We start from the raw sequence: 227,061 nt of genomic DNA, 5'->3' as shown, positions 1-227,061 counted from the left end.
TCTGCTCGGCCCTCGCCGTGCAGCAGTTCGGCGGCTCGCTCGCGGCCCCAGGCTGGGGCGACATCGCCGACTGGTGGGATGCGACGCGCGCCTCGGGAGACACCGAGCTCACCGAGCGGTACGGCTTCCTGCAGGACGTGCTGCCGTCGGAGCGCCCAGGCGCGGTCCGCCGCGCGGAGGCCACGTTCCGCCTCGTCGACCACTTCCCCGGAGTCTGACCGGCGCGCCAGAGCCGACCCAGCCGGGCTGTCGGCACCGCATCCGCGACAATTGACCGCTGGTCCCCCATCGCACGAAACGCACCCTCAGCGAAAGAAGGAAGCCGAACATGAACGAGAAGCATCGGAGAACCGCGGCGGTCGCCGGCGGGTTGGCACTCGCGCTCACCCTCGCGGGATGCGCGCCCGGCACGGGCCAGCAGGCCGCCCCCGATGCCTCCACGGCGGAGATCAGCACCGATATCTCGCAGGTCGGCGACGTCACGCTGACCGTGTGGGACCAGGAGGTGCGCGGCGGGCAGAACGAGCAGATCGAGCAGCTGAACGCGGCGTTCGAGGAGAAGTACCCGAACGTCACGATCGAGCGGAACTCGCAGGCCTTCGACGACCTCGCGACGACGCTGCGCCTCGCCCTGACCGACGAGAACGCGCCGGACGTCGTGCAGGCCAACAACGGCCGCAACACGATGGGGGCGTTCGTCGAGGCCGGGCAGCTGCGCGCGCTCGACGACTACGCGGAGGCCTACGGCTGGTTCGACCGCTACCAGGAGTCGATCCTGCAGTACTCGACGTACAGCGAGGACGCGAAGGTCTTCGGAGACGGCAACCTCTACGGCCTGCCGCAGGTCGGCGAGGTCGTCGGCATCTTCTACTCGAAGGCGAAGCTCGCGTCGCTCGGCGTCGAGGTGCCGGGAACGTGGCCCGAGTTCGAGGCGGCGCTCGCGACGGCGAAGGCCGCAGGCGAGACGCCCATGCAGCTCGGCAACATCGAGCAGTGGCCGGCGGGCCACGTGTTCGGCCCGCTCCAGGGCGAGTACGTGGATGCGGAGACCATCACGAACCTCGGGCTCGGCAACCCCGGCGCGAGCTGGACCACTCCGGAGAACGTGGAGGCGGCGACCGCGCTCAAGGGCTGGGTCGACGACGGCTACTTCAACACGGGCGTGAACGGCACCGACTACGACGCGGCCTGGCAGGCGCTCGCCGAGGGCAACGGCGTGTTCCTCATCGGCGGCTCGTGGCTCGCGGCCGATCTCGAGGCGAGCATGGGCGACGACCTCGGCTTCTTCGTCCCGAAGACGAGCGACGGGGCGCTCGCGACGACCGGAGGCACCGGACTCCCGTTCGCGATGACCTCCGCGGCAGACAACACGGACGTCGCGGCCGCCTACATCGACTTCCTGACGAGCGACGAGGCCATGCAGATCCTGGCCGACACCGGCAACCTGCCCGTCAACAACTCGGCTGAGCTCGCGCCGGAGTCCGGCGTCTTCGCCGACATCTACGGGGCGTTCGGCGAGGTCACCGAGTCGGGCAGCGTGCTCCCCTACCTGGACTACGCGACGCCGACCTTCGGCGACACCATCGGCCAGTCCCTGCAGGGGCTCATCGACGGGCAGCTCACGCCGGAGCAGTTCACCGAGACCCTCGAGACCGACTATGCCGACTTCATCGCGGCGAATGAGTAGCCTGCGCCCGAAGGCGCCCGCGCAGCCCGAGCGACGCCCCGAATGACGAGCCCGAGCGCGACGGCGCGCGAACGCCGCCAGGCGAAGGGCGCCCGCCGCGGCACCCCCGCCTGGGTGCCGTTCGCGTACCTCGCGCCCGCGTTCCTCCTCTACGGCACGTTCTTGCTGTTCCCGCTCGGCCGGGCCGTGCAGTTCTCGTTCTTCGAGTGGGACGGGCTGGGCGCATCCACCTTCGTCGGGTTCGACAACTACGTGCAGATCGTGCAGGACGAGCGGCTGCGGGAGGCGTTCGGGCACGCGTTCGTGCTGATCTTCTTCTACTCGATCCTGCCCCTCGCGGTGGGCCTCATGCTCGCGGCGATCCTCACGCGGGCGCGGGTGCGGGGCCTCGGCTTCTTCCGCACGCTCATCTTCCTGCCGCAGGTCATCGCGATGGTCGTCGTCGCGGTCACGTGGCGGCAGATCTACGCGCCCGACGGGCCCCTCAACGGGCTGCTGCGCCTCGTCGGGCTGGAGAGCTGGACGCGGGCGTGGCTCGGCGACTACACCTTCACGCTGCCGGCCGTCGGGCTCATCGGCTCGTGGGTGTCGCTCGGCCTCGTGACCGTGCTGCTCATGGCCGGGATGAGCCGCGTGCCGAAGGAGCTCTACGAGGCGGCCAGGCTCGACGGCGCGGGCCCGGTGCGCGAGTTCTTCTCGATCACGCTGCCCTCGGTGCGGGGCGAGATCACGGTGGCGCTGACGCTCACGATCGTCGCGGCGCTCAAGACCTTCGACCTCATCTACGTCACCACGAGCGGCGGTCCTGGCACGTCCACGACGGTGCCAAGCTTCGAGGTGTACCGGCGCGCGTTCGAGCTTGGCGAGGTCGGGGCCGCGACCGCCGTCGGCGCCGTGCTCACCCTCATCGTGTTCGCCATCAACTTCGTCGTGAACCGGATCGGGGACCGCGCATGAACGTCTCCGTGTTCGAGAAGGTCGCGAACTACCTGATCCTCGGCGTCTTCGGGCTGGTCATCCTCGGCCCGATCAGCGTCATCGTCACGCTCGCGTTCGGGCCGGAGAACGCGAGCGTCGCGCAGGAAGGGCGCGTCTTCCACTGGGAGAACTTCCCCACGGCGTGGGAGGTCGCGCGGTTCGGGCAGTACATGCTGACCTCGGTCGTCGTCGCCGCCATCGTGGTCGTGGTCGCAGTGCTCGCGTCGATCCTCGCGGGCTACGCGCTCGGCACCATGAAGTTCCGCGGCGCGACGCCCATCTTCTACCTCTTCCTGCTCGGCATCATGGTGCCGACCGAGGCGTTCATCGTGCCCCTCTACTTCGACCTGCGCACCGTGGGCCTCACGAACACGGTGTGGGGCGTCGCGTTCCCGCAGATCGCCATGTCGATCGCGTTCGGCACGTTCTGGATGCGCACCTACTTCCGCTCCTCCAGCCAGGCGCTCATCGACGCGGCCAAGCTCGACGGGGCTGGCTCCATGCGCATCCTGTGGCAGGTGCTCGTCCCCATCGGCCGGCCCGCCATCCTGACGCTCGTGCTGCTGACGTTCATGTGGACCTGGAACGAGTTCCTCATCCCCCTCGTCATGTCACCGAACGGCAGCGTGCGCACCGCGCCACTGGGCCTGGCCTTCTTCCAGGGGCAGTACACGCAGGGCACCGCGCTGCTCGCGGCGGGCGCCATCATGGTCGCGCTGCCCGTCGTCGTGCTCTACATCTTCCTGCAGCGGCACTTCATCCAGGGGATGCTCGAGGGGGCGGTCAGGGAGTAGCTGGGCGGCGCGCGCCTGGCACGTCCCGACTCGGCTCGCCGGTGTAGTCGGCGAGGAGGGGCGGGGGCAGCGGCCCCTTGATGCGCTGGCCCGCCTGCTTCTCCTCCCACGCATGGGCGAGGATCCCCACGGAGCGGGAGAGCACGAACAGGCCCCTCGCGAGCTCCGGCTCGACGCCGAGTTCCGCGTAGACGATCGCGGAGATGCCGTCTATGTTCATGGGGATGCGCCGCTCCCCCCGTTCCAGGGCCCGCTCCACCGCGAGCCCGGCGGCAAGGTGCCTCCCGGAGATATCTCCCGCGGCGAGCGCGTCTTCCACGAGCGTCAGGAGCGGGTCCCGCCGCGGGTCGCGGGGGTGGAAGCGGTGCCCGAAGCCCGGCACGAACACGCCCCGGCTCTTGTGGTCGGCGATCGCCTCACGGGCGAGCTGATCCAGCGGGACGCCCTCGGTCTCGTGGCGTTCGACGAGGTCGTTCAGCAGCTGCACGCACTGCTGGCCGGCGCCACCGTGCGTGTCCCCGAGGACGTTCACGCCGTTGGCGACGGCCGAGTTGAGGCCGACGCCGCACGTGGCGGCCATGCGTGCGCTCGCGATGGAGGGCGCCTGCGGGCCGTGATCGACGCTCGCGACGAGGGTCGCCTCGAGGAGGCTCGAGACCGTCGCGCTCGGCAAGCTCCCCGTCGTGAGCAGCCAGATCGTGCTCACGAACCCGACGTTGCCGATGACCTGCTCGATCGGATACCCCCGGAGCTCGATCTCCCCCGGGGCGATCCGGGTCACGCTTGTGCTCCACCACGCCGTGGTGTCGGCGACGGTGGGCTGGTCGGCGGGACTGGCGCTGCTGGTCATACGGCTCGCTCCTCGTGGAATGCTCGGATCTGCGCGGCGTCGTAGCCGAGCTCGCCCAGGATCTCGTCGGTGTGCTGCCCGAGACCCGGAGGCGGCATGGTCGGTGCGCTCGGGCGGTCGTCGAGGCGGATGCCGTTGCCGAGCACCCGCAGCGTCTCCCCCTCTCGTCCCGGGAACGGGAGGTCGTGCACGAGCTCACGGTCGACGATCTGCGGGCTCTCGAGCATCTCGGGAACCGTGAGCACCGCCGCCGCCGGCACTCCCGCCGCCGAGAGCCGCTCCTCCCAGTAGGCCGTGTCCTCGGCGCCGAGGGCCGCTTCGATCTCGCTCGTGAGCTCGGCCCTGAAGCGCTTGCGGTCCTCCCGGTCGCTGAAGCGGGCATCCGCCGCCAGCTCCGGGCGCCCGATGACCCGCGTCAGGGCTTCGAACTGCTCCTGCTTGTTCGCGGCGATGTTGAGCGCCCCGCTTGCCGTCTGGAAGGTGCCGGACGGCGCGGCAGTGCCGTTGTCGTTGCCGAGCGCTCGGGGCACCTGGCCTGCCACGAGGTGATTGGAGACGACCCAGCCCATGGCGGTCACCGCGGTCTCCAGCATCGACACGTCGATGCTGGATCCCTCGCCCGTGCGCTCGCGCCCGTGCAGTGCCGAGGTGATGGCGAACGCGGCCGCGAGGCCGCCGAGCGTGTCGGCGATGGGGTAGCCGGCTCGGAGCGGGGAGGTCTCCGGCGTGCCGGTGACGCTCATCATGCCCGAGCCGCCCTGGATGATCTGGTCGTAGGCGGGCTTGGATCGGAGCGGCCCCGTCTGCCCGAATCCGGAGATCGCGCAGTACACGAGGCGTGGGTTGATGGCGCGCAGCTCCTCCCAGCCGAAGCCGAGACGCGCGAGCACCCCCGGTCGGAAGTTCTCGCAGAGCACGTCGGCCTCGGCGACCAGGCGGCGCATGACCTCCTTGCCCCCGTCCGACTTCAGGTCGAGGGTGATCGATCGCTTCTGGGCGTTCTGCGCCAGGAACGAGACCCCCATCAGCTCGCTGTTCAGCTCCGAGTCGGAGCCGAGGCTCCGTGCGAGGTCTCCCCCCTTCGGCACCTCGACCTTGATGACCTCGGCCCCCATGAGGGCCAGCTGGTAGCACGCGTACGGCCCGGCGAGGACGTTGGTCATGTCGAGCACGCGCACCCCCGCGAGGGGTCCCGATGTCTTGTCCGTCAAACCGTGACTTCCTTTCTGGTGGCGAGCTTCGCGCGGATGACGCGCACGATGACGAACGCCACGGTGATCGCGAGAACGGAGTAGAGGGTGATGGTGATGGGGCTGTCGATCAGCACGCTCGGGTCGCCCTCGCTGACCGCCATCGCGCGGCGGAACTCCGTCTCGGCGAGCGGCCCGAGGATGATCGCGATGAGCATCGGGGCGACCGGCAGCCCGTAGCGCCGCATCGTGAAGCCGATGAGGCCGATGACGACGACGAGCACGAGGTCGAGGATCTTGCCGCTCGTGGCGTAGACGCCGAGCATCGCGAAGAGCGTGATGCTCGCGTAGAGGTAGTGACGCGGGATCTTGAGCAGCTTCGCCCAGAGCGGAGCGAAGGGCAGGTTCAGGATGAGGAGCACGACCATGCCGATGAAGAAGCTCGCGAGGAGCGCCCAGACGAGCTCGCTCGACCGCTCGAAGAGCAGCGGCCCTGGCTGCAGGCCGTACTGCCGGAAGGCGGCGAGCAGGATCGCGGCGGTCGCCGAGGTCGGCAGTCCGAGCGCGAGCAGCGCGCCCATCGCGGTTCCGGCGGTCGCATTGCCAGCGGCCTCCGGGCCTGCGACGCCCTGGATGGCGCCGAGGCCGAACATGGGCTTCTTCCGGCGCTTGTCGAGCCTGCGCTCGGTCCCGTAGGCGAGGAACGTTGGCACCTCGGCGCCGCCGACGGGGATGATGCCGAACGGAATCCCGATCGCGGTGCCGCGAAGCCATGCGGGCATCGCCTGGCGGAGCTCGCGGAGGGACAGCCAGAGGCGCCCCTTCGACTGGATGAGCCCCGTGTCGTCGGAGTAGCCGCGTCGGCCGGCGACCGCGAAGACCTCGCCGAGGGCCAGGAGTCCGACGGTGATGACGACGATGTCGATGCCGTCGAACAGCTCCGGGATGCCGGCCGTGTAGCGCGAGGCGCCCGAGATGGAGTCGATGCCGACGACCGAGATCGCGAGGCCGAGCACGAGGGCGGCGAGGCCGCGGATGATCGACTGCGTCACGACGGCGGAGATGGCGATGAAGGCGAACACGGCGAGCGCGAGGTACTCGGCGGGGCCGAACAGGGTCGCGAGCTCGGCGAGGCGGGGCGCGAAGAAGACCACGAGGATCGACGCGAGGATGCCGCCGATGAACGCGCCGATGGCCGACGTCGCCAGCGCCTGCGCCGCGCGACCGTTCTTGGCCATGATGTGGCCCTCGATGGAGCCCGCGATGGCCGTGCTGTTGCCCGGGGTGTTCATGAGGATGCCGGCGATGGAGTCGCCGAAGAGTCCGCCGAAGAGGACACCCGCGAACATGATGAACGCGCCGATGGGGTCGAGGGAGAAGGTGACGGGGAGCAGGAGGGCGACGGCCATCGCGGACCCGAGGCCGGGGAGGACGCCGACGGCGGTGCCGAGCACGGCGCCGATGAGCACCCACAGCATGTTGATGGGGGTGAGGACCGTCAGGAACCCCTCCCCGAGATTGGCGAGCGTATCCATCAGAGGACTCCTACGAAGATGCCGGGGGGCAGGTTGAGGCCCAGCCCGATCGAGAACGCGATCTGCACGATGGAGGACATCGCGAGGGCGAGGAAGATGTCGAAGAACGGACGCCGGCTTCCGAGCGCCCGGGAGATGCCCCAGAAGAGGAAAGCTCCGGAGAGCAGCCAGCCGAGCGGGGTGAGCGCCGCGATGAACACGATGGTCGTGCCGAGGGCGCCGAGGAGCGAGCGCACGTTGGTGCGGGGGCGGATGTGCTCGGCCTGCAGCTCGCGGTCCTGGGCGACGGCGAGCTCGTCGAGGTCGTAGTCGAGATCTTCCTCGATCACTCGCCGCTCTCCGCGCAGCTCGGCCTGGTCGGGTTCGGCGACGCGCTCCGGCTCCGGGTTGCGGATCACGTCGATGGCCAGCAGCACCGCGATCACGAAGACCGCGACCGTGACGATGGCCGGGAAGACCTGCGGCCCTGGCTGCGAGACGTTGCCGGGAACGTCCATGGTGATCGTGCCGATGGTGAGGCCGATGCCGGTCAGCGTGAGGATGCCGGGCACGACGAGGCCCGTTCGGCGACGCCACCAGCCTGGCCTGGAGGTGGTGTCGTGCTGCGTCCACGCGGAGGTGGGGATGACGCCGGTCATAGTCCGAGCTCCTCGATGATCTGGTCGACTCTCGCCTGGTCTTCCTCGATGAACGCGGCGAAGTCGTCTCCCGTGAGGAGGGCCGGCTCCCAGCTGTTGCGCTCGAGGGTGTCCTGCCACTCCGGCGTCGCGGCCATCTCCTCGAAGATGGCGACGAGCTGGTCTCGTTCGGCCTCCGTGATGCCGGGAGGCGCGACGATGCCTCGCCAGTTCGGGAGGTGCACGTCCACGCCCTGGTCGATGAGCGTCGGGACGTCGATGCCGTCGATCGGCTCCTCAGCGGAGACGGCGAGGGCACGGAGGTTGCCCGCCTCGATCTGGTCGCTGAACTCGTTGTAGCCGCTGACCCCGATCGCGACGGTGTTGGAGAGCAGCGACGTGAGCACCTCTCCGCCGCCCGCGTAGGAGACGTAGTTGATGTCGCCCGGGTCGATGCCGGCTTCCTCGGCGACCAGTCCGGCGAGGAGGTGGTCGGTCCCGCCGACGCCTCCCCCGCCGATCGCGACGGAGTGCGGGTTCTGCTTCCAGTCGGCGATGAAGTCGTCGAGCGTCTCGTACGGCGAGTTCGCGGGGACGATGAAGACCTCGTAGTCCTCGGCGAGGCGCGCGATGGGGGTCGTGTCCGACAGGTCGACGGTCGAGGTGTTGACGTTGATGGCGCCCATCATGACCGTGCCGGTCATCATGAGGTTGGTCGGGTCGGCGCCGAGGCCGACGAACTGGGAGAGGCCGATCGTGCCGCCAGCTCCTGGCACGTTGACGACCTGCACGTTGTTCACGATGCCGCCGGCCCGGAGCGCCTGCTGCGATTCCCTGGCCGCGAGGTCCCAGCCGCCGCCCGGGGCGGAGGGCGACATGAAAGTCAGTTTGGTGCTGGGGTCGGTCCCCGTCGTCGACTGGCTCGCGTCGAACGCGGCCACTCCGACGAGCACCATGGTCGCGGCGATGCCCACCGCGCCCATGAGCTTCCGTTTTGCTGTCACGATCACTCCCTTGTGATTGACTGTCCACACAGCGGACATATCTGTCCACCAGATGGTACGCTAGTGTGACCGGGCAAGCAAACGATCCGAAGCCGGAGACCCCATGACAAGCGCCGAAGACGCACCAGCCCAGCGCTCAGAACCGGGCGGCATCCGCGCCGTGAGCCGAGCCCTCGATGTCCTCGACTGCTTCGAGAACGAGGGCCAGTCGCTCGCCATCGCCGACATCGTCCGCCGCTGCGAGCTCCCGCGAACGACCGTGCTGCGCCTCGTCGACACCCTGGTGGGCGAGCGGATGCTGCAGCTCCTCCCCGACGGACGCGTGAGCGTGGGCCCCCGCATGATCCGCTGGGGAGCATTCGCGAAGGCAGCCTGGTCGGCTCCGGCCCCAACACTGGAGCGCCTCCGCGAGCTCGCCGAGCAGACGGGCGAGACGGTGAGCCTCTACGTCCGCCGCGACCTCAAGCGCGTCGCCATCGCCCAGGCCCCCGGGCGACACACCATCCGCCACGTGGTCCAGGTCGGCGACGAGCTCCCGATCTGGCGCGGCGCCGCATCCACGACGCTTCTCAGCGGCGAGCGCCCGGAGATGCTCGACGCCGTGCTCGCGAAGCTCGACGCAGACCCGGCGATCGACGTCGACACCGCCGCCCTCCGACACCGGGTCGACGAGATCCGCGAGCGGGGCTGGGGGCTCAGCCACGGCGAGCGGGAGTCCGGCAACAGCGGCCTGGCGATGCTCGTCCCCGAGAATCCCGAGCGACCGCACCTGCAGCCCGTCGTCGTCGTGCTCGGTGGGCCCACCGCGAGATTCGTCGACGCACGCATCCCCGAGTTCGTCGACGCGCTGCGCGCCTGCGTGCGCGACGTGCCGCGCACCGGGCTGCCCCCGGCACTCGAGTGAAGAGGGGGGCGCGGCCGAACACGACCAGCGCCCCGAGCAGAGCAGAACCAGGACCAGGACCGAGAGCAAGAGCAGGACCTCGAGCAGGACTGTGAACCGACGAAGGAGACGGTGCGATGAGCGCAACGGTGTTCGTGACGGCCCCTCGCCTCGGCGAGTCGGGGGTGCATGCCCTCGCCGAGTCCGGCAGCAGGGTGATCTACCTTCCGGAAGGTGGCGGGCGGGCTGAGGTCGAGGAGATCCTGGCGCGCGAAGCGGTCGACGCCGTGATCTCCCGCACCGTCGAGCTGTCGGCCGAGGCGATCGAGTCGTGCCCGTCGCTTCGAGTCATCACGAAGCACGGCGTCGGCGTCGGCAACATCGACGTCGAAGCCGCGACTCGGCGCGGCATCCCGGTGCTCACCACACCGGGGGCGAACGCCCAGTCCGTCGCCGAGCTCACGATCGCGCTCATGTTCACCGCCGCCCGCAGAGTGTCCTGGATGGACGCGGAGATCCGGCAGGGCCGCTGGAGTCGAGCGCAGGATGGGCGGCAGCTGGCCGGCGCAACGCTCGGCCTCGTCGGGGCAGGACAGATCGGGCAGCGGGTCGCCCGCACCGCGGCGGCGACCGGCATGCGAGTGCTGGCCTTCGATCCCGGGCTCAGCCTCGACGCCCCCATCCCCGAGCTCACGATGGTCGGCACCCTCGAGGAACTGCTCGGCCAGGCTGACGTGCTGAGCCTCCACGTGCCACTCAACGAGCACACGCGCGGCCTCATCGGGGCCGCCCAGCTCGCCCTGCTGCCGGCAGACGCCATCGTGCTGAACACGGCCAGGGGCGAGATCGTCGACGAGCCAGCCCTCGTCGACGCGCTCCGCAGCGGACGGCTCTTCGCCGCGGGCCTCGACACCACCTGGGCTGAGCCCATCGAGCAGGACAACCCGCTGCTCGCCTGCCCGAACGTCGTCATCACGCCGCATGTCGGCGGCTCGACGCCTGCGGCACTCGAGGCGATGGCGCTGGCGGCCGCCCACAACGTGCTCGGCTACCTCGACGGCGCCATCCCGGACGCGCGCTCCTGCGCGAACCCCACCACCCTCTCGCCCGAACGGAGCACCGCATGACCCAGCAGGAACCCACCGAAGCACCCGCCTGGCCGACCGGCTACTTCATCGGCGAGCGCGCGCCAGAGCTGCCGGCTGCGCTGATCGACGCGTTCCGCGCCATCCCGGTCGCCGTCGCCGGCGACTGCCTCGGACGCTCCGTGGGAGCGCTCGGCCTCACCGCCTACCACGGCGACGCCCCCCTCTCGGGGCAGGCCGTGACCGTCAAGATCCGACCGGGCGACAACCTCATGATCCACAAGGCGATGATGGACGCCCACCCCGGCGATGTCATCGTGATCGAGGGCGGCGGCGACCTCAGCCAGGCGGTCATCGGCGGGCTCATCCGCACGTCAGCGCTCGCGAAGGGCCTCGGCGGCTTCGTCCTCGACGGAGCCCTGCGCGACGTCGCCGAGTGGCGGGAAGGCGGCATGCCCGCCTACGCACTCGGGCACACGCACCGCGGCCCCACGAAGGACGGCCCCGGCCAGATCAACGTGCCCGTCTCGATCGCGGGCCTCGTCGTGAACCCGGGCGACCTCATCCTCGGCGACCTCGACGGGGTGCTCGCCGTCCCGGCGCAGCGGGCGGAGTCGCTGCTGCACGACGCGCGTCGGCACCTGGAGCGGGAAGCCCGCATCCGCAAGCACAACGAGGACGGCACCTCCGACCCGGAGCGGTTCAACGCGCTCCTGCGCCAGAAGGGCCTCCCCGTCTGACCCGGTGCGCCCCCGACTGCCCCGCGAGGGGGCTTGTCAAGCGCCGCGGCCTCCCATGTGCGCCCGCGTACAGTGATCGGTCGGTCGCCGCGGCACCCCTGAGCCGCGGCAGAAGAGAGGCTCCCCCCGTGCGACGGTTCGACTGTGATGTGTGCGAGAACGAGGTCTTCTTCGACTCGGTGTCCTGTGAGCGATGCTCGTCCAAGCTGGGCTACGTGCTCGGCCTCGACGACGTGCTCGTCGAAGGGGGCACGGCGGCGGCGGATGCCGGACTGCGGCGCTGCAGCAACGCCGAGCTCGCCGGATGCACGTGGTTGACCGCGCAGGCCGGCGGGCTCTGCGAGAGCTGCCAGCTCACCCGCACCCGCCCCAGCGACGCCGACGCGAAGGGCCTGCGCCTCTTCCCGATCGCGGAGGAGTCGAAGCGGCACCTGGTGCGCGACCTCACCCGCCTCGGGTTCGCGACGCGCCCCAAGGAGAGCGGCGAGCCCGCCACGGTCGGCCAGACGCCCGTCTTCGACCTGCTGTCGAGCGTGTCGGAGAGCGTCACGATCGGCCACGCCAACGGCGTCATCACGATCGACCTCGCGGAGGGCGACGACAGCTACCGCGAGCAGGTCCGGCAGCGCCTCGCCGAGCCGTACCGCACCATGCTGGGGCACTTCCGCCACGAGAGCGGCCACTACTACGAGTGGCAGCTCGTCGAGCAGACCTCACGCATCGACGAGGCCAGGGAGCTGTTCGGCGACGAGCGCGCGGACTACCAGGCCGAGATCGACCGCCACTACGAGGAGGGCCCGCCGGAGAACTGGCGCAGCGACTACCTCAGCAGCTACGCGACGATGCACCCGTACGAGGACTTCGCGGAGACCTGGGCGCACTACCTGCACATCCAGGACACCCTCGAGACGGCCGTCGCGTTCGAGCTGCTGCCCGCGCCGGAGGCGGGCGCGTCCGCCCGCGACGTGGTCGTCGACAGCTGGATGCCGTTCGCGACCGCCATGAACGTCGTCAACCGCTCGCTCGGGCAGCGCGACCTCTACCCGTTCGTCCTGCCGGACAAGGTCATCGAGAAGCTCGCGTTCGTGCACTCGCTGCGCGACCCCGCGAGCACCTCGGGCTCGGCCGGCTGACGCATCCGCCCCGCAGCCGACGCCGACGCCGCCACTGCCGCCACCACCGCCGAATGGGTCACTTCCACCCCATTTCGGCGGCCGTTACGGGGTGAAAGCGACCCATTCGGCGACGATCGCGGCGTGCGTACGTGCCTTCGAAGACCCTGCCGAGCAGGTCCGTGTCCTCGCGAGCGCGACGAGCGGAGGCCCGGACGGTCTCACCCGCGCTCATCGAGGCACTTCGACGCACCTCGATGTAAGCGCCGAGTCGTGTCGGCGCAGCCACGCGGCGCTCAGCGGGTGATGGCGAGCTGGCCGATCGCGGTCACGGGGGCGACGCGGCCGTCAGACAGCTCGTACTGGCAGCCGACGATGCTCAGCGCGCCACTCGCGACGGCGTCGCTGATGACACGCGAGCTGCGCACGAGCGAGTTGATGGTCGAGTACAGGTGGCGGCGGCCGACGGCTTCCACGTCGATCTGCGCCTCGTCGACGTACGGGGTCGACTGGTCGCTCGTGAACCACTCCTCCTGCACGGAGGGCTGGATGCGCGCGAGCTCGTCCTTGATGGCGGGCGTCACGTCGCGCGGGTGCGCCGTGGTCTGGTTGATGGCGGCCTTCACCGCGCCGCAGGAGCCGTGCGCGAGCACCACGATGAGGGCCACGCCGAGCTCGGCGACGGCGAACTCCATGGTCGCGGTCGTGTTCTCGTTCGCGATCTGCCCCATGTTGCGGGCGACGAAGAGGTCACCGAGGCCGCAGTCGAAGAGGATCTCGGCGGCGACACGCGAGTCGGAGCAGCCGAGGAACGCGGCGTTCGGCGCCTGGCTGCCCGAGATCTCGGTGCGGCGCGCCGCGCTCTGCTGCGGGTGGAGGAGATCGCCCTTGATGAAGCGCTCGTTGCCCTGGACGAGGTCGTCCCACGCTTCCTGGGGAGTGACTCTTGCTGCCGTCATCGTTGCTCCTTCGTGCTGAAACCTGTGACTGCCGACGCGCATCCGGTGCCGGATGCGCGTGCCCCGTTCAAGGGCGCGGCGCCGTCCAAGCGTACTCACCCCCGAGACGTCCCTCTGCGCCGACTGGGACGCCCGGAGTCGACGCGCCACAGCGGATTCGATCGCGAACGTCCGCGGCCGGCCGGAAAATGTGAGAACGTCAGTTCCCAAGATCAGGGTTGATGGGAGGTGGCGCATGCGACGAGGACACAACCTGCTGGCCGTCGGCGACTACAACCAGGCCGTCATCCTCGACTTCATCCGCCGGGCCCCGGACGGGGTGAGCCGCGTCGAGGTCGCCCAGGCCAGCGGCCTCTCGGCCCAGACCGTGTCGAACGTCACCCGCCGCCTCATCGACGGGGGCCTCGTCCGGGAGGGCGAGCGCCTCATCACCGGGCCGGGCAAACCCCGCACCAGGCTGCGCCTCGACGCGACGAGCCGCTACGCCGTCGGCGTGCACCTCGACCCGACCGTCATCACCTACGCGGTCCTCGACCTCGCGGGTGCCGTCGTCGTCGACCACCGCACGCGCACCCCCACCGAGCCGGACCCCGGCGTCGTCATCGCCGACATGACGAGGGAGATCGCCGCGATCCTCGAGCGCGCCGGGATCCCCCGCGACCGGGTGCTCGGCGTTGGCATCGCGGCCCCCGGCCCGCTCGACTCGGCGCGCGGCGTGGTGCTCGACCCGCCCATGCTCGACGGCTGGGAGTCGGTGCCGCTGCGCGACGCCCTCAGCGAGGCCACCGGCTTCCCCGTGGTGCTCGAGAAGGACGTCACCGCTGCGGCCGTCGCCGAGCTCTGGCTCGACTCCGGCCCCCGCCGCGACAACTTCGCGTTCCTCTACTACGGCACCGGCATCGGCATCGGTCTCGTCGTCAACCACGAGGTGCTCCGCGGCGCGAGCGACAACGCCGGCGACCTCGGACACATCATGGTGCAGGCGGATGGCCCCGTCTGCTCGTGCGGTCGCCGCGGCTGCGTCGGCGAGCTCGTCGTCCCGCACCGCCTCGTGAAGCACGCCATCCGCATCGGCGCGCTCCCGGGCGAGGAGAGCGTCGACCGGTCCGACTTCGACGAGGTCGACCGGCTCTTCACGGAGTTCGCGGCGGCCGCCGTCCGCGGCCAGCCCCGCTCGATGGAGGTCATCGAGGCCGCGGCGACGCAGATCGCGCGCGCCCTCGTGAGCCTCATCAACCTGCTCGACATCGACACCGTCGTCTGCGGCGGGCCGTTCTGGCGCCGCATCGAGCCAGCGCTGCGCTCGCGCATCGAGGAGCTCGTCAACGCTGACGCGGCCCTCATCCCCCACCACCCGATCTTCGTCCCAAACTCCACGATCGGCGAGGACGTCGCCGCCGTCGGCGCCGGCTGCCTCGTGCTCGACCAGACCCTCGCGCCCCACACGTCGGCGCTCCTGATCTCGCGCTGAGCGCTGCCGGGTCGCACTCAGCTCGCACGTCCGGCTCACGCACCGGCCGCACGCCCCGAGGCCGTTCACCCGTGCCGTCGTCCGTGCCGTCAGCCTGCCGCCAGCCTGCCGTCAACCCTGCCGTGAACCCTCCCAGCCCCGGCCGCCGCATGGTGGCAAGAAGCTCTTGACATGAGTTAGTCCAATCGGTTTACTTATGGCAGGCCGAAGGCGCGACACCGATGTCGAGCCGCACGGAGAACGGTCGTGGAGCAAGGGAGCACCATGAAAAATCGCACACTCGGGGTCGTGGCACTCGCCGCCGCCTCTGTGCTCGCACTGTCCGCCTGCGCGGGCGGCGACTCGGGCGGAGGCGACTCGAACACCATCAAGGTCGCCTACCAGAAGTTCGGGCAGTTCACCCAGATGGACGACCACATGCAGAAGGTCAAGGCCGAGTACGAAGCGGCCAACGAGGGAATGACCGTCGAGCTCATCCCGATCGAGGCGCAGGAAGCCGACTACTTCGCGAAGCTCGCCCTCATGAACCGCTCCCCCGCCACCGCGCCGGACGTCATGTACGAGGACACGTTCATGGTCAAGACCGACGTCGAGGCCGGCTACCTCGCCCCGCTCGACGACTACGTCGCGAACTGGGCCGACTGGGAGCAGTTCCCCGAGAACGCCCGCCAGGCCGGACTCGGCGACGACGGCAAGGTGTACGGCATCCCGATGGGCACCGACACGCGCGCCCTCTGGTACAACCAGGACATCCTGAAGGCCGCCGGCGTGCAGGTGCCGTGGGAGCCGAAGACCTGGGACGACATCATCACGGCCGCGGAAGCCGTGAAGGCACACGACCCCAACATCCGCCCCTTCAACATCTACTCGGGCAAGGCCATGTCAGAAGGCGCCTCGATGCAGGGCTTCCAGATGCTCCTCACCGGCACGGAGGACGAGCTCTTCAACACCGACGAGCAGAAGTGGGTAACGGGCTCGCAGGGCTTCATCGACTCGCTCTCCTTCGTCGGCGACATCTACCAGGGCGGCCTCGGACCGACCCCGCAGGAGGCGCTCGACAAGAACGTCGGCACCAGCATCAACACCGAATGGATCCCGAACGGGCAGCTCGCGATGAGCCTCGACGGCTCCTGGGTGAGCGGCACCTGGCTCGACTCCGGCTCGAAGCCGTGGCCGGAATGGTCGGACGTCATGCAGGTCACGCCGATGCCGACGCAGGACGGCCAGGACCCGGGCGTCACGAGCATGTCCGGTGGATGGACCCTCGCCATGGGCGCCGGGACCAAGAACCCGGACGCGGCCTGGGACTTCATCAGCCTCGCCCTCAACCAGGAGAACGCGCTGAGCTACGACGTGGCAGCAAGCCAGGTGCCGGTGCGCACCGACGTCGCCGAAGCCCCCGAGTACACGGACGCCAACCCGACGTTCGGCTTCTTCGCGGACCTCGTGCCCGACACGAACTTCCGCCCAGCGAACTCCGACTACTCGCAGGTCTCCGCCGCGATCACGGTTGCCATGGAAGCCGTCATGACGGGTCAGCAGACACCAGAGGAAGCGGCCGCCGCCTACGACAAGGCCGTCATCGGCATCGTCGGCGAAGAGAACACGACGTCGGCGTCGAGCTGATGACCGCCACCCTCTCCCCCGTCTCGGGAGCGCCCCGCGCTCCCGAGACGGGGCGGCCCGCCCCCAAGAAGCGGAAGGCGCTGCAGCGGGTCACCCGCGGTGTGCCGCTGATCCCAGCGGTCGGACTCCTCGCCGTCTTCCTCCTCGGGCCCGTCATCTCGTCGTTCTACGGCTCGTTCACCAACTCCACGCTGAGCGGCGTCGGCGCCTCGAGCGCGGAGTTCGTCGGGTTCCAGAACTACCTCGACCTCTTCGCGAGCCCCGACTTCCCGAAGTCCGTGCTCATCACGCTCATCTTCCTCGTCGCCTCCGCGATCCTGGGGCAGAACGTGCTCGGTCTCGGCCTCGCCGTGCTCATGCAGTCGTCGAACAGGTTCGTGCGCAGCACCGTGAGCACCATCGTCGTGACCGCCTGGGTGCTGCCGGAGATCGTCGCCGCGTTCGCGGCCTACGCGTTCTTCAGCGATGCGGGCACGCTCAACACGATGCTCGCCGCGATCGGCATCACCGGCCCCAACTGGCTCTACACGCTCCCCCTGCTGAGCGTGATCCTCGCCAACACGTGGCGCGGCACCGCCTTCTCGATGCTCGTCTACCGGGCAGCCCTCAACGACGTCCCACCGGAGATCACCGAGGCGGCCGAGGTCGACGGCGCGCGAGGCTGGCAGCGCTTCACGCTCATCACGCTGCCCATGATCCGCCGCAGCATCTCGACGAACCTCATGCTCACGACCCTGCAGACGCTCTCGGTCTTCGCGCTCATCTTCGTGATGACCAACGGCGGACCGGGCACCGACAGCACGACCCTGCCGCTGCTCGCCTACCAGGAGGCGTTCCGCTTCGGCCAGCTCGGCTTCGGCACCGCCATCGCCACGATGCTGCTGCTTGTCGGCGCGCTGTTCTCGGTCGCCTACATCAGGGCGCTCAAACCGGAGGTGGACTGATCATGTCAACCAACACGTCCGTGGCCGCGGGTGACCCCGCCGTCACGACCAGGTCCATCGCGACGGGCGGCCACCACGTCGAGACGAGCATGGCGGCCCCTCGGGGGCGCGCGATGCGCTGGTTCGCGAACATCGTGCTCAGCGTCATCGGCGTCATCTTCCTGCTCCCCCTCGTCTGGCTCCTCCTGGCGTCGTTCGACTCGACCGCGTCCCTGTCGGTGAAGTGGCCGGAGGCACCGTCGCTCGACAACTTCCTCGCCGTCCTCACCCCGGAGATCTCCCTCATCCCGCTCTGGAACAGCCTCGTGCTGTCCGGCGGATGCGCGATCGTCACGGTGCTCGCAGCGATCCTCGCCGCGTATCCGCTCTCCCGCTACAAGTCGCGCATCAACAAGCCGTTCCTGTACGGGGTGCTGTTCGGGACCTGCCTGCCGATCACCGCGATGATGGTGCCCGTCTACGCCCTGTTCGTGGCGTTCAACCTCATCGACAACATGTTCGGCACCATCCTGTTCCTCGCCGCGACCTCGCTGCCCATGGCGATCTGGATGATGAAGAACTTCATGGACTCGGTGCCCGTCTCCCTCGAGGAGGCGGCCTGGACGGACGGCGCCTCGGCCATGGCGACCCTGCGGCTCATCGTCGTGCCGCTCATGCGCCCCGGCATCGCCGTCGTGTTCATCTTCGTGTTCATCCAGACGTGGGGGAACTTCTTCATCCCCTTCATCCTGCTGCTGAGCCCCGACAAGCTGCCCGCCGCGGTGAGCATCTTCTCGTTCTTCGGCCAGTACGGCGCGGTCGCCTACGGCCAGCTCGCCGCGTTCTCACTCCTCTACTCCCTGCCGGTCCTGGCCCTGTACGTGCTCGTGTCCCGCCTCGGCGGCGGCTCGTTCGCGCTCGCCGGCGCCGTCAAGGGCTGATCCACGACTTCCAACGTCTCCTTCAACGCAGAAAGGCGCTTCATGCCTGATCCCACCCAGTTCGTCGACCTCCGCATCCGCCGGTTCGTGTCCGAACGACTCACCCCAGCCATCTACCGCGAGCGCGAACAGCTCACCGTCACCTCCTGGGACGTTCCGGGCGAGCCCGTGCCGTTCGCTGAGGCGGTCACCCAGCAGTTCACGCCCTTCCGGGTCGGTGACGAGTGGAGCCGCCCGTGGGGAACCACGTGGTTCCACATCACCGGCACCGTCCCAGCCGACTGGGAGATGACGGATGCACGCGTCGAGGTGCTCGTCGACCTCGGCTTCGTGAGCGGCCACCCCGGCTTCCAGGCCGAGGGCCTCGTCTGGACCCCGGAAGGCCACATCCTGAAGGCCATCGAGCCCCGCAACACGGCGGTGCCGCTGAAGATCGGCCCAGGCGACCGCATCGACCTCTACATCGAGGCGGCGTCGAACCCGGACGTGCAGGGCGAGTCGGTCTACGCGCCCACCCCCATGGGCGACCTCGCCACCTCCGGCGACGCCCCCATCTACCGCACTCGGGTGCTCGACATCGGCCTGCGCGACGTGCCCGTGTGGGAGCTGGCGCAGGACGTGTGGACCCTCGACGGCCTGTGGCGCGAGCTCGGCGAGGAGACACCCAGGCGTGCGGAGATCCTCCGCGGGCTCGAGCGTCTCATCGACACCCTCGACCCCGACGACATCTCCAGCACGGCGAAGGCCGGCCGCGAGGTGCTCGCTCCCCTGCTCGCCTCCCCCGCCTACGCGAGCGCCCACCACGTGGTCGCCGTCGGCCACGCGCACATCGACTCGGCCTGGCTGTGGCCGGTGCGCGAGACGATCCGCAAGTGCGCGCGCACCTTCTCCAACGTGCTCTCGCTCATGGACGAGAACGACGACTTCCTGTTCGCCTGCTCGTCGGCGCAGCAGTTCGCGTGGATGAAGGAGCACTACCCGGACCTGTTCGAGCGCATCAAGGTGCGAGTCCTCGAGGGGCGCTTCGTGCCCGTCGGCGGCATGTGGGTGGAGTCGGACACGAACCTGCCGGGCGGCGAGGCCATGGCCCGCCAGTTCGTGGCGGGCAAGGGCTTCTTCATCCGCGAGTTCGGCATCGAGCCGCCCGAGGTGTGGCTGCCCGACTCCTTCGGCTACTCGGCCGCGCTCCCCCAGATCGTCAAGGCCGCCGGCTCGAAGTACTTCCTCACGCAGAAGCCGTCGTGGAACGAGACGAACGTCATGCCGCACCACACCTTCAACTGGGAGGGCATCGACGGCTCGCAGGTGTTCACGCACTTCCCGCCCGTCGCCACCTACAACTCGGTGCTCTCGCAGGAGGAGCTGCACAAGGCGCAGCGCGACTACAAGGAGAAGGGCGAAGCCAACTCCTCCCTCGTGCCGTTCGGCTACGGCAACGGCGGCGGAGGCCCGACCCGCGAGATGATCGCGGCCGCGGAGCGCACCCGCGACCTCGAAGGCTCGCCGACGGTCGAGATGACGAGCCCGCAGGCGTTCTTCGAGCAGGCCGAGGCCGAGCTCGAGCAGCCGCCCGTCTGGTCCGGCGAGATCTACCTCGAGTTCCACCGTGGCACCTACACGTCGCAGGCGCGCACGAAGCGCGGCAACCGCCGCAGCGAGCACCTGTTGCGCGAGGCGGAGCTGTGGGCGAGTGCGGCGACGATCCGCACGGGCGCCGCGTACCCGTACGCGGAGCTCGAGTCGGCCTGGCAGACGGTGCTCCTGCAGCAGTTCCACGACATCCTTCCCGGCTCCTCCATCGCCTGGGTGCACCAGGTCGCCGAGGAGCACTACGAGCGGGTCGCGGGTGAGCTCGAGACGCTCATCTCGTCGGCGCTCGGCTCGCTGACGGGCGCCGGAGAGACGGCGCTGCTCGCGAACGCCGGACCGTACGCGGTGGATGGCGTGCCCGCGCTCGGTGGTGGCGCATCCGGTGCCGCCTCGGGTGCCGCCCCGCACGGTGGCCCGGTGACGCTCACGCGCTCCGGTGACACCCTGGTGCTCGACAACTCGCTGGTGCGCGTAACGATCGACGCGGACGGTCTCGTGTCGTCGCTCTTCGACGTCGCCGCGGATCGCGAGCTGGTTCCGGCCGGCGAGCGCGCCGCCGAGCTGTGGATCTACCGCGACACCCCAGCCCAGTGGGATGCGTGGGACATCGACGTGCACTACCAGCGCCACGGCCGCCCGATCCGCTCGGTCGACTCGATCGAGGTCGTCTCGGAGGACGCGGACCGGGTCGTCGTGCGTGTGTCGCGCTCGCACGGCTCGAGCACCTTCGTGCAGGAGCTGTCGCTGGGCGCCGGGCGTCCGACGCTCGACCTGACGACGGATGTCGACTGGCAGGAGCGCCAGAAGCTCCTCAAGCTGGCGTTCCCACTGGATGTGCACGCGGAGCGGTCGTCGTCCGAGATCCAGTTCGGGCACGTCAACCGCCCCATCCACCGCAACACGTCGTGGGACGTCGCACGGTTCGAGACGAGCGCACACCGTTGGGTGCACGTCGGGGAGACCGGCTACGGGGTCGCCGTCGCGAACGACTCGACGTACGGGCACGACGTGACCCGCACGACCCGCGAATCCGGTGGCACGACCACCCTCGTGCGGGAGTCGCTGCTGCGGGCTCCCACCTTCCCGGACCCGCACGCCGACCAGGGCCGGCACGTGCTCCGCACCTCGGTGCGAGTGGGTGCGGATGTGCTGGACGCGGCCGCCGAGGGCTACCGGCTCAACGTCGCACCGCGCGCCGTGACCGGAGCCGCTGCGATCGAGCCGCTGCTGACGGTCGACGACCCGGCCGTCGTGGTTGAGGCCGTGAAGCTGGCGGAGGACCAGAGCGGCGACGTCGTCGTCCGCCTGTATGAGGCTCGCGGTGCGAAGGCTCGGGCCACGGTGACGCCCGGGTTCGCGTTCGAGTCGGTCGCTGAGACCGACCTGCTCGAACGCGACGTCGACCAGACGGCGATCGTGGATGCCGAGGGGGCCCTGGCCCTGTCGGTGCGCCCGTTCCAGCTGGTCACGCTCCGCTTCCGTGGGGTGTCGGCGCTGCGCTGACAACTGGGGAGACCGGGCGGGCAGACTGCGCTGCCTGCCCGGTCGGACGCTGTGGCGAACCGCACCCGCGGACTCCTGGGTGCCGGTTCGCCACAGCTGTGTCTGCGGGTACCTGCGTCTGCGGGCGCCTGCGTCTGCGGGCGCCTGCGTCTGCGGGCGCCTGCGTCTGCGGGCGCCTGCGTCTGCGGGCGCCTGCGCGCTCCTCGGGCTCTCTCGCGCTGTCGGCCTTCCTCTCGCTCCCTTTCGCGCTCCCCCACTGTCCCGGCGCCAAAGTTGTGGGTAAGTGCGCTCGCGAAGCACCGCAACCGCACTTGGCCACACCGCTGCCGTCAAAGGCGGCCGCTCGGACTCCCGTGCCGCTCGGGACCCTCCGCTCGGGCTCCCGGCATCTCGGGCCCCTGCCGATCGGCTCCCGGCTTCTCGCCCCTCGAGCTCTCCCGCGCAGTCTCTCTCAGCCCCTCCCCCGCAGCCTCCTTCGCGGCCCCTCGCTCTCCGTCCCGGCGCCAAAGTTGTGGGTAAGTGCGCTCGCGAAGCACCGCAACCGCACTTCGCCACACCGCTGCCGTCAAAGGCGGCCGCTCGGATTCCCGTGCCGCTCGGAGCCCGCAGCATCCCGGTTCTTCCCAGGGGGACCGGCGTTAGATGGATGGCGGAGCGCGCAGCCCCGACGCGCGCAGGAATGAGCGACGATGCCCACCTTCACGAACATCCATCACCTCGCGGTGACCGTCCGCGACCTCGAGACGAGCGTCGCCTTCTACGAGCAGGTCTTCGGTTTCGCCCCGGCGACCGAGATCGACGACGAATCGCTGCACCGCAAGCTGTTCGCACTGCCGGGCGGCACGAACCTCGGACTCACGCAGCACGACGGCGGTACTGACGGGGCGAGTGGCGGAGGGTTCTCGCCGTTCTCGCCGGGACTCGATCACATCGGGCTCACCGTCGAGAGCCGTGACGAGCTCGAGGCGTGGGCAAGCCACCTGAGCGAGCACGGTATCGAGCACAGCGGCATCGTCGAGGCGCCGTATGGCTACGCGCTGAGCTTCAAGGACCCCGACCAGATCGCGCTGGAGTTCTTCGTCTCGAAGTAGGTGCCGCGCTAGCGCCTCCGGCGACAGCTCCCCCGCAGAGAGTTGTGGCTCGGTGCACCTGCTGAGCACCGCAACCGCACCAAGCCACAACGCTGCGAGCATCCTGCACCACTGCGCGCCGGGCACCACCGCAGAGTTGTGGCAAAACGCTCCTCGCAAGCACCGCAACCGCACCAAGCCACAACCCTGCGTGCGGGGACACGCACTCGCCCGCGCAACGCGCGCCCGACCGCACACCGAGGCTGGCTCACCCCGCACCGGATACCGCGCCCGCACCGCCGCGCACCCGGCACCACCGCAGAGTTGTGGCAAAACGCTCCTTGGGAGCTCCGCAACCGCACCCAGCCACAACCCTGCACACCTCCTGCACCACTGCGCGCCGGACACCACCGCAGAGTTGTGGGCAAACGCTCCTCGCAAGCACCGCAACCGCACCAAGCCACAACCCTGCGCGCGGGGACCCGCACTCGCCCGCCCAACGCGTGCCCGCACCGCCGCGCCCCGGCGCCATCGCAGAGTTGTGGGGAAGTGCTCCTTGGGGGCTCCGCGACCGCACCAAGCCACAACCCTGTGTACGTCCCGGCACGCGCCGACCGACACGCACCGGACCAGGCATCGGACCAGGCGCCGAGGCCGGCTCACCCCGCGCAGTCGCGCACCAGACCGGACGCCACGCCCCGCTCACCCCGCTCACCCAGTAGCGCCGCAGAGTTGTGGCAAGACGCTCCTCGGGAGCTCCGCGACCGCACCAAGCCACAACCCTGCGCGCGTCCCGGCGCGTCCCCGCTTGCGCCAGCGGGCCCCAGCGGGCGCCAGCTCGCGCCAGCGGGCCCCAGCGGGCGCCAGCGCGCTCAGGAGGGCAGCAGCATCGAGAGGGTGAGGCTCCAGACGCAGATGAAGGCGAGCATCCCGAGGCTGTAGCCGATGGAGCTGCGGAGGATCTCTCCCTCGCGGCCCGAGAGACCGACTGCGCCCGCGGCGATGGCGATCGACTGCGGCGAGATGACCTTCGCCGTCGTGCCGCCTGCCGTGTTGGCGGCGACGAGCAGCGAGGGCGCGACGCCGATGCGTCCGGCCGTCGCGACCTGCAGGGGCCCGAAGAGCGTGTTGTTGTTGACGACCGATCCGGTGAGGAACACGCCGAGCCACCCGATGATGGGCGCGAGGAGCGGGAAGACGGGGCCGACGGCGGCGAGCGCGCTGCCGATGCTCGCGGAGCCGCCCGAGTAGTTCGCGATGTTCGCGAGCACGAGGATGAGCGCGATGAGCACCAGCGCCTGCCAGAGCTCGCGGAACGTGGCGGCGAGCTGCCCCCACAGGTCTGCGGCCTTGAGGCTCGGCGTCGTGAGGAACGACACGATGACGGCGAGCAGGATGGCGGTGCCGGTGGCGCTGATGGGGGCGAAGTCCCAGGTGGTCGCGACGGGGTCACCGCTCGAGAGCGCGATCTCGCCGGTCAGGCCCGGAATCGGGAACTTGATGACCGCGGCGGCGAGCGGCCCGTCGACGGCGAAGAGCTGCTTGAACGCGGGGATGCTCCACACGAGGATGAGGCCCGTGAGGATGTAGAAGGGGCTCCAGGCGACCGCGATCTCGCGCACGCTGTGACGTTCCACGGCCGGCGCCTCCCCTCCGCCTTCGCGGAAGATGCGCTTCGGCTGCCAGACGCGGCCGAACACGAAGAGCGCGAGCATCGCCGCGAGGCCCGACCCGAGGTCGGCGAGTTCCGGCCCGAGGAACCACAGCACGGACGCCTGCACGCCGCTGAAGACGACGCTCACGACGAGGGTCGCCGGCCAGGTCTCGCGGAGGCCGCGCCAGCCGTCGAGGATCATGACGAGCAGGAACGGCACGAGGAATGTGAGGGGCTGCAGGAGCAGCATCATCATGCGGGACATCTCGAGCACCTCGACGCCGGCCACCTGCGCGCCGACGATCACGGGGATGCCGATCGCGCCGTATGCTCCCGCCGCGACGTTCGCGACGAGGGACAGCATGGCGGCCTTCACCGGCTTGAAGCCGAGCTGCACGAGGAGGGCCGCGCAGATCGCGATCGGCACCCCGAAGCCCGCCGCGCCCTCGAGGAACGCGCCGAACGCGAAGCTGATGAGCAGCACCTGGATGCGCTGATCCGGCGAGATGCCCGAGATGGAGGCGCGGATCACGTCGAAGCGTCCGCTCGCGACGGCGAGGCGATACAGCCAGACGGCCATGACGATGATGTACGCGATGGGCCAGATGGCGGTGAGGACGCCGAGGAGCCCCGACCCTGCGACGGCGGTCCCCGGCATCCCGAACGCGACGAGCGCCACGAGGATCTCGGCGACGACGGCGATGCTGGCGGCGAGGATGCCCTTCATCTTGAGCGCCGTGAGGCAGATGAAGAAGATGGCGATCGGGATCACGGCGACGAGCGCCGACAGCCAGGGATTTCCGAACGGGTCGATGTCCTGCATCCACATGAGAAGCTCCGTCCATCGTGAGGTCGAGAGCGCTGGGGAGCGTGCGCTGGTCTCTGCTCGTCACAGTAGCGGGCATGGGTCTCGCGGGGCGAGCGTTTCGCCGGCGAAGTGCCGCCCGATCTGCTGCCGCCGCCTCGGCCCCGGCCTCTGCGTTCGCCGCATTCGCCGCGCCCGGCGCTGAGCTGTCACCGCATCCACTGTTTCGCTCGGCCCTGCTGCGAGAGACTGCGCTCATGACGCGAATCGTGGCAGTTCTCGGAGACATCACTGAGCAGGCCGTCGACGCGGTCGTGAACGCGGCCAACAACGGGATGCGCGGGGGCGGCGGGGTCGACGGCGCCATCCACCGTGCGGGCGGCCCCGAGGTGCTCCGTGACTGCGTAGCAAGGTTCCCCGACGGCCTTGCGACCGGGGATGCCGGATATACGACCGCCGGGGAGCTGCCAGCCCGATGGGTCATCCACACCGTCGGGCCCGACTACGGCTCGGGCCAGCGCGATCGCACGCTGCTCACCTCCTGCTACCGGCGCTCGCTCGAGGTCGCCGACGAGCTCGGCGCCACCTCGGTCGCGTTCCCTCTCGTCAGCGCCGGCATCTACGCCTGGCCGCTCGGGGACGCGATCGCCGCCGCCATCGACACCATCTCGGGCTCGGGGTCGCAGGTCGAGGAAGTGCGCATCGTCGTGCGCGACCCCGAGGTCCTCGCCCGAGTGGAGCGCGAGCTTCGCGATCGCGCCGCTGACGCCTGACGCCCTTCCTAGGCAGGCGGGTCAGAACTCGACCGTGCCCGCCATCCGCTCCCCCGCGACCTCGACCCAGTCGAGCGTCTCGTCCATGGCGCGCTGGCCGGAGCCGGCGAGCTCCGACAAGGACACGATGCTGACCCCGTCCCGCGCAAGCACCGCCCGCTCGTCGGCGCCGAGGCCCACACGGCCAGCGATCACCCCGAAGCGTGCGCCTTCCTCCTGCGCGAGCTTGCGCACGAGCGAGGGGACCTTGCCTGCCTCGGACTGGGCATCGAAGCTGCCCTCCCCGGTGATGACGAGGTCGGCCCCGCGCAGCAGCTCCCGCAGGCCGACCGCCTCGGCGACCGCCACGGCGCCCGCCGAGACCTCCGCGCCGACCGCGAGCAGGCCGAATCCCGTGCCGCCCGCCGCACCGGCACCCGGATGCGACGCGAGCGCGAGGACATCGCCGCTCGCCTCCGGCGCCCCGTCGAGCACCTGCGCGAGCCGCGTGAGCCCGGCCTCGAGCAGGGGAACATCGTCAACGGATGCGCCCTTCTGCGGCCCGAATACGGCGGCGGCCCCGAGCACCCCGAAGAGCGGGTTCACGACATCGGTCAGCGCGACAAGGCCGTCGGCGGGGAGCCGGACGAGCCCGGAGATGTCGACGCTCTCGAGCGAGTGCAGTCCGCGATTCCCGAGCGGGATGTCAGCGCCAGCGGCGTCGAGGAACCGCACGCCGAGCGCCGACAGCATCCCCGCGCCGCCGTCGGTCGACGCGCTGCTCCCCAGCCCCACGAGCACTCGCCTCGCGCCGTGCTCCGCCGCGAATCTGATCGCCTGACCGAGCCCGATGGTCGACGCTCGGGCGCACGACTCGCGGTCCACCCCGTCGAGCAGCGCGATGCCGCTCGTCTCCGCCAGCTCGACGACCCAGGTGCCGTCCGGGAGCTCCACGAGCTCAGCGTCAACGGGGGCACCGAGCGGCCCCTCGACGCGCACCGATGCCACTCGCGCGCCTGGAACCGAGCCGGCGATGGCCGCGGTCGTCCCCTCGCCGCCATCGGCCATCGGCACCTCGACGCACTCGTCCCCGGGCCTGGCGCGAAGCCAGCCCCGCCTGATCGCCGCGGCGACCTCGGCCGCCGAAGCGGTGCCCTTGAACGAATCCGGTGCGATGACGGTGCGGCGCTGCATGCCCCCAACCTACCGACCGGAACGCGCCCGAGGAAAGCGTTTCCCGCTAGGCTCCAGATATTCAGGGCGGCGCGCACCGTCGCGCGCCGGGGAGGAGACACGTGAGTCGACACGGAAACCACGTCACGCTCGGCGAGGTCGCGCAGGCGGCCGGCGTCTCGATCGCAACCGCCTCGCGCGCCATCAACGGCAGCGCTGGCAGGCGCGTGAACGAGGAGATCAAGAAGCGCGTCCAGGAGACCGCCGACCGGCTCGGCTACTCACCCAACCTGAGCGCGCAGGCCGTCGCGAGGGGCGCTTCCTCGACCATCGCCGTGGTCGTGAGCGACATCGCCGACCCGTACTTCAGTGCCATCGCGGCGGGCGTCATGCGCGGCGCCGAGGAAGCCAACCTCATCGTGACCATCGCCGCCGCCGAGCGGAGCGTCACGAACGAGCTCGAGATCGTGCGCACCCTGCGCGGGCAGCGCCCCCGCGCCATCATCCTCACCGGGTCCCGGCGCATCGACGACCCGCAGCAGGCGGCCCTCGAAGAGCAGCTGCTCGCGTACGACGCCTCCGGCGGGCGTGTCGTGCTCGTCGCCCAGGCCCCGTCCCCCTTCGACGTCGTCGAGCTCCGCAACCGCGACGGCGCGCAGGAGCTCGCGCGTCAGCTCGTGAACCAGGGCGGCCGGAGGTTCGGGATCATCACCGGGCCCCTGGAGCTGCTCACCAACCGAGACCGAGTGGATGGCTTCACCGAGGGGCTCGCGGAGTCGGACCTCGGCATCGACGACGACGCCGTCATCTCCACCTCCTTCACCCGCGACGGCGGCTACGAGGCGCTGCGCACGCTCCTCTCCCGCTTCCCGGACACCGACACCATCTTCGCGACCAGCGACCTCATGGCCACGGGCGTCCTCACCGCCCTCCGAGACCTCGGCAAGGAACCCGGCCGCGACGTGTCGGTCGCCGGCTTCGACGACATCGCGCTCGTCCGCGACGTGACCCCTCCCCTCACGACCGTCGTCGCACCCCTGAGCGACATGGGCTACCGCGCCGTGCGCCTGGCCCTCGCGGAGCGCGGCAAGGACGGCCCTGTCGTCCTGCCCGTGAACACGGCCGTCGTCATCCGCGAGAGCACTCCGCGCCGCGGCTGACCCGTTCGCCAAGGCGTCCGCGACGCCACCGGTGACACCACCCGCGAGATCTCCTGCGAAACTCCCCGCGAGACCTCCCTCGACTAGGCCAGCAGACCAGGCCCAGGCACCCCGCTTCGATCTCGCGCTTGTTTCGGTAAGCGCTTTCCAATACGCTGGTCGAAGTCTCAACGCCGAGACTCAGACGAGAGGATGGATATGACCACGGACAAGCTCGGGATCATCGTCAACGGCGCGACGGGGCGCATGGGCTACCGCCAGCACCTCGTCCGCTCACTGCTCGCCCTCCGCGACGAGGGCGGCATCCCGCTGTCGGACGGCACGCGTCGCCCGATCGAGCTCTACCTCGTCGCCCGCAACGAGGAGCGCCTTGGCGAGCTGGCCGCGAAGCACGGCATCGACAAGTACACGACCGACCTCGACGTCGCCCTCGCCGACGAGGACTTCCCCGTCTACTTCGACGCCCTCATCACGCGGCTGCGCGTCCCCGCGATCCGGAAGGCCATCGCCGCAGGCAAGGCCATCTACACCGAGAAGCCCACGGCCGAGAGCTACGCCGACGCGCTGGCCCTCGCCGAGGAGGCGGAGGCGGCCGGCGTCAAGAACGGCGTCGTCCACGACAAGCTCTACCTGCCGGGCCTCATCAAGCTGCGCCGCCTCATCGAGAGCGGCTTCTTCGGCGAGATCCTCTCGGTGCGCGGCGAGTTCGGCTACTGGGTCTTCGAAGGCGACTGGCAGCCGTCGCAGCGACCGAGCTGGAACTACCGCTCCGAGGACGGCGGCGGCATCGTCGTCGACATGTTCCCGCACTGGAACTACGTCATCGAGAACCTCTTCGGCGAGATCTCCTCCGTCTACGCCGAGACGCGCACCCACATCCCCGAGCGCGTCGACGAGGCGGGAAAGCGCTACACGGCAACCGCCGACGATGCGGCGTACGCGATCTTCGACCTCGCCGACGGACCGATCGTGCAGTTCAACTCGAGCTGGACCGTGCGCGTCAACCGCGACGAGCTCGTCGAGATCCACGTCGACGGCACGCACGGGAGCGCCGTCGTCGGCCTCTTCGGCGCCAAGGTGCAGCCCCGCAACGTCACCCCGAAGCCCACCTGGAACCCCGACCTGCGCGACGAGCACGACTACTCCGCGGACTGGATCGAGGTGCCGCAGAACGACGCCGTCGACAACGGCTTCAAGCTGCAGTGGATCGAGTTCCTCCGCTCGGTGCTCGAGGACGGCACCCACGACTACGACTTCCGCTCGGGAGCCAAGGGCATGCTGCTCGCCGAGGCCGCACTCGAGTCGAACGCGTCTGGCCGCCGCGTGTCGCTGGCAGATCAGGCGGGTGCGAAGTGACGGCGACGCAGGTGATCGACAGCACGCGGACGGCGACCGGCACTCGGCTCGCCCTGCTCTCCCCCGCTGGCGAGTCGTCGCGGGTCGAGCTGCTCGAGGCCCCCGCCTTCCAGCGCCCGACGGGCGCGCTCCGCTCCCGCGAGCTGTACGCGGCGGCGCACGTCATCCCCCGCGCGACGGCCGACAACGTGCCTGGCGCACCTGCCGACATCGACTGGGATGCGACGCTCGGCTACCGGCGGCAGCTCTGGTCGTGGGGGCTCGGCGTCGCCGATGCCATGGACACGGCGCAGCGCAACATGGGGCTCGACGCTCGTGCGACGCGCGAGCTCATCGCCCGCAGCTCCGCGGCGGCGCGCGAGGAGGGCGGCAGCATCGCCGTCGGCGTCAACACCGACTCCCGCACGGAGGAGGTGCTGACCCTCGACGAGATCGAGCACGCCTACCTCGAGCAGCTCGAGTTCGCTGAGGAGCAAGGCGCGCTGCCCGTCATCATGGCGAGCCGCCACCTGGCCCGCGCGGCGCAGTCCCCCGCCGACTACGCCCGCGTCTACACGCGCGTGCTCGGCGCCGTCTCCTCGAAGGCGGTGCTGCACTGGCTGGGCACCGCGTTCGACCCGGCTCTGCGCGGCTACTTCGGCGCCGACGCCTGGCAGCAGGCATCGGATCTGGTCATCAGCCTCATCGAGGAGCACGCCGACAAGGTCAGCGGCATCAAGATGAGCCTCCTGGATGCGGACGCCGAACGGGCCGTTCGCGCCCGCCTCCCCGAGGGTGTCACGATGTTCACGGGCGACGACTTCAACTACGTCGAGCTGATCGAAGACGACGCGGACGGCATCCACTCCGACGCCCTCCTCGGCGCGTTCAGCGTGCTCGCGCCGAGCGCATCCGCCGCCGTGCAGGCCCTCGACGCTGGCGACCCCGCTGGGTTCCGGCGCATCCTCGAGCCGACGCAGGAGCTGTCGCGGCAGGTCTTCGCCGCCCCCACCTTCTACTACAAGACGGGCGTCGCGTTCCTCAGCTGGCTGAACGGCCACCAGGATGCGTTCCAGATGGTGGGCGGGCTGCACGCGGCCCGCAGCCTCCCGCACCTCTCGCGCATCGTGGAGCTCGCGAACACGTCCGGGGCGCTCGAGCGGCCCGAGCTCGCGGCTGAACGCTGGCACGCGATGCTGCGCCTCAACGGCGTCGACGCCACCTCGGGGGTGCTCGCATGAGCGCGCACCCCCGCCTGTCGATCAACCAGGCGACGATCAAGCACGCCTCGCTCCGGCAGGCCGTCGATGCGACCGTGCGTCAGGGCGTGCAGAGCATCGGGCTGTGGCGGGAGCCGGTCGCGGATGTCGGCCTCGCGGAGGCGGCGCGCATGCTCGCCGACTCCGGGCTGCGGTTCTCCAGCCACTGCCGCGGCGGGTTCGTGACGATGCCGGAGGGCGCTGAGCGTCGGGCGGCCATCGACGACAACCGCAGGGCCATCGAGGAGGCGGCGACGCTCGCCGCGGCCGGCGCTCCCGGGTCGTCGGCGTCGCTCATCATCGTCGCGGGAGGCATGCCGGAGGGCAGCCGCGACCTCGCGGGGGCCCGCGGCCGCCTCGAGGAGGCCATCGCCGAGCTCGCGCCCGAGGCGCAGGCGGCGGGCGTCACGCTGGTGCTCGAGCCCCTGCACCCCATGTACGCGTCCGACCGGGCGGTGCTCTCGACCCTCAAGCAGGCGCTCGACCTCGCCGATCGTGTCGGGAGCCCCGCCGTCGGCGTAGTCATCGACTCGTTCCACGTCTGGTGGGATCCGGATGCCCAGGAGCAGATCGCCCGGGCCGGGAGAGACGGCCGAATCGCCTCGTACCAGGTGTGCGATTGGGCAACTCCCCTCCCCGCCGACGTGCTGCTGAGCCGCCACCTCCCGGGCGCCGGGATCATCGACTTCGCCGAGCTCACGAGCTGGGTCACCGATGCCGGCTACACGGGCGACGTCGAGGTCGAGGTCTTCAACGCCGAGCTGTGGGCGAAGGACTTCGACGAGGCGCTCGCCGACACGGTCGAGGCCTTCGGAACGCACGTCGGCACCCACCTCGCGCTGCCGGTGCGCGGCTGAGGCCAGACCCGCACGAGCGAGCAGAGCGCCTGCCCCGATCCGGGGCAGGCGCTCTGCTGTGTGCCTGCGCTGTTCTGCCGGAGCACGGGATGGGCGTACCGGCGCTGCTCCGCCGGGACCCGGGCGAGGGCGTGCGGGCGCACGGTGCCCGCGCTGCTCCGCCGGGACCCGGGCGCGGGCGTGCCGGCGCACGAAGAGGCCCGCCCACCTTGCGGTGAGCGGGCCAGGTGCTTCGAGGGTCGCGGTTCGGCGGGGCGTTCAGTCGCCGCCGAGAGGGCTGCCGAGGAGTTCGCGGATGCGCCCGGCGACCTTGTGGAAGCGCGGGTCCTCGAGCGTCGGCTCGTATTCGCGTTCGCGCGGCAGGTCGACGTCGAACTCCTGGATGATCGTGCCGGGGCGCGGCCCCATGAGCACCACCCTGCTCGCCAGGTAGACAGCCTCGGGCACGGAGTGCGTCACGAGGAGCACGGTCAGGTCGGTCTGCGCCCAGAGGCGCTGGAGCTCGACGTTGAGGTGCTCCCTCGTGAGCGCATCCAGGGCCCCGAACGGCTCGTCCATGAGGAGGACATCGGGGTCATGCAGGAGGGCCCGGCACAGCGAGACGCGCTGCTGCATGCCGCCAGACAGTTCGTGCGGGAGGGCCTTCGCGAAGTCGGTGAGGCTCGTGAGCTCGAGGAGCTCGTCGCACCGCTTCGACGCTGCCGCCTTGTCGAGGCCTCGCATCTCGGCCTGGAGCAGGATGTTGCCGCGCACGTCTCGCCACGGCAGCAGGGCCGGTCGCTGGAAGACGAACCCGACGTCCTGCCGCGGCGAGGTGACTCGGGAGCCGCGCAGCTCGATGGTTCCCTCGGTCGGCACGGTGAGGCCGGCGACCGCCCGCAGCAGGGTCGACTTCCCGCATCCCGACGGCCCCACGATGGAGACGAACTCCCCCTTGCGGACGTGCAGGTCGACGTCGCGCAGCGCCTGCACGCTGCGTCGCTTCGTCTCGAAGCGGATGCCGACGTCGTCGATGCCGAGCAGGTAGTCCTGGTGGCCGCCCGCCGAGGAGGGCGCCGTGCGCTCGTTGACCGTCATGCTCATTCTGCCGCTCCGCTCGGCTCGAAGCTCGCGTCGAAGTAGTCCTCGACGGGCTTCGCCTCCTCGATGAGCCCGGCCGTGGAGAGCACCTCGATGGTCGCCTCCCAGTCTCCGGTCGTGTTGACGCCGGGGGCGTTGCCGTCGCTCTCGGGGGATGTGAGGAGCGGGATGGTGTTGTTCCACTGCTCGATGAGCACTTCGGCCGCGGGCATCTGCGGGTCCTTGCCGTCCATGGCGGCGACGGCATCCTCAGGCGCCTCGGTGGCTGCCGCGTACGCCTCGGAGGTCGCGGCGACCATGTTCTCGACGAGGTCCGGGTTGCTCTCGATGAGGTCGGTGTTGGCGATGAGGCCATTGCTGAAGAAGTTCAGTCCGACATCGGAGTACTTCAGGTAGGTGACGTCCTTGCCGCTCTGCGCGGCGATCGTCGGGCCCTGGTCGTGGGCGAAGCCGATGAGCCCGTCGACCTGCTCGTTGATCATCGCGGCCATCTTGCCGGCGGCGTCGAGGTTCTGCTGCGTGACATCCCCCTCTTCCAGGCCGGCGGCTTCCAGGTAGAGCGGGAACGTCGTCGTCGGCGCGTCTCCCGCGGAGGTCGCGATGGTCTTGCCCTTGAGGTCGGCGGGCGTCGAGATGCCGGAGTCGGTGAAGACCTGCACGGCGGACGGCGTGGTCTGCAGGAAGACCCCGACGCTGCGGATGCTCACGCCCTTGTCGATGTTGGCGAGCACGGCCGGGGTGTCTGCCCAGCCGAAGTCCACCTGCCCTTGGCCGACGGCCTGGGCGGTCTTCGTCGACCCCTGGCCCGCCTGGATCGTGAGGTTGATGCCGTGCTCTTCGAAGATGCCCTGTTCGACCCCGTAGTAGAAGGGGGCGTGCTCGCCGTACGGGTACCAGTTGAGCATGAGCGTCACGTCGGTGAGGCCGGCTTCGCCGTCGGCTCCGGCGGCTCCCGGTTCGGGGGATGCGTTGCCGGAGCACGCGGTGAGGAGGAGCGCGCTGGCGGCGACGGCGGTGACGAGCCCGTTGCGGATTGTCTTCTTTGACATGAGGGGCCTTTCCAGTTGTGGGTCGAGGCGGTGAGGGTCGAGGTGGTGGGAGATGGCTGCTGTCAGCTCTCGAGGTTGCGACGCGACGCGTGCCAGGGCACGAGGAAGCGCTCGGCGACGAGGATGACGGCGAAGAGGAGGATGCCGAGGAGGGACATGATGATGAGGGCGGCGAACAGCATGGCGGTGTCGACGTTGCCGTTGGCCTGCAGGATGACGTAGCCGAGGCCAGCGTTGGCGCCGACGAACTCGCCGACGACGGCTCCCGTGACGGCGAGCGTCGCGGCGACCTTCATGCCGGAGAGCAGCTCCGGCAGCGCGGCGGGGAAGCGCACCTTCACGAACGTCTTCCATCGTGAGGCGCCCATGGTGCTCGTGAGCTCCAGGATCTCGGGGTCGATCGTGCGGAGACCGCTGATGCCGGCGATGACGATGGGGAAGAAGGCCATGAGCACGGCGACGAGGATCTTCGGTTCGGGACCGAACCCCATCCACACGATGAAGAGCGGCGCGATGGCGATCTTCGGGATGACCTGCGCGAACAGGATCAGCGGGTAGAAGGTGCGCTCGAGGGTGCGGGAGTAGACCATGATCACGGCGACCGCGACGCCGAGGACCACGGAGAGGGCGAAGCCGATGACGGTCTCGACGGTGGTCACCCACGTGTTGTCCCACAGGTACTGCGGGTTGTCGGTGAACGCCGCGAGGGTGTCGGCGGGCGAGGGCAGGATGTAGGAGGCGACGGTTCCGGTCTCCGTCACCGCCCACCAGGCCGCGAACGCGACGATGAGGAAGATGGCCGGGTAGGTGTAGCCGGAGAGTCCCTTGGCGATGGAGCGTCGCTTCACGGGTGGGGGCGTTGCGTCAGTCGGCGAGCCGATGACTGGGGTGTTGGTGGTTGCGCTCGTCATGCGGAGCTCCTTACAGCGTTGTAAGAGGGGACTCGGTCGAACGCGGCACCCGGTTGAGCTCTCACGGTGGGTAACCGCTTTCCCGATTGCTCCAACATAACGTGGAATGATCCGCGAGACAACCGTCAGTGATCCAGGGAGCGCTTTCCGATTCGCCGCACGCGCGAGCCCGAGCAGCGGGCAACTCCCCGCCCCCGCTCCCAGGCGCCACCCGAGCTCGGTTCGTAGCCTCGAGCACATGAGCGCTTACGACTACTTGATCATCGGCGGAGGAATGGTCGCGGATGCGGCCGCCCGCGGCATCCGCGAACGAGACGACACGGGCACCATCGGCATCCTGAGCGCCGACGTCGACGAACCCTACGCGCGGCCCGCGCTCTCGAAGAAGCTCTGGGTCGACCCCGACTTCACGTGGGAGCAGACGCCGCTCGGCACGAGCGACGCGACGGGCGCCGAGATCACGCTCGGCACGCTCGTGACGGGCATCGACCGCGAGGCGAAGACCGTCACGACCGACACCGGCGAGACCGTCAGCTACGGCAAGCTGCTGCTCGCGACGGGGTCGAAGCCCGTCGAGATCGACGTGCCCGAGAGCACGCGCATCCTCTTCTTCCGCTCGGCGAGCGACTACCGACGCCTGCGCGAGCTCAGCGAGGGCAACGCCCACGCGGTCGTCGTCGGCGGCGGATACATCGGCACGGAGATCGCGGCGGCCCTCGCGCAGAATCACGTGGAGGTCGACCTGGTCTTCCCCGACGAGGTGCTCGGCGCATCCACGTTCCCGCCGTCGCTCGCCGAACGATTCCAGGAGCTGTTCGTGGAGCACGGCGTTGGGCTCGTGCCCGGGCGCCGCGTCGAGCGCGTGCGCGCCGAGGTGCGGGCACCCTACGACGAGGCGACCGCGGAGGCAGCCGAGGCAGCCGAGACCGCCGAGACCGCGGAGACCGCGACTGGCGCCCCCTCCCCCGCGACCACCCCGGATGGTGTGACCGTCGTGTTCGACAACGGAGCGGAGACGGAGGCCGACTTCGTCGTGTTCGGCCTCGGAGCGAAGCCCGTCGTCGACCTGGCGGAGGACTCCGGCCTCGTGGTCGACGACGGAGGCGTGGTCGTCGACGAGCAGCTCCGCACCATCGACCCGGCCATCTGGGCGGCCGGCGACATCGCCGTCTACCCGGACCCGGTGCTCGGCCAGACGCGCGTCGAGCACGTCGACAACGCCACCGAGATGGGGGCGGCCGCGGGCCGTTCGATGGCGGGCGCCGCCGAGCCGTACTCGCACACCCCGTACTTCTACTCGATGGTGTTCGGCATACGGTGGGAAGCGGTCGGCACCCTCGACCCCGAGCTCGACGTGCTGGACGCGCCGCTCCCCGAGTCCGGCGAGTCCGACCAGAGCCGCGTCAGCTACTTCCGCGACGAGTCGGGGGCACCCGTCGGCGTGCTGCTCTGGGACGTCGGCGAGAGCGAAGCGCTCCGCGACGCGGCCCGAGCCGTGATCGACGACGGCGTGACGTCGACCGAGGAGCTGCGCACCCGCATCCGCTGACACCGTCCGATCAGCGTCAGCACCAGCGCCAGCGATTGCCCGCCAGCAGACGACGAAGGCCCGCCATCTGGGCGGGCCTTCGTGGTCTGCGGCAGCGCCGCGACGGCGGTGCTACTCGGTGCCGACTGCCGCGTCGGCGCCGTCGCGCATCTTCTGGATGTGCTCGTCGTGCTGGTTGCCGATCGCGGTGTCCGCGTGATCTCCGGCCGCGTCGAACGCGTGGTCGGTGAACTGCTCACCCTGCTCGCTGTTCGCCGCCTGCGCCGCCTTGTCGCCGATGTTCTCGAATACCATTCGGTCTCCTTCACTTCGTCGGTTCGGCGCGATTGCGCCATGCGACGAGTCCAGCATCCGCACGTGGATGCGCGGTGTGCGGCAGCTTGGCGCGACTCAGGATCGCGGTTGCCCGGCTGGTACCGTGCCCATCCGTTCCTCGCGGAGGGCCTCGAGTTCGAGGCCCCGCTCGGTGCTCGGGAAGCGCGCGGCGGTCGAGCGCACCTCCGCTGCGGCGAAGTTCGCGCCGAAGAGCTCGCTGCCCGGCTGCAGGGAGAAGCTGTCGTGCAGGGTGCCGACGAGCACGGGGTCGAAGCCGGCGGCATCCACGAGCAGCGAGGCACCGGTGATGTCCGCGGGGTCGTCGCCCGCGATGCCGATCCCTCGCCTGCCGACAGCACCTGCGGGCTTCGGCCCCTCGTCGAGGTCGTGGTACCCCATGTGGTTGAAGGCCTTGACGACTCGCGACTCGGAGAGCAGATCCTGGACGAGCTCGCTTGTTGCCGTGAACGGGTCGTTGAGGTCGTCGCGCACGCCGTCGATCTCCCACCAGTAGTTCATGGCGTCGATGACGAGCTTCCCGCGCAGCTCGTCGCGGGGAATCGCCTCGTGCCCATCGAGCGGCAGGGCCTTCCCGAGCGGCAGCGCGAGGATGACGACGTCGGCCTGCCGGACCACCTCGGCGCTGGTGCCCGTGGTCGCGCCGGGCACGAGCACATCGATGATGAGCTCGATCTTGCTCGGGGAGCCGGAACCCGCGATGAGCACCCGGTAGCCGCTCGCGATGAGGAGGCGAGCGAGGACCGTGCCGACCTTGCCGGCCCCCAGGATGCCGATCGTGGGCAGGCTCGCTGCCGATCGACCCGGGGTGAGCTCAGCGTCAGACATTGATGGACTCCTTCGCGAGCAGGGCGCGCACGCGGGGTGCGACCTCGGTGCCGAGCAGGGTGATGGTCTGCGAGCGTGCATCGACCGGCAGGCCGATGACGTCGTATTTGAGGTCGAAGCGGCTGATGCGCAGCGCGTCGACCATGCGCACGATCTTCTTCGCGACCGTGTCCGGGGAGCCGACGAAGAGGGCGCCCGTCTCGAGCTCCTGGAGGTAGCGGTCCTTCGTGGGCGGGGAGAAGCCGCGCTCCCTGCCCATCATCTCGACCATGGGCTTCCACGACTCCCACCAGGTCTCGGCCGCTTCCTCGTCGGTCTCGGCGACGAGGCCGAGCGCGTGCTGGCCGACGCGATTCGCAGGCATCCCGAACTTCTCGAGCGCGCGATGGTAGAGGTCGACGTGGCCGGCGAATCGCTCGGGCTGGCCGCCGATGATAGCGAGCATGAGCGGCAGACCGTAGCGCGCCGCCCGCACGACCGAGTCGGGGCTGCCGCCGACGCCGACCCACGTGGGGATGCCGCCCGGGCGCATCGTCGGGTGCAGAATCTGGTCGACGAGCGGCGCGCGGACCGTACCAGACCAGGTCACCGAGGAGTTGCGCTGCAGCTGCATGAAGAGGTCGAGCTTCTCCTCGAAGAGCTGCTCGTAGTCGGCGATGTCGTAGCCGAAGAGCGGGAACGACTGGGTCTGGGATGCGCGCCCCACGACCATCTGCGCGCGCCCGTTCGAGAGCGCGTCGAGGGTCGAGAACTCGGTGTAGAGGCGCACGGGGTCGTTCGTGCTGAGGACGGTGACGGCGGAGCCGAGCCCGATGCGCTCCGTCGCCGTGGCGATGCCAGCGAGGATGACGGGGGTCGCGGAGTCGACGAAGCCCTCCCGGTAGTGCTCGCCGATGCTGAAGACGTCGAGGCCGACTCGCTCGGCGAGGCGCGCCTCGTCGACGAGCAGGCGCACCGTCTCGGCGTCGGACATCGGACGGCCGTCGACGTTCGGCACGTCGCCGAACGAGTTGAGGCCGATCTCGAATCCGAACTGGGCTGCATCCACTGCGCTCATCTGCGTGCCCTTCTGCGTGCTCATGGGTCCTCCAGGTAGTTGACGCGTCAATCATGCATCCGAGTAGTTGATATGTCAACTACGTGGCATGATGGGGGCGACACGAGCGACGGAGGACCCATGGGCACGCAGAAGCGAACGCAGATCAGCGCCGAGGAGCTGCGGGTCTGGCGCGGGTTCATCGAGACCACGAGCGTGCTGAACTCGCGCCTCGCGAGCCGCATGCAGAGCGAGTCAGCGCTCTCGACGGGCGACTACAGCGTCCTGCTCGCATTGCGCGAGGCGCCCAGCCGCTCCCTGCGCTCGTCGGAGCTCGCGGCGACGATCGGCTGGGAGCGCAGTCGCCTCTCGCATCAGCTCGGCCGCATGGAGAAGCGCGGCCTCCTGCGCCGCGACCCCTGCGCCGACGACACTCGGGGTTCGGTGGTGAGCCTCACCGAGGAGGGCGCCGCCGCGTTCCGGCGCGGCTCGGTGCCCCACCTCAAGGCCATCCAGGAACTCTTCCTCGACGCCCTGTCGCCCGAGCAGCTGACCCAGGTGGCGTCGATCACGGAGGCCCTGCGCGAGCGCCTGGGGCTCGACGAGGCGGAGGGCGGCGCCGACCGTGTCTGAGGCACCACGCTCCGCGACGGTCGTCGTCATCGGCGCCGGCCAGGCGGGCCTCTCGGCCGGCTTCCACCTGTCGCGGCGCGGCTTCGCGAGCGCCCTCAACGAGCCGGACGCCGAGCGCACCTTCGTGCTGCTGGATGCGAACCCCAAGCCGGGCGGCGCGTGGCAGCACCGCTGGGAGTCCCTGACGATGGCGACCGTGAACGGCATCTTCGACCTGCCCACGTTCGCGCGCACCCCTGGCAGCGAGGACGAGCCGAGTCGCGACGCGGTGCCCCGGTACTTCGCCGAGTTCGAGCGCGCGAAGCCCCTGCCCATCCTGCGCCCCGTTCGGGTGCTCGAGGTGTCGCGCATCGATGACGACCCGCAGGGAGCGCTCCTCGTCGCGACCGACGGCGCCGGAGGGTGGCGCGCCGACGCGATCATCAACGCGACCGGAACGTGGAACAACCCGCTGCTGCCGAGCATCCCTGGCCAGGATTCGTTCCGCGGCACGCAGCTGCACACGCGCGACTACGTGTCGGCGTCGGCCTTCGAAGGCCAGCGGGTCGCGGTCGTCGGCGGCGGCATCTCGGCGGTGCAGCAGCTCGAGGAGATCTCGCGCGGCGCGCAGACGTTCTGGTACACGCGACGCGAGCCGGTCTTCCTCGAGAACGGCTTCAACCCGGAGGTGGAGGGGCGCAGCACCATCGCGAAGGTGACGGCCGACGTCGAGGCGGGCGAGCCGTCGAGCAGCGTCGTCTCGTACACGGGCCTCGGCTGGTCGCCCTACGCGGTAGCGGCCCGGGATCGGGGCGCGCTCGAGCGGCGGCCCATGTTCACCGCCATCGAGCCGGACGGCGTGCGCGAGGCCGACGGGTCCTTCACGCCGGTCGACGCGATCCTGTGGGCCACGGGGTTCCGCGCCGACCTCGCGCACCTCGACGGGCTCGGGCTGCGCAACGCCCGAGGCGGCATCACGATGCGCGGCACGCAGGTCGCCGACGAGCCGCGCATCCACCTCATCGGCTTCGGCCCGTCACAGTCGACGGTCGGCGCGAATCGGGCGGGACGCGACGCGGTGCGGACGATCGAGAAGCTGGGGCTGCAGCGGAGCGAGCGCCCCGCGGACCCACGGGAGCCCGGAGTCCGGCGGTGATGTGCGGCCGCCCAGCCTCGGTGCGTACGGTCGCGGCATGACCACCCCACAGAACGTGTCCCCCGCATCCGACGACTCGACCGGCGGCGAGAGCCTGCGCGACATCATCGAAGAGGTCGAGAGCGAGCACGGACGCGAGGGTGCAGCCGCGATGGCCGACAAGCTGCGCGACCGCACCGAGGAGACGAAGCAGGAAGACGAGGACCCGGCAGAGGAGCAGAACTAGGCGCACGCGTGGCACGCACCGCAGCCGCTAGCGTCGTGACATGACCCGCCCCAGCGCCACCCCAACCATCCAGGTCGACGACGATCGCTTCCGCGTGACCGAGTGGCGGTTCGCGCCCGGAGCGGAGACCGGCTGGCACACCCACGAGCTGCCCTACGTGGTGGTGCCGCAGACCACCGGCAGCCTGACGGTCGAGACGACGTCGGCGAACCCGTTCGCCATGGAGTGCACGGCGGGTGTCAGCTACAGCCGAGAGCCCGGAGCCCACCACAACCTCGTCAACGACCGCGACGAACCGTTCACGTTCGTGGAAATCGAAGCAAAAGCCGGGCCATCCGCCTGAGTCGCGGTGCTAGGTTGCGGGCATGGCTCCCCGCTTCCTGACACCATCTGTCGTCGCGTGTGCGGCGTTGACGCTGGTCGCGCTGACCGGATGCTCGCCGTCGGCGGCCCCCGAATCCGCCGCCCCGACCGTCACGGTCACGCAGACCGTTCCGGCGTCGGCACCGCCGGCCAGTCCGGCGGAGACGGCAACCGCCACGCCGGAGGTGCCGGCGTGCTCCGGACTCACGCAAGAGGAAGCCGTCTCGGCGTCGATCGGCTCCATCGCCCCGTTTCCGGGCCTCGAGTCGAACGAGTGGGTCGCCGCCACGCCAGACGCGGCAACGTACGACGAGTGCGCGGAACTCTCCTACGTCGTGGTGACGCTGTCTGGCGGCACCGTCTCCACGCCGTGCCACATCATGCTCTTCAACCAGGGCCGCTACCTGGGCACCGCAACCGCGGACGCGTACGGCTTCCTGCCCAGCGTCGCCCGCCTGGACGACGCGAGCATCGAGGTGACCTACACGTACACGCTGCCCGGTGAGGCGAACGCCGAATCGAGCGGGCGGGTCCAGGCGACCTTCACGTGGGATGAGGACACGCAGTCTGTGGTCATGGACGGCGACGTGCCACCCACGGACTAGGCGTCAGGCTCGTCTGCAGGCTTGGCGCCGGGAGCTTTCAGCACGGCTTTCGCAGCCTGGACGCCCACGCGAGCCCCGTAGAGCACGAATCCGAGCAGCGCCCCGCATCCGCCGAGCACAACCACCGCGATCCCCCACTCCGGCATCGGGATGAGGACAACAAGGCCGGTCGCCAGCGCGAGGTATCCGGCGATCATCGTTGGGCGCTTCGCCCGCACGTGCGCCGCGACCCACGCCACATCGCTCGACATCGTGCTCGGCGTGCGGATGCCCGCGAGCGAGTTCCGCTGCAGCTGACCGGAGGCTGCCGCGCTCGCCATCCAGACCACGAGGAGTCCGGATCCGATCATCACGAGCGAAAGTACGCTTCTGAGCACCAGGGAGTCGTCCATCCGCCCCAGCCTAGCCGGACCGGTCCGCTCGCCCCGCGGCTCGCTCCACCGCCGCCGCCGCTCGCCCCACCGCCGCCGCCTCCGCCGCCGCCTCCGCCAATGGGGCACTTTCACCCCACCCGAGCGCTCCACACGGGGCGAAAGCGACCCATACGCGAGGCTGTGGGATATGCCCGCCCACGATGGGCCACTTCCACCCCACCCGAGCGCTGCACACGGTGCGAAAGCGACCCATACGCGAGGCTGTGGGATATGCCCGCCCACGATGGGGCACTTTCACCCCACCTGCGCGCTCCACACGGTGCGAAAGTGACCTACACGCGAGGCTGTGGGATATGCCCACCGACGATGGGGCACTTTCACCCCACCCGAGCGCTGCACACGGTGCCAAAGTGACCTACACGCGAGGCTGTGGGGTATGCCCGCCCACAATGGGGCACTTTCACCCCACCTGCGCGCTCCACACGGGGCAAAAGTGACCTATCGGCGACGGTTGCCGACGCCCGCTGACGCCTGCCGACGCGAGCGGCCGCCAGTCAGACGAGCTCGGGTCGGCGGATGCACGAGGCGCGGGATCGGCGAGATCGGGCCGCCCGGTGCCCTAACGTGGTCGATGTTCCCTGATCGGCGAGTTCTCCTGGAGGCCACCTTCGATGCCTGAGCAGCTGCCCCCGTGCCCGGAATGCGCGAGCGACCTCGCCTACGAGATGGGTGCGCTGCTGGTCTGCCCGATGTGCGGGCACGAGTGGGCGCCGGGCGACGCCGACGCTGGCAGCGACCGCGACAGCGACAGCGACGCGGCACCGGCGATCAAGGATGCGGTCGGGAACGTGCTCGCCGACGGCGACTCCGTCACGATCGCGAAAGACCTGAAGGTCAAGGGCGCGGGCGGCGGAACCGTGAAGGTCGGCACGAAGGTCAACGGCATCCGCCTCATCTCCGACGGAGTCGGCGACCACGACATCGACGCGAAGGTGCCCGGCTTCGGGCAGATGCAGCTGAAATCGAGCGTCGTCAAGAAGGTCGTCTGACCGGCCGCAGCCAGGGTCAGTCGACCCAGGTGCCCGTGTCGAGGAAGCGGTGCATCCGCTCGAGGTGCGGCTCGAGGTCCCACCCCTGGGCCGCAACCCAGGCGTCGTCGTAGTAGGTGTTCGCGTAGCGCGCTCCCCCGTCGCAGATGAGCGTCACGACGCTGCCCTGCTGCCCCGCGGCGAGCATGCGGGCGATGATCTGGAACGCGCCGACGAGGTTCGTCCCCGTCGATCCGCCCGCCCAGTGCTGCGTCTTCTCGCGGAGTACGCGGATCGCCGCGACCGAGGCCGCATCCGGCACCTGGATCATGTCGTCGATGACCGTCTCGATGAACGACGGCTCCACGCGCGGGCGCCCGATGCCCTCGATCTTGGACCCCCGGCCGGTCGCGTGGGTGCGGTCGCCCGTCTTCCAGGCCTCGTAGAACGCCGACCCCTCCGGGTCGACGACCGCGAGGCGGGTATCGTGCCCGCAGTACCTGGCGTAGCGACCGAAGGTGGCGGAGGTACCGCCGGTTCCGGCGCTGACGACGATCCAGCTCGGGATGGGGAAGCGCTCGAGCGACATCTGGGAGTAGACGCTCTCCGCGATGTTGTTGTTCCCTCGCCAGTCGGTGGCGCGCTCGGCGTTCGTGAACTGGTCGAGGTAGTGCCCGTCGACGTCGGCGGCGAGGCGCTCCGCCTCCGAGTAGACCTGCAGCGGCTCGTCGACCAGGTGGCAGCGGCCGCCGTAGAACTCGATGAGCTCGATCTTCTCCGGACTCGTGGTTCGCGGCACGACGGTCACGAACGGCAGGCCGAGCATCCGGGCGAAGTACGACTCCGATACGGCCGTGGAGCCGCTCGACGCCTCGACGAGTGTCGTGCGCGGCCCCACCTGCCCGTTCACGATGGCGTACAGGATGAGGGAGCGGGCGAGGCGGTGCTTGAGCGAGCCCGTCGGGTGCACCGACTCGTCCTTCAGATACAGGTCGATGCCCCACTCGCGCGGCAGCGGGAAGACGTGCAGGTGCGTGTCAGCGCTGCGGTTGGCGTCGGCTTCGAGCATCCGGATCGCGTTCTGCATCCATCGGCGGTCGGCTTCAGCTTCGTGTGACATCTCTTCAGTATGCCGGGCCGCGGCACCGTCATCAGCCGCGGTGGATGAGGTCGAGGATCTCCGTGTAGTAGCCGTGGAACTCGGGGCTGCCGAGCACGTCGACCTCGCGGGGGCGAGGGAGGTCGATCGCGTACTCGGCCGCGACCTTGCCGGGGCGCGGGGTCATCGCGATGACGCGGTCGGAGAGGAAGACGGCCTCCTCGATGTCGTGGGTGATGAGCATGACCGTCATGCGGTGGCGCTCCCAGACCTCGGTGAGCAGCTCCTGCATGGTGCGTCGGGTGAGCGCGTCGAGGGCGCCGAACGGCTCGTCCATGAGGAGCACGTCCGGGCCATAGGCGAGCGAGCGGGCGAGGGCGACGCGCTGCTGCATGCCGCCGGAGAGCTGCGCCGGGTACTTCGATTCGAAGCCCGTCAGGCCGACCTGGTCGAGCACGTCCCGAGCCCGGTCGATGCGCTGCTTCTTCGTCAGGCCCGGCTCGCCGTCGAGGGCGAAGACGACGTTGTCGATGGCACTGAGCCACGGCAGGAGCGTCGCCTGCTGGAACACGACGCCGCGGTCGCGGCCCGGCCCGAGGATCTCGTGGCCGCTGAGCGACGCCGTGCCGGAGGTGGGCGCCTCGAGGCCCGCGATGACGGAGAGCAGGGTGCTCTTGCCGCATCCGGATGCGCCGACGACGGAGACGAACTCGCGGTCGCCGAGCACGAGGTCGACGTCGGCGAGCGCGGTCACCTCGCCGAAGCGCTTCGTGACGTCGGAGACGACGACCTTGGGGTCACGGAGGGCGGTTTCGACGGTCATCAGACACGTCCCTTCAGGTAGCGGAAGAAGCGCCGACCGAGCCCGCGCATGACCTGGTCGAAGAGGAGGCCGAGGAGCCCGAGGACGATCACGTAGCCGATGATGAGGTCGGTCTCGAGGAAGCGCTGCGCCTGCGTGATGCGGTAGCCCATGCCCTCGGTCGCGGCGACGAGCTCGGCGACCACGAGCCAGGTCCAGGCCCAGCCGAGGCTGATGCGGAGCGCATCCCAGATGCGCGGGAGCGCGGAGGGAAAGACGATGCGGATGAGGATCTTGGTGCGGCTGAGGCCGAGCGTCGCGCCGAGGTTCTGGTACGACATGGGCACGCGCCGCACGGCGTCGGCGACCATGAGCACCTGCTGGAAGAAGGTGCCGAGGAAGATGATGAGCACCTTCTGCGAGTCGTCGGTGCCGACCCAGAGGATGGTCAGCGGAACGAACGCGACGACCGGCATGTAGCGAATGAAGTCCATGATCGGCTCGATCGCGGCCTCGACCCGCGGGATGGAGCCGCAGAGCACGCCGATCGGCACGGCGATGACGCTGGCCAGGAGGTAGCCGACCATGACGCGGTAGGTGCTGACGGCGATGTCCGACCAGAGCTGGCCGTTGACGCCCTGGTCGATGAGCTTCTCGGTGACCGCGATCGGCGACGGCAGGAAGAGGGGGCGGACGAGGCCGCTGGTCGAGATCGCCGTCCATGCCGCGAGCAGCAGGATGAAGGTGATGACGGACGTGATGAGGTACTGGCGCCTGGTGAGCGGTGCTCTGACCGGCTTCCGGCGCGCCCCGGTCGCGGGCTGCGTGCTCGCGACCGGGGCCGTGCTCTGAACTGCCATGGGGCTCTGGTCTCCTGTGGTTGCTGTGCGCCGGTGGCTACTGGTGCCGGGGGTGCCGGGGTGCTGGGTGCCTGTGCTGCCGCGGTGCCGGTGTCTACTCGGCGCCGCCGACGAAGGTGAGGTCGACGACGGAGGGGAGGTCGGTGCCGCCCGTGAGGATGCCGATGTCGGTGGCGACGCTGTCGACGCTGGGGAGGACGGTCTCGAGGTAGTGGCCGCCGAGCTCGGTGGCGTTCTCCTCGAGGGTGAAGAACTGCACGCCGTCGAACGCGCTGTCGAGCGACTCGACGTCGCTGCCGATGTTCTCGGCGATGATCGCGCGCGCCGCGTCGGTGTCCGACTCGTAGAAGTCGATGGATGGGCCCCACGCGTCGACGATGCCCTGCACGGTCTCACCGTTCTCGGCCAGGTAGGTGTTGTCGACGACGAGGACGTCGCTGATGAGGCCGGCGTTCTCGGCCGCCGTGTAGATCTCGGTGATGTCAGGGCTGGAGGACCGGGCCTCGGAGATGTAGGGCTCGTAGGTGACGGCGACGGGGACGCTGCCGCCGATGAGCGCGGTTGCCGCTTCGGAGGGGTCCATGGGGACGGGCTCGATGTCGTCGAGCGAGAGGCCGTTCTCCTGCAGCGCGTAGCCGAGGAGGAGGTTGCTGACGGAGCCTTCCTCGAAGGCGACCTGCTGGCCGGCCAGGTCGGCGACGTCGGTGACGCTGCCGTCGGAGAGGATGGCGTCGGCCGTGAGGGACGCGTCGAGCAGCAGCACGATGCTGACGTCGAGGCCCTGCTCGATGAACTGGAGCGCGCTGTGGCTTGCGACGTTCGCGACCTGGATGCGGTCGGCGGCGAACGCCGCGGTCATGTCGGCGTCGTTCATAAAGTTCGTGATCTCGACCTCGACGCCGGCGTCGGTGAAGTAGCCGTTCTCCTGCGCGATGTACCAGGGGCCGTAGCCGAGCCAGGGCTGGATGCCCATCCCGACGGCTTCCGCGTCGCCTTCGCTCGAGGCTGCCGAGTCCGCCGTGCAGGCGGTGGTGGCGAGCAGCGCGGCGCTCAACGCGAGGGCGCCCACGGTGCGGACTGCGTTCTTGGTGGTGGTCATGAGGGTCCTTCCGGGACGGATTCGCTGGGAGCGACTTGGGTCAAGAATCGGCAGGTCCTTGGCGACAAGCAAATAGCGAGACTCGAAGCTCGAGATCCAAAAGAGAGATGCAATTGACCAGCAATATCGGCGAAATGCATACGAAACATGGGGTGCTCAGTGTGGCGAGGAGCGTCGGTCACCGCGGCCGCGCGAGACGGGAGCCCCATGGACGCCACTCTCTTCACGAACGGCACGCTGTACCTCGGCGCGGGCGCCTTCGAGCGGGCGTCGCTGCTGGTCGTCGACGACCGGATCGCCGACGTGATCCCAGACGGCGGCGAGCTCCCCACGGCGGCACAGCGGGTGGACCTGGCGGGCGGGACGCTGCTCCCGGGGCTCCAGGACGCGCACGTGCATCCGCTGCTCGCGGGGCTGCAATCGCTCGGCATCGACCTCAAGCCCGTGCACGACCGCGGCGAGTACCTGCGGCTCATCGCCGACTATGCGGCCGCGAACCCGACGGCGCCGGTGCTGACGGGCGGCGGCTGGTTCGGCGACGTCTTCGAGGGCGGGTTCCCGACGGCGTCCGAGCTGGAGGGCGTCGACGAGCGACCCATCATGCTGCACAGCCACGACGCGCACGGCATGTGGGTGAACACGGCGGCATTGCGGGCCGCCGGGATCGACAGGGCGACTCCGGATCCGGAGGGCGGCCGCCTCATCCGCGACGAACTGGGCCAGCCGACGGGCATGCTGCTGGAGTCGGCGGTCGCGCTGGTCGAGCACCTCATGCCGGGACCCGACGAGGCGCTTGTCGAGGCGGCCCTTGTGGCGGCGCAGCGCGAGCTCCACTCGGTGGGAGTCACGGCGTGGCAGGACGCGGCCGTCGGCGACAGCGACCTCGGCCCGAACCCGCTCCCCGCGTACCTGCGCCTCGCAGCCGACGGCCGCCTGACCGCGCGGGTCGTGCTCGCGCAGTGGTGGGACCGGGCGCGTGGCGTGGAGCAGATCGCCGACTTCGAGCGCGTCCAGGCGGAGGCCGCGGAGGTGGGGGTGGATGCGGGCACCGTGAAGGTCATGATCGACGGCATGGTGGAGAACCACACGGCGTCGATGCTCGAACCGTTCGAAGGGCACCCGGGAGACGTGGGCATCGCCTTCCTCTCCCCCGAGGCGCTTGTCGAGCTGACGACGGCGCTCGACGCGGCCGACTTCCAGGTGCACTTCCACGCCGTCGGCGACGCGGCGACCCGACACGCGCTCGACGCAGTGGAGGCGGCGATCCGCCGCAATGGTCGCCGCGGGAATCGGCACCACTTGGCGCACCTCGACCTGATCGACCCGTCCGACATCGCGCGGTTCGCGGAGCTCGACGTGGCGGCGAACATCACGGCGGTGTGGGCGCGGCGGGATGAGGAGATCGTGCACCGCAAGCTGCCGCTCCTCGGCGCCGAGCGAGAGCTGACGCATTTCCCGTTCGGCGACCTGCATCGTGCGGGGGCGCGCATCGTGGGCGGCAGCGACTGGCCGGTGACCACGCCGAATCCGCTCTGGTCGATTCGCACGGCCGTGACGCGCACTGGGCTGGTCGAGGATCCGCACGCGATCGGCGACGGCGTGCTCACGCATCCGCTGCTCGGCGAGCAGGCTCTGCCGCTCGGGGTCGCGCTGGACGCGTACCTCGCGGAGGCGGCCTGGGTGAACCGGCTCGAGGGTGAGACGGGGCGGCTCGAGGCCGGCCGCCTCGCCGATCTGGTGTGGGTGGACGCCGACCTCAGCGACCTCGACGCCTACGGTTCGGCGAGCGTGCGCCGCACGTACCTCGGCGGGGTGGTCGTCTACCAGGCGCCGTGAGGCGCCGTCGCATCCTGCTCGGCAACTGACTTCCTGCACTGGGCGGCGAAGAGCTCGGCCTTCTTGGTGAGCTGCCTCGAGCCTCCGGAGCGGGCGAGCACGAGCTCGAGGGGCGGCAGGTCGTCGGTGATGTGCAGGTGCCGCAGTTCGCCGCCGGAGTAGGTGGAGGCGACGCGCGGCTGCTGGTTGAGGAGCGTGAATCCGTGCCCGCTCCCGACCATGGCGCGCACGGCCTCGAAGCTCGCGAAGCGGTAGCGCACGTGAGGGCGGAGGCCGGCGCGCGTGAACCACTGGAGGAAGTAGTCGCGGCTGACGGGCATGTCGAGCAGCACCATGGGCAGCTCGGCGAGTTCGGCGAGGCTCACGCTGTCGCGGTCGGCGAGTGGATGGTGCACGCTGACGGCCGCGTAGAGGGGAACTTCGGCGAGCACTTCGCGCTCGACGGCGGCGTCCAAGCCCAGGTCGTAGGTGAGGGCGATCTCGATGGCCTGGCTGGCGAGCGCATCCGGGACCTGCTCGGCGGTCATCTCGGTGACGTCGACGAGGAGTTCGGGATGCTCGTCGGCGAGTCCGCTGATGACGGATGGCAGGTAGAAGGGTGCGAGGGTGCGGAAGCAGCCGACGGTGAGGCGGCCGGCCGTGTTCTCGGGGCGGAGGGCGCCGAGGGCGTCGTCGACGGAGGCGAGGATGCCGCGCGCGCGGACGAGGAAGTCGGCGCCGGTCGCGGTGAGCTGCAGCCCCTTGGCGCGGCGGCGGATGAGGAGTTGCGCACCGACGGCCGTCTCGAGGTTGGCGATGGCCGTGGAGACGGCGGACTGGGCGACGAACAGCTCGTCGGCCGCCCAGGTCATGCTGCCGTGCTCGGCAGCCGCGACGAAGTAGCGGAGCTGCGTGAGCGAGACGTCGCTGCGGCCTGGTGAGCGCATGGCCCCTCGTTTCGAATATGTTACGGAGATATTGCCAACAGTTTTACATCTCTATTTTAGATGACAACGGCGGCGTCGACGAGCGCTTCGAGGTCGCCGCTGCGGAGGCCGGGCCAGCCGTGCACCGTCTCGACGAGTGCTGCGGGGAGCGCCCGCGAGCCGTGGACCGCGCCGGCGAGAGAACCGGCGATGGCGGCGACGGTGTCGGTGTCGCCTCCTCCCCGAACTGCCCGTTCGAGTGCGTCCGTGAGGGAGCTTGCGCCGGCGATGGCCGCGAGGGCGCCCTGGTAGGCGCGGACGACCCAGCCGTTCTGCTGCGAGAAGTCGCGTGGATGCGCACCGGGTGCGAGGGCTTCCTCTGTGAAGGCGCGCCAGCGGTCTCGACGCTCGGCGGGGATCGCGTCGAGCTGGCCGAGGAGATCGAGTTCGCCGGTGAGGATGGCGTGGCGGATGCCGAGGCACCAGAGCACGCAGGCGTCGGCGTTGTCGCTCTCCCAGTGGGTGAGCTCGGCGATGCGGGTTGCGGCTTCGACAAGGGCGCGTTCCTGCCCGTCGGCGAGGTAGCCGAGGGCGACGGGGCCGGTGCGCATGAGGGCGCCGTTGCCGCCGCTGCGGCCGGCTCGCGTGTGCACGTCGTGGGCGGCGGCGCGAGCCCGGTCTTCCGTGACGTCTCCTTCGAGGGCGGAGAGCACGGTCCGGGTCTGGGCGCCGACGTCTTTCGCGTCGCGGGCCCACTCGCGCCAGGCCACGACGACGCTGGCGAGGGTTGCCGGGTCGTTCAGGGATGCCCCGCCCGAGAGCGCCTGGAGGATCGGCATGGCCATGGAGGTGTCGTCGGTCCACTCCCCCGCGCCGTGCCCGAAGACGCCGACCCCGTAGACGACGGGTGTGTCGTCCGAGAGCGGCGGCCCGAACTCGTACTGGGAGCCGAGGGCGTCGCCGACGGCGGAGGCGAGCACGGCGCCGTGGGCACGGTCGAGTTGGGCTGGCGTGAGTGTCATGACTCCAGTGTCCAACGAACCGCCGACACAGCGGTGGCCAGCATCGACTGGCCACCGCTGTCGGGAGGGGTCGGGGACGCTAGTAGCCGGCAGGCGCCGAGGACTCGGCGTCGTCGTTCAGCAGCGCTCGGCTGCCCGAGACGCCGAGACGGGTCGCTCCCGCCGCGATGAAGGCATCCGCTTCAGCCCGCGTCCTGACACCCCCGGAGGCCTTGACCTCGAGCCGATCGCCGACCGTGCTCTTCATGAGCTCGACCGCGTGCACGCTGGCGCCACCGGCGGGGTGGAACCCGGTGGAGGTCTTCACGAAGTCGGCACCGGCGCGCTCGGCCGCGCGGCAGACGGCGACGATGGCATCGTCCGAGAGCGCCGCCGATTCGATGATCACCTTGAGCACGATCGGAGTCGGTGCTGCGCCACGAACCGCGCGGATGTCCTCCTCGACGGAGTCGTAGTCGCCGTCGATCGCCGCCCCGATGTCGATCACCATGTCGATCTCGTCGGCTCCCTGCTCGACGGCGGTCTTCGCCTCGAGTGCCTTGACGTTGCTCTGGTGGCGACCGCTCGGGAACCCGCAGACGACCGTGAGCTTGAGGTCGGAGCCGTTCGGGAGGGTGACGGGCAGCACGGAGGGCGAGAGGCAGACGCTGTAGGCGCCGAGCTCCGCTGCCTCGGCGATGGTGGCCTCGACGTCGGCGCGGGTGGCCTCGGGCTTGAGGAGCGTGTGGTCGAGGTACGTGGCGAGGGGGCGTGCACTGGTCATGGGTTCTGCTGTCCTTTGCTGGTTGGTGGTCGTCACGCCGCGGAGGCCTGCGCGCGGCTGTCGAGGAACTTGTTGAGGATGAGGGCGAGCACGAGGATGATGCCGGTCGCGATCATCTGCACGAAGGACCCGATTCCCATGAGGTTGAAGAGGTTCTTCAGGACGGAGAGGAGCAGGACGGCGATGAACGTGCCGCCCACGCCGCCGCGACCGCCGAAGAGGCTCGTGCCGCCGAGGACGACGGCCGCGATCGCATCCAGCTCGGCTCCCTGGAAGGCCGTGGGCTGGCCGATCGTGAGGCGGCTCGTGAGGAGCACCCCGGCGAGCGCTGCCGTGAACCCGGAGAAGCCGAAGACCGCGGCCTTGACCCAGTTGACCGGGATGCCGGAGAGGCGTGCCGCCTCTTCGTTGCTCCCGACGGCGTAGATGTACTCGCCGAAGGTCGTGTAGCGGAGGATGACGGCGGTGAGGAGGGTGACGCCGATGAAGATGAGGCCGGTGAGCGGGAGCAGCCCGAGGTAGCCGCCGCCGATGATCGTGAACTCGGCCGGCAGGTTGGTGCCAGCCGGGCGCCCGTCGGTGAGCGTGTAGGCCCAGCCCCGCACGGCGGTAAGTCCGGCGAGCGTCACGATGAAGGCGGGGAGTCGCACCCAGGACGACACCGCACCCATGAGGAGCCCGATGCCGATGCCGGCGGCCAGGGAGATGAGGATCGCGAGCACCACGGGCATGCGCCCGTCGAGCAGGATCGCCACGGTCATGCCGCTGAAGGCGGCGATCGAGCCGACGGCGAGGTCGATGCCGCTCGTGAGGATCACGAGGGTCATGCCGATGGCGATGATGCCCGTGAGGCTCGACTGCTGCAGCAGGTTGGAGACGTTCCGGACGGTGAGGAACTCCGGGCTGAGGATGGCCGCCAGCGCGCAGATGATGACGAACACGATGAGCAGGTTGCCCTTGATGAGCCAGCTCGAGCTGCGCTGCTTCCAGGTCTTCGCGCTCGCGCGCTCCTCGGTTGGAGCCGGCGTTGTGGTGGTCGCGTTCATGATGCCTTCCCGCTGATGATTGCGTGACTGATGCGTGCTTCGCTCGAGATGAGCGGGTCGAAGTCCGCGACGTTGCGTCCCTCGTGCATGACGACGATGCGGTCGGCATTCGCCATGAGTTCGCCGAGCTCGCTTGATGCGACAAGCACGGCGGCGCCCTGGTCCGCGAGGATGCGGACCTGGCGGTAGAGGTCGGCCTTGGCGCCAATGTCCAGGCCTCGAGTGGGCTCGTCCAGCAGCAGCACTCTCGTGTCGCGAGCGAGCCACTTGGCGAGGACGACCTTCTGCTGGTTGCCGCCCGAGAGCAGACGGATCTCCTGGCCGGGCTTGCCGAACTTGACGGAGAGGCGTTCCAGGATTGGGGCAGACGTCGCCCAGGACCGTTCGCGCGGCAGCACCTGGGAGGAGCCGCGGAGCGAGGCGATGCCGGCGTTTCGGGCCACGGAGAGCCCGAGGAACAGCCCCTCCGTCTTTCGGCTCTCGGGAACGAGCCCGAAGTGGTGGTTGACCGCGGCTCGCACGGAGGTGAGGGTCGCCTGCTTGCCGAAGACCTGGACGTCGCGCTTGGCCTTGCGTGCTCCGAAGAGCGCGGAGAGGAGCGTGGTGCGCCCGGCCCCGCCGAGGCCGGCGAGCCCGACGATCTCGCCCTTGCGCACGACGATGTCCCGCACGTCGATGAGGCCGTCGATCGACACGCTCTTGATGTTGAGGGCCTCGACGTCGCTGAATTCCCGTGCATCCCGGTGCTCGGTCAGCTCCGCCTTCTTGTCGCCGATCATGTCGCCGATCCAGCGATCCGCGTCGGTGTCCGCGACGGCGTACTTGGCGGCGTTGTACCCGTCACGGAGCACGGTGATGCGCGTTCCGATGTCCCTGATCTCGTCCATCCGGTGCGAGATGTAGATGACGGCGCGGCCCTCGTCGGTGAGGCGACGGATGACGTTGAAGACGTTCTCGACGTCGGCCTCGCCGAGCGTTGCGGTCGGCTCGTCCATGACGATGATGCGGGCATCCGTCGTGAGGGCGCGCGCGATGGCGGTGAGCTGCTGGTCGGCGAGCGGCAGGGTGCCGACGACGGCGTCCGGCGAGAACTTCGCTCCGACGCGCTTGAGGTAGTCGGCGGCGAGGCGTCGCCTCGTCGAGCGCTTGACGAGGCCGCCGACGCTCGGCGTGTGGCCGAGGAAGAGGTTCTGCGCCACGGTGAGGTCGGCGAAGAGATCGAGCTCCTGGTAGATGACGCTGATGCCGGCGCGGATGCCGTCGAGCGGACCGGAGAACTTCACCTCCGCACCGCCGATGGAGATCACTCCGGCGTCCGGCGTGTAGGAACCGGCGAGGATCTTCATGAGCGTCGACTTGCCTGCCCCGTTCTCGCCGAGGAGGCAGTGCACCTCGCCCGGGTAGACGTCGAGGTCGACCGACTTGAGGGCGAGCGTGCCCGGGAAGCCCTTGCGGATGCCGCGCATCGTGAGGACCGGAGGCGTTGCTTCTTCAATGACAGCAGTCATCGTTTCCTCGCTTCTCTGAGGTAGTTGGCGCACTCGTCGTCCGTGACGAGCACTGAGCAGAATTTGTTGTCGACGACCGCGTGGCAGACGGGCCACTTCTCGCGGCCCGAGATGACCGCGACGGCTGTGCGGGCGCTGCTGAGGGTCTCGAGTTCGAGGCCGAGCGTTCGGGCGTCGAGGCCCGGGTCGACGATGTGTCCGTCGGCGTCGATGTACCGGCCGAGGACGTCGCCGACGGCGCCCTTGCGTTCGAGCGTTCGCACGTCGTCCGCAGTCAGGTAGCCGCTCGAGACGAGCACCGACTTCGTGTCGACTGGGCCCGCGCTGAAGACGACCGTCGACGCCTCTCGCGCCTTGTCGAGGATCGTCGACACGAACCGGTCGTTCTCGATCGCCTCGCGGGTGGCCGCCTGCTCGAGGATCGCGGGGCTCGGGAGGAGCGTCACGGTCCCCCTGCCCTTCGACGCGATCGTGGTGGCTGTCATCGATGCCATGCCCACGCGGCGGTTGACGGTGACGCCCCCGTTGACCTGGACGACGTCGACCCCGTCTGCCCAACCGTCTGGCAGGGCGTCGGCGACCTGCTGGAGGGTGCGCCCCCAGGAGACGCCGAGCGTTCGCACGCGGGGTCGAAGCGTGGCGAGGTAGTCGGCTGCCGCTTCGGCGACTCGGATGCGCGTCTCGGCGTCGTTGTTCGAGCTCGGGACGACGATCGCGTCGGCGAGCCCGTAGAGCTCCTGCAGCTCGCGCTCGAGTGGAAGCCGCCTGGCCTTGGGGTGCACGATCTCGATGCGCACGAAGCCGCGTTCCTTCGCCTGCGCGAGGAGGCGACCGACCTTCCACCGCGTCACGCCGAGGCGGGCGGCGATCTCCGACTGGTTCTTGTCGTCTTGGAAGTACAGCTCAGCGGCGCGGATCGCGAGCAGCTCGTCCTCGCCGTTCATGCTGCGCCGACTCTCGCGGTCGTCTGCGTCGATCTCACGAGCTCGTGGCTCATGCCGGTGAGCAGCTGCGTCGACCGCTCGTACCGCTCGTAGGCGTCCGCGAGCGGCTGGGTCGCGGCGGAGTTCGGTTCCACGATGACGTGGTCCGGGGCGAAGCGTCTGGCGACCTCGGCGCGGTCCTCGCCGGTGTCTGCGGCGACCCCCAGGATTCCGAGCGCGAGGGTCGTGAGGTTCTCGCCCGAGACGAGGTTGACGGGGCGGCCGAGTGCATCCGCTGTCGTCTGCAGCCAGAGCGGGTTGTGCCTAATGCCGCCGGTCAGGAAGACGTCGTCGGAGTCGACCCCGACGGCCTCGAAGGATTCGAGCACCTGTCGGGTGCCGAAGGAGACGGCTTCGACCGTGGCCCGGTAGAGCTGAGCCGGGGTCGCGCCGAGCGAGAGGCCGAGCACCGCGCCGCGGAGGCTCGGGTCACGGTGGGGTGTGCGGTTGCCCATGAAGTGGTCGAGCACAAGGATGCCGTGCTCGGCCGCCGGCACCTCGCTCGCGCCGGCGACGAGCTGACCGAGCCTGTCGCGGGGCACCCCGAGGATGCGCTCCGAGAGCCACGAGAGCGCGGAGCCGGCTGACACCTGGCCGCCCTCGATGAGCCAGCGGTCGTGCGTGAGCGCGCCGGGGTACGGCCCCCAGATGGTGGGCGAGAAGACGGGCTCGTCGAGTTCCGCGATGAAGGCGTTCGACGTTCCGGCGACGATCGCGACCGGGTTCCTGCTGACGCCGCTGAGGGCGACGAGCGCAAGGTGGGCGTCGATGCCGCCGGCGAAGACGATGGCGCCCGGCTCCACTCCCAGCTCGGCGGCGGCCGCACGGCTGAGCTCGCCGACGATGTCACCGACCGCGGCGATGTCGTGCGGCAGCTTCTCCGCGAGGTCCGGGATCCCGAGCTGCGCGTAGAGGTCGGACGGGAGCGCATCCTCTCGGTGGTCGTAGTTCCACTTGCAGGTCGCGTTGAGCCGCGAGCCCACCCAGCGTCCCGTGAGCCGGAGGGTCATGTAGTCGACGGATTCGCCGATGTGCGTCGCTGCCGCGTAGTTCTCCGGCTCGTTGCGGGCGAGCCACATGGCCTTGGGGACCAGCCATTCGGAGCTGTCGGAGCCGCCCGCGAACCGCAGCGACGGGTGGTCGATCTCGGCGGTGCGCTCGGACTCCGCGCCCGCTCTGCTGTCCATCCACAGCAGGGCGGGGCGGATGGGGGCACCGGTGTCGTCGAGGACCACGACGGAGGAGGAGGTCGTGGCGACGCCCACTGCGCGGACGGACCGCACCGAGGCCGCCTCCAGGGCTTCCCTGGAGGCGCGCACGGTGGCACTCCACCAATCGCGTGGGTTCTGCTCGGCCCAGCCCGGGTGCGGGTACGCGGTCTGGTAGGGGGCCGACGCGGTGGAGACTCGTGTCCCCGCCTCGTCGAACACTCCGGCGCGCGCGCCTTCCGTACCGATGTCGATTGCCAAGTAGAACGCCACTGTTCTGTCCTTCGTGTTGTGTTGGGGTGCGCGGGCGGGGATCAGTCTCGGTTGGGGAGGAAGAGCACCTTCGAGCTGAAGATGGAGCGCTCACCGAGCTGCTTCATGGTGAGGGGAAGCTCGTCGAGGCTGAGCTCGTGGGTGATCATGAACTCCCACTTGAGGCTGCCGTCCGCGAAGGCTCGCGCCGACTCGACCCATTCTCGGCCCGGGAAGGGCGCCGAGAAGGAGTTCCAGCTGCCGTGGAGCGACACTTCCTTGCGGAGGAAGTGGCTGAAGACCGCCTTCTCGAGCTCCACCGTCTTGTGGGGGATGCCGATGAAGGCGGCCTCCCCGTGGCGTGCCGTGAGCTTCGTCGCGAGGGCGATCGTCGCTGGCACACCGGCGGACTCGATGATGACGTCGAAGCCCTTGCCCGCGTGGGCGATGGCTTCCTCGTCGTTGACGGCCGTGAGCGTGGCCCCGGCTTCGAGCGCCATGTCGGCCTTCTGCTGGTTCACATCGACCGCGAGCACTTCGCTCGCCCCCATGAGCTTCGCCCACTGGATGGCGAACAGCCCGATGGGGCCGGCCCCGATGACGGCGACTCGGGAGCCCTCGCCGAGCTTCGTCTTGTAGATGGCGTGGAGCGCGATGGCGGACGGATCCATCATGGCCGCCGCCCGCGGGTCGACGCCCTCCGGCATGAGGAAGATGTTGCCCGCGTTGACGACCACGTACTGTGCGTAGGCCCCGTCCTGGCGGCTGCCGAAGTAGCCGTAGTTCTCGCAGAGGCTGAAGTGTCCGTCGAGGCAGCTCTCGCATTCGCTGCACGGGATGAGCGGTGGCACGGTGGCGAGCTGGCCGATCTCGAGGCCTTCGACGTCAGCGCCGATCTCGACGATGTGGCCTGAGAACTCGTGCCCGCAGATGATGGGCAGCAGGTAGGCGCCGGCGAAGTTCATCCGCGGGATGTCGGAGCCGCACACGCCGCACGCGGCGACCTTGAGCAGCACGTCGCCGGTGCCCGGCTTTGGCACGTCCACGCTTTCCACGCGGATGTCGCCCGGCGCGTGCATCACTGCCGCGGTCATCGTCTCGGTCATTGTCGCTTCCTCCAGGAATCGATGGTGGTTGGTGGTGTCGCTCGGGGCGAGAGGATTACTTGCCGCCCTGCGCGAAGAGGGTGTCTCCGACCAGGTCGCCCGCGTTGTCCTTGGTCACGAGTTCGGTGCCCGCGTCGATCTCCGCTTCCACGTCCTCGCCGGCCGCGGCGCTGAGTGCGGTCTCGGCCGCGACGGTGCCGAGGGCGATCGGGTCGTTGAGCGAGGTCGCGACGTACTGGTCGCCTTCGGCGATCGCGTCGACGGCTTCCATGAGTCCGTCGACTCCGGCGACGAGGACGTCGGTGCGTCCGTTCTCCTGGAGCACCTGGAGGGCGCCGAGGGCCATGTCGTCGTTGTGGGCGTACACGACCTTCACGTCGGAGTTCGACTGGAGGAGGTCCTGCATGGCGGTGACGGCGTTCGAGCGGATGTACTCCGCGTACGGGCCAGCGACGATGTTCACCGACGAGTCGCCCTCGAAGACGCTGTGGAAGCCTTCCGAACGGTCCATGGCGACGGTTCCGCCGGCGTCGCCCTGGATCTCGATGATCTTGCCGCCTTCGGCGCCGAGCGCTTCCTTGACCTGCTCGCCGACGAGCTTGCCCATCTCGACGTTGTCGCGACCCACGTGGGCGATGGCGCCTTCCGCGGAGCGGTCGACGGTGACGACGGGGATGCCCGCGGCCTCGGCGGAGGCGATGCTCTGCGCGATGCCCTGCGGGTCGACCGGGTTGATGAGGAGGACGTCCACACCCTTGGTGATGAGGTCTTCGATGTCGTTGTTCTGCTTGGTGACGTCGCCGTTGGCGTCGACGTACTCGAGTTCAGCGCCTGCCGCGTCTGCGGCTTCCTGCACGCCGACGCCGAGCTCGACGTAGAACGGCGACTGCTGCGTGGCCTGGCTGAAGCCGATGGAGATGGTGCCGTCGTCGGCTCCGCCTGCGCTGGCACCTTCCCCTCCTGGGGTGGTGGTGACAGAGCAGCCGGTCAGCAGCAACGATGCTGCGGCGACGGTGGTGAGAAACAAGCCCGATTTCTTCATTGAAATGACCTCCTTGGTCCGGATGACTGAGGACAAGGTAGGTCGGCTGCGAAGGCCGCGGCAACAGCTGAGCAGTGCTTTGCTCATGTGAGCACTGACACTCGCGAAACGTGCTCACATGCGCGCTCAGAAGAGCACTTCGGGGGGCGAGCGGAGGCTGTGCGGAGGCGACCGTGCCGAAGCGCGTGGAGTGCCTGCGTCTCTGAGGACGGGTGGAGGAGCACTGACACCGCCTGTGACCGGTCGGGGTAGTTGGGAGGGAGCCGCCTGGGCCAGGATGAGCACATGAGGTCGACAAGAACAGCCCTGACGGCAGTCCTGCTCGCGTCAGCTGCTTTCTCGCTTGCCGCCTGTCAGCAGATGTCGGCGCCGGCGAGCAACGGTGAACCAGCGACGTGGCATTTGGCGGACCCGACCGCGGTGACTGCTGACAGCGAGCAGATCGATATCGAGGTGACTCGCCTCGGCTGCGCGAGCGGCACCACCGGGGAGGTCCTCGAACCCCAGGTCACCTACGAGGCGGAACAGATCCTGATTCGCGTGGACGTCGCCCCGGTCGGTGGGGGTCCGCAGAGTTGTCCGGGCAATGACGCCGTCCGCATCTCCGTCGCCCTGACCGAGCCCCTCGGTTCGCGTGCGCTTGTCGACGGTGGATGCGCGCTCGAGGGAGTCGGCACGACCGCGGAATGCGCTGAGACGGCGATCAGGTTCGACGGTGTGTAGTCGTGGCGGCTCGGACGCAGATGCTCAGCGCCCGTTCGGAAGCAACATCCCGATCACAGAGAGTCCGGCGAGCACGGCACCGCGGGAGCGGTCGAGCTGAGCCGGGGTGAGCGTCGTGCGGTGAGTTCCCCCTGAACCTCCGACGAGCTCACTCAGACCAGCTGAACGACGATGTCCTGTCCGTTGAAGTAGTTGGTCTGCAGGTGCACGGTTTCGAGCTGCGCGCCGACGGGGATGTCGATGACGGTGACGCCGCTGACAGTTAGACCCGGGTTCACGGTGCTGAACCAGGAGTCCTCACCGACCGTGCTGAGCGATGACTCTGCCTCGTAGTACGCGTCCCCGATGGTGCCGGAGACGCTGTCGGAGTAGAAATCGAACGGCGACGTGCTGCCGTTGAACGTGGTGAATCGAATCTCGCAGAACTGACCGAGCGCGGTCTCCTCCAGGTATCCGCTGGCATACGAGTACGACGTCATGCCGCACGTCACAGCGTCAACGGTGAACGTGACGCCGTAATGGCCGGTGACGGTCTGTCCGATCCCGACCGGAGCCAACACCTCAGGCTGCGCCTCTGGAGTAGTTTCCGGTTCTTCGACCGATGCGGCGGGGGCTGCGGATTCTGCGACTATTTCCGGCTCTGCGACGATCTCAGCTCCCTCGGTGCCTGCGCTCCCCAGAGTCGCCATGGAGACGATGACGGCGGTCACGAAGGCGACGGTCGAGAGCCCCAGCGAAACACCGGCGACTGCCTTCGCGCGGTGCTTTTGGGCGAGCCCGACGATCGCGAGAACGAGCGCAACCAGGGTGAAGATCCAGGCGAAGAAGGACACCCCGGGAATGATCGCTGCCAGCATCCCCGTGATGCCGAATCCAAGCGCCGTCCAGGAGATCGCGCTCGTGGTTCGCGGCTGAACAACCGGCGCCGGCTCGAAGTACTGCTGCTGCGGCTGGTTCGGGTGGCCGTAGTGAGGGGCCGGTGGCTGCATCGACATCGGAGGCTCGCGTTCTCTCGCTGGGAATTTCCTGAATGATAGGCCAGCTCGACCCCTGCAGGACTCCCCGGGGAATCGCAGCGGGTTACTCAGCGTTCACGCGTTCACCTCGATCCGTTCCTTCGCCGCGACTCGAGCCGGCAGCAGCATCCCGAGAGCGAAGAACCCGGCGAGCACGGCGCCCCAGATGATCGCGGCGACGATGCCGCCGACGAGGAACGGGAAGTTCCAGATGGCGATGATCAGCACGAGGACGAGCCCGATGCCACCGGCCAGGGACGCGACGGTGACCCACGACGAGGCTGTTCCCTCGGCGGCATCCCGCTTCAGGCGCGCGCGGAAGGCGACGACGGCGAAGCTCGCGAGGGTCATCATGACGATGACGCCCACCGCGCCTGCGCCGGAGTACCAGGTGTAGATCTGCAGCACGGGGTCGAGCTGCGCGAGCGCGGAGACGACGACCACGAGGGTGGTGATGATCGTCACCCACAGGGATGCACGCGACGGGGCCGAGTGCTTCGGGTGCACGGCGGCGAGGGTGCGCGGCAGCACGTCGCGCTCCCCCAGCGTGAACAGGTAGCGGGTGACGATGTTGTGGAACGCGAGCATGCACGCGAACATGCTCGTCACGACGAGGACCTGCACGACGTCGGCCATGATCGGCGCGACCACCTCGCCCGCGAGGCCGACGACGACGCCGGCCGGGTCCTCGTTCGAGAGGGCGACCGCGTTGTCGGCGCCGAGGCCCGCGATGACGAGCCAGGACGAGACGAAGTAGAGCGCGCCGACGGCGATGACGGCGATGTAGGTGGCGCGGGGAACGGTGCGCTCAGGATCGCGGGCTTCGTTGCGGAAGACGGCCGTCGCCTCGAACCCGAAGAAGCCGAGGAACGCGAACAGCAGGCCGAGGCCCGGGGTGCCGGAGACGGCTTCGCTGATGCTGAACGGCAGCGTCGTGAGCTCCCGCCCGGATGCGAGCACGCCCACGTCGATGACGACGACGGCGACGACCTCGAGCACGAGGACGACGCCGAGCACCTTCGCGGAGAGGTCGATGTTGCGGTAGCCGAGGAACCCGACGATCGCGATCATGAGGCCCGAGATGAGCCACCAGGGCACCTGCATCCCGGTCCACAGCTCGAAGAGGTTGCCTGCTTGCACGCCGAGGTAGCAGGTCATCGAGACGGTGAGCAGCACGTACGAGAGGAGGGCGATGGATGCGGTGCCAAGCCCCAGACGTCGCCCGAGTCCGCGGTCGACGTACGAGTAGAAGGCGCCAGCGTCGGGCACGTGCGGGGTCATCCACGCGTAGCCGACGGAGAAGAGCAGCAGGATCGCGGTCGCGACGAGCACCATGAGCGGCGCGCCGACGGAGCCGGAGACGCCGAAGATGATCGGGAAGTTCGCGGCGACCACGGTGATGGGCGCGGCGGCCGCGATCACCATGAACACGATTCCGGGCACGCCGAGCTTGCGGGTGAGCGTTTGCGTCAAGGGAGTAGTCCTCTTCTCGGGCGAGCCGGAGAAGGGGGTGGGGCTCGCGCGGGTACCTGAGAACTGTAGTGGGGATGGGCGCACGCGGATGCGCGGAGCCGAGCAATGCGCGCTTGGGTTCGGGCTCTTTCGGCAGCGTGACCGATGGCTGCTGCTCAGAAGAAGGCGTCAGTCGCCCCGGAGGTTCCCGACGACACTGCGATCGGGGGCGTCTGGCCCGCGTGGTGGCGTACGGCCTGCGGTGTCGGCGCCGCCGACTCTATTGCTGCGTTCGGTGAGTGCGACGAGCGCCAGGTGTCGGTCGGCGCTCCAGCAGACGATCCGCCCCTTGTGGTCCGTGTTGCGGGAGAGCACCCCGGCCTCGCAGAGCTGCGTCAGAGCTTTGTGGGCGGCAACGTTGGACACGCCGTGGGCGGCAGCAACAGAGTCGGTGGTGACAACTGGCTCGGTTGCCAGCCGGCCGAGGATGCGCAGCGAGACCGCGTCGCGCCTGGGGCGTGCGGGCGACAGCTGCTGCTCGGTGCGCCATTCGATGAGCTGTTCGAGGGTCTCTCCGTCGAGTCGTTGCACGTCGTCCGCGAGACGAACCGCATTGGCGGCCGCCAGCTCCGCGGCCTCAGAGAACGCGATGACCCATTCGTCGACGCGTCCCGATCGGTACTGGGTGAGACCATCGATGTACGCGTTCTTGGCGCCCGCGAAGACCGTGCTGATGGGGATGAGGATGTTGCGAAGGGCATCCGCGCGCTTGAGGACGGTGTGGATGAGGGCACGGCCTGTGCGCCCGTTGCCATCGACGAAGGGGTGGATCGTCTCGAACTGCGCGTGCGCGATGGCGGCGCGCACGACGGGGTTCCCGTCGGTGGCGGTCACGAATTCGGACAGGTTGCCGATGAGGCGACGAACTTCCGTTTCGGGCGGCGGGATGAAGTCTGCGCGGAGGGGTGAGTACCCCGGGCCGCCGACCCAGTTCTGCTCGGTGCGGATGCCGAGCGTGAGGCTGGGTTCGATGGTGTGCTGGAGCGCCTCGATGTCGGCGACTTGGATGGGTCGCGTGTGATCGGCGAGGGCGGCGATCGCGTCTTCCGTGGCGCGTACGTTCGCGACCACGTCGAGCGCGACGGGCTTGCCTTGGCGCAAGAGCTCGGCGATTGCCAGGCGCTTTGGCGTGACGCGGTTCCCTTCGATCCAGGATGAGGAGATGCTCTCGGATCGAATGAGCAGGTGGTTGAGGAACCGGCCACTTGTTCCTGCGCGCTCGTCTACGCGAGTGAGTGCCTGGAGCGCGTCTTGCGCTGCGCGGTCGGCTGCTGCGGAGAGGGGTGCAAGGTCGGGGTCGAGTTCGTCGGGGACGAATGCGCGGTACTTGCCGCCCGCACGGTCCTTCCGGCTCACGCCGAAGGTGTCCTGCGGTTCCCAGATGCGATCGACGTAGACCATGAGCTTTCCTCTCCATAATTTGACGCGCGGGCGCCTGCTTAATTTTAGTGCGTTTAAAGTTAAAACTCACGGCGCCGTGTCCAAGGTTATGTTTGGGAAGGCCCTGGCCGCCGAAGGTCGATCGTCGACAGAACACCCGCGTCCGCCGCGCGCTTCGCGAGCAACAGCATCGCGGTCGCAGTCGCGACGAGGATCATGAGCGGTGCGCCGACGGAGCCGAAGACACCCAACCAAGCGTTCCGCAGTTGGGAGCGGCAAAAGTGCCTCTCTCGAGTAGCTCGGCGTTGACGTCCACACCCCATCGCGTAGGCTCTTCAACGAAGATCCCGGAACGATCCCTTGCGCGAGCCATATCGCCGGGGTTTCGTCTTGCCCGTCCGCCAGTAGGGTTACGACCCTATGGGCGCTGTGCGTGACGGAGGCATCGAAACCCTACTGGCGGACGTGCTCACCTCACACTGGAGCCCGTTTCTCCGCGATCCAATGACCCGCGCAGAAGACCGGTGGTCTGTGCGCCACTGTGGGTGACTGTAAAAGAACTCGGGTAACCCGCGCACGGGGCACCTTTAGTGCATTTCTCGCGCCTAAAGATTTGCCCCTTTAGGCAGCGCTACGGCAGTCACCGCCGGTCTCCGACGTCGGCCTCCACCCGTAAGATGATGAGGACGTGACCCCTCTAGCGCAAAGGGAAGAGCGCGCCAAGACCTGCTGGCCCCGACGCAGCATGCGTGAAAGTTGGACATCCATATGGCGAAACTCAGTCTCAAGGCCGTCGAGGAGCGTGTTGCACCTCTGGCTGGGCGAGAGAACTACGACCGTGAGTTCATCTTCGATCTATTGCTCGCCTACGGTAAGCCTCAAGGGAACGTCACCCGGCTCCGCAACGGCTCGCTGAACGTCGCCCTCGACCAGGCCACCGAGGTCGCGCAGAAGAACGTCGTCTACTTCAAGGACACCACTGACGACGCACTAGCGGTCATCGAAGACCTCAAGACGGCGCCGGCCGTGGTCCGCTTCAGTACTCGCTTCGTCATCGTGACGGACTACGTCGATCTCATCGCGCATGACACGAAGACGAACGAGACAATCGGCTTCCCGATCCGAGAAATCGACGAGCACTTCACGTTCTTCCTGCCCTGGGCGGGGATGGAGAAGGCGCAGTACGCCGCCGAGTCCCATGCAGACGTCAAGGCGGCCGAGCGCATGGGCAAGCTTTTCGACGAGCTCCTCCAGGCGAACCCCGGGATCTTCGACGATGAGCGGGGCCGCCACTCCCTCAACATCTTCTTCACACGCCTCCTGTTCTGCTTCTTCGCCGAGGACACCGGCATCTTCACCGACAACCAGTTCACGAACGCGATCGGATCTCAGACACATGCCGATGGCTCTGACTTGGCAGAGTTCCTCACGGACCTCTTCGAAGCGCTCGACACGGCCAACCCGGTCGACAAGCCGAAGCACCTCGCTGAGTTCCCATACGTCAACGGTCGGCTCTTTACCGTCAACGCAGACCAGCTCGTACCTCGCTTCACGAAGCAGGCACGTGAAGAGCTCATCGCTGCAGGCAGACTCATCTGGCGAGACATAAACCCCGACATTTTCGGCTCGATGTTCCAAGCGATCGTCACCCCGGGCAAGCGCAGCGACCTGGGTCAGCACTACACCTCAGTGCCGAACATCCTGAAGACGATCGAGCCCCTGTTCCTCGACGATCTGAAGGCCGAGATCAACGCGGCGCAGGACAGCGAGCGCCGCCTCGTGCGCTTACTAGACCGCATCGCGGCCATCAAGGTGTTCGACCCGGCCTGTGGATCGGGCAACTTCCTGGTGATCGGGTACAAGGAGCTCCGCAAGCTCGAGCACGCGATCCTCGAGCGGCTCGCCGAGCTGAGTCCTTCACACCAGGTGCTGTGGGCGGACTCGAAGATCAGCATCGAGAACTTCTACGGCATCGAGATCGACGACTTCGCTGTCGAAGTTGCGATCCTCTCGCTCTGGATCGTGAAGCATCAGATGAACAGGGAGTTCCGAGAGAAATTCCGCGTCGAGATCCCCCTGATCCCTCTAAAGGAAACGGGGCAGATCAGGCCCGGCAACGCGACGCGGATGGACTGGAACACGGTCTGCGCGAACGACGGCAGCTCTGAGATCTACCTGATCGGTAACCCGCCCTACGTCGGCGCGAAGGTGCAGACGAAAAAACAAAAAGCTGATTTCGATCACGTGTTTGAACACCGGATCTACTCGAAGAATCTCGACTACATAGCGCTCTGGTTCGTGAAGGGGGCCGACTACATCGAGGGCACCCGCGCCGAACTCGCGTTCGTCACGACGAACTCTGTGGCGCAGGGGGAGCATGTCGGGCTGATGTTCCCGATGATCTTCGAAAAGGGCGTCGAGATCGGGTTCGCGTACACGTCATTCAAGTGGGAAAACAACGCGAAACGCAACGCGGGTGTGACCGTCGCTGTAATCGGCTTGCGGCGAGCTTCGTCGAAGCCGAAGTACATCTATACCGATGACTTGCAGATCTCAGCGGAGAATATAAACGGTTACCTTGCAGACGGTGCGATGGTCTCAATTGAACGCCGTAGGACTCCGCTTGGCACGCGCCCCGAGATGGTGTTCGGATCGATGCCTCGCGATGGTGGGGGACTCATTCTGTCGCCACTTGAGCGAGCAGAGCTGCTAGCAGTTGCTCCTGAAGCAGAGTCGTTCGTCAAGCGATACGTTGGCTCGTCTGAAGTCATTAATGACGGCGAACGCTACTGCTTGTGGATTACAGATGATGAGGCCGCAATCGCACGTGAGATTCCTCCCGTGGCCGGACGGCTCCGACTTGTGGCTGAGGAGAGGTCCGACAGCAAAGCTGCTAGCACCGCGGCGTTCGCAGTCCAGCCGCATCGGTTCGTGCAGATCAGTTACAAACCGACTAACTCGATCATTGTTCCTAGAGTTTCTTCGGAACGACGCGAGTACATGCCGATGGGTTATCTCGGAGCCGATACGGTCATCTCGGACGCGGCATTCGCCGTCTACGACGCCGAGCCCTGGCTCTTCGCGATCCTGACGTCACGCCTGCACATGGTATGGACTCGCGCGGTAGGTGGAAAGTTGAAAACTGATTTCCGGTACTCAAGCACCATCGTATACAACAATTTCCCGGTCCCGCCGCTGTCGGAAACGGTGAAAGAGAAGCTGGCGCTGTCCGCGCTGCGGGTGCTCGATGTGCGCGAGTACCACTGCGAGCAGACATTGGCCGAGCTATACGCCCCGGACAAGATGCCGCAGGACCTGCGCGACGCGCACGCCAAGATCGATGCCCTCGTCGACTCGATTTACTCGAAGAAGCCGTACGAGACCGATGAACAGCGCCTGTCGGACCTGTTCGCGCTGCACGAGCGTATGACTGCCGAGGAGGCCGTCAAGGCGCCGGCAAACAAGCCTCGAAGGACTGTGAAGTGACTGCGATTAACAAGCCCTTGAACATCGTCGACGTCACGTACGCGCAAACAAGAGCCTCGGTCAACACTGACGCCCTTGGCATGCGTGAGATGCAGCAGCGCGTCTTCGCGCAGCGCGACGCACAACACCTGCTGGTCAAGGCGCCGCCGGCGTCGGGTAAGTCGCGCGCGCTCATGTTTGTGGCGCTGGACAAGCTCTATAACCAAGGCCGCAAGAAGGTCATCGTCGCTGTTCCGGAGAAGTCGATCGGAGCCTCCTTCGCGTCGACCGCCCTCAGCAGGCACGGTTTCTGGGCGGACTGGGAGATCAAGGACGAGCACAATCTCTGCCTGCCGGGCTCGGACGCCGGCAAGGTCGGTGCGTTCATCAAGTTCCTCGAGGGCCCCGATGCGGTGCTCGTCTGCACCCACGCGACACTCCGGTTCGCGTTCGAGAAGCTGGCCTCGGAGGCGTTCAACGGGACAGTGTTGGCGATCGATGAGTTCCACCATGTATCAGCCGATACCGAGACCTCGCGCTTGGGTGCACTGCTGCGCGACGTGATGAACGGCTCGGACGTGCACATCGTCGCCATGACCGGCTCGTACTTCCGCGGTGACTCGGTGCCGGTGTTGTCGCCCGATGATGAGGCGAAGTTCACGCCGGTCACGTTCAACTACTACGACCAGCTCAACGGCTACGAGCACTTGAAGTCGCTGGGTATCGGTCACCACTTCTACCAGGGGCGGTACACCGACGCGATCCACGAGGTGCTTGATCTCGACAAGAAGACCATCGTGCATATTCCAAGCGTCAACTCGAGCGAGTCCACGAAGGACAAAATCGAAGAGGTCGGCCGCATCATCGACGCGATCGGCCACGTGGAGTCGACGGACCCTGACACGGGCATCATCAGCGTGCGTCGCGTAGGCACCGACGAGATCGTGCGTGTTGCTGATCTGGTTGACGACACCGATCAGGTGAAGCGCGGCGACACGCTGCACTACCTGTCTCACAGGGCGTCGAAGGAGCGCGACGCGGTCGACATCATCATCGCGCTCGGCATGGCGAAGGAAGGCTTCGACTGGCCCTTTGCCGAGCACGCCCTCACGGTCGGCTACCGGGCATCGCTCACCGAGGTGATCCAGATCATCGGGCGCGTGACTCGTGACAGCCCTGGCAAGCCGCACGCGCAGTTCACGAACCTCGTTGCTGAGCCAGATGCTTCGCAGGGCGAGGTCAAGGTGTCCGTGAACAACATGCTGAAGGCGATCACCGCCTCGCTGCTCATGGAGCAGGTGCTCGCGCCGAACTTCACGTTCAAGACGAAGAAGTTCGATGACGACGAGCCTGTGAAGAAGGGTGAGCTCAAGATCAAGGGATTCAAAGAACCCTCAAGCGACCGCGTGAAGCAGATCGTCGCGACCGACTTGAACGATCTGAAGGCGACGATCCTGCAGGACGACACCTTCGCCCGCGCAGCCGCCGGATCGGTCGACGCGGAGACGACCAACAAGGTGCTGATTCCGAGGATTATTCGCGAAAAGTACCCGGAGCTCTCAGTTGAGCAGGTGGAGGAAGTGCGGCAGCAGGTGGTTGTGGACTCCGTCATCAAGAGCGGCGAAGTACGCGAGGTCGGCGACAAGCGCTTCATCAAGATGGCCGAGAAATTCGTGAACATCGACGAGCTGAACATCAACCTCATCGACTCGATCAACCCATTCCAGCGGGCGTTCGAGGTGCTGTCGAAGTCGGTCACCCCCTCGGTGCTGCGCCTCATCCAGGACACGATCACTTCGACGAGGATCGAGTTCTCCGAGGAAGAGGCACTGGCGCTGTTCCCGAAGATCAAGACCTGGAAGCAAGTCCACGGCAAGAATCCAGACATCCGGTCCGAGGACGCGGCAGAGAAGCGGCTCGCCGCGGCGCTGCTCTTCCTACAGAAGCTAGCAGCGCAGCGCAAGGCAGAGAAGGCTGTCACGGATACGGTGATCGAGTGATGGAACACGACAGAACTGAGCCGGCGGTGCCGCTGAGCCTCGATGACATCCTCGACGACGAGCTGCTGATCGCGCCTGAGAAGCCGAAGAAGCTCACCTCGTCGGACCGGCTCGAGCGGGCCTTTCTCGAGATCGTCGAGTTCCGGCGCGCTGAGGGGCGTCTGCCGAGTTCGCAGACTCGGGAGATCGCCGAACGTAAGCTCGGTGCCCGTCTGGACGGCTTCCTCGCCAACGATGCGAAGGCGCAGGCGGTGCAACACCTGGACGAGTTCGGCCTGCTGGAGGCTCCGCAAGCGCCGGCGTCGCTTGACGAGTTGATCGAGAGCGAGGACCTCGACGAGCTGCTGGGTGACGAAGCGGGGATCCTCGACGTCTCAGACCTGCCCGTGATCAAGCGCCCTGAGTCGGCTGAGTCGATCGCACAACGGGTCAGGGCGAAGGAGTTCGATGTATTCGAACCGCTTTTCAAGGCCAAGCACGCTGAGCTGGCCGATGGAACGTTCACGATGCGGGCGTTCACGGGCATGGATCTGATTCGCGAGGGTACGTTCTTCGTGCTCAACGGCGTCATGTGCTTCGTGGCGGAGATCGGTGAAGAAGTGGACCTCGTCATTGGCGGCAAGCCGAAGCGCAAGCAACGACTACGTCTGGTGTTCGAGAATGGCACCGAGTCAGCGATGTATAACAAGAGCCTTCAGACCCGCATGTACGAGTCCCAGGGGCAGGTGCTCGCGCGCGCCGGGTACGACGTCGACGACATCCTCGACATGGACATCGATAGCGGCCACATCTACGTACTGCAGTCGCTCAGCACAGACCCCGTCATCGCCAACCTTGACAACCTGCACAAGATCGGCTTCTCCACCACGAGCGTCGAGCGGCGGCTGCAGGGCGCGTCATTGTCGCCGACCTACCTGATGGCCCCCGTCAAGATCGTCGCTGACTACCGGGTCTACAACGTCAAGGCATCGGCTTTGGAGAACTTACTACACCGCGTGTTCGCGGAGGTTCGTCTCGATCTGACTCAGGTCGACCGCAAAGGTCGCGACTACGACCCGTCGGAGTGGTTCGTCGTGCCTCGAGACGTTATCAATCGGGCGGTTGCGATGATCATGTCGGGGGAGATAGCTGACTATGTCTACGATCCCGCGACTCGAGGCTTCGTCCGTCGTGGGTGAGATCCATCGCCGCTGAGCCCAAAATAGCTTGTCGAGAAAGGTGCAACTCCTATGGCATACCCAACACTTGCGCTTCACCTTTTGATCTCTGCGCCGGGCGATGTGCCGGTTGAGGACATGGCGGTTGTTCGCAAGACGATCAGCCAGTGGAACCTGACGTTCGGACGAACGGTGGGGCTGACAGTCCTCCCCATCTCTTGGACCGAACATGCGGTTGCCGAGTTCGGCGAGCGTCCGCAAGCCATCCTCAACGATCAGATAGTCGATGAAGCGGACATGGCGATCGCGTTGTTCCAAGATCGCTTGGGTACACCAACTGGCGACGCAGAGTCGGGTACAGCCGAGGAGATCAAGATCCTCGTAGAGGCAGGTAAATCAGTCGGGGTGCTGGTCAGCGCGGCTCCGCGCGCACCACTCCGTGGGCCAGCTCTGGCAGAACGTCTGCGTCTCAGTGAGTATCTGGATTCGATCAGGAAGAAGGCACTCGTTGTCGAGCACGCCGACAGGGCCGATCTCGTAGGGCACCTCAACAACTATCTAAGTCGGGCGACAGCACAGTTTCAACAGGCCGTCGAACAGTCGAAAGGCCGAGATCAGACTGAAGCTGCCCACGATCCCGCCGAGGGAGTCTGGCCGCGTGCCGAGGTTCGGGAGAGCGTAAAGACCGACTCCAAAGGACGCGTTCGAACACAACGCAACTGGTCACTCGTGCTACAGAACACCTCGAACGGGCCAGCCTCAAACGTGGACTTCAGCTTTGACGATCTTCCCGAGGACGCTTTCTTTCGAGTGATTCGCGAGGACGGCCAGCTCGGTACGATCCCGCCAGCCCAGGAGGCGCGGTTCCCGTTGCTCCTTGCGATGGGATCGCCTGACGCCGTTGAATGCACTGTCACCTGGACGGATGCCAGGGGTGAACAACGGGAGACGCGCGCCACGGTCCGCACTTGAGAAATGGCGCGGTCGAGAACAGCGACCTGGATCAGCTAACCGTTCCTTTCTGAGCTGACGTGACGGTAAACCCAGCTCAGGTCAGACACCGCGGCATTGCGGCGGCGATTCAGCAGGCTAAGCCGACGCTGCAGGCGACGCCCGTCACGAGCTAAGCCTGGTCGGAATCGCTTTGGTCGAGCGCCGCCTTGCCACCTGCTACGGCGACCACGACGGCAACAGCAACAGCGGCCGTTCCCGCCACGACTTTTCCGAACATAGCGACCTTGGCGTTCCTGTCCTCGTTGTGCATACGCTTCTGCTCCGCGACTACTTCAGCGATCTTGTTGAGGATCCAACGCTCGTCCTCGAGAGTGAGATTCTCCTTGTCGAGGCGCTTGATCAGGACACCGATCAGCGCCGCGTAGCCGTTGTGAACAGCGCGGGCGCTCTCATCGTTCGACTCCAGAGTCGCCTGATACGACCTTTCGATCGAGGTGACGGCATCTGTGGCCAGCTTGCGAAACTCCGGGAGCTGTTGGATCAGCTTGATCTGAGCCTCTGCCGACATGTGCTGCGCCGCGATAGCAAAGCGACTGAAGTTCTTCGTTGCGAGCTTCGTCAGGGACTCGATCTTGCGTTCTGAGGGGTTCTGATTCTGGGCGTCCTTGGGCATCAATACTCCAGGTCTCGGTGTTTCAGCATCAGACGGGTTTGCCCGCTGACGGGTGTTTCGGTGGTGAGGTCTCGGTATGTCGAGCGCGTCCGGGAGCCGGCAGCCAGGTCTGCTCGCGTCGGAAAGCAGTGGAGCTGTGATCAAGCGATTGATGACGCGAGTTCGCTAAGGGGCTGAAGCGCGCCGTCTCGCTCGAGGGCCCAGAACTGTGACCCACTGATGTTGGTCACATCCAGCGATCGTGTTGCTTCATCGAGGTCGTCGAACTCGTGAATGCCATCGATCATCACGGTGCCATCTTCTGTGACGACCGCGTCAACGTCTGTCTCCAACTCGAGTGGCGCAAGCTGATCGCCTGGCAACAAGAGTCCCTGCTCAAGCAATACCGCGAGCGACAACGTGGGAATTCCCACCTCCTGCGGTAGCGGCAGAGATGCGTCAGGGGCCGTGCTTCCTAGGTCTGGCCCCAAGCGAGCGAAGCCATCTCGGATGACTTGTGCGATGAGCGTGCGTCGCTGCTCAAGGAACTCGTCGTAGGGCAGCAAATGCCAGTCTCTGGGGAGGGCGTGCCAGTAATGCTGCTTGGCCACCCAGTCGGCGTTGCCACCGCGTTCGGCCAGCAGTTCTGGCCAGTACACGGCCGGTGCACGGTTCGAGATGCGCTGGTTGGTGTCCCAGTCAGTGGGAGCGAAGTTGGCGGCTTGGTTGATGCGCTTGTTGTCGATGGTGCCCAGGACCTTCTCCTGGTAGTCCCGGGGCACGAGGTGGTGTCCTTCCATTCCCTTGACCGTGGGTGTGGACGGATCCATCCACTCGCGCACCTTCATAGGGATCATGAACATGTCCGCGTCGAGTGTGTTCAGGGCAGCGAGGTAGCACTGGTAGACCGGCGACAGCTTGTGACTTGAGGACACCAGGAGCTGGGGTGCGTTGAACTCCCAGAAGTCGTTTGTGACGCTCACGCTGATGGTCGCGTCCACGAGCCGCAGGAACCCTTCGGCGTCGCGGTCCGCCAGGTCGGCGAACATATCGAGGTCTTTTTGAATCTGAGACTCGCTCGAGCCCGTGTACCGGCCTGTCAGCTGAGACATGAAGAACCATCGCGCAACCAGTGCACGCAGCTTTCGTAGCTCCACTCCGTACCGTGTGCGGCCGAGCAAGAAGATGATGTAACTGGCAACGATGTTCATGTTTGAGGTGATGCCCGCGTGGGACCTGAAACCGGCCAACTGGATGGAACGTATGAACTCGGTCCAGTGAAGGCTGTTGGTGACGACCGGCAGCGCGTCTCGTAATTTTGCGAGCTCTCGCTCCTGTTTGTCGCCGTCGACTCGCCCAGTCTGCCGGTCCTTGGCCTGCAGGTTCGCGTAGGCGTCGATGAGCTTGGCGCGATTCTGCCCGATGGCCACCATGACGCGAGTTACATGGCCAGTCTCGACGGCCAGGTATGCGTTCTTCGGTGTCCATGAGATCTTGGAGCCCGCCAGCTCGCTGGCACGCTCCGGCGTCATCCGTGAGTGTCGCGCAAATTCGTCAATCTGCTCCCGGCCCTCCGGCCAAAAGACGCTCAACCAGGTCAGGATGTAGTCGTAGGCCTTAAGGTTGACGCCCTCCGAGTTGATGCGAACGAACACGTCCGCGACAAGCTTTTTGTCGACGCCTTTCTCGATGTGCACCACGTCAAATTGATACTTTTGCAGGTCGCCGAGCTTGCTGAAGACCCGCCGTATTTCGCGCGTCTGTTCGCGGCTGAGCTCTCGCCCGGCGGCTTCCAAACCTTCGATGTAGTCGTCGGTCGCGTCAATCGGGGCGTCGAACACCGTCGCGATGTTCTCGATCCACTCAGAAGACCTGGCGGTGGCGGCCGTGGCCACCTCGAATCTCTCCGTGAATGGGTGGAATGAGATCCGGATGGACTTGCGCTCGTAGTTGTCGTTCTGGACAGCGAGGCCCTTCATGGCCGCGTAGAGGCTCGTCAGCCGCTGCTGTCCATCAACAATCTGGTGTGCGGCCGAAATGCGGGCTTCGCCCGCTATCGCTCGCGTCGAGTCTTCCGCCGCGACATCCCAAAACATGAGGGCGCCGACGGGATATCCGCGGTACATCGAGTCGAAGAGATCTCTGACCTTCGTAGCAGGCCAGACGAACGGGCGCTGCAAGTCCGGAAGACTGATGCTCCCCTGATGTACGCCCGCAACCAGCTGGCTAACCTGCCAGGAAACGGTTTTGAAGATCGCAGACATGTGTCTCCCATACGTGGACGAGCCGATTCGAACGCCGAGGTCACCCACGAGCTCTGTGCACAGCGATGTGACGCCGCACGACTCCCATCAGTATCGTCGCAAGAATTGGGCTGCAACACTTCTCCGGGTAAAACTGCTCATGGTTCCCCTCGGAAGGCCACGGTCTCCACGTCATGGACGGACGGGCGAGACAGCAGACAACGGATCACGGCAGGAACTTGCGCCCCGATCGCTCCAGTGGCTCCCGACTAAGCGACGACACCGCGCAGTTCGGTCACCCGGGCCGGAAGAGCTCCACCTACCTCACACCCGCCCCGCCCCAACTGTTCACCTGCGCGCCAATTTCCAGTCCACCGGTCTCGTAATTGCCGGTCACCTTCGCGAGTTTGCATACCGGTGTTCTCGAAATCCCGGGAGCATCCCTCGGAAGGACCCCGAACATGCGCCGTTCACCGCTCCTCGCCTTCGGCATCATGGGCGTCAGCGCCCTCGCCCTCACCGGCTGCCAGACGGCCGAAGCCACCGCAGACGACACGACGATCACCATCGCCACCATCCCCCTCGGCGAAGACCCCACGCAGGCGAACCCCATCGACGCCCTCGTCGAGCTCCTCGAAGCCGAGACGGGCTACACGGTCGAAGTCACCGACGTACCCGATTACCTCAGCGTCGTCGAAGCCATCCGCGCTGACCACGTCGACATGGGCATCATGAGCGGCTTCCCCTCCGCGCTCGCCGTGAACACCGGCGAAGTGGATGCGCTGCTCGCCTGGGAGGGCAGCGAAGACCCCGTCTCCACCTGCGTCGTGTTGAACGACTCCCCCGTGCAGGAGCTCACCGACCTGGAGGGCAAGACCGTCGCCTTCGCCGACCAGGCATCCAGCTCCGGCTACTTCATGCCCGTCCACATGCTCCACGAGGCCGGCCTCGAGCAGGGCACCGACTACGAGGCGATCTTCGCGGGCGGCCACGAGGGCTCCTTCGCGGCCCTCGAACAGGGCCAGGTCGACGCCGCCTGCACCTCCATCATGCTCACCGAGCTCGGCGAACCCATGTTCCCCTTCGCCGACGGCGAGTGGCGCGGCGTCGGCGAGAGCGCACCCATGCCCGTCATGGGCAGCGTCCTCGGCAGCCCAGAACTCAGCGACGAGAAGCGCACCGTCATCAAGGACGCCATCCAGGCCGTCTTCGTCGAGGAGAACGCCGAAGCCCTCGGCGCCCTCGGCTCCGGCTTCATCGGACTCCCCGTCTCCGTCGACCCCGAGCCCTCCGTCTTCGATGGCTTCGTGGAGATCGCCGGCGTCGCTGGCGTGAAGCTCGAGGACCTCGAATGACGAACCTCGCCCCGGCTCCCAGCGCCAACACTGCGCCCGCAGCAGCAGCAAGCACCAGCGACATGGATGCACTCACCCGCCTCCCCCTCGTCACCGTGCGCGGCCTCCGGGTCGCCTACGACGAGACGACCGTGCTCGACGGCGTCGACCTCGACCTGCACCCCGGCGAGATGGTCGCCCTCCTCGGCGCGTCCGGCTCCGGCAAGTCGACGCTCATGCGCAGCCTCACCGGCTTCGCCCCCATCACGAGCGGCACGGCCCGCGTCGCCGGGCACGACGTCACGAACCTCCGCCGGGGCGAGCTGCGGCAGTTGCGCGCAGGTGTCGGGCAGGTGTTCCAGCAGTTCAACCTCATCCCCCGCCTCAGCGTGCTCACGAACGTGCTCACCGGCACCCTCTACAGCGCGGGCCCGATCAACCTCGTCGGTGGCTTCAGCAGCGAGCACCGCAGACGCGCGATGGAACTCCTCGACCGCGTCGGCATCGCCCACAAGGCGAAAGCCCCCGCCCGTTCGCTGAGTGGCGGCCAGCAGCAGCGCGTCGCCATAGCCCGCGCCCTCATGCAGCAGCCGCGCGTGATCCTCGCCGACGAACCCGTCGCATCCCTCGACCCGAAGCTCGCCGACTCCGTGCTCGAACTGCTGCGCGACATCGCCACCCGCGACGGCATCCCTGTACTCGTCAGCCTCCACGTGCTGCCCCTCGCACTCCGCCACACCGACCGCATCATCGGCCTCCGCCACGGCGAGATGCTCGTCTCAGCCCCCACCGGCGCGCTCGATGCCGAGAAGCTCTCCGTGCTCTACGACGCCGAGGAGGCCCACGATGACAACCACCGCGCCTAAGCCGCCCCGCGCATCCACGGCCCCCTCGCTCACGACCGCCGAACGCGACCGCCTCGAACGGGCCTTCTCGATCCCGCGAGCGCGCTTTCTGCTCGGCATCCCCGTCGCCATCATCGTGCTGCTCTGGTCGTTCGCGGGCGCAGAGTTCAACTTCTCGAAGCTCGGCGACGGCGCCATCAACATGGGCGAGTTCCTCTCGCGCCTGTTCCCGCCCGACTTCTCGAAGTTCGGCACGATCTTCTCGCTCCTCATCGAGACCCTGCAGATGGCCATCGTCGGCACCGTCCTCGGGGCCGTGCTGTCGCTGTTCATGGCGTTCGCCGCATCGTCGAACATCGCCCCGAAGTGGGTGTACTACCCGGCCCGCTGGGTCATGAACATCATCCGCTCGGTGCCCGACCTCGTGTTCGCGCTCATGTTCGTCTCCGCGGTCGGGCTCGGCCCGTTCGCCGGCATCCTCGCGATGACGCTCGGCTCGATCGGCTCCATCGGCAAGGTCTACGCCGAGGCCATGGAATCCGTCGACCGCGGGCCCATGTCCGCCATGCAGGCGGTGGGCGCATCCCGGCGCCAGCTCATCCAGTACGGGGTGCTCCCGCAGGCAGCGCCGCTCCTCGTCTCCTACACGCTGCTGCTCTTCGAGGGCAACGTGCGCGGCGCCACCATCCTCGGCCTCGTCGGGGCAGGCGGCATCGGCCTCGAACTCACCACGGCGATGAAGATGTACGACTACGGACACCTCAGCGCCATCATCATCTGCATCATCGTGCTCGTCACGCTGATCGACCAGGGCAGCGCCCTCATCCGAAAGCGACTCACATGACCACCACGCTCGACATCACCCTCTCCGCACCCGTCAACCTGCGCGACCTCGGCGGCACCCCCATCGCCGGCGGCCCCCTCCGCGAGGGGCTCGCGATCCGCGCCGACGACCTGTCCGTCATCACCGAAGCGGATGCGCGCGAGCTGACCGCGGGCGGGCTCGCCTCGGTCATCGACCTCCGCACCGCCGACGAGGTCGCCCTCACGGGTCGGGGCCCCCTCTCGGCGCACCCCGTCGCCTACCACCACCTGCCCCTCATGGGCAGCGTTGGCGGCGGGCTGCCGACCGCCGACGAGCACGGGAGCGCGCACGCCGGCATGGGCGAGATGTACGCGCTCATGGTCGAGTCGGCCGCGCCGCAGCTCGCCGCGGCGCTCGGCATCATCGCCGTCTCCCCCGGCGCCACGGCCTTCCACTGCGCGGCCGGCCGCGACCGCACGGGCGTGCTAGCCGCCATGCTGCTCCTCGCGCTCGGCGCAGCAGACGACGACATCGTGCGCGACTACGCGAAGACCGACGCCAACATGGGCGCGATTCTGGCCCGCATCGGGCCCACCATGAGCGTGCTGCTCGCGAAGTTCGGCATGGACCTCGAGGAGGTGTCGAAGCTCAACGGCTCCCTCACGGGCGACGCCGAACCCATGGACGTGTCGATGCGCATCCTCCTCGCCCGCCTCCGCGAGCGCCACGGCGACCCGCTCGCGCCGCTGCGAGCGGCGGGGCTCACCGACGCGACGATCGCGCAGCTCCGCGAGCGGGCCGCCGCGTGACGACCACCGCACCCGCTTCGGCGCCCGCATCCATCGAAACGGATGTGGGCACCTCGGCGCGCTCAGCGGGGTCGGCAGCGTCGGCAGCGTCGGCAGCGTCGGCAGCATCGGCAGCATCGGCAGCTCTCGACACACGCCGGGGCCCTGGGCGGCCTCGCACGGAGGAGCTCGATGGCCAGATTCTCGCCGCCACGCTCGCCATCATCGACGCAGACGAGGCCGTCACCGTGTCGAGGGTCGTCGAGCGGAGCGGCGTGAGCCGGGCCGCCCTCTACCGACGGTGGCCGTCGATGACGCTCCTGATCGCGGCTGCGCTCGACGTCGGGCGCACGATCCCCCCGACGCTGGGCAAGCCCGGCGACCTGCGTGCCGGCATCGTCGACTTCCTCATGGGCGCATCCGCCGACCTCGACGAGACCAGCTACCCAGACCAGCGGTTCCGGCAGCGCATCCGGCTCGTGATGAGCGACCGGGAGCTGCAGCAGGCGTACTGGGAGTCGCACGTCTCCGTGCGCCGCCGACCCATCGAAGACGCCCTCCGCGCCGGAATCGCCGAGGGGTCGCTGCGCGCAGACCTCGACGTCGAGGCGTGCTTCGACCTCATCGCCGGCATCTTCTACTATCAGCTCGTCGTCCGCGGCTGCCGCTTCGACGACCCCGCCGCGCGAGCGCGCTGCCGGGCCGGCCTCGAGGTGGCGTGGCGCGGGATGGAGGCGTAGAGCGCTGACCTGCGCTACTGGCGGCTCATCTCCACGGTCATCGTCACGCCCATGGCCGTGAGCTCGTAGGTCAGCACGTCGCCTTCGAACGTGAACACCTTTGTCGCATCGCCTGACGCCATGAGCGCCGATTCTGTCTGGGTGGTGTCGTTCGCGGAATCCCAGGTGTAGCTCTCGACGTCCTCGGTGGGAGCAACATAGGTGCCGGCCCAGTACAGCGCACTCGTCGATTCGGCATCGTTGACCCAGTTGATGACGATCTCCCCGTCGCTGATGGTGGCCGCCTGATAGCTCGACTCGGAGTTCGAGTTGGTCTGCACCCAGTCACCGGTGAGATCCAGCGGCACCGCCGGTGGCGCCTGCGTCTCCACAGCAACCGGAGCAGCGTTCGATCCCGCGGGCGGAGCGCTAGCAGGTTCGCTGTCGCCAATCGAGCATGATGCAAGGAACAAGAGCGGGATGAGGGCGACTGGGGCAAGGAGACGGCGCATAGCCGAAGAATAGAAGGTGGAGCGATCGACCGCTCACCTGGGGATTTGCGAAGATGTTCCCGAGCGGATTGATTGAGTTGACGGCATCGAGGTGTTGTTTTCGACCGCGACCCGGATCCATCTCTTGTCAGCGGTGAAGAACCCGCCAACGCGGTCTAACAGCAGTAGGCACTCATCGGTTCCGCAGATGCTCAGCGAAAAGTCCTGCCAGCCGCGCCCCTAACGAGACTTGTTCAATCACCCGGGGCTCCCCCGTCGTGGTTGTGTCGCGTATAACTTTAGGCGTCACGCGCACGCGATTACCAGCCGCTTTCACGCTGCCATTCCCAGCGTTGAACCGGACCCGGTGCAGACCTGCAGCTTCTCTTCGAATCCGTCGTGCTGCCGCCCTCGTCCGGATTCCTTCCACGCCCGCCCGCTAACGAATCTGGATTAGTCATGACCTGGCACCCCACTGATCAATTGCCACAGAACGGCCGTCCGGCCAGCTCTGCGAGAGCGTCCCATGCCACAGGAAGCGAATCGGTCTCGCCTGGCCCAGGTCGGAACAAGTCCAAGAATCGCGCATCATCACTCTGGTTAGTAGCCGCGGCCGCGGCTGGATTTGCAGTCGGCGGATTGGTCGTCGGCGCGAGTCTTGCCGTCGCACCCGAACTTCTCGCAGCTCCCGAACCCACCCCGACTGCGACTCGTACACCGCTCGAATCGGCTGCTACCGGTTGTGGCGGCCGCCTCGCGGCGGAGGACGATGGTTCAAGCCTGACGTTTACCGCTCGCGGTAGCGGAAGCGCAACTGGCACCGTTCCGATGAGCACGCTGTCGTGCGTGCTGAGCAGCCTGGATGTACCTGCCAGCACTGTCTCGAAAATCGAGCAAACTCGCGCTTTGGACGGCCGTCAGGACGACTCATGGGATGACCTCGAGGCGTCGTGGACCTACCATCCGGATGACGGCCTGAACATCGTTTTCGAGTACGAAGACGCGGACGAGAGTAGCTGAGATCCCCGCCGGACTCTTTGAACAAAACGTATCCTCCGACAGCGGTCGCTGGATCCTCGAAAGCGCATCCAACCCACTTGACCCCGCCCCAACGTCATAGTTTCTGCTTGACCGCATGAACTTTCTGCCGGTCACGTACCTCGCGGCGCATGTCCTCTCCCTGCTCGGCAACTCGATCGCCGGTATAGCCCTCCCGCTCATCGTGCTCTCGACGACGGGCAGCGCCCTCGGGGCCGGCACGGTCGCGGCGGCCACCGCCATCCCGGCGGTGCTCGCGGGCCTCTTCATGGGCGTCGTCATCGACCGCATCAACCGGCGCACCTCATCCGTCGTCACCGACCTCATCTCGGCCGCCTCGATCGCCGCGCTCCCGATCATCGACCTCGTCGCGGGGCTCAACCTCGGCTGGTTCGTGCTCTTCGGCATCGTCGGATCCCTCGGCGACGTGCCGGGCATGACCGCCCGCGAAGCGCTCCTCCCCGCCATCGTCCGCCACGGCGGCATCAGCGCCGAACGCCTCATGGGCGTGCGCGAGAGCCTCAGCGCCGTCGCCATCTTCGTCGGCCCCGCTGCGGCCGGCACCCTCATGGTGCTGTTCGACGGCTCCACCGTGCTGTGGATCACCGCCGCCACCTCCCTCCTCGCCGCCCTCATCACCCTGCTCATCCCGCGGGCGGTCGGCGTGATCGTCGCCGACGACGGATCGCGCGCATCCACCCCGACGGGCACCGGATGGGCGCAGCTGCGCGACGGCTGGCGGGCCCTGTTCCGCAGCCCGTTCCTCGTCGCCACCACGGCGCTCAGCCTCGTGTCGGTGTTCGTGCTCGCCGGACTGCAGGGACTCGTGCTGCCCGTCTACTTCACGCTGGTCGAGCAGCCGGGACTGCTCGGGTTCGTGCTCAGCGCGCTCGCCCTCGGCATGCTCGTCGGCGGCGGCACGTACGCGGTAGCCGGCACGCGCGGCCCCCGCCGCGCCTGGTTCGTGGTCGGCATGATCGGCACCACCATAGGCATCGGCCTCATCAGCCTCCTCACCTCGGTCTGGGTCGTATTCGCGGGCGCCTTCGTCATGGGTGCCGCGAGCGGCCTCTTCGGCAGCCTCATGGGCGTGCTCATGATCGAGCGCATCCCCGAGCAGGTGCGCGGCCGCATCATGGGCACCCAGAACGCCCTCACCACGGCGGCCCCATCGCTCGGCATCATGCTCGCGGCCGTGCTCACCGAGTACTTCAACGTCAACGTCGCCGCACTGGCGCTGCTCGGGGCATGGGGATGCGCGTTCCTCTACGGCATCGTCGCCCGCCCGCTTCGTACACTGGAACCCCAGGCAACGAGCGCGAACGCGGGTGGTGTGCGGTGAACAGCAGCGAGCTCGCCCGTCGCGCCGGCGTCACGGTGCGCGCCCTGCGGCACTACCACCAGGTCGGGGTCCTGGATGAGCCGCCTCGCTCCTCCAACGGGTACCGGCAGTACGGGGTGCATCATCTGATCAGGGTGCTGCGCATCCGCCGCCTCTCCGCGCTCGGGATCGCGCTCGAGGATATGCCGCGTCTCCTCGACGAGCACGGTGCCGAGGCGCCAGCGGTGCTCGACCGTCTCGACGCCGAGCTCGCGGCCCAGATCGACCGCCTCACCGCGCAGCGCGCGCTCATCGCGCAGCTGCGACACCTTCCGACCACACCGGACCTGCCGCCGGAGCTCGCCGCGTACATGGGCACGCTCGCAGGCCACCTCTCCCCCGAGCTCGAGCAGATGGACCGCGACCAGACGGTGCTGCTCGCCCACCTCGTCGGCGAGGAGGGCATGCCGCACCTGGTCGGGTACTACGAGCAGCTCAGCGACCCCGCGCTGGTGCCGCAGATCGTGGCCATCACGGCTGACTTCCACGGGCTCGGTGAAGAGACGAGCGAGGCGGCATTCGACGACTTCGTCGAGCGATTCGTGGCGACCTTCGCGCAGGTCGTCGACTCGCTACGGACGGATGCGCCAGACCTCGACCTGTCGGACGGGGCCGGCCTCTTCGACGAGTACTCCGAGTCGGTGCTCAACGCGACGCAGCAGCGCGCGCTCGCGCTCGTCGGGGAGCGGCTGGACGGGTCAGCTGCCGATGCCGAAGCCCGGGACCCCGCTTAGAACGCCTCACAGCTTCCCGTACGCCTCCATCGCGTCGGTCAGACCCCGCGCGAGGATGTCCTTGCCGAAGGCGTCGGAGTTCTCGTCGAACTCGCCCTCCAGTTCGAGGTCGGCGTTGAGCGTCAGCGTGAGGTCGTCGAACCTGGCGACGTAGCGACCCGAGGCGCCGGCCTGGAAGAACACCTCGACCTCGACGCCGCTCACCTCGATGAGTTCCGAGAGCTCGTCGGCCTCGGTCGGCCCATCCACCCACAGCAGCAGCGTCGGCGCCGACTTCATGCCGTCGCGCCACTCGCAGTCAGGGTCGGGCGAGAGCGTCTGCCCTGACGACGGCGACACGAACCCCGCCGCCTCCAACGTCTCGTCGGAAATCGCCGCGCACGGGTCGATGTCCGCGTAGCCCGACTCGACGAGCGCCTCATCCGGCGTCACCTCGACGCCGTTGCGCGTGTAAGTCACGTCGCTCACGCACCCCACGAACCCGCCGAGCGACACGGCGGATGCACTCAGCACGGCCAGCAGACGCGTCGCTCTCATGAACCCGAGCCTAGAGAACAGCCCCGCGGGCCACAATCATTCGATGCGCCCTGCAAGCAGCGTCACCCAGGTGCGCAGGCAAGGATGCGCCGGCAGCCGTCACGACCGGATGCGCCCAGAACGCGAGTCAGCGCCAGTCGGCCATGGCGATCGCGAGGGCCTTGCGGGCCCGGGCGATCGAACCGCGGACGGTGCTCACGGGCAGCTCGAGATCGTCGCCGATGTCCTGGTAGCTCATCGACTCCAGCTCGCGCATCACCCAGCAGCGCCGCTGCTGCTCGGGAAGCCGCGACAGTGCGATGTGCAGGGCGGCGGAGAGCAGGGCGAGCTGCGCGTTGGTCGTCGGCGACTGCGTGTCGGACGCGGCATAGTCGCCGTCCTCGACGCTGTCGTGCTCGCGTCGGCGCCTGAGCACGTCGACGCTCCTGGATGCGACGATGCGCAGCATCCAGGACCGCACGGCGGCCAGATCCTTGAGCGTCGAGATCTTGGTCCACGCGTGAGCGAGCGACTCCTGCACCACGTCGTCGGCCTCTGCGTCGGAGCCGAGGCGACGCCGCGCGCAGACGTACATGAGGGTCCGGTACCGCTGCACGAGCAGGTCGAAGGCGCGCGCGTCGCCGAGCGAGGCGAGGCCAGCGAGGAACTCATCGCTGTCGTCGGCGTCCGCCACACTCCGGAACTGCGCGAGGGCCTGCGAGCGACCGCGGGTCTTCGGTCGGGATGCGGCGGATGTCTGCCGTGGAGCGTCAAGGGCAAGCATGGACACGGACCTCACCTCCGGCTGCCCGACGTGAGGCCAGACGCGCCACTCTTGGAGGGCTCCCCACTCCTTCGAGTGGCCCGCGGAACCCGGGCGCATCGCCGCGCCTGCCATCCATTCGGAGCGAATGAGAGATGGGATTGCGAGCCTTCGAGTGCTGATGCGTGACCGTGACCTCCGGTTGCGCTGGCCCAACTCAGATCGTCGTTTGGCTTGCTCCTCGGGATTAGTTAGTTAGACTAGCTATATGTCCGATACAAGCGTCGACCACGAAGTCGAGAACCGACAGGCAACCCCCGCCGACGGCTTCTGGGACGCCTACCAGCGCAGCACGATGCCCCGAGAGGCCATCGCCATCTGCGGCGTGGTGGTCATCATCAGCACCGGAATCGCCACGGCGATCTCCACCTTCTTCTAGGCGCGACGGGAATCGCCGCAGCGACTGGCCACAGGCAGGACCTGGGCAACCGGCCGCCCCTCAGCGATGAGCCACAGACCGATCTTGAGCAACCGGCCGAGCGGCGAGAGCCGAACCCCGAGCCGAGCGCTAGACCGCCGTCGCGAACACGACGACGTTCTTGTCGTAGTGCCCCACGTCGCGATCGAAGTAGCCGCCGCACGTGATGAGCCGCAGCTCGTCGCCAGGCACCGCGCCGAAGACGCGCGCCGTCGGAAACTCGGCCTTCTCCACCGTGACGACCTCGGTGACCTGATAGCTGGTGACGCCACCTTCGACGTCGCTCACGTCCACCACGTCGCCAGCGGCGAGCTCGTCGAGCCGGAAGAACGCGGCGGGGCCGGCGAGACCGTCGACGTGGGCCGCGATGACCGTCGGCCCCCGACCGCCAGGCTTGCCGCCACCCGTGAACCAGCCGATCTCGTCGAAGTCCACGGGCACCTCCATCTTGCCGTCGGCGGCGATGCCGAGGTCGATGAGCGTGTCCTCGACGCCGATCGCCGGAATCGACACCGCCGTAGGGGCGACGCCTTCCTGGAGCACTTCGACACCACCCGCCGGGGGTGCCGCCGGGGACTCGACCTGCGCCGGCGGGGTCGCCTCCGGAGCGGATTCGGGAGCGGACTCCGGAGCGGACTCGACCGCAGTCGTCGAAGGCTGGACGCCCTCGGGAGGCGAGGCGTCCCCGCTCGGGGCGGCCGCGCATCCGCTCACGAGGAGCGCGGCCGCAACGACGAGCACCGGGACGCGCAACGCGCGCCCCGGCGCCCGAGAAGAGTTCCTGGTCACTGACCCGCTGCGCGAGCCTTGCGCGCAACCGCGAGCCCGGCGACGCCGGCAACGGCGAGGCCACCGAGACCGAGGAAGCTGAGCGTCATCGCGTCGAGGCCACCAGCGGCTGCGGCTCCGCCGGCACCCGTGTCGACGCCGCCGACCGGAACCTGCACGAGCTGGCCGCGGACGACGCCGGCCTTGAAGTCAGCCGTGTGCGAGTCGCCCGTGAAGCCGGCCGGGTTCGCCTCGATCTGCTTGAGTGTGAAGCCCTCACCCGTGTCCGTGCCGGCGTCCGAGTTGAGGCCTGTCGTGAACGGACCCTCGAGGCATCCGCTGCTCGTGCGCGTGCCGTCACCGTTGTCGGTGGGGTTCGGGAAGGCGATGCGCGGCGGGCCTGCCTGGCCCTCGGCGGCCTCGTGGATGTGCGTGGCGGTCTTTGCGGGGCTCTCGTACTCGCCCGTCACTCCCGTGAGGGTGATGTCGTAGCAGATGATGTTCAGGTCCGAGTTGATGCGGAAGTCGAACTGCCCCATCGCCCCCGGCTCACCCGGCGTCACGACGCCGTCGTTGTTGATGACCGCATCCGGAGTCGCCATGACCGTGTAGGCACTCGTGAACGAGTCCGGCTCGGCGACCTCCGTCTCAGCGGTGGCGGGAGCGGCGGCGACAAGGGCGATGGCGGCGGCAGCTGTGGCGCCGAGGGCGAGCGACTTCGCGAACGTGTGCTTGGGCATGAGGGGTGCCTTCCTGCTTCGCAGCTCCCCGATGGAGCCGTCGTACAGGGGCATACGGCGGCGACCCGTCCCGCGTTCATCGGACTTCGAACTTTTTTCTGACGAAGATTTCGGGAAGCCCCTGAACGCTGGACCCGATCCGGCGGTACTCCCCTATACCAACCCGAGTTGGGGTATACCAACCCGAGTTGAGTCACCGGAGGGAGCAGCCGTGAGCACTGCCGTTATCGTTGACCGCGCACGGTGGTCGACGACGAGAGGACACGCCCGTATGGCGGATGCGCCCCACTCGTTCGACCTGCACTCGGCGTTCCGCGACCACGGCAGCGTGCTCCTCGGCTTCACCGTCAACGCCCTCCGCGACCGGCCGCTCGCCGAGGACTGCGTGCAGGAGACCTTCCTCCGAGCCTGGCGCGCCCGAGACAGCTTCGACCCCACCAAGGGCGGCGAGCGGACCTGGCTCTTCGCGATCGCCCGCAACGTCATCTCCGACGCGCTGCGAGCCCGCGACCGGCTCCCCCGCATCGCAGCCCCCGACGCATCCACCGCCCCCGCGGACCTCCCCGCCGAGATCCCGGACCCACTGACCGGGCTCGGCCTCACGGAAGCGCTCGCCCGCCTGCCGGACGAGCAGCGGGAAGCGATCGTCGCCATCCACCTGACCGGGTACAGCTACGCTGAGTTCTCCGCCCGCTGCGGGGTGCCCGTCGCCACTCTCCGCACCCGCGTCTTCTACGGCCTCCGCGCCGTCCGCGGCCACCTCGACGAACCTGGAGGAGCTCGTGACTGACCACAACGCAGACCGCCGCGGCGAGCTCATCGCCGCCGCCCTCGTCGGCGAACTCAGCGCAGTCGAAGCCGCCGAGTTCGAGCGGATGCGCGCTTCCGACCCCACCATCGACGCCGAGCTGGCCGAGCTGCGCGCCCTGACGGGGCAGCTCACCGACCATCCCGAGTGGCTGGATGCGACGCCCAGCGATGAGCTTCGTGACGCCGTGCTGGCATTCGGGGCCGTCGATGGCGGTGCCGATGGTCCTCAATCGGGTGACCGTGACCGTGACAGTGGCAGTGGCAGTGGCAGTGGCAGTGGCAGTGGCAGTGACCGTGACCGTGACGCAGAAGCGCAGGCCGCGCCGGTCACGCCACTGGGTCGCCGGCGCTTCGGCGGCGCCCTGCTCGCCGGAGTCGCCGCCGTCGGCCTCCTGGTCGGCGTCGTCGGCGGCTTCTTCCTCCCCCGCCCCGAGACGCCACCGCCCGTCGGCGACCCAGGAACGCTCGGCGCCGTCGAACCCGTCGACTTCCAAGGCGAACCCGCCGGCGTCGAGATCGACGGCAGCGTCGTCGCGCACACCTGGGGCACCGAGACCCTCCTCACCGTCACCGGCCTGCCGAGCGGCGAGTTCTACTCGGTGGTCGTCGTGGATGCGACCGGAGACGACGTCGGATCAGGGACCTTCCTCGGCTCCGAGGTCGAGATCAACTGCGCCGTCAACGCTGCAGCGCTGCGCGAAGAGGTCACGAGCGTCGAGATTCGCGGGGAAAGCGGCGACGTCGTCGCCGCTGCCGCGCTCCCGCGAGTCGAGGGGTAGCTTCCGGGGCAGGCGCTCACGGGGGCGGGCACTGCCGCAGGCACCTTCGGAGCTGGCACTTTCGGGGGTGGGCGCTGCCGGGGCAGGCACCTCGGGGCTGGCATTTTCGGGGGCGAGCACTGCCGGAGCAGGCACCTTCGGGGGCGGACACTGCCAGGGCAGGCACCTTCGGGGGCGAGCACTGCCGGAGCAGGCGCCTTCGGGGGCGAGCACTGCCGGGGCAGGCACCTTCGGGGCAGGCACGTTCGGGGGCGGTCGCTGCCAGGGCAGGCACCTTCGAAGGCGAGCACTGTCAGGGCGGGCATGTCCGGGACCGGAGGGGCCCGGCGTGAGTCGGGACGAGTCCGGGCCGGCCGTCTTTCGCCAGACGCGCCTGGGATGAAGCTCGGGTCCACTGTCGGTAGCACGTGGTCTGCTGAGCCGAGACGCGGGCGTGCCTGGCAGCCCGCGCGATCCCTCCAGCGACGTGAGATGGAGCGCATGCCAGTCAAACCGGGGCGTACCTGTTGAGAACCTGCACCTGCACCTGCGCATTCGAAACTAAAAACTAATTGATAGGGAAAAGTCCTGTTCAACTGTTGATTGAACCGGGCCAACTTGGTACACTCGAATCAATCGAGGGGGAGGTTGTCGTGGCATCGCAGGCGGAGCAAGAATCGGGTCGACAGTCGTCGGCGCAGCCAGGACAGTCATCGGCGCGGTCGTCAGTGGAGACGGCTGTCGTGGACGCGCTCCTCGAGGCGCGGTGCCAGATGGCAAGCCTTCCGGACGCGGAGATCGTCGTTGTGCTCCGCGAGCTCGCGGCTCGGCGACGAGTGCTGGATGCTGCTCTGGTGGAGGTCACGGGCGAGCTGCTGCGGCGTGAAGACGAGTCTCCGAGAGCGGAGACGGTCGCTCGGAAGTCCGGTTTCCGGAACCTCCCGGCGATGGTCGAGCAGGTGCTCGCGGTGAAGCCTTTCGAGGCGAAGACCTTGCTGCACGTCGCGGCGGCGACGAGGGAGCGGATGAGCATCACGGGTGAGTCGATCCCGCCGAAGTACACGGAAGTAGCGCGAGCGGTGGGCTCGGCCGTCATGTCGGTCGCGCAGGCAGCCGCGATCACGAAGGGCCTTGACCGCACCGGCAATCGCGTGGACGTCGACGAGCTCGCGCGTGCCGAGATCGAGCTCGTGGCGTCCGCGTGCGGCCTGAATCCGGAAGATGAACAGCCCGCGGTGCCGAAGGTCCTCGAGGTGCAGGCCGCGACCTGGGTTTCCTACCTCGACCCCGACGGCGACGAGCCGCGGGCCGACAAGATCGCCGAGCAGCGCGGCCTCTGGTTTACGCGTCGCGCCGACGGTGCGGTGTCAGGGAAGTTCGTCGCGACGCCCGCGCAAGGCGAGCAGCTGATCTCAGTCTTCGACGCCCTGCTCTCTCCGCGCCGTGCCGTGGAGTTCCCGGCCGCGTCCGAGTGCGGGGAACCGACCGCCCCAGCGCTCGGACCCGACGAGCTCCCGTTGCCCGACGAACGTGGTGAGAGTCGCGACAGTGGTGACGTCGAGGTTCCGTTGATGGATCAGCGGTCGATCGAGCAGCAGCGCATCGACGCGCTCACGATGATCGTCCGCGCCTACGCCGAATCACCCGACGCGCCCCGCACCGGAGGCGAGGCACCAACGGTCATCATCGTCACCACCACCGCCGGACAAGACGGCACCGCCACCCGACCCGAAGACCTGCCCCACCTCGAGCGCACCGGAGAGCCAGTCCCACCGTCAGTCGCAGCCCAGATCATCTGCGACGGGCTCATCCGCATCGCGAGTACCGACACCAACGGCGAGATCCTCGACCTCGGCCGCAAACAACGCCTCTTCACCACCGCCCAACGCCGGGCGATCGCAACCCGCGACCGCCAATGCCGAGCGCCCGGATGCAGCGCACCAGTGCGCTGGTGCGAAGTGCACCACGCCCTGCCCTGGAGCGAAGGCGGACCAACCGACGCGAAAGACGGCATCCTGCTGTGCTCCTTCCACCACCACGAAGTCCACCGCGAAAGACTCACCCTCACTCGCAGCAGCAACGGACGCTGGCACGTCGTACCCACCATCGGACACCACGTGCCACGCAGAGCCAGCCGCCGCCGCGGATACGCACCCAGCGACACCCAGGACACCCGCCCACAGTTCAACCGCAGAGCTTGAGGTCCTTCAACCTTGTATTCCTGCGACCCTGCAACCCTGCAACCCTGCAAACACGCAAACACGCAACCCCACGGTGCCGCAGACCGCGGCCCAACGGGTCAACGGGTCAACGGGTCAACGGGTCAACGCACTAGCGGATCAACGGCCCCACGAACCCACGAGCCAGAGTCCGAGTCCAGATTCCTGCGGACCCACAAACCCGAGACCTCACGCGCTCACGCGCTCACGCGCTCACGAGTCCGAGACCTTACGCACTCCCGGCTCGCGGACTCTCACTGGCCCACAGACTCACGACTCACGACTCACGACTCACGACTCACGACTCACGACTCTATGGCCGACCTTCCTCCGCGCCCCTGGCCGCGGCAAGCACGACCTTGATCGTGGCCGCGTCATCGGGAACCGTCGGGTCAAGACCTGCCACCGAGGCGAACTTCGCCAGCCGGTTCATGATCGTATTCCGGTGGCAGAACAGCACACCCGCGGCCTTCGACGCCGAACCGGAGGCCATGTACACCTCGACGGCTTCCACCAGAAGGTCCCGTTCCGATGAAGGCAGGAGCGCGAAATCACGGAGCGCATCCGCAGCCAGGCTCGACGCCACCGGTCCAAGCCTCCGCACGACAAGACTCGGCCAGTGCTGCGCGAGCACGGCAGCCCGCCCCGGAACAGCGAACTCAGCCAGCTCGGACGCCAGCTGCCACATCTCGCTCAGCGACGACAGCGTCGCCGCCGACTGGGAAACACCCACCTGCAGATCCGCGAGCGCCAGCTGCACCGACACACCCGACGAACCTGACCGACCCGACGAAGACGAAGACGAAGAACCCGACGGACCGGACGAACCGACCACACCAGACACACCCGACGTACCGGCGATCACCGCGAACTCGACACCATCCAGGCGCAGGCACACCGCCGCAGGGAAGACGTCCTGCACATCCGCGGCGAACGCGGCCGCCGCATCCTGATGCGCGACGGCGACCCAGTACGGTCCAGTGAGCGGAATCTCGAGCGCCTCCGCCGCCTGCACGTGCAGCTGCGAGTCATCGACCCCACCCCGCAGCAGACGACGCAGCAGGAACGCCTGCTCCTGCTCGAGCTCCGCCTTCACCTGCCCAAGCTCGAGCATGTACCCCGACTGCACGCTCGTCGTGTGCGCCTCCACAACCTCCCAGATCGCGACCACGTCGTCGGACAGGCGGTCCGCCTCCCCAGGCAGACGGTCGTTGAGCGCCTGCCAGATGAACCGGAAATCCATGCGCACCGCCCGCAGCAACGACTCGAGCGGCACCCCCTGCCGGACCCGCTTCCGGCCGATGGCCCGCGAGTGCGCGCGCAGCTCATCCTCGAGCCGCTCCCCGCCCAGCTGGCGGAACATGAGGCCCAGCGTCGTGAATGCCGTGCTGTGCACGTCGCGCTCCGCGATGACCGACTCCACGTATCCGGTCAGCGTGCGCACCTGGCTCACGTAGAGCGTCGTGATCTCATCGAGGTCGGCGAGGCACGACCGGATACCGCGCCGCAACGCGGGCGAAACAGTCACGTCATCCATTCGCCAAAACTCCGCTCAGATTGTGCATTTGCCCATCCTAGTCGCGCAATCGAGTGGGCCTGGCGATTGCCCAACCCCGCCGATCCGGGGTTGCATAGGAACACCGACGTCACCGCAGACGTGCACGTTCACATGCAGGCCTTTCCCCAACATCGGAGCCACCATGTCCCACAACACCCAGACCCCCGCCTCGGGCGCAGCCTCGGGCCCACCCTCGGGCGCACCCGCCAGCGCGCCGAAGGTCAGCCTCAAAGACGCGCGGCGCATCGCCTTCGCCGCCTTCGTCGGCACCGCACTCGAGTGGTACGACTACTTCCTCTTCGGCACCGCCGCGGCCCTCGTCTTCAACCGCCTCTTCTTCACCGACCTCGACCCGGCCGGCGCCACCCTCGCCGCCTTCGCGACCTTCGGCGTCGGCTTCGCGGCCCGCCCGATCGGCGCCGTCGTCTTCGGCTGGATCGGCGACCGCTACGGCCGCCGCCCCGCCCTCCTCACCACCATCGTCATGATCGGATGCGCGACAGGACTCATCGGCGTCCTCCCCGACTACCTGGCAGTCGGCATCGCAGCCCCCATCATGCTCGCCGTCCTCCGCCTCGTGCAGGGCTTCGCCGTCGGCGGCGAATGGGGCGGCGCGACCACCATCGCCATCGAGCACTCCCCCGAGAAGATGCGCGGACGCTTCGCCGCCCTCGTGCAGATCGGCTCCCCCGTCGGCACCCTCGTCTCCTCCGGCGCCTTCGCCCTCGTGCTCATGATGCCGCCCGAGACCTTCGACGCGTGGGGTTGGCGCCTCCCCTTCCTCCTCGCGTTCCCGCTCCTCGGCATCGCCCTCTACATCCGCCTGAAGGTGGAGGAGTCCCCCGTCTTCAAGGAGCTCGCCGCGGCCGGCGAACAGGTCAAGGTCCCCGTCCTCGAACTCTTCCGCAAGTCCGGGCTGCGCCTCCTCGTCGCCGTCGCAGCAGCCATGCTCGGCGTCGGAGGGTTCTACATGATGACCACCTTCGTCGTCTCCTACGGCACAAACGTGCTCGAAGTCGACCGGCAGGTGATGGTCAACGCGACCCTCATCGCCGCCGTCCTCCAGATCGGCGTCACCATCTTCGCCGGCCGCCTCGCCGAACGCTTCGGCCCAGGCCGCATGACCGTCGTCGGCGGGCTCACCACCGGCATCGCCGCCTTCCCGCTCTTCTGGCTCATCGACACCGAGAGCCCCATCGCCATCACGGCAGCCGTGAGCATCGGCATCGCCCTCATCACCCTGTCGTACGCCGTCACCGGGGCCCTCCTCGCGGAGCTCTTCCCGCCCCGACTCCGCTACAGCGGCGTCTCCCTCGGCTACAACCTCGCCGGCGCCATCAGTGGATTCCTGCCCCTCATCGCGACCGCGCTCATCACCGTCGGCGACGGCTCATCCTGGCCCGCCGTGCTCGTCCTCATCGGCATCTGCCTCGTCACCGTCATCGGCGGCGCCTTCGGCGAGCGGATGCGCCTCCGCGACGACATCGTCGAGATCGACCACAACGCGTAACCGACACCGCCAGCTCACGGACCGCGTGCGCCCCACCGCGAGCGCCCCACACAACGACGAGCGCCCCGCCCGACCGCGAGCGCCCCCAAACGAAAGCAGGACCAGAGCATGACCACACCGACCAGCAGCGACATCGACTCCAGCACCACCCCCACCACGACCACGACCCACGCCACCGCGACGGCCAGCCCCCTCAGCGACGAGCAGCGCCAGCGCATCCTCGACGCCGTCGACGCCGCCTTCGACCAGCAGGTCGCCTTCACGCAGGAGCTCGTCCGGCACCCGTCGCTTCGAGCCAACGAGTCGTCGGCGCAGGACCTCCTCTACGGCGCCATGGCCGGCCGCGGCCTCACCATGGACCGCTGGGAGCTCGACCCCGTCGAGCTCGCCGCCCACCCGGGAGCCGGAGCAGTCGAGATCTCCTACGAAGGCCTCGAGAACGTCGTCGGCACCTTCACCCCACCCCAGGAACGCGGAAGCTCGCTCATCCTGAACGGACACATCGACGTCGTCCCTGAAGGCCCCGAGAGCCAGTGGGCGCGGTCCCCATGGGACGCGACCGTGCGAGACGGCTGGCTGTACGGCCGCGGCAGCGGCGACATGAAGGCAGGCCTCGTCGCCAACCTGTACGCCTTCGACGCCGTCCGGGCGGCGGGCCTCGCGCCGACGGGTCGCATCCACTTCGAGTCCGTCGTCGAGGAGGAATGCACCGGCAACGGCTCCCTCTCCGCGCACCTGCGCGGCTACACGGCCGACGCCGTCCTCATCCCAGAGCCCGAGGAGGACATGCTCGTGCGCGCCAACACGGGCGTCATCTGGCTGCGCCTCCGCGTCGACGGCAAGCCCACCCACCCCCGTGAGATGCAGACCGGTTTCAATGCCATCGACGCCGCCTACTCCGTCATCGGCGAGCTCCGGAAGCTCGAGGCAGACTGGAACACCAAGCAAGGCGAGCACCGCTACTTCGAGGACCTCGACCACCCCATCAACTTCAACGTCGGCAAGATCCAGGGCGGCGACTGGGGCTCCAGCGTGCCGGCCTGGTGCGAGGTCGACGTGCGCGTCGCCCTCTACCCCGGCATCACCGCAGACGCGGCCTGGGCCGAGATCACCGACGCGCTCGACGGCGTCACCGCAGACGGCAACGGCAACCCCATCGTCACGACCGCGACGAAGACCGGCTTCTACGCCGAGGGGTACGTCCTCGAGGAGGGCGGCGCCGCAGAGCGAGCGCTCGAACGCAGCCACAGCGCAGCGTTCGGGGGTGCCGAGCTCGAATCGTTTGTCACCCCCGGCTACCTCGACGGGCGAGTCTTCGTGCAGTACGCCGACACCCCCGCGCTCGTCTACGGCCCCATCTCCGAAGCCATCCACGGCTACGACGAGCGGGTGAACCTCGAATCGGTGCGCCGCATCACGAAGTCGATCGCGCTCTTCATCGCCGAATGGTGCGGGGTGGAGTAGCCAGCAGCAAGCACGCGCCGCGCGCGACCTCGACCTCGGCACCCGCCGAGCAGTCGAGGCCGCGCGCGGTTCGTCACACCCCGAGGCGACGCGTCAGCTGAGTCTCGGCCCCTCGGCGATCGCGAACCCACCCTCGCCGTCCGACTCGACGTAGAGCAGCTCGTGAGAGGCGACGTGCCCCGCGAGCATCGGAACACCAGTCGCCGCGCACTCCTCGAGCAGAGCGCGCCTCGTGGACTCCGCGACCTCCCTCATGGAGCAGAAGCTCGACGACAGACCGGGCTCGGCAACCTGCAGCACGTGGTGCAGCGCATCCCCCGAGATGATGGCGACCGTCGAACCCGACGCCGGCTCGAGCACCCGAACCACCATGTGCCCCGGAGTATCGCCGGGCGCGTGCTCCAGCACGACGGACGGCGACGCCCGATGCGGAAGCTCGACCACGTCCGCTTGCCCCGCCAGGAAGACCGGCTCGATCGAGTCGGCCCAGAAGTCGCCGTTGCGCTCGAACATGCCCCTGGCGCTCGGCCCCGTGATGAAGGCGCGATCGAGCTCGTTGAACAGGTAGCGCGCGTTGGGGAACGTCGGCGACCACCCGCCCGCCGCATCCGCCGCCGTGTTCCATCCGACGTGGTCGCAATGCAGGTGCGTGTTGACGACGACGTCGACCTCGGCAGGGTCGACGATCGTGGCGAGCTCCTCGAGCCACGTCGTGGCGAGCCCGTTCCACATGTCCCGGATGCGCGGCTTGCCGTTCCCGACCCCCGTGTCGACCACCGCGACGAAGCCGCGTGAGCGCACGACGTAGCTGCTCGACGCCATCACGAGGCGGTCGGTGCTCGCTTCGTAGTCGTCCGGCCCGAGGGCGGCGATCTGCGGACGGAGCGGGTCGGTATCGACGAACATCTCCTCGACGGGGAGCATCGCCGAACGCGACTCCTCGATGCGGTAGATCTGCGTGTCGCCTCTGGTCAGCAGCGGTCGCATGGTGCCCTCCTCGACGTGTTCGAGTCCCCGGGCGCCACTTCTGGCGCACGTGAGACCCCGGGCCAGATGGCCTGCATCCACCCTGAGTGCACCATGTTGCCTGGAGGTTTCATTGCATGCAATGAGTGTTACCAGCGCGTAAAAAGCCGCCTATCTGGTCAAGATTGCATGCAGTTTGCGGCTAGCGTCCATCTCACCGGCTCAGAACATAGCCGAACCACCACCGCTTCACCGCCTCACCGCACCCTGCTTCTCACCGCACCCCAGCTCCTCCTCCCAGCTCCGCTCACCTCGTCGCTCCCGGAAAGGACGCGCATGCGTTCCCACAGACTTCGCGTCGGCACCGCCGTCGCCATGCTCGGCATCACCACCCTCGCCGTCACCGCCTGCTCCACCGGATCATCCTCGGCCTCCGAAGACGCCACCTTCGCGGTCAACATCGCCGCGCTCGAGGGCGCCCCCACCTTCGACCCCGCCGCCAACATGCGCGGCTCCGCCTTCAACTACGCGGCAGCCGCCTACGAGAGCCTCGTCACGAGCGACGCCGAAGGCGCCCTCCAGCCGGGCGTCGCCACGGCCTGGGAGTACACGAGCCCCACCGAGCTCACCATGGACTTCCGCCTCGACAGCGTCTTCGAAGACGGCTCCCCGATGACCGTCGAGCTCATCAAGGCCAACCTCGAGCGCTACCAGGAGACTCCGGGCACCTACCAGGCGCGCCTCAACTCGATCGACGCGATCGAGGTCGTCGACGAGGACACCCTGAAGTTCAGCCTCAACACCCCGGACCAGTCGCTGCCGGAGGCCTTCTCCCTCACCGTCGGCATGATGGTCAGCCAGGCCGCCCTCGACGACCCGACGCTGCTGCTCACCGACACCTACGGCTCCGGGCCGTGGATCCTCGACTCCTACACGGAGGACAGCGAGTACAGCTACATCCGCAACCCCGAGTACGCGGGCCCCATGGACGTGCAGGTCGACGAGCTCAACATGTTCGTCATCACCGACCTGACCGCCCAGCTCAATGCGCTCCTCGCCGGCGACGTCGATATCATCTCCGCCCAGTGGAGCCAACGCGACCAGGCGGAATCCCAGGGCTTCGCAGCCGCCTCCAACGAGTCCAACGTCGGCGGCCTCATGCTCTTCGACCGCGGCGGCGACGTCATCCCCGAGCTCGGCGACGTGCGCGTCCGACAGGCCATCAACTACGCCCTCGACCGCGACGCCATCGGCACCGCCCTCTGGAGCGACTACCAGCGAGGCACCTCCTCCGTCTTCGGCAAGTTCACCTCCGCCTACGACGAGTCGCTCGACGACTACTACGAGTACAACCCGGAGAAGGCGAAGCAGCTCCTCGCCGAGGCCGGCTACGCCGACGGGTGCGAGCTCCCCATCCTCAGCCGCACCATGTTCGGCGAGAACAAGCGCCTCGAGGCGACCATCCCCTACCTCGAAGCCGTCGGCATCACCGCCACCCTCTCCGACCGCACGAACGACTACTTCGACGCCATCACCAACAAGGAGTTCGGCGCTTCCCAGGGACAGCAGAACGGCGGCATCGACTCCTACGTCAACAGCATGAACATGCTCGCCCCCAACGCGCAGCTCAACCCGTTCGGCACCGACGACCCCGAGCTGACGGCCCTCATCGCCGACGCCTCCAGCGAGCTCGACGCCGACGCGGCAGCCACGAAGTGGCAGGCGGTCAACAAGTGGGTCGTCGAGAACGCCTGGTTCGCACCGGTCGCCTTCTACCACACGCACACGGTGTGGGATGCGGAGAAGCTCGGCGGCGTCGAGCTCGCCGCCGGCCAGGTCTTCCCGCTCCCCTTCAGCTGGACCCCCGCCGAATAGGCACCCGGGCTCCCGCAGCAGCCGCAGCAGCCGCAGCAGCCGCAGCACCGCGATACCCAGCACGCATCACGCATCACCGGATGCGCGGGGAGGCGCCCCTCCCCGCGCATCCGCCCAGCACCATCACCAACCTGAAAGGAGCACACGTGGCCCTCTACATCCTCCGGCGAGTCGGCATCACCGTGCTCATGGTCTTCCTCGTCGTCTCGGCCGCCTTCTTCCTCGTGGCCCTCATGCCGAACGACGTGACCCAGACCATCCTGGGCCCCGACGCCACCCCGGAGGCCCGCGCCCAGCTGCGTGACGAGATGGGCTTCAACGACCCGATCCTCGTGCGCTACCTCGCCTTCCTCGGTGGCCTCCTGACCGGCGACCTCGGCGTCTCCTACCTCAGCCAGCAGTCGGTGACGATGCAGGTGCTCGAGCGGCTCCCCGTCACCCTCACCCTCTCGATGGGCGGCATCCTCCTCACGACCGTGCTCGGCATCGTGCTCGGCATCCTCGCCGCGAGCCGCGGCGGCTGGCTCGACACCATCATCCGCGGAGCCGCCGGCGTCATGCAGGCCATCCCGAGCTTCTGGCTCGCCGTGCTGCTGGTGCTCGTGTTCGCCGTGAACCTCAAGATGTTCCCCGCGTCCGGCTGGGAGCCCTTCACGGAGGACCCCGCCGAGTTCCTCCGCCGCATCACGCTGCCCCTCATCTCCATCGGCATCGCGGGCACCGCGGCGGTCGCCCGCCAGGCGAGGGTCGCGATGCTCGACGTGCAGGGCCGAGACTTCATGCAGACCCTGCGAGCGACGGGGCTCCCCGAGTGGCGCATCGTCTGGCTGCACGGGCTCCGCAACGCCGCCATCCCCGTCCTCACCGTCATCGGCCTCCAGTTCGTGGCCCTCTTCGGCAGCGCCGTGCTCATCGAGCAGGTCTTCGCGCTCCCCGGCGTCGGCAAGCTCGTCGTCGACTCCGTCAACCTGGGCGACATGCCCATCGTGCTCGGTGTCGTCGTCGCCCTCAGCGTCGTGATCCTCGTCATGAACCTCGTCATCGACATCCTCTACGGCATCATCAACCCGAAGGCGAGGCTCGCATGACCCGCGTCCGACGCACCGACACCGCCCTCTCCAGACTGCTCAGCAAGCCGGGAGCCGTCGTCGCCCTCGCCTTCCTCGTCCTCCTCGGCTTGTCGGTGATCTTCGCCGACCTCGTCGCCCCGCTCGACCCGCTCGCCCAGGACCTCGCTCTCGCGCGTCAGCTGCCGAGCGCCGAGCACCTCCTCGGCACCGACGACCTCGGGCGCGACGTCTTCTCCCGCCTCATCCACGGCGGCGCAGCGACCCTCGGCGGAGCCGTCCTCGCGGCGGTCGTCGCGATGAGCATCGGCATCCCGCTCGGCATGATCGGCGGCTACTTCCGCGGCTTCACCGACACCCTCGTCTCCCGCTTCGCGGACTTCTTCCAGGCCCTGCCCACGATCGTCATCCTCATGGCCGTGATCGGCGCCTTCGGCAACAACACGACCGTCGCGATGGTGACCCTCGGCATCGCGATGAGCGACGGCTTCGTCCGCCTCGCCAGGGCCACGACGCTGCAGGTGCGGCGAGAGCTGTACGTGGATGCCGCGAACGTCGCCGGCATCGCACCCGGCCTCATCCTGTTCCGCCACGTGCTCCCCAACATCCGCGGACCGCTGCTCGTGCAGCTCTCCATCACGATGGGCGCCGCCCTCCTCATCCAGGCTGGCCTCGGCTTCCTCGGCCTCGGCACCCCGCCCCCGGCGCCCAGCTGGGGCGGCATGATCAGCGAGGCCAGCGAGCTCATCTACCTGCACCCGTGGCTGCTCGTGCCGAGCGGTGTCATCATGATCCTCTCCATCCTCTCCTTCAACGTCGTCGGCGATGCGCTCGCCGGCAACCGCCCCGGGACGACCCTCGTCCGCTCCTTCTTCCGGAAGAAGCCGGCCGCCCAGGTCGCCACCAAGCCCGTTGCCGTCGACGACCCGCAGCCGGACGTGGACGACGCCATCGTCTCCGTGCGCGACCTCAGCGTCTCGTTCACCGACAGCACCGGCGAGTTCGCGGTCGTGCAGGGCGTCTCCTTCGACGTGCGCCGCGGCGAGGCCCTCGGCATGGTCGGCGAATCGGGATGCGGCAAGTCGGTGACCGCGAAGAGCCTGCTCGGCCTCGTCGCCCCAGGCGGCCGCGTCTCGAAGGGCGAGATCGTCATCGACGGCACCAACATCGTCGGGCAGAGCAACAAGCAGCTGCGCGCCGTGCGCGGCTCGAAGATCGCCCTCGTCTCGCAGGAGCCCATGACGGCCCTCGACCCGACGTTCACGATCGGAGCCCAGCTGCGCGAGGCCATCGCCCACCACACGGGCCGCAAGGCAGGCGAAGTGCAGGAGCGGGCGCTCGAGCTGCTCCGTCTCGTCGGCATGCCCGACCCGCAGCAGGCCGCCGCCAGCTACACGTTCCAGGTCTCCGGCGGCATGGCGCAGCGCGCCGCCATCGCCATGGCGCTGACGGGCGAACCCGAGGTGCTCGTCGCCGACGAGCCCACGACCGCCCTCGATGTGACCGTGCAGGCCGAGATCCTCGACCTGCTGCGGCGCCTCCGCGAAGAGCTCGGCCTCGCGGTCATCATCGTCACGCACGACCTCGGAGTCGTCGCGGACACATGCGACCGCGCCGTCGTCATGTACGCCGGCCAGGTCATCGAGGAGGCCGACGTCGACACGCTCCTCACGGCCCCATCGCATCCCTACACCAGGGCCCTGCTCGCGGCGATGCCCGCCAACGCCGTCGCCGGAGTGCCAATGGATGCCATCAGCGGCGCCGTGCCAGCACCTCGCGACTGGCCGACCGGGTGCCGCTTCGCCGAGCGCTGCACCTTCGCGACCGAGCGCTGCCGCACCTCCCCCGTCGCCCTCACCCTGCAGCGCCGCGGAAACGCAAACGCAAACGCAAGCGGAAGCGCAGATCAGCGCCCAGCCGTCGGCCAGCAGCGCTCCGGCATGGCCCGCTGCGTGCGGGTCGAGGAGGTCGCGAAGGCAGCCCGCACCGGCTCGGCCACCCAGAACTCCAGCGTGAAAGAGAGGAGCATCGCATGAGCGAAGAGCTGCTGAGCGTCGACCACCTCCAGATGCGGTTCAAGAACCCCCACAACCGCGCGCAGACCGTGCACGCCGTCGACGACGTGAGCTTCGCCGTCGCCCCCGGCGAGATCCTCGGCGTCGTCGGGGAGTCCGGCTCGGGCAAGTCGACCATCGGGCGCTGCATCCTGGGCCTCGAGAAGCCGAGCGACGGCAGCATCCGCTTCGGCGGTCGCGACCTCACGAAGCACTCGCTGCTCCGCAACCGTCGCGACATCGCCAAGCAGCTGCAGGTCGTCTTCCAGGACCCGTACAGCTCGCTCAACCCCTTCCGCACGATCGGACAGACCCTCGCGGAGCCGCTCCAGGCGGCCCTTCGCCTCTCCGACAAGCAGGCGGATGCGCGGGCCCGCGACATGCTCGAGACGGTCGGCCTCCCCCGAGCCGCAGCAGACCGCTTCCCCGGCCAGTTCTCCGGCGGGCAGCGGCAGCGCATCGGCATCGCGAGGGCCCTCATCATGCAGCCGCAGCTCGTCGTGCTCGACGAGGCGGTGAGCGCCCTCGACCTGTCGACGCAGGCGCAGATCCTCAACCTCCTCGCGCAGCTCGCGAAGGAACGCGGCCTCGCCTACATCTTCATCGCCCACGACCTCGACGTCGTCCGCTACATCTCGCACCGCACGCTTGTGCTCTACCGCGGACGCATCATGGAGCAGGGCCCGGCCGGTGACGTCCACAGCGCGCCCCTGCACCCGTACACGGCGGCGCTCAACGCGGCAGCCCCCGTGACCGACCCGGTCGAGCAGCGCAGGCGGCGCACGGCGAGAGCGGCGGCGGCAACTGCGGCAACTGCGGCTGCAGCCGCGTCAGCCACCCCGCCCTCCCCTGCTTCCCCAGCAACCCCAGCCACCCCAGCCACCGGGCAGCTCGGCTGCCCGTTCGCGGCCCGCTGCGCCTTCGCGCAGGAGGTGTGCCTCACGAAGCGACCGGCCGACACCCCCGTCGGCCAGCGAACCGTGGCATGCCACATGTACGACGCGACGAGCGGCCACACGCGCCTCGGCTCCGGCATGCCAGCGGCCGAGCTCATCGCGAGCTGAGCGCCCCACCCCACCAGCTTCCACAATCCAGCCGCGGTGCCCCCGCACCGCGGCCACCCGAACACGAAGGAGCACGTCAATGCCAGACGTCACCGGATACCGCGCGAAGATCGGCGTCATCGTCCCATCGACCAACACGGTCGTCGAGCACGATGTCAACAGGCTCGCGCCCCACGGCATCACGTTCCACTGCGGTCGCATGTACGTCGAGCAGCAGGCCATGGGCGACCACACGAGCTTCATGGAGCTGCAGACGCAGATCCGAGGCTCCATGTCGGTGGCGCTGCGCGACGTCATGACGGCCCAGCCCGACCTCATGATGATGGGGATGTCGGCGCCCACCTTCAGCGGCGGCGTCGCCGGCAACGAGGCCTTCCAGACCGAGGTGAGCGAGCAGATCGGCGGCATGCCCGTCACCACCGGCGCATCCGCCTGCCGTGCCGCCCTCGAGACCCTCGGCGTGACGAAGATCTCCGTCTTCTCCCCATACCAGCCGGTCGCCGACAAGTGGGTCGACCAGTACTTCACCGAGGCCGGCTTCGACGTCGTCAAGGTCACCGGCCTCCGCTGCCCCACCGCGACGTCGATCGCGAGCGTCACACCACGCGACCTCGTCACGGTGCTCGAGGAGATCGACACCCCCGAGACCGAGGCGATCGTGCAGGTCGGCACGAACCTGTCGTTCATCCGCATGGCCGACGAAGCCGAGACCTGGCTCGGGAAGCCCGTCGTCGCCATCAACACCGCCACCGTCTGGCACACCCTCAGGCAGGCCGGCTTCACCGACACCGTCGGTGGCTACGGCACCATCATCCGCGAATTCTGACCGCCACAGCGCACACAAAGGACCACACCATGACTGCTTCCCCCCAGTTCGATGTCATCGTCGTCGGCGGCGGCCCCGTCGGCACCACCACCGCCCTCAAGCTCGCGAAGCGCGGCATGACCGTCGCACTCTTCGAGAAGCGCGAGGCGAGCACGCTCGAGCACCGCGCATCCACCTTCCACCCGCCGACGCTCGAGATGCTCGAGGAGCTCGGGCTCACCCAGCCGCTCATCGACGCCGGCATCATCGCGCGCTCGTACCAGTTCCGGGATGCGACGATCGGCAAGATCGTCGAGCTCGACTTCGCGGTGCTCGACGACGACACGGCCTACCCGTACCGCGTCCAGGTCGAGCAGAGCCGCCTCACCGCGGCCGCCCAGCAGGTCATCTCCGGCGAGCCCAACGTCACGTCCACCCTCGGCGCCGAGGTCATCGCGATTCGTGAGAGCGGCGACGGCTTCGAGGTGGACGTGCGCGGCGAGGACGGCGCCGTGAGCACTAGCACGAGCACCTACCTCGTCGCGGCGGACGGCTCGCGGTCCCTCGTGCGCGAGCACTACGACATCGACTTCTCGGGCCACACCTACCCGGAGCGCTACCTCGTCATCACGACGAGCCTGCCCCTGCACGAGATCCACGAGGACCTCGCCGTCGTCAACTACGTCGCCGACCCGGAGAACTGGCACGTCCTGCTGCGCAACCCCAGCGGCTGGCGCGTGCTCTTCCCCTGCGATCCCGCCCTCACGTCCGAGCAGCAGACCGACCCCGCCTACGTCGTGAGTCAGCTGCGGCGTGTGGTGCCCGAACTCGACGGCTACCCTGTTGTGCACGTCACCGTCTACGAAGTGCACCGCAAGGTCGCGCGGACGTTCCGCAAGGGCAACGTCTTCCTCGTGGGCGACGCGGCACACGTCAACAACCCGCTGGGAGGCATGGGCATGAACAGTGGAATCCACGACGGGCTCCTGCTCGCCGAGCTGCTGCCCGGCTACGCCAACGGCGAGGTCTCGAGCGAGGAGCTCGACGACTGGGCCGAGAAGCGCCGCGCCGTCGCCCGCCATTACGTCGGCGAGGAGACGGAGGGCAACTGGAACGCCCTCCGCGACACGAGCGAAGAGCGCCGCGCCGCGAAGCGCGCCGAGTGGGAAGCCCTCGGCCGCGACGAGACCGCCCGCCGACAGTTCCTCCTCACCTCGTCGATGCTCGCGAGCGTTCGATGATCGAGACCCCGACGCACGTGCTGCTGCCCGAGAGCCTCACGGGAGGCGACCTCGCCTACGCGGAGCTGCGCTCGCGCATCATGAGCGGCGAGTACGCGCCGCACACGGTGCTGCGCGCGCAGGCGCTCGCCGCCGAGTTCGGGCTCAGCAGGACCCCCATCCGCGAGGCGCTCCAGCGCCTCGCGGAGGCGGGGCTCGTGGCGTACATCCCCAACAAGGGTGCAACCGTCATCGGATACACGACCGAGCAGATGGCCGAGACCTACTTCGTCCGCGCCTCCCTCGAGAGCCGCGCCGCCGGCCTCGCCGCCGACCGCATGACCGACGCCGACGCCGAGCTCCTCATCGACCGCATCGAGCGGATGGACCCCCTCGTCCACGCAAGCGACCAGGACGAGATCGTCGAGCTCGGCCGCCTCAACCGCGAATTCCACGAGCACATCGTGAAGGTCTCCGGCAGCCTGCAGCTGCAGACGCTCCTGCGCAGCGTCAGCCAGGTGCCCATGATGATCCGCAACTACCAGGCGTACGGCGACACGTTCCGCATCCGCTCGAACCACCATCACCGCGACATCCTGACCGCCCTGCAGACGGGCGACTCGCTGTGGGCCGAGGTCGCGATGCGCTCGCACATCCTCGCTGCCCGCAACGCCGTGCTCCAGGGACCGGGCACCTCCACGACCGCTGGCGCTGCTCCCGACGAAGGCTGAGCCGTGTCGCGCACCACCGGGCCCACCACGGGGCCCGAGCAGCAGCATGCCCGGAATCCCCCGCTGGAAGGCGTTCGCGAGCCCAGTTCCGCGGCGCCCTCCACCCCCGCGGCCGACGCACCCACGCACGTCTGGCGAACCCGCCGCCCGGGCCGGACCGCGACCATCGCAGGCATCGGCACGACCGTCGTCACCGCGCTCCCCGTCTTCCTCGTCGGCGGCCTGTCCATGCAGCTGCGCGCCAGCACGGGGCTCACCGAATCGATGCTCGGCATCGTCGTCGCCGCCTACTGGGGTGCGTCGGCCCTCCTCTCCCCGCTGGCCGGCAGCCTCTCCACGAGGCTCGGCTTCCGCTGGGGCATGGTCATGGCCTCCTCGATCGGCGGCCTCGCCCTCATCGGCATCGCCGCCTACACACCGACGTGGCAGTGGCTGCTCGTCTGGCTCATCGTCGCCGGAGCGGGGAACTCGCTCGGGCATCCACCCTCGAACGCCCTCATCGGGGTCGGCGTCTCGACCCGACGGCGCGCCCTCGCGTTCGGCTTCAAGCAGGGAGCGGTCCCCCTCGCCACCTTCAGCGCCGGCCTCGCCGTCCCCGCCCTGGGCCTCACGGTCGGCTGGCAGTGGACCTTCGCGATCGCAGGAGCGCTCGCCGCCGTCGCCGTCGCGTTCCTCGCCTGGCGGGTGCCGCGAACGCCACGAACGCCACGCGCCACGCGCCGCACTCGAGAGCGGCTCCCCCGCGACCTGCGCGTCTTCCTCATCCTCGCCTCAGCCGCAAGCGGGCTCGGTGCCGCACAATCGAGCGTCATCGGCGCCTTCACCGTCACGACCGCCATCGGCGTCGGCTACACGGCCGCCGTCGCGGGCCTCCTCCTCAGCCTCGGCTCGCTCGCGAACATCATCGCGAGACCCCTCGCAGGCTGGCTCGCCGACCGCGGCATCGGAGGGACCCTCACCACGGTCTCGCTCATGATGCTCTCCGGCGCCATCGGCCTCGGCGGCATGGCGCTCGCCCTCCCCTGGAGCTTCGCCATCGGCGTCGTCCTCGCCTTCGGACTCGGCTGGGGATGGAGCGGACTGCTCCACTACGCCGTCTCCAACGCCGTGCCCCGCTTCGCAGCCCAAGCCACGGGGCTCGTGCAGTCGGGCGCCTATATCGGCAGCGCGGCCGGCCCCTTCGCGATGGGGTTCGTCTTCGAGTACTTCGGGCCGACCACCGGATGGCTCGCCGCCGCCGGCATCGCACTCATCGCCGCCACCACGGCCGCCATCGCCGCGCAGTTCCACCCCACGCGGCGCCGCGCGCGCGCCGAAGCCCGGGCGGGATCCCTCGAGGCATCCCTGGCCGAGTCGCGCGAGGAATCCCGCGTCGATGATCAGGCCGGGGCAGCCACGTGAACCCGCTGGCCTTCCGCTTCCAACTCCCGCACCCCCGCAACCACACGAAGGGCACCACCATGACCCCCACGACCACCGCGTCCACAACTGCACCTGCACCTACACCTGCACCTGCACCTGCACCTGCACCCTCTGGCGTGTCCGCTGCCGAGGTCCCCGCCAACCTGGCCACCGACCTCTCCGCCGACAACGACTACGCGGCCGCGGGCTTCGGACAGCGCCTCGGCTTCGGACGGAGGCCCGCGCTCATCGTCATCGACTTCGTCGACGCCTACCTCGTCGAGTCGTCCCCCCTGTACGCGGGCGTCGAGGACGAGCTCGCCTCGGCCGCACGCGTGCTGCACTCGGCGCGGGCAGCCAGCATCCCCGTGCTCTACACGGTTGTCGAGCAGGACACGGGCCCCACGGGCGGCGGGGTCTTCGCCCGCAAGGCCGCCGGTCTCGCGACCCTCGCCACGGGGTCTCCCCTCGGCACCATCGCGGCGCCCCTCACCCCGCAGCAGGGCGAGCCGGTCCTCTCCAAGAAGTACGCGAGCTCGTTCTTCGGCACCTCCCTCGCCACCGACCTGACGGTGCTCGGGCGCGACAGTGTCATCCTCGTCGGGCTCTCGACGTCCGGATGTGTGCGGGCCACCGCCGTCGACGCCTGCCAGCACGGCTTCATCCCGCTTGTGGTGCGCGACGCCGTCGGCGACCGCCGCTCGGAGCCCCACGAGGCGGCCCTCTTCGACCTCGACGCCAAGTACGCCGACGTCGTCAGCGAGCAGGATGTCGTCACCTACCTGGCGGGCCTCGCAGCCAGCTCGGCGTAGGGCCGCCGCCGCGCCCGCCGCCGCTGCTGCCCCTGCCCCTGCCGAAAGTTGTGGCGAAGTGCCGCCGGGATTCCTCCCGACCGCACTTCGCCACAACTCTCAGCCCCGGGCACGATGCTCTGGATGCGGACGCCGGGGCGCGGGGCCCCGGCGCGGGCCCGAGGCTCCGCCGCACATCTCGCCACCAGCCAGCCCCAAAGACGCCGCCAACCACACTGCAACCCCTGCCCCTTCGCACGCACCCCTGCAGCCCCTGCCCCTGCCCAAAGTTGTGGCAAAGTGCCGCCGGAATCCCTCCCGACCGCACTTCGCCACAACTCTCGGCGCCGGACACAGACGCGGACGCAAGCCGCACGTCGCCCGCACCGGTCCGCGCACAACTAGCGCAGGGCCGACATTGGCCCCACCGTCACCGTCCGTCACCGGCACCTCTTCACAAGGTTGTGGCAAAGTGCCGTCGGGATCCCTCCCGGCCGCACTTCGCCACAACTCTCGGCGCCGGACGGAGGCGGGTGGCGCGGGCGCGGCTCAGCCAGCGACGACGTGCGGGGCGCTCGCTGCGGCGAACGCCTCCGCGTCCGGAAGCGCCGGATCCCACAGCTTCGCGATGACACGCGCCCCGGAGACGAGCGCGCTGTCGGGCGAGCACAGCCAGACGGCCGGCGCCGCCATGACGTCGGGGGCCAGCAGGTTGCCATCCGCCCCCTTCTTGTCCGGGCCCGAGGGCAGCAGCTCCGTGTCGGCGGCGCCACCCGGCAGCAGCAGGTTGACGGTCACCCCGCTGCCAGCCAGGTCGGTGGCCCACGAGCGTGTCATCGCCTCGAGCGCCGCCTTCGACGGGCCGTACGGTGCGTACCCGGGCCTGATCATGGTCTGCGCGCTCGTCGAGACGTTGACGATCCGCCCTTCCCGCTGCGCGAGGAAGAGCGGCATCACGGCCTGCGACATGACGAACGGACCGTTGACGTTGGTGTCGATGATCTGCGACCACGTCGCGGCAGGCACATCCCAGAAGTGCACCGGGTCGGTCGTGAAGGTCTCGCTGACGAGGCGCATGCCGCGTCCCGCGTTATTGACGAGGGCGTGCACACCCCCGAATCGCTGGACGGTGGCGTCGACGACCTCCTGCGCTCGCTCCGGGTCGCTCACGTCCGCGACCATCGGCAGCAGCAGTTCAGCACCGCCCGGGAGCTCGGCGGCCTCCGCGACGACCTCGTCGAGGGCGGCGGATGCCCCGCTCGCGGTGATCGTGACGGCGTAGCCCGCCGCTCGCAGAGCAAGGGCCATGACGCGACCGAGACCGCGGGACCCTCCAGTGACGATGGCGACTCTCGGAGAGGTGGTGTGTGCATCCATGCAGCTAGATTGCGTGCAATCATGACCCACTGGGTGCGATTAGCGGAACTTTTCACACGATTGCAACATGGATTGCATGCGATCTTCGCACCGGGCGTCGATCATGGACACCATGCATCTCGACTCCTTCATCAACGGCCGCCGAGTGGCCTCGCCCGCGTCGCTCGCAGTGGTCAGCCCCATCGACGGGCACACCGTCGTCGGTTCCGTCGCGAACGCGAGCCCCGAGCAGGTGCGGGATGCGCTTGCCGCGGCCCGGACCACCGCTCCGCTCTGGGCGGCGGTCCCGGCAGCCGACCGCGCGCGACAGCTCTCGGACGCGATCGAGGACGCCGCGGCGAACCCCGACCACTCCGGGCACCTCATCGCGAGCGAGATGGGCAAGCCAGCACAGGACGCGCACGGCGAGTTCCAGTTCGCCCGGCACCTCGCGAAGTTCTGCGCCGAGCACCTCGACGCGGTCTGCGCCGAGCAGCTCATCGACGATGCCGAGGGCACCCTGCTGCGCGTCGTCGAACCCATGGGCGTCGTCGGCGCCATCACCCCGTGGAATGCGCCCGTCATCCTCGCCGCACTCAAGGTCATCCCGGCGCTCATGACCGGCAACACCATGGTGCTCAAGCCCTCACCACTCGCACCCCTCGCCGTCACCGCGTTCTACTCGGCGATCGCCGCCAGACTGCCCGCCGGCATCCTGAACCTCGTCAACGGCGAAGGCGAGACGGGAAGCGCACTCGTCGAGAGCCCCGACGTCGACCTCATCTCCTTCACGGGCGGCCCCGCCGCGGCCCGAGCCATCGGAGCAGCCGCCGCCCGCACCATCCGCCCCACCGTCATGGAGCTCGGCGGCAACGACGCGGCGATCCTCCTCGACGACGCCGACTGGGGCCCGGAGCTCGCCGAGCGGGTCGTGTTCGGTGCCATGCTGACGAGCGGGCAGGTGTGCATGGCCATCAAGCGCGTCTACGTTCCCCGCGAGCGCCACGACGCCTTCGTCGCCGACCTCGTGGCCGCCGCCGAGCGAGTCCTGCGGGTCGGAGACCCGAGGGTCGAGGGCGTGACGATCGGCCCCGTCATCAGCGGCGACGCGCGCGCACGCCTCGAAGCCCTCCGCGAGCGGTCAGCGGATGCGGGCGGGACCGTCACCGAGATCGGCACGCTCGACGCGTCCATCACCCCCGGCGGCCATTGGGTTCGGCCCGCGATCGTCACGGGCCTGCGCGACACGGACGAGCTCGTCCGCGAGGAGCAGTTCGGGCCGCTCCTCCCGATCCTCGCCTACGACACCGTCGACGAGGCCATCGAGCGAGCGAACGGGGTCGAGCACGGGCTTGCCTCGTCGGTGTGGAGCGTCGACATTCCGCGAGCGCAGGCCGTCGCGCGCCGACTCAGAGCGGGGTTCACGTTCATCAACTGCGCCAACCGTGCCGGAGTCTCCCTCCGAGCCCCGATGGGTGGGCGCGGGGTCAGCGGCCACGGGCGAGAGTTCGGGGAGCTCGGCCTCTCCGAGTACGTGCAGAGCCACAGCATCAACTATCCGGCGACGGCACGGGTCGGAGCGGCGATGGCCGCGAACCGGTACCCGGGGTCCTGAACGGCACGGGCCCGCGGGGAACGGCGCGTCCTCCTCGAGCGCGGCGCCGCCCTGCCGCGCCCTGCCCTGCCCCGCCCTGCCCCGCCCTGCCAAGCAAGATGCGGATTCGCCGAGCGCTGCGAGGAGGGACCCCGAAGCGTGCCGCCCAGTCGGTGCCGCTCAGCGCGTGCCGGTCCCGCGCATCCAGTCGTCGCCGTTGCCGCTGAGCGACTCCTGCACCGCGGCCTCGGCGTCGCTGAGCGCACGCTCGGCGGCGTCGAGCTCGAGCTTCGTCGCGCGCTCCGCGTCGAGGCGCTCACGGTCGGCGGCCTGCCGCTCTGCGCGCTCCGAGAGCGACAAGGACAGGGAGTCGGGAAGCTGCAGGTCCTCGCTGCGGAGGGCTGCGAGCCGCGACCTCAACTCTCGCGTGCGGAGGTACGCCTCGCGGACACGAAGCATGCGCTCCGACTGCTGGCCTGCTTCGTTCGCGCTCGCATTCACAGCACCGAGCCTAGAGCGTCCCGCGGTGTCACACCGCCAGCGACGTCGCCCGGGCGGGTGCAGGCTCCTGGCAGATGCGCATCCCGGTCGGCGAGTTGGCGGAGGCGATGATGGCGCGCACCCAGTCATCGTTGATCGCGGGGAGGCGTCCGCCGATGAAACGGAACCGAAGGTCGGTCGTGGGGCTTATCCAGAGCGTCTCCCGACCGCTGCCCTGATTCGCGGGGCGCGACATGGAGAAGGCGACGCTGTGGCCCGCCCGGAGCATGCTGAGGAGTGCGACTTTGAGATGCAGGAGCGGGCGGTCGTCGATCTCCAGCTCGTGCCCTTGACTGCCGTAGTACATGAATCCCATGGGGTCACCTCTGGGTTGTGAGAAACCAAGGCGACGAATCCGTCTCGACCGCTCGGTGTGCGCCCCGAACAAGCGAAGGAGGGGCAGGGAGTACCGATGTGTCCTGAGTGTCGCACGCAAGCGGCGTATTCCCTATGTGATCACCTGATCTCACAGCCTGCCGTTATCGGATGGAGGCACGGCCTGTCAATGCGGTTGCCCGGGGATCGCATCGGGAGTTGGGTGAGGGCCAACCCATTGCCGCATCAGCTCGTTCACCAAGAGGAGCCCATGGACTATCTCGTGCACATCAACGGCCGCGACTTTGTCGTCGGCGAGAACGCGATCGAGGGTCTGCGCTCGAGCCTGCTCGGTGCCGCCAGCGCCGGTGGCGGCTTCGTCGAGCTTCCCCACCCGACGGCGGCGGGCACGGCAGCGCTTGTGCTGCCCGAGTCGGCGGTGTGGATCGAGCCCGTCCCCGGGGAGGTCGTGGCTGACGAGGCCGGCTTCGTGCCGGACATCGCCTTCGTCGACGTGGAGGTGCCGCAGAGATAGCGGATGCCGCGCTCCTCGTGGCCCGCACCTCGTACCGTGGGTGCATGAGCATCGCAGGAGAGCCCAGGGTCGCCCTCGTCACCGGCGTCGGCCGCCGCCGCTCCATCGGCGCCGCACTGGCGGTCGGGCTGGCTCGAGATGGCTGGCACCTCGCGCTCAACCACTGGCAGGCCTACGATGACCGGCTCGGTCTCGAGCGGTCCGGTGACGACCCGCGGTCAGTGGCGCAGGAATGCCGCGAGCTGGGCGCATCCGTGGATCTCATCGAGGGCGACCTGAGCGACCCGGCGGCTCCGGCCATGCTCATCAGCAGGGCGCAGACCCTCGGCACGGTCTCGGGGCTCGTCATGTCGCACGCCGAATCCGTCGACAGCTCCATCCTCGCGACGAGCCTCGACAGCTGGGATCGCCACTTCGCCGTCAACGCGCGAGCGACATGGCTGCTCATCAAGGCGTTCGCCGAGCAGCTGCCCGCGACAGGACCAACGGGCGATGCTCGTGCCAGCATCGTCGCCCTCACGAGCGACCACACCGTTGAGAACCTGCCGTACGGCGCCAGCAAGGGCGCGCTCGATCGCATCGTCACGGCGGCCGCCGCGGAGCTCGCCGACAGGGGCGTTCGCGCGAACGTCATCAACCCCGGCCCGATCGACACGGGGTGGATGGACGACGCGACCCGCGCCTGGTGCCGGGAGGCGACGCCCGCCGGTCGCCTCGGGACGGCGGAGGACACCGCGAACCTCGTGCGGTTCCTGCTCTCACCGCAGGGAGCCTGGATCAACGGGCAGGTGCTGTCCAGCAACGGCGGGTTCACGGTCGGATAGGTGCGGGCGGCTCGATCCGGTAGACATGACGCATGACCGCCGACCAGCAACGCCGACCGGTTCGCTTCTGGACGCTCCTGACCGTCATCATCCTGCTCGGAGTGGGGCTGGCGACGTGGCTGTTCCTCCCGGTCGCGCTGGAGGAGCACTGCGCCCAGCTCCTCGGCGCGCCGGAGACCTGCCTCGACCTGCGGCACTCGCCCGCCGGAATCCCCACCGCCTTCTCGCTCTGGTTCAGCGCGCTCGGTGCGGCTATCGGGGTGCCCATCATCGTCGTCGTCGTCCTGCGCTTCGTTCGAGCGCAGCGTGCGACGCCACCGCCAGCGCAACCCGGCTCAGCGATCGCACCCGAGGGGCGGGCCTCGTGACGCCGCCTTTCCTGCGCCCACCCTCCACGTCCCGGATCTGGCTGTGGACGGCCGTGACCGCGATCCTCATCTCGCTCGCGCTGGCACCCGTGTACACGTCGACGACCTGCCTCGACGCCCTCGACCCGGCGCACACCTCCTGCGAGGTCTCGCAGCTCGGTTTCGCGGGCAACCAGACCAACGGATGGCTGTGGCTCGCCGCCGTGATCGCGACCATAGCCGTCGGGTGGATTCTCGCGCGACGCCGCAGATCTCAGCCACGTCGCTGAAGCACCACCCGGCCCCCCAGATCTGCCCCCAGACCGGTCGCGCCCTCCCCTGCTAGCTTGAGCGCGTGGCCCCGCAGATCCCCCCGCAGCTCGCCGACCGGCACGCGCGTCACCTGCGCCGCCCTGCCACGGACACCACGCCCGAGTTCGACCTGGCCTACGCGCGAGGTGGACCGCGGGGGTCGACCCCGGTCGTCGTGATCCCGGGCGGGCCCGGCCTCGGCTCGCTGCTCCCGTACCTCGGCTTCCGGAGGCGCGCCGCGCAGGGCGGCCTCGACGTCATCATGGTCGAGCACCGAGGCATCGGCTTCTCCCGCACCGACCTGGGCGGGCGCGACCTGCCGAGCTCCGCGATGAACATCGTCGAGGTGATCGACGACATCGCGGCCGTGCTCGACCGGGAGGGCATCGCGCGGGCGCACATCGTCGGCGCCTCCTACGGCACATACCTCGCGTCGGCGTTCGGTGCCAGGCACCCGGACCGCGTCGCCGGCATGCTGCTCGACTCCGCCCTGCAGTCCGCCGAGTCCCTGAACCTGGAGCGGCACACGGTGCGCGAACTGTTCTGGCACGCCGACACCGCCGCCGCAGAGGCGACGCACGCGCTCATCGACAAGGGCGTCGACTCGCGCATCCTGCTCGACGTGGCCCGCGCCGCCTACGAGCTGGGCGGCGACGAGCTCCTGGTCCCCGTGCTCCGGCAGCGCGCGAACCACGCGCACACCGCAGCTTGGAGCGCCCTGCAGCTGTACGCGACCCGCGACCGCTCCATCGCCCGTTTCCCGGGCATCTACGAGTTCGACCTGTCCGGCGTCATCGGCTTCCGGGAGCTCGGCTACGGCGGCCACCCCGACGGGCTGCCCCTCGACCCCGCGCTCACCTACTCGGAGATCGCCGACCTCTTCCCCGCCTTCGCGGGCGAGCCCTTCGACCTCGCCGAGGAGACGCCGAAGTTCCCGTGGCCGCTCGTGCTGCTCGTCGGCACGCGCGACCTGCGCACCCCGCCGCCTATCGCGCGGGCGGTCGCCGCCACGGCTCAGGATGCGGTGCTCGTGCACATCGAGAACGGCCATTCGGCCCTCGAGTCCCACCCGCTGGTCCTGCTCAACGCCATCCGAGCACTCGTCCGCGGGCGCGAGCACTCGCTTCCCGCAGCATCCGCCGCGCTCGACCGACTCCCGCGCCGGGGGCTCGCCGCGCGCATCCCGGAGCTGCTCGGCGCCGCGACCCTCATCGAGAGCACCATCAGGCCTTAGGACCCTGGGTTCCTAGGCCCTGGCACGCGCTGGTGCGCGGGGCCGGACTCGACCCCGCGCAGGCAGCAGCTACTCGCTGATGATCGCGTCGACCTCGACCTCGAGCAGGAGGTCCTTCGCGACGAGGCCAGCGGTGCCGATGAACGCGCACGCCGGGCGGATCTCGCCGAAGACCTCGCCGTGCACGGCACCGACGGACTCGAAGTCGCGCTCGATATCGACGAGGAACACCCGAGTGCGCACGACGTCCGCCAGGCTGGCGCCGGCCTGCTCGAGCGCGGCGCCGATGCGCTCGAAGATCTCCCTCGCCTGCTCCTCAGCGTCGACACCCGGCGCCGTCGTGCCCGCCACGAAGACGTGGCTGCCGACCTTCACGGCCCGTGAGTAGCCGACCGTCGCCTCGTAGGGCGAACCGGAGGAGATGTTCGTGCGTTCGGTCATGAGAGGGCTCCTTCGTGAGGCAGGCGCTGAGTCCTGGCAGGGAATGTCAGCTCAGAGCATGCCACGACGGCGGAGACCTCGGAGGCCGTCGCGTCAGACGCCGACACGGTCCCGGTCGCCGTCGGCGCCGTGGCCCCCGGCGTGTGGCTCGGCGCCGCCCGACTCGAGCGCCTCGCGGGAAGCCGGCGCCTCGATCCGCGCCTGCTCCCCCGACTCGGCCTGCTCCCCCGACTCGGGGGACACCGTCGACGTCTCGCCGTCCGTCGACGCCTCCTCGCCCTTCACGACGTCGAGCATGCCCGTCGTCGCGTCCGTGTACCACTCGGTGAGCGCCGGGTCCTCGGAATCCAGCCAGGCGCCAGCCCCGTGCTCCGCCTCGACGACGCTCGCCCCGAACACGAAGTCGTCCCCGTGCTCGGCGATACCGGCGCGCACACCCTCGTCGATCGCCTCCCTCGCGTAGCGGCGGCGCATCATGTACGGGTCCATGCGCAGGTCCTTCGCCCACGCCCACATGATGCCCATGACGACGAACGCGAACGGCAGCGCCGTGACGACCATGATCGCCTGCAGCCCGGAGAGCGCATCCCGCCCGCCGGCGAGCAGCAGCGACGCCGCGATGAGGCCGAGCATGAGGCCCCAGAAGATCGTGACCCACCGCGACGGGACCGGCTTGCCCTGCTGGCTCATCGACCCCATCACCATCGACGCCGAATCGGCCGACGTGACGAAGAAGATCACGATGGAGACGAGCGCGACGAGACTCGTGATGAGTCCGAACGGCAGCTCCTGCAAGAGCGCGAACAGCATGAGCTCCGGGGCGCCCGCCTCGCTGATCGGCACCCCCTGCGACTCCATCCACATGCTCGTGCCACCCACGACGCCGAACCACAGCATGCAGATGATCGACGGCACCACAATGACGACCGTCACGTACTGGCGGAGGGTGCGGCCGCGGGAAATCTTCGCGATGAACAGCCCCACGAACGGCGTCCACGACACCCACCAGGCCCAGTAGTAGGTCGTCCAGGCCTGCATGAACGCCTCGGTGTCCCCGTCCATCTCCGTGTTGCGCATGAGCATCGTGCCGAGCTCACCGAAGAACGCGACACCGGAGGCCGGGATGAGGTTCAGGAGCAGCAGCGTGGGTCCGGCGATGAAGATGAACACTCCGAGGAGGCCCGCGACCACCATGTTCACGTGCGACAGCATGCGGATGCCTCGCTTGACGCCCGAGACGGCGGACAGGATGAAGAGGGCCGTGAGCACCGCGATCGTCGCGATGAGGAAGCCGTTGCCGAGCTCGCCGATGCCGGTGACGACCTGCACGCCCGACGCGATCTGCAGTGCCCCGATGCCCAGCGAGACGGCCGTCCCGAAGAGGGTCACGAGGATCGCGAACACGTCGATGATGGGCCCGAACCAGCCCTGCGTGCGCTGCGAGAACACCGACTCGAACAGCGCCGAGATGAGCGGCGCGCGGCCACGGCGGTAGGAGGCGTACGCGATGGCCCCGCCGACGAGCGCGTAGTACGCCCACGCCATGGGCCCCCAGTGCAGCACCGTCTGCGCGAGCGCCGTGTGCATCGCATCCACGGTGCCCGACTCCGCGTCGAAGCCGTGCGGTGGTGCGAGGAAGTAGGTGAGCGGCTCCATGGGTCCGTAGAAGAGGAGGCCGATGCCGATGCCCGCCGAGAAGAGCATCGCGATCCACGACACCATCGAGAACTCGGGCTTCTCGTCGTCCGCGCCGAGCCTCACACCACCGGTTCGCCCGTAGCCGACGACGAGCATGAAGACGGCGACGGCGATCGTGAGCACCGAGAACAGCCAGCCGAAGCTGCCCGTCACCCAGTCGAGCGAGGCCGTGCCGACCGCCGAGAGGCTGTCGGGCGAGACGAGCGCCCAGGCGATGACCGCGATGACGCCAGCGCCGGCGATGCCGAACACCGACCAGTTCGTGCGGAACAAGCGGCCGGTCTGCTCGACGCCGATGCCGGGAACGAGGGCCGGATGCACCGGATCCGGGTCGATCACCTCCCGGATGATGCGTGTCACCGGCTTGCGCTGCGGTCCGATCAAGGAGGGTGGTGTGTCCTGTGAGCTCATGGCGTTGGGATCATCCGTTTCTCTTGGGGGAAGGCAAACGGGGTGCAACGTTACCCGAACGGGGCGTCGGACCCACTTCCGCGAGGGGCCAGCGCAGCCGGAAGCGGCCCCGTTCGCCGAGGAATCTCGGAGACTGCTCGGACACACTTGGAGGCTGGTGCGCATCCGCCATCGCCCCCGAACGCGAAGGAATCTCCATGTCGCTCAACATCGCCGACCTCAAGATCACCAGCCCCGACTTCGAGGCTGGCACTCGCCTCGCCGACCAGTTCGCGGCCGATGGAGGCAATGCCGCCCCGCGCCTCGAGATCACCGGAGTGCCCGCGGAAGCCGTCGAGCTCGCCCTCATCGTCCACGACCCGGATGCACCGCTCCCCCTCGGCTTCACCCACTGGGTCGTCTACGGGCTCCCCGCCCAGGACGGCGTGATCGACGCGGGCGCCGACCATGCACGCGTCGCCGAGAACACCGCAGGGAAGACCGAGTACATGGGGCCGAAGCCGCCAGCTGGCCACGGCGACCACCACTACTTCTTCACGGTCTACGCGCTCGACCACCACGTCGAGGGAACCCCCTCACGCGAGGAGTTCCTCGACGGCTACGCGCACGCCATCCTCGAGCAGAACCGGGTCGTGGGCCTCTACTCGAACTAGGGCACGGTCACGCGATCGGAGGGCGGGGCACATCGCTTCGCCCTCCAGCGCTTGGGCGCGGGCAGAGCATGTCGTCGCTACCAGTGAACTCGAGTGCCCACGAAGAGCGTGATGTACTCAGCTCCGACCGAGTACTGAGCCGTGTACTCGCTCGATGACAGGATGACGTCCGGCAGCCCGGGCCGAGAACGGCTCTCAGAGCCCTCAGCCGTCCAGCCTTCCGCAGCCAACGCCGTCATCCAAGCCTGCACCTGTACCTGCCCAGCGACGGGGACTCGCATCGTCCACGAGCTGGTGGACGTCCCGACGCTGGAGTCGCTCGATTCGCCGAGCTCCTCCCGGAGGATGCAGTCCTCGAACTGCACATCGCTCGGGAACGGGAAGCCAACCCAGGTCTCGGACGGTGTTGTCCGTGTCGCCGTGACGGTACCGGGGCTCGTCTCCTCTTGGAGCATGAGTCGGTACCCGCCGGGCTCGAGAGGCTCCCAGCTCACGATCTTCGTCGCGTCGGCCGCGCTCGGGGCGTTCTGCATGCGCCCCTCTTCCGCGAACTCCCCATCCGCGTCCCAGATCGGCCCGTCACCGCCATTCGACCGCGCGTCCCCGGCTACGGCGAACTCAGCGAGGACGCTCTCGAGGTAGTCGGCAACGGTCTCGTCGGTGGCCGTGGGACTCCACGCGAGCACGTGCAGAAGCCGTCCATCGCAGGCGAACGCATTCTCGGCCCGGTCGAAGCGCAGGCCGTCTGGTAATGGAAGCGTCATCCCCGATGGCCAGTCGAACCCTGCCACGAAGCCGCCGAGTGACGAGGCCTCGGGCGTCGGCGGGGCTGACGGCAGTCCGCTCGCTCCCGTGGGCGTCGCCGATGTCGATGCTGCAGCCTCCGGTGCGGGTTCCTCCGCGACCGCACAGGCGGAGATGCCGATCACGAGGAGCAGGGCGACGGCCAGGGCGGCGCGGCGGGAGGCATGGCGGGACATGTCTCAGAAGCTACCGAAGCGCCCCCGAGTGCCGGTCCGATTCGCCGTTCAGAACTGTGCGAAAACGGGGCTCGAGGGCGGCCGTCGCGTCACTGAGGGGGCGGTGCCACCGGACGCGGGTGTGAGCGCCCTCAGAGCTTGGTGACGAGGGGAAGATGCTCGGCCGAGAGACCGAACCGTCCGCGGAGGACCGCGAAGATACCGAGGGCAACGCACCCCGTGAGCAGCTTGTCCATGACCGAGGTGACGATGTTCGCCGAGAAGACCGCCGCCATGAAGGGAACGCTCATGGCTTCCAGCGAGAGCACGGACACCTTCGACGCGTGCCCACCCTCTGCGTCGAAGAGCGTCGCGACGACCGGGGCGGCGACGAGCGCGCAGGCAAGAGCCGCGATGAGGTTGAGGGCAAGGAAGCGGACCAGCCCGGAGCCCATCCCGAATCGGCGAACCCCGTAGCCCCAGACGAGCGCCCCCACGATGTTCACCGGGAGGAACGAGAGCGTCTCAGGATCTCCGACCACGAACCCGAGCGAGCTGGAGGCAACCGCGACGATGACGCCGTGCCACGGCCCGAGGGCCAGGGCCGCCACGGCGGTGCCCACCATGTCGAGGTACGCGGAGAGCCTGAAGACGTTGGCGGTGAAGAGGCCGAGCAGGTTGATCCCCACGCACACCAGGAGCAGCAGCACGACGGCCCACGTGGCCGGTGTGGAGCTCCCGACAGGGGCCATCGGCTCCCCAGCAGCTGGCGCAGGTCGCGCAGCGGGCGTGACTTCCCTCGACTGCTCCCGAAGGGCTTGGTCCTGTGCTGTCCGTCGCGCGTCACGGCATCGCCGCACCCACGAATCCGCCTCACGCTCGTCTGCGCCGAGCGCGGTCACGATGTCTCGGAGCAGCTCGGTGTCCAGCCTCGTTCGACCCGCCCGGAAAGCGTTGTAGACCGTCGATCGCGCAGGAATCGCCGCCGCCGCATGCACGCCTCTGCCCAACCGGAGGTCGGTGATTCGACGCACGAGCTCGGCATAGGAGACCGCCCCGGAGGCTTCCCGCAGCTCGCGAAGATCGAACGCGATCCTGTCGAAGGAATCGGGACCGAGCGAAGTCGGAGAGTTCGGCACCACCGCTCCTTCGTCTCCCCAGAGCTCAGCCCGCGTCTTCAGGAGGAAGGGCTCTCTCACGTATCTCGCCGGTGCAAACCTACACGGAAGCCCGTTCGACTGTTCAGCCTTGTGCGAAAACGCCAGACCACGGCAGAACCGGTGAAGACGGCTCCTACCGTGAGAGGGAACGACACGCGCCATCGCGCCTGTCTGCACCTCATCGGAAGGCGGAGGATCTCTTGGGCAAGCGCAATCGAATGGACACGGCGAAGGCGTTCGTGCTGGGGATGAGCGGGCTGCTCGTGCTCACCGGATGCGCGAGCACGAGCACGCCTGGCGGTCCGAGCTCCGCGCCGTCCGAGACCACGCAGGACCCGCCGGCGACATCGATGCCGATCGCCACTCCGGAGCCCATCAGTCTCCCGACCTGCGACGACATGAACGCGACTGCCCTGCAGCAGTACCTCGACTACGGCCCCGAGGTCTTCAGCGTGCCGGCCGGTGAAACCGACCGCGCGACCTTCGACGAACTCGCCGGCACGAATGCGCAGGCGGCGATGGACGCGGCGGCGCAGACGCGGGGCTGCCAGTGGCCCGTGCACATGGAGGGCATGGTGACGCAGTACGTCTCAGAACTCGACGCCGCCCAGCAGGCTCCCCTCATCGACGCGCTCCGCGACGACCCGGACGCAACGGAGGCGTCCGTCGGCGACGCGGCCACGTTCACGTACGTCATCCAGGCGCCAAGCCTCGCGATGGCGAACACGCAGGCCACCCACATCTTCCTCGGCGACACCTGGACGGTGATCTTCGACCGCGCGGGCCAGCGAGACTACGTGCAGGCCGCCATCGACGGGCTCCTCCGAGCAAACCCGGCGCTCGCCGACAGCGCCCCGGAAGACGGCGATACCGAAGCGTCCGATGCCGGTCAGTGCTCGGGGCTGACGGGCAGCGAGGCCCTCGCCAAATGGGCGCCGGAGGCCGAAGGAAGCATGCCGTGGGACCTCACGGGGCAGTTCAGTGACACGAGTGGCTACGACGACTGCGCGGCCCTCTCCTGGGTGCAGTTGCGGCCGGAGTCCTGCTGCACGCGGTTCTCGGTAACACCACTGCTGCTCTTCCACGACGGCGTGTTCGTGCCGCCGACGACCGGTGACCACGCGGTCGAGTCCGTGCAGCGCATCTCCGACGGCGAGATCTCCGTGACCTACATGTGGCAGGGCGAGGACATCGCCGGGCCAGCGAAGACAGCAACCTCCGTGTATGCCTGGGATGAGGCGAGCGCGTCGATCACGCGGACCGGCGAACTTCCGCCCATGTGACCGACCGGCCCTGCTCAGCTTCAGCCGCCCCACCTAGAGTTGGTGCGGTGACCCACCCCCACGATGACACCCAGGGAGTCCGCGGCGAACTCGCCCAGGACACCACCATCGACAATCGCGCCCCGAGGCCACCCCGGTCGAAGGCTGGACGCGCCGTCGAGCAGAGCGTGCGGGTCGTCGGCGACAAGGTCGGCCCCAACAGCGCACTCATCCTGCTGCTCGTGATCGGACTCGCGATCGTGATCGGGCTCAGCGCGCTCGCGGCCGAGATCTACGAGAACGTCACCGACAGCGACGGCGTGGCCGGCCTCGACCAGCCCCTCCTCGACTACGCCATCACCCTGCGAGCGCCGCTCGCCGACATGCTCATCACGGCGTACACCGACATCGCCGGGCAGATCGGCATGCCCATCATCGCCGTCGCCGCGCTCCTCATCCTCTCCATCCGGCGCCGCTCCTGGACACCCGTGATCCTCATCGTCGCCGCGGGCGGCGGGTCGCTACTCATGACGGTCGCGGGGAAGAACCTCATCGGCCGGGTCCGCCCGGATCAGGCGGAGGCCGTGCCGCCGTACGAGCACTCGGCGTCGTTCCCCAGCGGGCACACCCTCAACGCGGTTGCGGTCGTCGGGGTCATCGCGTACCTGCTCATCCTGCGCAGACAGACCAAGCGCGCACGGGTGCTGATCGCGCTCGGCGCCGTGGTCTTCGCGATCACGGTCGGGATCTCGCGGGTGTATCTCGGGCACCACTGGTTCACGGATGTGCTCGCCGGCTGGGTGCTCGGCGCGGCCTGGCTCGCGTTCGTGATCTTCGCGCACCGCGTGTACCTGTCGATCCGCGAGCATCGTCACGAGCGGCGCGCGGCGCTCGACCCGGCGAACGATCCACAGTGACGACGTCTTCGCACCCCCTTCGCACGGGTGTCCCAGGATGACGGAGGCTCCACTCAAGCCCCGTGCCTAGGGTCGGGACATGGTTCATTTCAAGAAGCGAGTGTCCACTGTCATCGCCGGTGCCGTCGTCGCGGGCGGCCTCATGTTCGGCGGGGCGACCGCCGCGCAGGCAGCCACCGCCAACATGAGCGTCGGGCCGTTCTCGACGGTGAGCGAGTGCGAGGCGGCCAAGGTCACGTACATCTCCTCCTGGACGAAGATCAGCCAGGGATGCACGTACTACCCGCAGCAGGGTGGCTTCACCGACAACGGGTACTACTTCCACTACCGCGCGATCGCCTGAGCTGCGACTCCAGCAGATCTCGACGACTCCGCCCCGCATCCACGATGGATGCGGGGCGGAGTCTCGCTCGGCGGGGTTCAGCTGTGCTCAGCCGGGCTCGGCGGGGTTGAGCAGGGGTCTGGGGGTGCTCAGACGCGCTGCTCGTGCACTGCCTCGAGCGCGACGAGATCCTCGGGGAGCATCCCGTCGATCGGCTCCCCGTTCCAGACGATGTCATCGCCGAGCGCGGCGAGCAGCTCCTTGCGCTCACCGTGGGTGAGCTGCGCACCGTGCACGATCGTCGCGGGGCTCCACAGCATCGCCAGCTCGTCGTGCCATCCCGCGCCGATGTCGCGCACGTGCAGCAGGTCGTGGAGCGACTTCGGGAGGTGCTTGATGGGCTCGGCGAACGCATCCGCCAGCACCGCCAGCTTCACCTGACGTTCGACGCCAGGCGCCACGACGAACGGCTCGGAGTTCGTGCCCTGGAAGGCGGCCGAGACCTCGTCGGCTTCGAGCAGGATGACACCGCTGGTGGGGCGCGGGTTGCATTCGATCGCGAAGAGCCCGCCATCGTTGTCGACGAAGTCGAACGACAGCTGGCCCGTGTAGTTCGGGTCGAGGGTGTCGACGAGCCGCTGCGTGTAGTCGAGCGTCTCCGTGCTGTCGATCGCGAGGAACGAGATGCCCGTGCTGTGCGCCCACTGCTCGGGTGCGCGGTACGTGCAGTGCGCCGTGACACGGCCGTCGACGACGATGCTGTACGTGCAGATCATGGGGCCGTCCACGAAGGGCTGCACGAGCCACGGCTGGTCGGGCGTCGGCGCGGCCTCGTCGACCGACATCTTGCCCGCGAGCGGACCCGTGTTGGTGAGGAGCCCGACGCCGCCACGCGAGAACGCGGCGCGAGCGAAGAACTTCGGGTACGTGTCGATGGCCGCGAGCAGCTCCTCGTGGCTCGTCGCGACGATCGTCTCGGGCACCGGCACGCCTGCCTCCTGCGCGAGCCGCTTGAAGCTGGCCTTGTCGTGCAGGCGCGCGAGCTGCTCGAATCCGCCCGTGAACACGCTCGTGCCGTCCGGGAGCTCGTGGCCGCGGGCTGCGAGGTAGAAGGCTTCCTCGAACGTCGGGATGACGACGTCGATGTGCTGCTCTGCCGCGATCTTCGCGACGTCGGCGATGAACTCGTCCGTCTTGGCGCGCGGCGAGTTCGTCACGAAATGCCCCGCGAGATACCTCGAATGGCTGCCGATGGCCCCCTCGTACGTGTCGCTCGCGAACACCGCGTGGCCCGTGCTGCCGAGCTTGCGGATGATGTCGAGCGCAAACGTGTTCCGGGAACTGGTGACAAGTACTCGCACGGTAGATCCTCTCGAAGGGGGAGATCGGGGTCACGCCAGCCTAGTGAAGTGCTCCTCGCCGCCTCGCCCCGGGGATTCGCGGGGAAACTCCCCGTCGAACTCCCCGTTTCGGCATCGCGGGCCGACGTGCCGGTCGCCACTCCCGGCGATGTCGGTGGCCGGTGCTGTACTGGGCGGATGGAGATTCAGGGGTGGGTTGCGCTGAGCTTTGTGCTCGGGGCGACGGTTGCAGTCATCATCGCGCTCGTGGTTCGGATGCGCGCGAACAGGCACTGGCGGGCGACGCTCGACGAGCGGCAGAACGCCGCCGAGGTCGAGCGGAAGGCGCTCACCGCCGAGGCCGAGCGCGCCCACGCGCAGCTCCGGCAGCAGAAGCAGGAGCTGCAGGAAGAGGCTGAGGCGCGCCTCGAGCGCCTCGCGCTCCAGCACGAGGCCGCGTTCCAAGACCGGCGGATGCTCGTCGACTTCCTCAAGGACCGCGCCAGGCGTTCGAGCGAGACGGAACTCGTGTCCCGGGAGGCGATCCTGCGGGCCAGCGAGACACTCGGGCTGAACGGCGTGCTCGCGACTCGCACGTTCATCCTCGTCCAGGAGGGCATGAGCACCAACCGCCATGTCATCCAGCTCGACCACGTGCTGCTCACCGACGCGGGCGCCCTCCTCATCGATCACAGGACCTGGGACGGCGTCATCTTCGACGGGGTCCGGCCCAGCGAGGCGCAGCCGGCCTTCGGCAACCTCGTCGACGATGTGGCGCTGCGTCCGCCGTTCGCCCTGCAGATCACGAGCGGCGCCGCCACCACCCCAGACCGCACCGCCCTGGCCGGCGGCGCCGCGGAGAGCTCCCTCCGGGTGCTGACGCACCTCGGGCAGTCAGCACCGCGCAGCCAGGCGCTCGCCCATGCGGCGCACCTCGCGCGTCTGAGCGAGCAGACCCTCGGCGAGTCCATCGCCGTCGACACCTGCGTCTTCTACTCGAACGCCACCGCGACCGTCTACACCGATGCTGCCACGCTCACGCCATCAGCCGACCGAACGGCCGTCGTCGCCGACGAGGCCCAGTTCCTCGACCTCCTCACGCACCGCGAGCGCGCCAGACGCCGCCCGCTCGAGGTCGAGCAGATCGAGCGGCTCACGGCGCTCCTCCACGAGCAGGGCGCAAAGATCGACGCGTTCGGCGACTACGCGCGCCTGATGCCCGCGGCCGAGCCGCTGGACGAGGCGGACGCGGATGCGCAAGCAGGTGCGGGCGCAGGAGCAGGGGCAGGCGCGAGTGCGAGTGCCGATGCGGGCGCCGAGGCATTGGTGCCGGCCGGCAGCGTCTCGCGGTAGCGTCCGGGCGGCGCTGCTGGGCTGGGCGGCGCTTGCCGGCTGGGCTCTACCGCGTGGCTCAAGAGCTGCAGCGCGCGGCCGAAGGCATACAGCGCGTGCCGAGGAGATACACGAAAGGCCCCGCTCAGCGGGGCCTTTTCGTCATGTTCACATTTGTGGTGTTCACACTTGCTGGGGTACCTGGACTCGAACCAAGAACAAAGGTACCAGAAACCTCCGTGTTGCCAATTACACCATACCCCACTGGCACCGAAGCGCCTCAGAGAGCATAGCGCACTCCCGGAGGCTGGACAAATCAGCGCGTCGAACGGCCGGGTCGAGCCCGTCGAGCCCTCGACTCAGAGGCCCAGCAGGTCCCGGTCGACCGCCATGCCGGTCTGTGCCCCGTTGCCAGCGGCGACGATGAGCATCTGCGGCCCCGGGCCCGTCAGCTCGCCCGTCGCGTAGATGCCGGGCACGCTCGTCCGGCCCTGCGCATCCGCCGCCACGAGGCCGGAGCCGTCGAACTCGATGCCGAGCTCGCTCGCGAAGTCGAGCTTCGCGACGTAATCGGGCCGCACGAACACGGCCTCGGCCGTCACGACGTCGCCGTCGGCGAGCGCAACGCCCGTCACGCCACCCGGTCCGCCCTCGACGTCGACGACGTCACGCGTCTCGACGACCACGCCGCGTTCGACGAGATCGAGCTCCTGCAGCTCGGCGAGCTGCCCCTCGGCAGCGAAGACCGTGAGCGCTCCGGTGAAGCGCGTGAGCTGCACCGCCCGCTCGTACAGGTCGGTGACGCCGGGTGCCGCGATGACCGAGACTCGGCGGTCGCGCTGCGTCCATCCGTCGCACTCGACGCAGCTGTGGATGCTCGTGCCGTAGAACGCACGCAGCATGGGCAGGGCGGGCAGCACCTCGGTGAGGCCCGTCGCGAAGACGACCGAGCGGGCGAACACGGCTCGTGCGGGCGTGCCGCGCACGCCCTTCGCCTCGACCGCGAAGCGGTACGGAACCCGCACGCCGTCGCGGCGGCGCGACGCGATCTCGCGCGGGTCGGCGGTCGTCGGCTGCCCCCCAGCGCCCGCCACCCCACCGGCGACGAAGCCGAACGAGCCCTCGAATGCCGGCCCCTGCGACACCTCCGCGCCGACGACCTCCTCCTCGGTGAGCGCCCGGACGCGCGTGACCTGGGCGAACTGGATCTCGGCATCCTCGTAGGCCTCCACGTCCTCGCGGCCGAGCCTGCGCAGCTCGTTCGGAGGAGTGTGGTCGCGGGTCAGGAACCCGTGGGCCTCCAGCGTCGCCGAGTGGCGGGGCCGGTTGCCGTCGAGCACCAGGGTCGAGTAGCGGTGCCGCGCGAGGATCAGCGCGGCCTGCAGCCCGGCAGGGCCACCCCCGATGACGACGACGTCATAGTGCGTGCCCAGCGCCTCGGTCATGCGGTCCTCCCGGAGTCTCGCGCCCACCAGCTCAGGACGGCGGGCATCCTCTTAGGTTAGCCTCACCCGTCGCGACGTGCGAGGGCGGCGCGAATCGCCGAGCATCCCCGCGAGCCCCGCGAGCGTGCCAACTCCCCGCGAGCGAGCCCACTCCCCCACAAACGAGATCGCTCCCCCACAAACGAGTCTCGGGATGGGGAACGCGCTTCCGGATGGGAAAGAACCCATCCGGAAGCGCGCTCCCCATCCCGAGACGAAGCGCGGAGCCGAGCCGAGCTGCCGAACCTAGCGGCGGCGCCGCGGAGCGGACGCGGCGCGGCTACGCGGCGAGGCGCGAGACGAGCGAGCGCATGCGGGCGAGCGACTGCTCGCGGCCCAGCAGCTCGAGCGACTCGAAGAGCGGCGGGGAGACCTTGCGGCCGGAGACGGCCACGCGGATCGGGCCGAACGCGACGCGCGGCTTGAGGCCGAGCCCCTCGATGAGGGCTCCACGCAGGGCGGCCTCGATGTTCTCCGTCGTCCACGCCTCTGGCGCCTCGAGCGCGTCGAGGGCCGCGATGGAGGCGTCGAGCACACCCGTCACGTCACCCTTGAGGGAGCCGACGGCCGTGTCCTCGACCACGAGATCAGCGGCATCCACGAAGAGGAACCCGAGCATCTCGGGAGCCTCGCCGAGGAGCTGCATGCGCTCCTGGACGTGCGGCGCCGCACGCCCGAGGAGCGCGAGCTGCGCATCCGTCGGCTCGAGCGGGAGCACGCCGGCGAGCTGCAGCGGCGCGACGAGGCGGTGCGCGAAGTCGTCCGCGCCGAGGAGGCGCATGTGCTCGCCGTTGATGGCCTCGGCCTTGGTGAGGTCGAAGCGCGCGGGGTTCGGGTTGACGTCCTCGACGTCGAACGCGACGACCATCTCGTCCATCGTGAACACGTCGCGGTCCGCGGCGATCGACCAGCCGAGCAGGGACAGGTAGTTGAGGAGCCCCTCCGGCAGGAATCCGCGGTCGCGGTGGTGGAAGAGGTTCGACTCGGGGTCGCGCTTGGAGAGCTTCTTGTTGCCCTCGCCCATGACGTACGGCAGGTGCCCGAAGCGCGGGATGAACTCGGCGACTCCCACGTCGATGAGCGCGTGGTAGAGCGCGATCTGGCGGGGCGTCGAGGAGAGCAGGTCCTCGCCGCGGAGCACGTGCGTGATGCCCATGAGGGCGTCGTCGACGGGGTTCACGAGCGTGTAGAGCGGCTTGCCGTTGGGTCGCACGAGCACGAAGTCGGGGAACGACCCGGCCTTGAAGGTGATCTCGCCGCGCACGAGGTCGTCGAAGGAGAGGTCGGTGTCCGGCACTCGAAGGCGCAGCGCCGGCTCGCGACCCTCAGCCTTGAGGCGAGCGATCTCGTCGGCCGACAGGTCGCGCTCGTAGTTGTCGTACCCCATCTTCGGGTCGCGACCGGCGGCCACGTTGCGCGCCTCGATCTCCTCACCCGTCGCGAACGACTCGTACAGGTGGCCGGCGTCGCGGAGCTTCTGGATGACGTCGAGGTAGATGTCGGTGCGCTGCGACTGACGGTACGGCTCGTGCGGCCCGCCGACGTTCACGCCCTCGTCCCAGCCGAGCCCGAGCCAGCCGAGCCCGTCGATGATCTGCTGGTAGCTCTCCTCGGAGTCGCGCTCAGCATCCGTGTCCTCGATGCGGAACACGAACGTGCCCCCGGTGTGCTTCGCGTAGGCCCAGTTGAAGAGGGCGGTGCGGATGAGCCCGACGTGCGGGGTCCCCGTCGGCGAAGGGCAGAAGCGGACACGGACATCGCTGCCCGTAGCGGTGGTCACAAGCGAAGAAGAGGATGCAGTCATGAGACCCCCAGCCTACCGGGGCGGCGCGGGTCACCGAGTGGGCGCGGCTCGACTCAGACGAGCACCTTCCGCCAGGCGCCCTCGCTGACGAAGGGTCGGAAGCCGAGCGCCTCGTTGACGTTCAGCATCGGGCGGTTCTCCTCGGCGTTGTACGTGTAGACCCGCTCGACGTCGGGGTGCATCGCCCTCCAGGCGAGCAGGTTCTCCGCCTTCACGAGCATCCCGAGCCGGTTGCCGCGATGCTCGCGCAGCACGAGCGTGTCCTCCTGGTCGGCTCGCCTCGTGCCGTCGTCCATTCGCTGCAGCTCGCTGAAGGCCACGAGCTCCCCGGTCGGAACGTGTTGGACGGCCCCCACGAGCACGCTGTCGCCGCGGGCGATCGCCGTCGCCTCGAGCTCCTCGCGGACACGCCTCGCGTCCCACTCCTGCTCGTCTTCGACGAGGTCACCCTGCGGGGCGTCCGTGCTCATGCGCGCCTTCAGCGCCGCGTAGCCGTCGATGAACTCGTCCGGCGTCGGGTACGACCACGACACGCAGCGATACTCGGCGCCCGCGGCCTCCCTGGCGCCGTCGCGCAGCGCGCGCAGGGCGTCGTCGTGCTCGGCGCCCAGCTCGAGCACGCTCATGCGCTCGACCTGACCGAGCTCGAACCCTCGTCGCAGCAGCATCTGCGCGGCAGGGTCCAGTGCCGGGATGTCCCCGACACCGCTCGGCGACGGGATGCGCGGCCCAGCCATCTCTCGGTGCACCACCCACGTGCGGATCTCCGAGCGACCCGCGTCTCGCACCGCCAGCTCCCCGACCTCGTACGCGGCCGCCCCGAAGCCGCGGCCCCGCGCATCCGGGTGGATCTCGAGCATCATCTTCGCCATCTCGACGTCTTCGGTGAGCGGGAAGTCGAAGAGCACACGCCCCACGAGCCGACCGTGCTCGCGGATGAGGCGCCCGTCCCGACGCTCGTACTCGCTCGGCTCGTACCCCGGCAGCAGCACCTCCGCGGGCAGCACGAAGTCGTCGTTGCGGTATGTGTCCCTCGTGACGGCGTTGCGCAGGGCTGTCATCTCGTGGAACGCCGCTGCCGCGACATCGTCGAGCGAAGACGGGATGCGCAGGGGCTCCGCGCTGAAGCCAGCCGGGGCGGCGGGGGTCGGCTTGGCGGAATCCGAGGCGGCGACATCTTGGGCAGCCGCAGCTTCGGGGGCGGTGGAGTCGGGGACGGTGGAGTCGGGGACGGTGGTGTCGGGCGACATCGAGGTGCTTCCTGTTGGTGCGATGAAGCTGCGGCGTCGCAGCCGACCAGGGTATCGACCGCGACGCCGCCGCCTCAAGCACCCGGCGTGGCGGCGGATGCGCGCGGCGGGTGCGGCGGGTGCAGCAGGCGAGCGTGACCTACGCCTCGGCCAGGAACTCCCGCAGCTGCTCGACGACAAACGCATGGTCCTCGACCTGCGGCAGCCCGGAGATGCCGACCGCGCCGACGACGCCGACCCCGTCGATGCGAACGGGGAACACGCCGCCGTTCGCGGCGACCTCGTCGGGGTCGAGTCGCGACTCCTGCTCGTAGACGCGCCCCAGCGAGCGGAACAGCGCACCGACGCCGAGCGATGACTGCTCGAAGTGCAGCACCGCGCGTGTCTTCCGCTCGAACCACGCGTCGTTGTCCGGCACAGCGCCGTCGAGTGCGGCGTGGAAGACCCGCTGCTGTCCGACGACGATGCCGATGACCACGGGCAGCGAACGAGCCGCCGCCGCCTCGCGCATCCGGGAGCCGAGCCGCCATGCATCATCGCGCGAGAACCTGGTGAAGACGAGCTCGGCTTCTTCGGCGCGGATGCGCGCGAGATCCGCGAGGGCGTCGGCGGCGGCGACGGCCGCGCTGTCGCCCGTCTGCTCCTGCACCCGCTCCTGCGCTGGCGCGTCAGGCATCCGACGACGCCGTCCAGATGTTGATGCCGCCGTCGACGGCGTAGGTGTCGATCTCTGCGAGCTCGGCGTCGGTCAACGGCGACGCGTCGAGGCACCTGACGAGGTCGTCGAGCTGCGAGGTGCGGGACGCCCCGATGAGGGCGGACGTGATCCGCTCGTCGCGCAGCACCCAGGCGATCGCGAGCTGCGCGAGCGTCTGCCCGCGACGCTCCGCGATCGCGTTGAGGGCGCGCACCCGCTCGAGGTTCTCGTCGCTGAGCATCCCGTCGCGCAGCGTCTTGCCCTGCGTCGCCCGCGACCCCTCCGGCACTCCCCCGAGGTACTTGTTCGTCAGCAGCCCCTGGGCGAGGCCGGAGAACGCGATGACGCCAGCCCCGGCCGTCGCGTTGGCTTCGAGCACCGACGGCTCGCCGTCCTCGATCCAGCGGTTCAGGAGGGAGTACGACGGCTGCGAGATGAGCAGCGGCGTGCCGAGCTCGCGCAGGAGGCCGGCGACCTCCTCGGTGCGCTCCGCGGAGTAGGAGGAGACGCCGACGTAGCGGGCCTTCCCGCTGCGCACGATCGCATCGAGTGCGGCCGCCGTCTCCTCGAGGGGCGTCTCGGGGTCGAACCGGTGGCTGTAGAAGATGTCGACGTAGTCGGTGCCGAGCAGGCGAAGGCTGTTCTCGAGGCTCCCGAGCAGGTGCTTGCGGCCGCCGCCCGAGCCGTTCGGGCCTGGGAACACGGGGTATCCGGCCTTCGTCGACAGCACGAGCTCGTCGCGCAGGCCCGCGAAGTCCTCGCGCAGGATCCGGCCGACGTTCGCCTCGGTCGAGCCGAAGGGCGGGCCGTAGCCGTTCGCGATGTCGAAGTGCATGATGCCGAGGTCGAATGCGTGCCGCAGCAGCTCACGCTGCTTCGCGAGGGGGGTGTCGTCGCCGAAGCCGTGCCAGGTGCCGAACGAGATCGCGGGCAGCTGCAGTCCGCTGCGGCCGACACGGCGATACTGCATCCGCTCGTAGCGGTCGGCTGCTGGGCTGTAGCGGGGGGTGAGCTGGGCGGTCATGGGAGCCCTTTCTGTCAGAGGAGGTTGTGGATGCGCGGCAGCGTCAGCGCGCGGGAGCGGATGCGCGGAGCGCGGAGAGGAGGGGCAGCTGCGCTTCGTCCTCGAGCGCACTGCCGACGGCGACGACGTCGGCTCCTGCCGAGAGGTACTCCCCCGCATTGGAAGCGTTGATGCCGCCCGTAGCGACGAGACGCATCTCGGGGAACGGCCCTCGCATGGCCGAGAACCAGTCGGCGCCGAGCACGCTGGCGGGGAACGCCTTGACCCAGGTCAGGCCGAGCGCCTTCGCGAGCTGGATGTCGGTCCCGCTGGCCACACCGGGCAGCGGGGCGAGGCCAGCGGCCTGGGCCGCCTCGATGACGGCGGGGTCGAGGCCGGGTGCGACGGTGAACGTGGCTCCGGCCTGCTTGGCCTGGTCGACGTGGGCGAGCGAGACGACGGTGCCTGCGCCGACCGCGTGCCCGCCGGGCTCGGCGGCGCGGACGACGGCGCGGAGCGCGTCGAGCGCCGCATCGTTCTGGATGGGCACCTCGACGCTCGAGATGCCGAGCGACCAGGCGAGGTTCGCGAGCTCGACGCTGCGCTCCGGGGTGTAGCCGCGCAGGATCGCCATGACGGGCGATCCGGCGAACATGGTGTCGAAGGTGTCAGTCATGTGGTCTCCAGCCGAGGTCGTGGGAGATGGCGAGGACGACGTCGTCGAGTCGCGGCTGCCATTCGGCGAGCGCGTCGAGGTCGGCACTCGCCTTGAGTGCGGTGATGGACACGGCCGCGACGACCGTGTCGCTCGAATCGCGGATGGGCATGGCGATGCAGTTGATGAAGTTCTCGTACTCGGCATCGTCGACGGCCCAGCCGCGTTCGCGGGTGCGCTCGAGCTCGGCGTCGAGGGCGGCGCGCGAGACGATCGTGTTGTCGGTGTATGGCGTGTACTCGTAGCCCTCGAGCATCCGGTCGGTCTTCTCAACGTCCTGCTGGGCGAGGATGGCCTTGCTGACGCCCGCCGTGTGCAGGAGCACCGGCTGCCCGATCTGGGAGTAGAGCCTGACCATCCCAGGCTGCTCGATCTTGTCGGCGTAGACGATGCGGTCACCCTCGAGGACGGCGAGGTGCACGGTGTGCGTGCAGTCCCTGCCGAGCTCCTGCAGCACGGGGCGGGCGATGTTGCGCAGGTCGAACTGGTCGCTGGCCGCCCGGGCGAGACCGCTCAGCCGGTATCCGACCCCATACCTGCTGTCCGCGTGACGGCGGGTGAGCCCGGTCTCGGTGAGCGTCTGCAGCATCCGCAGTGCCGTCGATCGGTGCACGCCGAGCTTGGCGGCGATCTCCGACTGGGTGCGCGGCGCGAGGCTCACGTACTCAAGGATCTCTGCTGCGCGGTGGATGCTCTGGGACATGGTGGGACTCCGATCAGGCCGGGACGAAGTCGTGTGTGCTGCCGAGGGTTCGGGCGGCGAGCCCGTGCCCTCGGTTCAAGCACGCATCGACGGGCTCGCCGCCAAGCATCGCACCGAGGTAGCCGGCGGTGAAGGCATCACCCGCCCCGACGGCTTCGACGACGTCGACGGGATGCGCTGGCACGAACGCCGAGGACACGCCGCCGTCGACGACGGCGACCTCGGTCGCGCCGACGCTGCCGTCCTTCACGACGAGGCTGCCATGCAGCCCGAGCCGCGAGTGGAGCGTCGTCGGGTGGCCTTCGCCCCACAGCGTCTCGGCCTCGTCACGGCCCACGAACACGAGGTCCGCGAGCGCTGCGAGCGTGGCAAGGCGCGGCCCCGCGGCCTCGATGCTCCAGAGCCCGGGGCGGTAGTTCACGTCGAACGACACGGTGATGGCGCGCCGGCGCGCCTCGAGCATGACGGCTTCGAGCATCGCCGAGCAGCTTGTCGAGAGGCCGGCGGTGATGCCCGTCACGTGGAGGGCGGCGACGCCCTCCCAGTCGAGCTGGGCGAGCACGGTCGCATCCATTCGCGACGCGGCCGAACCGGCCCGGTAGTAGTAGACGGTGGTCTCCCCGTCGCCAGGGTCCTTGAAGTAGACGCCGGTCGGGGCCCCCGGCACGAGCTGGACGCCTGCGACGTCGACGCCGCTCGCGCGCACCTCGTCGAGGAGGCGCCACCCGAGTGGGTCGTCGCCGAGCCAGCTCACCCAGCTGGATGGGACACCGGAGTCGGCGAGGTACATGGCGACCGTCGACTCGGCGCCCCCGGCCTTGACGGCGAAGCTCACGGCTTCCCTGAGCGGGGCGACGTGGGTCGGCGTGACCATGGCCATGGTCTCGCCCAGGCACAGCACGCGACCGGCGCGCGGGGTGTTCGCAGGCACGGCGCTACTTGAGAATGGGCTCTTCGGTGCGCTCACGCGTCGACCGTCCTTTCAGCAGGGCGCGGATGCGCGGGGCGAGAACGGCGAGGATGCTCAGGATGATGAGGGTCAGCGCGATGGGGCTCGTGAAGACCGCTCCGTAGCCGTCGATGAGGAGCGCACGCCGGAGGTTGCCCTCCGCGAGCGGCCCGAGGATGAGGCCGAGCACGAGGGGCCCCGGCGGGAAGCCGAAGCGTCGCATCGCAAGCCCGAGGAGCCCGAAGGCGAACATGAGCACGACGTCGAACACCGAGTTGGAGACGGCGAACGTGCCGACCATGCAGAACGTGACGATGACAACCGAGAGGTAGCGCTTCGGCATTGCGAGCAGCTTGACGACGCCGCGCATGCGCACGAGCGCCAAAGCGAGCGCCAGCACGGTCGCGATGAGCATGATCGCGGAGAGGCTGAAGACGAGATCGGGCCGGTTCGCGAAGAGGCTCGGCCCAGGCTGGAGGCCCCACACGATCATGGAGCCGAGCATGACGGCCATGACCGAGTCGCCTGGCACGCCGAGCGACAGGGTCGTCGTGACCGATCCGCCCATCGTCGCGGTGCTCGAGCTGTCGGCGGCCGCGACTCCCTCGAGCGCGCCCTTCCCGAACTTCTCCGGGGTCTTGGAGGCGCGACGCGCCTGGTCCCACGCGATGACGCCGGCGATGTCGCCGCCGGCCGCCGGGATGACGCCGACGACGGCGCCGATTCCCGTGCCGATGGCCGTCGGCTTGCGCAGCAGCTTGCGCTCCGCCTTGTTCGGCCACCATTTGCCGAGCTGCGTGATGGGCTGCGGCTCAGGCCCTCTCTTGGCGGAGACGACCTGGTTGAAGACCTCGGCGATGCCGAAGAGGCCGATGATGGCGGCGATGAACGGCACGCCGCTCGAGAGCTCCGGGATGCCGAACGTGAAGCGCTGGTCGCCCGAGATGGGGTCGTTGCCGATCGTCCCGAGCCACAAGCCGAAGGCTCCGGCCGCGAGGCCCTTCATGACGCGGTCGCCGGAGACGCCGATCATCATGGTGAGCCCGAACACGACGAGCGCGAACATCTCGATCGGCCCGAAGCTCAGCGCGAAGCCCGAGATGGGCTGCGCGAGGAACAGCAGGATGAGGATCCCGGCGAAGGAGCCGACGGCAGAGACGAGCGCGGAGCTCGTCAGCGCGATGCCGGCCTTGCCCTGCTTCGCGAGGGGGTACCCGTCGAAGGTCGTCGCGATCGAGGCGGGGGTGCCAGGCGTGTTGATGAGGATCGACGGCACCCGGTCGCCGAACTGCGCGGCGATGTAGATGGAGAGCAGCACCGCGAGACCCTGGAGGGGCTCGAGGGTGAGGGTGAAGCCGGCCGCGAGCGCGACGGCCATCGTGGCCGTGACGCCGGGGATGGCGCCCACGAGCGTGCCGAGGAGCACCCCGATGATGAGGCACAGCGCGATCGTGGGGTCGAGGAGCGCGCCGAGCCCTTCCGTGATGCCGTTCACAGCGGCACCCCCAGGAGGAGCCCGAAGACCCCGTAGAGCACAACCGTCACGATGACCGGGAACAGCACGAGGTCACGCCAGCCGCGGCCGCCGAGCACGAACGTGAGTCCGGCGGCGAGGAGCAGCGTGACGATCACGAAGTGGAGGAAGTACCAGGCGACACCGTAGGCGGCGATGGCCGCGAGCATGAGGAGCACCCGCGAGATGCCGCGCTTCGTGGGGGCGTCCTCGCTCGGCGCATCCGGCTTGCGGATGGCGACCCCGATGAGCAGCGCCCCGAGGAGCACGATGGCCCCGCCGAGCACGGTCGGCCACCAGCGCGGGCCGAACGGGTCGCCGCCCGTCGCCGGGACGACGGCGACGGCCAGGGCGATGGATGCTCCGCCGACGGCGATCACACCCGCCGCGATGAGCATGTCCCGCCGCCGGCTGACGGGCCGAGACTCGGAGGTCTCCTCGTCGACGCCGAGCGCCACGTCGAGAGGGTTCGCCTCGACTGATCTGTCCATGACGGTCACGCCTCTACTCGCCGAACAGCTCTGCGAAGCGCTCGTTCTCGGCCTTCACGAAGTCGGTCGCCTCGTCGCCGGGGATGAACACGGGGATGTTGCCGCCCGATTCGATGAGCTCGACGTACTCGGAGCTGCCGGCCGCGGTCTCGAGCGCCGCCTGCAGCGACTCCTTGACCGCGGGGTCGAGCCCGGTCGGAGCGCCGACGGCGGCCCAGCTGCCGATGACGACGTCGTAGCCCTGCTCGCCGGCCGTCGGCACGTCCGGCAGCGCGGGGGCGCGTTCCTCGGTGAAGACTGCGAGCACGCGGAGTCGCCCGTCCTCGTCGGCGGGAGCGGTCTCGCCGATGCCGGCGACGACGGCGTCGACCTGGCCGCCGACAGCTGCCGTGACCGCGGGGGCGCCTCCGTCGAAGGGCACGCCCTGGAACTCGACACCGGCGATGTTGCCGAGCTCGGTCGCCCCGGCCTCCCAGATCGAGCCGGGGCCGGCGTTGGAGATCGTGACGCTGCCGGGGTTCGCCTCTGCGGCGGCGACGAGCTCCTCGAGCGTCTGGTACGGGCTGTTCGCGGGGACCGCGATCGTGCCCGGCTGCTCGTTGACGATGCCGAGGAAGTCGTAGCTGGCGGGGTCGATGTCGTACCCCTGGTGGCCGAGCATGCTCACCTCGACGGGGAAGACCATGATCGAGTAGCCGTCAGCCGCGAGGCCGGCGACGTGCTGCATGCCGACGGAGCCGGCACCGCCGGGTCGGTTGTCGACGACGATCGACTGGCCCAGCTCGGACTCGAGCTGCGTCGCGAGGGTGCGGGCGGTGAGGTCGGTCGCACCTCCGGCCTGCGTCGGCGTGTAGAACGTGATGGCCTGCGAGGGAAACTCCTCGCCACCTGCGGTTCCGCCCGCGCGGTTCGCGCAGCCGGAGAGGGAGAGCACGGTCGCCACGGCGGCGAGCAGCGCGAGGGGCGCCAGTTTCGAAGGACGTCGCTTCATCGGGGTTCCATCCACTTCGTTGGGAATGTGTTGCACATGTTGCAACGCGGTTGCATTCACTGCACACATCGTATGAAAACCGAAAGCAGCACGCAAGTGGGAGCCGAAGATCGTCTCCAGAACTGGACTCAGGGGTAAGGCAAGGCTTATCTTTGCTCGGTGAGTGCTTCCACTGCCGTTCAGACCCGCCCCGCCTACCGGCCGTACTGCGCCGAGGTCAGAGCAGTGCAGCGCCTTGCTCCCGCATTCACCCGGGTGACCTTCACGTGCGACGACTTCGAGTACTTCGGCACGACCGGACTCGACCAGCGCATCAAGCTCATCCTCCCCATGGCGGACGGCACGACCAGCGACTTCGGGCAGCGCGACGCAGAGGTGCTCGACGCCGGCCTCTGGTACGAGCGCTGGCGGGCGACCCCCACGGAACGCCGCAGCCCCCTGCGCACCTACACGGTGCGCCGCGTCGACCCGGAAGCTCGCGAGATCGACGTCGACTTCGTCGTGCACCACGGCGCGGGTCCGGCTGGTGCCTGGGCCGAGAACGCGAAGCCGGGCGACGACCTCGTCATCGTCGGCCCCGACCAGCGCAGCGAGCACTCGCACCTCGGCGCCGACTGGCATCCCGGCACCGCCAAGCGCCTCCTGCTCGCGGGTGACGAGACAGCGGTGCCCGCGATCGGCTCGATCCTCGAATCGCTCAGCAGCCGGTGCGAGGTGGATGCGCTCCTCGAGGTGCCCACGAGCGCCGACATCATCCCCATCGACGTGCCCGCCAGCTTCCGCATCACCTGGCTGCCCCGCGACGGCGCCGCCCACGGCGCCCGGCTGACGCAAGCCCTGCAGCAGTGGTGCCTCGACTCCCCCGAGGCGCTCGCACAGGCCGCGGCCCCCCGCCCGCAGCAGATCGCCGACATCGACGTCGACGTCGACCTCCTCTGGGACAGCCCAGCGGACGGCGAAGGCGAGTTCTACGCGTGGATGGCCGGCGAGGCCGCCACCATCAAGACCCTCCGCCGCCACCTGGTGACCACCAACGGCGTCGACCGCAAGCGCGTCGCCTTCATGGGGTACTGGCGACTCGGCCAGTCCGAGCACCAGGAATGATCGCGGGCGCACGCGCGCGCCGCGTCCGCCTCGTCGCCGTCGGGGCGGTCGCCCTGCTCCTGGTCGCCGTGATCGTGAGCCTCCTCGTGGGGGCCCGCACCGTCGCGCCATCCGTGGTCGTGGATGCCCTGCTCGCGCCGAACCCGGACCTGGCCGACCACACCGTGGTCAGGGACCAGCGCATCCCCCGCACCCTCATCGGCGTCCTGGCCGGTGCGGCGCTCGCCGTCGCCGGCACCCTCATGCAGGGGATCACGCGCAACCCGCTCGCCGACCCGGGGCTCCTCGGCATCAACGCGGGAGCCTCCGTCGCCGTGCTGGTCGCCATCACGTTCTTCAGCATCTCCGCACCCACCGGGTTCGTGTGGTTCGCCTTCGCTGGGGCTGCCGTCGCCGCAGTCGTCGTCGCCGTCATCGGCACGCGCGGCCCGGACGGCGACAATCCGGCGAAGCTCGCGCTCACGGGCGCCGCCGTCACCGCCGGCCTCACCGCCGTGACGACCCTCATCCTCACCACCTCCATCGTGGCGCTCGACGTCTTCCGCTACTGGCAGGTCGGAGGCCTCACCTCGCGCGGCCTCGACACGGTCGCCGTCGTGGCGATCCCCCTGCTCATCGGCGGCATCATCGCCATCGCGAGCGCGCGCGGCCTCGACCTCATCGCCCTCGGCGCCGACACCGCGGCAGGCCTCGGCCAGAACGTGACGCGCACGCGCGCGCTCGGCATCCTCGCGACCGTGCTGCTCTGCGGCGGGGCCACCTCGATCGCCGGGCCCATCGTCTTCATCGGGCTCCTCGTGCCGCACGCTCTGCGCGCGATGGTCGGCGACGACTACCGGCGGCTCCTCCTCATCGGCGCGCCCCTCGGCGGCGCGGTGCTGCTCATCGCCGACATCGTCGGCCGCGTCATCGCGCCGCCCGGCGAGGTCCAGGCCGGTGTCGTGGTCGCCTTCGTCGGCGCCCCGGTGCTCATCGCGCTGGTCCTCCGCCGCAAGCAGGTGGCCCTGTGACCGCCCGCGATGTCCTCCCGAAGAACACGGCAGCGCCCCTCCGCGGCTCCGAGTCGCCGCTCGAGGCGGTGCGAGCCCGCGTCGGACGGCGCCGCGGGTTCGTCGTCGGCGGCGTCACCGTGGCCCTGATCGCCGTCGTCCTCCTCGGCGTCACGACCGGCGACTACCCGCTCACCCTCGAGCAGCTCGCGCGCACCCTGCTCGGGGGCGGCGACCGCCTCGAGTCCTACGTGCTCTTCCAGGTGCGGCTCCCGCGCGTGCTCATGGGCGTCCTGGTCGGCGCCTGCCTCGGCGTCGCCGGCGCCCTCCTGCAGGGCGTGCTCCGGAACCCGCTCGCGAGCCCCGACCTCCTCGGCATCAGCGGCGGCAGCAGCGTCGCAGCCGTGTTCCTGCTCCTCATCTTCGGCGTCACCGGGCCGATCCTCGCGGTCGCCGCCTTCGCCGGGGGGCTCGCGGTCGCCGCCATCCTGCTCCTCGCGGCAGGCAGGCGAGGCGAGGCCGGCTTCCGGCTCATCCTCGCCGGCATCGGAATCTCGTTCCTCACCGTCGCCATCATGAACTACCTCATGGTCCGCAGCCAGGTCGAGCTCGCTCAGGCCGCGCTGCTCTGGGTCACGGGCTCCCTCGCGTCCACCGCGTGGTGGCACCTCCTCGTCGTCGCCGTCGTCGCCGTCGCACTCCTCCCCGCCGTGCTCATCTCCGCGCGCTGGCTGCCGATCACCCAGCTCGGCGCATCCACGGCCGCCGGGCTCGGCGTCACCACCGGCCGGGTGCGGATGATCGCCGTCATCTCCGCCGTGCTGCTCACCGCCGTCACGTGCGCCTTCGCGGGGCCCATCTCGTTCATCGCGCTCTGCGCGCCGGCCATCGCCAGGTCCCTGCTCGGCCACGGCTCCATCGGAGTCGGGACAAGCGCGATCACGGGCGCCGCCCTCCTCACGGGCGCCGACCTCGTCGCGCAGTTCGCGATCCCGGACACCTCACTGCCCGTCGGAGTCGTCACGGGGGCCGTCGGCGCCGTGTTCCTGCTCTGGCTCCTCGCCTCGACGAAAGGACGCCAGCTGTGACCGGCGACCACCAAGCACCCGCAGCCTGGGTCGACCCCACCGCCGCAACGCCAGCGGGGCCGCGCCTCTCCGCGCGCGGACTCTCGGCCGGCTACCCCGGCCGCACCGTCATCGAAGGACTCGACCTCGACATCACCCCGGGCCGCATCACGATGATCATCGGCGCCAACGCCTGCGGTAAATCCACCCTCCTCGGCGTGCTCGCGCGCCTCACCTCGCCCCTCGCCGGCAGCGTGCAGCTCGACGATGTCGACGCCGCCAGCATCCCCAGGCGCCGGTTCGCGCGGACCGTCGGGATGCTCCCCCAGCATCCGACCGCCCCCGACGGACTCACGGTCGCCGAGCTCGTCTCGAGAGGCCGGCACCCGCACCGCGGACTCTTCGACCGCTGGGGAACCGCCGACACGAAGCACGTCGACGAGGCCATGCGCCGCACCGGCGTCGCGGAGCTGGCCGATCGACCGGTCGGCGACCTGTCCGGCGGGCAGCGGCAGCGCGTCTGGATCGCCATGTCCCTGGCGCAGAACCCCAAGGTGCTCCTCCTCGACGAGCCCACGACATTCCTCGACCTCAGCCACCAGCTCGAGGTCCTCGACCTGCTCGTGAGCCTCAACCGGCGCGAAGGCACCACCATCGTCGTCGTCCTGCACGAGCTGAACCTCGCGGCCCGCTACGCCGACGAGCTCATCGTCATGCGCGAGGGTCGCATCGTCGCCAACGGCTCCCCCACCGAGGTGCTCACGAAGGAGGTCGTCGCCGACGCCTTCGCCCTCGACGCGCTTGTCATGCCGGACCCCCTCACCCGAACACCCCTCATCGTCCCCGTCCCGGGAGGCGCTCACACGGGCAGCGAGCCCGAGTAGCACCCTCCCCACCCCAGCTCTTCACGCATCCGCACGAAAGGAACCACCCCATGAACCGCACCCTCCGACCGATCGCCGCCGCCGCGGTGGCGGTCACGGCGCTCGCGCTCAGCGCCTGCGCCCCCGCCGCCACCGACACGAGCGACGCGGCCGCCGCACCGGGCGACGCCGCGAGCTTCCCCGTCACCTTCGAGCACATGTACGGCACCACCACGATCGAAGAGGCGCCGACCCGCGTCGCGACGTGGGGATGGGGCGTCACCGACGCGGTCCTCGCGCTCGACATCGTCCCCGTCGCCATGGCATCGATGGACTACGGCGGAGGCGAGGACCGCATCGCGCCGTGGGTCTCCGACAAGATCGAGGAGCTCGGCGGCGAAGCCCCCGTCATCCTCGACAACGCCACCTACGAGCTCTCCGTGGAGGCGCTGCTCGCCACCGACCCCGACGTGTTCATCGCGTCCTACTCCGGGCTCACGCAGGAGGAGTACGACGCCGTCACCGCGGCCGGCGTGCCCGTCGTCGCCCCCGAGGAAGCGATCTGGTCGACGCCGTGGCGTGACGTCATCACCGACACCGGCAAGGCCCTCGGCCTCGAGGCGGACGCCAACGAGATCCTCGCCGACCTCGACCAGCAGGTTGCCGACCAGGCCGCCGAGCATCCCGAGTTCGAAGGCACGACGATCGCCTACGCGTCCGAGGATGTGGACACCTTCTACCTCCTCCTCGAGAACGACCCGCGCGTCGAGCTGCTCACCGACCTCGGCTTCACGAGCGCACCATCCGTCGCGGAACTCGCAACCGGGGAGTCGACGTTCTCGACCACCGTCTCCAGCGAGAACCTCGACAAGATCGACGCGGACGTCGTCTTCACCCAGACCGAGACCGAGGAGCAGCTGCAGACGTTCCTGACCTCGGACCGCACGAAGCTCATCCCCGCCGTCTCCAAGGGCGCCGTCGCAGCGCTCGTGGGCGAGGAGAACGGCGCGGCCATCTCGCCGACCGCGCTCTCCATCCCGTTCTTCCTCCCGATGCTCGTCGAGCAGCTCGCCACGGCGACCGCGGTCGCGAAGAGCTAGCGACGGGGACTCACCCCCACGCAGAACGCTGCCAGTCAGCTACGCCCTCTCGGCTTCCGAGAGGGCGTAGCTGACTGGCAGCGTTGGTTGTGCTTGGCCGAGCGGCTAGCGCGCGGTGACGGGGTTGGAGAGGGAGCCGATGCCCTCGATCGTGCAGGTGACCGTGTCGCCCTTCGCGAGCGGACCGACGCCCGCGGGCGTGCCCGTGAGGATGATGTCGCCCGGCAGCAGCGTGAACACGCTCGACGCGTACTCGACGAGCTTCGCGACCGACGTGATCATCTGCGAGAGATCGCCCTCCTGGCGCAGCTCGCCGTTGACCTCAGCGGTGATGCGGCCCTTCGAGGGGTCGAAGTCGGTCTCGATGATCGGGCCGAGCGGGCAGAACGAGTCAAAGCCCTTCGCGCGAGCCCACTGGCCGTCGCTCTTCTGCAGGTCACGGGCCGTGACGTCGTTCGCGATCGTGTAGCCGAAGATGACCTGAGCCGCGTCGGCGGCCGGCACGTTGCGGGCGACCTGGCCGATGACGACGGCGAGCTCCGCCTCGTGGTCGACGCGCTCCGACTGGGGCGGCAGCACGATCGGGTGGCGGGGGCCGATGACCGAGGTGTTCGGCTTGAGGAACATCATGGGCACCTCGGCGGCCTCGTTGCCGAGCTCGTTCGCGTGCTCCGCGTAGTTGCGTCCGAAGCCGATCACCTTCGAGCGCGGCAGCACGGGCGACTGCAGCTGCACCTGGTCGATCGGGATGCGTTCGTCGAGCGTCTCGTAGCCGAGGTAGAGGGGGTCACCCGCCAGCTTGACGTAGACCTTCTCCTCCTCGTCGAGGATGCCGAAAGTGAGCTGACCCTGGTATTCGAAGCGCGCGATCTTCACCGTGCCAGCCTACAGCGGCGCGGCCGAGCCCGCGCCGAGTCGCCTCACTGCAGCGCAGGCGCAGGCTCCGCGTCGCCATCCGCGCCCGTCTTGATCGTCTCGCCGCGGAAGAACCCCGGGCTGCGGACGTACTGCACCACCATGAGCACGACGCCGAGCAGGAGCACGCCGACCCCGAGCACGAACACGAGACCGATGCCGTCCTGCGCGATGCCGTCGACGTCGTAGCTCGTCGCGAAGACCGCGGAGCCCGAGCCGAACGACGGCGACAGCGACGCCCTGGCGGTCTCGAAGAAGAAGTAGAGCAGCGCGAGCCCGCCGAGCAGCGGGAAGAGGAACCGGAAGAACAGGTTCCGCGTCGAGGAGAACAGCGAGCGGCGGAAGTACCAGACGCACGCGAGCCCCGTGACGCCGTAGTAGAAGCACACCATGAGGCCGAGCGCCGCGATGGTGTCCCAGAGGGCGTTCTCGGAGAGCAGCCGCAGCACGATGTAGAAGACGATCGCGGCCGCCGCCGAGGCGATGGTCGCCACCGACGGCGACTTGAAGCGGGGACTCACGCTGGCATACGACTTGGGCAGCGCCCCGTAATGGCCCATGGCGAGGAGCGTGCGAGAGGGCGACACCATCGTCGACTGCAGCGAGGCCGCAGAGCTGAACATGACGGCGACCGTCATGAGCAGCGCGAACGGGCCCATGATCGGCTCCGCGAGGGAGGCGAGGATGCTCTCCTGGTTGTCCGGGTTGCCGGCGCCGAGGCCCTCCTCGCCGATGCCCGCGTAGGCGAGGACCGCGAGCGTCATCAGCACGTAGATCGCGACCATGACGAAGATCGTGAGCATGGAGGCACGGCCCGGGGTCTTCTCCGGGTCCTTCGCCTCCTCGTTCATCGTGATGACCGTGTCCCAGCCCCAGAACAGGAAGATCGACAGCGAGACGCCGGCGGAGATCGCAGCGAGCGAGCCCACCTCGAACGGGTTGAACCACGACAGCTCGATGGGGGTCGCGTCGAACGCGGTGCCGTTCCCGACATGCACGAACGCCGCGATGATGAACCAGACGATGGCGATGAGCTGCACCACGACGAGGACGTACTGCACCTTCTTCGTCGACTCGACGCCGCGGTAGGAGATCCACGCGGCGAGGGCCGTGAAGATGACGGTCATCGGGATGTTGATCCACAGCACGCGCGTCAGGTCCGCGAGCTCTGGGTTCTGGAAGATCTGCGCCAGCATGATGAAGAAGAAGTCGACGGCCACGGCAGCGAGGTTCGAGAGCACGAGGACGGTCGCGGCGATGAGCCCCCATCCGCCCATCCACCCGATCCACGGGCCGAACGCGCGGGTCGCCCACGTGAACGAGGTGCCGGAGTCCGGCATCGCCGTGTTGAGCTCCCGGTAGCCGAACACGACGAGCAGCATCGGGATGAACCCGACCAGCATGATGGCGGGCGTGTAGACGCCGACCTGCGCGATGGTGGGGCCGAGGCCGGACGTGACGGCGTAGGCGGGCGCGATGCAGGAGACGCCGATGACGGCCGCCCCGAGCACCCCGACCTTGCCGGCGGAGAGGCCCTTCGCGCTCAGTCCCCCACCATGCAGCTCCTCGTTGAGCTTCGCCGCCGCTGCGGTTTCCGATGTTGTCATTTGGTGATGATGGCCCATCCCCGGAGAACCGTCAATGGGCCGAAACGGCCCGGAAATACAGCGTGCTGCCGCACCTGACCCGCCCGGCGCGCTCTGCAACGCCCCCACCGCCGCGTCCGCCGCAGATGGGGCACTTTCACCCCGTATCAGCGCTCGATACGGGGTGAAAGTGCCCCATCTGCGGCGGATGCGGCGGGGCGGGGTGCGGCAGGGCGGGGTCGGATGCGGCGGGCAGCTAGTCCTTCAGCACCTCGATCGACTGCGTGTCGCGGTCGTTGCCGATCTGGATCGTCTCGCCGCGGAAGAACCCGGGGCTGCGGAAGTACTGCACGACCATGATGACCACGCCGAGCAGCAGCACTCCGATGCCGAGCACGAACACGAGACCGATGCCGTCCTGGGCGATGCCGTCCGCGTCGTAGCTCGTCGCGAAGACCGCCGAGCCTGATCCGAACGACGGCGACAGCGACGCGACGGCCGTCTCGTAGAAGAAGTACAGCAGCACGATGCCGCCGAGCAGCGGGAACAGGAACCGGAAGAAGAAGTTCCTGGCCGAGCTGAACAGGCTGTGCCTGAAGTACCAGACGCAGGCGAGCCCCGTGACGCCGTAGTAGAAGCAGATCATGAGGCCGAGGGCCGCGATCGTGTCCCACAGCGCGTTCTCGGAGAGCAGCCTCATGACGACGTAGAACACGACGGCGGCGATGGCCGAGGCCAGGGTCGCGACCGACGGCGACTTGAAGCGCGGGCTGACGTCCGCGAAGCGCTTCGGCAGGGCGCCGTAGTGCCCCATGGCGAGGATCGTGCGCGACGGGGAGACCATCGTCGACTGCAGCGAGGCCGCCGACGACGACAGGATGGCGATCGACATCAGGAGCGCGAACGGCCCCATGACCGGCCCCGCGAGCGCCGCGAAGATGCTCTCCTGGTTGTCCGGGTTGCCGGCTCCGAGGCCCTCGGTGCCGATGCCCGCGAAGACGAGCACGGCGAGGGTCGTGAGCAGGTAGATCACCATGATGACGATGATCGTGAGCATGGCGGCGCGGCCCGGGGTCTTCTTCGGGTCCTTCGCCTCCTCGTTCATCGTGATGACCGTGTCCCAGCCCCAGAACAGGAAGATCGACAGCGAGACGCCGGCGGCGACGACGGCCATGTCGCCCAGCTCGAAGGGGTTGAACCAGGACAGCTCGATGGGGGTCGGGTCGAAGGCCGTGTTGTTGCTCAGGTGCATGAAGGCGGCGACGATGAACCAGGCCAGCGCGATGAGCTGGAACGCGACGAGCCCGACCTGGATCTTCTCGGTCGCCTCGACTCCCCGGTACGAGATCCACGCCGCGAGCGCCGTGAAGAGGATCGTGACGGGGATGTTGATCCACAGCACCGTCGTGAGGTCGGCGAGCTCCGGATTCTGGAACACCTGCGCGAGCAGGATGAACAGGAAGTCCACGGCAACGGCCGCGAGATTCGAGAGCACGAGGACGGTCGCGGCGATGAGCCCCCATCCGCCCATCCAGCCGATCCAGGGCCCGAACGCGCGGGACGCCCACGTGAAGGTGGTGCCGGAGTCCGGCATGGCCGAGTTCAGCTCGCGGTAGCCGAAGACGACGAGCACCATCGGGATGAAGCCGATGAAGAGGATCGCCGGCGTCTGCAGGCCGACCTGCGAGATGGTCGGGCCGAGACCCGAGGTCAGCGTGTACGCCGGGGCGATGCACGAGATGCCGATGATGGTCGCGCCGATGACGCCGACCTTGCCTGCGGAGAGCCCCTTGGAGCTGAGTCCGCCCCGCTCCGTGCTGTCTTCTGTCCTGGTCATTGCCCTGTTCCTGTCGCTGGGGATTCGGGAGCGGACTTGGGCGCCTCGGCAGGCTGCGCGGCGCGCGGCACGACGATGATCGGCACGGTCAGCACGCGCAGCAGGCGCTGCGCGCGGGCGCCGAGGAAGATGCGCCCTCCCTGGGCGAGGCGGCTGGAGCCGACGAAGGCGACATCGCCCGGCTTCCAGTCGGCCCGCTCGAGTGCGGCCTCGAGGCTCTCGCCCTCGACCGTCTCGACGGTGGCCTTGCCCGACTCCAGCAGGGCCTCCGCACGGCCGGCGAGCACTGCCCCGCCGAACTCGCGCACGAACTCGTCGACCTCCTGCACCTGGCTGGGCGGGACCCGGTCGAGCTGCACGAGCGAGAGCAGGCGCAGCTGCACGTCGCGCTGCAGCGCGCTCTCGACGGAGGTGCCGATGAGCGCGGCGGCCCCCGAGCGGGTGCCGAACAGCGTGGTGATGCGGGTGACGGGCCCCTCTTCGGCGAACCCAGCCGGAGCGAGCGCGACGGGCAGCGGCGAGGCGTGCAGCAGCGTGGATGCGACCGTCCCGATGGTGAACTGCCGCAGCAGTGCGGTGGTGGCGGCGCCGATGACCAGCGCGGCAGCGCCGAATTCAGCGGCGATGTCCATGAGCCCCTGGGCCTCGCCCGTGGCGCTGCGGACCACGCCGCGCGCCGCGATGCCCTCCGGCACCTGGGCGAGCGCTTCGCTCATCCACGTGTCGATCTGCTTGCCGATGATGCTGTCGGCATCGTCGAGCGGCAGCGGATGCGTGCCGCTGTACGGCGACGTCTCCGGCGTGATCATCGCGACGATGATCTCCGTGTCGGTGCCCTTCGCGAGGAAGGAGGCGAGGGCGAGGGCGTCATGCCCTCGATCGCTCGCGATGTAGCCCACTACGAAACGCTGCGCCATGCTGCCTCTCCAATTCTTGGGGTGTCGTCCGATTTCGGGATGCCGTGGGCGCTCAGGACTGGAGGATGCGCTTCGCCGTAGCTTCGCCCATCCGCACCGCGCCGTCAACGTGCTGGTAGCCCTCTGCCGCGAGGTCGGAGCTCGACCAGAAGATCGGGCCGACCGGGTCGTGCTGGATGGCGCCCCAGCGGTGGAGTCCGCCGAGGTCGTAGCTCGTGGCGTACGCGCCGCGGGTCCACTCCTCTGCGCCGAAGTCGGAAAGGTAGAAGACCTCGGGGTCGAGGGCCTTCGGCCCGAGGAACTCGGCGACGGAGCCGAGGACGGCGGCCTTGCGCTCCTCGTCGCCCAGCGCCCACATGGCCTCCGCCGCCTCATCGGTGATGAAGCCGACGAGGGTGCCTCGCTCGTCTTCGTGGTTGGTGTTGTCGTAGACCTCCTGCACGATGTGGCCGGCGCCGAACGCGGTGCCGCTGAGGCCCTCTTCACGCCAGAACGGGGTGGCGTAGGTGGCGTGCACCTTGATGACGAGGCCCATGGAGATGTGCTGGTGCACGATCATCTGCTGGCGCGGCAGGGCGGGGACGAAGGAGACGCGCGAGTAGAGGTTGGGCGGCACGGCCATGATGGCGTGCTGCGCCTTGACGGTGATGTGGTCGGCGACCGCGGTGACGGAGGCCGCATTGCCCGCTCCGTTGTCCTCCCAGTGGAGGAAGCGCACTGGGTTGTTCAGGAACACGTCGTCGCCGAGCTCCTGCGCCATCTGCTGGCTGACCGACTGCATGCCGCCGATGACGCGCTTGTCGAGGATGAAGCTCTCGTCGACGAGGTTCGAGAACGAACCGGCGGATGCGGCCATGAGCACTGCCTGCAGCGCCGAGAACGCGAAGGACGGCTTGGTGAGCATGCCGCCGGCGACGAACAGCCCGATGTTGTTGCAGGCCTCCTCGTCGGTGGACTGCTGGCGCAGCCAGTGGTGGAAGGAGATGGTGTCGAGCTCGCGCGCCTTGGCGTGCGCCCACGGCTCGACGGGGCCGATCTCGGCGGCGAGGCCGTCGAGGAGCTCGATCATGCGGTCCATCTCGGCGGCGGTGTGCTCGCTGACGGGGAACGTGTCGCCCTCGTAGACGGTGCGCTCGCCCTTGGGGCTGATGTAGACCGACTTGCCCTCGCGGTAGCGCGAGAAGGTGCCCTTGCCGAGCTCTTCGAGGAGGGCGAGGAGCGCCGTCTGGTCTGGCGAGACCCACTGGCCGCCGATCTCGAAGAACTGGCCGTCGATGATGTTGCTCCAGGTGCGTCCGCCGACGCGGTCGCGCGCCTCGAGGACGGCGACGGTCTTGCCTGCCTGGGTGAGGCGGCGGGCCGCTGTGAGGCCGGAGGGGCCCGCTCCGATGATGACGACGTCGCGTTCGATGGTCTGCATTTCCGCTCTTTCCGTTGTGACAGCTCCAAGCGCCCTGGCTTCGCCGTCGAAGTGAGTGTGGTTGGCGGCCGGCTTCCTGGCGCCGCCTTCCAAATAAACAGGATTAATTTACGTTAGTCGAGACGGGCCCCTCGGACAAGCCGCATTTCCGAGGAGCTAGGGTCGAACGACGGGAGGGCCAGTGAGCACCAGCGAGCATGTGGAGTCTGACGGACAGCGGCGTGCTGGGCGACCCCGCACGCGCATCCTCACGCAGAAGCGCATCACCGACGCCGCCATGCGCGTCGCGACCCACGAGGGGTACGACGCCCTGACGATGGCGAAGCTCGCCAAGGCGCTCGGCGTCACCCCCGCGGCCCTCTACAACCACGCGCACTCGAAGCGGCAGATCCTGCGCTGGATCGAGGATCGCCTCATGGCCGCCGTCGACGCCTCGGCGTTCGAGACCGAGCCGTGGGACGCGGCCCTCGCGAGCTGGGCGCGCAGCTACCGCCTCGTCATGAAGGAGCACGACTCGCTCGTGGAGGCGATCGCGAAGATGCCCGTCGCCGGCGCGACCGACACGCTCGCGATGTACGAGGGGGTCGCCTCAGGCCTCCGACGGGCCGGCTGGCCGGACGCCAACATCATGCCGGCGATCGTGGCGATCGAGTCGTTCGTCTACGGCTCCGCGTACGACCTCAACGCGCCCCTCGATATCTTCGAGCTCGGCGATCAGGCGGATGCGGCACCCACGCTCGCGGCCTCCGTCGCGGCCCACACACCGCTGGGGCTGCGCGAGCAGGCCTTCGAGCGCGGGCTCGACGCGCTCATCCGCGGACTCGGGGCGGCAGCGGGAGTCTGACTCCGGAGACCGACGCAGCGCCGCGGTCACCACCGAGACCGTGAAGTGGTGACTGCACGCCATCGAGGGGACCTCGGTTTTACACGAGCGTTACATTGCAGAAACCTCCCGCGAAGCGTGAAGTCATAACTTCAACGCATGACCGATCAACTGGCACAGACTGGCGCATCCGGCAGCACCCGCGGCCTGGGCACCGAAGGCGCGGCGCCCGACAACCTCGTCGAGGCGGCGGGCCACCCCGTCGGCGACGGCAACATGAAGCCCGGCTACGACCCGCGGCTCGCGAACGAGGACCTCGCTCCCCTGCGCAAGCAGCGCTGGGGCTCCTACAACATCTTCGCCTTCTGGATGTCCGACGTGCACAGCGTCGGCGGCTACGTCACGGCCGGCAGCCTCTTCGCGCTCGGCATCGCCAGCTGGCAGGTGCTCGTCGCCCTCATCGTCGGCATCCTCATCGTGCAGTTCTTCACGAACCTCGTCGCCAAGTCGAGCCAGAAGACGGGCGTGCCCTACCCCGTCGTGAACCGCGCGATCTTCGGCGTCAAGGGCGCCAACATCCCGGCGATCATCCGCGGCCTCATCGCCATCGCCTGGTACGGCGTGCAGACGTTCCTCGCCGCCGAGTCGCTCAACATCGTGTTCCTCAAGTTCATCCCCGCCAGCGAGGTGCTGCGCACCGACTACTCGTTCCTCGGCCTGTCGGCGCTCGGCTGGATCTCCTACGCGATCCTCTGGTTCGCGCAGGCAGCGCTGTTCTGGGGCGGGATGGAGTCCATCCGCCGCTTCATCGACTGGGCGGGGCCAGCGGTGTACGTCGTCATGATCGTGCTCGCCATCTACCTCGTCAGCCAGGCGGGCTGGGAGAACATCGACTTCAACCTCTCCGCGGGTGAGCCGCTCGACTTCTGGGCCTCCATCCCGGTCATGTTCACGGCCATCGCGATCGTCGTCTCCTACTTCTCCGGCCCCATGCTCAACTTCGGCGACTTCTCGAGGTACGCGAAGAGCTACAAGGCCGTGAAGCGGGGCAACTTCCTCGGGCTCCCGCTCAACTTCCTGTTCTTCTCCATCCTCACGGTGCTCACCGCGAGCGCCACCGTGCCCGTCTTCGGCGAGCTCATCACGGACCCGATCCACACGGTCGAGCGCATCGACACGCACTTCGCGATCCTCCTCGGCGGCCTCACGTTCGTGACGGCGACGGTCGGCATCAACATCGTGGCGAACTTCATCGCGCCGGCGTTCGACTTCTCGAACGTCGCCCCGCACAGGATCAGCTGGCGGATGGGCGGCATGATCGCCGCCGTCGGCTCCGTGCTGCTCACCCCGTGGAACTGGTACAACAACGACGCCGCGATCCAGAACACGCTCGGCGTGCTCGGTGCGCTCATCGGACCGCTCTTCGGCATCCTCATCGCCGGCTACTACGTGATCGGCAGGCAGCGCATCAAGGTCGACGAGATGTTCACGATGAGCGAGACGGGCGCCTACTGGTACCGCAAGGGGTTCAACCCGAACGCGGTGTGGGCCATGGTGCTCGCCGGCGCCCCGACGGTCGCGATCGCGGTGCTGACCCGGCCGCTCGCCGAGGCGGGCATCCTGGACCTGAGCTACCTCGCCGACTTCAGCTGGTTCATCGGCTGCGGACTCGGATTCGCGCTGTTCGTCCTGTTCGAGCGCCGCCAGCCGCTCATGCCGACGTTCGAGGGCGAGACCGCCGGCATTTCCGACGGATCGATCGAGGAGGACTGACCCAGCATGCGCATCACACTCGTCAACCCGAACACCTCCGTCGCCATGACGCAGAAGGTCGCGGCAGCTGCCAGAGCCGTGGCCGGCCCCGGCGTCGAGATCGTCGCCGTGTGCCCGGCCCCCGGTGAGGGCCCGGAGGCCATCGAGAGCCACTTCGACGAGGTGCGGGCGGCCTCCGTCGTCGTCGAGCTCGTCGAGCGCGATCTCGCGGACGGCGGCAGCGACGGCTACGTCATCGCCTGCTTCGGCGACCCGGGGCTCGACGCGGCACGCGAGCTCGTCGACGTGCCCGTCATCGGCATCGCCGAGGCGGCCATGCACGTCGCGGCGCTCACGGGGCGCACGTTCGGCATCGTCACGACCCTCTCCCGCACGCTCGGCCGTGCCGACGACCTCGTGCAGCGGTACGGGTTCGAGCGGGCGTGCGTCGCGGCGTACGGCACCGGCATCCCCGTCCTCGCACTCGAGGAGACCGGCTCGGCGGCGTTCGAGGACATCGCCGCGTGGTGCGAGCGAGTCGTCCGGGAGGACGGCGCCGACGCGGTCGTGCTCGGATGCGCGGGCATGGCCGACCTGTGCGCTCGCCTCTCCGAGCGGGTCGGCGTGCCGGTCGTCGACGGCGTCGCCGCGTCGGTCGGGCTCGTCGCGGCGATGTCGCGCATGGGCGTCGGCACGAGCAAGCGGGACGAGTACGCACGACCTTCCCGGGCGCAGGCCGCGCCGCAGGGGCAGCTGCGGGTTCCTTCGGCGGCGATCGCATGAGGATCTCCGCGCGACGCGTCTTCCTCGGCGGCGGATTCTCGCCGGCGACGGTGTCCGTCAGCGATGGCACCATCGCCGCCATCGCCCCGTTCGACGACGACGCCGACGTGGTCCTGCCGGACACCCAGGTGCTCCTGCCGGGGCTCGTGGACACGCACGTGCACCTCAACGAGCCGGGCCGCACGCACTGGGAGAGCTTCGCGACGGGCACGGCTGCTGCCGCCGCCGGCGGGGTCACGACGGTCGTCGACATGCCGCTCAACTCGCTGCCCGTCACGACGAGCGTCGAGGCGCTCGACGCGAAGCGCGCGGCGACCTCCGGCCAGCTGGCCGTCGACCTCGCCTACTGGGGCGGCGTCGTCCCGCAGAACCTCGGCTCCCTGCGTCCGCTGCTCGCGGCGGGCGCGGTCGGCGTCAAGTGCTTCCTCGCGCCGAGCGGCATCGACGAGTTCGATCACCTCTCGTTCCCCGAGCTCGAGCAGGCGCTCGAGGAGCTCGCCGAGGTCGATGGGCTCCTGATCGCGCACGCCGAGCTCGAAGCGCACCTGAGCGAGGCATCCGGCCCCGTCTTCTCCGACTTCGTCGCGTCGAGGCCGCCGGTCGCGGAGGTCGAAGCGATCCGCGCCGTCATCGCCGCGGCGAGGCGCGCCGGCGCCAGGGCGCACATCGTGCACGTGTCGGCGGCAGAGGCCCTCGACCTGGTGCGCGCGGCGAAGGCCGACGGCGTGCGCATCACGATCGAGACCTGCCCGCACTACCTGAGCCTTCGGGCCGAGGAGGTGCCGGACGGCGACGGGCGCTTCAAGTGCTGCCCACCCATCCGCGACACCGCGAACCAGGACGCGCTCTGGGCCGGCGTGCTCGACGGCACGATCGACGCGATCGTCAGCGACCACTCCCCAGCGACGCTCGAGCTCAAGGCGGGGCCCGACCTCGGCACCGCGTGGGGTGGCATCGCCGGGGTGCAGACCGGGCTCACCGCGGTCTGGACCGAGGCCAGGCGGCGCGGCATCCCGCTCGAGGCGATCCTGCCCCTCTTCACCACGGGACCGGCCGCGCTCGTGCGCCTCGAGGACCGTGGCCTCATCACGGTCGGCGCCCCTGCCCACTTCGCGGTCTTCGAGCCAGACCTCGAGCACACGCTGGAGGAGAATACCCTCGAGTACCGCACCAAGATCAGTCCGTGGCACGGGGCGCGGCTGCACGGGCTCGTCGACTCGACCTACCTGCACGGCGAGCTGATCTACACGCGGGCAGCCGGGCTCACGTCCCGCCTGGGCCGCGAGGTGCTCGCGGCGGCGAACCCCGCACGACTGGACCTCGACGAGGAGCAGGCAGCATGACCACGATTCCCACCGCAGCTCCCGCGGCTCCCGCGGCGAACCGCTACGGCGTCGGCGCAGCCACGCCGGCATTCGCCCCGCTCCCCATCCTGCAGCCGGGCACACGCCTGCCTGAGGGCGCGAACTACCTGCCATCGGGAGCATCGACCTCGATCTGGGGCAGGCTCCCGAGCGCGCGCGACACCCCCGTTCTGACCGTGCGGCCCGGGGCGAGCGTCGTCATCGACACCGTCAGCCACGAGGGCCTGCTGCCCGACCAGGGACAGCACCCCGCCGCGTTCTTCGCGGCGCACGGCGTGCATCCGGATGCCGTGCTGCTCGACGCCATCGAGATCGCCGAGCACGCGCCCCGCGACCCGGCGAACGACGGCCCGCACGTCGTGACCGGCCCCATCGCCGTCGAGGGCGCCATGCCAGGCGACCTGCTGCGCATCACGGTCGAGAAGCTCGAGCCTCGCGTGCCATACGGGGTCATCTCCAACCGGCACGGCAAGGGCGCGCTGCCCGGCGTGCTGCCGCGCAGCCGCGAGACCGTGAGCGTGTTCGCCGCGGTCGAGGAACGCGGCGGCGAGCTCGTCGGCACCATGCCGCTCACCGAGGGCGGCGTTCGGAGCGTCGTGTTCCCCCTCGCCCCGTTCCTCGGCACCATGGGCGTCGCTCCCGCCGCAGGCGCACGCCCGCACTCCGTGCCGCCCGGCCCGCACGGCGGCAACATCGACATCAAGCTGCTCACCGAGGGCAGCGTGCTCTACCTGCCCGTGCAGGTCCCCGACGCGCTCGCCTACGTCGGCGATCCGCACTTCGCGCAGGGCGACGGCGAGGTCGCCCTCACGGCGCTCGAGGCCTCGCTGCGCGCGACCCTCACCTTCGACGTCGTCCCGGCGGCGGATGCGCGGCGCGAGTTCGGCGACCTCACCGGCCCGCTCGTGCGCACGCCCGAGTACCTCGTGCCCACCGGCCTCGACCCCGACCTGAACGCGGCCATGCGCAAGTGCGTGCGCGCCGCCGTCGACCTGCTGCAGGCTCGGTGGGGCATGGACGAGCACCTCGCCTACGCGTACCTGTCGGCGGCCACCGACTTCGACATCTCGCAGGTCGTCGACGTCGTCTGCGGCGTGCACGCCCGCATCCGCGAGGCCGACTTCGCCGACGTGGCGGCTGGCACGGCACCGCAGAACGGAACAGGAGCACCCGCGTGACCTCAGTCGAGCAGAACGCCCCAGAGACGACGCTCGCGGACGGAACCCCACCCGCCGCGCTGCTCACCGCCTTCGAAGCCTACGAGCGGGCCGTGCAGAGCAACGACCTCGACGAGCTCGACGCCTGGTTCGCGCCGGGAGACGGGACGCTTCGCGGCGACGACAGCGGCCTGCTGGTCGGCCACGAGCAGATCAGCGAGTTCCGCGCCCAGCGCGGCGGCGTCGCGAAGCGCACCATCGAGCGCATCGAGTACCGGGCCCTGGCCGACGGCGTCGCGCTGCTCGTCTCCACCTCGCGCTTCGCCACCGGCGGGCTCGGACTGCAGACGCAGCTCTGGCAGCAGCTGCCGCAGGGCTGGCGCATCACGGCCGCGCACGTGACCCCGAGGCCCCGCGCCTTCGACCGCTCGATCTGGCGCACCGTCGGCGACCCGCTCTTCCAAGGCGCGTGGGAGGGCCCCCTCGAAGGGCTCACCGTCGCCGTGAAGGACCTCTTCGCGATTCGCGGCTACCGCATCGGCGCAGGCAACCCCAGCTACCTCGACTCCGCGAAGGCGGAGACGAGGACCGCGCCCGCTGTCAGGGACCTGCTGCGCGGCGGCGCCTCCCTGCGCGGCATCGCCCGCACCGACGAGTTCGCGTACTCGATCGCCGGCGACAACGCCCACTTCGGGACTCCCCCGAACGCCGCCGTGCCCGGCGCCCTCCCCGGCGGCTCCTCGAGCGGGCCCGCATCCGCCGTCGCCAACGGCCAGGCCGACATCGGCCTCGCGACCGACACCGCCGGATCGGTGCGCATCCCCGCCTCCTATCAGGGGCTGTGGGGCCTGCGCACGACACACGACCTCGTGCCACGTCAGGGCCTCCTGCCGCTCGCGCAGTCGTTCGACACCGTCGGCTGGCTCACGCGCGACGGCGAGACCATGCAGCGGGTCGCCGACTGGTGCCTCTCCTACGACAGCTCCGAGTCCACCGCGAGCGCGGCGGGGCAGCGCGGCGAGGACCTCCCCGGCCGCCTCGTCGTGCCGTCAGAGGTGCTGGCGGCCGCCTCGCCAGAGACCGTGTCCGCCTTCGAGGCGCTCCTGCGCGAGCTGGAGGAGCGCGGAGCCGTGGCTGCGCCGGTCGAGCGGGTCTCGATCGGCGAGCTCGCGAGCTACCAGGAGCCGTTCCGGATCGTGCAGGGCGCTGAGGCCTGGCGCAACAACCGCCCATGGCTGGAAGCGCACCCCGGCGCCACGGGCCCCGCCGTCGCTGCCCGGTTCCTCGCCGCCTCGCAGATCACCGAGGCGCAGGAGCAGGCGGCCCGCGACGCCCTCGCTCCCCTCAGCGCCCGCCTCGAGCGACTCGTCCGCGATGCCGTGCTCCTCTTCCCCACCGCCCCTGGGGCAGCGCCGAGCCGAGCCGCGGATGCATCGAGCATCGACGCCATCCGCACCGCGACGCTGCGCATGACCACCCCGGCCGCCGTCGCCGGGCTGCCCGCGCTCTCAGCGCCCCTCCTCAGCGTGCCGACCACGAGCAGCGCGCAGGCCGCGCCCGTCGGCGTCTGCTTCGTGTCGCGAGCGGGCTCCGACCTGGCGCTCGTCCGACTCGGCCGCAGGCTCGCATCCGCCGCAGCCCCCACCCCGAGAGCCACCAGCCGCGCCGCGACGAGCGCGTGAGCACCGAGAGAATGAAGCAGATGACCGCGATCCTCCCCATCGAACCGCCAGCCCGCCTCCTCATGGGGCCCGGCCCCATCTCGGCGTACCCGAGTGTGCTCCGCGCCATGTCGAGCACCCTCGTCGGCCAGTACGACCCGTTCATGACGCAGGCCATGAACGAGACGCAGGAGCTGTACCGGCAGGTGTGGGCGACCGAGAACACCGCGACCGTGCTCGTCGACGGCACCTCCCGCTCCGGCATCGAGGCGGCGCTCGTCTCCCTCATCCGGCCAGGCGACCGTGTGCTCGTCCCCGTCTTCGGTCGGTTCGGCCACCTCCTCGCCGAGATCGCGGAGCGCGCCCTCGCCGAGGTGCACACCATCGAGGTGCCGTGGGGGCAGGTCGTCCCCGTCTCGCAGATCGAGGAGGCCATCGTCCGCGTCAAGCCGACCCTCCTCGCCCTCGTCCAGGGCGACACCTCCACCACCATGAACCAGCCCCTCGACGAGGTCGGCGCCATCTGCGCGAAGCACGGCGTGCTCTTCTACGCCGACGCGACGGCGTCCATCGGCGGCAACGAGTTCCTCGCCGACGCCTGGGGCCTCGACGCCGCGACCGCCGGCCTGCAGAAGTGCCTCGGCGGCCCGAGCGGCTCGGCACCCATCACCCTCTCCGAGCGCGCCGTCGAGGTCATCCGCTCCCGCAGCCGGGTCGAGGCTGGCATCCGCGAGACGGGCGACGAGTCCGCGAGCGACTTCATCCGCTCCAACTACTTCGACCTCGACATGATCCTCGACTACTGGGGGCCGAGACGCCTCAACCACCACACGGAAGCCACCTCCATGCTCTACGCGGCGCGGGAGTGCGCGGCCGTCCTGCTGCGCGAGGGCCGGGACGCCGTCATCGAACGCCACCGTGTCGCCGGTGCCGCCATGCTCGCCGGCGTCCAGGCGCTCGGGCTCGAGGTCTTCGGCGACATCGCGCACAAGATGAACAACGTCGTCGCCGTCGTCATCCCGGACGGCGTCCCCGGCGATACGGCAAGGCAGGACCTGCTCGACGACTTCGGCATCGAGATCGGCACCTCCTTCGGCCCGCTGCACGGCAAGGTGTGGCGCCTCGGCACGATGGGCTACAACGCCCGCAAGGACACCGTGCTCACGACCCTCGCGGCGCTCGAGGCCGTGCTCCGCCGATACGGCGCATCCGTGCCGACCGGCGGTGGAGTCGAGGCCGCAGCCGACGTCTTCCGCGCAGCCGACAGCCCCCTGGGAGCCGCCGAATGACGGCCACGCGACTGGGTGCCCTCGAACCCGCCGTCTTCGAGCTCGCCGCCCGCCGCGTCATGGCGCGCTGCGACGAGCTCGCCCGCATCACCTCCACCCCAGGCGCCATCACCCGCGTGCACCTCTCCCCCGAGCACGCGCGCGTCAACCGGCTCGCCGCCGAGTGGATGCGCGAGGCCGGCCTGCAGACCAGGCAGGACGCGGCAGGCAACCAGCTCGGCCTCCTCCCCGCCGCAGACCCGGAGGCGCCCGCGCTCATGCTCGGCTCGCACCTCGACACGGTCGTCGACGCCGGCCGCTACGACGGCATCGTCGGCGTGCTCATGGCCATCGAGGTCGTGCGCCTGCTCCAGCGCCACGACGACGACACGAGTGGGGTGGATGCCCCCGCCCGCTCCCCGTTCGACTTCGGGCTCGAGGTCGCCGCGTTCTCGGACGAGGAAGGCGCCCGCTTCGGCAAGGCGCTCCTCGGCTCCTCCGCCGTCGCCGGCACGTGGGACGACGCCTGGTGGGAGCTCGAGGACCCAGACGGCACCACCTTGCGCGAAGCCGCCCTCGAGTTCGGCCTCGACCCCGGCCGGGTCTCGGAAGCCGCCCGCAGGCCGAGCGAGCTCGTCGGCTACCTCGAAGCGCACATCGAGCAGGGGCCCGAGCTGCACGCCCGCGGCGAACCGCTCGCCGTCGTCTCCTCCATCGCCTCCGCCCGTCGCTTCCAGCTCGTCGTCGAGGGCGAGGCCAGGCACGCCGGCGGCACCCCGTACGACATGCGCCGCGACGCGCTCCTCGGCGCGAGCGAGGCGGCCCTCGCCGTCGAGCGCATCTGCTCCACCCAGCACCACATCATCGGCACGGTCGGCCAGTTCGAGGCGTTCCCCGGCGCGATGAACATCGTTCCGGGCGAGGCGAGGTTCAGCCTCGACCTGCGCGGAGAATTCGACGGCGAACGCGACCGCGTGTGGGACCAGATCTCCCGCGAGCTCGACGACATCATGGGCCGCAGGCGCCTGCGCTGGCACACCCGCGAAGTACACAACGCCCCAGCCCTGTTCTGCGCGCCGCTGCTGCAGGACGTCGTCGGCGAAGGCATCCGCTCCACCCTCGTGCCGGGCACCGCCGCGGACGGGAGTATCCTCGGCTCGGGCCGGCCCGAAGACCCGACGACCCTGTTCAGCCCAGCCGGACACGACGGCATGGCCATCGGCGCCATCACCGACGTGGGGATGCTCTTCATGCGCAACCCCGACGGCGTCAGCCACCACCCAGACGAGGCAGTATCGCTCGGCGACGTCGCCCTCGGCATCCGCGCCCTCGCGGAAGCCGTCGCCCACCTCGGCGCAGAACACCGCAGAACCTAGGAGCTCCATGACCACGCCCGCCACCACCAGGACCCGCCGCGACTGGATAGTGCTCATCTCGATCGGCCTCGCGGCAGGCTTCCTCTCCGGGTTCCTCGGCGTGGGCGGCGGCACCATCATCGTGCCCGCGCTGACCGCCATGCTCGCGTTCGACCAGCGCCTCGCCGCCGGCACGTCGCTCGCCGCGATCATCCCACCCGCCATCGTCGGCGTCGTCGGCTACGTCCTGACCGGCTCCGTGAACTGGCTCGCGGGCCTCATCCTCATCGTCGGCGCCATCGCCGGCGCCTGGATCGGATCGTGGCTCCTCAACAAGCTGCCGCTCATCGTGCTCCGGTGGATGTTCATCGTCTTCCTGCTCGGCGTCGCCGTCTCCCTGTTCCTCGCCGTGCCGAGCCGCGACGCCGAGGTCACCATGACGGCGCTCACGGCACTCATGCTCGTTGCGCTCGGCCTCGTCACCGGCATCATCTCGGGGCTCATCGGCGTCGGCGGCGGCGTCATCCTCGTGCCTGCGCTCATGCTGCTGTTCGGCTCGAGCGACCTCGAGGCGAAGGGCACGAGCCTCCTCGTCATGATCCCCACCACCATCACGGGCACGATCGGCAACTCCCGGCGCCGCAACGTCGACCTGAAGGCGGCCGCCGCGATCGGGCTGACGGCCGCGCTCACGAGCCTCCTCGGCGTGTGGTGCGCCGTGCTCATCGACCCGATGGTCGGCAGCATCCTCTTCGGCGCGTACCTGCTGTTCATCGCCGGGCAGAACGCCTACAAGACCATCAAGGCGCAGCGCAAGGCGAAGCAGGCCCCCGCCGCCTGACCCGCCCGGCGCAGCCACCCGGCAGGCACTGACACCCGTCCCCGGCACAGGCACGCGTCCCGACACAGACCTCGGGCAGATGCAGCTTCGTCTCGCGATGAAGCTGCATCTGCCCGAGGTCTGTGCTGTGGGGGTCTGTGCCCTGGGCGCCTGTGCAATGTGCGGCGGCGAGCAGGTACGCCCGGAAATACCTCGACGCCCCGGCGGCGCGGAATGTGCCGGGGCGTCGAGATTCTGTTGCCGGGGTCTCCCCGGCGGCTTGATGCGCGCCCGAGACGGGCGCGGGCGTTCTACGCCTGAGCGCGGATAGCCGCCTCGAGCACGTCGAGGCCGTCGTTCAGCAGCTCGTCCGTGATGGTGAGCGGCGGGAGGAGGCGCACGACGTTGCCGTAGGTGCCGCAGGAGAGCAGCACGACGCCCTGGCCGAGCGCATCCGCGACGATCGCCTTGACGGCGGCCGGGTGGGGCTTCTTCGTGGTCGTCGCCGTGCCGGCCTCGACGAACTCGAACGCCAGCATGGCGCCGCGACCGCGGACCTCGCCGATGATCGTGTTCTCGCCGAGCTCGGCGCTGAGCGCCTCGAAGCGCGTCTTCACGATCGTCTCGATCTCGAGGGCGCGGGCAGCGAGCTGCTCGTCCTCCATGATGCTGATCGTGGCGAGCGCGGCGGCCGTGGCGACCGGGTTGCCCGTGTAGGTGCCGCCGAGCCCGCCGACGTGCACGCTGTCCATGATCTCGGCGCGGCCGACGACGGCCGACAGCGGCATGCCGCCCGCGACGCCCTTGGCGATCGTGACGAGGTCGGGCACGATCTCCTCGTGCTCCGACGCGAACCAGGCGCCGGTGCGGCACATGCCGGCCTGGACCTCGTCGGCGATGAAGACGACGCCGTTGGCCTTCGCCCACTCGACGAGCGCGGGGAGGAATCCATCGGCGGGGACGATGAAGCCGCCCTCACCCTGGATGGGCTCGATGATGATGGCCGCGACGTTCTTGCCGCCGACCTGCTTCTCGATGACGTCGATCGTGCGCGCTGCCGCCTCGGCGCCCGTGAGGCCGTCACGGTAGGGGTAGCTCATGGGCGCGCGGTAGACCTCGGGCGCGAACGGGCCGAAGCCGTCCTTGTACGGGATGTTCTTCGCGGTGAGGGCCATCGTGAGGTTCGTGCGGCCGTGGAACGAGTGGTCGAACGCGATGACGGCGTTGCGGCCGGTCGAGTGGCGGGCGATCTTGACCGCGTTCTCGACGGCTTCCGCGCCGGAGTTGAGGAGCACGGCCTTCTTGGCGTGGTCGCCCGGCGTGATCTCGATGAGCTTCTCGGCGACGGCGACGTAGCCCTCGTACGGGGTGATGCCGAATGCGGTGTGCGTGAAGTGCGCTGCCGCTTCCTGCACGGCCGCGACGACGCGGGGGTGGGATGCGCCGACGTTCGTGACGGCGATGCCTGCACCGAAGTCGACGAACTGGTTGCCGTCGACGTCGCGGATGATGGCGCCGTCGACGTCAGCCGCGTACACGGGGACTGCGGGGACAAGCGATGCGGAGACGCTCGCCTCACGACGCGCAGTCAGGGCCTGCGACTTGGGGCCTGGAATGGCGCCTTCGAGCTTGCGCTCCTGGGCAATGCGGAACTCCGTCACGGTGCTTCCTTCCTCGGGGTTCGACCTCTTGGTATGGCTTGAAGGCTACGCGGTTCTGCACCGCGAGACGAATGGGCACGCGCACGACCGGTCTGACCACTTCTGTGCATCCGTCTAGGGCATGTCTAGAATCGGGGCATGCTCGCCACCGTCGACACGCTCCTCGCGAACCGTTCCCTGGGCCTCACCCTGCACACGGGCGAGCCGCAGGCGCTGCGCGCCGGCATCGAGTGGGTGGCGACGACGGAGCTGCTCAACCCGCAGCCGTTCCTCACGGGCGGGCAGCTGGTGCTCACGACCGGGATGCGCCTGCGGGGCACACGCGCGTACCGCTCGTTCGTGGAGTCCCTCGTCGAGGCGGACACGGTCGCGCTCGGCGTCGGGACGGGCTTCACGCACGACACCGTGCCGGCCGCCCTCATAGCGGCGGCCGAGCAGGCCGGGCTCCCGCTCTTCGAGGTCGCCTACGAGACGCCGTTCGCGGCGCTCACGAAGGTCGTCACGCAGGCGAGCACCGACGAGCAGCACTCGCGTCTCGAGAGCGAGCACCGCCAGCAGCAGCAGCTGGTGACGTCGCTGCTCTCCGACGGCGGCATCACGGGGCTCGCCGCGCGGCTCGCCAGGCTGACGAGCTCGCACGTCGCCGTGACCCGCCTCGGCGAGCTGCTCGCCGGCAGCCTCGACGTGCACGACGAGACCGTCACGGGGTGGGATGCGCTCCCCATCTCCACGGGCCAGTCGGCAGGCGCGACCCTCCACATCACGAACCCCCGCGTCAACGAGGGCCTCGTGAACTACGCGCGGTCGCTGCTCAGCCTGCAGCTCATCCAGGACACGCGTCGCGTTCGCGCCGCCCGCGACGCGTCTGGACACGTGCTGCACGACCTCATCCGCGGCAAGTTCACGATCGAGGACGCCGAGCGGCGCCTGACGGCGCTCGGCGTGGCCACGGGGCAGGCCGCACGCGTGCTGGTCGCCGAGACCGAGGAGCGCCGCACCGCGGAGCTCACCGCGCTGCCGCTGCCCGCCGAGCTGCAGTCGTCGGTGTCCGCGGTCTTCGAGGGCCGCCTCCTCATCATCGCGCCGGAGCGCACGCGCATGCCGAACGCGGCCGAGGCGTTCATCGGCCTCGCCCGCTCGGCGGGCATCGCAGCGCGGGTCGGCATCGGCGACCTCTACCCGGCCTCCCTCGCCCTCCGCTGGAGCTACTTCGAGGCCCGGGATGCGCTGCGCAACTCGCCGAAGGACATCGACGTCGCCACCTCCGCACGTCTGTCCATCTCCTCGCTGCTGCTCGCGAGCCGCGACGTGCCCGTGCTGGAGCTCGCCGCCGAAGTGCTCGGGCCGCTCGAAGCCCACGACGCCGAGCACGGATCGATGCTGCTCGCCACCCTCGACGCCTACTTCGCCCACTCCGGCCAGATCGCGCAGGTCGCCGATGAGCTCGGCACCCACCGCAACACGGTGCGCTACCGCCTCGACCAGATCGCCGCCATCTCCGGCCTCGACCCGCGCGTCATGTCGGAGGGCGTGCAGCTGTGGCTCGCCGGTGCGGCCAGGCGGCTGCGCGCCGGCGGCGCGTGACGCGCCGCGCGCATCCGCACCCCGCCGTTCTGGGAGACTGACGGCATGGCGAACACGTACACCCTCCCCAACGGCGTCGAGCTCGGCGACGACGGAGCCGTCGACATCACCGTCGACGTCCTCGACGTCGAGGACCTCGCGTTCGCCCACGTCTGCCGGTCGCTGCGCCAGCAGCTCGAACCCGGCCGCGGCCTCATCGTCACGATGCCAGCCGGCGACGACGTGCTCGGCTACGTGTACCGCGAGGAGCAGCGCGAGGACGGGCGGCGCGACGAGTTCGACGACACCGACGCGCTGTTCGTCGACATCCACGAGCTCACGTTCGAGTTCGACGCTCCCCGCGACACCGACATGGACGAGGACGGCGTTCGCGCGCTGCTCGCGAGGGCACGCCCGGACACCGAGCTGAAGATCGAGGGCATCGAGCTGCTCGAGCTGCGAGACGGACCGATGTCGCTCATCACCTGCCGGCCCCCGCGCGCCTGGACCTTCCGGCAGCTTGTCCTCGAGGTGCAGCTGCTGCGCGGCTCCTACATGGCGCTCCACTACACGAGCTAGTGGCGACCCCGCGTCACCGCACGCCAGCGGACGGCGCGCGACGGCGCCACCGCGAACGTCAGGAACCAGCCTCCCGCGAACGCGAACAGCGCCAGCAGCCCCATGCCGGCGACCGGACTCGCGAACACCCCGAGCGCGAGCATCCCGAGCACCGCCGAGATCACCACCACCCGCCGCAGCCACGCCGAGACGTGCACGAGGAACCTCGTGGTCGCCCATCCCGCGAGCGTGGCGACCACGAGCACCACCGGCGCCAGCCAGAACTGCCCGGCCGTGAGGAACCCGGCGAACAGGCCCGCTAGGCCGAGCTCGAGCACCGCGAGCAGCACGAAGCCTCGCCTCGACGGCGCGGCCATCGCCTGCTCCTGGTATTCAGCGCCCTTGCGGGCAGCCCAGCCGTAGACCACGCGTCAGCCCGCCGTCCGTCCGCTCACTCCGGTCCGCCAGCCCTCAGGCCAGGCGCTGCGTCCAGCCCATGAGGTCGGGCAGCTCGCCGTTCTGGATGCCCGTGAGCTCGGCGCGGATGCGCATGCTCACCGAATCCTGCGTGATGACCGGGTTCTCGATCGTGAACTCGGGCGACTTGACCTTGCCGATCGGCGAGATGACCGCCGCAGTGCCGCAGGCGAACGCCTCGACGATCGTGCCGTCGGCGACCCCCTCGCGCCACTCGTCGATCGTGATGCGGCGCTGCTCGATCTTCCGACCGGCCCGCTCGCACAGCTCGAGGACGCTGTCCCGCGTGATGCCGGGCAGGATGGAGTCGCTCAGCGGGGTGAGGATCGTGCCGTCCGACTTGATGAGCACGATGTTCATGCCGCCGAGCTCCTCGAGGTACGTGTTCTCCGCCGCGTCGAGGAACAGCACCTGCTCGCAGCCGTTCGCGTACGCCTCCTCCTGTGGGAGCAGCGACGACGCGTAGTTGCCGCCGCACTTCGCGGCTCCCGTGCCACCCGCGCCAGCGCGGGAGTACTCCTGCGAGAGCCAGATGTCGACGGGGCGCGTGGGGTCGGAGAAGTAGGAGCCGGCTGGGCAGGCGATGACCATGTAGCGCACGGTCTGCGCCGCGCGCACGCCGAGGAAGTTCTCGTACGCGATCATGAAGGGGCGCAGGTAGAGGGTCTTGCCCTCGCCAGCCGCCGGGACCCACTGCTCGTCGATCTGCACGAGCTGGCGCACCGACTCGACGAACAGCTCCTCGGGCAGCTCGGGCAGCGCGAGGCGCCGTGCGGAGCTCTGCAGGCGGCGGGCGTTGCGCTCCGGCCGGAACGCGAACACATCTCCCCCGCCGTGCCGGTAGGCCTTGAGCCCCTCGAAGATCTCCTGGCCGTAGTGGAAGACAGCCGACGAGGGGTCCACCTGCAGCGGCCCGTACGGCACGACTCTGGCATCGTGCCAGCCCTCGGCGAGGGTCCAGTCGATGATCACCATGTGGTCCGTGAAGTGCTTGCCGAACCCGGGGTCGGCGAGCACCGCGTCCCTGACCTCGGCCGAAGCCGGAGCCGGGTTGCGTTCGATCGTGAACTCGAGGGAGGCTCCCTCGGCCATGGCGGCCTGCGTCGTCGTGCCGGGCTGGGTGCTGCTGGTGTCGCTCATGCGTGGGTTCCTTGCGCGGTCAGTCGGGAGATGATGGCGTCGCCGATCTCGGAGGTGCTCCTGGCCGTTCCACCTCGGGATGCGAGGTCGGCGCGGCAGGCGCTCTCGAGGGATGCGGCTGCGTCCGAGAGTCCGAAGTGCTCGAGCAGCAGAACGACGGAGAGGATCGCCGCCGTCGGGTCGGCTTTGCCGAGGCCCGCGATGTCTGGAGCCGAGCCGTGGACGGGCTCGAACATGCTGGGGAACTCGCCTTCGGGATTGATGTTCCCCGAGGCCGCCAGCCCGATGCCGCCGGTGATGGCTGCGGCAAGGTCGGTCACGATGTCGCCGAACAGGTTATCGGTGACGATCACGTCGAATCGCTGTGGGTTCGTGACGAAGAAAATCGTAGCAGCGTCGACGTGCAGGTACTCGACGGCCACGTCCGGGTAGTCGGCGGAGACCCGGTCGACGACACGCTGCCAGAGCACGCCGGCGTTGACGAGCACGTTCTTCTTGTGCACGAGCGTCAGGTGCTTGCGCGGACGCGACTGCGCCTTCTCGAACGCGTAGCGGACGGTGCGCTCCACGCCGTAGGCCGTGTTCACGGAGACCTCGGTCGCGATCTCGTGCGGCGTTCCGGCACGGACCACGCCGCCGTTGCCGACGTATGGCCCCTCGGTGCCCTCGCGGACGACGACGAAGTCGACCTCGCCTGGGTCGCTCAACGGGGTCTTCACGCCGCGCGAGATCGCGCCAGGGCGCAGGTTGATGTAGTGATCGAACGCGAAGCGCAGCTTCAGCAGCAGACCGCGTTCGATGATGCCGCCCGCGAGGCGCTCGTCTGCGGGGTCTCCCCCGACCGCGCCGAGCAGGATGCCGTCGTGCTGGGCGAGCGCGTGCAGCTCCGCCTCGGAGATGATCTTGCCGGTCTCGAGGTAGTGCCCCGCTCCGAACGGATACTCGGTGAGGCTCAGCTCGACGCCTTCCGGGAGGGCGGCGCGGAGCGCTCGCTGCGCCTGGGCGACGACTTCCGGGCCGATACCGTCACCCGGGATGACGGCGATGTCGAGCTTCTGAGTCGCTGCACGTTCCGACACGAGGCGTCCTTTCCTGCCGACGGCGATCGCGGCTCTCCCAGTTTAGGCCGCGGCTGGGCTAGCGTCTGTCCCCATGACCACCGCCATCCTGCGCCGCAAGGACGACCTGCCTCGGGAGCGCGCCGCGAGCCGCCTCACGGCGTACGTGTACGGCAACATCATCGTGCTCGCGACGCTCCTCGGACTCGTGCACGCTGGCGAGAACCCCGGCGAGGGCGCGATCGTGGTCCTGGCCACGGGCGGCACGACCCTCCTCGCGCACCTCATCGCCGACGCCGTTGGCCACTCGACACGCGCCGCCGACCGCCCAGAGCGCACAGCGCACCTCAAATTCCTCCACGAGCTGCGGGACGCGGTCCCGATCGCCTCTGCCGCGTCCATCCCCGCGGCGATCCTCGGGGTCGCCGCGCTCGGTGTCATCGACGGCGAGACGGCGCAGATCGTCGCCGAGGTCGTCATCATCGTGCGTCTCGCCGGCATGGGCTTCACCATCCAGCGTATCCGCGGCGAGAAGCCCTCCTTCCGCACCTTCGCGGCCGGCATCGGCCTCGCCCTCGTCGGCGTCGGCATCTCCGTGCTCAAGGCGAACCTCGGGCACTGAGGACGCCCGCGGTTCAGAGCGGGAGAAGCTGGTTGCGCGCCAGTTCTCGGTAGAGCTCTGACGTCTGAATGAGCTCGTTATGGCGTCCCGAATCGACGATTCGTCCCGCGTCCAGCACGAGAATCCGGTCCGCAGAGCGCACCGTGGCGAGGCGATGGGCCACGACCAGCATCGCGTACCGTCCCGCCCTGCGTGCGATCGCCGCCTGCACGCGCTCTTCGTTCACCCCGTCGAGGTGCGACGTCGACTCGTCGAGCAGCAGGATGTCGGGTTTCAGGAGCAGCGCGCGCGCAATCGCCAGGCGCTGACGCTCACCGCCTGAAAGCAGCACGCCGCCCTCCCCCAGATCTGCGTCGAGGCCGAGTGGGGAGCGCTCGAGCACTCCCACGAGGTCCAGTTCGCTCAACAGCTCGCGAATGTCGGTGTCGGTGTGCGCCTGTGAGCCGAGTGTCACGGCGTCCCTCAGGGACCCCGCGGGCACGGGCGCCTCCTGCTCGACGTAGGCGATCCGGGACCGCACGGCCTCACGCGAGATGCCAGCGGTATCGACCCCGTTGAAGCGGATCGTCCCCCGATCCACATCGTAGAAGCGAGCGATGAGCTGCAGCAGCGTGCTCTTCCCTGCCCCGGATGGCCCGACGAGCGCGACGCGCTCGCCTCGCGGCACCTCGAAGCTGACCGCTGCGAGCGTCGCGAGATCCTCGGAATCCCGCTCGGGAGCGACTGGGTAGGAGAAAGCGACATCCTGGAACTCGAGGACATTGCCCTCATCGGTGGCAGGAGCGGTAACGGCTCCAGCTTCAGCATCCGCCTCCAGCGGCAGCTCCATGACCTCGCTGATGCGCACCATCCCGCCCACAGCCTCGCCGACAGCGCTGATCGTTCCGAAGATCTGCCCGAGCGGCATGATCAGCAAAAACAGGAACAAGATGAAGGAGACCAGGTCGGAGACGGTCAGCACACCCGCCGCGACCTGGTAGCCGCCGAGTCCGAGGACCACAAGGAACGTAGCCTGCATGGCGGCGGACGAGACCGGCGCGAGCGTGGCGGTGATCCGCGCGACCCGCAGGCCGGCAGCCCAGCTGGCTTCCACATCCCCCTTCACACGCTCCGACTCCGCGCCTGTCATGTTCGCCGCCCGCACTGTGCGCACGGCGCGGATAGCCCGATCCAGCGAGGACGACAGGCGGCCGACCGCCTGTTGCACCCCCAAGCTGGCCTCCTCGATCCGTGACGTCATCATCACGACGAGGAAGACGGCAACGAGCGCGACGCCGAGTGAGACCACGAGCAGCAACGGATCTATCAACCACATCGCCACCAGCGCGCCGATCAAGGTCACGACACCGGCGATCGACTCCACGAATCCCTGCGTCAACATGCTGCGGATGACCGAGGTGTCCGCGTTCACGCGGGAGACCAGATCACCGACGCGGTGGCGATCGAGGGTCGCGATGGGAAGACGCAGGATGTGGTCGACGAGGCCCACCCGAGCTGATCGGATGGCGACCTCGGCCGTTCTCTGGATGAGGTACTGCAGAAAGCCCGAGATCAGCCCGCCCACGACGAGAAGGCCGACGATCAGCCACGGAAGCACCCCAAGCGATTCGCTCGCGCCGACCCGGTCGATGATCTGGCCCACGAGCCACGGCTGCGCGAGCGCCGCTCCCGAGCCGCAGATGCTGAGGACCACGATCACGACGAGCGTGGGCTTCTGCACGAAGACGTGTCGGAACAGACCGGCGAGTGCCGCCGACCGCTTCTCCCGCGGAAGGCTCATGCGCGCACATCCCGTCGGCAGAACGCGAAGGCGGCGGAGCAGACCAATGCCACGACCGTGAGGAGGAACACCGCGTATGCGCTCCCGGGTTCGAGCGCTGCCGCCGGATTCGCTGCGGTCACGGCGGCCGCATCGAACAGCTGCGCGCCGGCGATCGTCGGCAGGAACTTCGCCCATGGCGTCAGGAAGACCAGGACGAGCGAGATCTGCGAGACCGCGATGAGCACGAGCAGTGGCACCAGGGCCTGGCGGACCAGCACCGCGAAGCTGAACCCGATCAGCGCGATTCCCGTCCAGTAGACGACGCCGCCCAGCCAGCGCACCAGGAGCGAGACAGGCACGCCCTCGCTGAGCACACTCAGCGATCCGAGACCGAGCTGACTGCAGATGCTGAGCAGCGGGATCGTGACCGCGCCGAGCAACGTCACTGTGACGGCGAGGACCGAGATCTTCGCGATGACGAACCTGAGCCGATTCGGCACCGCGACGAGCGAGGTCTGGATCTGGCCGCCGGAGAACTCACCGCTTCCCGCAAGCACCCCTACGATGATGACGCCGATCTGCCCGAGTGCGATCCATTCGAGACCGACGACCTCCGGCGTTGTCCCCGCTGCGAGCATCGGGTCGTCGACGCGCAGCCCCTCGCCAACAGAGGGCGCGGTCACTGCGGCCATCAGGACCGGAACGACGAGACTCACCGCCAGCGTGATGAGGACTGCTCTGAGGGTGAAGAGCTTCCAGGACTCTGACGCCAGTGCCATCTTCACGCGGCATCACCCGCAACATGCTCGGCGCGCCCTTGCGTCCAGGCGAAGTACGCGTGCTCGAGACTGTCGTACTCCGCGACGAGGCTCGCCGCTGCCCCCGCCCTGATGACCGTTCCGCGTGCCATCACGACGAGGTCATCAGCCATGGACTGCATCTCCCCCATGAGGTGCGACGAGATGAGCACCGTGCGTCCGGAACCCGCCAGCGAGCGAGCAAGATCTCGAATCCAGCGAATACCCTCCGGGTCGAGCCCGTTCATCGGTTCGTCCAGGATCACGACCTCCGGGTCGCCGAGGAGCGCGCCCGCGATGCCCAGACGCTGCCCCATGCCCAGAGAGAAGGTCCCGACGCGACGGTCAGCGACGTCCGACAGCCCGACGAGCTGCAGCGTTTCCGGGATGCGCGTGGGCGAGATCCCGTTGCTGGCCGCCATCCAGCGGAGGTGCGCTTTCGCCGTGCGTCCGCGATGGGCACCCGACCCGTCGAATTGCGCGCCAACGCGGGTCAGGGGACGCCGCAGACTTCGGTACTCGGAGCCGAGCACCAACGCGCGCCCGGACGTTGCTCGGTCGAGACCGAGCAGAATCCGCATCGTCGTTGATTTGCCCGCTCCGTTCGGGCCGAGCAATCCCGTCACCCTGCCTGCTCTGGCTTCGAAGGACACGGACTCGATGGCCGTGCGCTTACCGTAGTTCTTTGTCAGGTTCTCGACTTCGATCATGAACCCACCCCCTTTTCTGCGTGGTTGACGGCCCAGGAGCGGACCGAGAGAAATCCAGCGACGGCGAAGATGCCGATCCAGCTCAGCAGCACGAGGAGCCCGAGCATCGGCCCCAGGTCCCCGACAAGCGGAGCGTCCTGAAGAAGGAGTTGTGCGCCTGCCTGGTCGGGCAAGAACCTGGCGACCGAGGTGAACTCGAGCAGGTACGGCGAGATGGCGAGCGTGAGCGCGAGCATGGCGCAGAGCCCAACGATGCCGCTGCGGAACGCCGACGAGATCAGGAACGAGAGCAGGCTGATGAGCGACCAGTAGACGAGGTACCCCGCGAGCAGGCGCAGGTCTCCACCGGGGAGGCTCGTCAGGCTGTCGACCGCACGGCAGTCGAGGACAGCGCAGCGGGCGGCATAGCTCCCGAGAACAGCAGGAAGGGCGACCGCGAAGCCGAAGGCGAGGGCGGAGAGCGCCTTCGCGAGGAAGAAGCTGCGTCGGTTGGGAACAGCGAGAAGCGAGGATGCCACAACACCGTTGTCCCGCTCCTGCGCGAAGACACTCGCCCCCAGGAAGATCGCCCCGATCTGCCCGTAGTGCAACACCATGAGGAAAGCCGACTGAGGCTCGAGTCCGCCAGCAGCGCTGACATCTCCAGAGAGCATCGCCTGGTGCGTCAGCGCGGTGACGCCGTACGCGGCACCTGTCACGACCGCAACGGTTGCGAGACTCGCGTTCCGCGACGAACGCAGTGAGGTGAACTTGATGGCTTCCGCGTGGAGCGATTGGAGGAACATGGTCATGACGGCCTGTCCTCTTCGGTCGTGACGACTCTCCGGTAGCTGGCTACCTCGGGGGGTTCCGACACGGGCACGCCATCCGCTTCCACCCAGGCATGCGCGACGAACGGCCCCGTCCGGTAGCCGGAGCACCAGCTCGGCGCGTGGCCTTCGAAACGGCAGAGAAGGACCGTCGCGATCGAGCGCTGCAGGCAGCCCTCTCCAGCGCAACGCTCACTCGCGCCGCACACCGCCGCGCGTGCGACTTCCGCCTCCTCGCCCGTCGATGGGCGGACCCCACGGCGCAGCTCGATGAGCAACCGTCTGATCTGCCGCGGCTTGGCGTACGTGATCAGATACGCGACCGAGACCGCGCACCGCACGGTCAGGGCGCGGCAGCCCCTCGTCGCGATGGAAGGCTGGGCGCTCAGCGGGAGGCTCATGCGTTGCGCTTCACGATGCGCGCTTTGATCAGGACGGCCAAGAGGCCTCGCACGTCATCTCGCAGACCTGCCGAGGGGCCGTGCTCGCGCTCCAACCGGTCGACGGCGTCCGCGCGCGTGCATCCCCGGACGGTGAGCTCAAGCACCAGCCTGGCGGTCGAGTTGCCGCGCCAGTACGTTCCTCCACCGGCATCGAAAACCACAACGCCTTCCCCCTCTTGCTCAAACGAGCATGTCGGCGACAAGGTATAGATATCGGCGTCGCTCAATCTGTCGCTCATTCGCCTTCCATTTCCCGAGCCCAGAGCTCAAGGGTCGCGAGCTGCTCGATTTCGAAGAGGTCGTGCGTCTTCAACACGGGCATCTCCAGTGCATTGAGAATCGCGTCGGGATTCAATAGACCTTGATCGACAAGAAAACTCTCGCGAAACAGCGATTTCAGGCCACCGATTCTGGAAGCAAAGGCACTGAACAGATCTGCACTGTATTCACCCTTGTCTTCACGACTGAATATCCACTCAGGCGCGAGACCCTTCATACTCGCGGCCAGCAGGGGCTTCGAATGCCGCTGTCCTATCGCGATCGACGAGGAGAGCCCGAACATGAGTCGCAGGATCTCGTCATCGAGAAAGGGCGCTTCCCAATGAACCCCCTCGTCGGCAAACGCCTCGTTGACCTGCCGCACGACTTCCCCTTGGAACATGACCGACTCGGCCATCTGGTGCCGGGCCCTATCGGGAAAGTGCGGCTCGATCCCGGCCGTTGCCTGACCGCGGATCTGCGCCTCGACTCTCGCCCGTGTCTGCGCGGAGGCGAAACGTGAGACCCCGAAGCCCGGGGCCCAGCCGAAGGCGTCAGCGTGCGGACTCGCGTCCGCGTGGACACGCGCCACCAATTCGTCACCAAGGGTGCGTGTGGAGCACACGGCTGCAAGAGTCCGCAGCACCGGCCACCGTTGCGCACGCGCCAGACGGGCAGCGGATCGCAGCCCCACAGCGACCGCGCCGGACTGCACCAACGACGACATGATCGCCGGCTGCAGGGCGAACAGCTCGTCACCACCTAACCCATTGATGTGCGTGCGAATATCTCGGGCGCGCTCCTGCTCGAACAGCATCTGCAGATGTGGCATGTTGGCTCGCCAGGCCGGCGGCCCGGAAACGCCGTGCCCTGTGCGTTCCCCGTTCCGTGCTGCCGTGGCGAACGCGTCAAGCGTCGATGTGAAGGACGGCAGCTCCACGAACTCGCCGCGCAGCTCAGCCGCGGCTCGCCGCGCGTATCGCGAGTCCTGGTTCTGTGCATCCGCAGTTCCTGCATGGAAGTGAGCAACCTCGCCCCCGACCGCCTCAACCAGGTAGGCGAGCGACGTCGAGTCCATCCCCCCAGAGAGATCTGCCCCGAGGCGCTCGCCCGGGCAGAGGCGCCGCTCGACCGCGGTGCGGAGAGCGTGCCGCAATCGGTCCGCCGCCGCTTCGAACGTCGCATCTCGGTGCTCGCCCGCCTCCCACCAGCGTCGATCACCCCCTCGCCCCCCAGCGACAACCAGGTCGTGACCTGGGGCGACCACCCGGACATTCGCCCAGAACGGACGCAGGCGGAAGATGCTCGGCAGGTTGGGGCAGGTCTCCAGCGAAAGTCGGTCGAGGTCCAGCGCAGCGAAGCCACGCAGGTCGAGCTGGGATGCACTGGTACGAACGACCCCGTCATCCATCGTCCAATAGCAGAGCGTGGACGTCGAGAAAGTCGACCGGATTTCATTGAGCGTTGAGATGCCCCTCACCACCTTTCTCCTTCGAGCCTGGAGGGGACGATGCACGCGATGAGCGCACCGCCCCCTCGTTCGAACGACGACCCCTAGCCGACCGTCACCTTGATGAATGCTCGCCCGCCGAAGATGTCGCGCCAGCGACCGAACCAGACCCCGTTCGTGACCTTTCGGTAGGATCCGACCTGCTCGATTTTCGGCGCAATGTAATTGGACATCTTTCCCCCTTGATAGTGACTTCGCGGCCTCCGTTCGACCGCCGTTCTAAACTAGAAAAGGTCGCTCTTCACGTCAAGCATTTACCATGAAGCATCATGCAAGTTTCCGATTTACAGCATTGCGCTGCGACAAGAGCATTCTCGGACCCCTTTCCCACACGACTCTCCCGGCAACGAGAATGCGGTTTGGGAAGGACACCGCCTCCGTGCTGCTGACGTGCTTTTCTGTGCATGCGGCTAGCGTTGCATTCGCGCGGTCCGCGGACCATCCTTCGAAAGTTCGACCCTTGGACAATTCACCTGATTCCACGCACCAATGCGTGTTTCGCCCGAACATTGGGCGACAAGCATCCCCACCACGGAGCCGCGCACTTCAGGTCCACCCCATCCCGAGCGCACAACAACGCTGCTTGTGTGCACAACCGCGGCGATCTGTGACGCCTCGGGTGTGAGTTCACGGGACACCGGTGACAGTTTTGCCCGCGAATGAACTGGAGCTGAACGGTGCCGTTCTTGCGGAGGAATGCCTCGCGGTGCGCCCCGTCCTCCTCGCGATCTCGGCGATCCTGGTCAGCGGGCCGGGGTCAAGCACTGGCGGGTCCGCGGGCTGTGTCACGTTCCATGCTCGCTGCGGGGTCATTCGCCCCGGGAAGGCCTCGTTCGGGGGTTCGGGGTTGCAGATGACATCGAACCGGTCGACCAGTTCCTCGAGCTGCTCGATCGACGCGGCGAGTGGCTGCTCGTCGCGAGACGGCTATCGGTGAGCAGCCGTTGCGCGGCGCCCTGCGACTCCAGGCCTTTCTTGAAGACGGCATGCGGATCGAGCGGGGTCTCGCTCGCTGCGACGTGAGAGGCGAACGCGAGACGCGACTGATCGTCCTCGAGCTGGAAGATCGCTCATTTCAGACCCCCGACCGGCACATCCACCGGCCGCTGACTGATCGCGGGACCGACACGGGCATCAACAGGCTCATTCGACGACATGCCCGGGTCGATCAGCACGCCCACCCAACCGATCAGCCCGAGAAGTGTCACCACCGGCCCCGCTCGAACTGTCACCGATGTCCTGCGACATGACGGATGCCAAAGAGGCCACTTGGCTGGCCGCGACGGGCGTCGCTCGCCTCGAGAGAGCCACTTGCCTGGCAGCGCTCGCGCCGCAGGGCGCGTGGACGCTCGCGCCAGCGCAGCATCGTCCAACTTGCGTGATGAATGCGCCAGAACAGCCTCGCAAGGCCCCGCCGTCCCGCATCCATCCCGGAAGTTGGTCACGCCACGAGCCGGCCGCGGCGACAGACCAACCACCGGGACCGTCCACGCCCCGCCACCCGCTCCGGCCCCGAGCCTCCATCGCTGCCCAGCAGTCGCCCTCCAGGCGGGGCGTCAGCGGGGCAATTGGCTGGCAGCGATCGCGCCCGCGACGGGACGGGGCGGGACGGGACGGGACGGGACGGCTCTCCACCCGCCCGGGCGTCGGCCAGCTTGCGTGACGGATGCACCGCAGCACGTCCACCGGGCCCCACCGGGCGGCATCCATCCCGCAAGCTGGCCACGACGGCCACTGACCGAAAACGCTGCCTGCGTCTTCACCCCCGGCGAGCTCTCGCAGGGGGTGAAGACGCAGGCAGCGTTCGCCGGGGCGGCAGGCCGCCGCTGGAAGTGCTAGCTCTCGATGATGTCGATCTCGTGCAGCTCGGAGGCGCCGATCGCGTCGCGCAGCTTCGCGAGCAGCTCGTCGCTCGCGGGCTCGTCGATCGTGAGCACGGAGAGGGCCTGGCCGCCCTCTTCGTCGCGTGCGATCTGCATGCCGGCGATGTTCACACCGGCGTCGCCGAGCGCGGCACCGTAGACGGCGACGACGCCGGGGCGGTCGCTGTAGACCATCACGAGGTGGTGGTTCGCGAGCGGCACCTCGATGCTGTACCCGTTGATGCCCACGAGCTTCTCGATCTGCTTCGGGCCGGTGAGCGTGCCGGAGACGGAGACCGTCTTGCCGTCGCTGAGCGTCGCGCGGAGGGTAAGCACGTTGCGGTACTCGTCGCTGTCCTCATCCGCGTTCATGCGAACCTCGAGGCCGCGCTCCTCCGCGAGGAGCGGCGCGTTCACGTAGGAGACCTGCTCGGTCACCATGTTCGTGAAGAAGCCCTTGAGCGCGGCGAGACGCAGCGCCTTGATCTCGTAGCGTGCGAGCTCGCCGTGCACCTCGATGTCGAACGCCACCGGGGAGGCGCCGATGAGGCCCTGCAGGAACTGGCCGAGCTTCTCCATGAGCGGGATGCCGGGGCGCACGTACTCGTCGATGACGCCGCCGGCGACGTTCACCGCGTCGGGCACGAGCTCGCCGGCGAGCGCGAGGCGCACGGAGCGGGCAACCGAGACGCCGGCCTTCTCCTGGGCCTCGTCGGTGGATGCGCCCAGGTGCGGCGTGAGCTGCAGGTTCGGCTGGTCGAGGAGGTCGCGGTTCGACGGCGGCTCGGTGACGAACACGTCGAGGGCGGCGCCGGCGATCTTGCCTGATTCGAGGGCGTCGCGGAGCGCGTTCTCGTCGATGATGCCGCCGCGTGAGCAGTTCACGATGCGCAGCTCGGGCTTGGCGAGCGCGAACTCCGCGTCGCCGATGAGCCCCGTCGTCTCGGGGGTGCGCGGGATGTGGATGGTGATGAAGTCGGACTGCGCCATGAGCTCTTCGAGGCTGAGGAGCTGCACGCCCAGCTGGGAGGCGCGGGCGGGCGTCACGTAGGGGTCGTAGGCGACGAGCGTCACGCCGAAGCCCTTGAGGCGGTCGACGACGAGCGTGCCGATGCGGCCGAGGCCGACGATGCCGACGGTCTTCTCGAACAGCTCGACACCTGTGTACTTCGAGCGCTTCCAGTCGCCGGCCTTCATCGACGCGTTGGCGTTCGGGATGTGGCGAGCGAGCGAGATGATGTGGCCGACCGCGAGCTCGGCGGCCGACGTGATGTTCGAGGTGGGCGCGTTGACGACCATGACCCCGGCCTTCGTGGCGGCTGGCGTGTCGACGTTGTCGAGGCCGACGCCGGCGCGCGCGATGATCTTCAGGTTCGGGGCTGCGGCAATCGCCTCGGCGTCGACCTGGGTCGCGCTGCGCACCAGGATGGCGTTGGCCTCGGCGAGTGCCTCGAGGAGCGCGGGACGGTCGGTGCCGTCGACCTGGCGGACTTCGAAGTCGGGACCGAGCGCATCCACGGTTGCGGGGGAAAGCTGCTCGGCAAGCAGAACGACGGGCTTTGACACGTGAAGAATCCTCCAGTGGAGACAGGGAGTCTGCGGGCGCAGGCCGAACCGATCCTATCGCGGGGCGCGCCAGCGGCCCGCGCCGCCGTAACATGCGGCCCCTGGCACGCGCAGAAGGGCCGGCCCCGAGCGGATGCTCTGGGCCGGCCCCGTGCAGTTCAGGACTGCGGACGGCTGGTGACGCTTAGCGCGCGACCTGTCCGTCGACGTAGTCGCTGTCGGTCTGCTTCCAGGCGAAGAGCTTGCGCAGCTCCTGGCCGGTCTTCTCGATGGGGTGCGACTCGCCCTTCTTGCGGAACTCGGCGAACTCGACGCCGCCGTTGTCCTGGTCGTCGATGAAGCGCTTCGCGAAGGCGCCGGACTGGATGTCGGCGAGAACGGCCTGCATGTTCTCCTTGACGCTCGGGTCGATGACGCGCGGGCCGGAGACGTAGTCGCCGAACTCCGCCGTGTCGGAGACCGACCAGCGCTGCTTGGCGATGCCGCCCTCCCAGATGAGGTCGACGATGAGCTTCAGCTCGTGGAGCACCTCGAAGTAGGCGATCTCGGGCTGGTAGCCAGCCTCGGTGAGCGTCTCGAAGCCGTACTGGATGAGCTGCGACGTGCCGCCGCAGAGCACAGCCTGCTCGCCGAAGAGGTCGGTCTCGGTCTCCTCCGTGAAGGTCGTCTTGATGACGCCTGCACGGGTTCCGCCGATGGCGGCGGCGTAGGAGAGCGCGGTCGCCCAGGCGGTGCCCGACGCGTCGTTCTCGACGGCGATGATGTCCGGGATGCCGCGGCCCGCGACGAACTCGCGGCGCACCGTGTGGCCGGGGGCCTTCGGGGCGACGAGGATCACGTCGACGCCGTCGGGGGCGTCGATGTAGCCGAAGCGGATGTTGAAGCCGTGGGCGAACGCGAGCGTCTTGCCCTCGGTGAGCTTGTCCTTGACGCTGTCCGTGTAGATGGAGCGCTGGTGCTGGTCGGGGGCGAGGATCATGATGACGTCGGCCCACTCAGCTGCATCCGCAACGTTGAGGACCTCGAAGCCATCTTCCTGGGCCTTGGGGGCCGACTTGGAGCCGTCCTTCAGGCCGATCTTGACCTCGACGCCGGAGTCGCGAAGGTTCTGCGCGTGGGCGTGGCCCTGCGAGCCGTAGCCGACGACGGCTACCTTCTTGCTCTGGATGATGCTCAGGTCTGCGTCGGTGTCATACAGGATTTCAGCCACTTGTGTGCTCCTTGATTGTTGGCGTTCTGGCGTTTGGGTGGTGCTGAGCGGATGCGCGCGACGCGAGGGTCAGCGCGCGACCCGCTCGGTCATGGATTTGGCGCCGCGCCCGACGGCCACGAGGCCCGACTGGACGATCTCGCGGATGCCGTACGGCTCGAGCACGCGCAGGAATGCCTGCACCTTGCCCGTGTCGCCCGTGGTCTCGATGACAAGCGCATCCGTCGCCACGTCGACGACGCGGGCCCGGAACAGGTTGACGGCTTCGATGACCTGCGAGCGCGTCGTCGCATCGACCTTGACCTTCACGAGGAGGTGCTCGCGCTGCACGGAGGCGTCGTATTCGAGCTCGACGATCTTGATGACGTTGATGAGCTTGTTGAGCTGCTTGGTCACCTGCTCGAGCGGGAACTCCTCGACGTCCACGACGACCGTGATGCGCGAGAGCCCTTCGACCTCGCTCGTTCCGACGGCGAGCGACTCGATGTTGAAGCCTCGGCGGGCGAACAGCCCGGCGACGCGCGTCAGGAGGCCCGGCTTGTCCTCGACGAGGAGGGAAAGTACGTGCTTCGACATGTTCTACTCCCCCTCGAAGGTCGGGCTGTGTTCCTTGGCGTACTGGACGAAGCTGTTCGAGACGCCCTGCGGCACCATCGGCCACACCATGGCGTCGGCGCTCACGACGAAGTCGATGACGACGCTGCGGTCGTTGGTCTCGAGTGCGAGCTTGATCGCGGCGTCGATCTCCTCCTCCTTCGTGACGCGGATGCCGAGCGCCCCGTAGGCGTCGGCGAGCTTCACGAAGTCGGGGATGCGGACCGTCTCGTGCCCCGTGTTGAGGTCGGTGTTCGAGTGGCGTCCGTCGTAGAAGAGCGTCTGCCACTGTCGCACCATGCCGAGCGACGAGTTGTTGATGATCGCGACCTTGATGGGGATGTCGTTGATCGCGCAGGTCGCGAGTTCCTGGTTGGTCATCTGGAAGCATCCGTCGCCGTCGATCGCCCACACCGTGCGGTGCGGTTCGGCGACCTTGGCGCCCATCGCAGCTGGGATGGCGTAGCCCATGGTGCCGGCGCCGCCGGAGTTGAGCCACGCGTTGGGGCGCTCGTACTTGACGAACTGCGCCGCCCACATCTGGTGCTGGCCGACGCCCGCCGCGTAGATGGCTTCGGGCCCGGTGAGCTCGCTGATGCGCTGGATGATGCGCTGCGGCGAGAGGAGGCCGTCGCTCGGCTCGGTGAAGCCGAGCGGGAATTCCGCCTTGAGGCCGTTGAGGTAGGTCCACCACTCTTCGAGGCGCGAGGCCTCCGCGGGAGCGTGGTCGGTGACGGCGGCGAGGAGGTCGATGGCGACCTCGCGCGCGTCGCCCACGATCGGCACGTCGGCCGTGCGGATCTTGGAGATCTCGGCGGGGTCGATGTCGACGTGGATGACCTTGGCGTTCGGCGCGAAGAGCGCCGACTTGCCGGTCACTCGGTCGTCGAAGCGGGCGCCGATCGTGATGAGCAGGTCTGCTTCCTGCAGCGAGAGCACGGCGGGCACCGTGCCGTGCATGCCGGGCATGCCGAGCATCTGCGGGTGCGAGTCGGGGAACGCGCCGCGTGCCATGAGCGTCGTGACGGCCGGCGCACCGGTCTTCTCGACGAGGCGCTGCACTTCGGCGGATGCACCGGAGCGGACGATACCGCCACCGAGGTAGAAGACGGGCTTCTTGGCCTGCGCGATGAGCTGCGCCGCGGCGAGGATCTGCTTGCCGTGCGCCTTCAGGACCGGGCGGTAGCCGGGCAGGTCGAGCTTCACCGGCCAGACGTACGGCGCCTTCTTCTGCTGCGCGTCCTTCGTGATGTCGACGAGCACTGGCCCGGGGCGACCGGTCGACGCGATGTGGTACGCCGCGGCGATGGCCGCCGGGATCTCCTCCGGCGTGCGGACGAGGATGCTGTGCTTCGTCACCGGCATGGTGATGCCGATGATGTCGGCCTCCTGGAAGGCGTCCGTTCCCATGAGGTGCGAGAACACCTGGCCGGTGATGGCGAGCAGCGGCACCGAGTCCATGTAGGCGTCGGCGATCGCGGTGACGAGGTTCGTGGCGCCTGGGCCGCTCGTCGCGATGCAGACGCCGGTGCGGCCGCTCGCCGAGGCGTAGCCCTCGGCGGCGTGGCCGGCGCCCTGCTCGTGGCGAACCAGGATGTGGCGGAGCTTGGTGCTGTCGAGGAGTGGGTCGTACACCTCGATGATGGCGCCACCCGGCAGTCCGAAGACGTCCGTGACCCCGAGGTTCTCGAGGGTGCGGACGACAGCCTGGGCTCCGGTCAGCATCTCGGGCTCGTGCCCAGCGGAGGGTGGTGACGCCGCGGCGATGCGGGCGGCAGTTTCCTGCGTCATGAGATCCGTTCTTCTTCGTACTCGATGAGTCGAGCGCGGTCGATGAGGGCCAGCCCTGAGGGCTAGCCCGTGGTCGCGCCCTCGGACGCGCTGCGAACGAGCTTCGAGTATTTCGCAAGCACGCCGCGCGTGAACTTCGGAGGGAGCGGTTCCCAGCCTTCTCGGCGGGAGGCGAGCTCAGCTTCGTCGACGAGTAGGTCGATCGAGCGAGCCGCGATGTCGACCCGAATCAGATCTCCACTGCGGACGAAAGCGATAGGACCTTGGTCGACCGCTTCCGGTGCAATGTGGCCGATGCACAGGCCGGTTGTGCCGCCTGAGAATCGTCCGTCCGTCAAGAGTAGTACATCCTTGCCGAGACCTGCGCCCTTGATGGCCGCCGTGATGGCGAGCATCTCGCGCATGCCCGGTCCGCCCTTCGGGCCTTCGTAGCGGATGACGATGACGTCGCCCGCTTCGATCTCGCCGTTCGTGAGGGCATCCATCGCGCCGCGCTCGCGCTCGAAGACACGCGCTGGCCCCTCGAAGACGTCCGCGTCGAAGCCGGCCGTCTTGACGACCGCGCCCTCGGGAGCGAGGGAGCCGTGCAGCACCGTGATGCCGCCGGTCGCGTGGATGGGGTTGCTGACCGTGTGCACGACGTCGCCGTCGACGGGGTCGGGATTGAGGTCGCGGAGGTTCTCGGCGAGCGTCTTGCCCGTCACCGTGAGCGCGTCGCCGTGCATGAGGCCCTCGTCGAGGAGCGCCTTCATGACGACGGGGATGCCGCCGTGGCGGTCGACGTCGTTCATGACGTACTTACCGAAGGGCTTCATGTCGGCGATGTGGGGAACCTTGTCGCCGATGCGGTTGAAGTCGTGCAGGGTGACGTCGACCTGCGCCTCGCGGGCGATCGCGAGGAGGTGGAGCACGACGTTGGTCGATCCGCCGAGTGCCATCGCGATCGCGATCGCGTTCTCGAAGGCCTCCTTCGTGAGGATGTCGCCCGTCGTGATGCCCTGGCGGAGCAGGTTGACCACTGCCTCGCCGGAGCGGTGGGCGAACGCGTCGCGGCGGCGGTCGGCCGATGCGGGGGCCGCCGAGCCCGGCAGGCTGAGGCCGAGGGCCTCGGCGACGGAGGCCATCGTGTTGGCCGTGTACATGCCACCGCAGGCGCCCTCGCCTGGCGCGAAGGCGCATTCGATGCGCTTCAGGTCGGACTCGGACATCTTGCCGGCCTTCGTGGCGCCGACCGCCTCGAAGGAGTCGATGATCGTGATGTCCTTCTCGGTGCCGTCCGAGAGCTTCACCCAGCCCGGCGCGATGGACCCCGCGTAGAGGAAGACGCTCGAGAGGTCGAGGCGTGCGGAAGCCATGAGCATCCCGGGGATCGACTTGTCGCATCCCGCGAGCAGGACCGTGCCGTCGAGGCGCTCGGCCATGACGACGGTCTCGACGGAGTCGGCGATGACCTCGCGCGAGACGAGCGAGAAGTGCATGCCCTCGTGGCCCATCGAAATGCCGTCGGAGACGGAGACGGTGCCGAACTGCAGCGGGTAGCCGCCGCCCGAGTGCACGCCCTCCTTCGCGCCCTGCGCGAGGCGGTTGAGGGAGAGGTTGCAGGGGGTGATCTCGTTCCACGAGGACGCGATGCCGATCTGCGGCTTGTCCCAGTCCTCGTCGCCCATGCCCACGGCGCGGAGCATGCCGCGCGACGTGGTGGCTTCGATGCCGTCGGTGACGACCCGACTGCGTGGCTTGATGTCGATTTCTGGCTCAGGCATGCCCGCCATTCTACGCCGCGGCGACGGCCGGGCAGTGCCGTCGCGACAGGCTACTTCTCGCCGTGCCCGAGGCCCTCGTGCTCGGGTGCCGGCTCTCGTTCCGGCTGGCCGGTCCGGACGGCGTGCGCCCGAGTCAGTTCGTCGTCCGTGCGGCGCTGCGCGCTTTCGACGGCGGCCGCGAGCTCGTCGGCGTACAGGGGCACGTTGTCGAACTGCCTGCTGCGGTAGCCGGCTCGCGCGAGCATCGTCGCACCCGCCGGGGTCGTCAGCATCTGGAAGAACATGATCGGGATGAGGAACAGGATCGTCGGCAGGTGCGTCTGCTGGACGGCGAGGCCGATGAGCAGGAACATGAGCCCGGCGATCTGCGGCTTCGTCTGCGCGTGCATGCGCATGAGCACGTCGGAGAAGCGCATGAGGCCGACGCCCGCGGCGAGCGACAGCAGCGCGCCGAGGCCGAGGCAGACGAGGGAGATGACGTCGAGGATCTCGAGTGGCCCCTCGGTGAGGAGCCCCCCGGATGCGAGAAGCGGGTCAGAAGCGCTCACTGGCGTTCGCCTCCTGCCTGGTGACGTGCCTGGCCACTGCGACCGAGGCGATGAATGCGGTCATCGCGAGCGCGAGGACCAGCGGGAGGGTGTCCGTGTGTCCGCGGATGATCATGTCGGCGACGAGCACGCAGATGAGGATCGTGAGGAGCGCGTCGGACGCGACCATGCGGTCGATGATGGAGGGGCCGCGGATGATGCGGATCACCGCGAGCAGCGCGGCGACCGCGAACATCGTGCCGAAGATCCAGACGAGCACGTCGACGACCATCACTTGTTCCCCTCCGGAGCCGTTGAGCGGCTGCCCGCCGCGCCCTCGACGAAGACGGGCATGTCGTGCGCGAACTGCTTGTCGCGGATGCCCTCGTGCTTCTTCTGCGCTGGCGACTGGCCGATGGGGCCGAGGCCGCGGCGCACCCGGTCGCGGTTGACTCGCCAGAGGTCGTCGCGTGTGCCCAGGGCGAGCGCGAGGCCCTCCTCGACGTCGAGCGCGAGCGCCTTGACGGACTCGACGGCCTCGTCGGTGGAGGCATCGAGCACGTGCAGGTACAGCACGGAGTGCATCCGGTCGACCTCGACGACCATGGAGCCGGGGATGAGCATGTTCACCTCGGCGGTGAGGGTGAGCACGAAGTCGCTGCGCGTGCGCAGCTGCACCGAGACCACGGAGCCGAGTGGCGGCTTCGCGGGCCGGAACGCGAGCCACGCGACGATGAGGGATGCGCTCACGAGGCGGTAGAGGAACTTCACGAAGAAGACGAGACTCCACCACAGGTTGATGCGACCCGAGAGGTCGACCGCCGGCAGGTAGAAGACCTCGACGATGATGACCGAGAAGATGATCCCGGTGACGACGCTGATGACGTCGACGTGCCCCCACAGCACCAGCCAGAACGCGACGAGCGCGAGCAGCAGCGGCAGCTGGACGAGGATGGCGTGGCGCCTCGGCTTGCGGGCGCTGACGTCTTTCACCTTCATGGCTTGAGCACCTCCCCGTTGGAGACCGAGCTGATGTACTCGGCGGGTACCAGGTCGAACGCGGCCGTCTCGGACCATTCGTAGATGGGGCCGGCGAAGACCGTGATGGCGACGCTCACGGCGACCATGGTGGTCGTCGCGATCGTCATGAGGCGCGACGAGGACTTCGTCTCGGTCACGACGGCGGACTCGGGGGTGTCGGAGATGCGCTCCGTCATGGGCGACGAGAAGTCGACGACCTGCTCCTGCGTGCGCCAGAAGCCGAGGTTCCAGACGCGGATGAGGGCGTAGAGCGTCAGGAGGCTCGTCACGGCACCCGCGCCGATGAGCACGTAGCTGAGCACGCTGCCCTCCGCCGCGCCAGCGGTGAAGAGGCCGACCTTGCCGATGAAGCCCGAGAACGGCGGGATGCCGCCGAGGTTGAGCATCGGGATGAAGAACAGCACCGCCACGAACGGCGCGCGCTTGAGCATCCCGCCCAGGTGCGTGAGCGAGGACGAGCCCGCGATGCGCTCGATGAGACCCGTGACGAGGAACAGCGCCGTCTGCACGATGATGTGGTGGACGATGTAGAACACCGTCGCGGCGTCACCGAGCTCCGTGCCGAGCGCGACGCCGAAGATCATGTAGCCGATGTGGCTGACGAGCGTGAACGACAGCATTCGTCGGATGCCCGCCTGCGCCACGGCGCCGAGGATGCCGACGACCATCGTCAGCAGCGCTATGACCATGAGCAGCACGGAGATGTCGTTGTCCCAGAACAGCAGGGTCTCGGTGCGCAGGATGGCGTACACGCCCACCTTGGTGAGCAGGCCCGCGAACACGGCCGTCACCGGTGCTGGCGCCGACGGGTACGAGTCCGGCAGCCAGAAGGACAGTGGGAAGAGCGCCGCCTTGATGGCGAACGCGATGAGGAGCGGCATGTGCAGCATGAGCTGCACGTCCTGCGGCAGCTCGGCCATCCGCACGGCGATCTCCGCGAAGTTCACGGTGCCGACTGCGCCGTAGATGAGGGCGATCGAGCCGAGGAAGATGAACGAGGACACGAGGCTGACGACGATGTACGTCACGCCCGCCTTGATGCGCTCCGTCGTGCCGCCGAGCGTGATGAGCACGAAGCTCGACACGAGGAGGATCTCGAAGCCCACGAACATGTTGAAGAGGTCGCCGGCGATGAACGCGTTGTAGACGCCTGCCGCCAGCACGAGGTAGGTGGGGTAGAAGATGGAGACGGGCGTCTCGTCGTCGCCGTCCGCTGCGCCCTGTCCGATGGAGAACGCCATGACGGCGAGCAGCACGATGCTCGTGACGAGCACGAGCATCGCCGACAGCTGGTCGACGACCAGCGAGATGCCGAAGGGGGCGAGCCAGCCGCCGCCCTGCACGACGAGCGCCTCACCCGAGGTGTTGACGGCTACGAGCAGGCCGATGCTCACGACGAGTGCGAGCACGAGCGTTGCCTGGGCCAGGAAGATCTGGAGGCGAGCCGCGCGAGCCGCGGTCAGCGTGAGGGCCGCTCCGATGAGCGGCACGAGCACGATGAGGGGAACGAGCCAGGTCATGAGCGGTCCCCCCTCCCTGCGTCGTCGTGCGGTTCGGCGTGGTCGTCGGTGCCGGAGTCGAGTCCGACCTCGCGAGCACCGTCGGGCTGCGAGCCCTGCTCGGCTTCCGCATCCTGCTCGCCGGCCCGGAACTCCTCGAGCTCCTCGTGCCGGTTGCTCGGCTCGGTGGCCTTGAGCGATGCCTCGGCGAAGCTGTCCTTGCCCGAGCCGGGTTTCGGCCCCCCGCCCATGGTGATGCGGGCGGTCGAGACCGCCGCTTCCGCGTACTCCCCGAACTCCGTGTCGCCCGAGTCGTCCTCGTCGAACTCCTCGTCGTCCTGAGACAGGTCGGCCGTGCGCATCGCGATGTCCTCTTCGTCGTCGCTCACGGTGTCGGCCTGCGCCAGGCGCCACGAGCGGTAGATGAGGGCGAGCATGAAGGCCGTCACGCCGAAGGTGATGACGATGGCCGTGAGGATGAACGCCTGTGGGATCGGGTCGGAGTAGTCCTCCGGCGCGACATCAGGGTCGTAGATGGGGGCGAGGCCGAAGCTGCCCGACATGAAGAAGAGCAGGATGTTCGTGGCGTTGCCGACGAGCAGGATCCCGAGGAGCATGCGCGTGAGGCTGCGCTCGAGGAGCAGGTAGACGCCGCACGTGTAGAGCGCGGCCATGCCGACGAGGAGCACGAGGGACAGGGTCATGAGCGGGTCACCTCCTCGGATTCGACGGGTTCGATATCTGACTGAACGGCTTCGACCTCTTCGTTGACGCGGGCGAGCGCCCCCGTGTTGTAGCCCGTCTCGCCACCGTCCGGGGTCTCGCCCTGGAGACCGTCGTGCTCGGCAGCCGAGTCGGAGTCCGGGGACGCATCCTGTTCGATCTGCAGGTCGATCTCCGAACCGAGGGAGCGCAGGATGTCGATGACCAGCGCGATGACGATGAGGTAGACGCCGATGTCGAAGACGGTCGACGTGACGAAGACGAACTGGCCGATGCCGGGGATGTCCTGGTCGATCCACGAGGAGGTGAAGGGCGCCTGGCCGAAGAAGATCGGCACGAGCGCCGTGAGCGTCGCGAGCAGGAACCCGATGCCGAGCAGCCGACCCGCATCCACCTTCACTGCCTCATCGAGCTCGGCCCTACCGCCGGCCAGGTAGCGCGCGGCGAGCGCGAGGCTCGCGACGGCGCCGCCCGCGAAACCGCCACCCGGGGTGTTGTGACCGGTGAAGAGGAGGAAGAGGGACGCGATGAGCAGCGCGTGGAACACGAGCCGCACGACGACCTCGAGGATGATCGAGCGGTTGTTCGGGGCGAGCGACTTCCCGGCGATGAGCCAGACCTTGCGGCGCTCCCCCTGCAGCTTGTCTGCCTTGCCGAGCTTCTGGCCGGCGGCGCTCACGGCCGCGAGGTCGATGGGCTCGGTGACGGGGCGGGAGGCGCGCAGGAAGCGCGGGCCGCGGGCGGCGTCCACCCGCGAGCGGCCGCGGTTGTTGAGGTAGACGAGGCTCGCGACGCCCGTGGCGGCGGCGATGAGGACGGAGAGCTCCCCCATCGTGTCCCAGCCGCGGATGTCGACGAGCGTGACGTTGACGATGTTCGAGCCGTGCCCGCCCTTGAAGGCGAACTCGGGGAAGAACAGCGAGTCGGGGGAAGCCTGGCGGGAGGCGAGCGCGATCCAGGCGACGATGGCCATGACGATCCCGACGGAGCCGCCGATGAGCCAGCGCAGCCACGACGGCGGGTTCTTGAGCGCCTTGCCGTGGCGTGCCGGGAGCCGGCGCAGCACGAGCACGAACACGACGAGCGTGATGGTCTCGATGAGCGCCTGCGTGATCGCGAGGTCCGGGGCGCCGGAGAGCGCGAAGAGCCCCGCCATGCCGTAGCCGGTGACGCCCACGAGGATGACGCCCTGGAAGCGCTTCTCCGAGCTCGTCACGAAGAACGCGGCGAGGATCATGATCAGGATGATCGCGATCTCCTGCCAGCGGATCTCGGTCTCGAACGCGGGCACCGGGGTGTCCATCGTGACGAGCGTGAAGACGGAGGCGACGACGAACATGATGAAGATCGACGCGAGGTAGAAGGGCAGCGAGCCGCGCTGGGTGGTCGCGGTGGTGCGGGCGGCGATGACGTCGACGACGCGCATCGTGGTCCAGTAGCCGCGCGACGACTCGATGAGCGGCGGCACTTTCGCCTGGGCGCGGGCGACGGGCGCCCGCCAGAGGAAGAGCAGGCCACCGAGGATGAAGGTGCCGATGGTGATGAACAGCGCTGGCTCGAATCCGTGCCACAGGGCCAGGTAGTACGGCTTGGCGCCCGGCATCTCCGGCAGCGTGTCCGCGTACATCGCGAGCACGGGGTCGACGAGGCCGGAGGCGAAGCCGAGGCCGAGCGAGGCGGCGACGAGGATGAGCGGGGAGAACATGAAGTCGAGGTGCTCTGGCACGTAGCGCACGCGCTCGACCTCGGGCTTCGACGCGAAGGCGCCGTAGAGGAAGCGGGCCGAGTAGGCGACCGTGAACACGGTGCCGATGATGACGCCGACAAGTGCGACCCAGCCCCACATGTTGCCTGCCTCGCCCGCCTCGAGGAGGGCCGTGAGGATGGCCTCCTTGGCCACGAACGTGAACATCGGGGGCACGCCGGCCATGGCGGCGATCGCCAGCGCTGTCATCCAGAACAGCACGGGTGCGGCCTTCGCGAGGCCGGAGAGCTTGCGGATGTCGCGGGTTCCCGTGCGGTGGTCGATCATGCCGACGATGAGGAACAGCGCGGCCTTGAAGCACGCGTGGGCGATGACCATGGCGAGGCCCGCGAGCGCCGCGTCCCGCGTGCCGAAGGCGACGACGATGGTCATGAAGCCGAGCTGGCTGACGGTGCCGTAGGCGAGGATCAGCTTGAGGTCGTGCTGGCGCAGCGAACGCCACCCGCCGATGAGCATCGTCGCGATGCCGATCGTGACGAGCACCTCGCGCCAGCCGGGCATCTCCGCGTAGCCGGGTGCGAGGCGCGCGATGAGGTAGATGCCGGCCTTCACCATGGCCGCGGCGTGCAGGTACGCGCTCACCGGGGTGGGCGCGGCCATCGCGGCGGGGAGCCAGAAGTGGAACGGCGCGAGGGCCGACTTCGTGACGGCGCCCGCGAGCACGAGCATGATGGCCGTGATGGTGAAGCCGTCGAACTCGGGCGGGTTCGCGATGATCCCGGACAGCAGCGACGTGCCGGTCGAGGCGTGCAGCATGACGAGGCCGACGAGCATGGCGAGGCCGCCGAGCGTCGTCACGAGCAGCGCCTGCATCGCGGCACCGCGGCTCGCGCGCTTCGACGAGTAGTGCCCGATGAGCAGGAAGGAGAGCACGCTCGTCGCTTCCCAGAAGATGAAGAGGAGATAGATGTCGTCGGCGAGCACGAGGCCGAACATGACGCCGGCGAAGGCGAGCAGCACCGCGGCGAAGCGGCCGATGTCGGGCTCGTCCGGCTTGAAGTAGCGGCCGCAGTAGACGAGCACCAGCGAGCCGATTCCCGTGACGATGAGCGTCATGACCCAGGCGAGCACGTCCATCCGCATGGCGATGGCGATGTCGATCTGCGGGATCCAGGGGATGCTCTCGACGAGCACCTCGCCACTCAGGATGCGCGGACCGAGCAGCGCGGTCCAGACGAAGGCGACGGCGGGGATGGCGGCGGCGACGAGGAACGTCACGTTCCGGAGCCACCTGTGGAGCACCGGAATGAGGATGCTCGCGCCGAGGAAGATAGCCAGGAACGCGATCATTCGGCCTCCTGGAGCTCATGCAGCGGTGTGGACAGATTTATTTTACCTGGCAGTTGACTGCGTGTGTGCCGAATGCCGTTCTCGGTAGCGTGTGAGCATGCAGCTCTCACCGCCAGGACTCCAGCCCACGGCGACTCAGGCGCGTGCTCTCGCGCCGGATGCGGCTCGAGGTTTCGCCCTCCTCTTCATCGCGATCGCGAACCTCACCGTGTACCTGTACGGCAGGGAGCAGGGCATCCTGTTCCGCCCACTGGACCCTGGCGTCGGCGACCGCATCGCCGATGTCCTCGGTGCGCTCTTCATCGACAACCGCAGCTTCCCCCTCTTCTCGCTGCTGTTCGCGTACGGCTTGCATCAGCTCGTCACCCGCGAGGAGCGCAGGGGCACGCCCTGGCCGGTGGTGCGCGGGCTCCTCGCGAAGCGCAACACGTGGTTGTTCGTGTTCGGCGCCCTCCACGGGCTTCTCCTCTTCATGGGCGACATCATGCACACGTACGCCCTCGCAGGCTTCGTCCTCATCCTGCTGATGCGCTCACCGAGCTGGGTACTCTGGCTCGTCTTCGGCATCACCGCCCCGCTTGCCATCGCGTTCGGCAGCGGCGACGGGGCTGCGGCATCCGGACTCAGCGAGATGGAGACGGGGGCGGTCGTCCAGATGCCGTCGGTCCTGAGCGAGACGTTCCTGGACGCGCAGGCCGCGCGCGTGGGTGAGTTCCTGCCGTTCCTGGCGTTCGCGCCGCTGACCGTGCTCGGGGTCCTCCCGCCCATGATGCTCGGCCTCATCATGGCGAGGCATCAGCTCCTCGAGCGCCCGTGGGAGCACGCTCGCGCCGTGCGTCTCATCGCGACGGCCGGTGTCGCGGCGGCCGTCATCGGCGGGATCCCGTTCGCCCTGGGGCTCGCGTTCGGCTTCGAGCCTGGCCCGGTGTGGTTCCTGGCCGGGTCGCTGCACTCCGCCACCGGCATCCTGGCCGGGGCTGGCTACGCGGCGCTCTTCGCCCTCATCGTCGCCCGCAGCCAGCAGGCCGGGACCGCGCCAGGCCCCATCGTCGGGGCACTGACCGCCCTCGGGCGCCGCTCCATGTCCGGCTACCTGGCACAGTCCGTCATCTTCCTGCTCCTCATGCCCGCCTGGTCGCTCGGTCTGGGTGGCACGGTCGGCACCGGTGGCGCGTTCCTCATCGGGGCCGGTGCCTGGCTCGTGACGCTCCTCGGCGCCGTCCTGCTCGAGCGGGCTGGCAAGGCGGGACCGGCCGAGTGGGCTATCCGCAGACTCAGCTACGGCAAGCCTCCCGCGAGCGTCGCACAGCCCCCGCACAGCTGACGCCAGCCGCGGTCGTACGATGAGCCGCATGCAGACGAAGAGGCTCTACCGCGAAGGAAAGCGAGTCGAGGGTGAGCATTCGCTGACGGCCCTCGCCGAGCACCGAGCATCCGCGAACTGCACCGTCTGGGTCGACCTGACGCTCGACGAGGAGGGTGCCCTCGACGAACTGGCGACGCTCCTCGACCTGCACCAGCTCGCGGTCGAGGACGCGCGGTCCCACCTCGAGCGGCCACGGCTCGCGAGATTCGATTCGCACCTCCTGCTGACGCTCTCGGCGTCGGAGTGCGACGAGGAGGGCGCGGTCGAGATCTCGCGGCTGACGGCCTTCATCCTGCCAGGCATCCTCGTCACCGTGCACGAGGATCGCTTCCCCATCGACGCGGTCGCGACGCGGCTCGACGACAACGAGGAGCTCTCCACCTACGGGGTCCCGTGGCTCGTGTGGGCGCTGCTCGACATCGTCGTCGACAGCCACACCGACTCGGTCGAGCGGCTCGACGAGGTCATCGAGGCGCTCAGCGACGGCCTCTTCAGCGAACGGCCCGACACCAGCGAGGTGCAGCGGCGCGCATTCACCCTGCGCCGCAGCGTCTCCAAGCTGCGCCACGCGACGCTCCCCCTCAAAGAGGTCATCACCCTCCTCATCCACCAGGGAGAGGAGAAGGTGGCGCCGGAGCTGCACCCCTACTTCGCCGACGTCGGAGACCATGCCGGCCTTGCCGCCGACTGGTCGGAGACGCTCGCCGACCACATCTCGACGGCCATCGAGACCAGCATCGCCCTCCAGGGCAACAAGATGAACGAGATCATGAAGAAGGTCACGGGCTGGGCGGCGATCATCGCCGTCCCGACTGCCATCACGGGCTTCTTCGGCATGAACGTCGACTTCCCCGGCCACGACCAGGTCGAGGGCCTCATCGCGTCCATCGCCCTCGTCATCGGCTCCTCCGTCGTGCTCTACATCGTGTTCAAGAGGCGCGACTGGCTGTAGGCGCGACTGCGAGCAGACAGACCTGTGGGGTGCGCATCCGGTTCTCGCGAAACGGATGCACACCCCACAGGTCTGCGTGCGCGGGCCGCCCCAGCCGACCGCGCCGAGAGGCCTACGCGGTCGCGCGCTCCTGGTCGATGACCTGCGCGCTCTTCGCGTCACGGGAGTGGTCGGTCGAGCCGTGCACGTCCTCGTTCATGGTCGCCTCGTCGAAGGGGGCGCCTCCGCTGAGCACGAGGTCGACGCGCTGCTTGTCGATCTCCTTCGTCCACGTTCCGACGAGCACCGTCGCGACGGCGTTGCCCGTGAAGTTCGTGAGGGCACGGGCCTCCGACATGAAGCGGTCGATGCCGACGATCACGCCGACGCCATCCACGAGGTCGGGGCGGTGAGCCTGCAGTCCGCCGGCGAGCGTCGCGAGGCCAGCACCGGTCACACCGGCGGCGCCCTTCGAGGCGATCATCATGAAGACCAGCAGCGACACCTGCTCGCCGATCGAGAGCGGCGTGCCCATCGCGCTGGCGATGAACAGCGACGCCATCGTCAGGTAGATGGCCGTGCCGTCCAGGTTGAAGGAGTAACCGGTCGGGATCGTGATGCCGGCGACCGACTTCGAGACGCCCACGTGCTCCATCTTCGCGATGAGGCGGGGCAGCGCGACCTCGCTCGACGACGTCGACACGATGAGGAGGTACTCGCGGCCGAGGAACTTCATGAGCTTGAAGATGTTGACGCGGGCCACGAGCCACAGCAGCGAGCCGAGCACCACGACGATGAACAGCGCGCACGTGATGTAGAAGGCGATCATGAGCGTGCCGAGCGCGATGACCGCGTCGATGCCCGTCGCCCCCACGACCGCGGCGATGGCGCCGAACGCGCCGACCGGGGCAACCCACATGATCATGCCGAGCACACGGAAGACGAGCGCCTGGATCTGCGCGATCGCGTCGATGATGGGCGCCGCCTTCGTGCCCATCTTCTGCAGGCCGAAGCCGAGCAGCAGTGCCACGAACAGCACCTGCAGGATGCTGCCGTCCGTCAGCGACGAGAACAGCGACGTCGGGATGATGCCGAGGAGGAAGTCGGCCGTTCCCTCGCTCTTCGCCGCATCCGCCTCGTACGACGCGCTGGCGATGTTGAGGCCCTCACCCGGGTGGATGAAGTTGCCGACGACCATGCCGATGCCGAGGGCGAAGGTCGACATCGTGATGAAGTAGAGGAGCGCGAGCCCACCCACCTTGCCGACCGTCGCGGCCTTCGCGATGGAGCCGACGCCGAGCACGATCGTGCAGAAGATGATCGGGGCGATCATCATCTTGATGAGGGCGACGAACGCCTCGCCGACGGGCTTGAGCGCCTTCCCGAACTCCGGGAGGACGAGACCGACCGTGATGCCCGCGAGCACCGCGATGATGACGGCGATGTAGAGCCAGTGCGTCTTGTCGATGCCGCGCTTGCGCGGAGCCTTCTGGTCCTGAGATGTGAGCGCCATTGCTGTCTTCTCTCCTTTGAGGTCCGACGCGAGCTGCGTCGGGAACGATGGATCGAGCATCCGCTCCCCCACATGACCGCCGCGACTTGCGTTCATACTGTTCTCATCGCCGACGGTGCAGTGCAGCGCCGGGAGATGCGACGACCGTGAGGAGGAGCGCCATGCGATTCGCAAGCTGGAGCGTCGCGACGCGCCTCTTCGTGCTGCAGTTCGTCGCCATCCTCGTGCTCACCGGCATCGGCGTGGCGATCGTGTGGGCGGATGCGAGACGCGAGGCCGAAGACGACGCCGCGCTGCGCAGCCTCGCCGTCGCCGAGACCATCGCCCACGACCCGTTCGTCGTGGAGCAGCTCGAGACAGCCGCCCCGAGCAGCAGCCTGCAGCCCTACGCGATCTCCATCTCCGACTCCACCGGCGTCGACTTCATCACGATCATGAACACGGACGGGGTGCGCATCACGCACCGCAACCCCGAGGAGATCGGCCGCCCGTTCCAGGGCAACATCGACGCTGCACTCGCCGGCTCCACCTTCACGGAGACCTACACGGGCACCCTCGGCCCCTCGGTGCGCGCCGTCGCCCCCATCTGGGACGACGGCGAGGTCGTCGCCCTCGTCTCCGCGGGCGTCACCGTGTCGAACGCGCACGTCGCGACCGGGTCCCGCATCGCGCTCATCCTCTGGTCCGCGCTCGGCGCGCTGCTCATCGGCGGGGCTGGCGCCTGGGCGCTCAGCCGCTATCTTCGCCGCGTGACCGACAATCGCGGCCCGGAGGACCTCGCGCGGATGTTCGCCTACTACGAGGGGGTGCTGCGCTCCATCGACGAGGGCCTGGTGCTCATCGACACGAAGGGCAGGATCGCGCTCACGAATGTGAAGGCCGCCGAGTACCTCGGCCTGCCGCCCTTCGACGAGCACGCCGCGCCGGTGCCGGTGCGCGACCTGGAGGCACCGGAGATCCTCCGCGAGGTGATGCTGCGCGGCGAGGCCGTCGTCGACGAGATCGTGGTGACGGAGCGCCACGTGCTCGTCGTGAACGGCGAGGCGGTCGTGACGCGCGGCCCCGGCCACGACGCTCCCCGGTTCGCGGGCACCGTCGTCACGCTGCGCGACCATTCCCGCATCGAGGAGCTGAGCGGCGAGCTCGAGACCTCCCAGACCCTCGCCGCGGCGCTCCGCTCGCAGGCGCACGAGTTCGCGAATCGACTCCACACCATCATCGCCCTCATCGAGCTCGGGCAGCCGGAGGAGGCGATGCGCCTCGCCAGCTCGACCCTCGGAGTCAGCCAGGAGCTGGCCGACCGCCTCGTGCGCGCCATCGAGGACCCGGTGCTCGTCGCCCTGCTCCTCGGCAAATCCGCGCAGGCCGACGAGATGGACGTGCGCTTCGAGCTGCACCTGCCGGAGCGGGTCCCCGCGAGCGCCTCGGCTCGCGACCTCATCACGATCGTCGGCAACCTCGTCGACAACGCGCTCGAGGCGGCCCGGACGACGCCCTCCCCCGCCGTGCGGGTGCTCGTCGAGGAACTCGACGGGGAGGTGCTCATCGAGGTGAGCGACAGCGGAGAGGGACCCGACCCGGACTTCCTCAGCCACATCTTCGACTTCGGCGTCTCCGGCAAGCCCGGCAAGGGCCGAGGCGTCGGGCTCGCGCTCGTCCGCCAGGCCGTGCGCAGGTCCGGGGGAAGCATCGACGTCGAGGGGTCCGCGTTCACGGTCTGCCTGCCGCTGCGCGAGCAGCCGGAGGCCCGAGCAGAGGACACGGTGACCGAGACCGGGCACGGCGTGCCGCGCATCCACGTGCCCGCGGGCCCACGAGGCGCCACCTCGCGCAGTGCAGGAGCGTCGGATGACCGCTGACGAACGCTCGCCGCGAGACCTGCATGTGCTCGTCGTCGACGACGAGCCCATGACCGCACGAGCGCACGCCTCCTATGTCGACCGGCTCGCCGGCTTCACGACGGTCGGCGTCGTCGGCACGGCGTCTGCCGCGATCCTCGCCGTCCGGGCGTCGGGCAACGGTCATGCTGCTCGCATCGACGTCGTCCTCCTCGACATCAACATGCCGGATGCGACCGGCATCGACGTGGCCCGCAAGCTTCGGGCCGAGGGGCACGACGTCGACATCATCGCGGTCACCGCCGTCCGCGAGGCCGCGACCGTCAAGCAGGCGGTGTCGCTCGGCATCGCCCACTACCTGCTGAAGCCCTTCACCTTCCAGACCTTCGCGGAGAAGCTCGAGGCGCTCCGCGAATACCGTGCAGGCCTCTTCGACCACGTCGTCTCGAGCCAGGACGAGGTCGACCAGACCCTCGCGGCCCTCCGGCACGCCGCACCGCAGTCGAGCCTTCCCAAAGGACTGACCAGCGAGACCCTCACGGGCGTCATCGCCGCTCTCCGCGGCCTCGACGCCGGCAGTGGCATCTCCGCCAAGGAGCTCTCCGAGCAGCTTGCCCTCTCCCGAGTCACTGCCCGCCGCTACCTGGAGCACCTCGTCGACACGGCAGCCGCCGAGCGCACTCCGAGGTACGGCACACCCGGTCGACCAGAACTCGAGTACCGGCTCTCCTGAGCCGGGCCGGGCTCCGTCACCTTTCGGACAGCCGGGAGGAGTAATCTCCGGAAAATGATCACCGTCGGCATGAGCACCTCCTGCACGTTCCCGAAGTCTGTCGAGACCTCGTTCCAGATAGCTCGCGACGCGGGCTTCGACGGTATGGAGATCATGATCTCGACGGACCAGACGTCACGAAGCGTGGATGCGCTGAAGCGGCTCATCGACAAGTACCAGCTCCCGGTGCTGGCCGTGCACGCACCCGTGCTGCTCTTCACGCAGTTCGTGTGGGGCCGCGACCAGCGCACGAAGCTCCAGCGCTCCGCCGAGCTCGCCCGCGACATCGGCGCCTCCACGGTTGTCGTACACCCGCCGTTCCGGTGGCAGTCGGGATACGCGGAGAACTTCCTCGGCATCGTCCGCGAGATCAACGAGGACACCGGCACCGAGATCGCCGTCGAGAACATGTTCCCGTGGAAGGTGTCCGGCCGGGCGCTGCAGGCCTACAAGCCGGGCATCGACCCAGTCGACATGGACTGCGACGCCATCACGCTCGACTTCTCGCACGCCGCGCTCTCCGGCCGCGACTCCCTGCAGATGGCGAAGGCGGCCGGCGACCGGCTGCGGCACATCCACCTCTGCGACGGACAGGCGCCCGAGGCGAACGACAAGCTCTTCGACGAGCACCTCGCGCCCGGCGAGGGCGGGCAGCCCGTGGCCGAGACCCTCCAGTACCTCGCGTCGATCGGCTGGTCTGGCCACGTGGTCGCCGAGGTGAACACGCGCAAGGCGAAGAACGAGCCGGATCGCCTGCGCATGCTGCGCGAGACGGTCGCGTTCGCGCACGAGCACCTGCAGCTCGGCCGCCCCGTCTCCGACACCGTCTAGGCCCGGTCGCCTCCCACACTCGGTTCTCGGGATGGCTTGCACGACTTCGGATGGCTTGCAGGCCATCCCGAGGCGAGAAAGCCATCCAGAAACCTGCAGTGGTGAGGCGAGGCCGGGCGGCCGGGCGAGGCCGGGCCGGCCGAGCCGTGGGCTACACGGTGACCGGCTCGCGTCGGCTCGCCGTGAGTCCAGCCACGAGCGACGGCTTCGAGCGCCGCCTGCGGCCGATGACCAGGCTGGCGGCCCCGAAGGCGACGGCGGCGATGACGAGCATGCCGACAGCGGCCATGACGACTCCGGATGCGGTGCCGCCCGAGTAGGCGAGCTGCAGCCCAGCGGCGAGGTGGGTGCCGGGGAGCAGCCCCGACAGCATCTCGACGAAGGGCGACTTCAGCTCGAGCGGCACGAGTCCGCGCATGGCGAGCACCTGGATGCTCAGCAGGCCCATGGATGCCACGGCCGCGGCACGCCTGCCCCAGAGCGTCGTGAAGAGCAGGTGCACCCCGATGAGGGCGAGCGCGCAGAGCGCTCCCAGTCCGAGCGTCGCGAACGCGGCCGTGACGGGAACCCCCACGAAGCCGTGGGCGATGACCATGACGGCGAAGAGCACCGCGCCGAGCGGCAGGAGCATGCGCCTGGTCGCGTCGAGCAGGATGCGCCCGTTCGAGGCCATGGAGGCGTAGGCCTCGGTCGGCACGAGGCGCCGCATGAGCGTGGTCGCGAGGGCCGTGAGCCAGAGGGCGAGCGGCAGGATGAGGGTGGTGAGGATCTCGCCGAAGCTCACTTCGTGCTGCATGGTCTGGTTCGCCTGCACGGGGTTGGCAACCACTTCGGCGAGCGCGTCGGGGTCGCCGACGGCGTTCTCGGCCTGTGCGGCGCCGTCGCTCAGGCCCGTCGAGAGCTGGCTTGCGCCGGAGGTGAGCTCTCCGACGCCGTCCTGGATGGGCGCGACGCCGTCGACGAGCAGTTGCTGCCCGTCGCGGAGCTGCCCGAGCCCTGTCGCGAGCGCGCTGGCACCCGTCTCGAGCTGGGCGCCGCCGGTCACGAGCTGGGACGCGCCGCTCTCGAGTTCATCGCCTGCCGTCGCAAGGTCGGAGGCTCCCGTCGTGAGGCTGCTTGAGCTGGCGGAGAGCTGCGTGGCCCCGGCGTTGAGCTGGTCGATGCCGTCGGCGAGCTGGACGAGGCCGGCGCCGAGCGTGGGCAGCTCGGATGCGCCCTCGGTCACGGCGGTGAGCTCGCCCGTCGCGCTGTCGAGGGTCTCGACGAGGCCGTCGACGCCACCGGTCGTGCCGACGAGGCCCTTCAGCTGCGTCTCGCACTCGGTCTTGAGGGTCGGGTCGGCGAGCGCGGCGCACCAGGCGACGAGACCGTCTGTGGAGTCGTTCAGGGCGACGAGCGCTGGCCTGATCTGCTCCTGGTAGGTCGCAGTGCCTTGTGTGACGGCGCTCGAGTATCCCTCGAGCTGGGTGCCGGCGTCCTGCAGCTGCTGGCCGCCTTCGCGGAGCCCTGGCGTCTGCACGGCGAGCTGGCCGATACCGGCCGCGAGCTGATCGGCCCCGCCCGTGTACTGCGTGACACCCGCTGAGAGCTGGTCGACGCCCGCCGTGTACTGGCTGATGCCGCTCGAGAGCTCGCCGACTCCGGACACGTAGGTGGTGACGCCGGTGGAGAGCTCGCCCGCGCCGTCGGCGCTCTGCACGAGTCCGGCCGAGAGCTCGTCCTGCCCGTCGGCGAACTGGGCGAGCCCGGAGCCGAGCTGCGTGCCGCCGTCGGCGAGCTGCGAGGCGCCGTCTGCCGCGTCGCGCAGCGAGGTCGCCGTCTGGCCGATGCCGTCGAAGAGCTGCACGGCGACCATCTCGGTCACCTGCGTGCCGAACTGGGCGGTGAGGGCGTCTGCGAGTCCGTTGGCGATTGCCGGGGAGAGGTAGTCGTGCGACTCGTCGGTGGTCACGTCGATCGTGGCCGGCTGCGCGCCATCGTCGGCAAGGCCGGTGATGCGCGCGGAGAAGTCCTCCGGGATGGTGACGACGACATACGCGGAACCGTCTTCCAGCGCTGCCTTGGCCGTGTCGGCATTGGCGAGCTGCCAGTCGAAGCCCGTCGCGGTGTCGGGATCGGTGAGGGCGCTGACGACGAGGCGTCCGGCGATGACGGTCGTCTCCGTGCCGTCTGGCGCCGTCTGGGTCTGCAGCTGGTCGTTGTTGACGATCATCGCGGGGATCGCCGAGGTGCGTGCCTCCGCGCCGGCGAGGCCGGCAAAGTAGGCGCCCGCGACGACGAGCGGCACGAGGATGGCGACGAGCAGGTTGCGCAGGCGCCTCTGGCGCAGGGCCCCGCGGTCGGCCGTGACGGCGTGGAGGACGGCGGCGCTCATGCGAGTGCTCCCTTGTGCGTGCTGGTTGCTGCTTGGGTGGATGCTGGGGTGCCGGTGGGTGCGCTCGGCTGCGCATCGAGGCGGATGCGCCTGGCGGGGCGGCGGACCTCTCCGAGGATGGCGGCGGCGTCGAGTCCGCTGGGGAGCCCGAGCACGATCGTCGTCTCCGGTGCGGCGAGGGAGCTGGCGGCGGCGAGCACGACGGCCGCCAGGCGCGTCGTGACGTCCGGTTCTGCTCCGGGCCCGAGGTCGAGGACAAGCACTTCCGGGCCCTCGGCGAGCGCGATGCGGGCGAGCGCGACTCCTCTGGATGCTGGCCGCAGCTCGCCGAGGCTCGTCTCGGCGCTGACGCGCGGCGAGCCGTCGCGCAGGCGGGCTGTGGCGGCCGAGATCTCGGCCACTCCCTGGTCGATGAGTCCCGACGGCACGGCTCCCCCGGCGGCGCCGCGCCCGAGGCGGAGGCGCTCCTCGAGGAGCGCCCCGACGGTGAGCTCCGCGGATCTGGCGTCGAGCGTCGACGCGTCGACGACGGCGACGCGCTGCATGAGCGCGCTCTCGTCTCCGGGAGTGAGGTGCCCGTGGGCGTGGGCGTGGCCGCTCACGGGGGCGATGCGTCCGGCGAGCGTCGCGGCGAGCAGCCGCCGTTCGGCGAGCTGTCCTTCGACGAGCAGCACGCCGCCGCGCTCGATGCCGCCCGTGACGGGGCGTGTCGCCGCCGAGTCGGAACCGGCGATGAGCGCGTCCATGGCGATGCCGTCTGGCTGGTCCCGCATCCATTCCGCGTTCTGCCGGTAGTGGCGAAGGTGCTCGCCCTCCACGTCGAGGTCGGGGAGGATGCGCTCGAGCCAGGCGGGCAGGGCCCACGCCCGGTTGCCGAGCATCGCCATGATGGCGGGAACGAGCGTCATGCGCACGAGGAACGCGTCGAAGAAGATCCCGGCCGCGAGGCCGAGGGCGATGGCCTTGATGACGCCGGCTCCCTCTGGCACGAAGGCGGCGAACACGAAGAACATGATGAGCGCGGCAGCCGTGACGACGCGCGCGCCGTTCGCGAAGCCGGTCTCGACCGCCTCCTTGGCGTTCCCGCCGCGAACGTACGCCTCGCGCATCCCGGAGACGAGGAAGACCTCGTAGTCCATGGCCAGCCCGAAGATGATGGCCATGAGCAGGATGGGCATGAAGCTGATGATGGGGCCGGGCACGACGTGCAGCGCGTCGGCGAACCACCCCCACTGGAAGATCGCGACGACCACTCCGAAGGCGGCGAAGACGCTCAGCAGGAAGCTCAGCGCCGCCTTGAGGGGAACGAGGATCGACCGGAACACCATCATGAGCAGGAAGAAGCTGAGCCCGACGACGACGGCGGCGAACGGCAGGAGCGCCTGGTTGAGGCGATCGGAGATGTCGAGCGCGATGGCGGTCGCACCGGTCACCGAGGTCTTCATACCCGTCTCGGCTTGGAGCTCGTCGCCGAGGTCGCGGATCTCGCCGACGACCCTCAGCGTCTCGTCGTCGTCCGGTCCGGTCGAGGGGACGACCTGGATGATCGCGGAGTCGACGGTCAGGTTCGGCAGCGGGTCGCCGACGGTGTCGATGCCGTCGACCTGCGCGACGCGGTCGGCGATGAGCTGCAGGTCGTCGAGCAGTGTGTCGTTGTCGCCCTGCGTGATGTCGACCATCACGATGAGCGGCCCGTTGGCCCCCGGCCCGAAGTGCTCGGAGACGAGGTCGTAGCCGATGTGCGCGACGCTGTCCTCCGGCTCGGAGGCGCCGGAGGGCAGTGCGAGCTTGAGGTCGAGGGCGGGGATGGCGAGCGTGCCGAGGATGGCGACGACCGCGAGCGCGAAGGCGAGCGGCGCCCGCATGACGAGTCGCACCCACCTTCTGCCCATGGTGGGCTTCGCGTTCGCGCCGGTCTCGCGGCGGAAGGCGCGCGACCCGGCCTTGGGCCGCATCCGCTCGCCGGCGAAGCCGAGGAGGGCTGGCACGAGGGTGATGACGGCGGCCATCGCCGCGAACACCGCGGCGGCGGCGGCGACGCCCATGACGCTCAGGAACGGGATGCCGACGATCACCAGGCCGAGCAGGGCGATCATGACGGTCACGCCAGCGAAGACGACGGCGTTGCCCGCGGTGCCGACGGCCGTGGCCGTGGACTCCTCCGGGTCCATGCCGGTGGCGAGCTGCGTGCGGTGGCGGGAGACGACGAAGAGCGCGTAGTCGATGCCGACGGCGAGGCCGATCATGACCGCGAGCAGCGGGGTGGCGCTGGAGACGACCACGAACTTCGCGGCGAAGAGGATCCCGCCCATCGTCACACCGACCCCGACGATCGCGGAGGCGAGCGGGAGACCTGCGGCGAGCACCGACCCGAAGGCGACGAACAGCACGATGGCCGCGAACACCACGCCGATGACCTCGGTCGGGGTGAGGCCGTACTCGAGGTTCTGGAAGATCTGGCCGTCGAAGCCGACCTGCAGGCCGGACCCCTCGAGCGAGGTGCCGATCTCGGTGACCTCGTCGATCGTCGCCTCGCTGATGTCCTCGCTGGTGCCGTCGAACTGCACGCGGATGATGCCTGCTTCGGCGTCGTCGGAGATCGCGTCGGTCGCGAACTCGGAGAAGGGCGACAGTGCCTGGCTGACTCCGTCGAGCTCGCCGAGCCGGTCTGCCGCGTCGTCGATGGCGCCACGGTAGGGCGCATCCTCGACGGAGTCACCCGCCGGCGTGACGACGACGATGCTGGCGCTCGCGCCTGCGGCCTCGGGGAACACCTCGCCGAGCCGGTCGAGCGCCGCCTGCGACTGGGTGCCTGGGATCGCGAACGACTCCTTCAGCGCACCTCCGGCAGCGACGCCGACGCCGAGCAGCACGGCGAGCAGCAGGATCCAGGCGGACAGGACGCGCCACGGGTGGCGGTAGGAGCCGCGGGCGATTCGGAAGAGGAGGAGGGCCATGGGTTCTTTGCCTGACTGTCGTCGGTCGACTACCGGCGCGTGGCCGAGATGAAGGTGAGGGCGGCGACGAGCTCGTCGCGTGTCGGCTCCGGCTTGTTGGCCTCGCCTGGGATGTTCTCGTTGGCGAGGCAGTAGGCGACTCCCGCGAGGCCGATGGCGATGCGCAGGGCGCGGTCCGGGTCGTCGTCCGAGAGGGCGACGACGAGCCGTTCGATGATGGGGTCGACTCGGGTGGCGATGAACTCGCCTGCACCGGTGCTGCGGTGGTTCACGAACATGTGCACGGCGAGGCGGTGCTGCAGCAGGAAGTCGACGAAGGGGCCGACGAGGCGCTCCTCCTCCGTGCCGATGTCGAGGTGCTGCAGCGAGTCGACGAGCTCCTCGAACGCGCCGAGGGCCTCGAGCACTGCCTGCTCGAAGAGCCCCTGCTTCGAACCGAAGTGGTAGAGGAGGTTGGCCTTCGTGTACCCGGCCTTGCTCGCGATCTCCTGCAGTGAGGCCCCTTCGTAGCCGTGCGCGGCGAACTCGACGAGCGCGGCCTGCTTGAGGAGGTCGGTCGGGTGCTTGCGCTGCCCTGCGTGGGGCGCTTCGGCCTGGGCCTTCTCGGCTGGGGGGATCTCGGTCACCCGTGGAGTCTATTGACCGAACGGTCAGACTTCAACCGATCGGTCAGGAAACGTGGGGTGGCGCTTCACGGCACTCTCCAAGATGCAGACAGACGACACCGCTAACCTGACCACGTCCACCAGAACGTCGGCGCGATCACAACGACGCGACCCCCGGCACAAGCAGGGAGCGGAAGCCATGCGCAAATTCCTCACCAACGGAGCGATCCTGTCCTCGATCTTCGGCATCGTGGGCGTCTTCCGACAGACCTCGATGGAGACCAAGCGCTGGCGCGCGGTGCTCGTCTGGCTCGCCTGGGGCATCTCGACGGCCCTCGCCATCAGCGCCGTCATGGACGACGCCAACCAGCGAAAGCTCGAGCTCGACTAACAATCCCGGCAGCGCGCGGCGTGTCTCTCGACTCGCCGCGCGAACGCCGCGAGACTAGTGCCGTCTCATTTCGGGCGCAGATGACCTGCACCCGGAAGAAGAGCCCATATTCCCGGTGCAGAAAGGGGACTCCGTGTTCGGTTGGTTCCGCAAGCGGCGACACCCCGAGGGTGACGCCACGTCGACGACAGACTCGACACAGCCCACCCCCCAGCAGGGAGCCCCCACTCCCCCCGTTCTCCCTCAGCAGCCGATGAGCGCGATTCCTGCGCCGATCCCTGCAGTCTCGGCACCGTCAGCCCGCCCGGCCATGCCGCTCGGAGGCCACCCGAACTTCTCGGGGCTCGAGCGTCCCGGCAGTGAAATGGAGCCGCCGCGCCTGCTCGAGCCGAGCGCCATCATGAGCGACGAGGCACGCGAAGAGCTCACGCTCCTCCTCGACGACATGTTCGGGGCAGAGGGCCGCTACCGGCTCGAGTGGCGCCCAGACCGCGAGCCAGGCGACGACGCCATGTTCTCCGAGATCATGGTCGCCGACCTCGTTCGGCGCATCCAGAACACGCTCGGAACGGTTGCCGCACTCGAAGCCGGCGACGCGGCTCCGGCCCGACTGACGCCCGTGAGCGAGCAGGAACGTCAGCGCGCCATCGAGACGTTTCTGAAGCCAGAGGAGTCGCTCGAGGACCTCGTCGAGACGGTCACTCCTCGCCCCGCCGACATCGCCGCTCGGGCAGCCATGTCCGCAGAGCGGAAGATCGCCTGAGCCTTCATCGGCTGAGTCGTCACCGACGCTCCAGCTGAGCTGCACAACGAAGAACCCCGGTCCGAAGTTCGGACCGGGGTTCTTGCGTGCGCGCTGCGCGCCTAGAAGGCGAGGTAGGGCAGGAGCCCCGTGAAGATCACGGCGGCGACCACGAGGTACCAGACGATGATGATCGTCAGCAGGAACGGGGCGAGCTTCTCCCCCACGCGCTTGGCGCCGGCACCGAGGTGCCCGTGCGCCATGTTGAAGATCGTGCCGGTCGAGACGAGGGGAATCGTCGCGGCCCAGATGATCATGCACCACAGGCACAGGCGGGCGAGCTCGAAGGCGCTGTACCACTGCAGGTAGCTGACGAGCGCTGCGGCACCCACGAGCCCGAGCTGGAACGCGACCCAGAACCAGCGGCGGTAGCTCGCGCCGGCGAGGATGCCCGCGCCGATCGCGACCGTCACCGCGAAGGTGACGAGCCCGATGATGATGTTCGGGAAGCCGAGGATCGCGCCGGCGGACGACTGCATGGCAGGCCCGCATGTGACGAAGACGTTCAGGTCGCAGATGAGCGCTTGCGTGGGCTCCTGCAGCTTGTGGATGTACTCGACGGTCAGGAAGAAGCTCGCAAGCAGACCGACGCCGCCGAAGACGACGAGCGCCCACGCCACGTTCTGGGGCGTTCGGACGAGCCAGGGCAGCTTGACTGCGCCGCCCTGCTCGTCCTCGATGGTCTCTGCCGGTTCGGAAGAGCTCGCCATCTCGCGTGCCCGCTACTCGCCGGTGTTCGCGGTGCCGGCAAGCGCCATGAGCGCCTCGACGTCCGGAGGAGTCTGCTGCAGCTCGCCGTCCACGAAGATGCTCGGGGTGCCGGAGACGCCAGCCTCGCGAGAGGCGGTCGTGTTCGAGGCAGCCCAGCCCGAGAACTCGCCGTTCGTCGCAGCGGCGAGCGCTTCCGGGTTCGTGACGCCCAGCTGGCTGAGCGCCGAGGAGTAGTCCGCGGGGCCCCAGCTGGTCTGTGTCTGTGCGGGGATGCCAAAGAGTCCGTCGTGCACCGCGAAGAAGGCGGAGGGCTCGTACGCCACGGTCGAGGCGATGGCCGCTGCCGCCTCGGCACCGTACGGCGCGACGATGTTGATCGCGTGGTAGGTGACCTGGATGTCGCCGGCTGCGACGAGGTCGTTGTACACGGCCCCGGTCTGCTCGTGGTAGTCCACGCAGTGGGGGCACGAGTAGTCGTAGTAGTAGTCGATCTTGACCGGAGCATCCGCTGCGCCGACGACGATCGCCGAGTTGTCGACGACCTGGATGGGCTGCTCGACGGTCGAGCCGTCGAGGCGCGCGACGGCGACGTTTCCTTCAGCCGAGAGCTCGATCTTCTTGCCGAACCAGGTCGAGCCGAACACGGCGAGCAGTACGATCGCGCCAAGCACGACCACGGCGCCGACGATGATGCCGACCTGCGTCAGCACGCGCGTGCGCTTGGCGCGCGCCTCTTCCTGCTTGCGGATGGCGTTGGCCTCCTCGCGAAGCTTCTGGATGTGTTCGCGGTTCTTGTCTGCCATTGCGGCTCTCCTCGGGTTCGACGACCGGCGTCATTGTACGTGAGATCATTTTGTGACCTTCACATAAATACTTGCGGCCACAACCATTACATTGTGCACCCCCGCGACCAAGACCACCCCCAGGGAGCAGCTGCCGTGAGTTCGATGTTCCGCTCGCTCCGTGAACGGAACTATCGCATCTGGTTCGCCGGATCACTGACATCCAACGTCGGAACGTGGATGCAGCGCACCGCCCAGGCGTGGATCGTGCTGACCGAGCTCACCGACAACGACGCCACCGCGCTGGGCGTCGTCATGGCCCTGCAGTTCGGCCCCCAGCTGCTGCTCGCCCCCTACGCGGGGGTGATCGCCGACCGCGTGTCGAAGCGGAAGGTCCTCATCTGGACGCAGTCGGCCATGGCGGTGCTCGCGCTCGCGCTCGGCGCCATCGTCACGGCGGGCGTCGCCGAGCTCTGGCACGTGTACGTCTTCGCCCTGCTGCTCGGCTGCGCCGCGTCCCTTGACGCCCCAGCGCGCCAGGCCTTCGTCTCCGAGGTCGTCGGACTCAAGCTGCTCTCGAACGCCGTGGCGCTCAACTCAGCCTCGTTCAACGGTGCCAGGATGATCGGCCCGGCGGTCGCCGGGGTCCTCACCGTGTTCATCGGCGCGGGCCCCGTGATCCTCGTCAACGCACTGACGTACGTCGCGACGATCGCCGCGCTCCTGGCCATGCGCACCTCGGAGCTGCTGCCGTCTCCCCCGTCGAAGCGAGGTCGCGGCCAGATCCGGGAGGGCATCCGCTACGTCGCGAACCGCCCCGACATCGTCGCCGTGCTCGTGCTGGTGTTCCTCCTCGGCACCTTCGGCCTCAACTTCCCGATCTACACCGCGACGATGACGACCATGGAGTTCCAGGGCGGCGCCGACAGCTTCGGGCTGCTCTCCTCGATCCTGGCCATCGGCTCGCTCGGCGGTGCGCTGCTCGCCGCGAAGCGGGAACGCGCCAGGTTCCGCGTACTGCTCTCCTCGAGCGGGTTCTTCGCGCTCAGCTGCCTCGCGGCGGCCCTCGCGCCGACCTTCTGGCTGTTCGCACTGGCGCTCATCCCGATCGGCTTCACCTCGCTGAGCGCCATCACGACCGCGAACGCGCTCGTGCAGGGCAGCGTCGAGCCATCCATGCGCGGACGGGTGCTCTCGCTGTACATGGCGATCTTCCTCGGCGGAACCCCGATCGGCGCGCCCGTCGTGGGCTGGATCGTCGAGCTGTTCGGGCCGCGAGCCGCCCTGCTCGTGGGCGGCGCATCCGGAGCCGTCGGAGCCCTGCTCGCCGCCTGGATCCTGCATCGGGCCGGAGCGTTCAGATGGCGCGACAGGCCATGGCGCCAACCGGACGACCCGCGAGCCGACCAACCGCTCTGAGCGGCCTTGAGCGCGCCCTGAGGACTCCCTACAGGGGCGCGCGGGCCGCGCTAGTGCGCCCCGAGGACCCGCGTGAGGTGGGCGTTGTCGAACACGCCTGCGGGGTCGAGTCGTTCCCGTGCCGTATGGAAGTCGCCGAAACGCGTGATGACGTGCTTGAACTCCTCGGCCCGCACCGTGTGGAAGCTCCCCCAGTGGGGCAGACCACCGAGGCGGAGGAACAGGTCTTCTGCAGCGGTGAAGATGGGCCGAGCATCGAGGGTCGACGGGACCCGGACGGCGATGTTGCCGACGGCCCTGCGGTAGGCGTTCGACAGGCACGCGTCGTCGGCGGCAGTCGTCGAGATGCGCACGGCGTACGGCAGGTTCAGGTGGGCGCGCTCGATGGTCTCGTCGAGGGCGCGAAGCACCTCAGGCGTCTCGGCGATGGGGAACGAGTACTCGAGCGACGCGAACCGCACCGGGGCGGGCTCCGCGAGCGCCCGCATGGGGCCGAGGGTCGATTCGCCCACCGGATGCACGCGGTTCGCGAGCCTGTTCACGGCGGGAGTCAGCAGCGGCAGCGACTTCGAGAGCCCGATCGCGAGCACCTCGCCAAGCGCACCGAACGACGCCGAACGCCGTGACGGCGTCGGCTCGTCGGCGATCTCACCGGACTCGCGGAACCCCTGCGTCACGAACACCTCGTCGGTGTGCGGCCGCCAGCTCGCGGAGAAGTGGTCGGCCCCGGAGGCGAGGACCTCGAACTCGTCGACGAGTGCGCTCATGCGCATCTCCTCGGCGGAGGTGCGGATGCGGTAGCCGGGGACGATGCGGAACACGAGCTCCGTGAAGACGCCGAGCGCGCCGAGGCTGAGCTTGACCGATGGCCAGAGCTCGAGGTCCTGGTGGGCGCTGACCGTGACCAGCTCGCCCGTGCCCGACACGAGCGTGGCCGAGACCAGCTGGGACGAGAGGCTCGCGAAGCGCGCGCCCGTGCCGTGGCTGCCCGTGGCGACGGCACCGCCGAGCGTCACGGCCGGGTTGTTCGGGATGTTCTCGAGCTGCCAGCCGTAGGACTCGAGGAGGGCCCCGGCCTCGGCGATCGTGGTGCCCGCGCCGAACGCGGCCTCGCGACTGTCGAGGTCGATCCAGTTCAGGCCGCGCAGCCCGCGCGCGTCGAGCAGGACATCAGGCGCTGCAGCCAGGGCGTTCGAGGTGTGGCTCGCGCCGACCGGACGAACGTGCCTGCCACTCGCGTAGGCGTCCGCGACGATCTGCTGCACGTCTTCAGCGACCCGAGGAGCAACGATGCTCGAGGGGTTCGCCCGTGCGGTTCGCGGCCAGTTCGCCCACAGTTCACCGGGTGCATTCGTCACGGAATCCGCCTCCTCGTCGTCGGCGCGTTCCGCGCCAAGCCAGTGCATGCCCATTCTGCCAGCACCCAGCCTCCAAGAACGGCAGACCGGCGATGGGCGGGCCGGCGAGGCACCCTGCGGGGAGATGCAAGAGCCTGCGTACCGACGCCAGGGCCTGCGCGCAGATGCAAGAAGGCCCGGTAGCTGGCGAGAGCTACCGGGCCTATCTCGTACACCCCCTCGGACTTGAACCGAGAACCCATTGATTAAGAGTCAATTGCTCTGCCAATTGAGCTAGAGGTGCATGTCGTTCCGTTTCCGTGGCGACCGAGAGAGCATAGCACTGTTTTGAACTCGAAGTCCAATCGGCCGCAACATGCCACGATTGAGGGCATGACGACAACAACTCCGGCCCGCCTCGAGCCGGGCACCAGCGCCCCGGACTTCACCCTGACCGACCAGGACGGCAGCGCCGTCTCCCTCGCCGACTTCCGCGGCAAGCGGGTCATCCTCTACACGTACCCCGAGGCTTTCACGCCCGGATGCACGGCTGAGGCCTGCGACTTCCGCGAGAGCGACGCTCCCCTGCGCGCAGCCGGCTACACGATCCTCGGCATCTCCTCGGACGACCCGGAGAAGCTGGCCGAGTTCCGCGAAGCCGAGCACCTCGACTTCACGCTCCTGAGCGACGCCGATCACGCGGTGCAGACCGCCTACGGCGCGTACGGCGAACGCAACAAGTACGGCCGCGTCGCGGTCGGCTCCATCCGCTCCACCTTCGTGATCGACGAAGAGGGGCGCATCGTGCACGCGCTCTACAACGTTCGAGCGGCGGGCCACGTCGCCCGCATCCTCAAGCTGCTCGAGGTCTAGCGGGACTCGGCCAGCTCGTCGTCGTCGCGGTGCAGTGCACGGCCGGTCGCCGGATGCACGGCCGCGACGACGCCGACGAGGCTGACCGCGGTCAGCACCCAGCCGACCCAGACCGCGATATCGCCCTGGAGGAACACCCAGGCGACTGCCAGCTGCATGATCTGCCAGGTGATGGCGGCACCACGGACCCAGGAGCGCAGGCGGAGCGTCGAGGCGGCGACGAGCGCCAGCAGAACGGCCCCGAGCAGCGACAGGCCAGCGAGCGCAAGGGATGAGGCGAGGAACTCCGCCTCCTGCGCTGCCGTCTCGATGACGAGGAACACCGTCGCGGCGGCGAGGATCGCGGCCTCGAGCCCGAGGACTCCGGCGAGCAGCAGGACGGTCTTCGGGCGCTTGGTCGTGCCGGTGCTCACGAATTACCCCTTGCCTGGAAAATCACGCTGTGGCAAAATCTTTCTCTAGGTAGAGATACCCGGAGGAATGCAAAATCGAGGCCAAGTCTATAGGCCAGTCACCGCATCCCGGGTTCCAGAACTTCGCTCCCAGCGGAGCGTTTTTGTGCGCGAGGCGCACTCGATAAGGAGCACCACTGATGGATTGGCGCGACACTGCCGCCTGCTTGGACGCAGATCCCGAGCTTTTCTTCCCCGTCGGGAACACCGGCCCAGCTGTAGACCAGATCGATGCTGCGAAGGCCGTCTGCGCTTCGTGCAAGGTCACCGAGGTATGCCTCCAGTACGCACTCGACACCGGTCAGGATTCCGGCGTCTGGGGAGGCCTCTCGGAGGACGAGCGGCGCGCACTCAAGCGACGCGCAGCGAGGGCTCGACGAGCTTCCTAGCAACCGAACATTCCGCGGCCTGGCCGCGGATCGCCCGACGGGCGGCGCTCACGCGCCGCCCGTTTCGCGTTTCCAGCGGCTCGGGATGCGCAGCTTCACCTGCGTGCCCTCACCTGGCTCCGAATGCCATTCGATCGAGCCACCGAGTTCGCCCTCGACGAGCGTGCGCACGATCTGCGTTCCGAGACCCGCCCCGATTCGTCCGGCGACGAATCCGGAGCCGGTGTCGGCGACCGTGACGGAGAGGCCTCCCGGCGTCTGCTCAGCGGTGACCGTCACCTCGCCTTCCTGGCCGGCGAGGCCGTGCTCGACGGAGTTCGTGACGAGCTCGGTGAGCGCGAGGGCGAGGGGCGTCGCGTACTCGCTCGGCAGCGTGCCGAAGCGCCCGCTGACGACGGGCCGGACGACCGTGTTGGAGGTCGAGGACACTTCGGTGATGAGCTTCATCACGCGGAGGAAGACCTCGTCGAAGTCGACGGTCTGCGAGAAGCCGCCGGAGAGCGTGTCGTGCACGACCGCGATGGAGGACACACGCCGCATCGCCTGGGTGAGGGACTCCCTGGCTTCGTCGCTGCGGGAGCGGCGGGCCTGGATGCGCAAGAGGGCCGCGACGGTCTGGAGGTTGTTCTTGACCCGGTGATGGATCTCGCGGATCGTGGCGTCCTTGGTGATGAGCTCCTGCTGCTGGTGCCTGACGTCGGTCGTGTCACGGCAGAGGACGATCGCGCCCGTGCGCTCTCCGTGCGCTCGCAGCGGGAGTGCACGAAGGGTGACGGTGATGTCTCGTGCCTCGACGTCGGTCATCCAGGGTGCTCGACCGGTGACGACAAGCGGAAGCGCCTCGTCGACCGTGACGCGGCTCTTGTCGTGGACCAGGGCGGAAGCGACTTCCGAGAGCACCTCGCCTTCGAGCTCGCCGCCGAAGCCGAGCTTGTTCATCGCGCTCAGCGCGTTTGCGCTCGCGAACGTGACGACCCCATCCCGGTCGAGCCGGATGAGGCCGTCGGAGGCGCGTGGCGCGCCCCGGCGGGAGATCTGCGGGGCTTCCGGGTCTGGGAAGGCGCCTTCCTCGATCATGGCGAAGATCTCGTCCGCGCAGTCACGGAAGGTCTCTTCCTGACGAGTGATGGAACGCGTGCTGCCGAGATTGGTGTGCCGCGTGATGACGGCGATGGGGTGCTGGCTCACACCCTCGCCGGGGAGACGGCAGAAGACGGGCGTCACGAGAAGCTGTGTCGGGATCTCGTCGAACCAGTCGGGTTCTGTCGAGCGCACGGTGGTGCCCTCTTCGTAGGCACGGCGGACGGCGACCGCCCACTGCTCGCGAACGGGCTGCCCGATGAGGTCTCGGTAGAACAGCGTCGGGGCGCTCGATGGGCGCCCCTGCGCGACCGCTACGAAGTCGTCGTCCTTGGTGTGGACCCAGAGGACCACGTCGGCGCACGAGAGGTCGGTGAGGAGCTGCCAGTCGGCGCTCAGCTGGAGTATCCACGACTGCTCAGCTTCACTGAGGGTTCCGCGGCGCTGGAGTTGCGAGGAGAGACTGGACACTCGGTCAGCTTAGGAGTTCTGACCTTGCAGTTCGCCACGACCGCGCCAGAATCGACGAAATGGGGCACTTCCTGCTGTCCGCTTGCCGAGGCGCACGCCGTCGACAGCCGGGGCGTTGGCTTCCGCCTCCGCCAGCAATGAGTCTGCGACGTAGCTGGAGATCGCGCGCGCGAATCCGGAGCGGGGACTCGCGTAGGTCACGGGCTCGCCTGCGAGGAGCGCACGGTCGCACGCCGACTGGTCGAGCGGGATGAGGGCACTCGCCTGCAGACCCGCGAAGCGCGAGAGCACGTGCTTGATCTGTCCCGCGGCGCCAAGGCCGACCGCTTCCCCCCGCACTCGGTTGACGATCACGTCCACAGGGGTCTCGCCGATGATCTCGATGAGGTTCACCCTCGCTCGCAGGAACCGCTGCAGGCCGACCGCCTGCCCATCTGCGACGGCCAGGATCCGGTCCGCAGCGCCGAGTGAGGTGAGCGTCGCCGCCGATCGACGAGGGGAGAACGCATCGCTCGCGATCTCGTCGTCCCTCTCGAGGCTGAACCCCACGTCCACGACGACGAGATCGGCGATCTCCCGGCATCTCTCGAGCACGGTGAGGACACGCTCCCGACTGAGCTCCGGCCATCTGGCAGGGTTGGCGATGCCCGTGAGCACCAGCAGCTCGTCTCGACCGATTGCAGAGGGGGCCGCGATCCGCTCGAGCTCGGCGAGCGTCAGCCGCGCCGCACCCGCGAGACGGCACGCGGCTGCGAAGCCAGGGGCCTCGTCGGTGATGCCGAGCATGGCGGCGAGCGATCCCCCGTAGCTGTCGGCATCGATGAGGAGCACCCTTCGGCCTGCCGCGGCCGCGCTGGCGGCGACCGCGGCCGCGACCGTCGATGCCCCCGGCGCCCCGTGCGAGCCCCAGACGGCGAGCAGGGCGCCCCTTCCTCCCCGCTCTCCTCTTCGTGCTGGACGTGGTGCCTCTGCGGCGCCCGGCTCTCTCGTCGCCCGAGTCGCCGCGTGTGCACGGACTCGCCCAGCACGCCTGGTCGCGGACCGACTGCCCTCCTCGACCACCGGAGCGTTCCCCGAGCCGTGGCTCGCGCCCACAGGCCCCGCATCCGCCGGTCGAGACACAGCCGCAGGAGGCCTGGCGAACGATGCGGACTGTTGCGGGATCGGTCCCGTCGCGACATCGCCGTCGGCGTCTGGCGCGGACACGAGCAGCATCTCGATCTCGCTCCAGCTGGCCGCGGCTTCCACGGTCTCCTTCGCGGAGAGCGTCTCCGCGTTGCGGCGCTCGAGGTCGCTTGCCACCACGACGATGAAACGCGCCCCGAACCGGGCGCAGGCGGCAAGGCTCCGTGCCGTCAGGGTCTCCGGAGCGCCCTGCAGCAGGACGATCTCAGGGCGGAGACGCTCGATTGCGGTCGCGGCGGCGAGTCCGCCGGAGACCCGGTCGACGATGTCGTGCCCAGCCGCGATGATGCCCTCCAGGAGGCGGGCCTCGATCTCGAAGTCGATAGCCATCAGAATGCGCGCCATCTCAGTTCTCCACCCCGAGGAACACGGGGACAAGGGCCACGCGCGCGTCGTTGCTGATGACGGCGAGCAGCGTCGGTATCTCGCTCTTCGGGAGGAGCAGTTCGACGCGATCAGCCTGGCTGCGCGACAGCGCCCCTTCCCGGGGGAGGATCTTCGCGACGACGGCGCTCGCTGAGATGAGGACCGGCGCACCGTAGGTTCCTGGGCTGCTCTCCTGGCTCGACCAGAGCTCCACCGCGGCACCCGCAGCCAGCTCGGTCGGGAGGCCGCCCGCGATCTCCACGATGATCGAGGTGCGGCTGGGGTCTGCGACTCCGATCAGGGATCTCGGGACGAGCTCGCCCGACTGCACTGCCTGCGTCACGACGAACTCGCCCTGCGGGACGGTCTCGCTACCGAGGTACGCCCCGGTGCTCGCCCCGAGACCGACCTCGACCGGGACGAGGTCATCGACCGTCAGCACCGCGCCCGGCGCGATCGTCGATGCCGCCGCGTAGGCGATCGACGTGCGGTTGCCGACGACGAGCACCCCGACGACCCCCAGCACCGAGACGGCGACGAGAAGCACGCCGATGACGACCCGAGGGTCGATCCAGCGTCTCGGTTTCCGAGCCTTGGTCACGGTCATGCATCTCTCCCCCACCGTCGGTCACCAGGCGTGGCGACTCGGACATCGTGGCGCAAGGTGGGAAACGGCGCAGAAGTTATCCACAACGCGGAACGAGCAACCGGGGGCGGGCGATAATCGACGGCATGAACGCATCCGTTGACCCCCAGTCAATCGGCCGCTTCCTGACCCTCGCCGAGGTCTGCGAGATCCTCAACGTCACGATGGATGTCGCAATGGGACTCGTGCAGAGCGCGGAGCTGCCCGCGATCCGCATCGGCGGGGTCGGCGAGTGGCGGGTCGAGCGGAGCATGCTCGAGCAGTACATCGACGATCAGTACGACTACCAGCGCCGGGTCGCCGCACTCCGGCAGGCCGAGTTCGCCGACTCCGGCGACTTCCTGACCGCTGACGAGCATCAAGACGAGGCACCCCCGCGACTTCGACCACTCCTCTAGCTCGCACCTCTTCAAGCGCTCACACCGAGCCTGCGACGCGGGAGAGTGCCGCGCGGGCGTGCGAGGCCGCGATCCGCGGCCGGTCCGCGGCTCAGTCGCCGGCGAGGATCACGAGACGCAGATCGTCGAGCGGGATGATCCGGTAGGCGACGACATCTTTCGAGCGACGCGCGACCCCTCGCTCGTGCACCGCGACGTCGACGTGGTCTCGGGCGACGCGGTCGATGGTGCCGACGATCGACCCGGTGGTCACGACGAACTCGCACTGCGCTCGGCGCCGACCAAGGTCTCGGAGTGCGAACGCCAGCCCCAGCCTGCCGGAGAGATCGCCCGGCCTGTTCCCCGTTGACTCGCGGAGGCTCGCGAGCAGCTGCGCCTCCGTGAGCACCAGCGACGCGATGCCGGCAGTCGGCACGATGCAGACGCGAACTCGCCCCGATTCCGCGACGAGCTCGGCCGAGAGCCAGTCGCTGCCGAAGGCCCGTGGGCGCACCGCCACGATCGAGCCGTCGGACATCTGCAGCGACACGGGCTCGTCACCGCTCTCCGCGAGCGCGACGAGCCGTTCACGCAGCGAGAGCCGACCGACCCGCAGCCGTTCGTCGTCGATGGCGCGCCTGGCGGCCTCGTCGTCGATCCCGCCCTGAAGCTGACCTGCGAGGTCGTCGAACATGTCGTCCCAGCGCACGCGGCCAGCGTAGGGGCAGGCGCAGCAGCGGCGAGGGTTATCCACAGGGCAGTTCGAACCTCGCGAGCCGAGCCCGACGCGTGGTTTCATGACGCCAGGCGGTTCGGGGGGAATCGCCGCAGAACATTCGGGGGCCGCATGTTGCCAGCGCGCAGCATCGGGGCGCTACGCGCCGTCGATGCAGCTCATCCATCCGCCATGTCCGGGGCGGGGGTGCTCATCGATGCCGATCCGCTGTTCGTCCGCGAGCGCACGGCCGCGAGCGACCTGCCGGACCCGAGCCCGCTCATCTCGAACCTCGCGAGGAGCATCGTCGAGGTGATCGCGGGCGTCCGAGACATCGAGCAGCTCTCACGGTGGGTCACCGACGACGTCTTCCGCCATCTCCTCATCCGCACGCAGCACGCGAACAGAGCGCGGCAGGCACGACGGCGACCGACGCGACGCCCGCACTTCGTGGAGCTCAGCCTGCGAGTGCAGACCACAAGCGAGAACATCGTCGACGCGGTTGTCATCCTCGATTTCGGGGCGCGCGTTCGCGCGGTCACCGTTCGGTTGGAAGGGCTCGACCGTCGCTGGCGGGCATCCGCGATCCACGTGCTCTGATCGCGGTTGCGGCGCCTCGGACGACGCAGCGGGCGCCCCACACTGTGGGAGGCCCGCTGGTCAGGGTGCTCGACTCCGAGCAGCCGTCGTTACTTCTTCCTGCGGCGCTGAGCCCGGTTGCCCGCCGGCTGTCCACCCGGCTTGGACGTCGCGCCCTTGCCGAACGAGCTGCCAGCAGCCGGCCCTGAGGACTCCGCCTCTGCCTGCTCGCCCTGCTCCGCAGCCTGACGCTTGGCGGGGTTCCCCGAGCGAGAGACAGGCTGGCGGGGTCGCGTGCCCTGCGGGGCCTTCGCGACCGGTGCCGCGGGCTCCTCGCCGGCTTCCTCACGAGCCTGGTCGAGCGCCGACGAAGTGCCGAGGTCGCGCTCGCGACGCTTCGCGTCCGCCGTCGCCCGCTGGTTGAGCTGGCCACGCTCGTTGCGCACCTCGACCTCACCCTGGTCGGTCGCGGCAGAGTAGCTCAACGCGGTCTGGGCCTTCTCGTCCAGCCCCTTCGCGACGATCTGCACGTCCGGGGTCTCACTCGCAGACGGGGTCTCGTCCTTCTTGACGGTGACCTCGAGGTTGTAGAGGAACCCGACGGACTCCTCGCGGATGCTGCCGAGCATCTGCTGGAACATCGCGAACCCCTCACGCGTGTACTCCACGAGCGGGTCGCGCTGGGCCATCGCACGCAGACCGATGCCGTCCTTCAGGTTGTCCATCTCGTACAGGTGGTCGCGCCACTTGCGGTCGATGACACTCAGCACGACGCGTCGCTCGAGCTCGCGGGTGGCTTCCTCGCCGATCGACTCCTCACGACGCTCGTACGCGAGACGTGCATCGGAGAGCACCTCCTCCTCGAGCATCTTCCTCGTGAGCTTGCTGCGCCCGCCTGCCTCCTCGAAGAGTTCGTCCTCGGTGATGCCGACCGGGTAGAGCTGCTTGAGGTCGGTCCACAGGGCGTCGAACTCCCAGTCGTCGCCCGTGCCATCTCCCGTGTGCTCCTGGATGATGTCGTCGATGGCGTCGGTGAGGAAGTTCTGCACCTTGTCGGCGATGTCGTCGCCCTCGAGGATGCGGCGGCGATCGCTGTAGATCGCGGTGCGCTGCTCGTTGAGCACGTTGTCGTACTTGAGCACGTTCTTGCGGATCTCGGCGTTGCGGGACTCGACCTGGGACTGCGCCGACCGGATGGCCCTCGACACGATGCGGGACTCGAGGGCGAGGTCGTCGGGTGTTCCGTCGCCTGCCATGATCGCGCGCGTCGCTCCCGTGTTGAAGAGACGCATGAGGTCGTCGGTCATCGACAGGTAGAAGCGGCTCTCGCCGGGGTCGCCCTGACGGCCGGAGCGGCCGCGGAGCTGGTTGTCGATGCGGCGGGACTCGTGACGCTCGGTGCCGAGGACGTAGAGGCCCCCTGCCTCAGCCACCTCGTCAGCCTCGCTCTTCACCTGCTCCTTCATGGAGCCGAAGACCTCGAGCCACTTCTCGTCGTACTCGTCCGCGTTCTCCTGCGGGTCGAGACCGAGCGCCGTCATCTCGGCGACGGCGAGGAACTCGGCATTTCCGCCGAGCATGATGTCGGTACCGCGGCCGGCCATGTTCGTCGCGACCGTGACGGCGCCTCGACGCCCAGCCTGGGCGACGATCGCCGCCTCGCGTGCGTGGTTCTTCGCGTTGAGCACTTCGTGCTTGATGCCGCGCTTCGCGAGGAGCTTCGAGAGGTACTCGCTCTTCTCGACGCTCGTCGTGCCGACCAGGACCGGCTGGCCGGTCTCGTGGCGCTCGACGATGTCCTCGACGACCTGGTCGAACTTGACCTTCTCGTTCTTGTAGACGAGGTCGGGGTTGTCCTTGCGCTGCATGGGGCGGTTCGTGCGGATGGGCACGACGCCGAGCTTGTAGGTGCTCATGAACTCCGCGGCCTCGGTCTCGGCCGTACCGGTCATGCCCGCGAGCTTGTCGTACATGAGGAAGTAGTTCTGCAGCGTGACCGTCGCCATCGTCTGGTTCTCGGCCTTGATCTGCACCCCTTCCTTCGCCTCGATGGCCTGGTGGAGACCCTCGTTGTAGCGTCGGCCCTTGAGGATGCGGCCGGTGTGCTCGTCGACGATGTTGACTTCGCCGTTCTGCACGACGTATTCCTTGTCGCGCTTGAAGAGCGCCTTCGCCTTGATGGCGTTGTTCAGGAAGGAGATGAGCGGGGTGTTGGCCGACTCGTAGAGGTTGTCGATGCCGAGGGCGTCTTCCACTCGGTCGATACCCGGCTCGAGCACGCCGATGGTCCGCTTCTTCTCGTCGACCTCGTAGTCGCGGCCCTCCTTGAGCTTGCGCACGATCGAGGCGAACTCCGAGTACCACCGGTTCGCGTCACCCTGCGCTGGCCCGGAGATGATGAGAGGCGTTCGGGCCTCGTCGATCAGGATGGAGTCGACCTCGTCGACGATCGCGAAGAAGTGGTCGCGCTGCACCATGTCCTCAGATCGCCAGGCCATGTTGTCGCGGAGGTAGTCGAAGCCGAACTCGTTGTTCGTGCCGTAGGTGACATCGGCGGCGTACTGCTCACGGCGCTCGGCCGGGGACTGCCCCGCGACGATGCATCCGGTCGTCATGCCGAGGGCGCGGAAGACGCGGCCCATGAGGTCGGACTGGTAGGTCGCGAGGAAGTCGTTGACCGTGACCACGTGCACGCCCTTGCCGGCGATGGCGTTGAGGTACGCGGGCAGGGTCGCGACGAGGGTCTTGCCCTCACCGGTCTTCATCTCGGCGATGTTGCCGAGGTGGAGCGCCGCCCCACCCATGAGCTGCACGTCGTAGTGCCGGAGGCCGAGCACACGTCCCGCGGCCTCGCGGACGGCACCGAAGGCCTCTGGGAGGAGAGCGTCGAGCGACTCCCCCGCCTCGTGACGCTCACGGAACGAGACCGTGATGTCACGGAGCTCGTCGTCGCTGTACTCCTTGAAGGCGTCCTCGAGGCGACCGACCTGCTTGGCTACGCTCTCCAGCTTGCGAAGGGTGCGCCCTTCGCCCATGCGGAGGATCTTCTCGAGAACTGAGGCCAAGGTCTGCTCCTACTGGTTGACGCAAGTGGCGCGAGAACGCGCGGCGAAGCACAGCCCGTGCTGTGCACATCGGTTGATTCTACGCACCTCGCCCCGTCCGATGCTGGATGCATCGACCGGGGCGAGGTGGGCGAGAACGGAACTAGGAGACGGGAACCGAGTTCTCGTCAAGCGCGATGACTCCGTAGTCCCAGCCGCGGCGTCGGTACACGACGCTCGGACGGAGGGACTCGCTCTCGATGAAGAGGAAGAAGTCGTGCCCGAGGAGCTCCATGTGGTCGACGGCTTCGTCGTTGCTGAGGCGCTTGGGGGCGAAGGTCTTCTCCCGGATCACCACGGGCGAGTAGAGCTCCTCGAGGCTCTCCTCCTCGGCCTCGATCTCCGACGCGGTGGCGCCGGATTCGACGAGGCGGATCGTGTCGGTGTTGGCGGGAGTGACGTCGATCTGCGCGAAGTTGTCGGCGGCCGCCTCCTGGAGACGGAGTGGCGTGTGCTGGCCGCGGTGGATCTTCTTGCGGTCCTTGTTGCGGCGAAGTCGCTCGACGAGCTTGTCCAGGGCCAGATCGAAGGCCGCGTACTTGTCACCGGCCTCGGCCTCGGCGCGGACGACCGGGCCGGGTCCGAAGAGCGTGATCTCGACTTTGCCCTTGTCGAGCAGGTTTCCAGCCCTGTCGGTTCGCTTGGTCAGCTTGATTTCCGCTGCCTGCGTCTTGCCATCGAGAAGCGAGACCTTCGCAAGCGCCTTCTCGGTGGCGTACTCGCGGAAGCGGTCCGGGATCTCGGTGTTGCGACCGGTGATCGTGATTTCCATGTCACTCTCCTGTCGTTCTGCACGAGGCCGAGGTGTCACTGCCTCGTGATGCTGTGCCGCAATCGTAGACCCCTATTCACCCGGTGTTGTCTGCGATTTCGCAGACATGCCTTACCCTCCGCGCGTGTCGACTTCCGGGCGCGCTGCCCTCGCAGATCTGCCGACTGTCTCGGCGACGACGACGCATCCGACCACGACCGCGCCGACGCTCTCCAAGGCACGGACCGCTTCGCGCATCGTCGCGCCACTCGTGACGACATCGTCGACGAGCACCACCCGCGCGCCTGCCAGTCCCGGGTCGGCGGCGAAGGCGCGCCGCAGGTTCTCGGCCCGAGCGGGGGCCGTGAGCCCAGCTTGGTCCTGCACGCGCCGGACGAGTCGGAGCGCCCGCACACTCCTCGTCCCTGGCAGCGCCTGCTCCCAGAGCAGAGCGAGGTGCACGTAGCCACGAGCACGGATCGAGCTCGCCGACGACGGGATGAGCACCGGCACCCAGGTCGCGGAGACGGGCCCGGAGTGCGGCGCCGCCTCCCGACCGCTTCTGGCAGCGGCGGCGAACCCCGAGACCGCCGACCGCAGGAGCACCCCGAGCGGGCGCGCCGCATCCGCTCTTCCCCGTTCCTTGAGCGAGGCGAGGAGCACCTTCACGGAGCCCTCGTAGGCGCAGGCGGCGATGACGGGGATCCGGCCTCCATCAGCGGCGATGATCCTCACGCCGCACGCCCGCACCGCAGCGAGCCGGGCAAGCTGCTCAGCGCAGCCCCGGCAGAGCGCGCGACCGAGCCTGCCGCAGGCGGCGCAGGCGACGGGGAGGAGAACCGCCAGTGCGTCGAGTGAAGCTGCGCGCAGTCGCTCCACCCGGTCGTGGAGCAGCGCTGTGACGCCGGCGGGCAGGGGCATCGTCCAAGCATGACGACAAGCGAGGGCGAGACGCTGCCTCGATCCCGGTGCTGTGGAGAACCGAGACCGGCCCTTGATCACACCTGGGTCAGGATGAAGTCCACGACAGCCTCCGACTGCTGCCACCTGTTGCCCTTCGGCACGTAGATATGGCGGTCCTTGTCGAGCACTCGAAGACCGGCGGGCGTGTTGCTCCCCGTGATCTGCTGCCCTTCGAGCACGGCGCCGTTGACGCTGACCGTGCCGCCGACCGTCTGCGTGCGCACCTCGGCCGTGCCCTCGCTCCCCGTCGCGAGCACCGCGAGCGAGGTCTCATCGACCCAGGCGAGGTCGATCGGCGAGGCGCCGCCCGGCTCGAGGATGAGCGGGTTGCCGAGCGCGATCGGCCGGTTGGTGCTGGGCTCGCGTTCGATCGCCATGACGGCGACCTTGACTCCGACGGAGCTGTTCTCGAGCACCGCGAGTCTGGCACCGTCTCGAGACACGGCGATGGACCGATACCCGGTCGCGCCGACGTTCTCCGCGGGCTCCAGCCAGCTGTGCTGACGGTCGTCGACATCCGTGGCACGAAGCCCGGAACCATCCGTGCTGCCGGTCCAGGTGTACCCCCAGCTGTCGAGGCTCATCGCGAGGGGACCCGGCCTGGCGTCGACGAGCAGCGGGTCGGGGACGGCGATCGGGGTCGTGTAGACGCCGTTGGGCGTCACGAACGAGGCGACATCGCCAGCGCTCGAGTAGGCGCCCTTCTGCGGGGCGAGGGAGGCGATCGCCCCCTGCAGGGCCGCGGTCTCCGGCGACGCCGTCACGTTGACGCCGCTCAGGAATCCGAGCTCGCCGCCCTTGTAGACGAGGGGGGTGCTGGTCACCTGTCGGTTGACGACGACGGCATCCTCGGGAGGCAGATCCTGGTCGATCGGGACGCCTGTGATGGACATGGTGACGCTCGTGATCGACTCGAAGTCGGCGAAGCTCTCGGTGAGCTGCAAGAGCATCCGCGAATATCGTTCGGGAGAGGCCGAGGAGAGAACCGACGAGAAGTCGACATCGGCGACGTCTCCCTCGACGGTCACGGCGCCGAGCAGCGTCACGTCGGAGGGGATGGCGCTGACGACGTTGCCCTCGGCGAGCCAGGGCGCCGGCCCGTTGACCAGGGCGCGCGCGATGCGCGTCATCGCGGTCTGCTGCGCGTCGAACCACCGGACGTCCGGGACGAGCCGCGAGAGCGTGTCGTCGTAGAAGTAGAGGGTGTAGCTCTTGAAGAGACTGCGGAAGTTCTGGTTCAGCAGCACGATGCCGGGAGGCGCCTCCGTGATCCTCCACTCGCCGTCCGCGTTCTGGGCGAGCGTGAAGTCGAGGCGCTCGGTCGTCCCGCTCTTGAGCTCGCTGTAGATGCCCTCGGCATCGACGCTGGCCGAGGACTTGTAGCTCGCTTCGACCCGATCGGACCCGTCGTCGACCACATCGGGGACGGAGGCGGTGACGATGATGCGCGCGTTCGGGTCCCACTCCTGCCGGAACGATTCGTCGAGGTACTGCCGAGCGACCTCGTAGTCGTTCTGTGTTCCCGTTCCTGCATCGAGGAACCCCTCGATCACCTCCTCGCGGCTCATGCCGTCTCGCGGCGGATCGGGGAAGAAGCTGTACGACTGGTCGCTCTCCTGCTGCTCGGACTCGCCCGCGAGGACCTGGCCGGAGGTCGGGATGCGGGCGCATCCGACGAGCACGAGCATCGCGATGACCACGATTCCTGCCGCGGCTCCCCGCGTCGCGCGCCGTCGGTTCGCAGCTCGTCTCATGTCCGCTCCTCCTGCCCCTGCTCTGCTGATTCCCCGACGGGCCGGTCCTCGTCCTCTGCGTCCTCGCGCGCATCCTCGCCGCGCGTGCCCTCGTCGCCTTGGTGGTCCTCGTCGCCTTGGTGGTCCTCGCGGCGCGTGTCGGCATCGCCGTCGTGATCGCCGCCATCGTGATCATCACCATCGTGGTCGTCGATGCTGGGAAGCGAAGGCACGGACTCGGGAGCCGAGCTGGTCACCACAACAGCTTCCGCATCGTCCCAGGGTGCTGGGGTCTGGGCCGGCTCGTCGAGGGACGTCGCCTCGATGACATCCATCGAGTTCGTGGGTGCCGAGGAGACGAGCGGTTCGGCGTTGGAGGAGCGCATGCCGACGAGGTCAGGCAGCTCGATCGGCTGCGTGTCGACGTCTTCGTCGGTGAACGCCTCGGAGGACACGTCCTCCTCGTCGATCATGACGGTGGCGGCACCTGCATCTCCGGGCTCGAGCGGAAGCGGTGAGCCCATGATCTTGCCGCCGACGAATCGCGGCAGGGTGAGCCGGAAGTTCGTCCCCTTGCCCGATTCCGACCAGACCTCCAGGCGCCCCTCGTGCAGGCGAACGTCCTCGAGCGAGATCGCGAGACCGAGACCGGACCCGCCCATCGTGCGCTTGCGCGACGGGTCGGCGCGCCAGAAGCGGTCGAAGACCCTGGTGCGCTCGGCCTCGGTCATGCCGATGCCGTAATCGCGCACGGACAGCGCGACGGCAGACTCGTTGGAGTCGACCGACACGACGATCGGCTTCGCCTCCCCGTGCTCGATGGCGTTGCCGAGGAGGTTCCTGACGACGCGGTTGATGCGGCGGGCATCGAACTCGGACTCCCCGTAGCCACCTGGCGCCTTGAGCACGAGGCGCGTGCCGTGATCGAGCGCGACCGGGGTCATGGCGCCGATGACGTCGTCGGCGACGGTCGCGAGGCTGTTCGATTCCCGCAGGATCTCGACCGCTCCGGCGTCGTACCGGGAGATCTCCAGGAGGTCGGCGAGCAGGATCTCGAACCGTTCGATCTGGTCGTGGAGGAGCTCGACCGACCGCGCCGTGACGGTGTCGAAGTCGTCGCGACGGTCGAAGAGCATCCCACCGGCGAGACGGATGGTCGTGAGCGGCGTGCGCAGCTCGTGCGAGACATCTGAGACGAAGCGCTGCTGCACCTGGGACAGGTTCGCGAGGCGCTCGATCTGGTCCTGCAGGCTGTCCGCCATCTCGTTGAACGACCTCGCGAGCGTCGCGATGTCGTCCTCTCCCGACTCCGGCACGCGCTGCTCCAGGTGCCCCGCCGCGAGGCGCCTGCTCGTCTTCGCGGCCTCCCGAATCGGCTGGATCACAGCCCGCATGACGAACCCCGTGATGACGGCGACCAGGAGCACCAGGACGATCATGGCGACCACGAGGGTGCGCTGCACGAAGTCGAGCGTCTGCTGCGTCTCCTCCATCGAGTACACGAAGTACATCTCGTACTGGCCGAGGCTCTGCACGGTGACGGTCGAGCCGATGACGATGCCGGGCACCTCGTTGCCGAACTCGTCGACGAGCGCGATCGACTGGTAGTACGTCTGCGGCGACGCCGAGGTCGTTCCGGTCGCCGCGGTCTCCGCGCCCGACCTCACCGCTTCCTTCAGCTCCGGCGAGACCAGATCGGCCGAGACTGGCCCCTTCGCCAGCGCCCGCAGCTCGTTGGATTGCTCCTCGCCGTCCGACGCCCCCTGCATGAAGATGACGCCGTAGCTGTTGGCCGCCGAGTCCTGCGCCGCGTCAACCGCAAGCGTCTGCAGGGTCTCGAGGGCCGCGCTGTCGGTCTCCTCGCCTGAGGCGAAGACCGTCTGAGCCGCGGTCACGGCACGCTCGGTCTCCGAGACGAGGGGCCTGAGCCTCGAGTTGAACAGGTCGCTCGCGATGGAGTTGGACATGACGAAGCCGACGGACAGCACCGTCGCCGTCGTCAACGCGACCGAGAGCGCGATCGTCCGGAAGGGAAGCGACGTCCGCCAGAGGAAGACGAGGTTCCGCCAGACCCCGTGCGCGGAGCGCCACCGGTACGGGACGCGGATGCCCTCCGTGTCGACGTCGGGCGTCCGAGAAGAAGGGGTGGAGGTCGTCCGCCGGGCTACTGCGCTCACGTCAGGAGAACGCGGTCGTGTTCCCAGCGCGGTACCCCACGCCGCGAACCGTCGCCACGATCTTCGGGTGGTCCGGGTCGTGCTCCACCTTCGCGCGCAGGCGCTGCACATGCACGTTGACGAGACGGGTGTCAGCCTTGTACTGATACCCCCAGACCTGCTCGAGCAGCTCCTCGCGCGTGAACACCTTCTGCGGCTTCGCGGCGAGCGTGAGCAGCAGATCGAACTCGAGCGGAGTCAGGTTGATCTGCTCCTCGCCGCGCAGGACCTCGTGCGCGTTGACGTTCAACGTGAGGTCGCCGACGCGGATGATGCTCTGCACCTCCGGCTGGCTCGCGCGCAGCCGGGTCTTGATGCGAGCGACGAGCTCCTTGGGGTTGAAGGGCTTGACGATGTAGTCATCGGCACCGGCTTCGAGCCCGCGGACCACGTCGGTCGTGTCCGACTTCGCGGTCAGCATGATGATGGGCGTGCCGGATTCCGCGCGAAGCAGGTGGCAGATCTGGATGCCGTCCAGGCCGGGAAGCATGACATCGAGCAGGACGAGTTCCGGCTTGACCCGACGGAACTCGCCGAGGGCAGCCGCGCCGTCGCCGCAGAACTCGGGTTCGTAGCCTTCGGCCCTGAGAACGATGCCGATCATCTCCGACAGCGCGAGGTCGTCATCGACCACGAGGATGCGTTCGCCCACAGAACCCTCCCTGTTCCAGAACCTGCCCGAGACCGGGCGCTTCCCTCAGCGTAGCGGGCATAGTCCCCTCAGAGGCTCAACCCAGAGTGCGCGGCGCGGGGTGTGCCACGATGGACGCGTGACGCATGGCCCATACGAGCACGCACCCGAGCCCAACCACGCGTATCCGCCGCAGCCCGGAGCGCCGACGCCGAGCGCCTTCCCGCAGGCCGGTCACTGGCAGGGCACGGGGCAATGGCAGGGACAGCAGCCCGATCAGTACGGCGCACCCGGCCCGGCGAGCTGGCAGTACGGACCCCCGCAGGAACCGGGCCAGGGCCAGCCGGGCGGTCAGTGGATGCCGGCCCCGACGCCCGGCCTCTTCCCCCTCCGTCCGCTCGCCTTCGGCGACGCTCTCGCCGCGACGTTCCGCCTGTTCCGCACCTCACCGAAGACAACGCTCGGGAGCGCCGTCATCGTCATGGGAACAACGACGCTCTTCGCGAGCCTGCTTCCCGTCGTCGTCGGAATGCTCATGTTCACGCGCATCCCCTTTGGGGGAAGCCAAGAGGACATCGCGCCGATGCTGGTCTCCTCCATCACGCTGACATCGCTCGCCGCGATCCTCGGCCTCGCCGTCGCGGGGGTCGGCTCAGCGCTCCTGCAGGGCATCCTCGTGCGCGTCGTCGCCCGTGGCGCGATCGGCGAGAAGCTCGGCTTCAAGGAGGCCTGGCGCGCGGGGTGGCGCGGCATCTGGCGACTGATCGGGTACGCGCTGCTCGTCGGAGTCGGCGCGGTGGTGCTCATCGCCGTCGGCTGGCTCCTCATCCCGCTCATCATGTTCGCCGTCCTCTCGGGGTCAGGCGGAGATGAGGCGACGATCGCCGGCTCGATCGGGCTCGGCGTCATCTTCACGCTGCTCCTCGGCGGGGCGACGGTCGTGCTCATGGTGTGGCTCGGCATCAAGATCATGTTCGCCCCGAGCGCCATCGTCCTCGAGGGCCTCGGCCCCATCGCCGCCATCCGCCGCAGCTGGAACCTCTCCCATGGCAACTTCTGGCGAGTGCTCGGGGTCGTCGTCGTCATCCAGGTGATCCTGAACGTCGCCACCGGCGCCGTCTCGACGGTCGCGCAGCTGGCCGTCAGCCTTGGACAGGTCATCATCCTGCCCCTCGGAAGTGGCGAGTCGTCCGAACCTGACGCTGGCACGATCGTCGCGTTCGCGCTGATCCTGCTCATCACCTCCGCGCTGCAGGTGCTCCTCGGGGCGATCGTCCTCGTCCTGACGAGCGGGAACGCGACGATCCTGTACTTCGACCTGCGGATGCGCAAGGAGGCGCTCGGCGTCACCCTGCAGCGATATGCGGAGCAGTCCGCGGCCGGTGCCGACATCGCCGATGCTGACTTCGACGTGCAGGTGCAGCGGCCGGTCTCCGCGACGGGGGCTCCGGGGTACGTGCGCTGATGCGGCTCGGCCCGTGGGTCGGCTCGATGGAGCCGCCGCTCGAGATCGACGAGGATCCGGCGCGCGATCTTCTGCAGGGTGAACTCGCGAAGGCCGAGTACACGCAGGCCTCCCCCACCTGGCTCGATCTCTGGATCGACGATTTCTGGAACTGGGTGAATGACCTGCTCCAGCCCATCGAGGGGGTGCCAGGGGGCTTCTCGCCGATCGCGCTCATCCTGGGCGGACTTGTGGTCCTCGGTGTCCTCGCGCTGCTCATCGGTCGGCCGATTCTCGCCCAACGGGCGAGGCGACGGACAGGAATGCCCGCGGATCTCTTCGACGGCGATGAGCGTTCTGCTCGCGACCTGCGCGGTTCCGCTGCGGCGGCGGCATCGCGAGGCGATTTCGAGACGGCCGTCGTAGAGCAGTTCCGGGCGCTCGCTCGGGCAGTGCATGACCGCACGGTTCTCTCTCTCAGTCCTGGGATGACGGCGACGGCGGTCGCGGAGGCGACGGGCGTCTCGTTCCCCGGTCACGCTCCAGCGCTGCACGTCGCCGCGAAGTCCTTCGACGCTGCCAGATACCTCGGCCTCGGAGCCTCCGAGGCCGACTGGCACCAGCTGCGCGATCTCGACCTCGCGCTCGACTCGGCAGCACCGGTCAAGCTGGCCTCGTTCTCCGGGCGGGCCTCGTGAGCATCACGCGGGCCGCGACGCCGACCGTTCCGGAGCGGCTCAGACGCGCGCGTCCGTGGCTGCTCATCGCCGCGGGCGCGGTCGTCATCGCCGTGACGAGCACGCTCCTCGCCGGGGGGATAGCAAGCGCGAACTCGCCATATCTCGGCGTGGACTCCGCACAGCCCAACGGAGCGAAGGCCGTCTTCACCGTGCTCGGCGACCAGGGCGTGTCCACGAGCGCGGCGACGAGCCTCGAGGAGGCTCGGTCGCAGCTGCTGGACGCTGAGGGCGACACGACGCTGGTCGTCCACGACCGTGACGGCCTGGCCGTCGATGACCTCGCCGCGCAGATCGCGGAGCTGGACGCGGAGCGGGTGCTGCTGCTCGCGCCGAGCCGGGACCTCCTCGAGGCGTTCGACGGGGCGATCGTCGTGGGCGGCGTCGGTGCCGACGGTGAAGATGCAGACACGGTCGCCGCCGGCGAGGAATGCGCTCCACCGCTCGGAGATCTCGCCCCCGACATCTCCCAGCGGGGTGCGCGGCTGTACCAGCTGGGTGACGAGGCCTCTGGACGCAGCGCCTGCTACGCCGAGTCCGGGCGCTTCGCCTACGTCGAGACGGGGCTCGCCTCCGGAACGGAGCTCGCCGCGCTGGGCGCGACCGACAACCTCAGCAACGGCGAAGTGCTCAGCGCCGCGAACGCGGCCATGGGTCTCGCGGTCCTCGGCGAGACGGAGTCGCTGGTCTGGTACGTGCCGGGCGTCGCCGACGCCGAGGCGGTCTTCGGAGCGCAGCCGTCGCTCAGCACCTACGTACCCCCGTGGCTCACGCCGACCATCCTCATCGCGCTCGCCTCGCTGCTCGGAGTGATGGTGTGGCGAGGACGCCGCTTCGGGCCCCTCGTCGAGGAGCGGCTGCCAGTCGTCGTCGAGGCTTCCGAGACGATGCAGGGCCGCGGCAGGCTCTACGCGCAGCAGCGGGCCCGGCTTCGCGCCATCGACAATCTCCGCATCGGCACGACGACTCGTCTCGCGAGGTCGCTCGGGCTAGCCCGAGCGAGCCACGTCCAGGACATCATCACATCGAGCGCTGCGGCCCTCGGGGCGAACCGAGCCGCAGTCGCGTGGACGCTGCTCGACGCCGTTCCCGGCAGCGAGGCCGAGCTCCTCGATCTGAGCCAAGCGCTGCTGACCCTCGAACGGGAAGTCGCAGCAGCCGTCGATCCGAGCAGCGCCCGCCCTCGCCAGGCCCGCCCCACGACCACCGACCCAAGCAGCACCGCCGAGAACAACGGAGGCACCTATGAGCACTGATGTCCGTGAAGCACTGCAGCGAGTCCGCGGCGAGGTCGCCAAGGCCGTCGTCGGACAGGAGCGCGCCGTCGACGGCCTCCTCGTGGCCCTCCTGGCAGGAGGGCATGCACTGCTCGAGGGTGTTCCCGGCGTGGGCAAGACGCTGCTCGTGCGCACGCTGAGCGAGACCCTGTCGCTCGACACGAAACGGGTCCAGTTCACCCCGGACCTCATGCCGGGCGACATCACCGGGTCGCTGGTCTACGACTCCGCAGCTGGCGAGTTCGAGTTCCGCGAGGGCCCCGTCTTCACGAACATCCTCCTCGCCGACGAGATCAACCGCACGCCGCCGAAGACGCAGTCGGCCCTGCTCGAGGCGATGGAGGAGCGACAGGTGTCCGCCGACGGCGTGACCCGCGCCCTCCCGGCTCCCTTCCTCGTGGCGGCGACGATGAACCCCATCGAGTACGAGGGCACGTACACGTTGCCCGAGGCGCAGCTCGACCGCTTCCTGCTGAAGCTCGTCCTCGAGCTCCCGTCCCGGGACGCGGAGTTCGAAGTGCTCCGGCGGCATGCCGCCGGCTTCTCGCCGCGTGACCTGCGGGCTGCCGGGGTACGCAGCGCGCTCTCTGCCGAGGAGCTGCGCCGAGCGCAGGCTGAGGCGGCTGCCGTCGAGGTGCGAGCGGATGTGCTGGCGTACATCGTCGACATCGCCCGCGCGACCAGGCAGTCTCCGTCCGTGCGGATGGGCGTCTCTCCCCGCGGGGCGACGGCCCTCATGTCGGCCAGCAAGGCGTTCGCATATCTGAGCGGCTACCAGGCGGTGACTCCGGATCACGTGCAGGCGATGGCGCTTCCCGTGCTCCGCCACCGCCTCCAGCTCCGGCCGGAAGCCGAGCTGGAGGGCGTCGGCGCCGATGCGATCCTCCGCTCCGTGCTCGCGCAGGTGCAGGTTCCGATCTGAGCCCTGCAGGCTGCGCAATCACCGTTGAAGTCGAGAGCTGGAAGGGAAGCGTGAGCACATGGTCGTGAGTGGACGTCTTGTCCTCCTGACCGCCGTCGGGGCGGTACCCGTGGTGCTCTTCGGGCAGACCGTCGAATCGGCGTATGTGACGTTGGCGATCTGGCTGCTCTTCGTGCTCCTCACGTCCATCGCGGATGTCCTCCTGGCGGGGGCACCGCGTCAGGTCGAGATCGAGCGGAGTCTGCCTTCGCGGGTCCGCCTCGGCGAGGCGGCCGTGAGCCGCGTCGCCATCACGAACCGCGGCTCGCGCACGCTGCGGCTGCAGGTGCGCGACGGCTGGGAGCCGACGGCCGGTGGCACGCAGCACCGACCGAAGCTGGATGTGCCAGTCGGCGAGCGCCGCGTGGCCGAGTTCCCGCTGCTTCCGTCGCGCCGCGGCGACCGTCGGGCCGAGCTCGTCACGCTCCGCAGCTGGGGTCCGATGGGGCTGGCGGCCCGACAGGTCAGCCTCGCTGACCGCGGAGTCCTCCGGGTGCTCCCTCCCTTCAACTCGAGGAAGCATCTCCCCTCGCGCCTGGCGCGACTCCGCGAGCTGGACGGCGCCACGCGCCTCATGGTCCGGGGGCAGGGCACGGAGTTCGATTCGCTGCGCGAGTATGTACGGGGCGACGACGTACGCTCGATCGATTGGCGAGCCACCGCTCGTCGTCAGGACCTGGTCGTACGGACCTGGCGGCCCGAGCGTGACCGCCGCGTGGTGATCGTGATCGACACCGGGCGAACGTCGGCGGCTCGCGTCGCGGACGAGACGCGCCTCGATACTGCCATCGAGTCGGCGCTGCTGCTCGCGGCGCTGGCGACGCGCGCGGGTGACCGCGTCGATGTCGTCGCCTGGGATCGTCGAGTGCGGGCGCGCATCCAAGGCGTCTCGGGGGCTGAGCTGCTGAGCCGCATGGTCGAGTCGCTCGCGGATGTCGAGCCCGAACTCATCGCGACGGATTGGCGAGCCATCCCAGGGCTGGTGCGTGGAGTGACGACACACCGTTCTCTTGTGGTCATTCTCTCGACACTGGAGACCGGTGGCACCCTCGAGCCCGTCATCGCTGCGCTGCCGCAGCTGGCGAGCAAGCACGTCGTCGTGCTGGGGTCGGTGCTGAACCCCGATGTTCACGAGGTCGCCGTGCGTCGCGAGACGCGTGAGCAGACGTATGCAGCGTCGGCCGCGGAGCGCGCGCTCCTGGACCAGGAGCGCGTGCGTCAGACGGTTCTCCGCCTCGGCGGGGACACGGTGACAGGGACGCCATCGGCGCTGCCGCCGGCGATCGCCGACCACTACATCGAGCTGAAGGCCACGGGCCGCCTCTAGGCGTCTCAGCGTGCGCCAGGGCTGCGGGGGCTCATCTCAGCAGCCCTTGGCGCACATCCGCCGCTCCGCCTGCAATGCTGTTGCTTTCGGGCAACAAAAAAGCCGGGGTTGGTCATCGAGGAGCATCTCTGCTCACTCAACAACCAACCCCGGCTTATGAAGAAGTCCGGCGGTGACCTACTCTCCCACAGGGT

At 68.9% G+C, this 227,061-nt stretch carries 205 protein-coding genes and 2 tRNA genes (1 of these 207 only partly in view); 100 read left to right on the top strand and 107 right to left on the bottom strand.

Going from position 1 to position 227,061, the window contains the following annotated elements; genetic code table 11:
• From C5E07_RS03435 to C5E07_RS03420, 4 genes are all read left to right on the top strand, one after another.
• Nucleotides 1–218 carry the end of a PfkB family carbohydrate kinase gene (locus tag C5E07_RS03435; protein WP_104298451.1) on the top strand. It extends 874 nt beyond the left edge of the window, so the window shows 218 of its 1,092 coding nt (coding positions 875–1,092); its start codon lies beyond the left edge, outside the window; its stop codon occupies nucleotides 216–218.
• A 110-nt stretch (nucleotides 219–328) separates the two neighbouring features.
• Nucleotides 329–1,687, top strand: a complete 1,359-nt coding sequence (locus C5E07_RS03430) for an ABC transporter substrate-binding protein (protein ID WP_104298450.1) — start codon at nucleotides 329–331, stop codon at nucleotides 1,685–1,687.
• A gap of 42 nt (nucleotides 1,688–1,729) precedes the next feature.
• Nucleotides 1,730–2,644 (top strand): carbohydrate ABC transporter permease, encoded by a 915-nt coding sequence (locus C5E07_RS03425; protein WP_104298449.1) that lies wholly within the window; start codon nucleotides 1,730–1,732, stop codon nucleotides 2,642–2,644.
• Nucleotides 2,641–3,459, top strand: a complete 819-nt coding sequence (locus C5E07_RS03420; RefSeq protein ID WP_104298448.1) for a carbohydrate ABC transporter permease — start codon at nucleotides 2,641–2,643, stop codon at nucleotides 3,457–3,459. Before C5E07_RS03425 ends, C5E07_RS03420 begins: the two co-directional genes overlap by 4 nt.
• Here C5E07_RS03420 and C5E07_RS03415 read toward each other — a convergent pair.
• Genes C5E07_RS03415 through C5E07_RS03395 form a run of 5 tightly spaced genes read right to left on the bottom strand, consistent with a single transcriptional unit; the run spans nucleotide 3,449 to nucleotide 8,655 of the window.
• Complete coding sequence (locus C5E07_RS03415; protein WP_104298447.1) at nucleotides 3,449–4,309, bottom strand: citryl-CoA lyase; 861 nt, start codon at nucleotides 4,307–4,309, stop codon at nucleotides 3,449–3,451. The genes C5E07_RS03420 and C5E07_RS03415 overlap by 11 nt on opposite strands.
• Entirely contained in the window at nucleotides 4,306–5,520 is a 1,215-nt protein-coding gene (locus C5E07_RS03410; RefSeq protein ID WP_258063763.1) for a CaiB/BaiF CoA-transferase family protein, read from the bottom strand. Before C5E07_RS03410 ends, C5E07_RS03415 begins: the two co-directional genes overlap by 4 nt.
• Nucleotides 5,517–7,034: a tripartite tricarboxylate transporter permease gene (locus C5E07_RS03405; RefSeq protein ID WP_104240575.1), complete on the bottom strand. Its 1,518-nt coding sequence runs from the start codon at nucleotides 7,032–7,034 to the stop codon at nucleotides 5,517–5,519. The genes C5E07_RS03410 and C5E07_RS03405 overlap by 4 nt, the downstream gene beginning before the upstream one ends.
• On the bottom strand, nucleotides 7,034–7,672 hold the full coding sequence (locus tag C5E07_RS03400) for a tripartite tricarboxylate transporter TctB family protein (RefSeq protein ID WP_104298446.1): 639 nt from the start codon (nucleotides 7,670–7,672) through the stop codon (nucleotides 7,034–7,036). Before C5E07_RS03400 ends, C5E07_RS03405 begins: the two co-directional genes overlap by 1 nt.
• Complete coding sequence (locus C5E07_RS03395; protein WP_258063762.1) at nucleotides 7,669–8,655, bottom strand: tripartite tricarboxylate transporter substrate binding protein; 987 nt, start codon at nucleotides 8,653–8,655, stop codon at nucleotides 7,669–7,671. Before C5E07_RS03395 ends, C5E07_RS03400 begins: the two co-directional genes overlap by 4 nt.
• A gap of 103 nt (nucleotides 8,656–8,758) precedes the next feature.
• Here C5E07_RS03395 and C5E07_RS03390 point away from each other — a divergent pair, with 103 nt between their 5' ends.
• From C5E07_RS03390 to C5E07_RS03375, 4 genes are all read left to right on the top strand, one after another.
• Entirely contained in the window at nucleotides 8,759–9,559 is an 801-nt protein-coding gene (locus C5E07_RS03390; RefSeq protein WP_104298444.1) for an IclR family transcriptional regulator, read from the top strand.
• A 116-nt stretch (nucleotides 9,560–9,675) separates the two neighbouring features.
• On the top strand, nucleotides 9,676–10,665 hold the full coding sequence (locus C5E07_RS03385; protein WP_104298443.1) for a hydroxyacid dehydrogenase: 990 nt from the start codon (nucleotides 9,676–9,678) through the stop codon (nucleotides 10,663–10,665).
• Nucleotides 10,662–11,363, top strand: a complete 702-nt coding sequence (locus tag C5E07_RS03380; protein ID WP_104240570.1) for an RraA family protein — start codon at nucleotides 10,662–10,664, stop codon at nucleotides 11,361–11,363. Before C5E07_RS03385 ends, C5E07_RS03380 begins: the two co-directional genes overlap by 4 nt.
• Before the next feature lie 128 nt (nucleotides 11,364–11,491).
• The gene (locus tag C5E07_RS03375; RefSeq protein ID WP_104298442.1) at nucleotides 11,492–12,496 is read left to right on the top strand and encodes a putative zinc-binding metallopeptidase; all 1,005 of its coding nucleotides are present in this window, start codon (nucleotides 11,492–11,494) and stop codon (nucleotides 12,494–12,496) included.
• A gap of 275 nt (nucleotides 12,497–12,771) precedes the next feature.
• Here the strand turns inward: C5E07_RS03375 and C5E07_RS03370 are convergent, their stop codons facing one another.
• Nucleotides 12,772–13,434 carry a carbonic anhydrase gene (locus C5E07_RS03370; RefSeq protein WP_104240568.1) on the bottom strand — a complete coding sequence of 221 codons (663 nt, stop codon included), beginning with the start codon at nucleotides 13,432–13,434 and terminating at the stop codon, nucleotides 12,772–12,774.
• 235 nt (nucleotides 13,435–13,669) lie between these two features.
• On the opposite strand from C5E07_RS03370, the gene C5E07_RS03365 reads away from it, so the two are divergent.
• The 6 genes from C5E07_RS03365 to C5E07_RS03340 all read left to right on the top strand — a co-directional run bounded on the left by C5E07_RS03365 (nucleotide 13,670) and on the right by C5E07_RS03340 (nucleotide 22,579).
• The gene (locus tag C5E07_RS03365; RefSeq protein ID WP_104298441.1) at nucleotides 13,670–14,905 is read left to right on the top strand and encodes an ROK family transcriptional regulator; all 1,236 of its coding nucleotides are present in this window, start codon (nucleotides 13,670–13,672) and stop codon (nucleotides 14,903–14,905) included.
• Between the two features lie 264 nt (nucleotides 14,906–15,169).
• Nucleotides 15,170–16,531 carry an extracellular solute-binding protein gene (locus C5E07_RS03360; RefSeq protein ID WP_104298440.1) on the top strand — a complete coding sequence of 454 codons (1,362 nt, stop codon included), beginning with the start codon at nucleotides 15,170–15,172 and terminating at the stop codon, nucleotides 16,529–16,531.
• Nucleotides 16,531–17,475, top strand: coding sequence for a carbohydrate ABC transporter permease (locus C5E07_RS03355; RefSeq protein ID WP_104298439.1), 945 nt, complete (start codon nucleotides 16,531–16,533; stop codon nucleotides 17,473–17,475). The genes C5E07_RS03360 and C5E07_RS03355 overlap by 1 nt, the downstream gene beginning before the upstream one ends.
• Nucleotides 17,476–17,564: 89 nt before the next feature.
• On the top strand, nucleotides 17,565–18,395 hold the full coding sequence (locus C5E07_RS03350; RefSeq protein WP_104298514.1) for a carbohydrate ABC transporter permease: 831 nt from the start codon (nucleotides 17,565–17,567) through the stop codon (nucleotides 18,393–18,395).
• 42 nt (nucleotides 18,396–18,437) lie between these two features.
• Nucleotides 18,438–21,488: a glycoside hydrolase family 38 C-terminal domain-containing protein gene (locus C5E07_RS03345; protein WP_104298438.1), complete on the top strand. Its 3,051-nt coding sequence runs from the start codon at nucleotides 18,438–18,440 to the stop codon at nucleotides 21,486–21,488.
• 689 nt (nucleotides 21,489–22,177) lie between these two features.
• Nucleotides 22,178–22,579, top strand: coding sequence for a VOC family protein (locus tag C5E07_RS03340; RefSeq protein ID WP_104298437.1), 402 nt, complete (start codon nucleotides 22,178–22,180; stop codon nucleotides 22,577–22,579).
• 851 nt (nucleotides 22,580–23,430) lie between these two features.
• On the opposite strand, the gene C5E07_RS03335 is transcribed toward C5E07_RS03340, so the two are convergent.
• Nucleotides 23,431–25,041: an L-lactate permease gene (locus C5E07_RS03335; RefSeq protein ID WP_104298436.1), complete on the bottom strand. Its 1,611-nt coding sequence runs from the start codon at nucleotides 25,039–25,041 to the stop codon at nucleotides 23,431–23,433.
• Between the two features lie 233 nt (nucleotides 25,042–25,274).
• On the opposite strand from C5E07_RS03335, the gene C5E07_RS03330 reads away from it, so the two are divergent.
• On the top strand, nucleotides 25,275–25,790 hold the full coding sequence (locus tag C5E07_RS03330; protein ID WP_104298435.1) for an O-acetyl-ADP-ribose deacetylase: 516 nt from the start codon (nucleotides 25,275–25,277) through the stop codon (nucleotides 25,788–25,790).
• A 21-nt stretch (nucleotides 25,791–25,811) separates the two neighbouring features.
• On the opposite strand, the gene C5E07_RS03325 is transcribed toward C5E07_RS03330, so the two are convergent.
• Nucleotides 25,812–26,963: a glycerate kinase gene (locus C5E07_RS03325; protein ID WP_104298434.1), complete on the bottom strand. Its 1,152-nt coding sequence runs from the start codon at nucleotides 26,961–26,963 to the stop codon at nucleotides 25,812–25,814.
• A 101-nt stretch (nucleotides 26,964–27,064) separates the two neighbouring features.
• On the opposite strand from C5E07_RS03325, the gene C5E07_RS03320 reads away from it, so the two are divergent.
• From C5E07_RS03320 to C5E07_RS03305, 4 genes are all read left to right on the top strand, one after another.
• On the top strand, nucleotides 27,065–28,102 hold the full coding sequence (locus tag C5E07_RS03320; protein WP_104298433.1) for a LacI family DNA-binding transcriptional regulator: 1,038 nt from the start codon (nucleotides 27,065–27,067) through the stop codon (nucleotides 28,100–28,102).
• A 198-nt stretch (nucleotides 28,103–28,300) separates the two neighbouring features.
• On the top strand, nucleotides 28,301–29,458 hold the full coding sequence (locus C5E07_RS03315; RefSeq protein ID WP_104298432.1) for a Gfo/Idh/MocA family protein: 1,158 nt from the start codon (nucleotides 28,301–28,303) through the stop codon (nucleotides 29,456–29,458).
• A gap of 14 nt (nucleotides 29,459–29,472) precedes the next feature.
• Complete coding sequence (locus C5E07_RS03310) at nucleotides 29,473–30,678, top strand: dihydrodipicolinate synthase family protein (protein WP_374953184.1); 1,206 nt, start codon at nucleotides 29,473–29,475, stop codon at nucleotides 30,676–30,678.
• Nucleotides 30,675–31,553, top strand: coding sequence for a sugar phosphate isomerase/epimerase (locus tag C5E07_RS03305; RefSeq protein WP_104298430.1), 879 nt, complete (start codon nucleotides 30,675–30,677; stop codon nucleotides 31,551–31,553). Before C5E07_RS03310 ends, C5E07_RS03305 begins: the two co-directional genes overlap by 4 nt.
• Nucleotides 31,554–31,811: 258 nt before the next feature.
• On the opposite strand, the gene C5E07_RS03300 is transcribed toward C5E07_RS03305, so the two are convergent.
• From C5E07_RS03300 to C5E07_RS03290, 3 genes are all read right to left on the bottom strand, one after another.
• Nucleotides 31,812–32,636, bottom strand: a complete 825-nt coding sequence (locus C5E07_RS03300; protein ID WP_104240556.1) for an ABC transporter ATP-binding protein — start codon at nucleotides 32,634–32,636, stop codon at nucleotides 31,812–31,814.
• The gene (locus C5E07_RS03295) at nucleotides 32,633–33,682 is read right to left on the bottom strand and encodes an ABC transporter substrate-binding protein (RefSeq protein ID WP_104240555.1); all 1,050 of its coding nucleotides are present in this window, start codon (nucleotides 33,680–33,682) and stop codon (nucleotides 32,633–32,635) included. Before C5E07_RS03295 ends, C5E07_RS03300 begins: the two co-directional genes overlap by 4 nt.
• A 62-nt stretch (nucleotides 33,683–33,744) precedes the next feature.
• Complete coding sequence (locus C5E07_RS03290) at nucleotides 33,745–34,593, bottom strand: ABC transporter permease (protein WP_104240554.1); 849 nt, start codon at nucleotides 34,591–34,593, stop codon at nucleotides 33,745–33,747.
• Nucleotides 34,594–34,831: 238 nt separating this feature from the next.
• Here C5E07_RS03290 and C5E07_RS03285 point away from each other — a divergent pair, with 238 nt between their 5' ends.
• Nucleotides 34,832–36,142, top strand: a complete 1,311-nt coding sequence (locus C5E07_RS03285) for an NAD(P)/FAD-dependent oxidoreductase (protein ID WP_104298429.1) — start codon at nucleotides 34,832–34,834, stop codon at nucleotides 36,140–36,142.
• 111 nt (nucleotides 36,143–36,253) lie between these two features.
• Here the strand turns inward: C5E07_RS03285 and C5E07_RS03280 are convergent, their stop codons facing one another.
• From C5E07_RS03280 to C5E07_RS03270, 3 genes are all read right to left on the bottom strand, one after another.
• A complete protein-coding gene (locus C5E07_RS03280) occupies nucleotides 36,254–36,436 on the bottom strand; it encodes an antitoxin (protein WP_104240552.1) in 183 nt (60 codons plus the stop codon).
• 96 nt (nucleotides 36,437–36,532) lie between these two features.
• Nucleotides 36,533–37,303, bottom strand: a complete 771-nt coding sequence (locus C5E07_RS03275) for an NADPH-dependent F420 reductase (protein ID WP_104298428.1) — start codon at nucleotides 37,301–37,303, stop codon at nucleotides 36,533–36,535.
• Complete coding sequence (locus tag C5E07_RS03270) at nucleotides 37,296–38,384, bottom strand: LLM class flavin-dependent oxidoreductase (RefSeq protein WP_104298427.1); 1,089 nt, start codon at nucleotides 38,382–38,384, stop codon at nucleotides 37,296–37,298. The genes C5E07_RS03275 and C5E07_RS03270 overlap by 8 nt, the downstream gene beginning before the upstream one ends.
• A gap of 96 nt (nucleotides 38,385–38,480) precedes the next feature.
• On the opposite strand from C5E07_RS03270, the gene C5E07_RS03265 reads away from it, so the two are divergent.
• Genes C5E07_RS03265 through C5E07_RS03245 form a run of 5 tightly spaced genes read left to right on the top strand, consistent with a single transcriptional unit; the run spans nucleotide 38,481 to nucleotide 41,301 of the window.
• On the top strand, nucleotides 38,481–38,972 hold the full coding sequence (locus tag C5E07_RS03265) for a MarR family winged helix-turn-helix transcriptional regulator (RefSeq protein WP_104298426.1): 492 nt from the start codon (nucleotides 38,481–38,483) through the stop codon (nucleotides 38,970–38,972).
• On the top strand, nucleotides 38,965–40,107 hold the full coding sequence (locus C5E07_RS03260) for an NAD(P)-binding domain-containing protein (protein WP_104298425.1): 1,143 nt from the start codon (nucleotides 38,965–38,967) through the stop codon (nucleotides 40,105–40,107). Before C5E07_RS03265 ends, C5E07_RS03260 begins: the two co-directional genes overlap by 8 nt.
• A gap of 37 nt (nucleotides 40,108–40,144) precedes the next feature.
• The gene (locus C5E07_RS03255) at nucleotides 40,145–40,333 is read left to right on the top strand and encodes a hypothetical protein (protein WP_146080494.1); all 189 of its coding nucleotides are present in this window, start codon (nucleotides 40,145–40,147) and stop codon (nucleotides 40,331–40,333) included.
• Nucleotides 40,334–40,373: 40 nt separating this feature from the next.
• The gene (locus C5E07_RS03250; RefSeq protein ID WP_104298423.1) at nucleotides 40,374–40,676 is read left to right on the top strand and encodes a cupin; all 303 of its coding nucleotides are present in this window, start codon (nucleotides 40,374–40,376) and stop codon (nucleotides 40,674–40,676) included.
• Nucleotides 40,677–40,698: 22 nt separating this feature from the next.
• Nucleotides 40,699–41,301: an LppP/LprE family lipoprotein gene (locus tag C5E07_RS03245; RefSeq protein ID WP_104240545.1), complete on the top strand. Its 603-nt coding sequence runs from the start codon at nucleotides 40,699–40,701 to the stop codon at nucleotides 41,299–41,301.
• Here the strand turns inward: C5E07_RS03245 and C5E07_RS03240 are convergent.
• Nucleotides 41,298–41,693 (bottom strand): SdpI family protein, encoded by a 396-nt coding sequence (locus C5E07_RS03240; RefSeq protein ID WP_104298421.1) that lies wholly within the window; start codon nucleotides 41,691–41,693, stop codon nucleotides 41,298–41,300. The two genes, C5E07_RS03245 and C5E07_RS03240, sit on opposite strands and share 4 nt — an antisense overlap.
• Before the next feature lie 653 nt (nucleotides 41,694–42,346).
• On the opposite strand from C5E07_RS03240, the gene C5E07_RS03230 reads away from it, so the two are divergent.
• Entirely contained in the window at nucleotides 42,347–42,724 is a 378-nt protein-coding gene (locus C5E07_RS03230; protein WP_104298420.1) for a zinc ribbon domain-containing protein YjdM, read from the top strand.
• Nucleotides 42,725–42,740: 16 nt separating this feature from the next.
• On the opposite strand, the gene C5E07_RS03225 is transcribed toward C5E07_RS03230, so the two are convergent.
• The 4 genes from C5E07_RS03225 to C5E07_RS03210 form a co-directional block, all read right to left on the bottom strand.
• Nucleotides 42,741–43,823 (bottom strand): PLP-dependent cysteine synthase family protein, encoded by a 1,083-nt coding sequence (locus C5E07_RS03225; RefSeq protein WP_104298419.1) that lies wholly within the window; start codon nucleotides 43,821–43,823, stop codon nucleotides 42,741–42,743.
• Between the two features lie 31 nt (nucleotides 43,824–43,854).
• On the bottom strand, nucleotides 43,855–44,625 hold the full coding sequence (locus C5E07_RS03220; RefSeq protein WP_104240539.1) for an ABC transporter ATP-binding protein: 771 nt from the start codon (nucleotides 44,623–44,625) through the stop codon (nucleotides 43,855–43,857).
• Nucleotides 44,625–45,464, bottom strand: a complete 840-nt coding sequence (locus C5E07_RS03215; RefSeq protein WP_104240538.1) for an ABC transporter permease — start codon at nucleotides 45,462–45,464, stop codon at nucleotides 44,625–44,627. The genes C5E07_RS03220 and C5E07_RS03215 overlap by 1 nt, the downstream gene beginning before the upstream one ends.
• Nucleotides 45,465–45,558: 94 nt before the next feature.
• Complete coding sequence (locus C5E07_RS03210) at nucleotides 45,559–46,563, bottom strand: ABC transporter substrate-binding protein (RefSeq protein ID WP_104298418.1); 1,005 nt, start codon at nucleotides 46,561–46,563, stop codon at nucleotides 45,559–45,561.
• A 207-nt stretch (nucleotides 46,564–46,770) separates the two neighbouring features.
• Between C5E07_RS03210 and C5E07_RS03205 the strand changes: the two genes are divergently transcribed.
• A complete protein-coding gene (locus C5E07_RS03205) occupies nucleotides 46,771–48,399 on the top strand; it encodes an amidohydrolase (protein WP_104298417.1) in 1,629 nt (542 codons plus the stop codon).
• On the opposite strand, the gene C5E07_RS03200 is transcribed toward C5E07_RS03205, so the two are convergent.
• The 9 genes from C5E07_RS03200 to C5E07_RS03160 form a co-directional block, all read right to left on the bottom strand.
• Entirely contained in the window at nucleotides 48,384–49,325 is a 942-nt protein-coding gene (locus tag C5E07_RS03200; protein ID WP_104298416.1) for a LysR family transcriptional regulator, read from the bottom strand. The genes C5E07_RS03205 and C5E07_RS03200 overlap by 16 nt on opposite strands.
• A gap of 56 nt (nucleotides 49,326–49,381) precedes the next feature.
• The gene (locus C5E07_RS03195; protein WP_104298415.1) at nucleotides 49,382–50,326 is read right to left on the bottom strand and encodes an ADP-ribosylglycohydrolase family protein; all 945 of its coding nucleotides are present in this window, start codon (nucleotides 50,324–50,326) and stop codon (nucleotides 49,382–49,384) included.
• A 79-nt stretch (nucleotides 50,327–50,405) separates the two neighbouring features.
• Nucleotides 50,406–51,089, bottom strand: a complete 684-nt coding sequence (gene deoC / locus C5E07_RS03190) for a deoxyribose-phosphate aldolase (RefSeq protein ID WP_104298414.1) — start codon at nucleotides 51,087–51,089, stop codon at nucleotides 50,406–50,408.
• A gap of 32 nt (nucleotides 51,090–51,121) precedes the next feature.
• Nucleotides 51,122–52,135, bottom strand: coding sequence for an ABC transporter permease (locus tag C5E07_RS03185; RefSeq protein WP_104240532.1), 1,014 nt, complete (start codon nucleotides 52,133–52,135; stop codon nucleotides 51,122–51,124).
• A complete protein-coding gene (locus C5E07_RS03180; protein WP_104240531.1) occupies nucleotides 52,132–53,643 on the bottom strand; it encodes a sugar ABC transporter ATP-binding protein in 1,512 nt (503 codons plus the stop codon). Before C5E07_RS03180 ends, C5E07_RS03185 begins: the two co-directional genes overlap by 4 nt.
• A complete protein-coding gene (locus tag C5E07_RS03175) occupies nucleotides 53,640–54,587 on the bottom strand; it encodes a sugar-binding transcriptional regulator (protein ID WP_104298413.1) in 948 nt (315 codons plus the stop codon). Before C5E07_RS03175 ends, C5E07_RS03180 begins: the two co-directional genes overlap by 4 nt.
• Entirely contained in the window at nucleotides 54,584–56,107 is a 1,524-nt protein-coding gene (locus C5E07_RS03170) for a ribulokinase (protein WP_104298412.1), read from the bottom strand. Before C5E07_RS03170 ends, C5E07_RS03175 begins: the two co-directional genes overlap by 4 nt.
• Before the next feature lie 41 nt (nucleotides 56,108–56,148).
• On the bottom strand, nucleotides 56,149–57,192 hold the full coding sequence (locus tag C5E07_RS03165; RefSeq protein ID WP_219820116.1) for a galactitol-1-phosphate 5-dehydrogenase: 1,044 nt from the start codon (nucleotides 57,190–57,192) through the stop codon (nucleotides 56,149–56,151).
• Nucleotides 57,193–57,247: 55 nt separating this feature from the next.
• A complete protein-coding gene (locus C5E07_RS03160; RefSeq protein WP_219819579.1) occupies nucleotides 57,248–58,219 on the bottom strand; it encodes a substrate-binding domain-containing protein in 972 nt (323 codons plus the stop codon).
• Between the two features lie 435 nt (nucleotides 58,220–58,654).
• Between C5E07_RS03160 and C5E07_RS03155 the strand changes: the two genes are divergently transcribed.
• Nucleotides 58,655–58,957, top strand: a complete 303-nt coding sequence (locus C5E07_RS03155; protein WP_146080493.1) for a hypothetical protein — start codon at nucleotides 58,655–58,657, stop codon at nucleotides 58,955–58,957.
• A 152-nt stretch (nucleotides 58,958–59,109) separates the two neighbouring features.
• Here C5E07_RS03155 and C5E07_RS03150 read toward each other — a convergent pair whose 3' ends face one another.
• From C5E07_RS03150 to C5E07_RS03140, 3 genes are all read right to left on the bottom strand, one after another.
• Nucleotides 59,110–59,952: a DUF4352 domain-containing protein gene (locus C5E07_RS03150; protein ID WP_104298409.1), complete on the bottom strand. Its 843-nt coding sequence runs from the start codon at nucleotides 59,950–59,952 to the stop codon at nucleotides 59,110–59,112.
• Between the two features lie 96 nt (nucleotides 59,953–60,048).
• Nucleotides 60,049–61,446 carry an APC family permease gene (locus C5E07_RS03145; protein ID WP_104298408.1) on the bottom strand — a complete coding sequence of 466 codons (1,398 nt, stop codon included), beginning with the start codon at nucleotides 61,444–61,446 and terminating at the stop codon, nucleotides 60,049–60,051.
• Nucleotides 61,447–61,614: 168 nt separating this feature from the next.
• Nucleotides 61,615–62,886, bottom strand: a complete 1,272-nt coding sequence (locus C5E07_RS03140) for a Fic family protein (RefSeq protein WP_104298407.1) — start codon at nucleotides 62,884–62,886, stop codon at nucleotides 61,615–61,617.
• A gap of 747 nt (nucleotides 62,887–63,633) precedes the next feature.
• On the opposite strand from C5E07_RS03140, the gene C5E07_RS03135 reads away from it, so the two are divergent.
• The 4 genes from C5E07_RS03135 to C5E07_RS03120 are packed head-to-tail and all read left to right on the top strand — an operon-like array spanning nucleotide 63,634 to nucleotide 70,459.
• Nucleotides 63,634–66,351 (top strand): DNA methyltransferase, encoded by a 2,718-nt coding sequence (locus tag C5E07_RS03135; RefSeq protein ID WP_104298406.1) that lies wholly within the window; start codon nucleotides 63,634–63,636, stop codon nucleotides 66,349–66,351.
• Entirely contained in the window at nucleotides 66,348–68,330 is a 1,983-nt protein-coding gene (locus C5E07_RS03130; RefSeq protein ID WP_104298405.1) for a DEAD/DEAH box helicase, read from the top strand. The genes C5E07_RS03135 and C5E07_RS03130 overlap by 4 nt, the downstream gene beginning before the upstream one ends.
• On the top strand, nucleotides 68,330–69,508 hold the full coding sequence (locus C5E07_RS03125) for a GIY-YIG nuclease family protein (protein WP_104298404.1): 1,179 nt from the start codon (nucleotides 68,330–68,332) through the stop codon (nucleotides 69,506–69,508). Before C5E07_RS03130 ends, C5E07_RS03125 begins: the two co-directional genes overlap by 1 nt.
• A 51-nt stretch (nucleotides 69,509–69,559) precedes the next feature.
• A complete protein-coding gene (locus C5E07_RS03120) occupies nucleotides 69,560–70,459 on the top strand; it encodes a hypothetical protein (RefSeq protein ID WP_104298403.1) in 900 nt (299 codons plus the stop codon).
• 151 nt (nucleotides 70,460–70,610) lie between these two features.
• On the opposite strand, the gene C5E07_RS03115 is transcribed toward C5E07_RS03120, so the two are convergent.
• Together C5E07_RS03115 and C5E07_RS03110 are read right to left on the bottom strand one after the other, a co-directional pair.
• Entirely contained in the window at nucleotides 70,611–71,114 is a 504-nt protein-coding gene (locus tag C5E07_RS03115; protein WP_104298402.1) for a hypothetical protein, read from the bottom strand.
• 140 nt (nucleotides 71,115–71,254) lie between these two features.
• On the bottom strand, nucleotides 71,255–73,357 hold the full coding sequence (locus C5E07_RS03110) for a DUF262 domain-containing protein (RefSeq protein WP_104298401.1): 2,103 nt from the start codon (nucleotides 73,355–73,357) through the stop codon (nucleotides 71,255–71,257).
• 440 nt (nucleotides 73,358–73,797) lie between these two features.
• On the opposite strand from C5E07_RS03110, the gene phnD reads away from it, so the two are divergent.
• From phnD to C5E07_RS03085, 5 genes are read left to right on the top strand one after another with little or no spacing between them, the layout of a single operon-like run.
• Entirely contained in the window at nucleotides 73,798–74,691 is an 894-nt protein-coding gene (gene phnD, locus C5E07_RS03105; protein ID WP_104298400.1) for a phosphate/phosphite/phosphonate ABC transporter substrate-binding protein, read from the top strand.
• Nucleotides 74,688–75,536 (top strand): phosphonate ABC transporter ATP-binding protein, encoded by an 849-nt coding sequence (phnC, locus tag C5E07_RS03100; protein WP_181057764.1) that lies wholly within the window; start codon nucleotides 74,688–74,690, stop codon nucleotides 75,534–75,536. The genes phnD and phnC overlap by 4 nt, the downstream gene beginning before the upstream one ends.
• Complete coding sequence (phnE, locus tag C5E07_RS03095; RefSeq protein WP_104298399.1) at nucleotides 75,517–76,359, top strand: phosphonate ABC transporter, permease protein PhnE; 843 nt, start codon at nucleotides 75,517–75,519, stop codon at nucleotides 76,357–76,359. The genes phnC and phnE overlap by 20 nt, the downstream gene beginning before the upstream one ends.
• Entirely contained in the window at nucleotides 76,356–77,129 is a 774-nt protein-coding gene (locus C5E07_RS03090; RefSeq protein ID WP_104298398.1) for a tyrosine-protein phosphatase, read from the top strand. Before phnE ends, C5E07_RS03090 begins: the two co-directional genes overlap by 4 nt.
• The gene (locus C5E07_RS03085; RefSeq protein WP_258063761.1) at nucleotides 77,126–77,848 is read left to right on the top strand and encodes a TetR/AcrR family transcriptional regulator; all 723 of its coding nucleotides are present in this window, start codon (nucleotides 77,126–77,128) and stop codon (nucleotides 77,846–77,848) included. Before C5E07_RS03090 ends, C5E07_RS03085 begins: the two co-directional genes overlap by 4 nt.
• A gap of 14 nt (nucleotides 77,849–77,862) precedes the next feature.
• Here the strand turns inward: C5E07_RS03085 and C5E07_RS03080 are convergent, their stop codons facing one another.
• Nucleotides 77,863–78,195, bottom strand: a complete 333-nt coding sequence (locus C5E07_RS03080; RefSeq protein WP_146080492.1) for a hypothetical protein — start codon at nucleotides 78,193–78,195, stop codon at nucleotides 77,863–77,865.
• Between the two features lie 969 nt (nucleotides 78,196–79,164).
• Here C5E07_RS03080 and C5E07_RS19385 point away from each other — a divergent pair.
• The 3 genes from C5E07_RS19385 (at nucleotide 79,165) to C5E07_RS03065 (ending at nucleotide 81,471) form a co-directional block, all read left to right on the top strand.
• Complete coding sequence (locus C5E07_RS19385; protein WP_181062313.1) at nucleotides 79,165–79,338, top strand: hypothetical protein; 174 nt, start codon at nucleotides 79,165–79,167, stop codon at nucleotides 79,336–79,338.
• A gap of 115 nt (nucleotides 79,339–79,453) precedes the next feature.
• Entirely contained in the window at nucleotides 79,454–80,698 is a 1,245-nt protein-coding gene (locus C5E07_RS03070; RefSeq protein ID WP_104298395.1) for an MFS transporter, read from the top strand.
• Nucleotides 80,695–81,471, top strand: a complete 777-nt coding sequence (locus C5E07_RS03065; protein WP_181057762.1) for a MerR family transcriptional regulator — start codon at nucleotides 80,695–80,697, stop codon at nucleotides 81,469–81,471. Before C5E07_RS03070 ends, C5E07_RS03065 begins: the two co-directional genes overlap by 4 nt.
• Before the next feature lie 6 nt (nucleotides 81,472–81,477).
• Here the strand turns inward: C5E07_RS03065 and C5E07_RS03060 are convergent, their stop codons facing one another.
• Complete coding sequence (locus C5E07_RS03060) at nucleotides 81,478–82,008, bottom strand: hypothetical protein (protein WP_146080491.1); 531 nt, start codon at nucleotides 82,006–82,008, stop codon at nucleotides 81,478–81,480.
• 127 nt (nucleotides 82,009–82,135) lie between these two features.
• A complete protein-coding gene (locus C5E07_RS03055; RefSeq protein WP_181062312.1) occupies nucleotides 82,136–82,771 on the bottom strand; it encodes an RNA polymerase sigma factor in 636 nt (211 codons plus the stop codon).
• A 247-nt stretch (nucleotides 82,772–83,018) separates the two neighbouring features.
• On the opposite strand from C5E07_RS03055, the gene C5E07_RS19380 reads away from it, so the two are divergent.
• Nucleotides 83,019–83,189, top strand: coding sequence for a hypothetical protein (locus tag C5E07_RS19380; protein ID WP_160074469.1), 171 nt, complete (start codon nucleotides 83,019–83,021; stop codon nucleotides 83,187–83,189).
• A gap of 129 nt (nucleotides 83,190–83,318) precedes the next feature.
• Here C5E07_RS19380 and C5E07_RS03050 read toward each other — a convergent pair whose 3' ends face one another.
• Together C5E07_RS03050 and C5E07_RS03045 are read right to left on the bottom strand one after the other, a co-directional pair.
• Entirely contained in the window at nucleotides 83,319–84,017 is a 699-nt protein-coding gene (locus C5E07_RS03050; RefSeq protein ID WP_258063760.1) for a class F sortase, read from the bottom strand.
• A complete protein-coding gene (locus C5E07_RS03045) occupies nucleotides 84,014–84,736 on the bottom strand; it encodes a CHRD domain-containing protein (protein ID WP_104240657.1) in 723 nt (240 codons plus the stop codon). Before C5E07_RS03045 ends, C5E07_RS03050 begins: the two co-directional genes overlap by 4 nt.
• 211 nt (nucleotides 84,737–84,947) lie before the next feature.
• On the opposite strand from C5E07_RS03045, the gene C5E07_RS03040 reads away from it, so the two are divergent.
• The 3 genes from C5E07_RS03040 to C5E07_RS03030 all read left to right on the top strand — a co-directional run bounded on the left by C5E07_RS03040 (nucleotide 84,948) and on the right by C5E07_RS03030 (nucleotide 88,505).
• On the top strand, nucleotides 84,948–85,526 hold the full coding sequence (locus C5E07_RS03040) for an RNA polymerase sigma factor (RefSeq protein WP_258063759.1): 579 nt from the start codon (nucleotides 84,948–84,950) through the stop codon (nucleotides 85,524–85,526).
• Nucleotides 85,519–86,325 carry a hypothetical protein gene (locus tag C5E07_RS19120; RefSeq protein WP_146080490.1) on the top strand — a complete coding sequence of 269 codons (807 nt, stop codon included), beginning with the start codon at nucleotides 85,519–85,521 and terminating at the stop codon, nucleotides 86,323–86,325. The genes C5E07_RS03040 and C5E07_RS19120 overlap by 8 nt, the downstream gene beginning before the upstream one ends.
• A gap of 752 nt (nucleotides 86,326–87,077) precedes the next feature.
• Nucleotides 87,078–88,505 (top strand): HNH endonuclease signature motif containing protein, encoded by a 1,428-nt coding sequence (locus tag C5E07_RS03030; RefSeq protein WP_146080489.1) that lies wholly within the window; start codon nucleotides 87,078–87,080, stop codon nucleotides 88,503–88,505.
• Nucleotides 88,506–88,836: 331 nt separating this feature from the next.
• On the opposite strand, the gene C5E07_RS03025 is transcribed toward C5E07_RS03030, so the two are convergent.
• Nucleotides 88,837–90,051 carry a helix-turn-helix domain-containing protein gene (locus C5E07_RS03025; protein WP_146080488.1) on the bottom strand — a complete coding sequence of 405 codons (1,215 nt, stop codon included), beginning with the start codon at nucleotides 90,049–90,051 and terminating at the stop codon, nucleotides 88,837–88,839.
• Nucleotides 90,052–90,223: 172 nt separating this feature from the next.
• On the opposite strand from C5E07_RS03025, the gene C5E07_RS03020 reads away from it, so the two are divergent.
• Both C5E07_RS03020 and C5E07_RS03015 read left to right on the top strand, forming a co-directional pair.
• Nucleotides 90,224–91,591, top strand: coding sequence for an MFS transporter (locus tag C5E07_RS03020; RefSeq protein ID WP_104240505.1), 1,368 nt, complete (start codon nucleotides 90,224–90,226; stop codon nucleotides 91,589–91,591).
• Nucleotides 91,592–91,699: 108 nt separating this feature from the next.
• The gene (locus C5E07_RS03015; protein WP_104298386.1) at nucleotides 91,700–93,055 is read left to right on the top strand and encodes an ArgE/DapE family deacylase; all 1,356 of its coding nucleotides are present in this window, start codon (nucleotides 91,700–91,702) and stop codon (nucleotides 93,053–93,055) included.
• A gap of 93 nt (nucleotides 93,056–93,148) precedes the next feature.
• Here the strand turns inward: C5E07_RS03015 and C5E07_RS03010 are convergent, their stop codons facing one another.
• Nucleotides 93,149–94,042, bottom strand: coding sequence for an MBL fold metallo-hydrolase (locus C5E07_RS03010; protein ID WP_104298385.1), 894 nt, complete (start codon nucleotides 94,040–94,042; stop codon nucleotides 93,149–93,151).
• A gap of 315 nt (nucleotides 94,043–94,357) precedes the next feature.
• On the opposite strand from C5E07_RS03010, the gene C5E07_RS03005 reads away from it, so the two are divergent.
• The 9 genes from C5E07_RS03005 (at nucleotide 94,358) to C5E07_RS02965 (ending at nucleotide 105,050) form a co-directional block, all read left to right on the top strand.
• On the top strand, nucleotides 94,358–95,896 hold the full coding sequence (locus C5E07_RS03005; protein WP_181057758.1) for an ABC transporter substrate-binding protein: 1,539 nt from the start codon (nucleotides 94,358–94,360) through the stop codon (nucleotides 95,894–95,896).
• A 146-nt stretch (nucleotides 95,897–96,042) separates the two neighbouring features.
• Entirely contained in the window at nucleotides 96,043–96,984 is a 942-nt protein-coding gene (locus C5E07_RS03000) for an ABC transporter permease (protein ID WP_160075091.1), read from the top strand.
• Nucleotides 96,981–98,999, top strand: coding sequence for a dipeptide/oligopeptide/nickel ABC transporter permease/ATP-binding protein (locus tag C5E07_RS02995; protein ID WP_104298383.1), 2,019 nt, complete (start codon nucleotides 96,981–96,983; stop codon nucleotides 98,997–98,999). Before C5E07_RS03000 ends, C5E07_RS02995 begins: the two co-directional genes overlap by 4 nt.
• The gene (locus C5E07_RS02990; RefSeq protein ID WP_104298382.1) at nucleotides 98,996–100,081 is read left to right on the top strand and encodes an ATP-binding cassette domain-containing protein; all 1,086 of its coding nucleotides are present in this window, start codon (nucleotides 98,996–98,998) and stop codon (nucleotides 100,079–100,081) included. Before C5E07_RS02995 ends, C5E07_RS02990 begins: the two co-directional genes overlap by 4 nt.
• Nucleotides 100,082–100,160: 79 nt before the next feature.
• Nucleotides 100,161–100,907, top strand: coding sequence for an arylmalonate decarboxylase (locus tag C5E07_RS02985; protein ID WP_104298381.1), 747 nt, complete (start codon nucleotides 100,161–100,163; stop codon nucleotides 100,905–100,907).
• 29 nt (nucleotides 100,908–100,936) lie between these two features.
• Entirely contained in the window at nucleotides 100,937–102,127 is a 1,191-nt protein-coding gene (locus tag C5E07_RS02980) for an NAD(P)/FAD-dependent oxidoreductase (RefSeq protein ID WP_104298380.1), read from the top strand.
• On the top strand, nucleotides 102,124–102,837 hold the full coding sequence (locus tag C5E07_RS02975) for a GntR family transcriptional regulator (protein ID WP_104298379.1): 714 nt from the start codon (nucleotides 102,124–102,126) through the stop codon (nucleotides 102,835–102,837). Before C5E07_RS02980 ends, C5E07_RS02975 begins: the two co-directional genes overlap by 4 nt.
• A gap of 3 nt (nucleotides 102,838–102,840) precedes the next feature.
• On the top strand, nucleotides 102,841–104,238 hold the full coding sequence (locus tag C5E07_RS02970; RefSeq protein ID WP_104298378.1) for an MFS transporter: 1,398 nt from the start codon (nucleotides 102,841–102,843) through the stop codon (nucleotides 104,236–104,238).
• A gap of 137 nt (nucleotides 104,239–104,375) precedes the next feature.
• Nucleotides 104,376–105,050 (top strand): isochorismatase family protein, encoded by a 675-nt coding sequence (locus C5E07_RS02965; protein ID WP_258063758.1) that lies wholly within the window; start codon nucleotides 104,376–104,378, stop codon nucleotides 105,048–105,050.
• 528 nt (nucleotides 105,051–105,578) lie between these two features.
• Here the strand turns inward: C5E07_RS02965 and C5E07_RS02960 are convergent.
• Nucleotides 105,579–106,406 carry an SDR family NAD(P)-dependent oxidoreductase gene (locus C5E07_RS02960; RefSeq protein ID WP_104298377.1) on the bottom strand — a complete coding sequence of 276 codons (828 nt, stop codon included), beginning with the start codon at nucleotides 106,404–106,406 and terminating at the stop codon, nucleotides 105,579–105,581.
• 76 nt (nucleotides 106,407–106,482) lie between these two features.
• Here C5E07_RS02960 and C5E07_RS02955 point away from each other — a divergent pair, with 76 nt between their 5' ends.
• Nucleotides 106,483–108,000 carry an aldehyde dehydrogenase gene (locus C5E07_RS02955; protein WP_181057756.1) on the top strand — a complete coding sequence of 506 codons (1,518 nt, stop codon included), beginning with the start codon at nucleotides 106,483–106,485 and terminating at the stop codon, nucleotides 107,998–108,000.
• A 159-nt stretch (nucleotides 108,001–108,159) separates the two neighbouring features.
• On the opposite strand, the gene C5E07_RS02950 is transcribed toward C5E07_RS02955, so the two are convergent.
• Nucleotides 108,160–108,480, bottom strand: coding sequence for a hypothetical protein (locus tag C5E07_RS02950; RefSeq protein WP_104298375.1), 321 nt, complete (start codon nucleotides 108,478–108,480; stop codon nucleotides 108,160–108,162).
• Between the two features lie 28 nt (nucleotides 108,481–108,508).
• On the bottom strand, nucleotides 108,509–108,835 hold the full coding sequence (locus C5E07_RS02945) for an ATP-dependent DNA ligase (RefSeq protein WP_104240491.1): 327 nt from the start codon (nucleotides 108,833–108,835) through the stop codon (nucleotides 108,509–108,511).
• Between the two features lie 270 nt (nucleotides 108,836–109,105).
• Here C5E07_RS02945 and C5E07_RS02940 point away from each other — a divergent pair, with 270 nt between their 5' ends.
• From C5E07_RS02940 to C5E07_RS02920, 5 genes are all read left to right on the top strand, one after another.
• Nucleotides 109,106–109,369: a hypothetical protein gene (locus C5E07_RS02940; protein WP_104298374.1), complete on the top strand. Its 264-nt coding sequence runs from the start codon at nucleotides 109,106–109,108 to the stop codon at nucleotides 109,367–109,369.
• A 44-nt stretch (nucleotides 109,370–109,413) separates the two neighbouring features.
• Nucleotides 109,414–110,193: an SDR family oxidoreductase gene (locus C5E07_RS02935; RefSeq protein WP_104298509.1), complete on the top strand. Its 780-nt coding sequence runs from the start codon at nucleotides 109,414–109,416 to the stop codon at nucleotides 110,191–110,193.
• A gap of 32 nt (nucleotides 110,194–110,225) precedes the next feature.
• Nucleotides 110,226–110,561, top strand: a complete 336-nt coding sequence (locus C5E07_RS02930) for a hypothetical protein (RefSeq protein ID WP_104298373.1) — start codon at nucleotides 110,226–110,228, stop codon at nucleotides 110,559–110,561.
• The gene (locus tag C5E07_RS02925; RefSeq protein WP_146080486.1) at nucleotides 110,558–110,830 is read left to right on the top strand and encodes a hypothetical protein; all 273 of its coding nucleotides are present in this window, start codon (nucleotides 110,558–110,560) and stop codon (nucleotides 110,828–110,830) included. The genes C5E07_RS02930 and C5E07_RS02925 overlap by 4 nt, the downstream gene beginning before the upstream one ends.
• Nucleotides 110,831–110,895: 65 nt before the next feature.
• A complete protein-coding gene (locus C5E07_RS02920; RefSeq protein ID WP_258063757.1) occupies nucleotides 110,896–112,086 on the top strand; it encodes an alpha/beta fold hydrolase in 1,191 nt (396 codons plus the stop codon).
• 69 nt (nucleotides 112,087–112,155) lie between these two features.
• Here the strand turns inward: C5E07_RS02920 and C5E07_RS02915 are convergent, their stop codons facing one another.
• Both C5E07_RS02915 and C5E07_RS02910 read right to left on the bottom strand, forming a co-directional pair.
• A complete protein-coding gene (locus tag C5E07_RS02915) occupies nucleotides 112,156–112,527 on the bottom strand; it encodes a RidA family protein (RefSeq protein ID WP_104240486.1) in 372 nt (123 codons plus the stop codon).
• A 93-nt stretch (nucleotides 112,528–112,620) separates the two neighbouring features.
• Nucleotides 112,621–114,636, bottom strand: coding sequence for a BCCT family transporter (locus C5E07_RS02910; protein WP_104298371.1), 2,016 nt, complete (start codon nucleotides 114,634–114,636; stop codon nucleotides 112,621–112,623).
• A 197-nt stretch (nucleotides 114,637–114,833) separates the two neighbouring features.
• Between C5E07_RS02910 and C5E07_RS02905 the strand changes: the two genes are divergently transcribed.
• Nucleotides 114,834–115,289 carry a YbhB/YbcL family Raf kinase inhibitor-like protein gene (locus tag C5E07_RS02905; RefSeq protein WP_104298370.1) on the top strand — a complete coding sequence of 152 codons (456 nt, stop codon included), beginning with the start codon at nucleotides 114,834–114,836 and terminating at the stop codon, nucleotides 115,287–115,289.
• 77 nt (nucleotides 115,290–115,366) lie between these two features.
• Here the strand turns inward: C5E07_RS02905 and C5E07_RS02900 are convergent, their stop codons facing one another.
• A complete protein-coding gene (locus C5E07_RS02900; protein WP_104298369.1) occupies nucleotides 115,367–116,269 on the bottom strand; it encodes a hypothetical protein in 903 nt (300 codons plus the stop codon).
• Between the two features lie 131 nt (nucleotides 116,270–116,400).
• Complete coding sequence (locus C5E07_RS02895) at nucleotides 116,401–117,387, bottom strand: ECF transporter S component (RefSeq protein WP_146080485.1); 987 nt, start codon at nucleotides 117,385–117,387, stop codon at nucleotides 116,401–116,403.
• A 239-nt stretch (nucleotides 117,388–117,626) separates the two neighbouring features.
• On the opposite strand from C5E07_RS02895, the gene C5E07_RS02890 reads away from it, so the two are divergent.
• From C5E07_RS02890 to C5E07_RS02880, 3 genes are all read left to right on the top strand, one after another.
• Entirely contained in the window at nucleotides 117,627–118,691 is a 1,065-nt protein-coding gene (locus tag C5E07_RS02890) for an LppP/LprE family lipoprotein (protein WP_104298367.1), read from the top strand.
• Between the two features lie 47 nt (nucleotides 118,692–118,738).
• Nucleotides 118,739–119,587: a phosphatase PAP2 family protein gene (locus C5E07_RS02885; RefSeq protein WP_104298366.1), complete on the top strand. Its 849-nt coding sequence runs from the start codon at nucleotides 118,739–118,741 to the stop codon at nucleotides 119,585–119,587.
• Nucleotides 119,588–119,666: 79 nt separating this feature from the next.
• Entirely contained in the window at nucleotides 119,667–119,930 is a 264-nt protein-coding gene (locus tag C5E07_RS02880; RefSeq protein WP_104298365.1) for a hypothetical protein, read from the top strand.
• A gap of 128 nt (nucleotides 119,931–120,058) precedes the next feature.
• Here C5E07_RS02880 and C5E07_RS02875 read toward each other — a convergent pair whose 3' ends face one another.
• On the bottom strand, nucleotides 120,059–121,270 hold the full coding sequence (locus C5E07_RS02875; protein WP_104298364.1) for a carbamoyl-phosphate synthase large subunit: 1,212 nt from the start codon (nucleotides 121,268–121,270) through the stop codon (nucleotides 120,059–120,061).
• Nucleotides 121,271–121,447: 177 nt separating this feature from the next.
• Between C5E07_RS02875 and C5E07_RS19620 the strand changes: the two genes are divergently transcribed.
• Nucleotides 121,448–122,602, top strand: a complete 1,155-nt coding sequence (locus C5E07_RS19620) for a hypothetical protein (RefSeq protein WP_219820115.1) — start codon at nucleotides 121,448–121,450, stop codon at nucleotides 122,600–122,602.
• 171 nt (nucleotides 122,603–122,773) lie between these two features.
• Here C5E07_RS19620 and C5E07_RS02865 read toward each other — a convergent pair.
• The 12 genes from C5E07_RS02865 to C5E07_RS02810 all read right to left on the bottom strand — a co-directional run bounded on the left by C5E07_RS02865 (nucleotide 122,774) and on the right by C5E07_RS02810 (nucleotide 134,181).
• Nucleotides 122,774–122,845: transfer RNA gene (locus tag C5E07_RS02865), tRNA-Gln, on the bottom strand.
• A 95-nt stretch (nucleotides 122,846–122,940) separates the two neighbouring features.
• Nucleotides 122,941–124,026, bottom strand: coding sequence for an NAD(P)/FAD-dependent oxidoreductase (locus tag C5E07_RS02860; RefSeq protein WP_104298363.1), 1,086 nt, complete (start codon nucleotides 124,024–124,026; stop codon nucleotides 122,941–122,943).
• Between the two features lie 319 nt (nucleotides 124,027–124,345).
• Nucleotides 124,346–125,869, bottom strand: coding sequence for a glutamate--tRNA ligase (gltX, locus tag C5E07_RS02855; RefSeq protein WP_104240474.1), 1,524 nt, complete (start codon nucleotides 125,867–125,869; stop codon nucleotides 124,346–124,348).
• 53 nt (nucleotides 125,870–125,922) lie between these two features.
• A complete protein-coding gene (locus C5E07_RS02850; protein ID WP_104298362.1) occupies nucleotides 125,923–127,119 on the bottom strand; it encodes a GNAT family N-acetyltransferase in 1,197 nt (398 codons plus the stop codon).
• Between the two features lie 139 nt (nucleotides 127,120–127,258).
• A complete protein-coding gene (locus tag C5E07_RS02845) occupies nucleotides 127,259–127,795 on the bottom strand; it encodes a heme-degrading domain-containing protein (RefSeq protein WP_104298361.1) in 537 nt (178 codons plus the stop codon).
• Nucleotides 127,788–128,840, bottom strand: a complete 1,053-nt coding sequence (locus C5E07_RS02840; RefSeq protein ID WP_104240471.1) for an aldo/keto reductase — start codon at nucleotides 128,838–128,840, stop codon at nucleotides 127,788–127,790. The genes C5E07_RS02845 and C5E07_RS02840 overlap by 8 nt, the downstream gene beginning before the upstream one ends.
• A gap of 43 nt (nucleotides 128,841–128,883) precedes the next feature.
• On the bottom strand, nucleotides 128,884–129,495 hold the full coding sequence (locus C5E07_RS02835; protein WP_104298360.1) for a bifunctional 4-hydroxy-2-oxoglutarate aldolase/2-dehydro-3-deoxy-phosphogluconate aldolase: 612 nt from the start codon (nucleotides 129,493–129,495) through the stop codon (nucleotides 128,884–128,886).
• Nucleotides 129,488–130,237 (bottom strand): IclR family transcriptional regulator, encoded by a 750-nt coding sequence (locus tag C5E07_RS02830; RefSeq protein ID WP_104240469.1) that lies wholly within the window; start codon nucleotides 130,235–130,237, stop codon nucleotides 129,488–129,490. Before C5E07_RS02830 ends, C5E07_RS02835 begins: the two co-directional genes overlap by 8 nt.
• 13 nt (nucleotides 130,238–130,250) lie before the next feature.
• A complete protein-coding gene (locus tag C5E07_RS02825) occupies nucleotides 130,251–131,168 on the bottom strand; it encodes a sugar kinase (protein WP_258063756.1) in 918 nt (305 codons plus the stop codon).
• 4 nt (nucleotides 131,169–131,172) lie between these two features.
• On the bottom strand, nucleotides 131,173–132,681 hold the full coding sequence (locus C5E07_RS02820) for a tripartite tricarboxylate transporter permease (protein WP_104298359.1): 1,509 nt from the start codon (nucleotides 132,679–132,681) through the stop codon (nucleotides 131,173–131,175).
• Nucleotides 132,678–133,190, bottom strand: a complete 513-nt coding sequence (locus C5E07_RS02815; RefSeq protein ID WP_146080294.1) for a tripartite tricarboxylate transporter TctB family protein — start codon at nucleotides 133,188–133,190, stop codon at nucleotides 132,678–132,680. The genes C5E07_RS02820 and C5E07_RS02815 overlap by 4 nt, the downstream gene beginning before the upstream one ends.
• A 13-nt stretch (nucleotides 133,191–133,203) precedes the next feature.
• The gene (locus C5E07_RS02810) at nucleotides 133,204–134,181 is read right to left on the bottom strand and encodes a tripartite tricarboxylate transporter substrate binding protein (protein ID WP_104298357.1); all 978 of its coding nucleotides are present in this window, start codon (nucleotides 134,179–134,181) and stop codon (nucleotides 133,204–133,206) included.
• A 159-nt stretch (nucleotides 134,182–134,340) separates the two neighbouring features.
• Between C5E07_RS02810 and C5E07_RS02805 the strand changes: the two genes are divergently transcribed.
• Genes C5E07_RS02805 through C5E07_RS02785 form a run of 5 tightly spaced genes read left to right on the top strand, consistent with a single transcriptional unit; the run spans nucleotide 134,341 to nucleotide 139,304 of the window.
• On the top strand, nucleotides 134,341–135,285 hold the full coding sequence (locus C5E07_RS02805; RefSeq protein WP_104298356.1) for a siderophore-interacting protein: 945 nt from the start codon (nucleotides 134,341–134,343) through the stop codon (nucleotides 135,283–135,285).
• Nucleotides 135,282–136,295, top strand: coding sequence for an iron ABC transporter permease (locus C5E07_RS02800; RefSeq protein ID WP_104298355.1), 1,014 nt, complete (start codon nucleotides 135,282–135,284; stop codon nucleotides 136,293–136,295). The genes C5E07_RS02805 and C5E07_RS02800 overlap by 4 nt, the downstream gene beginning before the upstream one ends.
• Nucleotides 136,292–137,362, top strand: a complete 1,071-nt coding sequence (locus C5E07_RS02795; RefSeq protein WP_258063755.1) for an iron chelate uptake ABC transporter family permease subunit — start codon at nucleotides 136,292–136,294, stop codon at nucleotides 137,360–137,362. The genes C5E07_RS02800 and C5E07_RS02795 overlap by 4 nt, the downstream gene beginning before the upstream one ends.
• On the top strand, nucleotides 137,359–138,225 hold the full coding sequence (locus C5E07_RS02790) for an ABC transporter ATP-binding protein (protein WP_104298354.1): 867 nt from the start codon (nucleotides 137,359–137,361) through the stop codon (nucleotides 138,223–138,225). The genes C5E07_RS02795 and C5E07_RS02790 overlap by 4 nt, the downstream gene beginning before the upstream one ends.
• A 50-nt stretch (nucleotides 138,226–138,275) precedes the next feature.
• Nucleotides 138,276–139,304 (top strand): ABC transporter substrate-binding protein, encoded by a 1,029-nt coding sequence (locus C5E07_RS02785; protein WP_104240462.1) that lies wholly within the window; start codon nucleotides 138,276–138,278, stop codon nucleotides 139,302–139,304.
• 105 nt (nucleotides 139,305–139,409) lie between these two features.
• Here the strand turns inward: C5E07_RS02785 and C5E07_RS02780 are convergent, their stop codons facing one another.
• The 5 genes from C5E07_RS02780 to C5E07_RS02760 form a co-directional block, all read right to left on the bottom strand.
• Complete coding sequence (locus C5E07_RS02780) at nucleotides 139,410–140,180, bottom strand: fumarylacetoacetate hydrolase family protein (RefSeq protein ID WP_104240461.1); 771 nt, start codon at nucleotides 140,178–140,180, stop codon at nucleotides 139,410–139,412.
• Nucleotides 140,181–140,224: 44 nt separating this feature from the next.
• On the bottom strand, nucleotides 140,225–141,826 hold the full coding sequence (locus C5E07_RS02775; RefSeq protein ID WP_181057754.1) for an APC family permease: 1,602 nt from the start codon (nucleotides 141,824–141,826) through the stop codon (nucleotides 140,225–140,227).
• A 235-nt stretch (nucleotides 141,827–142,061) separates the two neighbouring features.
• Complete coding sequence (locus C5E07_RS02770; protein ID WP_104298352.1) at nucleotides 142,062–143,642, bottom strand: APC family permease; 1,581 nt, start codon at nucleotides 143,640–143,642, stop codon at nucleotides 142,062–142,064.
• Complete coding sequence (locus C5E07_RS02765; RefSeq protein ID WP_104298351.1) at nucleotides 143,639–144,559, bottom strand: universal stress protein; 921 nt, start codon at nucleotides 144,557–144,559, stop codon at nucleotides 143,639–143,641. Before C5E07_RS02765 ends, C5E07_RS02770 begins: the two co-directional genes overlap by 4 nt.
• A 52-nt stretch (nucleotides 144,560–144,611) precedes the next feature.
• Nucleotides 144,612–145,979, bottom strand: coding sequence for an NAD(P)/FAD-dependent oxidoreductase (locus C5E07_RS02760; protein WP_104240454.1), 1,368 nt, complete (start codon nucleotides 145,977–145,979; stop codon nucleotides 144,612–144,614).
• A 181-nt stretch (nucleotides 145,980–146,160) separates the two neighbouring features.
• Here C5E07_RS02760 and C5E07_RS02755 point away from each other — a divergent pair, with 181 nt between their 5' ends.
• The 9 genes from C5E07_RS02755 to C5E07_RS02715 all read left to right on the top strand — a co-directional run bounded on the left by C5E07_RS02755 (nucleotide 146,161) and on the right by C5E07_RS02715 (nucleotide 156,983).
• Nucleotides 146,161–146,823: a TetR/AcrR family transcriptional regulator gene (locus C5E07_RS02755; protein WP_258063027.1), complete on the top strand. Its 663-nt coding sequence runs from the start codon at nucleotides 146,161–146,163 to the stop codon at nucleotides 146,821–146,823.
• Nucleotides 146,824–146,961: 138 nt separating this feature from the next.
• Entirely contained in the window at nucleotides 146,962–148,575 is a 1,614-nt protein-coding gene (locus tag C5E07_RS02750) for an NCS1 family nucleobase:cation symporter-1 (protein ID WP_104298350.1), read from the top strand.
• A gap of 6 nt (nucleotides 148,576–148,581) precedes the next feature.
• Complete coding sequence (locus C5E07_RS02745; RefSeq protein ID WP_104298349.1) at nucleotides 148,582–149,337, top strand: aspartate/glutamate racemase family protein; 756 nt, start codon at nucleotides 148,582–148,584, stop codon at nucleotides 149,335–149,337.
• A complete protein-coding gene (allB, locus tag C5E07_RS02740; protein WP_104298348.1) occupies nucleotides 149,334–150,680 on the top strand; it encodes an allantoinase AllB in 1,347 nt (448 codons plus the stop codon). Before C5E07_RS02745 ends, allB begins: the two co-directional genes overlap by 4 nt.
• Entirely contained in the window at nucleotides 150,677–151,879 is a 1,203-nt protein-coding gene (locus tag C5E07_RS02735) for an acetamidase/formamidase family protein (protein ID WP_104298347.1), read from the top strand. The genes allB and C5E07_RS02735 overlap by 4 nt, the downstream gene beginning before the upstream one ends.
• Entirely contained in the window at nucleotides 151,876–153,540 is a 1,665-nt protein-coding gene (locus tag C5E07_RS02730) for an AtzH-like domain-containing protein (protein WP_181057752.1), read from the top strand. Before C5E07_RS02735 ends, C5E07_RS02730 begins: the two co-directional genes overlap by 4 nt.
• Nucleotides 153,541–153,560: 20 nt before the next feature.
• A complete protein-coding gene (locus C5E07_RS02725; RefSeq protein WP_181057750.1) occupies nucleotides 153,561–154,808 on the top strand; it encodes an alanine--glyoxylate aminotransferase family protein in 1,248 nt (415 codons plus the stop codon).
• Complete coding sequence (locus tag C5E07_RS02720) at nucleotides 154,805–156,163, top strand: Zn-dependent hydrolase (RefSeq protein WP_104298346.1); 1,359 nt, start codon at nucleotides 154,805–154,807, stop codon at nucleotides 156,161–156,163. The genes C5E07_RS02725 and C5E07_RS02720 overlap by 4 nt, the downstream gene beginning before the upstream one ends.
• A gap of 7 nt (nucleotides 156,164–156,170) precedes the next feature.
• A complete protein-coding gene (locus tag C5E07_RS02715) occupies nucleotides 156,171–156,983 on the top strand; it encodes a sulfite exporter TauE/SafE family protein (RefSeq protein ID WP_104298345.1) in 813 nt (270 codons plus the stop codon).
• A 290-nt stretch (nucleotides 156,984–157,273) separates the two neighbouring features.
• On the opposite strand, the gene gabT is transcribed toward C5E07_RS02715, so the two are convergent.
• The gene (gene gabT / locus C5E07_RS02710) at nucleotides 157,274–158,623 is read right to left on the bottom strand and encodes a 4-aminobutyrate--2-oxoglutarate transaminase (protein ID WP_104240446.1); all 1,350 of its coding nucleotides are present in this window, start codon (nucleotides 158,621–158,623) and stop codon (nucleotides 157,274–157,276) included.
• A gap of 138 nt (nucleotides 158,624–158,761) precedes the next feature.
• On the opposite strand from gabT, the gene C5E07_RS02705 reads away from it, so the two are divergent.
• The gene (locus C5E07_RS02705; RefSeq protein ID WP_104298344.1) at nucleotides 158,762–160,207 is read left to right on the top strand and encodes a PucR family transcriptional regulator; all 1,446 of its coding nucleotides are present in this window, start codon (nucleotides 158,762–158,764) and stop codon (nucleotides 160,205–160,207) included.
• A 45-nt stretch (nucleotides 160,208–160,252) separates the two neighbouring features.
• On the top strand, nucleotides 160,253–160,765 hold the full coding sequence (locus C5E07_RS02700) for a hypothetical protein (protein WP_104298343.1): 513 nt from the start codon (nucleotides 160,253–160,255) through the stop codon (nucleotides 160,763–160,765).
• Here the strand turns inward: C5E07_RS02700 and C5E07_RS02695 are convergent.
• From C5E07_RS02695 to C5E07_RS02685, 3 genes are read right to left on the bottom strand one after another with little or no spacing between them, the layout of a single operon-like run.
• Entirely contained in the window at nucleotides 160,762–161,172 is a 411-nt protein-coding gene (locus C5E07_RS02695; RefSeq protein ID WP_104240443.1) for a hypothetical protein, read from the bottom strand. The genes C5E07_RS02700 and C5E07_RS02695 overlap by 4 nt on opposite strands.
• Nucleotides 161,173–161,215: 43 nt before the next feature.
• Nucleotides 161,216–162,313, bottom strand: a complete 1,098-nt coding sequence (locus tag C5E07_RS02690) for a branched-chain amino acid aminotransferase (RefSeq protein ID WP_219819584.1) — start codon at nucleotides 162,311–162,313, stop codon at nucleotides 161,216–161,218.
• 44 nt (nucleotides 162,314–162,357) lie between these two features.
• Nucleotides 162,358–163,440, bottom strand: coding sequence for a 3-isopropylmalate dehydrogenase (locus C5E07_RS02685; RefSeq protein ID WP_104298341.1), 1,083 nt, complete (start codon nucleotides 163,438–163,440; stop codon nucleotides 162,358–162,360).
• A gap of 73 nt (nucleotides 163,441–163,513) precedes the next feature.
• Between C5E07_RS02685 and C5E07_RS02680 the strand changes: the two genes are divergently transcribed.
• The gene (locus tag C5E07_RS02680; RefSeq protein WP_104240440.1) at nucleotides 163,514–164,041 is read left to right on the top strand and encodes a hypothetical protein; all 528 of its coding nucleotides are present in this window, start codon (nucleotides 163,514–163,516) and stop codon (nucleotides 164,039–164,041) included.
• 13 nt (nucleotides 164,042–164,054) lie between these two features.
• On the opposite strand, the gene C5E07_RS02675 is transcribed toward C5E07_RS02680, so the two are convergent.
• The 19 genes from C5E07_RS02675 to C5E07_RS02585 form a co-directional block, all read right to left on the bottom strand.
• Nucleotides 164,055–165,821, bottom strand: a complete 1,767-nt coding sequence (locus tag C5E07_RS02675; RefSeq protein WP_104298340.1) for an ABC transporter ATP-binding protein — start codon at nucleotides 165,819–165,821, stop codon at nucleotides 164,055–164,057.
• Nucleotides 165,818–166,582: a hypothetical protein gene (locus tag C5E07_RS02670; RefSeq protein ID WP_104240438.1), complete on the bottom strand. Its 765-nt coding sequence runs from the start codon at nucleotides 166,580–166,582 to the stop codon at nucleotides 165,818–165,820. Before C5E07_RS02670 ends, C5E07_RS02675 begins: the two co-directional genes overlap by 4 nt.
• 2 nt (nucleotides 166,583–166,584) lie before the next feature.
• Nucleotides 166,585–167,310: an ABC transporter ATP-binding protein gene (locus C5E07_RS02665; protein WP_104298339.1), complete on the bottom strand. Its 726-nt coding sequence runs from the start codon at nucleotides 167,308–167,310 to the stop codon at nucleotides 166,585–166,587.
• On the bottom strand, nucleotides 167,307–168,101 hold the full coding sequence (locus tag C5E07_RS02660; RefSeq protein ID WP_104298338.1) for a hypothetical protein: 795 nt from the start codon (nucleotides 168,099–168,101) through the stop codon (nucleotides 167,307–167,309). The genes C5E07_RS02665 and C5E07_RS02660 overlap by 4 nt, the downstream gene beginning before the upstream one ends.
• A complete protein-coding gene (locus tag C5E07_RS02655; RefSeq protein ID WP_104298337.1) occupies nucleotides 168,098–168,520 on the bottom strand; it encodes a lasso peptide biosynthesis B2 protein in 423 nt (140 codons plus the stop codon). Before C5E07_RS02655 ends, C5E07_RS02660 begins: the two co-directional genes overlap by 4 nt.
• Nucleotides 168,517–168,801, bottom strand: coding sequence for a PqqD family protein (locus C5E07_RS02650; protein ID WP_104298336.1), 285 nt, complete (start codon nucleotides 168,799–168,801; stop codon nucleotides 168,517–168,519). Before C5E07_RS02650 ends, C5E07_RS02655 begins: the two co-directional genes overlap by 4 nt.
• Nucleotides 168,798–170,300, bottom strand: a complete 1,503-nt coding sequence (locus C5E07_RS02645; RefSeq protein ID WP_104298335.1) for an asparagine synthase-related protein — start codon at nucleotides 170,298–170,300, stop codon at nucleotides 168,798–168,800. The genes C5E07_RS02650 and C5E07_RS02645 overlap by 4 nt, the downstream gene beginning before the upstream one ends.
• 74 nt (nucleotides 170,301–170,374) lie before the next feature.
• Nucleotides 170,375–170,503 (bottom strand): lasso RiPP family leader peptide-containing protein, encoded by a 129-nt coding sequence (locus tag C5E07_RS02640; protein WP_104240432.1) that lies wholly within the window; start codon nucleotides 170,501–170,503, stop codon nucleotides 170,375–170,377.
• A gap of 1,662 nt (nucleotides 170,504–172,165) precedes the next feature.
• On the bottom strand, nucleotides 172,166–173,758 hold the full coding sequence (serA, locus tag C5E07_RS02635; RefSeq protein ID WP_104298334.1) for a phosphoglycerate dehydrogenase: 1,593 nt from the start codon (nucleotides 173,756–173,758) through the stop codon (nucleotides 172,166–172,168).
• Nucleotides 173,759–173,942: 184 nt separating this feature from the next.
• Nucleotides 173,943–174,968, bottom strand: coding sequence for a ketol-acid reductoisomerase (gene ilvC, locus C5E07_RS02630; RefSeq protein ID WP_104298333.1), 1,026 nt, complete (start codon nucleotides 174,966–174,968; stop codon nucleotides 173,943–173,945).
• A gap of 69 nt (nucleotides 174,969–175,037) precedes the next feature.
• Entirely contained in the window at nucleotides 175,038–175,544 is a 507-nt protein-coding gene (gene ilvN / locus C5E07_RS02625) for an acetolactate synthase small subunit (RefSeq protein ID WP_104240428.1), read from the bottom strand.
• A gap of 3 nt (nucleotides 175,545–175,547) precedes the next feature.
• On the bottom strand, nucleotides 175,548–177,353 hold the full coding sequence (locus tag C5E07_RS02620; RefSeq protein ID WP_104240427.1) for an acetolactate synthase large subunit: 1,806 nt from the start codon (nucleotides 177,351–177,353) through the stop codon (nucleotides 175,548–175,550).
• Nucleotides 177,354–177,415: 62 nt separating this feature from the next.
• On the bottom strand, nucleotides 177,416–179,116 hold the full coding sequence (ilvD, locus tag C5E07_RS02615; protein ID WP_104240426.1) for a dihydroxy-acid dehydratase: 1,701 nt from the start codon (nucleotides 179,114–179,116) through the stop codon (nucleotides 177,416–177,418).
• Between the two features lie 50 nt (nucleotides 179,117–179,166).
• The gene (gene mnhG, locus C5E07_RS02610; protein WP_104298332.1) at nucleotides 179,167–179,664 is read right to left on the bottom strand and encodes a monovalent cation/H(+) antiporter subunit G; all 498 of its coding nucleotides are present in this window, start codon (nucleotides 179,662–179,664) and stop codon (nucleotides 179,167–179,169) included.
• Entirely contained in the window at nucleotides 179,651–179,935 is a 285-nt protein-coding gene (locus tag C5E07_RS02605) for a monovalent cation/H+ antiporter complex subunit F (RefSeq protein WP_104240424.1), read from the bottom strand. Before C5E07_RS02605 ends, mnhG begins: the two co-directional genes overlap by 14 nt.
• Nucleotides 179,935–180,642 (bottom strand): Na+/H+ antiporter subunit E, encoded by a 708-nt coding sequence (locus C5E07_RS02600; RefSeq protein ID WP_104298331.1) that lies wholly within the window; start codon nucleotides 180,640–180,642, stop codon nucleotides 179,935–179,937. The genes C5E07_RS02605 and C5E07_RS02600 overlap by 1 nt, the downstream gene beginning before the upstream one ends.
• On the bottom strand, nucleotides 180,639–182,204 hold the full coding sequence (locus C5E07_RS02595; RefSeq protein ID WP_104240422.1) for a Na+/H+ antiporter subunit D: 1,566 nt from the start codon (nucleotides 182,202–182,204) through the stop codon (nucleotides 180,639–180,641). The genes C5E07_RS02600 and C5E07_RS02595 overlap by 4 nt, the downstream gene beginning before the upstream one ends.
• The gene (locus C5E07_RS02590) at nucleotides 182,201–182,887 is read right to left on the bottom strand and encodes a Na(+)/H(+) antiporter subunit C (RefSeq protein WP_219820114.1); all 687 of its coding nucleotides are present in this window, start codon (nucleotides 182,885–182,887) and stop codon (nucleotides 182,201–182,203) included. Before C5E07_RS02590 ends, C5E07_RS02595 begins: the two co-directional genes overlap by 4 nt.
• On the bottom strand, nucleotides 182,884–185,961 hold the full coding sequence (locus tag C5E07_RS02585) for a Na+/H+ antiporter subunit A (protein ID WP_104298330.1): 3,078 nt from the start codon (nucleotides 185,959–185,961) through the stop codon (nucleotides 182,884–182,886). Before C5E07_RS02585 ends, C5E07_RS02590 begins: the two co-directional genes overlap by 4 nt.
• A gap of 97 nt (nucleotides 185,962–186,058) precedes the next feature.
• Between C5E07_RS02585 and C5E07_RS02580 the strand changes: the two genes are divergently transcribed.
• Together C5E07_RS02580 and C5E07_RS02575 are read left to right on the top strand one after the other, a co-directional pair.
• Nucleotides 186,059–187,285: a DUF418 domain-containing protein gene (locus tag C5E07_RS02580; protein ID WP_146080483.1), complete on the top strand. Its 1,227-nt coding sequence runs from the start codon at nucleotides 186,059–186,061 to the stop codon at nucleotides 187,283–187,285.
• A 28-nt stretch (nucleotides 187,286–187,313) separates the two neighbouring features.
• Complete coding sequence (locus C5E07_RS02575; protein ID WP_181057747.1) at nucleotides 187,314–188,279, top strand: magnesium transporter CorA family protein; 966 nt, start codon at nucleotides 187,314–187,316, stop codon at nucleotides 188,277–188,279.
• A gap of 112 nt (nucleotides 188,280–188,391) precedes the next feature.
• Here C5E07_RS02575 and C5E07_RS02570 read toward each other — a convergent pair whose 3' ends face one another.
• Complete coding sequence (locus C5E07_RS02570; RefSeq protein ID WP_104240417.1) at nucleotides 188,392–189,771, bottom strand: cation:dicarboxylate symporter family transporter; 1,380 nt, start codon at nucleotides 189,769–189,771, stop codon at nucleotides 188,392–188,394.
• Nucleotides 189,772–189,932: 161 nt separating this feature from the next.
• On the opposite strand from C5E07_RS02570, the gene C5E07_RS02565 reads away from it, so the two are divergent.
• Genes C5E07_RS02565 through C5E07_RS02555 form a run of 3 tightly spaced genes read left to right on the top strand, consistent with a single transcriptional unit; the run spans nucleotide 189,933 to nucleotide 193,212 of the window.
• Nucleotides 189,933–191,630 (top strand): sensor histidine kinase, encoded by a 1,698-nt coding sequence (locus C5E07_RS02565; protein ID WP_181057745.1) that lies wholly within the window; start codon nucleotides 189,933–189,935, stop codon nucleotides 191,628–191,630.
• Nucleotides 191,620–192,342 (top strand): response regulator, encoded by a 723-nt coding sequence (locus C5E07_RS02560; RefSeq protein WP_104240415.1) that lies wholly within the window; start codon nucleotides 191,620–191,622, stop codon nucleotides 192,340–192,342. Before C5E07_RS02565 ends, C5E07_RS02560 begins: the two co-directional genes overlap by 11 nt.
• Nucleotides 192,343–192,396: 54 nt before the next feature.
• Nucleotides 192,397–193,212: a sugar phosphate isomerase/epimerase gene (locus tag C5E07_RS02555; RefSeq protein WP_104240414.1), complete on the top strand. Its 816-nt coding sequence runs from the start codon at nucleotides 192,397–192,399 to the stop codon at nucleotides 193,210–193,212.
• Between the two features lie 151 nt (nucleotides 193,213–193,363).
• Here the strand turns inward: C5E07_RS02555 and C5E07_RS02550 are convergent, their stop codons facing one another.
• The 3 genes from C5E07_RS02550 to C5E07_RS02540 are packed head-to-tail and all read right to left on the bottom strand — an operon-like array spanning nucleotide 193,364 to nucleotide 199,169.
• A complete protein-coding gene (locus tag C5E07_RS02550; RefSeq protein WP_181057743.1) occupies nucleotides 193,364–195,586 on the bottom strand; it encodes a YhgE/Pip domain-containing protein in 2,223 nt (740 codons plus the stop codon).
• Nucleotides 195,583–198,543 (bottom strand): MMPL family transporter, encoded by a 2,961-nt coding sequence (locus C5E07_RS02545; RefSeq protein WP_104298325.1) that lies wholly within the window; start codon nucleotides 198,541–198,543, stop codon nucleotides 195,583–195,585. The genes C5E07_RS02550 and C5E07_RS02545 overlap by 4 nt, the downstream gene beginning before the upstream one ends.
• A 29-nt stretch (nucleotides 198,544–198,572) precedes the next feature.
• Nucleotides 198,573–199,169 (bottom strand): TetR/AcrR family transcriptional regulator, encoded by a 597-nt coding sequence (locus C5E07_RS02540; RefSeq protein WP_104240411.1) that lies wholly within the window; start codon nucleotides 199,167–199,169, stop codon nucleotides 198,573–198,575.
• Between the two features lie 178 nt (nucleotides 199,170–199,347).
• Between C5E07_RS02540 and C5E07_RS02535 the strand changes: the two genes are divergently transcribed.
• On the top strand, nucleotides 199,348–199,539 hold the full coding sequence (locus tag C5E07_RS02535; RefSeq protein WP_104240410.1) for a hypothetical protein: 192 nt from the start codon (nucleotides 199,348–199,350) through the stop codon (nucleotides 199,537–199,539).
• Nucleotides 199,540–199,792: 253 nt separating this feature from the next.
• Nucleotides 199,793–200,302 carry a hypothetical protein gene (locus tag C5E07_RS02530; RefSeq protein WP_146080482.1) on the top strand — a complete coding sequence of 170 codons (510 nt, stop codon included), beginning with the start codon at nucleotides 199,793–199,795 and terminating at the stop codon, nucleotides 200,300–200,302.
• Between the two features lie 101 nt (nucleotides 200,303–200,403).
• On the opposite strand, the gene C5E07_RS02525 is transcribed toward C5E07_RS02530, so the two are convergent.
• Both C5E07_RS02525 and C5E07_RS02520 read right to left on the bottom strand, forming a co-directional pair.
• Nucleotides 200,404–201,051, bottom strand: coding sequence for a vitamin K epoxide reductase family protein (locus C5E07_RS02525; RefSeq protein WP_104298323.1), 648 nt, complete (start codon nucleotides 201,049–201,051; stop codon nucleotides 200,404–200,406).
• Between the two features lie 12 nt (nucleotides 201,052–201,063).
• On the bottom strand, nucleotides 201,064–201,855 hold the full coding sequence (locus tag C5E07_RS02520) for a thioredoxin domain-containing protein (RefSeq protein ID WP_104298322.1): 792 nt from the start codon (nucleotides 201,853–201,855) through the stop codon (nucleotides 201,064–201,066).
• Between the two features lie 135 nt (nucleotides 201,856–201,990).
• On the opposite strand from C5E07_RS02520, the gene C5E07_RS02515 reads away from it, so the two are divergent.
• A complete protein-coding gene (locus C5E07_RS02515) occupies nucleotides 201,991–203,253 on the top strand; it encodes an MFS transporter (protein ID WP_104298321.1) in 1,263 nt (420 codons plus the stop codon).
• Nucleotides 203,254–203,303: 50 nt separating this feature from the next.
• On the opposite strand, the gene C5E07_RS02510 is transcribed toward C5E07_RS02515, so the two are convergent.
• Both C5E07_RS02510 and C5E07_RS02505 read right to left on the bottom strand, forming a co-directional pair.
• The gene (locus C5E07_RS02510) at nucleotides 203,304–204,659 is read right to left on the bottom strand and encodes a D-arabinono-1,4-lactone oxidase (RefSeq protein ID WP_181057741.1); all 1,356 of its coding nucleotides are present in this window, start codon (nucleotides 204,657–204,659) and stop codon (nucleotides 203,304–203,306) included.
• A gap of 162 nt (nucleotides 204,660–204,821) precedes the next feature.
• Nucleotides 204,822–204,894: transfer RNA gene (locus C5E07_RS02505), tRNA-Lys, on the bottom strand.
• 89 nt (nucleotides 204,895–204,983) lie between these two features.
• On the opposite strand from C5E07_RS02505, the gene bcp reads away from it, so the two are divergent.
• Nucleotides 204,984–205,463 (top strand): thioredoxin-dependent thiol peroxidase, encoded by a 480-nt coding sequence (gene bcp, locus C5E07_RS02500; RefSeq protein WP_104240404.1) that lies wholly within the window; start codon nucleotides 204,984–204,986, stop codon nucleotides 205,461–205,463.
• On the opposite strand, the gene C5E07_RS02495 is transcribed toward bcp, so the two are convergent.
• On the bottom strand, nucleotides 205,460–205,876 hold the full coding sequence (locus C5E07_RS02495; RefSeq protein ID WP_104298319.1) for a hypothetical protein: 417 nt from the start codon (nucleotides 205,874–205,876) through the stop codon (nucleotides 205,460–205,462). The genes bcp and C5E07_RS02495 overlap by 4 nt on opposite strands.
• A 179-nt stretch (nucleotides 205,877–206,055) precedes the next feature.
• Between C5E07_RS02495 and C5E07_RS02490 the strand changes: the two genes are divergently transcribed.
• On the top strand, nucleotides 206,056–206,304 hold the full coding sequence (locus C5E07_RS02490) for a WhiB family transcriptional regulator (RefSeq protein ID WP_068476994.1): 249 nt from the start codon (nucleotides 206,056–206,058) through the stop codon (nucleotides 206,302–206,304).
• Between the two features lie 48 nt (nucleotides 206,305–206,352).
• Here C5E07_RS02490 and C5E07_RS02485 read toward each other — a convergent pair whose 3' ends face one another.
• From C5E07_RS02485 to C5E07_RS02475, 3 genes are read right to left on the bottom strand one after another with little or no spacing between them, the layout of a single operon-like run.
• Nucleotides 206,353–207,855 (bottom strand): sensor histidine kinase, encoded by a 1,503-nt coding sequence (locus C5E07_RS02485; RefSeq protein WP_104240402.1) that lies wholly within the window; start codon nucleotides 207,853–207,855, stop codon nucleotides 206,353–206,355.
• Between the two features lie 9 nt (nucleotides 207,856–207,864).
• The gene (locus C5E07_RS02480; RefSeq protein WP_104298318.1) at nucleotides 207,865–209,385 is read right to left on the bottom strand and encodes a P-loop NTPase; all 1,521 of its coding nucleotides are present in this window, start codon (nucleotides 209,383–209,385) and stop codon (nucleotides 207,865–207,867) included.
• 1 nt (nucleotide 209,386) lies between these two features.
• Complete coding sequence (locus tag C5E07_RS02475; protein WP_104298317.1) at nucleotides 209,387–210,013, bottom strand: hypothetical protein; 627 nt, start codon at nucleotides 210,011–210,013, stop codon at nucleotides 209,387–209,389.
• 125 nt (nucleotides 210,014–210,138) lie between these two features.
• Here C5E07_RS02475 and C5E07_RS19910 point away from each other — a divergent pair, with 125 nt between their 5' ends.
• A complete protein-coding gene (locus tag C5E07_RS19910; protein ID WP_104240399.1) occupies nucleotides 210,139–210,450 on the top strand; it encodes a helix-turn-helix domain-containing protein in 312 nt (103 codons plus the stop codon).
• A 91-nt stretch (nucleotides 210,451–210,541) separates the two neighbouring features.
• Here C5E07_RS19910 and C5E07_RS02465 read toward each other — a convergent pair whose 3' ends face one another.
• Nucleotides 210,542–211,138, bottom strand: coding sequence for a hypothetical protein (locus C5E07_RS02465; RefSeq protein WP_146080481.1), 597 nt, complete (start codon nucleotides 211,136–211,138; stop codon nucleotides 210,542–210,544).
• A 198-nt stretch (nucleotides 211,139–211,336) separates the two neighbouring features.
• Between C5E07_RS02465 and C5E07_RS02460 the strand changes: the two genes are divergently transcribed.
• Entirely contained in the window at nucleotides 211,337–211,744 is a 408-nt protein-coding gene (locus tag C5E07_RS02460) for an Rv3235 family protein (protein WP_104298315.1), read from the top strand.
• A gap of 89 nt (nucleotides 211,745–211,833) precedes the next feature.
• On the opposite strand, the gene secA is transcribed toward C5E07_RS02460, so the two are convergent.
• From secA to mtrA, 6 genes are all read right to left on the bottom strand, one after another.
• Nucleotides 211,834–214,788, bottom strand: coding sequence for a preprotein translocase subunit SecA (gene secA / locus C5E07_RS02455; protein ID WP_104240396.1), 2,955 nt, complete (start codon nucleotides 214,786–214,788; stop codon nucleotides 211,834–211,836).
• A gap of 142 nt (nucleotides 214,789–214,930) precedes the next feature.
• The gene (hpf, locus tag C5E07_RS02450; protein ID WP_104240395.1) at nucleotides 214,931–215,599 is read right to left on the bottom strand and encodes a ribosome hibernation-promoting factor, HPF/YfiA family; all 669 of its coding nucleotides are present in this window, start codon (nucleotides 215,597–215,599) and stop codon (nucleotides 214,931–214,933) included.
• A 111-nt stretch (nucleotides 215,600–215,710) separates the two neighbouring features.
• On the bottom strand, nucleotides 215,711–216,499 hold the full coding sequence (locus C5E07_RS02445; protein WP_104240394.1) for a ComF family protein: 789 nt from the start codon (nucleotides 216,497–216,499) through the stop codon (nucleotides 215,711–215,713).
• 77 nt (nucleotides 216,500–216,576) lie between these two features.
• Complete coding sequence (locus C5E07_RS02440) at nucleotides 216,577–218,295, bottom strand: LpqB family beta-propeller domain-containing protein (RefSeq protein WP_104298314.1); 1,719 nt, start codon at nucleotides 218,293–218,295, stop codon at nucleotides 216,577–216,579.
• The gene (gene mtrB, locus C5E07_RS02435; RefSeq protein WP_258063754.1) at nucleotides 218,292–220,451 is read right to left on the bottom strand and encodes an MtrAB system histidine kinase MtrB; all 2,160 of its coding nucleotides are present in this window, start codon (nucleotides 220,449–220,451) and stop codon (nucleotides 218,292–218,294) included. Before mtrB ends, C5E07_RS02440 begins: the two co-directional genes overlap by 4 nt.
• Before the next feature lies 1 nt (nucleotide 220,452).
• On the bottom strand, nucleotides 220,453–221,142 hold the full coding sequence (gene mtrA / locus C5E07_RS02430) for an MtrAB system response regulator MtrA (RefSeq protein ID WP_104240392.1): 690 nt from the start codon (nucleotides 221,140–221,142) through the stop codon (nucleotides 220,453–220,455).
• Between the two features lie 118 nt (nucleotides 221,143–221,260).
• Between mtrA and C5E07_RS02425 the strand changes: the two genes are divergently transcribed.
• From C5E07_RS02425 to C5E07_RS02405, 5 genes are read left to right on the top strand one after another with little or no spacing between them, the layout of a single operon-like run.
• Nucleotides 221,261–222,586 (top strand): hypothetical protein, encoded by a 1,326-nt coding sequence (locus C5E07_RS02425; RefSeq protein ID WP_146080479.1) that lies wholly within the window; start codon nucleotides 221,261–221,263, stop codon nucleotides 222,584–222,586.
• Nucleotides 222,586–223,263, top strand: a complete 678-nt coding sequence (locus C5E07_RS02420; protein ID WP_104298312.1) for a DUF4129 domain-containing protein — start codon at nucleotides 222,586–222,588, stop codon at nucleotides 223,261–223,263. Before C5E07_RS02425 ends, C5E07_RS02420 begins: the two co-directional genes overlap by 1 nt.
• Complete coding sequence (locus tag C5E07_RS02415; protein ID WP_104298311.1) at nucleotides 223,260–224,558, top strand: DUF4350 domain-containing protein; 1,299 nt, start codon at nucleotides 223,260–223,262, stop codon at nucleotides 224,556–224,558. Before C5E07_RS02420 ends, C5E07_RS02415 begins: the two co-directional genes overlap by 4 nt.
• Entirely contained in the window at nucleotides 224,548–225,501 is a 954-nt protein-coding gene (locus C5E07_RS02410) for a MoxR family ATPase (protein WP_104240388.1), read from the top strand. The genes C5E07_RS02415 and C5E07_RS02410 overlap by 11 nt, the downstream gene beginning before the upstream one ends.
• A gap of 58 nt (nucleotides 225,502–225,559) precedes the next feature.
• Nucleotides 225,560–226,867: a DUF58 domain-containing protein gene (locus tag C5E07_RS02405; protein WP_104298310.1), complete on the top strand. Its 1,308-nt coding sequence runs from the start codon at nucleotides 225,560–225,562 to the stop codon at nucleotides 226,865–226,867.
• The last annotated feature ends 194 nt before the right edge of the window (nucleotides 226,868–227,061 follow it).

Source organism: Pseudoclavibacter sp. RFBJ3 (assembly GCF_002931375.1).
Taxonomy (GTDB): domain Bacteria; phylum Actinomycetota; class Actinomycetes; order Actinomycetales; family Microbacteriaceae; genus Pseudoclavibacter.
Note: the sequence above shows the minus strand (reverse complement) of the source record. Positions and strands in the feature narration are given on the sequence as shown.

Excerpts from the sequence above, each read along its gene's own strand:
- C5E07_RS03430 (WP_104298450.1), top strand. The coding sequence starts at position 329 with ATGAACGAGAAGCATCGGAGAACCGCGGCGGTCGCCGGCGGGTTGGCA.
- C5E07_RS03425 (WP_104298449.1), top strand. The coding sequence starts at position 1,730 with ATGACGAGCCCGAGCGCGACGGCGCGCGAACGCCGCCAGGCGAAGGGC.
- C5E07_RS03420 (WP_104298448.1), top strand. The coding sequence starts at position 2,641 with ATGAACGTCTCCGTGTTCGAGAAGGTCGCGAACTACCTGATCCTCGGC.
- C5E07_RS03415 (WP_104298447.1), bottom strand. The coding sequence starts at position 4,309 with ATGACCAGCAGCGCCAGTCCCGCCGACCAGCCCACCGTCGCCGACACC.
- C5E07_RS03405 (WP_104240575.1), bottom strand. The coding sequence starts at position 7,034 with ATGGATACGCTCGCCAATCTCGGGGAGGGGTTCCTGACGGTCCTCACC.
- C5E07_RS03400 (WP_104298446.1), bottom strand. The coding sequence starts at position 7,672 with ATGACCGGCGTCATCCCCACCTCCGCGTGGACGCAGCACGACACCACC.
- C5E07_RS03390 (WP_104298444.1), top strand. The coding sequence starts at position 8,759 with ATGACAAGCGCCGAAGACGCACCAGCCCAGCGCTCAGAACCGGGCGGC.
- C5E07_RS03385 (WP_104298443.1), top strand. The coding sequence starts at position 9,676 with ATGAGCGCAACGGTGTTCGTGACGGCCCCTCGCCTCGGCGAGTCGGGG.
- C5E07_RS03380 (WP_104240570.1), top strand. The coding sequence starts at position 10,662 with ATGACCCAGCAGGAACCCACCGAAGCACCCGCCTGGCCGACCGGCTAC.
- C5E07_RS03370 (WP_104240568.1), bottom strand. The coding sequence starts at position 13,434 with ATGACGGCAGCAAGAGTCACTCCCCAGGAAGCGTGGGACGACCTCGTC.
- C5E07_RS03365 (WP_104298441.1), top strand. The coding sequence starts at position 13,670 with ATGCGACGAGGACACAACCTGCTGGCCGTCGGCGACTACAACCAGGCC.
- C5E07_RS03360 (WP_104298440.1), top strand. The coding sequence starts at position 15,170 with ATGAAAAATCGCACACTCGGGGTCGTGGCACTCGCCGCCGCCTCTGTG.
- C5E07_RS03355 (WP_104298439.1), top strand. The coding sequence starts at position 16,531 with ATGACCGCCACCCTCTCCCCCGTCTCGGGAGCGCCCCGCGCTCCCGAG.
- C5E07_RS03350 (WP_104298514.1), top strand. The coding sequence starts at position 17,565 with ATGGCGGCCCCTCGGGGGCGCGCGATGCGCTGGTTCGCGAACATCGTG.
- C5E07_RS03345 (WP_104298438.1), top strand. The coding sequence starts at position 18,438 with ATGCCTGATCCCACCCAGTTCGTCGACCTCCGCATCCGCCGGTTCGTG.
- C5E07_RS03340 (WP_104298437.1), top strand. The coding sequence starts at position 22,178 with ATGCCCACCTTCACGAACATCCATCACCTCGCGGTGACCGTCCGCGAC.
- C5E07_RS03335 (WP_104298436.1), bottom strand. The coding sequence starts at position 25,041 with ATGTGGATGCAGGACATCGACCCGTTCGGAAATCCCTGGCTGTCGGCG.
- C5E07_RS03330 (WP_104298435.1), top strand. The coding sequence starts at position 25,275 with ATGACGCGAATCGTGGCAGTTCTCGGAGACATCACTGAGCAGGCCGTC.
- C5E07_RS03325 (WP_104298434.1), bottom strand. The coding sequence starts at position 26,963 with ATGCAGCGCCGCACCGTCATCGCACCGGATTCGTTCAAGGGCACCGCT.
- C5E07_RS03315 (WP_104298432.1), top strand. The coding sequence starts at position 28,301 with ATGACCACGGACAAGCTCGGGATCATCGTCAACGGCGCGACGGGGCGC.
- C5E07_RS03305 (WP_104298430.1), top strand. The coding sequence starts at position 30,675 with ATGAGCGCGCACCCCCGCCTGTCGATCAACCAGGCGACGATCAAGCAC.
- C5E07_RS03300 (WP_104240556.1), bottom strand. The coding sequence starts at position 32,636 with ATGAGCATGACGGTCAACGAGCGCACGGCGCCCTCCTCGGCGGGCGGC.
- C5E07_RS03295 (WP_104240555.1), bottom strand. The coding sequence starts at position 33,682 with ATGTCAAAGAAGACAATCCGCAACGGGCTCGTCACCGCCGTCGCCGCC.
- C5E07_RS03290 (WP_104240554.1), bottom strand. The coding sequence starts at position 34,593 with ATGACGAGCGCAACCACCAACACCCCAGTCATCGGCTCGCCGACTGAC.
- C5E07_RS03285 (WP_104298429.1), top strand. The coding sequence starts at position 34,832 with ATGAGCGCTTACGACTACTTGATCATCGGCGGAGGAATGGTCGCGGAT.
- C5E07_RS03280 (WP_104240552.1), bottom strand. The coding sequence starts at position 36,436 with ATGGTATTCGAGAACATCGGCGACAAGGCGGCGCAGGCGGCGAACAGC.
- C5E07_RS03275 (WP_104298428.1), bottom strand. The coding sequence starts at position 37,303 with ATGTCTGACGCTGAGCTCACCCCGGGTCGATCGGCAGCGAGCCTGCCC.
- C5E07_RS03270 (WP_104298427.1), bottom strand. The coding sequence starts at position 38,384 with ATGAGCACGCAGAAGGGCACGCAGATGAGCGCAGTGGATGCAGCCCAG.
- C5E07_RS03265 (WP_104298426.1), top strand. The coding sequence starts at position 38,481 with ATGGGCACGCAGAAGCGAACGCAGATCAGCGCCGAGGAGCTGCGGGTC.
- C5E07_RS03255 (WP_146080494.1), top strand. The coding sequence starts at position 40,145 with ATGACCACCCCACAGAACGTGTCCCCCGCATCCGACGACTCGACCGGC.
- C5E07_RS03250 (WP_104298423.1), top strand. The coding sequence starts at position 40,374 with ATGACCCGCCCCAGCGCCACCCCAACCATCCAGGTCGACGACGATCGC.
- C5E07_RS03245 (WP_104240545.1), top strand. The coding sequence starts at position 40,699 with ATGGCTCCCCGCTTCCTGACACCATCTGTCGTCGCGTGTGCGGCGTTG.
- C5E07_RS03240 (WP_104298421.1), bottom strand. The coding sequence starts at position 41,693 with ATGGACGACTCCCTGGTGCTCAGAAGCGTACTTTCGCTCGTGATGATC.
- C5E07_RS03230 (WP_104298420.1), top strand. The coding sequence starts at position 42,347 with ATGCCTGAGCAGCTGCCCCCGTGCCCGGAATGCGCGAGCGACCTCGCC.
- C5E07_RS03225 (WP_104298419.1), bottom strand. The coding sequence starts at position 43,823 with ATGTCACACGAAGCTGAAGCCGACCGCCGATGGATGCAGAACGCGATC.
- C5E07_RS03220 (WP_104240539.1), bottom strand. The coding sequence starts at position 44,625 with ATGACCGTCGAAACCGCCCTCCGTGACCCCAAGGTCGTCGTCTCCGAC.
- C5E07_RS03215 (WP_104240538.1), bottom strand. The coding sequence starts at position 45,464 with ATGGCAGTTCAGAGCACGGCCCCGGTCGCGAGCACGCAGCCCGCGACC.
- C5E07_RS03210 (WP_104298418.1), bottom strand. The coding sequence starts at position 46,563 with ATGACCACCACCAAGAACGCAGTCCGCACCGTGGGCGCCCTCGCGTTG.
- C5E07_RS03205 (WP_104298417.1), top strand. The coding sequence starts at position 46,771 with ATGGACGCCACTCTCTTCACGAACGGCACGCTGTACCTCGGCGCGGGC.
- C5E07_RS03200 (WP_104298416.1), bottom strand. The coding sequence starts at position 49,325 with ATGCGCTCACCAGGCCGCAGCGACGTCTCGCTCACGCAGCTCCGCTAC.
- C5E07_RS03195 (WP_104298415.1), bottom strand. The coding sequence starts at position 50,326 with ATGACACTCACGCCAGCCCAACTCGACCGTGCCCACGGCGCCGTGCTC.
- deoC (WP_104298414.1), bottom strand. The coding sequence starts at position 51,089 with ATGACCAGTGCACGCCCCCTCGCCACGTACCTCGACCACACGCTCCTC.
- C5E07_RS03185 (WP_104240532.1), bottom strand. The coding sequence starts at position 52,135 with ATGAACGCGACCACCACAACGCCGGCTCCAACCGAGGAGCGCGCGAGC.
- C5E07_RS03180 (WP_104240531.1), bottom strand. The coding sequence starts at position 53,643 with ATGACTGCTGTCATTGAAGAAGCAACGCCTCCGGTCCTCACGATGCGC.
- C5E07_RS03175 (WP_104298413.1), bottom strand. The coding sequence starts at position 54,587 with ATGAACGGCGAGGACGAGCTGCTCGCGATCCGCGCCGCTGAGCTGTAC.
- C5E07_RS03165 (WP_219820116.1), bottom strand. The coding sequence starts at position 57,192 with ATGACCGAGACGATGACCGCGGCAGTGATGCACGCGCCGGGCGACATC.
- C5E07_RS03150 (WP_104298409.1), bottom strand. The coding sequence starts at position 59,952 with ATGTCGATGCAGCCACCGGCCCCTCACTACGGCCACCCGAACCAGCCG.
- C5E07_RS03140 (WP_104298407.1), bottom strand. The coding sequence starts at position 62,886 with ATGGTCTACGTCGATCGCATCTGGGAACCGCAGGACACCTTCGGCGTG.
- C5E07_RS03135 (WP_104298406.1), top strand. The coding sequence starts at position 63,634 with ATGGCGAAACTCAGTCTCAAGGCCGTCGAGGAGCGTGTTGCACCTCTG.
- C5E07_RS03125 (WP_104298404.1), top strand. The coding sequence starts at position 68,330 with ATGGAACACGACAGAACTGAGCCGGCGGTGCCGCTGAGCCTCGATGAC.
- C5E07_RS03120 (WP_104298403.1), top strand. The coding sequence starts at position 69,560 with ATGGCATACCCAACACTTGCGCTTCACCTTTTGATCTCTGCGCCGGGC.
- C5E07_RS03115 (WP_104298402.1), bottom strand. The coding sequence starts at position 71,114 with ATGCCCAAGGACGCCCAGAATCAGAACCCCTCAGAACGCAAGATCGAG.
- C5E07_RS03110 (WP_104298401.1), bottom strand. The coding sequence starts at position 73,357 with ATGTCTGCGATCTTCAAAACCGTTTCCTGGCAGGTTAGCCAGCTGGTT.
- phnD (WP_104298400.1), top strand. The coding sequence starts at position 73,798 with ATGCGCCGTTCACCGCTCCTCGCCTTCGGCATCATGGGCGTCAGCGCC.
- phnC (WP_181057764.1), top strand. The coding sequence starts at position 74,688 with ATGACGAACCTCGCCCCGGCTCCCAGCGCCAACACTGCGCCCGCAGCA.
- phnE (WP_104298399.1), top strand. The coding sequence starts at position 75,517 with ATGACAACCACCGCGCCTAAGCCGCCCCGCGCATCCACGGCCCCCTCG.
- C5E07_RS03090 (WP_104298398.1), top strand. The coding sequence starts at position 76,356 with ATGACCACCACGCTCGACATCACCCTCTCCGCACCCGTCAACCTGCGC.
- C5E07_RS03070 (WP_104298395.1), top strand. The coding sequence starts at position 79,454 with ATGAACTTTCTGCCGGTCACGTACCTCGCGGCGCATGTCCTCTCCCTG.
- C5E07_RS03060 (WP_146080491.1), bottom strand. The coding sequence starts at position 82,008 with ATGAGAGCGACGCGTCTGCTGGCCGTGCTGAGTGCATCCGCCGTGTCG.
- C5E07_RS03055 (WP_181062312.1), bottom strand. The coding sequence starts at position 82,771 with ATGCTTGCCCTTGACGCTCCACGGCAGACATCCGCCGCATCCCGACCG.
- C5E07_RS19380 (WP_160074469.1), top strand. The coding sequence starts at position 83,019 with ATGTCCGATACAAGCGTCGACCACGAAGTCGAGAACCGACAGGCAACC.
- C5E07_RS03045 (WP_104240657.1), bottom strand. The coding sequence starts at position 84,736 with ATGCCCAAGCACACGTTCGCGAAGTCGCTCGCCCTCGGCGCCACAGCT.
- C5E07_RS03030 (WP_146080489.1), top strand. The coding sequence starts at position 87,078 with ATGGCAAGCCTTCCGGACGCGGAGATCGTCGTTGTGCTCCGCGAGCTC.
- C5E07_RS03020 (WP_104240505.1), top strand. The coding sequence starts at position 90,224 with ATGTCCCACAACACCCAGACCCCCGCCTCGGGCGCAGCCTCGGGCCCA.
- C5E07_RS03015 (WP_104298386.1), top strand. The coding sequence starts at position 91,700 with ATGACCACACCGACCAGCAGCGACATCGACTCCAGCACCACCCCCACC.
- C5E07_RS03010 (WP_104298385.1), bottom strand. The coding sequence starts at position 94,042 with ATGCGACCGCTGCTGACCAGAGGCGACACGCAGATCTACCGCATCGAG.
- C5E07_RS03005 (WP_181057758.1), top strand. The coding sequence starts at position 94,358 with ATGCGTTCCCACAGACTTCGCGTCGGCACCGCCGTCGCCATGCTCGGC.
- C5E07_RS02995 (WP_104298383.1), top strand. The coding sequence starts at position 96,981 with ATGACCCGCGTCCGACGCACCGACACCGCCCTCTCCAGACTGCTCAGC.
- C5E07_RS02990 (WP_104298382.1), top strand. The coding sequence starts at position 98,996 with ATGAGCGAAGAGCTGCTGAGCGTCGACCACCTCCAGATGCGGTTCAAG.
- C5E07_RS02985 (WP_104298381.1), top strand. The coding sequence starts at position 100,161 with ATGCCAGACGTCACCGGATACCGCGCGAAGATCGGCGTCATCGTCCCA.
- C5E07_RS02980 (WP_104298380.1), top strand. The coding sequence starts at position 100,937 with ATGACTGCTTCCCCCCAGTTCGATGTCATCGTCGTCGGCGGCGGCCCC.
- C5E07_RS02975 (WP_104298379.1), top strand. The coding sequence starts at position 102,124 with ATGATCGAGACCCCGACGCACGTGCTGCTGCCCGAGAGCCTCACGGGA.
- C5E07_RS02960 (WP_104298377.1), bottom strand. The coding sequence starts at position 106,406 with ATGGATGCACACACCACCTCTCCGAGAGTCGCCATCGTCACTGGAGGG.
- C5E07_RS02955 (WP_181057756.1), top strand. The coding sequence starts at position 106,483 with ATGCGATCTTCGCACCGGGCGTCGATCATGGACACCATGCATCTCGAC.
- C5E07_RS02945 (WP_104240491.1), bottom strand. The coding sequence starts at position 108,835 with ATGGGATTCATGTACTACGGCAGTCAAGGGCACGAGCTGGAGATCGAC.
- C5E07_RS02940 (WP_104298374.1), top strand. The coding sequence starts at position 109,106 with ATGGACTATCTCGTGCACATCAACGGCCGCGACTTTGTCGTCGGCGAG.
- C5E07_RS02935 (WP_104298509.1), top strand. The coding sequence starts at position 109,414 with ATGAGCATCGCAGGAGAGCCCAGGGTCGCCCTCGTCACCGGCGTCGGC.
- C5E07_RS02930 (WP_104298373.1), top strand. The coding sequence starts at position 110,226 with ATGACCGCCGACCAGCAACGCCGACCGGTTCGCTTCTGGACGCTCCTG.
- C5E07_RS02915 (WP_104240486.1), bottom strand. The coding sequence starts at position 112,527 with ATGACCGAACGCACGAACATCTCCTCCGGTTCGCCCTACGAGGCGACG.
- C5E07_RS02910 (WP_104298371.1), bottom strand. The coding sequence starts at position 114,636 with ATGAGCTCACAGGACACACCACCCTCCTTGATCGGACCGCAGCGCAAG.
- C5E07_RS02905 (WP_104298370.1), top strand. The coding sequence starts at position 114,834 with ATGTCGCTCAACATCGCCGACCTCAAGATCACCAGCCCCGACTTCGAG.
- C5E07_RS02900 (WP_104298369.1), bottom strand. The coding sequence starts at position 116,269 with ATGTCCCGCCATGCCTCCCGCCGCGCCGCCCTGGCCGTCGCCCTGCTC.
- C5E07_RS02890 (WP_104298367.1), top strand. The coding sequence starts at position 117,627 with ATGGACACGGCGAAGGCGTTCGTGCTGGGGATGAGCGGGCTGCTCGTG.
- C5E07_RS02880 (WP_104298365.1), top strand. The coding sequence starts at position 119,667 with ATGGTTCATTTCAAGAAGCGAGTGTCCACTGTCATCGCCGGTGCCGTC.
- C5E07_RS19620 (WP_219820115.1), top strand. The coding sequence starts at position 121,448 with ATGGAGATTCAGGGGTGGGTTGCGCTGAGCTTTGTGCTCGGGGCGACG.
- C5E07_RS02860 (WP_104298363.1), bottom strand. The coding sequence starts at position 124,026 with ATGACCGAGGCGCTGGGCACGCACTATGACGTCGTCGTCATCGGGGGT.
- gltX (WP_104240474.1), bottom strand. The coding sequence starts at position 125,869 with ATGACTGCATCCTCTTCTTCGCTTGTGACCACCGCTACGGGCAGCGAT.
- C5E07_RS02850 (WP_104298362.1), bottom strand. The coding sequence starts at position 127,119 with ATGTCGCCCGACACCACCGTCCCCGACTCCACCGTCCCCGACTCCACC.
- C5E07_RS02845 (WP_104298361.1), bottom strand. The coding sequence starts at position 127,795 with ATGCCTGACGCGCCAGCGCAGGAGCGGGTGCAGGAGCAGACGGGCGAC.
- C5E07_RS02840 (WP_104240471.1), bottom strand. The coding sequence starts at position 128,840 with ATGACCGCCCAGCTCACCCCCCGCTACAGCCCAGCAGCCGACCGCTAC.
- C5E07_RS02835 (WP_104298360.1), bottom strand. The coding sequence starts at position 129,495 with ATGACTGACACCTTCGACACCATGTTCGCCGGATCGCCCGTCATGGCG.
- C5E07_RS02830 (WP_104240469.1), bottom strand. The coding sequence starts at position 130,237 with ATGTCCCAGAGCATCCACCGCGCAGCAGAGATCCTTGAGTACGTGAGC.
- C5E07_RS02815 (WP_146080294.1), bottom strand. The coding sequence starts at position 133,190 with ATGGACAGATCAGTCGAGGCGAACCCTCTCGACGTGGCGCTCGGCGTC.
- C5E07_RS02810 (WP_104298357.1), bottom strand. The coding sequence starts at position 134,181 with ATGAAGCGACGTCCTTCGAAACTGGCGCCCCTCGCGCTGCTCGCCGCC.
- C5E07_RS02800 (WP_104298355.1), top strand. The coding sequence starts at position 135,282 with ATGATCGCGGGCGCACGCGCGCGCCGCGTCCGCCTCGTCGCCGTCGGG.
- C5E07_RS02785 (WP_104240462.1), top strand. The coding sequence starts at position 138,276 with ATGAACCGCACCCTCCGACCGATCGCCGCCGCCGCGGTGGCGGTCACG.
- C5E07_RS02775 (WP_181057754.1), bottom strand. The coding sequence starts at position 141,826 with ATGACAACATCGGAAACCGCAGCGGCGGCGAAGCTCAACGAGGAGCTG.
- C5E07_RS02770 (WP_104298352.1), bottom strand. The coding sequence starts at position 143,642 with ATGACCAGGACAGAAGACAGCACGGAGCGGGGCGGACTCAGCTCCAAG.
- C5E07_RS02765 (WP_104298351.1), bottom strand. The coding sequence starts at position 144,559 with ATGGCGCAGCGTTTCGTAGTGGGCTACATCGCGAGCGATCGAGGGCAT.
- C5E07_RS02760 (WP_104240454.1), bottom strand. The coding sequence starts at position 145,979 with ATGCAGACCATCGAACGCGACGTCGTCATCATCGGAGCGGGCCCCTCC.
- C5E07_RS02750 (WP_104298350.1), top strand. The coding sequence starts at position 146,962 with ATGACCGATCAACTGGCACAGACTGGCGCATCCGGCAGCACCCGCGGC.
- C5E07_RS02745 (WP_104298349.1), top strand. The coding sequence starts at position 148,582 with ATGCGCATCACACTCGTCAACCCGAACACCTCCGTCGCCATGACGCAG.
- allB (WP_104298348.1), top strand. The coding sequence starts at position 149,334 with ATGAGGATCTCCGCGCGACGCGTCTTCCTCGGCGGCGGATTCTCGCCG.
- C5E07_RS02735 (WP_104298347.1), top strand. The coding sequence starts at position 150,677 with ATGACCACGATTCCCACCGCAGCTCCCGCGGCTCCCGCGGCGAACCGC.
- C5E07_RS02725 (WP_181057750.1), top strand. The coding sequence starts at position 153,561 with ATGACCGCGATCCTCCCCATCGAACCGCCAGCCCGCCTCCTCATGGGG.
- C5E07_RS02720 (WP_104298346.1), top strand. The coding sequence starts at position 154,805 with ATGACGGCCACGCGACTGGGTGCCCTCGAACCCGCCGTCTTCGAGCTC.
- C5E07_RS02715 (WP_104298345.1), top strand. The coding sequence starts at position 156,171 with ATGACCACGCCCGCCACCACCAGGACCCGCCGCGACTGGATAGTGCTC.
- C5E07_RS02705 (WP_104298344.1), top strand. The coding sequence starts at position 158,762 with ATGCTCGCCACCGTCGACACGCTCCTCGCGAACCGTTCCCTGGGCCTC.
- C5E07_RS02700 (WP_104298343.1), top strand. The coding sequence starts at position 160,253 with ATGGCGAACACGTACACCCTCCCCAACGGCGTCGAGCTCGGCGACGAC.
- C5E07_RS02690 (WP_219819584.1), bottom strand. The coding sequence starts at position 162,313 with ATGGCCGAGGGAGCCTCCCTCGAGTTCACGATCGAACGCAACCCGGCT.
- C5E07_RS02680 (WP_104240440.1), top strand. The coding sequence starts at position 163,514 with ATGACCACCGCCATCCTGCGCCGCAAGGACGACCTGCCTCGGGAGCGC.
- C5E07_RS02675 (WP_104298340.1), bottom strand. The coding sequence starts at position 165,821 with ATGAGCCTTCCGCGGGAGAAGCGGTCGGCGGCACTCGCCGGTCTGTTC.
- C5E07_RS02670 (WP_104240438.1), bottom strand. The coding sequence starts at position 166,582 with ATGGCACTGGCGTCAGAGTCCTGGAAGCTCTTCACCCTCAGAGCAGTC.
- C5E07_RS02665 (WP_104298339.1), bottom strand. The coding sequence starts at position 167,310 with ATGATCGAAGTCGAGAACCTGACAAAGAACTACGGTAAGCGCACGGCC.
- C5E07_RS02660 (WP_104298338.1), bottom strand. The coding sequence starts at position 168,101 with ATGACCATGTTCCTCCAATCGCTCCACGCGGAAGCCATCAAGTTCACC.
- C5E07_RS02655 (WP_104298337.1), bottom strand. The coding sequence starts at position 168,520 with ATGAGCCTCCCGCTGAGCGCCCAGCCTTCCATCGCGACGAGGGGCTGC.
- C5E07_RS02650 (WP_104298336.1), bottom strand. The coding sequence starts at position 168,801 with ATGAGCGACAGATTGAGCGACGCCGATATCTATACCTTGTCGCCGACA.
- C5E07_RS02640 (WP_104240432.1), bottom strand. The coding sequence starts at position 170,503 with ATGTCCAATTACATTGCGCCGAAAATCGAGCAGGTCGGATCCTACCGA.
- ilvN (WP_104240428.1), bottom strand. The coding sequence starts at position 175,544 with ATGTCGAAGCACGTACTTTCCCTCCTCGTCGAGGACAAGCCGGGCCTC.
- C5E07_RS02620 (WP_104240427.1), bottom strand. The coding sequence starts at position 177,353 with ATGACGCAGGAAACTGCCGCCCGCATCGCCGCGGCGTCACCACCCTCC.
- ilvD (WP_104240426.1), bottom strand. The coding sequence starts at position 179,116 with ATGCCTGAGCCAGAAATCGACATCAAGCCACGCAGTCGGGTCGTCACC.
- C5E07_RS02605 (WP_104240424.1), bottom strand. The coding sequence starts at position 179,935 with ATGGTCGTCGACGTGCTCGTCTGGATCTTCGGCACGATGTTCGCGGTC.
- C5E07_RS02600 (WP_104298331.1), bottom strand. The coding sequence starts at position 180,642 with ATGAAGGTGAAAGACGTCAGCGCCCGCAAGCCGAGGCGCCACGCCATC.
- C5E07_RS02595 (WP_104240422.1), bottom strand. The coding sequence starts at position 182,204 with ATGACCTGGCTCGTTCCCCTCATCGTGCTCGTGCCGCTCATCGGAGCG.
- C5E07_RS02590 (WP_219820114.1), bottom strand. The coding sequence starts at position 182,887 with ATGACCCTGTCCCTCGTGCTCCTCGTCGGCATGGCCGCGCTCTACACG.
- C5E07_RS02585 (WP_104298330.1), bottom strand. The coding sequence starts at position 185,961 with ATGATCGCGTTCCTGGCTATCTTCCTCGGCGCGAGCATCCTCATTCCG.
- C5E07_RS02580 (WP_146080483.1), top strand. The coding sequence starts at position 186,059 with ATGCAGCTCTCACCGCCAGGACTCCAGCCCACGGCGACTCAGGCGCGT.
- C5E07_RS02575 (WP_181057747.1), top strand. The coding sequence starts at position 187,314 with ATGCAGACGAAGAGGCTCTACCGCGAAGGAAAGCGAGTCGAGGGTGAG.
- C5E07_RS02570 (WP_104240417.1), bottom strand. The coding sequence starts at position 189,771 with ATGGCGCTCACATCTCAGGACCAGAAGGCTCCGCGCAAGCGCGGCATC.
- C5E07_RS02565 (WP_181057745.1), top strand. The coding sequence starts at position 189,933 with ATGCGATTCGCAAGCTGGAGCGTCGCGACGCGCCTCTTCGTGCTGCAG.
- C5E07_RS02560 (WP_104240415.1), top strand. The coding sequence starts at position 191,620 with ATGACCGCTGACGAACGCTCGCCGCGAGACCTGCATGTGCTCGTCGTC.
- C5E07_RS02555 (WP_104240414.1), top strand. The coding sequence starts at position 192,397 with ATGATCACCGTCGGCATGAGCACCTCCTGCACGTTCCCGAAGTCTGTC.
- C5E07_RS02550 (WP_181057743.1), bottom strand. The coding sequence starts at position 195,586 with ATGAGCGCCGCCGTCCTCCACGCCGTCACGGCCGACCGCGGGGCCCTG.
- C5E07_RS02545 (WP_104298325.1), bottom strand. The coding sequence starts at position 198,543 with ATGGCCCTCCTCCTCTTCCGAATCGCCCGCGGCTCCTACCGCCACCCG.
- C5E07_RS02535 (WP_104240410.1), top strand. The coding sequence starts at position 199,348 with ATGCGCAAATTCCTCACCAACGGAGCGATCCTGTCCTCGATCTTCGGC.
- C5E07_RS02530 (WP_146080482.1), top strand. The coding sequence starts at position 199,793 with ATGAGCGCGATTCCTGCGCCGATCCCTGCAGTCTCGGCACCGTCAGCC.
- C5E07_RS02525 (WP_104298323.1), bottom strand. The coding sequence starts at position 201,051 with ATGGCGAGCTCTTCCGAACCGGCAGAGACCATCGAGGACGAGCAGGGC.
- C5E07_RS02520 (WP_104298322.1), bottom strand. The coding sequence starts at position 201,855 with ATGGCAGACAAGAACCGCGAACACATCCAGAAGCTTCGCGAGGAGGCC.
- C5E07_RS02510 (WP_181057741.1), bottom strand. The coding sequence starts at position 204,659 with ATGCACTGGCTTGGCGCGGAACGCGCCGACGACGAGGAGGCGGATTCC.
- bcp (WP_104240404.1), top strand. The coding sequence starts at position 204,984 with ATGACGACAACAACTCCGGCCCGCCTCGAGCCGGGCACCAGCGCCCCG.
- C5E07_RS02490 (WP_068476994.1), top strand. The coding sequence starts at position 206,056 with ATGGATTGGCGCGACACTGCCGCCTGCTTGGACGCAGATCCCGAGCTT.
- C5E07_RS02480 (WP_104298318.1), bottom strand. The coding sequence starts at position 209,385 with ATGGCGCGCATTCTGATGGCTATCGACTTCGAGATCGAGGCCCGCCTC.
- C5E07_RS02475 (WP_104298317.1), bottom strand. The coding sequence starts at position 210,013 with ATGACCGTGACCAAGGCTCGGAAACCGAGACGCTGGATCGACCCTCGG.
- C5E07_RS19910 (WP_104240399.1), top strand. The coding sequence starts at position 210,139 with ATGAACGCATCCGTTGACCCCCAGTCAATCGGCCGCTTCCTGACCCTC.
- C5E07_RS02460 (WP_104298315.1), top strand. The coding sequence starts at position 211,337 with ATGTCCGGGGCGGGGGTGCTCATCGATGCCGATCCGCTGTTCGTCCGC.
- hpf (WP_104240395.1), bottom strand. The coding sequence starts at position 215,599 with ATGGAAATCACGATCACCGGTCGCAACACCGAGATCCCGGACCGCTTC.
- C5E07_RS02445 (WP_104240394.1), bottom strand. The coding sequence starts at position 216,499 with ATGCCCCTGCCCGCCGGCGTCACAGCGCTGCTCCACGACCGGGTGGAG.
- C5E07_RS02440 (WP_104298314.1), bottom strand. The coding sequence starts at position 218,295 with ATGAGACGAGCTGCGAACCGACGGCGCGCGACGCGGGGAGCCGCGGCA.
- C5E07_RS02420 (WP_104298312.1), top strand. The coding sequence starts at position 222,586 with ATGCGGCTCGGCCCGTGGGTCGGCTCGATGGAGCCGCCGCTCGAGATC.
- C5E07_RS02410 (WP_104240388.1), top strand. The coding sequence starts at position 224,548 with ATGAGCACTGATGTCCGTGAAGCACTGCAGCGAGTCCGCGGCGAGGTC.
- C5E07_RS02405 (WP_104298310.1), top strand. The coding sequence starts at position 225,560 with ATGGTCGTGAGTGGACGTCTTGTCCTCCTGACCGCCGTCGGGGCGGTA.